The organism is Devosia algicola, from assembly GCF_028816455.1.
Classification (GTDB): domain Bacteria; phylum Pseudomonadota; class Alphaproteobacteria; order Rhizobiales; family Devosiaceae; genus Devosia; species Devosia algicola.
In genome coordinates this window covers 2,221,631-2,427,500 of sequence record NZ_CP118246.1, presented here as the reverse complement: position 1 = coordinate 2,427,500, position 205,870 = coordinate 2,221,631, and the positions used below count along the sequence as shown (strand labels likewise).

General features: G+C 58.0%; 185 protein-coding genes, 3 tRNA genes, 2 rRNA genes, 32 pseudogenes and 1 other annotated feature (2 of these 223 cut by a window edge). Of the genes and pseudogenes, 129 read left to right on the top strand and 93 right to left on the bottom strand.

What is annotated here, in order from left to right; genetic code table 11:
* The 4 genes from PSQ19_RS12865 to PSQ19_RS12850 all read left to right on the top strand — a co-directional run.
* Nucleotides 1-1,815 (top strand): 23S ribosomal RNA (locus PSQ19_RS12865) (it extends 909 nt beyond the left edge of the window).
* Nucleotides 1,816-2,065: 250 nt separating this feature from the next.
* Nucleotides 2,066-2,181 (top strand): 5S ribosomal RNA (gene rrf / locus PSQ19_RS12860).
* 821 nt (nt 2,182-3,002) lie between these two features.
* Complete coding sequence (locus PSQ19_RS12855) at nt 3,003-3,389, top strand: DUF1761 domain-containing protein (protein WP_282218055.1); 387 nt, start codon at nt 3,003-3,005, stop codon at nt 3,387-3,389.
* Nucleotides 3,390-3,529: 140 nt separating this feature from the next.
* Nucleotides 3,530-4,528: an alpha/beta hydrolase gene (locus PSQ19_RS12850; protein WP_282218054.1), complete on the top strand. Its 999-nt coding sequence runs from the start codon at nt 3,530-3,532 to the stop codon at nt 4,526-4,528.
* A 31-nt stretch (nt 4,529-4,559) separates the two neighbouring features.
* Here the strand turns inward: PSQ19_RS12850 and bfr are convergent, their stop codons facing one another.
* The 4 genes from bfr to PSQ19_RS12830 all read right to left on the bottom strand — a co-directional run bounded on the left by bfr (nt 4,560) and on the right by PSQ19_RS12830 (nt 6,818).
* Nucleotides 4,560-5,045, bottom strand: coding sequence for a bacterioferritin (gene bfr / locus PSQ19_RS12845; protein WP_282218053.1), 486 nt, complete (start codon nt 5,043-5,045; stop codon nt 4,560-4,562).
* Nucleotides 5,011-5,322, bottom strand: coding sequence for a (2Fe-2S)-binding protein (locus PSQ19_RS12840; RefSeq protein ID WP_282220701.1), 312 nt, complete (start codon nt 5,320-5,322; stop codon nt 5,011-5,013). The genes bfr and PSQ19_RS12840 overlap by 35 nt, the downstream gene beginning before the upstream one ends.
* A gap of 103 nt (nt 5,323-5,425) precedes the next feature.
* Nucleotides 5,426-5,797: an EAL domain-containing protein gene (locus PSQ19_RS12835; protein ID WP_282218052.1), complete on the bottom strand. Its 372-nt coding sequence runs from the start codon at nt 5,795-5,797 to the stop codon at nt 5,426-5,428.
* Nucleotides 5,798-5,813: 16 nt separating this feature from the next.
* Nucleotides 5,814-6,818 (bottom strand): GGDEF domain-containing phosphodiesterase, encoded by a 1,005-nt coding sequence (locus tag PSQ19_RS12830; protein WP_282218051.1) that lies wholly within the window; start codon nt 6,816-6,818, stop codon nt 5,814-5,816.
* Nucleotides 6,819-6,966: 148 nt separating this feature from the next.
* On the opposite strand from PSQ19_RS12830, the gene PSQ19_RS12825 reads away from it, so the two are divergent.
* On the top strand, nt 6,967-7,830 hold the full coding sequence (locus PSQ19_RS12825) for an alpha/beta hydrolase (protein ID WP_282218050.1): 864 nt from the start codon (nt 6,967-6,969) through the stop codon (nt 7,828-7,830).
* Nucleotides 7,831-7,877: 47 nt separating this feature from the next.
* On the opposite strand, the gene PSQ19_RS12820 is transcribed toward PSQ19_RS12825, so the two are convergent.
* Complete coding sequence (locus PSQ19_RS12820) at nt 7,878-8,291, bottom strand: DUF599 domain-containing protein (RefSeq protein WP_282218049.1); 414 nt, start codon at nt 8,289-8,291, stop codon at nt 7,878-7,880.
* Between the two features lie 17 nt (nt 8,292-8,308).
* Between PSQ19_RS12820 and PSQ19_RS12815 the strand changes: the two genes are divergently transcribed.
* Nucleotides 8,309-8,455, top strand: coding sequence for a hypothetical protein (locus PSQ19_RS12815; RefSeq protein WP_282218048.1), 147 nt, complete (start codon nt 8,309-8,311; stop codon nt 8,453-8,455).
* Between the two features lie 104 nt (nt 8,456-8,559).
* Here PSQ19_RS12815 and PSQ19_RS12810 read toward each other — a convergent pair.
* Nucleotides 8,560-9,596, bottom strand: a pseudogene (locus tag PSQ19_RS12810) (aldo/keto reductase).
* A gap of 159 nt (nt 9,597-9,755) precedes the next feature.
* Here PSQ19_RS12810 and PSQ19_RS12805 point away from each other — a divergent pair.
* A pseudogene (locus PSQ19_RS12805) lies at nt 9,756-10,986 on the top strand (IS3 family transposase).
* Nucleotides 10,043-10,159: a sequence feature (AL1L pseudoknot), on the top strand. (Overlaps the previous pseudogene by 117 nt.)
* Before the next feature lie 189 nt (nt 10,987-11,175).
* Nucleotides 11,176-11,252: transfer RNA gene (locus PSQ19_RS12800), tRNA-Met, on the top strand.
* Nucleotides 11,253-11,410: 158 nt separating this feature from the next.
* Here the strand turns inward: PSQ19_RS12800 and PSQ19_RS12795 are convergent.
* The 5 genes from PSQ19_RS12795 to PSQ19_RS12775 form a co-directional block, all read right to left on the bottom strand.
* The gene (locus tag PSQ19_RS12795; RefSeq protein ID WP_282218047.1) at nt 11,411-12,907 is read right to left on the bottom strand and encodes a recombinase family protein; all 1,497 of its coding nucleotides are present in this window, start codon (nt 12,905-12,907) and stop codon (nt 11,411-11,413) included.
* A 13-nt stretch (nt 12,908-12,920) separates the two neighbouring features.
* Nucleotides 12,921-13,295 (bottom strand): helix-turn-helix domain-containing protein, encoded by a 375-nt coding sequence (locus PSQ19_RS12790; protein WP_282220700.1) that lies wholly within the window; start codon nt 13,293-13,295, stop codon nt 12,921-12,923.
* Nucleotides 13,292-13,615, bottom strand: a complete 324-nt coding sequence (locus tag PSQ19_RS12785) for a type II toxin-antitoxin system HigB family toxin (RefSeq protein ID WP_282218046.1) — start codon at nt 13,613-13,615, stop codon at nt 13,292-13,294. The genes PSQ19_RS12790 and PSQ19_RS12785 overlap by 4 nt, the downstream gene beginning before the upstream one ends.
* An 864-nt stretch (nt 13,616-14,479) precedes the next feature.
* A complete protein-coding gene (locus tag PSQ19_RS12780) occupies nt 14,480-15,112 on the bottom strand; it encodes a Vgb family protein (RefSeq protein ID WP_282218045.1) in 633 nt (210 codons plus the stop codon).
* Between the two features lie 9 nt (nt 15,113-15,121).
* On the bottom strand, nt 15,122-16,342 hold the full coding sequence (locus PSQ19_RS12775; RefSeq protein WP_282218044.1) for a helix-turn-helix domain-containing protein: 1,221 nt from the start codon (nt 16,340-16,342) through the stop codon (nt 15,122-15,124).
* 108 nt (nt 16,343-16,450) lie between these two features.
* Between PSQ19_RS12775 and PSQ19_RS12770 the strand changes: the two genes are divergently transcribed.
* From PSQ19_RS12770 to PSQ19_RS12755, 5 genes are read left to right on the top strand one after another with little or no spacing between them, the layout of a single operon-like run.
* On the top strand, nt 16,451-16,741 hold the full coding sequence (locus tag PSQ19_RS12770; protein ID WP_282218043.1) for a hypothetical protein: 291 nt from the start codon (nt 16,451-16,453) through the stop codon (nt 16,739-16,741).
* Nucleotides 16,742-16,743: 2 nt separating this feature from the next.
* On the top strand, nt 16,744-17,058 hold the full coding sequence (locus PSQ19_RS19470) for a DUF899 family protein (protein ID WP_328517660.1): 315 nt from the start codon (nt 16,744-16,746) through the stop codon (nt 17,056-17,058).
* On the top strand, nt 16,967-17,455 hold the full coding sequence (locus PSQ19_RS12765; protein ID WP_328517659.1) for a DUF899 family protein: 489 nt from the start codon (nt 16,967-16,969) through the stop codon (nt 17,453-17,455). Before PSQ19_RS19470 ends, PSQ19_RS12765 begins: the two co-directional genes overlap by 92 nt.
* A gap of 41 nt (nt 17,456-17,496) precedes the next feature.
* Nucleotides 17,497-18,633: an MFS transporter gene (locus tag PSQ19_RS12760; RefSeq protein WP_282218042.1), complete on the top strand. Its 1,137-nt coding sequence runs from the start codon at nt 17,497-17,499 to the stop codon at nt 18,631-18,633.
* A 53-nt stretch (nt 18,634-18,686) separates the two neighbouring features.
* Nucleotides 18,687-18,917: a DUF899 family protein gene (locus PSQ19_RS12755; RefSeq protein WP_282218041.1), complete on the top strand. Its 231-nt coding sequence runs from the start codon at nt 18,687-18,689 to the stop codon at nt 18,915-18,917.
* A 179-nt stretch (nt 18,918-19,096) separates the two neighbouring features.
* Here PSQ19_RS12755 and PSQ19_RS19865 read toward each other — a convergent pair whose 3' ends face one another.
* Nucleotides 19,097-19,327 carry a helix-turn-helix transcriptional regulator gene (locus tag PSQ19_RS19865; RefSeq protein ID WP_407648991.1) on the bottom strand — a complete coding sequence of 77 codons (231 nt, stop codon included), beginning with the start codon at nt 19,325-19,327 and terminating at the stop codon, nt 19,097-19,099.
* Between the two features lie 131 nt (nt 19,328-19,458).
* Here PSQ19_RS19865 and PSQ19_RS12750 point away from each other — a divergent pair, with 131 nt between their 5' ends.
* The 3 genes from PSQ19_RS12750 (at nt 19,459) to PSQ19_RS12740 (ending at nt 20,833) form a co-directional block, all read left to right on the top strand.
* A complete protein-coding gene (locus PSQ19_RS12750; protein ID WP_282218040.1) occupies nt 19,459-19,911 on the top strand; it encodes a hypothetical protein in 453 nt (150 codons plus the stop codon).
* A gap of 176 nt (nt 19,912-20,087) precedes the next feature.
* Nucleotides 20,088-20,240 carry a hypothetical protein gene (locus PSQ19_RS12745; RefSeq protein WP_282220777.1) on the top strand — a complete coding sequence of 51 codons (153 nt, stop codon included), beginning with the start codon at nt 20,088-20,090 and terminating at the stop codon, nt 20,238-20,240.
* A gap of 47 nt (nt 20,241-20,287) precedes the next feature.
* A complete protein-coding gene (locus PSQ19_RS12740) occupies nt 20,288-20,833 on the top strand; it encodes a nucleotidyl transferase AbiEii/AbiGii toxin family protein (RefSeq protein ID WP_282218039.1) in 546 nt (181 codons plus the stop codon).
* 585 nt (nt 20,834-21,418) lie between these two features.
* Here PSQ19_RS12740 and PSQ19_RS12735 read toward each other — a convergent pair.
* Nucleotides 21,419-21,850 (bottom strand): annotated as a pseudogene (locus PSQ19_RS12735) (transposase); the annotation flags it as partial.
* Between the two features lie 411 nt (nt 21,851-22,261).
* Entirely contained in the window at nt 22,262-22,792 is a 531-nt protein-coding gene (locus PSQ19_RS12730) for an argonaute/piwi family protein (protein ID WP_282218038.1), read from the bottom strand.
* Nucleotides 22,793-22,845: 53 nt separating this feature from the next.
* Here PSQ19_RS12730 and PSQ19_RS12725 point away from each other — a divergent pair.
* A pseudogene (locus PSQ19_RS12725) lies at nt 22,846-23,642 on the top strand (IS3 family transposase).
* A 43-nt stretch (nt 23,643-23,685) separates the two neighbouring features.
* Here PSQ19_RS12725 and PSQ19_RS12720 read toward each other — a convergent pair.
* Both PSQ19_RS12720 and PSQ19_RS12715 read right to left on the bottom strand, forming a co-directional pair.
* Nucleotides 23,686-23,793, bottom strand: a pseudogene (locus tag PSQ19_RS12720) (transposase); the annotation flags it as partial.
* Nucleotides 23,794-24,415: 622 nt separating this feature from the next.
* A protein-coding gene (locus PSQ19_RS12715; protein WP_282218037.1) for an IS5 family transposase occupies nt 24,416-25,176 on the bottom strand; the annotation gives its coding sequence in 2 pieces (ribosomal slippage) (nt 24,416-24,843 and nt 24,843-25,176; 762 coding nt in all).
* Between the two features lie 430 nt (nt 25,177-25,606).
* On the opposite strand from PSQ19_RS12715, the gene PSQ19_RS12710 reads away from it, so the two are divergent.
* From PSQ19_RS12710 to PSQ19_RS12690, 4 genes and pseudogenes are all read left to right on the top strand, one after another.
* A complete protein-coding gene (locus tag PSQ19_RS12710; RefSeq protein WP_282218036.1) occupies nt 25,607-25,972 on the top strand; it encodes a type II toxin-antitoxin system RelE/ParE family toxin in 366 nt (121 codons plus the stop codon).
* Nucleotides 25,969-26,268, top strand: coding sequence for a helix-turn-helix domain-containing protein (locus PSQ19_RS12705; protein WP_282218035.1), 300 nt, complete (start codon nt 25,969-25,971; stop codon nt 26,266-26,268). The genes PSQ19_RS12710 and PSQ19_RS12705 overlap by 4 nt, the downstream gene beginning before the upstream one ends.
* Nucleotides 26,269-26,295: 27 nt before the next feature.
* Nucleotides 26,296-26,793, top strand: a complete 498-nt coding sequence (locus PSQ19_RS12700) for a hypothetical protein (protein ID WP_282218034.1) — start codon at nt 26,296-26,298, stop codon at nt 26,791-26,793.
* Between the two features lie 654 nt (nt 26,794-27,447).
* Nucleotides 27,448-27,931, top strand: a pseudogene (locus PSQ19_RS12690) (IS3 family transposase); the annotation flags it as partial.
* A gap of 173 nt (nt 27,932-28,104) precedes the next feature.
* Here the strand turns inward: PSQ19_RS12690 and PSQ19_RS12685 are convergent.
* A pseudogene (locus tag PSQ19_RS12685) lies at nt 28,105-28,360 on the bottom strand (transposase); the annotation flags it as partial.
* Between the two features lie 835 nt (nt 28,361-29,195).
* On the opposite strand from PSQ19_RS12685, the gene PSQ19_RS19860 reads away from it, so the two are divergent.
* The 6 genes and pseudogenes from PSQ19_RS19860 to PSQ19_RS12660 all read left to right on the top strand — a co-directional run bounded on the left by PSQ19_RS19860 (nt 29,196) and on the right by PSQ19_RS12660 (nt 34,019).
* Nucleotides 29,196-29,885: an ABC transporter transmembrane domain-containing protein gene (locus tag PSQ19_RS19860; protein WP_407648990.1), complete on the top strand. Its 690-nt coding sequence runs from the start codon at nt 29,196-29,198 to the stop codon at nt 29,883-29,885.
* Complete coding sequence (locus tag PSQ19_RS12680; protein WP_282218032.1) at nt 29,827-30,531, top strand: ATP-binding cassette domain-containing protein; 705 nt, start codon at nt 29,827-29,829, stop codon at nt 30,529-30,531. The genes PSQ19_RS19860 and PSQ19_RS12680 overlap by 59 nt, the downstream gene beginning before the upstream one ends.
* A 46-nt stretch (nt 30,532-30,577) precedes the next feature.
* Nucleotides 30,578-30,967 carry an ATP-binding cassette domain-containing protein gene (locus tag PSQ19_RS12675; RefSeq protein WP_282218031.1) on the top strand — a complete coding sequence of 130 codons (390 nt, stop codon included), beginning with the start codon at nt 30,578-30,580 and terminating at the stop codon, nt 30,965-30,967.
* 670 nt (nt 30,968-31,637) lie between these two features.
* Nucleotides 31,638-32,120, top strand: coding sequence for an IS5 family transposase (locus tag PSQ19_RS12670; protein ID WP_282218030.1), 483 nt, complete (start codon nt 31,638-31,640; stop codon nt 32,118-32,120).
* 229 nt (nt 32,121-32,349) lie between these two features.
* A pseudogene (locus PSQ19_RS12665) lies at nt 32,350-33,156 on the top strand (TrbI/VirB10 family protein); the annotation flags it as partial.
* Between the two features lie 122 nt (nt 33,157-33,278).
* Nucleotides 33,279-34,019, top strand: a complete 741-nt coding sequence (locus PSQ19_RS12660) for a type I phosphoribosyltransferase (RefSeq protein ID WP_282218029.1) — start codon at nt 33,279-33,281, stop codon at nt 34,017-34,019.
* Nucleotides 34,020-34,190: 171 nt separating this feature from the next.
* On the opposite strand, the gene PSQ19_RS12655 is transcribed toward PSQ19_RS12660, so the two are convergent.
* The 12 genes and pseudogenes from PSQ19_RS12655 to PSQ19_RS12600 all read right to left on the bottom strand — a co-directional run bounded on the left by PSQ19_RS12655 (nt 34,191) and on the right by PSQ19_RS12600 (nt 45,481).
* Nucleotides 34,191-34,445: a hypothetical protein gene (locus PSQ19_RS12655; protein WP_282218028.1), complete on the bottom strand. Its 255-nt coding sequence runs from the start codon at nt 34,443-34,445 to the stop codon at nt 34,191-34,193.
* Between the two features lie 192 nt (nt 34,446-34,637).
* Nucleotides 34,638-35,519, bottom strand: a complete 882-nt coding sequence (locus PSQ19_RS12650; protein ID WP_407648989.1) for a bifunctional allantoicase/(S)-ureidoglycine aminohydrolase — start codon at nt 35,517-35,519, stop codon at nt 34,638-34,640.
* Between the two features lie 139 nt (nt 35,520-35,658).
* Nucleotides 35,659-36,438 carry an ABC transporter permease gene (locus tag PSQ19_RS12645; protein ID WP_282218026.1) on the bottom strand — a complete coding sequence of 260 codons (780 nt, stop codon included), beginning with the start codon at nt 36,436-36,438 and terminating at the stop codon, nt 35,659-35,661.
* A gap of 9 nt (nt 36,439-36,447) precedes the next feature.
* Complete coding sequence (locus PSQ19_RS12640) at nt 36,448-37,164, bottom strand: ABC transporter permease (RefSeq protein ID WP_282218025.1); 717 nt, start codon at nt 37,162-37,164, stop codon at nt 36,448-36,450.
* Nucleotides 37,165-37,225: 61 nt separating this feature from the next.
* On the bottom strand, nt 37,226-37,978 hold the full coding sequence (locus PSQ19_RS12635; protein ID WP_282218024.1) for an ABC transporter substrate-binding protein: 753 nt from the start codon (nt 37,976-37,978) through the stop codon (nt 37,226-37,228).
* Between the two features lie 37 nt (nt 37,979-38,015).
* Nucleotides 38,016-38,801, bottom strand: a complete 786-nt coding sequence (locus PSQ19_RS12630; RefSeq protein ID WP_282218023.1) for an ABC transporter ATP-binding protein — start codon at nt 38,799-38,801, stop codon at nt 38,016-38,018.
* 145 nt (nt 38,802-38,946) lie between these two features.
* The gene (locus PSQ19_RS12625) at nt 38,947-39,702 is read right to left on the bottom strand and encodes a ribonuclease activity regulator RraA (protein ID WP_282218022.1); all 756 of its coding nucleotides are present in this window, start codon (nt 39,700-39,702) and stop codon (nt 38,947-38,949) included.
* An 11-nt stretch (nt 39,703-39,713) separates the two neighbouring features.
* Nucleotides 39,714-40,868 (bottom strand): mandelate racemase/muconate lactonizing enzyme family protein, encoded by a 1,155-nt coding sequence (locus PSQ19_RS12620; protein WP_282218021.1) that lies wholly within the window; start codon nt 40,866-40,868, stop codon nt 39,714-39,716.
* Nucleotides 40,869-40,936: 68 nt separating this feature from the next.
* Nucleotides 40,937-42,036, bottom strand: a pseudogene (locus PSQ19_RS12615) (ABC transporter ATP-binding protein).
* 45 nt (nt 42,037-42,081) lie between these two features.
* Nucleotides 42,082-42,963: a carbohydrate ABC transporter permease gene (locus PSQ19_RS12610; protein ID WP_282218020.1), complete on the bottom strand. Its 882-nt coding sequence runs from the start codon at nt 42,961-42,963 to the stop codon at nt 42,082-42,084.
* Nucleotides 42,960-43,845: pseudogene (locus tag PSQ19_RS12605) on the bottom strand (carbohydrate ABC transporter permease). The gene PSQ19_RS12610 and the pseudogene PSQ19_RS12605 overlap by 4 nt, the downstream one beginning before the upstream one ends.
* Nucleotides 43,846-43,983: 138 nt before the next feature.
* Nucleotides 43,984-45,481 (bottom strand): annotated as a pseudogene (locus PSQ19_RS12600) (ABC transporter substrate-binding protein).
* Between the two features lie 231 nt (nt 45,482-45,712).
* On the opposite strand from PSQ19_RS12600, the pseudogene PSQ19_RS12595 reads away from it, so the two are divergent.
* The 15 genes and pseudogenes from PSQ19_RS12595 to PSQ19_RS12520 all read left to right on the top strand — a co-directional run bounded on the left by PSQ19_RS12595 (nt 45,713) and on the right by PSQ19_RS12520 (nt 60,279).
* Nucleotides 45,713-46,418: pseudogene (locus tag PSQ19_RS12595) on the top strand (GntR family transcriptional regulator).
* A 79-nt stretch (nt 46,419-46,497) separates the two neighbouring features.
* Nucleotides 46,498-47,688 (top strand): annotated as a pseudogene (locus PSQ19_RS12590) (mandelate racemase/muconate lactonizing enzyme family protein); the annotation flags it as partial.
* An 83-nt stretch (nt 47,689-47,771) separates the two neighbouring features.
* Nucleotides 47,772-48,884, top strand: a complete 1,113-nt coding sequence (locus PSQ19_RS12585) for a lactonase family protein (protein ID WP_282218019.1) — start codon at nt 47,772-47,774, stop codon at nt 48,882-48,884.
* Between the two features lie 17 nt (nt 48,885-48,901).
* Nucleotides 48,902-50,113 carry a D-mannonate dehydratase ManD gene (gene manD, locus PSQ19_RS12580; protein WP_282218018.1) on the top strand — a complete coding sequence of 404 codons (1,212 nt, stop codon included), beginning with the start codon at nt 48,902-48,904 and terminating at the stop codon, nt 50,111-50,113.
* Between the two features lie 101 nt (nt 50,114-50,214).
* Nucleotides 50,215-51,046: pseudogene (locus PSQ19_RS12575) on the top strand (PQQ-dependent sugar dehydrogenase); the annotation flags it as partial.
* Between the two features lie 315 nt (nt 51,047-51,361).
* On the top strand, nt 51,362-52,087 hold the full coding sequence (locus tag PSQ19_RS19855) for a c-type cytochrome (RefSeq protein WP_407649153.1): 726 nt from the start codon (nt 51,362-51,364) through the stop codon (nt 52,085-52,087).
* 487 nt (nt 52,088-52,574) lie between these two features.
* Nucleotides 52,575-53,192 (top strand): ABC transporter substrate-binding protein, encoded by a 618-nt coding sequence (locus tag PSQ19_RS12565; RefSeq protein WP_282218015.1) that lies wholly within the window; start codon nt 52,575-52,577, stop codon nt 53,190-53,192.
* A complete protein-coding gene (locus PSQ19_RS12560) occupies nt 53,074-53,562 on the top strand; it encodes an ABC transporter substrate-binding protein (protein ID WP_282220699.1) in 489 nt (162 codons plus the stop codon). Before PSQ19_RS12565 ends, PSQ19_RS12560 begins: the two co-directional genes overlap by 119 nt.
* Nucleotides 53,563-53,584: 22 nt before the next feature.
* Complete coding sequence (locus PSQ19_RS12555) at nt 53,585-54,367, top strand: ABC transporter substrate-binding protein (protein ID WP_328517770.1); 783 nt, start codon at nt 53,585-53,587, stop codon at nt 54,365-54,367.
* 75 nt (nt 54,368-54,442) lie between these two features.
* The gene (locus PSQ19_RS12550) at nt 54,443-55,441 is read left to right on the top strand and encodes an ABC transporter permease (RefSeq protein ID WP_282218014.1); all 999 of its coding nucleotides are present in this window, start codon (nt 54,443-54,445) and stop codon (nt 55,439-55,441) included.
* Nucleotides 55,442-55,449: 8 nt separating this feature from the next.
* The gene (locus tag PSQ19_RS12545; protein WP_282218013.1) at nt 55,450-56,352 is read left to right on the top strand and encodes an ABC transporter permease; all 903 of its coding nucleotides are present in this window, start codon (nt 55,450-55,452) and stop codon (nt 56,350-56,352) included.
* 5 nt (nt 56,353-56,357) lie between these two features.
* Nucleotides 56,358-57,398 (top strand): ABC transporter ATP-binding protein, encoded by a 1,041-nt coding sequence (locus PSQ19_RS12540; RefSeq protein ID WP_282218012.1) that lies wholly within the window; start codon nt 56,358-56,360, stop codon nt 57,396-57,398.
* A complete protein-coding gene (locus PSQ19_RS12535) occupies nt 57,395-58,399 on the top strand; it encodes an ABC transporter ATP-binding protein (RefSeq protein WP_282218011.1) in 1,005 nt (334 codons plus the stop codon). The genes PSQ19_RS12540 and PSQ19_RS12535 overlap by 4 nt, the downstream gene beginning before the upstream one ends.
* A gap of 67 nt (nt 58,400-58,466) precedes the next feature.
* Nucleotides 58,467-59,430: pseudogene (locus tag PSQ19_RS12530) on the top strand (mannonate dehydratase).
* A gap of 9 nt (nt 59,431-59,439) precedes the next feature.
* Nucleotides 59,440-60,279, top strand: a complete 840-nt coding sequence (locus tag PSQ19_RS12520) for an NAD-dependent epimerase/dehydratase family protein (RefSeq protein ID WP_282218008.1) — start codon at nt 59,440-59,442, stop codon at nt 60,277-60,279.
* A gap of 6 nt (nt 60,280-60,285) precedes the next feature.
* On the opposite strand, the gene PSQ19_RS12515 is transcribed toward PSQ19_RS12520, so the two are convergent.
* Nucleotides 60,286-61,491 (bottom strand): TolC family protein, encoded by a 1,206-nt coding sequence (locus PSQ19_RS12515; protein WP_282218007.1) that lies wholly within the window; start codon nt 61,489-61,491, stop codon nt 60,286-60,288.
* Between the two features lie 444 nt (nt 61,492-61,935).
* Here PSQ19_RS12515 and PSQ19_RS12510 point away from each other — a divergent pair, with 444 nt between their 5' ends.
* The 8 genes and pseudogenes from PSQ19_RS12510 (at nt 61,936) to PSQ19_RS12480 (ending at nt 77,635) form a co-directional block, all read left to right on the top strand.
* Nucleotides 61,936-63,798 carry a calcium-binding protein gene (locus tag PSQ19_RS12510; RefSeq protein WP_282218006.1) on the top strand — a complete coding sequence of 621 codons (1,863 nt, stop codon included), beginning with the start codon at nt 61,936-61,938 and terminating at the stop codon, nt 63,796-63,798.
* The gene (locus PSQ19_RS12505; protein ID WP_282218005.1) at nt 63,752-66,778 is read left to right on the top strand and encodes a beta strand repeat-containing protein; all 3,027 of its coding nucleotides are present in this window, start codon (nt 63,752-63,754) and stop codon (nt 66,776-66,778) included. The genes PSQ19_RS12510 and PSQ19_RS12505 overlap by 47 nt, the downstream gene beginning before the upstream one ends.
* A gap of 10 nt (nt 66,779-66,788) precedes the next feature.
* Nucleotides 66,789-66,968, top strand: a pseudogene (locus PSQ19_RS20140) (calcium-binding protein); the annotation flags it as partial.
* 39 nt (nt 66,969-67,007) lie between these two features.
* Nucleotides 67,008-67,163, top strand: coding sequence for a hypothetical protein (locus PSQ19_RS20135; protein WP_456077511.1), 156 nt, complete (start codon nt 67,008-67,010; stop codon nt 67,161-67,163).
* On the top strand, nt 67,132-68,364 hold the full coding sequence (locus PSQ19_RS12495) for a calcium-binding protein (protein ID WP_282218004.1): 1,233 nt from the start codon (nt 67,132-67,134) through the stop codon (nt 68,362-68,364). The genes PSQ19_RS20135 and PSQ19_RS12495 overlap by 32 nt, the downstream gene beginning before the upstream one ends.
* A 20-nt stretch (nt 68,365-68,384) precedes the next feature.
* On the top strand, nt 68,385-69,437 hold the full coding sequence (locus tag PSQ19_RS12490) for a calcium-binding protein (protein ID WP_282218003.1): 1,053 nt from the start codon (nt 68,385-68,387) through the stop codon (nt 69,435-69,437).
* Nucleotides 69,406-70,326: a calcium-binding protein gene (locus PSQ19_RS12485; protein ID WP_282218002.1), complete on the top strand. Its 921-nt coding sequence runs from the start codon at nt 69,406-69,408 to the stop codon at nt 70,324-70,326. Before PSQ19_RS12490 ends, PSQ19_RS12485 begins: the two co-directional genes overlap by 32 nt.
* Nucleotides 70,265-77,635 (top strand): calcium-binding protein, encoded by a 7,371-nt coding sequence (locus tag PSQ19_RS12480; RefSeq protein ID WP_282218001.1) that lies wholly within the window; start codon nt 70,265-70,267, stop codon nt 77,633-77,635. Before PSQ19_RS12485 ends, PSQ19_RS12480 begins: the two co-directional genes overlap by 62 nt.
* 1 nt (nt 77,636) lies before the next feature.
* On the opposite strand, the gene PSQ19_RS12475 is transcribed toward PSQ19_RS12480, so the two are convergent.
* From PSQ19_RS12475 to PSQ19_RS12465, 3 genes are read right to left on the bottom strand one after another with little or no spacing between them, the layout of a single operon-like run.
* Complete coding sequence (locus PSQ19_RS12475; RefSeq protein ID WP_282218000.1) at nt 77,637-78,101, bottom strand: HlyD family efflux transporter periplasmic adaptor subunit; 465 nt, start codon at nt 78,099-78,101, stop codon at nt 77,637-77,639.
* 4 nt (nt 78,102-78,105) lie between these two features.
* The gene (locus tag PSQ19_RS12470; protein ID WP_282217999.1) at nt 78,106-78,537 is read right to left on the bottom strand and encodes a hypothetical protein; all 432 of its coding nucleotides are present in this window, start codon (nt 78,535-78,537) and stop codon (nt 78,106-78,108) included.
* Nucleotides 78,518-78,967, bottom strand: a complete 450-nt coding sequence (locus PSQ19_RS12465) for a putative HlyD family type I secretion protein (protein ID WP_282217998.1) — start codon at nt 78,965-78,967, stop codon at nt 78,518-78,520. The genes PSQ19_RS12470 and PSQ19_RS12465 overlap by 20 nt, the downstream gene beginning before the upstream one ends.
* A gap of 112 nt (nt 78,968-79,079) precedes the next feature.
* Here PSQ19_RS12465 and PSQ19_RS12460 point away from each other — a divergent pair, with 112 nt between their 5' ends.
* The 10 genes and pseudogenes from PSQ19_RS12460 (at nt 79,080) to PSQ19_RS12415 (ending at nt 88,084) form a co-directional block, all read left to right on the top strand.
* Complete coding sequence (locus PSQ19_RS12460; protein ID WP_282217997.1) at nt 79,080-79,475, top strand: hypothetical protein; 396 nt, start codon at nt 79,080-79,082, stop codon at nt 79,473-79,475.
* Nucleotides 79,476-79,603: 128 nt separating this feature from the next.
* A complete protein-coding gene (locus PSQ19_RS12455; RefSeq protein WP_282217996.1) occupies nt 79,604-81,280 on the top strand; it encodes an ATP-binding cassette domain-containing protein in 1,677 nt (558 codons plus the stop codon).
* 5 nt (nt 81,281-81,285) lie between these two features.
* A complete protein-coding gene (locus PSQ19_RS12450; protein WP_282217995.1) occupies nt 81,286-82,524 on the top strand; it encodes a hypothetical protein in 1,239 nt (412 codons plus the stop codon).
* 86 nt (nt 82,525-82,610) lie between these two features.
* Nucleotides 82,611-82,991 carry a hypothetical protein gene (locus PSQ19_RS12445; RefSeq protein ID WP_282217994.1) on the top strand — a complete coding sequence of 127 codons (381 nt, stop codon included), beginning with the start codon at nt 82,611-82,613 and terminating at the stop codon, nt 82,989-82,991.
* On the top strand, nt 82,933-83,415 hold the full coding sequence (locus PSQ19_RS12440) for a MotA/TolQ/ExbB proton channel family protein (RefSeq protein WP_282217993.1): 483 nt from the start codon (nt 82,933-82,935) through the stop codon (nt 83,413-83,415). Before PSQ19_RS12445 ends, PSQ19_RS12440 begins: the two co-directional genes overlap by 59 nt.
* Before the next feature lie 246 nt (nt 83,416-83,661).
* Entirely contained in the window at nt 83,662-84,048 is a 387-nt protein-coding gene (locus PSQ19_RS12435; protein ID WP_282217992.1) for a hypothetical protein, read from the top strand.
* A gap of 8 nt (nt 84,049-84,056) precedes the next feature.
* On the top strand, nt 84,057-84,419 hold the full coding sequence (locus PSQ19_RS12430) for a PilZ domain-containing protein (protein WP_282217991.1): 363 nt from the start codon (nt 84,057-84,059) through the stop codon (nt 84,417-84,419).
* A gap of 143 nt (nt 84,420-84,562) precedes the next feature.
* A pseudogene (locus PSQ19_RS12425) lies at nt 84,563-86,073 on the top strand (sugar ABC transporter ATP-binding protein).
* Nucleotides 86,074-86,096: 23 nt separating this feature from the next.
* Nucleotides 86,097-87,075 (top strand): annotated as a pseudogene (locus PSQ19_RS19460) (ABC transporter permease).
* 52 nt (nt 87,076-87,127) lie between these two features.
* Nucleotides 87,128-88,084, top strand: a complete 957-nt coding sequence (locus PSQ19_RS12415) for a substrate-binding domain-containing protein (RefSeq protein ID WP_282217989.1) — start codon at nt 87,128-87,130, stop codon at nt 88,082-88,084.
* 123 nt (nt 88,085-88,207) lie between these two features.
* Here PSQ19_RS12415 and PSQ19_RS12410 read toward each other — a convergent pair whose 3' ends face one another.
* The 3 genes and pseudogenes from PSQ19_RS12410 to PSQ19_RS19850 all read right to left on the bottom strand — a co-directional run bounded on the left by PSQ19_RS12410 (nt 88,208) and on the right by PSQ19_RS19850 (nt 91,819).
* Nucleotides 88,208-89,638 (bottom strand): FCD domain-containing protein, encoded by a 1,431-nt coding sequence (locus tag PSQ19_RS12410; protein WP_282217988.1) that lies wholly within the window; start codon nt 89,636-89,638, stop codon nt 88,208-88,210.
* A 2-nt stretch (nt 89,639-89,640) separates the two neighbouring features.
* Entirely contained in the window at nt 89,641-90,669 is a 1,029-nt protein-coding gene (locus tag PSQ19_RS12405) for a Gfo/Idh/MocA family protein (protein ID WP_282217987.1), read from the bottom strand.
* A 45-nt stretch (nt 90,670-90,714) separates the two neighbouring features.
* Nucleotides 90,715-91,819, bottom strand: a pseudogene (locus tag PSQ19_RS19850) (isocitrate/isopropylmalate dehydrogenase family protein).
* 188 nt (nt 91,820-92,007) lie between these two features.
* Between PSQ19_RS19850 and PSQ19_RS12395 the strand changes: the two are divergent.
* The 7 genes from PSQ19_RS12395 to PSQ19_RS12365 all read left to right on the top strand — a co-directional run bounded on the left by PSQ19_RS12395 (nt 92,008) and on the right by PSQ19_RS12365 (nt 97,574).
* Nucleotides 92,008-92,526 (top strand): type 2 periplasmic-binding domain-containing protein, encoded by a 519-nt coding sequence (locus tag PSQ19_RS12395; protein WP_282217986.1) that lies wholly within the window; start codon nt 92,008-92,010, stop codon nt 92,524-92,526.
* Nucleotides 92,414-93,013, top strand: a complete 600-nt coding sequence (locus PSQ19_RS12390; protein WP_282217985.1) for a tripartite tricarboxylate transporter substrate-binding protein — start codon at nt 92,414-92,416, stop codon at nt 93,011-93,013. Before PSQ19_RS12395 ends, PSQ19_RS12390 begins: the two co-directional genes overlap by 113 nt.
* A gap of 62 nt (nt 93,014-93,075) precedes the next feature.
* Nucleotides 93,076-93,852, top strand: a complete 777-nt coding sequence (locus PSQ19_RS12385; RefSeq protein ID WP_282217984.1) for a hypothetical protein — start codon at nt 93,076-93,078, stop codon at nt 93,850-93,852.
* Between the two features lie 5 nt (nt 93,853-93,857).
* Nucleotides 93,858-95,384: a tripartite tricarboxylate transporter permease gene (locus tag PSQ19_RS12380; protein WP_282217983.1), complete on the top strand. Its 1,527-nt coding sequence runs from the start codon at nt 93,858-93,860 to the stop codon at nt 95,382-95,384.
* Nucleotides 95,385-95,392: 8 nt separating this feature from the next.
* The gene (otnK, locus tag PSQ19_RS12375) at nt 95,393-96,640 is read left to right on the top strand and encodes a 3-oxo-tetronate kinase (protein WP_282217982.1); all 1,248 of its coding nucleotides are present in this window, start codon (nt 95,393-95,395) and stop codon (nt 96,638-96,640) included.
* A gap of 12 nt (nt 96,641-96,652) precedes the next feature.
* On the top strand, nt 96,653-97,258 hold the full coding sequence (otnC, locus tag PSQ19_RS12370) for a 3-oxo-tetronate 4-phosphate decarboxylase (RefSeq protein WP_282217981.1): 606 nt from the start codon (nt 96,653-96,655) through the stop codon (nt 97,256-97,258).
* A 13-nt stretch (nt 97,259-97,271) separates the two neighbouring features.
* A complete protein-coding gene (locus tag PSQ19_RS12365; protein WP_282217980.1) occupies nt 97,272-97,574 on the top strand; it encodes a putative quinol monooxygenase in 303 nt (100 codons plus the stop codon).
* Here PSQ19_RS12365 and PSQ19_RS12360 read toward each other — a convergent pair.
* The 11 genes and pseudogenes from PSQ19_RS12360 to PSQ19_RS12310 all read right to left on the bottom strand — a co-directional run bounded on the left by PSQ19_RS12360 (nt 97,571) and on the right by PSQ19_RS12310 (nt 107,405).
* Complete coding sequence (locus PSQ19_RS12360; protein WP_282217979.1) at nt 97,571-98,296, bottom strand: RNA polymerase sigma factor; 726 nt, start codon at nt 98,294-98,296, stop codon at nt 97,571-97,573. The two genes, PSQ19_RS12365 and PSQ19_RS12360, sit on opposite strands and share 4 nt — an antisense overlap.
* 4 nt (nt 98,297-98,300) lie before the next feature.
* On the bottom strand, nt 98,301-98,813 hold the full coding sequence (locus PSQ19_RS12355) for a plastocyanin/azurin family copper-binding protein (RefSeq protein WP_328517655.1): 513 nt from the start codon (nt 98,811-98,813) through the stop codon (nt 98,301-98,303).
* Entirely contained in the window at nt 98,813-99,235 is a 423-nt protein-coding gene (locus tag PSQ19_RS12350; protein ID WP_282217978.1) for a DUF5602 domain-containing protein, read from the bottom strand. Before PSQ19_RS12350 ends, PSQ19_RS12355 begins: the two co-directional genes overlap by 1 nt.
* 98 nt (nt 99,236-99,333) lie before the next feature.
* Nucleotides 99,334-100,605 carry an O-acetylhomoserine aminocarboxypropyltransferase/cysteine synthase family protein gene (locus PSQ19_RS12345; RefSeq protein WP_282217977.1) on the bottom strand — a complete coding sequence of 424 codons (1,272 nt, stop codon included), beginning with the start codon at nt 100,603-100,605 and terminating at the stop codon, nt 99,334-99,336.
* A 174-nt stretch (nt 100,606-100,779) separates the two neighbouring features.
* The gene (locus PSQ19_RS12340; RefSeq protein ID WP_282217976.1) at nt 100,780-101,457 is read right to left on the bottom strand and encodes an aminotransferase class V-fold PLP-dependent enzyme; all 678 of its coding nucleotides are present in this window, start codon (nt 101,455-101,457) and stop codon (nt 100,780-100,782) included.
* A complete protein-coding gene (locus PSQ19_RS12335) occupies nt 101,429-102,469 on the bottom strand; it encodes an aminotransferase class V-fold PLP-dependent enzyme (RefSeq protein ID WP_282217975.1) in 1,041 nt (346 codons plus the stop codon). The genes PSQ19_RS12340 and PSQ19_RS12335 overlap by 29 nt, the downstream gene beginning before the upstream one ends.
* A 126-nt stretch (nt 102,470-102,595) precedes the next feature.
* Complete coding sequence (locus tag PSQ19_RS12330; RefSeq protein WP_328517654.1) at nt 102,596-103,027, bottom strand: FAD-dependent oxidoreductase; 432 nt, start codon at nt 103,025-103,027, stop codon at nt 102,596-102,598.
* 130 nt (nt 103,028-103,157) lie between these two features.
* Nucleotides 103,158-103,739: pseudogene (locus PSQ19_RS12325) on the bottom strand (FAD-dependent oxidoreductase); the annotation flags it as partial.
* 25 nt (nt 103,740-103,764) lie between these two features.
* Nucleotides 103,765-104,373 (bottom strand): type 1 glutamine amidotransferase family protein, encoded by a 609-nt coding sequence (locus PSQ19_RS12320; RefSeq protein WP_282217973.1) that lies wholly within the window; start codon nt 104,371-104,373, stop codon nt 103,765-103,767.
* A gap of 392 nt (nt 104,374-104,765) precedes the next feature.
* Entirely contained in the window at nt 104,766-106,169 is a 1,404-nt protein-coding gene (locus tag PSQ19_RS12315) for a PIG-L family deacetylase (RefSeq protein ID WP_282217972.1), read from the bottom strand.
* A 9-nt stretch (nt 106,170-106,178) separates the two neighbouring features.
* Nucleotides 106,179-107,405 (bottom strand): ROK family transcriptional regulator, encoded by a 1,227-nt coding sequence (locus tag PSQ19_RS12310; RefSeq protein WP_282217971.1) that lies wholly within the window; start codon nt 107,403-107,405, stop codon nt 106,179-106,181.
* A gap of 185 nt (nt 107,406-107,590) precedes the next feature.
* Here PSQ19_RS12310 and PSQ19_RS12305 point away from each other — a divergent pair.
* From PSQ19_RS12305 to PSQ19_RS12260, 10 genes and pseudogenes are all read left to right on the top strand, one after another.
* Nucleotides 107,591-108,842, top strand: a pseudogene (locus tag PSQ19_RS12305) (extracellular solute-binding protein).
* Nucleotides 108,843-108,848: 6 nt separating this feature from the next.
* Complete coding sequence (locus PSQ19_RS12300) at nt 108,849-109,787, top strand: carbohydrate ABC transporter permease (protein ID WP_282217970.1); 939 nt, start codon at nt 108,849-108,851, stop codon at nt 109,785-109,787.
* An 8-nt stretch (nt 109,788-109,795) separates the two neighbouring features.
* Nucleotides 109,796-110,638, top strand: a complete 843-nt coding sequence (locus PSQ19_RS12295) for a carbohydrate ABC transporter permease (protein WP_282220695.1) — start codon at nt 109,796-109,798, stop codon at nt 110,636-110,638.
* On the top strand, nt 110,639-112,147 hold the full coding sequence (gene argH, locus PSQ19_RS12290; protein WP_282217969.1) for an argininosuccinate lyase: 1,509 nt from the start codon (nt 110,639-110,641) through the stop codon (nt 112,145-112,147).
* A 24-nt stretch (nt 112,148-112,171) separates the two neighbouring features.
* Entirely contained in the window at nt 112,172-113,218 is a 1,047-nt protein-coding gene (locus tag PSQ19_RS12285; protein WP_282220694.1) for an ABC transporter ATP-binding protein, read from the top strand.
* On the top strand, nt 113,215-114,159 hold the full coding sequence (locus PSQ19_RS12280) for a carbohydrate kinase family protein (protein ID WP_282217968.1): 945 nt from the start codon (nt 113,215-113,217) through the stop codon (nt 114,157-114,159). The genes PSQ19_RS12285 and PSQ19_RS12280 overlap by 4 nt, the downstream gene beginning before the upstream one ends.
* A 115-nt stretch (nt 114,160-114,274) precedes the next feature.
* Nucleotides 114,275-115,492, top strand: a complete 1,218-nt coding sequence (locus tag PSQ19_RS12275) for a lytic murein transglycosylase (protein ID WP_282217967.1) — start codon at nt 114,275-114,277, stop codon at nt 115,490-115,492.
* A gap of 120 nt (nt 115,493-115,612) precedes the next feature.
* Nucleotides 115,613-115,690: transfer RNA gene (locus tag PSQ19_RS12270), tRNA-Met, on the top strand.
* A gap of 206 nt (nt 115,691-115,896) precedes the next feature.
* Entirely contained in the window at nt 115,897-116,400 is a 504-nt protein-coding gene (locus PSQ19_RS12265) for a GntR family transcriptional regulator (protein WP_282217966.1), read from the top strand.
* Nucleotides 116,401-116,432: 32 nt separating this feature from the next.
* Nucleotides 116,433-116,648, top strand: a complete 216-nt coding sequence (locus PSQ19_RS12260) for an FCD domain-containing protein (RefSeq protein ID WP_282217965.1) — start codon at nt 116,433-116,435, stop codon at nt 116,646-116,648.
* A gap of 125 nt (nt 116,649-116,773) precedes the next feature.
* Here PSQ19_RS12260 and PSQ19_RS12255 read toward each other — a convergent pair whose 3' ends face one another.
* From PSQ19_RS12255 to PSQ19_RS12175, 17 genes and pseudogenes are all read right to left on the bottom strand, one after another.
* The gene (locus PSQ19_RS12255) at nt 116,774-117,466 is read right to left on the bottom strand and encodes an aspartate/glutamate racemase family protein (RefSeq protein ID WP_282217964.1); all 693 of its coding nucleotides are present in this window, start codon (nt 117,464-117,466) and stop codon (nt 116,774-116,776) included.
* Nucleotides 117,467-117,470: 4 nt separating this feature from the next.
* Nucleotides 117,471-118,007, bottom strand: coding sequence for an RNA pyrophosphohydrolase (locus tag PSQ19_RS12250; protein ID WP_282217963.1), 537 nt, complete (start codon nt 118,005-118,007; stop codon nt 117,471-117,473).
* Between the two features lie 12 nt (nt 118,008-118,019).
* A complete protein-coding gene (locus PSQ19_RS12245; protein WP_282217962.1) occupies nt 118,020-119,072 on the bottom strand; it encodes a divergent polysaccharide deacetylase family protein in 1,053 nt (350 codons plus the stop codon).
* Between the two features lie 162 nt (nt 119,073-119,234).
* Nucleotides 119,235-120,602, bottom strand: coding sequence for a S41 family peptidase (locus tag PSQ19_RS12240; protein ID WP_282217961.1), 1,368 nt, complete (start codon nt 120,600-120,602; stop codon nt 119,235-119,237).
* 55 nt (nt 120,603-120,657) lie between these two features.
* Nucleotides 120,658-122,058 carry a murein hydrolase activator EnvC family protein gene (locus tag PSQ19_RS12235; RefSeq protein ID WP_282217960.1) on the bottom strand — a complete coding sequence of 467 codons (1,401 nt, stop codon included), beginning with the start codon at nt 122,056-122,058 and terminating at the stop codon, nt 120,658-120,660.
* A gap of 174 nt (nt 122,059-122,232) precedes the next feature.
* A pseudogene (locus PSQ19_RS12230) lies at nt 122,233-122,960 on the bottom strand (class I SAM-dependent methyltransferase).
* 52 nt (nt 122,961-123,012) lie between these two features.
* Nucleotides 123,013-123,495, bottom strand: a complete 483-nt coding sequence (gene rlmH, locus PSQ19_RS12225) for a 23S rRNA (pseudouridine(1915)-N(3))-methyltransferase RlmH (protein WP_282217959.1) — start codon at nt 123,493-123,495, stop codon at nt 123,013-123,015.
* A 3-nt stretch (nt 123,496-123,498) separates the two neighbouring features.
* Nucleotides 123,499-123,825 (bottom strand): ribosome silencing factor, encoded by a 327-nt coding sequence (gene rsfS, locus PSQ19_RS12220; protein WP_282220693.1) that lies wholly within the window; start codon nt 123,823-123,825, stop codon nt 123,499-123,501.
* 254 nt (nt 123,826-124,079) lie between these two features.
* Nucleotides 124,080-124,724 (bottom strand): nicotinate-nucleotide adenylyltransferase, encoded by a 645-nt coding sequence (locus PSQ19_RS12215; RefSeq protein ID WP_282217958.1) that lies wholly within the window; start codon nt 124,722-124,724, stop codon nt 124,080-124,082.
* Entirely contained in the window at nt 124,721-125,962 is a 1,242-nt protein-coding gene (locus PSQ19_RS12210; protein WP_282220692.1) for a glutamate-5-semialdehyde dehydrogenase, read from the bottom strand. Before PSQ19_RS12210 ends, PSQ19_RS12215 begins: the two co-directional genes overlap by 4 nt.
* A 33-nt stretch (nt 125,963-125,995) precedes the next feature.
* A complete protein-coding gene (gene proB, locus PSQ19_RS12205) occupies nt 125,996-127,135 on the bottom strand; it encodes a glutamate 5-kinase (RefSeq protein WP_282217957.1) in 1,140 nt (379 codons plus the stop codon).
* A gap of 44 nt (nt 127,136-127,179) precedes the next feature.
* Nucleotides 127,180-128,223, bottom strand: coding sequence for a GTPase ObgE (obgE, locus tag PSQ19_RS12200; protein WP_282217956.1), 1,044 nt, complete (start codon nt 128,221-128,223; stop codon nt 127,180-127,182).
* On the bottom strand, nt 128,220-128,756 hold the full coding sequence (locus PSQ19_RS12195) for a GNAT family N-acetyltransferase (RefSeq protein WP_282217955.1): 537 nt from the start codon (nt 128,754-128,756) through the stop codon (nt 128,220-128,222). Before PSQ19_RS12195 ends, obgE begins: the two co-directional genes overlap by 4 nt.
* Nucleotides 128,753-129,334 carry a GNAT family N-acetyltransferase gene (locus PSQ19_RS12190; RefSeq protein ID WP_282217954.1) on the bottom strand — a complete coding sequence of 194 codons (582 nt, stop codon included), beginning with the start codon at nt 129,332-129,334 and terminating at the stop codon, nt 128,753-128,755. Before PSQ19_RS12190 ends, PSQ19_RS12195 begins: the two co-directional genes overlap by 4 nt.
* Nucleotides 129,335-129,448: 114 nt before the next feature.
* Complete coding sequence (gene rpmA / locus PSQ19_RS12185; RefSeq protein WP_282217953.1) at nt 129,449-129,715, bottom strand: 50S ribosomal protein L27; 267 nt, start codon at nt 129,713-129,715, stop codon at nt 129,449-129,451.
* A gap of 288 nt (nt 129,716-130,003) precedes the next feature.
* Nucleotides 130,004-130,463 (bottom strand): annotated as a pseudogene (gene rplU / locus PSQ19_RS12180) (50S ribosomal protein L21); the annotation flags it as partial.
* Between the two features lie 238 nt (nt 130,464-130,701).
* Nucleotides 130,702-131,481, bottom strand: a complete 780-nt coding sequence (locus PSQ19_RS12175) for an MBL fold metallo-hydrolase (RefSeq protein WP_282217952.1) — start codon at nt 131,479-131,481, stop codon at nt 130,702-130,704.
* Between the two features lie 246 nt (nt 131,482-131,727).
* Between PSQ19_RS12175 and PSQ19_RS12170 the strand changes: the two genes are divergently transcribed.
* Nucleotides 131,728-131,817 (top strand) — tRNA-Ser (locus PSQ19_RS12170).
* Nucleotides 131,818-132,012: 195 nt separating this feature from the next.
* Here the strand turns inward: PSQ19_RS12170 and PSQ19_RS12165 are convergent.
* The 3 genes from PSQ19_RS12165 to PSQ19_RS12155 form a co-directional block, all read right to left on the bottom strand.
* Complete coding sequence (locus tag PSQ19_RS12165) at nt 132,013-133,032, bottom strand: FtsX-like permease family protein (protein WP_282217951.1); 1,020 nt, start codon at nt 133,030-133,032, stop codon at nt 132,013-132,015.
* A gap of 305 nt (nt 133,033-133,337) precedes the next feature.
* Entirely contained in the window at nt 133,338-134,204 is an 867-nt protein-coding gene (locus PSQ19_RS12160) for a histidine kinase dimerization/phospho-acceptor domain-containing protein (RefSeq protein WP_282217950.1), read from the bottom strand.
* The gene (locus PSQ19_RS12155) at nt 134,201-134,857 is read right to left on the bottom strand and encodes a response regulator (protein ID WP_282217949.1); all 657 of its coding nucleotides are present in this window, start codon (nt 134,855-134,857) and stop codon (nt 134,201-134,203) included. Before PSQ19_RS12155 ends, PSQ19_RS12160 begins: the two co-directional genes overlap by 4 nt.
* 130 nt (nt 134,858-134,987) lie before the next feature.
* Between PSQ19_RS12155 and PSQ19_RS12150 the strand changes: the two genes are divergently transcribed.
* Complete coding sequence (locus PSQ19_RS12150; RefSeq protein ID WP_282217948.1) at nt 134,988-135,458, top strand: DUF2271 domain-containing protein; 471 nt, start codon at nt 134,988-134,990, stop codon at nt 135,456-135,458.
* Nucleotides 135,459-135,470: 12 nt separating this feature from the next.
* Nucleotides 135,471-136,721 (top strand): PepSY-associated TM helix domain-containing protein, encoded by a 1,251-nt coding sequence (locus tag PSQ19_RS12145; protein ID WP_282217947.1) that lies wholly within the window; start codon nt 135,471-135,473, stop codon nt 136,719-136,721.
* A gap of 1,581 nt (nt 136,722-138,302) precedes the next feature.
* Here the strand turns inward: PSQ19_RS12145 and PSQ19_RS12140 are convergent.
* The 3 genes and pseudogenes from PSQ19_RS12140 to PSQ19_RS12130 all read right to left on the bottom strand — a co-directional run bounded on the left by PSQ19_RS12140 (nt 138,303) and on the right by PSQ19_RS12130 (nt 141,305).
* Entirely contained in the window at nt 138,303-139,328 is a 1,026-nt protein-coding gene (locus PSQ19_RS12140; protein WP_282217732.1) for a Gfo/Idh/MocA family protein, read from the bottom strand.
* A gap of 70 nt (nt 139,329-139,398) precedes the next feature.
* A pseudogene (locus PSQ19_RS12135) lies at nt 139,399-140,240 on the bottom strand (phosphogluconate dehydrogenase C-terminal domain-containing protein).
* Between the two features lie 213 nt (nt 140,241-140,453).
* Nucleotides 140,454-141,305, bottom strand: a complete 852-nt coding sequence (locus PSQ19_RS12130) for a sugar phosphate isomerase/epimerase family protein (RefSeq protein ID WP_282217946.1) — start codon at nt 141,303-141,305, stop codon at nt 140,454-140,456.
* Nucleotides 141,306-141,652: 347 nt separating this feature from the next.
* On the opposite strand from PSQ19_RS12130, the pseudogene PSQ19_RS12125 reads away from it, so the two are divergent.
* From PSQ19_RS12125 to PSQ19_RS12085, 9 genes and pseudogenes are all read left to right on the top strand, one after another.
* A pseudogene (locus tag PSQ19_RS12125) lies at nt 141,653-141,886 on the top strand (GntR family transcriptional regulator); the annotation flags it as partial.
* A 221-nt stretch (nt 141,887-142,107) separates the two neighbouring features.
* Nucleotides 142,108-143,743, top strand: a pseudogene (locus tag PSQ19_RS12120) (MFS transporter).
* Nucleotides 143,744-143,928: 185 nt separating this feature from the next.
* Nucleotides 143,929-144,405 carry a DUF3830 family protein gene (locus PSQ19_RS12115; RefSeq protein ID WP_282217945.1) on the top strand — a complete coding sequence of 159 codons (477 nt, stop codon included), beginning with the start codon at nt 143,929-143,931 and terminating at the stop codon, nt 144,403-144,405.
* A 52-nt stretch (nt 144,406-144,457) separates the two neighbouring features.
* Nucleotides 144,458-145,492 (top strand): ABC transporter substrate-binding protein, encoded by a 1,035-nt coding sequence (locus PSQ19_RS12110; protein ID WP_282217944.1) that lies wholly within the window; start codon nt 144,458-144,460, stop codon nt 145,490-145,492.
* Between the two features lie 133 nt (nt 145,493-145,625).
* Nucleotides 145,626-146,483 (top strand): ABC transporter permease, encoded by an 858-nt coding sequence (locus PSQ19_RS12105; protein WP_282217943.1) that lies wholly within the window; start codon nt 145,626-145,628, stop codon nt 146,481-146,483.
* Entirely contained in the window at nt 146,441-147,244 is an 804-nt protein-coding gene (locus PSQ19_RS12100; protein ID WP_282217942.1) for an ABC transporter permease, read from the top strand. The genes PSQ19_RS12105 and PSQ19_RS12100 overlap by 43 nt, the downstream gene beginning before the upstream one ends.
* A 3-nt stretch (nt 147,245-147,247) precedes the next feature.
* A complete protein-coding gene (locus tag PSQ19_RS12095; protein WP_282217941.1) occupies nt 147,248-148,291 on the top strand; it encodes an ABC transporter ATP-binding protein in 1,044 nt (347 codons plus the stop codon).
* Nucleotides 148,292-148,359: 68 nt separating this feature from the next.
* Entirely contained in the window at nt 148,360-148,521 is a 162-nt protein-coding gene (locus tag PSQ19_RS12090; protein WP_282217940.1) for a helix-turn-helix domain-containing protein, read from the top strand.
* Nucleotides 148,522-148,564: 43 nt separating this feature from the next.
* Complete coding sequence (locus tag PSQ19_RS12085; protein ID WP_282217939.1) at nt 148,565-149,281, top strand: substrate-binding domain-containing protein; 717 nt, start codon at nt 148,565-148,567, stop codon at nt 149,279-149,281.
* On the opposite strand, the gene cueR is transcribed toward PSQ19_RS12085, so the two are convergent.
* Nucleotides 149,278-149,760 (bottom strand): Cu(I)-responsive transcriptional regulator, encoded by a 483-nt coding sequence (gene cueR, locus PSQ19_RS12080; protein ID WP_282220691.1) that lies wholly within the window; start codon nt 149,758-149,760, stop codon nt 149,278-149,280. The two genes, PSQ19_RS12085 and cueR, sit on opposite strands and share 4 nt — an antisense overlap.
* A gap of 195 nt (nt 149,761-149,955) precedes the next feature.
* On the opposite strand from cueR, the gene PSQ19_RS12075 reads away from it, so the two are divergent.
* Genes PSQ19_RS12075 through PSQ19_RS12060 form a run of 4 tightly spaced genes read left to right on the top strand, consistent with a single transcriptional unit; the run spans nt 149,956 to nt 153,636 of the window.
* Nucleotides 149,956-150,612: a TetR/AcrR family transcriptional regulator gene (locus PSQ19_RS12075; RefSeq protein WP_282217938.1), complete on the top strand. Its 657-nt coding sequence runs from the start codon at nt 149,956-149,958 to the stop codon at nt 150,610-150,612.
* Nucleotides 150,609-151,559: an HlyD family secretion protein gene (locus PSQ19_RS12070; RefSeq protein WP_282217937.1), complete on the top strand. Its 951-nt coding sequence runs from the start codon at nt 150,609-150,611 to the stop codon at nt 151,557-151,559. The genes PSQ19_RS12075 and PSQ19_RS12070 overlap by 4 nt, the downstream gene beginning before the upstream one ends.
* Entirely contained in the window at nt 151,556-152,503 is a 948-nt protein-coding gene (locus PSQ19_RS12065; protein ID WP_282217936.1) for an ABC transporter ATP-binding protein, read from the top strand. Before PSQ19_RS12070 ends, PSQ19_RS12065 begins: the two co-directional genes overlap by 4 nt.
* Nucleotides 152,500-153,636 carry an ABC transporter permease gene (locus PSQ19_RS12060; protein ID WP_282217935.1) on the top strand — a complete coding sequence of 379 codons (1,137 nt, stop codon included), beginning with the start codon at nt 152,500-152,502 and terminating at the stop codon, nt 153,634-153,636. Before PSQ19_RS12065 ends, PSQ19_RS12060 begins: the two co-directional genes overlap by 4 nt.
* Here the strand turns inward: PSQ19_RS12060 and PSQ19_RS12055 are convergent, their stop codons facing one another.
* Together PSQ19_RS12055 and PSQ19_RS12050 are read right to left on the bottom strand one after the other, a co-directional pair.
* Nucleotides 153,637-153,879 carry a hypothetical protein gene (locus tag PSQ19_RS12055; RefSeq protein ID WP_282217934.1) on the bottom strand — a complete coding sequence of 81 codons (243 nt, stop codon included), beginning with the start codon at nt 153,877-153,879 and terminating at the stop codon, nt 153,637-153,639.
* 29 nt (nt 153,880-153,908) lie between these two features.
* A pseudogene (locus PSQ19_RS12050) lies at nt 153,909-154,221 on the bottom strand (YkgJ family cysteine cluster protein).
* Between the two features lie 112 nt (nt 154,222-154,333).
* Between PSQ19_RS12050 and PSQ19_RS12045 the strand changes: the two are divergent.
* The 6 genes and pseudogenes from PSQ19_RS12045 (at nt 154,334) to PSQ19_RS12020 (ending at nt 160,446) form a co-directional block, all read left to right on the top strand.
* Nucleotides 154,334-155,396 (top strand): annotated as a pseudogene (locus PSQ19_RS12045) (aldo/keto reductase).
* A complete protein-coding gene (locus PSQ19_RS12040; protein ID WP_282217933.1) occupies nt 155,389-156,072 on the top strand; it encodes a fumarylacetoacetate hydrolase family protein in 684 nt (227 codons plus the stop codon). The pseudogene PSQ19_RS12045 and the gene PSQ19_RS12040 overlap by 8 nt, the downstream one beginning before the upstream one ends.
* The gene (locus PSQ19_RS12035; protein WP_282217932.1) at nt 156,072-157,160 is read left to right on the top strand and encodes an ATP-dependent DNA helicase; all 1,089 of its coding nucleotides are present in this window, start codon (nt 156,072-156,074) and stop codon (nt 157,158-157,160) included. Before PSQ19_RS12040 ends, PSQ19_RS12035 begins: the two co-directional genes overlap by 1 nt.
* Before the next feature lie 189 nt (nt 157,161-157,349).
* Nucleotides 157,350-159,227, top strand: a pseudogene (locus PSQ19_RS12030) (cation:proton antiporter domain-containing protein); the annotation flags it as partial.
* A gap of 463 nt (nt 159,228-159,690) precedes the next feature.
* Entirely contained in the window at nt 159,691-160,119 is a 429-nt protein-coding gene (locus PSQ19_RS12025; RefSeq protein WP_282217931.1) for an RrF2 family transcriptional regulator, read from the top strand.
* A gap of 195 nt (nt 160,120-160,314) precedes the next feature.
* Entirely contained in the window at nt 160,315-160,446 is a 132-nt protein-coding gene (locus PSQ19_RS12020; RefSeq protein ID WP_282217930.1) for a hypothetical protein, read from the top strand.
* Between the two features lie 323 nt (nt 160,447-160,769).
* Here the strand turns inward: PSQ19_RS12020 and PSQ19_RS12015 are convergent, their stop codons facing one another.
* From PSQ19_RS12015 to PSQ19_RS12000, 4 genes are read right to left on the bottom strand one after another with little or no spacing between them, the layout of a single operon-like run.
* On the bottom strand, nt 160,770-161,597 hold the full coding sequence (locus PSQ19_RS12015) for an ABC transporter permease subunit (RefSeq protein WP_282217929.1): 828 nt from the start codon (nt 161,595-161,597) through the stop codon (nt 160,770-160,772).
* Nucleotides 161,598-162,548 carry an ABC transporter permease subunit gene (locus PSQ19_RS12010; protein WP_282217928.1) on the bottom strand — a complete coding sequence of 317 codons (951 nt, stop codon included), beginning with the start codon at nt 162,546-162,548 and terminating at the stop codon, nt 161,598-161,600. It lies immediately after the preceding gene.
* The gene (locus PSQ19_RS12005) at nt 162,545-163,687 is read right to left on the bottom strand and encodes an ABC transporter ATP-binding protein (protein WP_282217927.1); all 1,143 of its coding nucleotides are present in this window, start codon (nt 163,685-163,687) and stop codon (nt 162,545-162,547) included. Before PSQ19_RS12005 ends, PSQ19_RS12010 begins: the two co-directional genes overlap by 4 nt.
* Nucleotides 163,688-163,742: 55 nt before the next feature.
* Nucleotides 163,743-164,834, bottom strand: a complete 1,092-nt coding sequence (locus tag PSQ19_RS12000; RefSeq protein WP_282217926.1) for a polyamine ABC transporter substrate-binding protein — start codon at nt 164,832-164,834, stop codon at nt 163,743-163,745.
* A 407-nt stretch (nt 164,835-165,241) separates the two neighbouring features.
* Here PSQ19_RS12000 and PSQ19_RS11995 point away from each other — a divergent pair, with 407 nt between their 5' ends.
* The 3 genes from PSQ19_RS11995 to PSQ19_RS11985 all read left to right on the top strand — a co-directional run bounded on the left by PSQ19_RS11995 (nt 165,242) and on the right by PSQ19_RS11985 (nt 167,489).
* The gene (locus tag PSQ19_RS11995) at nt 165,242-166,189 is read left to right on the top strand and encodes a pseudouridine-5'-phosphate glycosidase (protein ID WP_282217925.1); all 948 of its coding nucleotides are present in this window, start codon (nt 165,242-165,244) and stop codon (nt 166,187-166,189) included.
* Nucleotides 166,186-167,070 (top strand): carbohydrate kinase family protein, encoded by an 885-nt coding sequence (locus PSQ19_RS11990; protein ID WP_282217924.1) that lies wholly within the window; start codon nt 166,186-166,188, stop codon nt 167,068-167,070. The genes PSQ19_RS11995 and PSQ19_RS11990 overlap by 4 nt, the downstream gene beginning before the upstream one ends.
* Before the next feature lie 62 nt (nt 167,071-167,132).
* On the top strand, nt 167,133-167,489 hold the full coding sequence (locus PSQ19_RS11985; RefSeq protein WP_282220690.1) for a DUF1304 domain-containing protein: 357 nt from the start codon (nt 167,133-167,135) through the stop codon (nt 167,487-167,489).
* Here PSQ19_RS11985 and PSQ19_RS11980 read toward each other — a convergent pair.
* A pseudogene (locus PSQ19_RS11980) lies at nt 167,486-168,879 on the bottom strand (M20/M25/M40 family metallo-hydrolase). The gene PSQ19_RS11985 and the pseudogene PSQ19_RS11980 sit on opposite strands and share 4 nt — an antisense overlap.
* Nucleotides 168,880-168,972: 93 nt before the next feature.
* Complete coding sequence (locus PSQ19_RS11975; RefSeq protein WP_282217923.1) at nt 168,973-169,884, bottom strand: LysR family transcriptional regulator; 912 nt, start codon at nt 169,882-169,884, stop codon at nt 168,973-168,975.
* Between the two features lie 103 nt (nt 169,885-169,987).
* Between PSQ19_RS11975 and PSQ19_RS11970 the strand changes: the two genes are divergently transcribed.
* From PSQ19_RS11970 to PSQ19_RS11945, 6 genes and pseudogenes are all read left to right on the top strand, one after another.
* Nucleotides 169,988-170,989 (top strand): YeiH family protein, encoded by a 1,002-nt coding sequence (locus tag PSQ19_RS11970; protein WP_282217922.1) that lies wholly within the window; start codon nt 169,988-169,990, stop codon nt 170,987-170,989.
* Between the two features lie 128 nt (nt 170,990-171,117).
* Nucleotides 171,118-171,408 (top strand): BufA1 family periplasmic bufferin-type metallophore, encoded by a 291-nt coding sequence (locus tag PSQ19_RS11965; RefSeq protein ID WP_282217921.1) that lies wholly within the window; start codon nt 171,118-171,120, stop codon nt 171,406-171,408.
* Nucleotides 171,409-171,479: 71 nt separating this feature from the next.
* Nucleotides 171,480-172,346, top strand: coding sequence for an MNIO family bufferin maturase (gene bufB / locus PSQ19_RS11960; RefSeq protein ID WP_282217920.1), 867 nt, complete (start codon nt 171,480-171,482; stop codon nt 172,344-172,346).
* Nucleotides 172,343-172,573: pseudogene (locus PSQ19_RS11955) on the top strand (HvfC/BufC N-terminal domain-containing protein); the annotation flags it as partial. The gene bufB and the pseudogene PSQ19_RS11955, both read left to right, overlap by 4 nt.
* 40 nt (nt 172,574-172,613) lie before the next feature.
* Entirely contained in the window at nt 172,614-173,102 is a 489-nt protein-coding gene (locus PSQ19_RS11950; protein WP_282220776.1) for a hypothetical protein, read from the top strand.
* Between the two features lie 5 nt (nt 173,103-173,107).
* The gene (locus PSQ19_RS11945) at nt 173,108-173,617 is read left to right on the top strand and encodes a DoxX family protein (protein WP_282217919.1); all 510 of its coding nucleotides are present in this window, start codon (nt 173,108-173,110) and stop codon (nt 173,615-173,617) included.
* Between the two features lie 61 nt (nt 173,618-173,678).
* Here the strand turns inward: PSQ19_RS11945 and PSQ19_RS11940 are convergent, their stop codons facing one another.
* The 9 genes and pseudogenes from PSQ19_RS11940 to PSQ19_RS11895 form a co-directional block, all read right to left on the bottom strand.
* A complete protein-coding gene (locus PSQ19_RS11940) occupies nt 173,679-174,947 on the bottom strand; it encodes a glycoside hydrolase family 2 TIM barrel-domain containing protein (RefSeq protein WP_282217918.1) in 1,269 nt (422 codons plus the stop codon).
* Nucleotides 174,913-175,536, bottom strand: coding sequence for a sugar-binding domain-containing protein (locus tag PSQ19_RS11935; protein ID WP_282217917.1), 624 nt, complete (start codon nt 175,534-175,536; stop codon nt 174,913-174,915). The genes PSQ19_RS11940 and PSQ19_RS11935 overlap by 35 nt, the downstream gene beginning before the upstream one ends.
* A gap of 30 nt (nt 175,537-175,566) precedes the next feature.
* Nucleotides 175,567-176,655: an ABC transporter ATP-binding protein gene (locus tag PSQ19_RS11930; protein WP_282217916.1), complete on the bottom strand. Its 1,089-nt coding sequence runs from the start codon at nt 176,653-176,655 to the stop codon at nt 175,567-175,569.
* A gap of 43 nt (nt 176,656-176,698) precedes the next feature.
* Nucleotides 176,699-177,259, bottom strand: a pseudogene (locus PSQ19_RS19440) (sulfatase family protein); the annotation flags it as partial.
* 107 nt (nt 177,260-177,366) lie between these two features.
* On the bottom strand, nt 177,367-177,732 hold the full coding sequence (locus PSQ19_RS11915) for a hypothetical protein (RefSeq protein WP_282217915.1): 366 nt from the start codon (nt 177,730-177,732) through the stop codon (nt 177,367-177,369).
* Nucleotides 177,686-178,186 (bottom strand): sulfatase-like hydrolase/transferase, encoded by a 501-nt coding sequence (locus tag PSQ19_RS11910; protein WP_282217914.1) that lies wholly within the window; start codon nt 178,184-178,186, stop codon nt 177,686-177,688. Before PSQ19_RS11910 ends, PSQ19_RS11915 begins: the two co-directional genes overlap by 47 nt.
* A 15-nt stretch (nt 178,187-178,201) precedes the next feature.
* Nucleotides 178,202-179,047, bottom strand: a complete 846-nt coding sequence (locus tag PSQ19_RS11905; protein ID WP_282217913.1) for a carbohydrate ABC transporter permease — start codon at nt 179,045-179,047, stop codon at nt 178,202-178,204.
* Complete coding sequence (locus tag PSQ19_RS11900; RefSeq protein WP_282217912.1) at nt 179,044-179,976, bottom strand: carbohydrate ABC transporter permease; 933 nt, start codon at nt 179,974-179,976, stop codon at nt 179,044-179,046. Before PSQ19_RS11900 ends, PSQ19_RS11905 begins: the two co-directional genes overlap by 4 nt.
* A gap of 91 nt (nt 179,977-180,067) precedes the next feature.
* A complete protein-coding gene (locus PSQ19_RS11895) occupies nt 180,068-181,507 on the bottom strand; it encodes an ABC transporter substrate-binding protein (protein ID WP_282217911.1) in 1,440 nt (479 codons plus the stop codon).
* A gap of 202 nt (nt 181,508-181,709) precedes the next feature.
* On the opposite strand from PSQ19_RS11895, the gene PSQ19_RS11890 reads away from it, so the two are divergent.
* Entirely contained in the window at nt 181,710-182,837 is a 1,128-nt protein-coding gene (locus PSQ19_RS11890; RefSeq protein ID WP_282217910.1) for a LacI family DNA-binding transcriptional regulator, read from the top strand.
* On the opposite strand, the gene PSQ19_RS11885 is transcribed toward PSQ19_RS11890, so the two are convergent.
* The 3 genes from PSQ19_RS11885 to PSQ19_RS11875 all read right to left on the bottom strand — a co-directional run bounded on the left by PSQ19_RS11885 (nt 182,832) and on the right by PSQ19_RS11875 (nt 186,371).
* Nucleotides 182,832-183,884: a mechanosensitive ion channel family protein gene (locus PSQ19_RS11885; protein WP_282217909.1), complete on the bottom strand. Its 1,053-nt coding sequence runs from the start codon at nt 183,882-183,884 to the stop codon at nt 182,832-182,834. The genes PSQ19_RS11890 and PSQ19_RS11885 overlap by 6 nt on opposite strands.
* Before the next feature lie 103 nt (nt 183,885-183,987).
* Nucleotides 183,988-184,839 (bottom strand): Gfo/Idh/MocA family protein, encoded by an 852-nt coding sequence (locus tag PSQ19_RS11880; protein ID WP_328517767.1) that lies wholly within the window; start codon nt 184,837-184,839, stop codon nt 183,988-183,990.
* A gap of 215 nt (nt 184,840-185,054) precedes the next feature.
* Entirely contained in the window at nt 185,055-186,371 is a 1,317-nt protein-coding gene (locus tag PSQ19_RS11875) for an NAD(P)H-dependent oxidoreductase (protein WP_282217908.1), read from the bottom strand.
* 237 nt (nt 186,372-186,608) lie between these two features.
* On the opposite strand from PSQ19_RS11875, the gene PSQ19_RS11870 reads away from it, so the two are divergent.
* Genes PSQ19_RS11870 through PSQ19_RS11845 form a run of 6 tightly spaced genes read left to right on the top strand, consistent with a single transcriptional unit; the run spans nt 186,609 to nt 190,060 of the window.
* Nucleotides 186,609-186,899 (top strand): STAS domain-containing protein, encoded by a 291-nt coding sequence (locus PSQ19_RS11870; protein WP_282217907.1) that lies wholly within the window; start codon nt 186,609-186,611, stop codon nt 186,897-186,899.
* Nucleotides 186,896-187,264: a response regulator gene (locus PSQ19_RS11865; RefSeq protein ID WP_282217906.1), complete on the top strand. Its 369-nt coding sequence runs from the start codon at nt 186,896-186,898 to the stop codon at nt 187,262-187,264. The genes PSQ19_RS11870 and PSQ19_RS11865 overlap by 4 nt, the downstream gene beginning before the upstream one ends.
* Before the next feature lie 31 nt (nt 187,265-187,295).
* A complete protein-coding gene (locus PSQ19_RS11860; RefSeq protein WP_282217905.1) occupies nt 187,296-187,697 on the top strand; it encodes an Hpt domain-containing protein in 402 nt (133 codons plus the stop codon).
* A complete protein-coding gene (locus PSQ19_RS11855) occupies nt 187,669-188,028 on the top strand; it encodes a hypothetical protein (RefSeq protein WP_282217904.1) in 360 nt (119 codons plus the stop codon). Before PSQ19_RS11860 ends, PSQ19_RS11855 begins: the two co-directional genes overlap by 29 nt.
* The gene (locus tag PSQ19_RS11850) at nt 187,958-189,550 is read left to right on the top strand and encodes a chemotaxis protein CheA (RefSeq protein WP_282217903.1); all 1,593 of its coding nucleotides are present in this window, start codon (nt 187,958-187,960) and stop codon (nt 189,548-189,550) included. Before PSQ19_RS11855 ends, PSQ19_RS11850 begins: the two co-directional genes overlap by 71 nt.
* Before the next feature lie 18 nt (nt 189,551-189,568).
* On the top strand, nt 189,569-190,060 hold the full coding sequence (locus PSQ19_RS11845; RefSeq protein WP_282217902.1) for a chemotaxis protein CheW: 492 nt from the start codon (nt 189,569-189,571) through the stop codon (nt 190,058-190,060).
* Between the two features lie 28 nt (nt 190,061-190,088).
* On the opposite strand, the gene PSQ19_RS11840 is transcribed toward PSQ19_RS11845, so the two are convergent.
* Nucleotides 190,089-190,442 (bottom strand): hypothetical protein, encoded by a 354-nt coding sequence (locus PSQ19_RS11840; protein ID WP_282217901.1) that lies wholly within the window; start codon nt 190,440-190,442, stop codon nt 190,089-190,091.
* 160 nt (nt 190,443-190,602) lie between these two features.
* On the opposite strand from PSQ19_RS11840, the gene PSQ19_RS11835 reads away from it, so the two are divergent.
* From PSQ19_RS11835 to PSQ19_RS11775, 13 genes are all read left to right on the top strand, one after another.
* Nucleotides 190,603-191,193, top strand: coding sequence for a chemotaxis protein CheD (locus PSQ19_RS11835; protein WP_282217900.1), 591 nt, complete (start codon nt 190,603-190,605; stop codon nt 191,191-191,193).
* Between the two features lie 142 nt (nt 191,194-191,335).
* Nucleotides 191,336-192,853, top strand: coding sequence for a methyl-accepting chemotaxis protein (locus PSQ19_RS11830; RefSeq protein ID WP_282217899.1), 1,518 nt, complete (start codon nt 191,336-191,338; stop codon nt 192,851-192,853).
* Between the two features lie 39 nt (nt 192,854-192,892).
* Nucleotides 192,893-193,738 carry a CheR family methyltransferase gene (locus tag PSQ19_RS11825; protein WP_282217898.1) on the top strand — a complete coding sequence of 282 codons (846 nt, stop codon included), beginning with the start codon at nt 192,893-192,895 and terminating at the stop codon, nt 193,736-193,738.
* Entirely contained in the window at nt 193,735-194,781 is a 1,047-nt protein-coding gene (locus PSQ19_RS11820; RefSeq protein WP_282217897.1) for a protein-glutamate methylesterase/protein-glutamine glutaminase, read from the top strand. The genes PSQ19_RS11825 and PSQ19_RS11820 overlap by 4 nt, the downstream gene beginning before the upstream one ends.
* Nucleotides 194,782-195,033: 252 nt before the next feature.
* On the top strand, nt 195,034-195,321 hold the full coding sequence (locus tag PSQ19_RS11815; protein WP_282217896.1) for a response regulator: 288 nt from the start codon (nt 195,034-195,036) through the stop codon (nt 195,319-195,321).
* Between the two features lie 105 nt (nt 195,322-195,426).
* The gene (locus PSQ19_RS11810; RefSeq protein WP_282217895.1) at nt 195,427-197,493 is read left to right on the top strand and encodes a methyl-accepting chemotaxis protein; all 2,067 of its coding nucleotides are present in this window, start codon (nt 195,427-195,429) and stop codon (nt 197,491-197,493) included.
* Nucleotides 197,494-197,644: 151 nt separating this feature from the next.
* On the top strand, nt 197,645-199,285 hold the full coding sequence (locus tag PSQ19_RS11805; protein WP_282217894.1) for a methyl-accepting chemotaxis protein: 1,641 nt from the start codon (nt 197,645-197,647) through the stop codon (nt 199,283-199,285).
* Nucleotides 199,263-199,412 carry a hypothetical protein gene (locus tag PSQ19_RS11800; protein ID WP_282217893.1) on the top strand — a complete coding sequence of 50 codons (150 nt, stop codon included), beginning with the start codon at nt 199,263-199,265 and terminating at the stop codon, nt 199,410-199,412. Before PSQ19_RS11805 ends, PSQ19_RS11800 begins: the two co-directional genes overlap by 23 nt.
* 85 nt (nt 199,413-199,497) lie before the next feature.
* The gene (locus PSQ19_RS11795) at nt 199,498-199,860 is read left to right on the top strand and encodes a methylglyoxal synthase (protein WP_282217892.1); all 363 of its coding nucleotides are present in this window, start codon (nt 199,498-199,500) and stop codon (nt 199,858-199,860) included.
* A 63-nt stretch (nt 199,861-199,923) separates the two neighbouring features.
* Nucleotides 199,924-200,766, top strand: coding sequence for an ABC transporter ATP-binding protein (locus PSQ19_RS11790; protein WP_282217891.1), 843 nt, complete (start codon nt 199,924-199,926; stop codon nt 200,764-200,766).
* A gap of 52 nt (nt 200,767-200,818) precedes the next feature.
* Nucleotides 200,819-201,523, top strand: coding sequence for an ABC transporter ATP-binding protein (locus tag PSQ19_RS11785; RefSeq protein WP_282217890.1), 705 nt, complete (start codon nt 200,819-200,821; stop codon nt 201,521-201,523).
* Between the two features lie 2 nt (nt 201,524-201,525).
* Nucleotides 201,526-202,530 carry a branched-chain amino acid ABC transporter permease gene (locus PSQ19_RS11780; protein ID WP_282217889.1) on the top strand — a complete coding sequence of 335 codons (1,005 nt, stop codon included), beginning with the start codon at nt 201,526-201,528 and terminating at the stop codon, nt 202,528-202,530.
* Complete coding sequence (locus PSQ19_RS11775) at nt 202,527-203,810, top strand: branched-chain amino acid ABC transporter permease (RefSeq protein ID WP_282217888.1); 1,284 nt, start codon at nt 202,527-202,529, stop codon at nt 203,808-203,810. The genes PSQ19_RS11780 and PSQ19_RS11775 overlap by 4 nt, the downstream gene beginning before the upstream one ends.
* A 218-nt stretch (nt 203,811-204,028) precedes the next feature.
* Here PSQ19_RS11775 and PSQ19_RS11770 read toward each other — a convergent pair whose 3' ends face one another.
* Nucleotides 204,029-205,120, bottom strand: a complete 1,092-nt coding sequence (locus PSQ19_RS11770) for an ABC transporter substrate-binding protein (protein ID WP_282217887.1) — start codon at nt 205,118-205,120, stop codon at nt 204,029-204,031.
* A 227-nt stretch (nt 205,121-205,347) separates the two neighbouring features.
* On the opposite strand from PSQ19_RS11770, the gene PSQ19_RS11765 reads away from it, so the two are divergent.
* Nucleotides 205,348-205,870, top strand: the beginning of a protein-coding gene (locus tag PSQ19_RS11765) for a glycine betaine ABC transporter substrate-binding protein (RefSeq protein WP_282217886.1). The gene runs 539 nt beyond the window's last position; 523 of the gene's 1,062 nt are visible here — the first part of the coding sequence; it begins with the start codon at nt 205,348-205,350; its stop codon lies beyond the right edge, outside the window.

Genomic DNA, 205,870 nt, shown 5'->3' with positions numbered 1-205,870 from the left:
ACGGCGGGTGCTAAGGTCCGTCGTCAAAAGGGAAACAGCCCTAACCTACAGCTAAGGTCCCCAAGTGATAGTTAAGTGGGAAAGCATGTGGGATTGCTTAGACAACCAGGAGGTTGGCTTAGAAGCAGCCATCCTTTAAAGATAGCGTAACAGCTCACTGGTCAAGCGATCCTGCGGCGAAGATGTAACGGGTCTGAAACTATCCACCGAAGCTTAGGGTTTACAACTTTGTTGTAAGCGGTAGCGGAGCGTTCCGTAAGCCTGCGAAGCGGTACCTGTGAGGGGCCGTGGAGGTATCGGAAGTGCGAATGATGACATGAGTAGCGACAAAAAGTGTGAGAGACACTTTCGCCGAAAGTCCAAGGGTTCCTGCGCAATGCTAATCAGCGCAGGGTTAGTCGGCCCCTAAGGTGAGGCAGAAATGCGTAGCCGATGGGAATCACGTTAATATTCGTGAACCAGATGGTAGTGACGGATCGCGCAGGTTCGTATCCCCTTAACGGATTGGGGGTGCGATGAGCCGGTTCCAGGAAATAGGCTCCATCGATATTGACCGTACCCTAAACCGACACAGGTGGACTGGTAGAGTATACCAAGGCGCTTGAGAGAACTATACTGAAGGAACTCGGCAAATTGCATGCGTAACTTCGGGATAAGCATGACTTCTATCGGGGCAACCCTTTAGAAGTGGCACAAAAGAGGGGGTGGCGACTGTTTACTAAAAACACAGGGCTCTGCGAAGTTGCAAAACGACGTATAGGGTCTGACGCCTGCCCGGTGCCGGAAGGTTAAAAGGAGAGGTGCAAGCCTTGAATTGAAGCCCCGGTAAACGGCGGCCGTAACTATAACGGTCCTAAGGTAGCGAAATTCCTTGTCGGGTAAGTTCCGACCTGCACGAATGGCGTAACGACTTCCCCACTGTCTCCAGTATAGACTCAGCGAAATTGAATTCCCCGTGAAGATGCGGGGTTCCTGCGGTCAGACGGAAAGACCCCATGCACCTTTACTATAGCTTTACGCTGGCATTTGTGTCGGCATGTGCAGGATAGGTGGTAGGCTTTGAAGCAGGGACGCCAGTCTTTGTGGAGCCAAAAGATGAGATACCACCCTTATCGTCATAGATGTCTAACCGCGGCATAACAGTGTCCGGGACAGCGTATGGTGGGTAGTTTGACTGGGGCGGTCGCCTCCCAAAGAGTAACGGAGGCGCGCGATGGTGGGCTCAGACCGGTCGGAAATCGGTCGACGAGTGCAATGGCATAAGCCTGCCTGACTGCGAGACTGACAAGTCGAGCAGAGACGAAAGTCGGTCATAGTGATCCGGTGGTCCCGCGTGGAAGGGCCATCGCTCAACGAATAAAAGGTACGCTGGGGATAACAGGCTGATAATGCCCAAGAGTCCATATCGACGGCATTGTTTGGCACCTCGATGTCGGCTCATCACATCCTGGGGCTGGAGCAGGTCCCAAGGGTATGGCTGTTCGCCATTTAAAGTGGTACGTGAGCTGGGTTTAGAACGTCGTGAGACAGTTCGGTCCCTATCTGCCGTGGGTGTAGGAATATTGAGAAGAGCTGACCCTAGTACGAGAGGACCGGGTTGGACGAACCTCTGGTGGACCTGTTGTGGCGCCAGCCGCATTGCAGGGTAGCTAAGTTCGGACGGGATAACCGCTGAAAGCATCTAAGCGGGAAGCCTCCTTCAAAACTAGTATTCCCTTGAGAGCCGTGGAAGACCACCACGTCGATAGGCCGGGTGTGGAAGCGTAGCAATATGTGAAGCTTACCGGTACTAATAGGCTCGATTGGCTTGATCGTTCTCATTAATCAATGCTCGTAACGGCCTTGCCGTTACCATCTCTCTGCCTCACGGGTCAAAGACCCGCCGGTGGGGCGGCCAAAAAGTTGGCCGGGGTCGTTCGCTGCGCTCCTCCAGGAGCGCTGATGAAAGACCTGATACGCATTGTCGAAAACATCGGTCACAAAAACACCAGACCAACGCTTCTTGCATGGGAAAGCGTAGGTCCAAATAATATAACCAGAATTCACCTCAGCTGTTTTTCGCCGATCTGGTGGTTTTTGCGCGATGCTCAAAACCCGATCCCATCCCGAACTCGACCGTTAAACACCGCTGCGCCGATGGTACTAAGTCTTAAGGCTTGGGAGAGTAGGTCGCCGCCAGGTCTGCCAAAAACAGCTCAGTCTCTTTACAATCTCGAAATCAAAAACCCCGCCAGTGAAAACTGACGGGGCTTTTTTTGTGCCCAAAAACCCCAAAATATAGCCAAATCCCCCATGTAGATAACGCGCAAAAGGCGCGCTGCTTAAGCACCGAGCGAAGGGAATGCCCTCGAGCGCCGCTATATCCATCCAATGGCCTCTGCAAAATCTGCCCGCCCCTTTGAGCCTGCAAGCCAACGAAAGCAATGAAGTCAAACCGCGGATGCCAATCTAATATCTAGTCGCGGGCAGGGTTTCGACCGGTTGCTTCTTGGGGGGCAAGAATATCTTGGTGATCAGTATGTGCTGAGGGCCCCGGTTCCTGCCGACTGATCAGTGGCCACATGCACCGGTACGGAAACCGTAATTCGGGTGGCTGCCTGTCTCAATGCGAATCAATTATTGAGTGCAAGTGTGAACGCGCGCACCATCGGGCGCGTCGATCAGCGGTGCTTTTCCCTCCATTATTGCGGCGAGACTGCTGTTCCCATTCCCTAAATAGGTACCCAGCAAAAATCTTGAATGCCATTAACGCTTTGTTAACCAGGCAGGGGCAGCATGAGCGCGCTTAAGCCAGAGGGCAGGCGTACCCCGCATTCATTGTGGTCTGCCTGTCCTCGCCAAGTCTCTTTTTCCACTCCCGCCAATGCGCATCGTAGCCGCTTCGATCCGAAGCCTGGACGCAGCCTCGACTAGTTAATCAACCAAATGGTTGAACAAATCATCGACTTGCGGTATTTTTGGCTACAGGCTCGCGGTGAGCGCTGATAGAAGGGGGCGAATTGATGGCAGAGATTGTAACTAATGTGAATTGGATGGCGGTAATCGTGGGAACGATTGTCGCCTTTATTGTCGGTTGGTTGTGGTATTCCCCAATGCTGTTTGGAAAGACATGGGCTGCGGGAAACGGTGTCGAGTTGGGGTCGGCGGCGTCCATGCCGATCAAGGCCATGGTGCTGCAGTTTGTCGGCCTGTTTCTGATTGCCTGGTTTGTAGGGGTGACGGCGGTTGAAAGTCGGCTTCTCACCTTTATATTGGCCGTAATTGCCTTTGGTGTATTGCAGGCATCGGGTGGGTTGTTCGCCAAAAAACCACAGGCGGTGGTGCTGATTGATTTTGGCTATCTGATTGCTGCGTCAGTAGTGATGTTTCTGGCTCAGGCAATCTTGTAGTCCAGACCGGACGTTTCGTGCATTTGTCCTCCGTGTCATCGAGACGGAGGACATTTTGCTATTTCTATTTCGGCTTGCCATGAAATATCCGGGTTTGGCGCGCACTGACGCACCGACATCCTCTTCATTCGGACTGTTTCATGATCTCTGTGCGTCGCTCACTGGTTTTGGCGCTTTCCTGCCTATCCCTGCTTATTGTTGGGGCGCTGCCAGTGCAGGCGCTGTCGATAATGGATCCCTTCAACATTCCGGCGGCCATGGACCAAGGTACGGTCAAGGCGGGGGACGGGATCGCCTATGCCGATGGGCAGAGGCATCATCTGGATGTTTACGCGCCAGAGGCGCGCGGCGCTGTCGCGCCGGTGGTATTCTTTATCTATGGGGGCGGCTGGAATCGCGGCGAGCGCAGTGACTATCAGTTTGTTGGTCGTGCACTGGCCTCACGCGGGTTTGTAACGGTGATCGCCGACTACCGTTTGGTGCCAGAGGTCAAATATCCCGAGTTCCTGGAAGACAACGCATCGGCGCTGCGCTGGGTGCAGGACAATATTGCCGACTATGGCGGCGATCCCAATCGCGTGTTTCTGGCGGGGCATTCAGCGGGCGCCTATAATGCGGTGATGCTGGCGCTCGACCCCTCTTTTCGGGCCGAATATGGCGTGACCATGCCAATTCGCGGGGTTGCGGCCTTGTCGGGACCGTTTGACTTTTATCCATTTGAATATGGCGAAGTGCGGGATGCTTTCGGCGGCGCGCCAAGCCCGGAAGGAACGCAACCCATTAATCTGGTAACCGCAGACGCGCCGCCAATGTATCTGGCCAGTGGGACAACCGATCCAATTGTGCGAGTGCAGAATACCGAAAACCTGGCGGCCAAACTGACCGCCAATGGCGTGTGGGTCACGACAAAATATTATGACGGTTTTGGCCACATGGAACCGGTCATTGCCATGGGAGCGCTGTGGCGTTGGCGTATGCCGGTGCTCGACGACATGATTGCGTTTTTTACGCGGTTCGGTGCCTTTCCCAGCGGGATACCATATGTCGCCATTGCGCCGACGCCGCCCCAGGGCGAATTCTCGCCGATGGACAAGATCATTGACGAAATCGACCAGATGTTTGAGCCGATTGCCAACTAGCGGTGCCAGCGCGCCGCTAGTTGGGCCATGTCTATTCGGCGTCGTCAGCGGATGCTGAATTGAGCTGGCCGTATTTTTCGGGGCCGATGCGGCCCAGAAGGTCGAGTTGGGTTTCGAGGAAGTCTATGTGGCCTTCCTCGTCGGTCAGGAGAGATTCGAAGAGATTTTTGGAAACATAATCGCCCAATTCTTCGCAGAGTTCGCGACTGGCCTTATAGGCGGTGCGGGCGTCATATTCACCGGCCAGATCGGCTTCGAGAACTTCCTTGATGGTTTCGCCGATCCGCAAGGGGGCGATGCGCTGAAGATTGGGATGGCCCTCGAGAAAGATGATGCGCTCGATCAGGCGATCGGCGTGATGCATTTCCTCGATGGATTCGGCACGCTCCTTGGCGGCAAGCTTTTTGTAGCCCCAATCGTCAAGCAGACGATAATGTACCCAATATTGATTGACCGCGCCCAGTTCGAGAAATAGCGCCTCGTTAAGCCGCTCGACTACTTTTGCTTCGCCCTTCATGAGGTCCTCTGGTTTTTCTGGATTTCAATGTGGCAAGTTGGGCCTGAACGCTGGACAGCTGGCCGGGCGTGCACGCCTGCTTGCGGTGATAGTTTTCCGTGACACGAACAATAATGTCCACCACATTCGGCACGCAGCCGCTGCACCGCGCGCGGCGTTCAAGCTCGCGATAGACCTTGGCGGGGACAACAAGTTGCCAGGGGTCTTGACGCAACAGGGACAGGACGACGTCCTCGATCTCGGCGGCGCTGATCATATTACATTGACAAACAAGCATGGTCGAACTGAATTGCGAAATCTGTGCTGGCGGCATAAAGCCGCCCGAATTTATGATTGTCAATGTCAGATAATGTCACAGCAGCGCGTCATCAAGGGTTTGGTCAGCCCCGAGCGACCAGCCAGGCACGAAACGCGGCCTCCGACATGGGACGGGAGATCAAATATCCCTGTGCCTCGTCGCAGCCCAAATCGCGCAACAGGTCATGGGCATATTTGGTTTCAACGCCTTCGGCGCAAACGCGAAAGCCCATGCCCTTGGCCAGCAACAGGATTTGGCGCAACAGGAAGTCGTCGTCACCGGATTCACGCAGGGGCCTGACAAAGGATTGGTCGACCTTGAGGACGTCGGCAGGTATGCGGTCCAGATAGGACAGGTTCGAATATCCGGAACCAAAGTCGTCCAGTGCAACGTCGATACCGGCGCCACGCAGACGAGCCAGTTGCTGTACAGCACGATTTGAATTGGTCGCCAACGTGCCTTCGGTAAACTCAAGGCTCGATGTGGCAGGGTTCCAGTCCGTGGGCGTTGCAACTGCTAAGGAGCGCTTGGTCAAAACCGGGTTCGGATAGATTGACAGGCGACGCGTTTATCGACACGCGAAGACTATGGCCTTGATCAAGCAAAGCCCGATTGGTGGCCATCGCGGTGTTGATCACCCAATCGGTCAGTGGTCCGATCAAGGCGGTCTGTTCAACCAGCGGAATAAATTCGGCAGGCGATATGGGGCCGAGATCAGGATGGGTCCAACGCAGTAGCGCCTCGGCCCCTTTACACTGCCCGGTCTGCAACTGGATGCGCGGCTGGAAATTAAGCGCTAGCTGGCCACTGTCGGCTATAGCGGCGGGCAGATCGGCGAGAATGCGGAAAGCACGCAAGTGAGCAGCGTCAGAACCGTGATTGTAAAAGGCAATGCCGATATCGGTGCGGCGGCTGTCCTGGGCTGCGGTGAGCACAGCGCGCAGGGATTCAGCAGCAGTACGGACGGCATTGATCGGCAGCAGTCCGACACCCACCTGGGTTTTGATCGGGATGACATCGACATTGATCGCGTCGGCAAAGCTGTGGGCAATAATTGTAGCAATCTCGGGATGGGCATCAAGACACAACTGGTCGATGATAAAAGCAAAGCTGAGCACGCTGACGTGGAATATCGGCGTGGTTGTCGGCAATAACGAGGTCAGCAGCCGGGCGCCGGCGCGCACGAAGTTTTCTGCAAAAGCAATGCCAAGTGCGCGCAGAACTTCATTGTAATGACGCGCATCCGCCAGTGTAACCAATATCAGCGTGCCAGGGCGATCCTCGGCGCTGTCACGGCGCCAGGCAAAATACTCGTCGAACTGAAGGCGGCTGGGCAAGTGGGTGACATGGTCGAAACGGCCAATATGTTCACTGCCTGAGTCAGCGAGTGGCGCATAGACAGATTGGGTTGCCGACGCCCCGATTGGTGCGGATGCCGCAAGAGGTCCGCCGCTTGGTTTCGCCGATACGGCCAATGATCACTCCCAGCCCGAAGGGCAGTTGGACCGCCATATTGCCCGTGGAAACTTAAGTGCGGGTTACTGCGTAGCTGCTAACGGCTTGAGCACACTTGTCAGATAGGATTTGTGAGTCAATCTAACGGGCAACAAGCGGGCAACCTCAATGAATTTCTCCATTCTTGGCGCTATCAATGTCCTGTCGCCGAAAGATCGCGGCTCGACCAAGATTGCTCAAGACATTGCCTATGGCTCAGCCGCACGGCAGAAACTGGACATTTACGCGCCCAACGGGTCGCATGCAAAACTGCCGGTGGTCAAGTTTATCTATGGCGGTTCCTGGAGCGATGGCGATCGGCGCCACTATGATTTTGTCGGGCGCGCCATTGCGGCCTTGGGTTATGTGACGGTTATCGCCGACTATAGATTGTTGCCCGAGGTCGAATACCCAGGATTTTTGGACGATTGTAGCGATGCCTTTGCCTATGTAGCGGACTATATTACCGACTATGGCGGCGATCCGGAACGAATGGCTTTGGTGGGGCATTCAGCGGGGGCCTATAATGCGTTGATGCTGGCGCTTGATCGGCGATATTTGGCTGAGCGCGGCCTGCTGGATCGGGTCAAGGCGGTAGCGGGGCTGTCCGGACCCTATGATTTTTTCCCCTTTGATGGCAAAATTACCCTACGCACTTTCGGCGCCGTGACCGATCCAAAAAAGACACAGCCGATAAATCTGGTTGGGCCGGACGCCCCACCGATGTGGTTGGCCAGCGGCGACAGGGATATGTTGGTGTATCCGCGCAATACGGTGGCGTTGGCCAAGAAATTGCGCGCGGTCGGAGTTAAGGTCACCGAGCGTCACTTCGCTAATCTAGGGCATCCGGGCACACTTATGAGTTTGGGACTGCCGTTGCGCTGGCGGGCGCCGGTGTTGGCCGAAATGGGTGACTTTCTGGCAGGGCATTTGAAGGCGTCTGTTGTCCGTACCCGCCCGGCGCTTAACTCTTTTGGTCAGCCCGCCGATTAGCCTGAACGGCCGCCGAGGCCGCGGCGCGATGTGCCGTTGAAAAGAACTCACGTTGGATCAGGATCAGCACCGTGAGTAGGCTGGTCAAGAGGGCGAGCCATTCGACTGCGAACCAGGGCGACGCTGGCGACAGAAAAATAACAGGCTCGTATGCCGCTATTGAAATTCTGCGCACCCAGGGCATTCACCCGGGCGATGGAGTCGATTTCTTCGGGGGCCGGTGTGGATTTGTGGTCGAGCGCCCCGAGCATGATGCAGAAGTGATTAAATTGGCGCAACGACAGCGTGAATGAAAAGAACGCCAGCGCAAACATGGCCAGCATAACCGCCAGATGGAGTTGTACTTCACTGACAGAATAGACCCGATCGAGGGACACCGACTCCAACGCTGCCATCAGCGGGGCCATCTGCCCGAAGACGGTAAAGACGGCGAGAACAAGCAATACTGCGGTGGAGGTCATGAAGGCTCACCGACCCCATGATATTGCCCGACAATATGGCATCGAAGGGATTGTCCCGGCCTGCGGCGTTGGCAACCCAACGGCGACGCTACATGTTCATGATCACCGACAAAGAGGATCGAATCCGCTCCAGCCAGGGCACGCCGACATTGTTGGCGCAGTAGCAGAGCAGCGGAAACAGGGTCGACACCAGGGTCATGGCGTTCCAACTATCCAATTGCGGTTGGTCGACTATAGCCGAAAGCGGCGCGATGGCGAAGTGTTGAGGCTAGAAGGGGCGCGGGAAGCGGCGATGCAGGGATTCAATTTCGGCGAGCAGTTCGTGCGACAGGTGGACGTCGACCGCACCGAGATTTGTCTTGAGTTGATCAAGAGACGTTGCGCCGATGATTACTGTGGTCATGAATTTGCGGGTAAGGCAAAATGCCAACGCCATTTGTGCCGGGTCGAGATTGTGTGCCTTGGCCAGGTCGACATAGGCATCGACCGCAGCGCTCGACACTTCGTTTGAGCGCCACAAGCCCTTTTGGTAATCGGCGCGGCTACCCTTGGGGACGGCACCGTTGCGGTATTTTCCAGTCAACAGGCCCGCGGCAAGGGGGAGTAGGCCAGAAGACCAACGTTTTCATGGTGCGCAAGCTCGGCCATATCGAGGTCAAAGTGGCGGCGGAGCAGGCTATACTCATTCTGAACGCTGGCGACACGCGGCAGTTTGTACTGGTCGGCCAGCCGCAACCATTGGGCAATGCCCCATGTGGTCTCGTTTGATACGCCGACGTGGCGGATTTTGCCCTGCTTGACCAAGTCGGACAGCACTTCGAGCATATCGTGCAGATTGTCCATGACATCGTGGGTATCTTGCCGGTGCGGCGCGTATGTCCAGGAGTTCTGAAAATTATAGCTGCCACGCGAGGCCCAGTGGATCTGGTAAAGATCAACATAATCAGTCTGCAGGCGTTGCAGGCTGGCATTGATGGCCTGGCGGATCGACTCACCACTGGCGCGCGCGCCGTCGCGAATATGATCATTGCCGCCACCCGCGACCTTGCTGGCCAGAATCCATTGGTCGCGTTTGCCGGTTTTTTTGAACCAGCTGCCAATAATTTCTTCGGTACGGCCCGAGGTTTTGGGCGAAGGGGGTACTGCGTATATTTCGGCGGTATCCATGAAATTGACGCCGGCGTCGAGGGCATGATCGATTTGGGCGTGCCCTTCCTCTTCGCTATTCTGGCTGCCCCAGGTCATGGTACCAAGGCAGATTTCCGTGACGTCGAGACCGGTGCGGCCAAGCGGATTACGTTTCATTGGGGCAAGCTCTCGTTTGTTTGGATGCACCCTAATTGGCGACGCCCTGATATGGAATGGCAAATGGCTGAAACCAATAGTTTTTCTACCGCGCCGATCGATTGTGAGTGAATCGCCCCGAGTTTGTCGGAGACATCAACTTAAGTAAGGATGGTGGTTATGACGAAAAGCAAAATGGCAAATCGCTACTCGCCCGAGGTCCGCGCACGAGCGGTCAGGATGGTGTTTGAGCATCAAGGCTCATACGAAACGCAGGCGGGCGCGATTGCGGCCATTGCACCGAAGATCGGCTGTATTCCCCAGACCCTGCGCGAATGGGTCAAGCAGGCCGAGAAAGACAGCGGTATGCGCGACGGTGTCACGACCGAGGAACGGGATCGGATCAAGGCCCTGGAACGTGAGGTCCGCGAGTTGCGCCAGGCGAATGAGATCCTGCGCAAGGCGTCAGCTTATTTTGCGCAGGCGGAACTCGACCGCCCACTGAAGCGATGATCGCCTTCATTGAAGATCAGCGCGCTGTTTACGGCGTCGAGTCGATCTGCAGAGTCCTGCCGATCGCGCCGTCAACATATTATCATCGTCTGGCGTGCGAAGCCGATCCCTCCAAAGCCTCCGCACGGCATCGGCGTGACATGGAGTTGCGTCCGGAGGTCAAACGGATCTGGGATGAAAACTATCAGGTCTATGGGGTCCGGCGTGGCATCAGCTAAAGCGGGAAGGCTATACGCTGGCGCGCTGCACGGTGGAGCGCTTGATGAAACAGATCGGCATCCGTGGTGCCGTGCGTGGAAAGGTGGTCAAGACGACGGTCCCTGACACGTCAGCGCCCTGTCCGCGTGACAAGGTAAACCGCGTGTTCCGGGCGCCTGCACCGAACCTGCTCTGGGTCAGCGATTTTACCTATGTGTCCACGTGGCAAGGCTTCATCTATGTGGCCTTTGTCATCGACACATTCGCTGATCGCATCGTCGGATGGCGGGTCTCACGATCGGCCAAAACTGACTTTGTTCTCGATGCTCTCGAGCAGGCCCTGCATGATCGACGGCCGGTCCAAAAGAGCGGATTGGTTCACCACTCGGATCGCGGCGGGCAATATTTGTCCATTCGATACACCGAGCGTTTGGCCGAAGCAGGCATCGAACCATCGGTCGGCAGCGTCGGGGACTCGTATGATAACGCCCTCGCTGAGACGATTAACGGTCTCTACAAAACCGAGCTGGTCCACCGCCAGGGTCCATGGCGCAACATGCAAGATCTGGAAATGGCCACCCTCGGATGGGTCGATTGGTTCAACCACAGACGCCTGCTTGGCCCCATCGGAACCATCCCGCCAGCAGAGGCTGAAGAGAACTTCTATGCACAGCGCGACGTGCTCGATATGGTCGCGTGAAATGAAGCTAAAGGTCTCCGGTGAAACCGGGACGATTCAGAGCGGCCGGTTGCTGCAAACCGGGGATTCGCCAAAAAACTATCACATTGGCAGATTTAGACCTTGAGGTCTGTGCCATGACTCCCTATATAGCCGACACACCGCGACACTGGTCGCGTTGCTGACCCCTGTTTTGAGGGGCGTATTTAGCGCGGGATGGAGCAGCCCGGTAGCCCGTCAGGCTCATAACCTGAAGGTCGTAGGTTCAAATCCTACTCCCGCAACCACCGATACCAACACTCCCGAGGAAGCCCCTCCGGGAGTGTTTGTTTTTGAAGCCTTTCCAAGGGCTTGCCGCTCCGTCCACGCCAGGATCTGTCCAAGTTCGCCATAAAGCGTGGCATCGATCTCGCCGCGTTTCTGGCCTGGAGTGAGGACGATCTTCTCAATCAGCATCCGCAGGGCCTAGGCCGCTTCCTGGCGCTCTGCGGGGCGATTCAGGGCCTGTGTGGGGTTTGCGACCTTCTTCGCGTAGATCGTTGAGGCCGTTGGTAACAGGTCTGGTTTGTCCTCCGGCGCGTCGGCCAGCAGGGCGGCCAGGCTCGGCCTTGCGGGCTTCCAGCGCCGTCATCTCCCCTTTCATGCTCTCATGGAACATGCCGGCTTTGATTGCCTCGATGATTCCGCGGATGTCCTTCTCCACCTTAGCCAATTCCGCCTGCCAGGCATTGCCGTTCGAGCGGCGCTCGCGGTTCAGCCGGTTGGTTTCCTCCGCGTAGGCGCGCATGGCCTCTGCGGCGACCTCAGGTGTCATCATCCGATCCCTGAGACCTGAGAGAACGCGGTTCTCCAACTCTTCGCGCGGAATGGTGCGGCTGTTGGAACAAGTGCCTTTGCTGATGTGGTTCGAGCAGGCAAAGCGGCCAGCGCCGCGCAGCGAGTAAGGACCCCCACAGCAACCGCAGAAGACCAGACCGGACAGAAGAGACTGAGGCCGGCGCTTGGCATTGAGCTGGTTCTTCTTGTGGTGCTTGCGGACCGCCTCGGTGACGTTCGCGTATTTGTCGGCGATCACCGCCTGCCGATCGCGCACCGCTTGCCAAAGCGCATCATCGACAATCCGCAGTTCGGGCACCTCGCGGATCAGCCAGTCACTCTCCGGGTTGAGGCGCGAGACACGCTTGCCGGTGCTTGGGTCCTTGATGTAGCGCAGCCTGTTCCAGATCAGGCGGCCAATATAGAGCTCGTTATTGATGAGACCTGTTCCGCGCTTCACATGGCCACGGATCGTGGTGTCTCCCCACGGCTTGCCGTTAGGACCCGGAATGCCCTCCTCGTTCAATGTGCGGGCGATCGTTCGCGGACCGATTCCTGATGCAAATTCCCGGAAGACGCAGCGGATGATATTTGCCTCAGCCTCGTTGACTTCTCGGTCGCCTCGGATCGGATCACCTCGGGCATCGAGTTGCTTGACGACCTTGTAGCCATAGCAGAGCCCGCCACCAGACTTGCCTTCCTCCACGCGACCACGAAGGCCCCGATGGGTCTTCGCTGCAAGATCCTTGAGGAACAGCGCATTCATCGTGCCCTTCAGGCCGACATGCAACTCGCTGATCTCGCCTTCCGCCAGCGTTACGATCGGTACGCCGGCGAATTTCAGATGCTTGAAGAAAGTCGCGACGTCGGCCTGGTCGCGGGAGATGCGATCCAGGGCTTCGGACATCACCATGTCGAACTGTCCGGCCTGGGCGTCCTGCAGCAGTGACTGGATGCCCGGACGCAAGATCATGCTCGCACCGGAGATGCCGGCATCCTTGTAGGTGCCGACGACCTTCCATTTCTCACGCTTCGCCTGCTCTCGGCATATACGGAACTGGTCCTCGATCGAAGCCTCCCGCTGATTGTCCGAGGAATAGCGGGCGTAGAGCGCGACACGCATCATGCGAATCCTCCGGTCATGCAACCTTGTCGAAGCGGCTCGGCCGGATCAGCACCTCGGCGGAAATCCCGAGCTGTTCATGCAAGTGCCGGATCATGTCGATCGACAAGCCACGCTTGCGGTTGAGGATGTCGGCGACCCGGTTGCGGGGACCGATCATCGGTTCGAGATCCTTGCGGGTGAGCCCCTGCTGCTCCATCCGAAACCGGATCGCCTCGATTGGATCGGGCGGATCCATCGGATAGTGCTTCGTCTCATAGACTTCGATCAGAGTTGCGAGCACGTCGAGGCGGTCGCCTTCCGGTGTGCCGCTCTTGGCGCCCCAAAGGCGTTCGACCTCTTCGAGTGCTACATCGTAGTCCGCTTCGGAGCGGATAGGTCTCAGGCTCAGTCGCCATGTCTCACCTCAGCTACGTCTATTCTGTCATATGCCTTGTGGGTGCCGATCCACTTGATCCAGACGATGCCCTTCTCGAAGTCGACGGCCACCACCAGGCGGTAGTCGTTTCCCTTGATGTTGAAGACAATCCGCTCGGCGTTGACGATGCTGGCCGTGGCGTAGTGTCTCTTCACATCGGCGGAGCTCGCCCACTCTGCCTTGCTGACTTCATCGAACCAGGCATCGAGCGCGGCTTTCACGGCCGGCTGATCCTTTTGCCCCGCGAGGCTATCGACGAAGTCCCGTAAGGTGCGGCGGGCAATAATCCTCATTTGAGCCTCTATATAGCACGAGACCATTATGGTCTCAAGATCAAATATCGAAGCCCCGGCGACGATCTTGCCACCGGGGCAACATGCCTGTATGTGATGCAGCCTACGTAAGTTTGCTGCTCTTTTGCCGAGTGAGCCTTTCGTTCCCGAGAATTCTGCCGCTCGAATTGCTCGCGCGCAATCTGGCGACCGGTCAGACGCGCCAGACGAAGCACAGGTTCGTCCGAAGCAAGGTGCGCGTTAGCACACCCCACCTTACCCGTGGAGTTGTGGTCTTTCTGAACCATCCTTTCCCGCTGTGCTGCCATCACTCTCAGATCCCGCCGACAATCGGCGATTTCATGAGAAAGTGCTAATTCAGCGATGAAAAGCCTGATCTTATCGATGTACAAGAAACGGCCACCGTAGAGTGCAAATCGGCGGGCTGCGATTGAAGGCGAAGTTTTAAGTTGCCTCGGCTGTAATACCGGTGTTTGGGATCGCCAGAGGTCCTACAACAGTTATCGGAATCAGTTTTGGAGCGGATTGACGCCTTACCTCCGCATATCCCTTACCATGGCTAACGATCTTGCTTCTTGCCAATACGGGTTAATCCATCACTGCGAAACGGGCTCGCGAGCGGTTCGGGTTTCGATGCAGATACAAATCAGGAGGGTGCATCCATCTTAACTTGCCGCTAGGCGGCCGACCCATGAGGCCGGATGACCTTAGGGATGTCGCTAGGCAAGTAAGTGTGGTCGCGGGAGAATCTGCCCATCTGTGCTCATTGGTTCAATCGGCCGCGTAGCGCTCGCTACAATGCGCCAACTTGCATGGGAACATGCCCGGCCGTAACCAGTTCTTACTTCGTATCGCAGTTTCGGTTCACCTCGGCCTGCGGATCGAACGCACCTTCCCGCTGTCTCCGCCTCCGCAGAAAAAGCGATCAGCGCCGTCGGATTCGAGGCCCGACACCCCGGTTCCAGCCGGCATATCCAGCCGCTCCAGCACCTCACCGCTCGATGGGTCGACGCGCCGGAGATCGCTCTCGTCGTTTTCCCACGTACCATGCCAGAGATCGCCGCCCACCCATGTGACACCCGTGACGAAGCGCTCGGTTTCGATCGTGCTGAGCACCTTTCCCGTGTCGGGGTCTATTTGGTGGATCTTGCGACCGCGATGCTGCCCGACCCAGAGCGAGCCTTCAGCCCAAGCAAGGCCGGAATCGCCACCATCGCCTGGCGCCGGGATCGTGGCGAGTACCTCGCCTGTCTTCGGATCGATCTTCTGGATCACGGCCTCTGCAATCTGAAACAGGTGCTCGCCGTCGAACGCTGTGCCGGCATCGGCGACGACATTGTGTGAGTTCAACATCTCCCCGCTGTCCGGATCAAAGGCGTCCAGCCTGGTTCCAGTCGCCATCCAGACCCGGCGGCCGTCAAAGCTTACCCCGTGGACGCTATCCACTTCGGGAAAGGGACCATATTCACGAATGATTTCGGCAACTGCGTGTTTCATTTCTTGAACTTAGCCCACAACACCGTTGGCAGGGAGTAACAAGCTTGTCGGGAAACCTGGAATGCTCGTGGCGATCCAACGACGTGCCCGTCCCTGGCCGAACCATTCCGCCTTGCCTTTTTCAGCAAGGGCGTCGAGCGCCCGTTGCACCGTCCGCGGGCTGACGTCGAGCGCCAACGCTAACGCGGAGCTGGACCAAGCCTCTCCATTGGCCAGAAGCGCTAGCACGTCGCCATTTTCGTTCTCAATGGGCGGGGCCAGCACCGAGACTGCCCTGGCTTTATGGGGCTCTAATACGAAACCCTGCTCCGTGGCGTGTATCTCCGCAAGTGGACCGATCGCTTCACGCAAGCGCCCGATTTCAACCCGCAGTCGCGCGCGATGCGATTCATCTGCCTCCCGTGCCCGAAAAGCACGGATGACGAGCTCGTCCCGGCTCGCGTCATCCGGCCAGTCTTCGCCGAGCACTCGCATGAGCGCGAACAGAACCGGGCGGCTGGCCAGAGAAATGATGGTCGATCCGCCACGAACAACATTCCGACACGCATCAATGATGAGCGAGTCGGAAGCGATGAGGGCCTCGACTTCATCGAGGAAAAGGAGTCGTTCTCCATCGCGCGCAATCAGGCGGGCGGCCGGCGCTTCTAACGCCTGTACGGCTCGATCGACCTCGACATTCAATGCAGCATTTCCGACATCGGCGGCAGCACTTCTGGCGCGTTCGAGTGCGTCGCGCGCAGGTTTCGCGTGGATGCGTCGCATTGCAATGCCAGCGACCACCATTGCGTAGCCTGCGCGAGACGTTGGGGGCAACATATCCACATCGAGGTCGTCGAGGATCCCCTCCGCCTCGTCGAGACGGCCAATCAACAGCAAGCGCCGTGCTTCGAGATAGCCCGCATGCGCGGCGTTCGGGAGGTCTCCAAATTTCTCCAGCGTCGATCGGGCCCCGCCGAGCCCCGCCATCGGCCGGCCGAGATCGCGGGTGACCAATGCGATCTCGGCCATGGCGAGGTGGCATCGCGCACGGGCCACGGGCTCCCCGGCGCCGAAAGCGTGCCCCGCGTTTCCCAGCAACTCCTTCGCGCGCGCAAGTTCGCCGAGTTGCGCCATGGCGATGCCGCGCAACGCGAGCGCCGGAGCGTCGTCGCGCAGTGCGATGCGCTTGAGCGCTGCAAGCGGATCGCCTTCCGCAAGCGCTCGTGCAGCAGAGTTGATCAGAGAGTCCATTCAAATCCCGTCACACTTGTTACTCACGCCCTCCTGTCGTACGGCCCTACATCTTCGTCAGGCTCCAACGCCGAATAGTATCGGCAAAGTTGAATTGAGAGTGCGAAGATGTCGATGTTCACAATAGCAAGAGAATGTGGTCGCGGTATCCAGCTGTCGCGAGATGGCGCAACCTGGCTCAGTTTTGCCGCTTCGCCAGCATTCGCGCTGATGGCCTGGATTTCGGCGAATGACGTACAGGCCATGATCTGCGCGTCGGGACCCGACGGTCTGCCCATCGGCGGCATGCCTTTCATGTATCTGCTGATGAGCCTCTTTCACGTGCCGCCCTGGCTCAGATTCGTTTCCGCGCGCTCACGACAAATCACTCAAGCCGCCAAGCAAAATCAGGGAGATTGATCATGCAACCGACCATCGTTTCACGCGAAGACTGGCTCGCCGCGCGCAAGGCGCTTCTGGCAAAGGAATTGGAGATGACCCATGCGCTCGACGCTCTGCGCGCCGAACGCCGGCAGATGCCTTGGGTCAAGATCGAGAAAGGCTATGTCTTCGACGGGCCGGACGGCAAGTGCACCTTGCTCGATCTGTTCGAGGATCGCAGCCAGGCTCGCCATCTACCACTTCATGCTCACGCCGGACTCCGACCATATTTGTCCAGGCTGTTCCTATACGATGGATCACGTCGACGCGGCGCGGCAGCATTTCGAGCAGGCTGACCTCGCCTTTGCTGCGATATCGCGCGCACCGATCGCGCGGATCGAGCAGGTGAGAGCCCGGTTGGGCTGGACCTTTCCCTGGGTTTCGTGCGGCGAGGGCGACTTCGCCTACGATTTCGGTGTGGCCTTCACCGAGGCGGACCGTGCCGCCGGCCGCGCGCTCTACAACTACGACAAATTCAGGATCCAAAGGTCCCCGGACATGTTCGGCGTCAGCGTTTTCGTCAAGGACGAGGATGGCGACGTCTTCCACGCCTACTCGACTTATCATCGTGGCACAGAGCTTCTGATGGGTGCCTTCAACTGGCTCGACCTGGCGCCCAAGGGCCGCAACGAGACCGGCGGCACCATGAGCTGGGTTCGTCTGCATGACGAGTACCCGCAATCAGAATCGTGACGGGCAGTCAGTTCCCGCGACACCTGGAAAAGGAGGACATCATGTCCGAATCCAACTCAAGTATTGCGTCCTGGCCGATGTCGACCTGGTTCGCGGTTATCTCCCTGACGTTAGGGAGCTTCGCCTTGATCAGCAGCGAGTTGCTGCCCATGGCAGTGCTGACGCCGATCGCGGCCGAACTTGGCGTCACAGAAGGCGCGGCCGGTCAGGCGGTGACGCTCACGGCTTTGTTCGCCGGCATCGCGGCACCTACGGTCGGACTCACATCCGACTATTCGGTTCTCTTAGCCGCCCGCATGCTCCTGGGTATCGCAATTGGTGGGTTCTTCGCCTTGGCGGGCGCGACAGTCGTCCGACTTGTCACCATAGAGGACATGGGCAAGGGCATGTCGATTGTCTTCATGGGCCTTTCAGCCGGGCTCGTTGTCGCCCCGGCACTTGCGACCCTGATCGGTGAGGCCTTTGGTTGGCGGGTGGCATTCATGGCCGCTGCGGGCTGTGGTTTTCTCGCACTGCTCTTGCAAGCCATCTTCTTGCCGAGCGTTCCGGCGACGAGTGCGACCAGCGTCTCGAGCATGTTGGGCCTGCTGAAACGCCCTCCTGTTCGCGTTGGATTGATTGTCGGACTATTGTTCTTCGGCGGCGAAGTGAGCGGCTTCACGTTCATGCGGCCGTACCTCGAGACGAATGGCGCGCTCAATCCGACCGCCATCGCCGCCGCCCTGCTGGTGCTGGGACTTGCCAGCCTGGCCGGTAGCGCAATGGCTGGCGTGTTCGCCGATCGCGCGTTGCGCGAAGGGTTCGGCGTAACCTTCCTCATGCTGGCGTTCGCCTCGTTGGGTCTGTTGGCCCTCAACAGCTCTTACGTCGCCATCCTGGTACTTGCCGCTGCCTGGGGCGTCGCCATCGGTGCCGGTCCGGTGATGACCCAGACGTGGATGGGGCGGGCCGCGCCCGACCAGCTCGAAGGCGTTGGCGGACTGTTTCTGGCCGTCATTCAGGTCGGTGTCACTTTAGGCGCGATTGCTGGCGGCATTGCGGTGGATTTTATCGGGACAAGCGCTCCGCTTTATGTGACCGCGACCTGTGCAGTTCTCGCCGCTGTGCTGATAGCGACTCAAAGAACGCCGAGGACGAATTCCCAAACCAGCGCTTCGGCACTGGCGCTCGCCGAGTAAGGCAAGGTGCCGACGCACAGTCTCGCGCGCCATCAAACAATCAGGAGGCCATCATGGTTCAGGACAAACTGAATTACCCAGTACCCAACATTGTCGATCGAACGACATTCCAGACCGAAGTGGACGCATTGCGCGATCACGAGAAGGCGCACACCAGGGAAGGTGACGCAATCGCGACCGCCCGCCGGCGACTGCCGATGGTGAAGGTCGATGGCCTCACCCCACTCGTTGGCGAGAGTGGGTCGGTCACGTTGCTGGACGCCTTCGAAGGTCGCGTGAAATGAAGCTAAAGGTCTCCGGTGAAACCGGGACGATTCAAAATGCGTGCGTCGTTCTGGAATACTCGGGTTCGGGTTTTGTCATTTTCGTCCTCAAGTGTTTGCGCCAAAGGACGGGCTGGGCTATTCTTGTTGTGCAGAACTCAAGAGTGCCACGGCCCCGTCCAGAAATGGCGGGGCTTTTTTTAGGCGACTTGATGGCTACGCTGGGCAAGCCAAGCGGCCACCTTACTCTCGGGCCAAGCCACGGCGCGACCGGATAGGTTCACCGGGCGGGGGAATCCGCGATCAAAGCTGAGCCAAATGATCTGACGACGTACAGTGCTTGGTCCGGCGACATTTGTTCGCTCTAAGAAGCGTTGCGCCAGAACTCCAATAATTGTTGTTTGGGTGCAACATTGGCCTTTTCCCCACAAACAAGATGCGGCTTCATCAAATACCGAGAGCTCGTCCCTCGTTCCACGACTTCCCTCATTTCAGTCGATATCCTTTGATTTTGGCGTTCATAGCCGGAACTAGATGGATTTCCTAGCCACTATAGGCTGACTTGGGTGCAACTAAAAACCTGGCCCCAAAACAACGAAGCATCAAGTGCATGTGCTGCCAGTCGTCGGTGAGCCCGAGTTCGACCAGGGTCTCAAGCAGGGCGTTCGAATTCATCGCCGATGTTTTGGTGGCCGCTCGAGGACGCTTCTACGCAGTGCCCGGCAAAGGGCACGAACTCTCGGTGACGGTTTCGACCAAGACGATCGCGGACGAGATCATCGTCCAGGCCGTCTATCTTGGTGGCGTCAATATCCTGCGTTCGGAGGATCGGGACGCCGACGTCGTGGACGGCCCGTTGCGTTACCGGAAGCTGAGTCCAGAGGAATTGAAACATCGACTGTGCGCGGAACTCGTGGTACCGGATCGGCTCCTAAATCTGGCGTTCACGCCGAAGTCCTCCGCCGATGAGGAGGAGTTGCTCTACCCGAGGTACTGGACTGTCAGAAGCGCCTGAGCAATCTCCCCTCCAGGAATAGCAACCTCGGCAAGCCGATTGCGTTATCTATGGACCGGCAAAAACTCGACATTTGCTCGCCGAAGGACTATATGGTTGATCATGGCCAAGCATTCTGCAGAGCCTGATCGTGCCCAAGGAGTTCCCGGAGCTTGGTATGCTCGCGTGGAATCGTGATGTCACACGACCTATCGAGCGCGAAGAAGCGTTCGAGGCTCTACGAGCGAAATTGGCGCCATGTGGATGCCGACCACCTCACTACTGAGGAAGCAGACCTGATCGAAGACCTGACGCAGGAATTCGGTCATGGCTACCGGATGTTCGCCTGAATGCTTCCAGCTAGCCGCATATCTTTGCGGCGAGTGAGGAGATAGCGGTGAAGTTCGAACGCCCACAACATATCATCATCCAGTCGGCACTCCAGTCGATGGACGCTGCGTTTCTGCAGCGCAGCAACTGCTACTTCGGCGGAGGCACTGCGATCGTGCTGATGAACGGGGAGTACCGGCTTTCCCTTGATGTCGACTTCCTATGCGCCGATATAGACGGCTATCGAGACCTTCGCAGCGCCATACGGGATGGCGGGGCGCACGCCGTCTTCGGCGCGCATATAGAGACGGTGCGCGAATTCAAGGCCGATCAGTACGGGATACGCGGGGTCGTCTCGCTGGAAGGACAGCCGATCAAGTTCGAGATCGTTCGCGAAGCACGAATACCCTTGGATGGCGCCTTGGTCGAGGGCCTGGGCGTGCCCGTTCTGACGATCGAGAGCCAATTCTCCGAGAAGGCTCCTGGCCAACGCCGATCGCTGCTTGGACAAATCCGTCGCTTACCGCGACGTGATCGACCTTGGCTATCTCGTCAAGGGATGCGGTTCTATACCGGCGTTGTCTATCGAGGTGGCGGAGCGGGCCTATGGTAAGGACGTCCTTAAGGCGCTGGCACAAGCTTTGGGACGGCTTGCCGTTCTCAACGAGGCACGTCACGCCGCCGACGCATTGCAGATGCACGTGGCCGATGTCACACAGGCTGCAAGGTCCTTGAGGGAGGCGGCCGCCGCCGCCTGGCCCGATTCCGATCTACCGGAATTCCCTACACCGGACGAGTCATCCGAACCACGACGATGAGCGCGCGCGACCCGTCGCCTGGCGACGAGGAACCTCCATCCATCGGTATCGATCGCTATCGCGTATCGCATGTTGGCCGGTGTTGCTGGTGGTGAAGTATCGGCCGCCCGAATCTCCCCGCCCACCACGCCCGCAGCGGGCAACAACGATCTCAAAATTTCTTGCTAAGTGCTCGTCGGCAATGAGCACATGAGCGGTATCGATACTGATGAGGAACTCTTTGCGTCGATCACCAGGAAGCTGCATTTCGAGCCTGACGCCGTTGACGTGAGCCCTTAGATTCCTCCAAAACTGAGTAGAGCCCGTCCATTGAGGGAGACGGACGATGAAGGCTTTGCGGTTCAGCGAGGAACAGATTATCGGTCATTATTATTCGCCGACAGGTGCGACTGCTCGACGAGATTGATGATCTCGAGTTTTTCAGATGCGGGATACCTCATTCTTGCTCGTCCCCATCCGCGATCAGACTTTTTTTGAGCAGACGATTTTCCAGCGTCAGGTCGGCAACGCATTCCTTCAGAGCGCCGGCCTCGCGGCGCAGATCCTTGACCTCATCACTGGTGGCAGCGCGGGCAATATCGCCAGCCAGCCGGCGCTTGCCGGCCTCCATGAACTCCTTCGACCAAGTGTAATACAGGCTCTGCGCAATGCCTTCCTTACGGCACAGGCTCGGCGATGCTGTCGTCACCACGCAGGCCATCCAGCACGATCCGGATCTTGTCTTCCGCTGAAAAGTGCCGCCGGGTTGCACGGCGAATGTCTTTCATCACCCGCTCCGTAGGCTTTTTGGTGTTCGAGGATTCGGTCGTCATCTTGGTTCCTTCGTCATTGCGACGAGACCAAAACACTCCTTAAATCTCAACCCTAAATCTGGGACAGAGGTCCTGACGGGGGACACGGATCGTCTTTGGTGGGAGGCAATTGGGATAGATCGCATGATCTCCCCTTTCGCCATCTTCGGGATGAAGCGAAATCCGGGCGGCCGCGTGAAACACCTCGCGTGCGTCCTGATGGGCCGACTCAAAATAGGGACGCAGTTCCGATATGTCAGTATCTGAGAGAGCATTGACGCGCTGTTCAAGGAGCAGATGGCTATAGGAGCCCGATCCCGTAGTCGTTGGGTGCAAGATGCCAGCAAGAGTAACAGATGGAGGTGGCTCAGTATGCAGCATATCAGGGCGTGCTCATCTTAGAATACTTACATAAACAGGCGATACGGATAGTCATTTCGCGGCAGAGACCTCGGGAGCATTGCCTGCCACCCATACCAAGGCAGAATTGCCCGTGCGGATCACCATCGTCCCGCGCGGTACGGGAAACCCCGACGGTTTTGACGGTGGCTTCTCTAGTCCCGACTTGATGAGCCAGACGCCACGCCAGCACGATGCCGAACTGACCTCGACGCACTCTATTTCCGCTACGCCGGTAAGCGCATCGAACGCGCCCTCGATTTCAGCTTCCTTGAACGCGGTTGTTTTGTGAATGACCATGCGTTTTGGTAGGTTGCCGCCATTGCGCCCCTGATAGAGTTCGAGGCTACGGGCGAGGACCGCGCGCATGTCGTCGCGACTTAGAAAGGGGTTCCGGCGGGCTTCGGCCACGTCGGCCACCGGGTCTCGCGCCTCAAACGCGACGAACTGAATGCCGCCACCGTCCATGTCGAAGACCTGCGAGCAGCACGTCACATAATGCGCGTCTTGTTGGTCACCGCGCAGGGCATAAGCCAACCCGATGTAGGCGGTGTCCGCCGGCACACTGAATCGCCCCGAGTTTGTCGGAGACATCAACTTAAGTAAGGATGATGGTTATGACGAAAAGCAAAATGGCAAATCGCTACTCGCCCGAGGTCCGCGCACGAGCGGTCAGGATGGTGTTTGAGCATCAAGGCTCATACGAAACGCAGGCGGGCGCGATTGCGGCCATTGCACCGAAGATCGGCTGTATTCCCCAGACCCTGCGCGAATGGGTCAAGCAGGCCGAGAAAGACAGCGGTATGCGCGACGGTGTCACGACCGAGGAACGGGATCGGATCAAGGCCCTGGAACGTGAGGTCCGCGAGTTGCGCCAGGCGAATGAGATCCTGCGCAAGGCGTCAGCTTATTTTGCGCAGGCGGAACTCGACCGCCCACTGAAGCGATGATCTATGTGGCCTTTGTCATCGACACATTCGCTGATCGCATCGTCGGATGGCGGGTCTCACGATCGGCCAAAACTGACTTTGTTCTCGATGCTCTCGAGCAGGCCCTGCATGATCGACGGCCGGTCCAAAAGAGCGGATTGGTTCACCACTCGGATCGCGGCGGGCAATATTTGTCCATTCGATACACCGAGCGTTTGGCCGAAGCAGGCATCGAACCATCGGTCGGCAGCGTCGGGGACTCGTATGATAACGCCCTCGCTGAGACGATTAACGGTCTCTACAAAACCGAGCTGGTCCACCGCCAGGGTCCATGGCGCAACATGCAAGATCTGGAAATGGCCACCCTCGGATGGGTCGATTGGTTCAACCACAGACGCCTGCTTGGCCCCATCGGAAACATCCCGCCAGCAGAGGCTGAAGAGAACTTCTATGCACAGCGCGACGTGCTCGATATGGTCGCGTGAAATGAAGCTAAAGGTCTCCGGTGAAACCGGGACGATTCAAATCGGCCGACACGCCCAAGCGCGCCGCCGCATCCGGAACGCGATCGCCCCGCTCAACCACCGGCCTGACGGCTTCTTCCTTAAATTCTGGGGTAAATCTCTGTGTGCTCACAAGCTGCCTCCTATGCTCAAAGGATAGGCGGGACCTGTCTACCGGGCTAGGGGCAGTCCACATCGCATTGATGTGAGGTGACTTGCCTAGCGTTACGGCGCATGTCGATGAAAACCACAGAATGCGCGGATGTCACTTGCTGCGGCGAGCGCCGTCAGAAAGGCCATTAAGGGCCCCGTCGATAGCCGACGTTATACTATCCGTAATATCCAATTGACTTGGATTTTGATCAATATCGTAATAATATGGATTAGACATAAAATATTCTCTGTTTTTTCTACAAAGTTTTTGAAATGTTCAACGCGACCGTAGCCAATACAGCAAATACGAAGAAAGATAACCACGGAAGCAGTATTTTTCGTTCTGCCAGTACGAGTCTTTTCGGGCAATCGGGATGCCATGAAATTACCCGTATATGCAGAGATGACCAAACTATAGTTCCGTATCTCTTGTATCTGTCATTTTTTCTTACAAATTTATTATGTCTAACATATTGAACAAATGAAATAACGAAAAATGACATATATAAAACACCAAATAGTCCCAAGCAGATAAATTACATCGCATCACAGGTTCTCTTAAATACGAGTGAAAATGCGTTATATTTCTCTAGGCTCAGGACTCATTGATTGAGCCAGAAGATGACGGTTTCAGCGATGCAGATGGCGGACATGAAGGTATGTGCGCATCGGTCGTAGCGGGTGTGGATTCGTCGCCAGTCCTTGAGTTTGCCGAACATGTTCTCGACCTTGTGGCGCTGGCGGTAGAGCCCTGCGTCGTGAGCGATCGGGACCTTGCGGTTGATCTTTGACGGGATGCAGGCGGCAATGCCGCGCTCGGCCAAGGCGGCTCGGAACCAGTCGGCATCGTAGCCCCTGTCTGCCAGCAGCGTCTTGGCCTTGGGTAAGGCGTCGATCATCAGCGCTGCGCCCTTGTAGTCGCTCATCTGCCCTTCGCTGAGCAGCATGACCAGTGGTCGGCCCTTGCCATCGCAGACTGCGTGCAGCTTGGAATTCAGGCCACCCTTGGTGCGTCCGATACGTCTGGGAACAGCCCCTTTTTAAGCAGGCTGGCCGCCGTGCGGTGCGCTTTGAGATGGGTAGCGTCGATCATCAGTTGCTCCGGCTTGCCGCCCTTGGCCGCCAATGCCGCGAATATCTTGTTGAACACGCCCATCCGGCTCCAGCGAATGAACCGGTTGTAGATCGTCTTCGGCGGACCGTAAGCCGCAGGCGCATCACGCCACCGCAGACCGTTGCGGATCACAAAGATGATGCCGCTGATGATCCGTCGGTCATCAACCCGCGGCACTCCGTGCGACAACGGAAAATATGGCTCGATCCGGCGCATCTGCGCCTCCGATAACCAGATCAGGTCACTCACGGCAACGCCTCCTCGCGCTGCCAATGAATCAACTCATCGCCCGCTCTGCAAGTAATTTAATAGGTCCTGAGCCTAATTCAACTCCAAATAAAATTAGATTATGGATATGTGATTCCTCCGTAGCGTGCAACGTAGTGGTCAAATCTTTCGCGTAAACATAGTGAAGACCTGTCCGTCGTCAGATGATTTGGCACAGCTTGGATCGTCGATTGGTGGAGTGTCTGGCTCGACCTTGGATTGATGTTAAGCGGCGAGCCTTGCGGTGTTGCAATTTGTGCTGCATCGGATCTATCAAGCTATTTTCGATATCGGCCGCATAAATCCAGAATCGTTGAAATTTGATCCGTACACCAATTCCTGGCTCATGCGCCTGGCGCAAAAGCTAAATTAGGAACCTTGACAAAGGTACGGGCGTTCCGTACAAATAGGTATGCAAACCGTAGTCGAAACACCGTCCTACCTAGCCGCGGCCAAAGATGTCGGCATGACCGATGCCGTGCGTCAGGCCGTGGTCGACGCTCTTGCCCGGGAACCGGACGAGGGCATCGTGATGAAGGGAACGGGCGGCTTTCGCAAGGCCCGGATTGCAGCCGAAGGCAAGGGCAAGAGCGGAAGCTATCGGGTCGTTTGGTTTTTCAGCGGCCCCAGCAACCCGGTCTTTCTGATCACGGTGTTCGCCAAGAACGACGCGGACAACCTGACACAGGCCGAACGCAATGCCCTGGCGAAAATGGCAAAAACCCTTGTCGACACCTATGCAGCAAAGGCGAAGGCCAAGAAAGGACAGAAACGATGACTAAGAGCGCATTTGACAAGATCGCGGCCGGCATGGGCGATGCCCTGGCCTATGCAGCGGGTGAGGCCGATGCTGCACAGTTCAACGTGTACATCCCGGCCCAGGTCGACGTGAAGAAGATCCGCGGGCGCCTCAAGATGACCCAGCCGGTGTTCGCCAAGAAATTCGGCTTTTCGCTGGGCCGTGTCCGCGATTGGGAGCAGGGCCGGTTCCCGGTCGATGCCCCATCCCGTGTGCTGCTGACCATTATCGAGAAAGAGCCCGAAGCCGTAGTCAGGGCTTTGTCGGCGGCATGAGGGCCGCCCTGGTTGCAGCTGCCATAGTTGCTGTCATGGCCCGGGCCCGCTGCCGCCTATTTCCAAACCGGCAATTCATTGCGGGGCGATTGCCTCGATCAACCCACCGGGCCGACCGGCGGGCGCATCGCCTGTGTTTCGGCGTTCAAATTTGGCTCTGACGCAGTTTTGGTGATGATGGGCATTAGCTGGCGCCGATCCATCGGGCCTGTAATTCTGGCCCACGGTCTGGCCATTCGACCACATAAAGATGATGGCAGCGCAGACGGTCTGGATGTCACGACCGACGCCATTGGCGAACGATGCCACGAGGCTAGTGCGACCTCACTCGATCCAAGGATTGAGATCGGGCTCGGTCCAGCACCGTATCATGACGTGGAAGGCTCCGGTGATCTCTCGCGCTTCGATCAGCACGGGATAGCGGCCACTCTAACGGTCTCGGCCTTTGAAAGCGTTGTCGGACTGCGTTTAATTGCGCGACTCCGTGCATCTACGATTAAACGGTTGCGACTGCACCAAATTTGATATTCTGTAGTTAAATTGAGAATTCGGCTTGAAGGCTCTGTATGAGAATTTTGCGTCGTAACGGTTGTCCAGTTTGCGCGCCAGATGACCGACATTAGCCCTGATGAAGTTGATGATCTTGAGTGGGAAGAAGCCTGTCGGCGTGCCGATGCGATCCGCGAGTTTTTGCGCCGCGAAAAAGGGGCACAGCGGGAATGTCGGTGAACTCAGCGCTGAGACTCGGCGTAAGCCGCGCAACCACCTATCGGCTAGTCAGGCTGTTCCGATCGGGAGGAACCGCAACATCCCTTCTGCAACGCAAGCGTGGCCCACCAACGGGGCATCGGGCCCTTGATGCTGAGCGGGACAGCATCATCCATGCACAATGAAAAATGGATTGGCTTGAAGAGTTTAAAAGCGAGTCGTTGATGGGCTCTGATGGTGTCTTGATGCAGGACGAACAGGCTCCATTCTGCCTACAGCGCAACACCAAATGAGTTCTACACTACTGGCTGCACGCCAACTAACGACTGTAACCCAACAAATGGTTGCGCGACCTCAAACTGTACGGGTGATTGCACTTCCGACTGCGCAACGGAAACCATGAGCTGTGACGTTGACCCCCTGCACCTAATCCAGCTTGAAGATGGCTCTCGCCCACCAGAAGGACCAGAGATGAGGCGAACCAGATTCACCGAAGAGCAGATCATCGGGATATTGAAGGAGCAGGAGGCTGGCGTCCTCGTAGCCGACCTGTGCCGACAGCATGCTCGATAATGCCGTTTTGAAATATCTTCTTGGAAAAAAACGGTAGCGCCCGCCGCCGAGCGGGATGCTGTCGCCCATCTCCAGACTGCCTATGGGATGAGCGAGCGGCGGGCGTGCCGCGTGTTGGGATGTTGCCGGATGACGATGCGCTATCAAGCGCTTCGAACCGATGACATGGTGCTGCGCGAGCGGATGAAGGCCATTGCCCATGAGCGGCGACGGTTCGGCTATCGGCACCTGCATGTCTTACTGCGGCGCGAAGGGTATCAGGTCAATCACAAGCGGCTGTTCCGGATGCTACCGCGAGGAGAAGCTGATGGTGCGCCGCCGTGGTAGCCGCAAGCGCGCCGTGGGAACCAGGGCGCCGATGTTGATTCCCTTGGTGCCCAACCCGGCGCAAAAAAGCGGGCCTATAAGCCCGAAGCAAGTTATTCGGGAACGAAGCGTGTGGATCTCATCATGGCCTGGCCGCAACAGCGGTCCACTCGCGAGAGGGCGGATACATTTACGCAGACTGAGCCGTCACCGTCGAACGACCTTGACGGACAGGGCGGGTCATTACATTTTTTGGAGAACATCCTGCAACATGGCTTTATCCAGCGTCAGGGCGGCGACGATCTTCTTCACCCGATTGTTCTCATCTTCCAGCTGCCGAAGCCGCTTCACTTCCGATGGCATCAAGCTGGTATAGCGCTTCCGCCAGTTGCAAAATGTCGCCTCCGACATCCCGGCCTTGCGACACACCTCGCCGACCGTCGTACCCTCTTCTGCCTGCTTCAGAACAAAGGCGATCTGCCTCCGTGAACTTCGATGCCTTCATGGAACTCTCCATATCCCGGTCGAGGGATCATAATTGGACAATCCCAGGCTCAAAACGGTCCAAATCCCCGGGGAGCACGTCACGGCAGTCAAACCCTATGCACAAAATACTTGAAACCGCGGGCGAGTCTAGGATCAGATATTGTGTTCCCTATGACGACGCGAGGAGAAAGTCGTTAAATATTTGCGTCGCCATGTGAACAAGATGACGGATGGAAATGGATATCTGTGCCAAGCAACGACTACTACTCGCAGAAATTTGAAGCCGCACTTAAACTCGCAACTGAGGACATTGTCATCATAATTGTTGGGGGCATTCTACCGCGACTGGCCTCTGGCGGTTACCCAATGCATCCAGCGCTTTGAAAACGACAGCCGAATTGGCGTATGGGGAGCGACGGACCCCACCAGTCTGTGGGAGCGGCCAAGTGCCTACATCGAATCCCTAGGCAATGGTCTTGATGTCGTTGCGCAAACGGATTGCGGCATGTCTTCGAGGGGCGGACTACACAATGAACAGATACGGCTGGGGAATAGGCCGGCTTGCCATTTGCTATGCTTATGCGACAGGGCGCATCGACGTGCGTGACCGGAACGTCACTGTCGATCATCCAGCCGGTACTGGCTACAACGAAAAGGAGGCACTTCAACACATGCTCGCGTTCATGGCGCAGATGAGTCAGATGAAACGAATACAGTATAAAGTGCTGACCAAATGCGTCCTACCAATAATGCCGTGGGGGGCGACCCGGAGCGACCGCCTGACAGTATCGGCGTTATGTCGTCTTTCCCTGTGATAATGGACGTTTGTTTCGATAGATGAGGAGGTTCACAAGGTGATAAGACGAGTACTCGCTCTTGATCTAGATCTACAGTGGCATCGAATTCTTCCGGTGTTCGCGCTAACGGCGTTAGCGGCGTCACTGCCAGTATGCATGCCGCTAATTCTTGGATGGGTGATTGATAGCGCACTCCGCGGATCGACGCTTTCTTCACTTATTCCGCTATTGTCCCTATATGTTGCTGTAGCAATTCTTGCTGCATCGTGCGAAGTTATTGCCAATTCGCAAGGCACAAAGGTTGGCTATACAATTTCTTGGCAGCTGGCGCAGCGGACCTATTCGCATCTTATGCGAATGCCAATGCTGACTTATTCGACAATTAACCCGGGTGTTGTGCACAGTCGACTTACAAACGACATGCGGTTGATAGATCCGCTGTTCACGACGGTACCGCTTGCAACCATTCATGGCTGGGTTGGGTTGGCGGCAGTCGGTGTCGCTCTCGCCATGATCAACGGTTGGTTTCTTACCGCCTTCGTTCTAATTCCGGTTGCACTGCTTGCGGTCCGTTTCTCGGAGGGAAAGATCAACGAAACCATTGGCGCTTCGTACGAAGTGAGGCTCCGCAGTGTCGTCTCAGATAGAGGGCACTACAACGGCCGATGCTGTGAGTGTGATACGCCAGATGTCGACAACAATGGAGGAAGAGCGTCGGTTCGGCATCGTCGCAACTCAGTCCGCTAAACTCGCGGCGGAGATGGACAACTGGCGTGCTGTGATCGGTGTTGTATATCGACTGTGCTTTGATTTGATAGGGGCCATATTCCTCGGTCTCGGAGTTTACTTAGCGTCCATTGGGCAGGCCTCAATTGGAGGGGTTGTGTCGGCGTTGCTCTTTGTTGGCATGGTCAGGCAGCCGTTGGGGGAGGTGGTTGGGCAGCGCTACCCCTTGATACGTGCCGGCATGGGTCTTGATCGCATCGAGGCCATACTTCAGTCACCGAACACCGGATTGACGACAGTGGTGGCGCCTGCTGTCAAATCTTCTCCCGCAGATCCGGAAGTCGTTCTCGCATTCGATCGCGTCACATATTCGTACCCGTCACGCAAGGTGGTTGGGGTAAGGACATTGTCGGAAGTGTCTGGCACCAGTACGGGAACGAGCGGATTTTTGGCAGGTATTAACCTGACTCGTCTTGACCAACAAGACGGTGCTGCTGAAGAAAAACTCATATCAGCGAACGTATTGGTTAACGTGTCCTTCTCTGTGCGTCAAGGGGAGGCGGTCGCTATTGCGGGGCAGTCCGGTGCTGGGAAATCAACCGGTATTAGCCTAGCTTGCGGCTCCGTCCGTCCGACTAGCGGCCGCATTAAGGCTCTGCGGGCATGATACAGGCGAGTTAACAGAGGAGGAGCTTTGGAGCTATGTGTCACTTGTGAGCCAGGACATCTACTTGCAGGACGCTACGCTCCGCGACAATCTCGCCTACGGGCTCGATGGCGTTTCGGATGATGAAATGCGCGACGCGCTAAGTAAGGCAGGCCTAGACGCTCTGGTTCGTCAGCTTCCAGAAGGGTTGGCAACCATGGTCGGTCAGCGGGGGAAACGATTTTCTGGAGGAGAAAGACAGCGTATTGCCATCGCCCGTGCTGTGCTGCGCGATCGCCCTTTGCTTATACTCGATGAGGCAACGTCCCATCTCGACGCACACCTTGAAAAAGGGATCCTCAACGCAATCGAGCGCATCGCGGTCGGCAAAGCGCTGCTGATAGTAGGCTCACCGAAAGTCGGCAATCGAGCGGGCGAACCGCGTAATAATGCTTGACGGTGGTTCAATTGCTGAAGAAGGCACGCATGCTGAACTTCTTCGGGCTGATGGCGCATATGCTAAAATGCATTTGGCGCCCTGACAGCAGTTCACGAGTCAGGGCGCTGATCATATATCCGCACCGACCACCCGCCTTCCGCCAAAAAGACAGCGGGGCTGCCATTTCTCATGGCAGCATCCGCGAGCACCCCCACATGAGGCGCGAGATACTTTGCCCAAAGCCGTCCGGGGTAATTCCGGTACAACTATAAGCACGACATCACGTGCCAGTTCTAATAGGTATGGCATTTCTGCTAGATCCTGTTGACAAAGGTGGATTCCCAAATCGGCTTTTCCGTGATTCAAGACCGCTTTTTAGGAGGCGCTTTTGGCACGTGGGGATTTGTCGGACGCAGAGTGGCAGGCTCATTGGCGAGCTTTTGCCGGCTGAGGGAGGACGCAAGTCCCGACCAGCACAAGATAATCGCCGGTATCTGAATGGGATGCTGCATGTCCTCCGGGTAGGTTGCCCCTGACGCGACATGCATGAGCGCTACGGCAAGTGGAACTCGGTCTATGTCCGGTTTCGCCGCTGTGCCGAGCAAGGGGTCTGGGACGCCCTGCTTGAGACCCTGGTCGAACTCGGGCTCACCGACGGCTGGCAGCACATGATCGACAGCACCACAGTGTGCGGCCACAGTCAGGCAGCGGGCGCAAAAGGGGGACTCATAAGGAGGCTTTTGGTCGATCACGCGGCGGCTTTACGTGCAAAATCCACGCGCGCACCGACGGTCAGGGACGCCCTCTTGGCTTTGTCCTCACGGGCGGAGAAGCGTCAGATTATGCAGCCGTCCCTGCCTTGATGGCCATGCCGGTGGGCAAGCTGCGGCTGCTGTTGGCTGACAAAGGCTACGACGGCGACGTCGTCCGCCAGTATCTGCTGCTGAGCGGCGTTATTCCGGTGATCCCACCCAAAGCCAACCGCAAGAACCCGCCGCCATGCGACTTCCGGGCCTACAAGGACCGCAACCGCATCAAGCGCATGTTCAACAGGCTCAAGCAGTTCCGCCGCATCGCAACGTGCTTCGACAAGACCGCAAAATCCTTCGCCGCCTTCCTGGCCTTAGCCGCAGCAAGGATATGGATGCCATACTTTGTCAACGGGACCTAGTTGCTGAAGGCTCCCGAGCGACTCTATTACGAAGCCGATTGTCGCTTGATCACTTCGGAATATTCGTAGGAATATCGCCACTCCGGTATCGGGTAAGCTTTTGCAGAGCTTTTCTTCAAAGTCCGATACATGCCGTTTGACGAAATCGACTTCGACGAGCTCACATGCCCGACGCTGGCTCACCGCGAAGGTCTCGCAGAGGTAAGCCACGGCTTCTCGCCTGACGGCGGGCGTTGCAGGTCTTGACCTCGGTGCCCAGCCGGCAACCCAGGACCGGCATACGGCTTTCCTGAATGGCCCGGTGGACCGGCAGACGGTCGTCCTGGATGGCATCATGGCGCCTGTATCGCCTTACATCCTACGGGCCGGAGCCATGATTCCAGCAGCGATGATTACCGGCATCTGTTCCGATCTGCCTAGCCAGATCACCGCGCAGGTCACGGAGAATGTCTATGACAGCCCGACCGGCGCGCTGCTGTTGATACCGCAGGGAACGCGCATCATCGGCCAGTATGACGCCGGTGTTCAGTTTGGGCAGCGCCGCGTGCTACTGGTCTGGAACCGCCTGATCCTGCCCGATGGCCGCTCCATGGTGCTGGAGCGCCAGCCCGGTGCGGACGCTTCCGGCTATGCCGGTCTGGAGGACGGCGTCGATTACCACTGGTGGGATATGATGAAGGCGGCGGGCCTGTCCACTCTGCTCGGCATCGGTACGGAACTGGCGACCGACGAAGAAGACCGCTTGATCCGCGCCATCCGGGACGGAGCGCAGGACACTATCAATCAGGCCGGGCAACAGATCGTCCAGCGCCAGTTGCAGGTCGCGCCGACACTGACCGTCGTTGAGGACAAACCCGTCAAAGTGGCGGTGGAACTGCCGGGCGCGCTCCACCGTGATCTTATCGCCTATGCCGAGGTGCTGGCCCGCGAAAGCGACCGGCTCGTCGCCGACCCCGTCCGGCTCATCGTGCCGATGTTGGAACGCTTCATTGCCACGGATCGCGGCTTTACGAAGGCGCGCCGTCTGGGGAGTTAGTTCGCTTCGCCGCCGCGGAAAGCAGCATTTCCGGGTGCTTCTCGGAGCGATGTCATATACACGAATACTTCACATACGGCAGATGCGCTGTCCTGGTTACATGAATGGGGGGCTGAGGGTTTTTGGGGATAAACGTTTACGCCAACAAGACTGTAATCATCGATCACTCCCATCAAGAACTCGTGGACACCTCGATCGAAGGAAATCCGACAGAGGCGGCAATTGAGGGACTACGGCTTCAATACGTCTTCCGCCGGAAAACCACGAAGGGACATGATCGTGATGGCAATCCGCTGGTTTACGCTCTCAAAGAGATGAACGGCTACCGTATGCAGCCAATGTACCACCAGATGCTTTACAAGCGCGCTGATGAGATCCTGGCAGCATTCGTCGGCGATCTGGAGGTCGATGCTCTCGTGGACGTTCCGTCGAGTAAGCCTCTATGTCGTTTGTTTGCAACGCGCGTGGCGGAGGTGTCGGGGTTGCCACTCGTAGAATCGAGTTTTCTGCGCAAGCGGACGGTCGGTGAGGTGCTGGACGCGATTGACGCCGTTTTTCCGCAGTTCGCGAAAGGTCGTGATGCAAGAGCTTTCAAGGCCAAGCTCGGCCAACTGAGAAGGGCAAAGCGCGACACGGATTTCCAGATGAAGGAAGTCGCAAAACCGATGTGGCGCTTCTTTCAACCGTTTACCGTGAGCGGAGAAGTGCCAGCCTTGGAAGGGCAGAGGATTGCGCTGAACGACGACCTTGTGTCGTCGGGAACATCGATTATCTCTGTGGCGGAATGTCTGCGAGCGCAGGGCGTGATCGTCGAGCGAGGGGTATGCCTGTTGAGCGACCTGAACGCGGTTCGAGCGTCATGATGATTGACATTTGAGGCTTGTTACGCTATCTATCCACCTATCAAGACAGACCGTGCCTATGCCTCACGGTCTCAAAACATCAAGCACGGCAACGTGCAGGTCCGAGTGGCGCCCGAGGTGGCCATCCTGTAAGGGGAAAAAGCCTCACGATCAGGCATCGGCTGGTCAGGTTCAGGAAGCCGTCACGCTGCGAAGCGTGGCGGCTTTTCCTTTTGGATCGATGAACTTGCGGCATCCTTGCGGCTCTTTTAGGTGCTGCATCGCTCGCGCGATGCACCCCGCCATTGCCATCCCACCAAGACTAAACAGCAACTTGGAGCGAGTGTCGGTATCGGTAGTTGCGTGCTCCCGCAACCAAAAAAGCCCAGTGAACTCAACGAGTTCGCTGGGCTTTTCCTTTTTTGGATAGTCGCGTTTGTCTCGCATATTGTCGCCAGATCATCGCGCTGCGCGAGACCAAATATATCTGCTGGACGTTTCGTTTTCGAGTTTGGTGGGATACAGGGTTGACTGAACATGGGTGATGTAGTCGCGCCCTATATGTGACCAATTTTGATCAAGGCACCGAGACAATGGCTACCATGATCGTCTGCCATCAACGCCTGTGCACGCGCCGACCTAGCCAGCGTGGGGCTGGGGCCCCAGATCAGGGTGACGATTGACGTTTTTATAGAGCAGATAGCGGAAGGGACCGGGGCCGCCCGCGTAGCAAGCCTGCGGACAAAAAGCGCGTAGCCACATGAAGTCGCCTGCTTCCACCTCTACCCAATTCTGATTGAGGCGGTAGACGGCCTTGCCCTCGAGCACGAACAAACCATGTTCCATCACATGGGTTTCGGCAAATGGGATCACGGCGCCCGGTTGCAGGGTTACGATGTTGACATGCATGTCGTGCCGCAGGTCGACGGGGTCTACGAAGCGCGTGGTTGCCCATTTTCCATCGGTGTCGGGCATTGGCACCGGATCGATATCCTGCTCACGGGCAATGAATGGATTGGGTGCTGCGATGTCTTGGACTGGTTCGTAACGCTTGCGTATCCAATGGAAGGTCGCGGTGTTCGCCGTTTTGTTCTGGAGATGCCACGCCAGCCCGGCAGGCAAATAGGCGTAGCCGCCAGCGGCGAGCGTGTGCCGCTCGTTGTCGTAGGTCAGGTCGACTTCTCCATCGACGACAAACAGCACCGCTTCAGCCGATGCGTCGGGCTCGGGTAGAGTACTGCCACCCTCAGGCGCTACCTCGACAATATATTGGCTGAAGGTCTCGGCAAAGCCCGAGAGCGGTCGGGCGATAATCCAGCATCGCGTGTTCGTCCAGTGCGGCAATTGGCTGGTGACGATGTCGCACAACACGCCGCGGGGGATAACCGCGTAGGCGTTGGTGAATTCCGCTCGCCCGGTCAGTAGCTGGTTCTGAGGTGGCAACCCACCGAACGCTTTATAGTAATTTGTCACGTTTGGTTCTCCCGACCGCAGATATGCCGCCTTGCCGCCAGCGCGCATCTTGGCGCCGTCAATGGCCTCGTCCTAATGACTGCTACACCAAATTGTCAATCTATCCATGCTGGTCGTTCTCCAGGGCGCTACAACGAACGATGTCAGAAGCCTCGCGCGCGAACACAAGACGTAAGTGTGGCACCGTTCACGGTTGCCGCGATGATTTGGCTTGGGTGAAGCTGGGGATGGCCATGCGTGCTTCGACGAGACGCAAGCCAAGCGTGAGCAGGCCTGCCAGGACCAGATACAGAATAGCGCCATAGAGAAAAATGGACAGGTCATATGAGCGCGAGAAAATGGTGCGTGTTTGTCCCATCAGATCCATGACGGTAATGGTTGACACAAGCGCGCTGGCCTTCATCAGCAGGATGACTTCGTTGCCATAAGCGGGCCATGCAATCCGAATGGCTTGCGGAAAAATGATGCGCCGCATGCGTTGGGACCAGGTCATGCCGCACGCCTGGGCCGCTTCAACCTGGCCGTGGGGCAGGTTTTCGATACCCCCGCGCAAAATCTCGGCGACATAGGCGGCGGTGTTCAGCGTTAACGTCAGGAGCCCAACCCACCAGCCTTCTTTGAAAAAAGGCCATAGTGGCCCGAGCCCTTCAGCGCCCATCGAGCCGAGGCCGTAATAGAGCACCCAGAGCTGAACCAATAGCGGCGTGCCGCGAAAGACATAGATATAGGCATGGGCTGGAATAGACAGGAAACGGTTTGGCGACACGCGTGCCAAAACAACCGCGAGCGCAATCAGGAAGCCGAGCACCGAGGAGAGAAGCAGCAATTCTATGGTAACGAAGAAGCCGTCGAAAAACCGAGGACAGGCATTGACGAAAAGTTCGGGACTAATCGGTGAGAGGGCGCTGCAAATGCTGTCAGAGGCAGCAATCTTGAGGTTCAGGTAGGTCTGAACAAGATCGAACATGGTACCCTCCTATCGCGCGAAGCCGCGCCGCGCACCAAGCTCAAGCCGGTGGCGGGCAAGATCGGATATCGCCGTCAGGACCAGGTAGATGACCCCGGCCGATACATAGAACACCAATGGTTGCAATGTGGCTTCGCTGGCGACCTTGGCCTGACGCAATAGTTCGTCGAGCGCAATGACGGCGGCGAGCGATGTGTCTTTCAACAGAACCATCCAGAGGTTGGCTAGACCCGGCAGCGCAAAACGCCACATCTGGGGCAGTCGAACCCGCCTGAAAACCTGCATCGGTGACATGCCGGTTGCTGTTGCCGCCTCAATCTGGCCGGTGGGTACCGCCAGATAGGCGCCTCGAAAAACTTCGGAGGCGTAAGCGCTGAAGATCAGGCTCAGCCCGGCGACCGCCGCAGTAAATTTTGGGACTTCGAAATAGCTTTGAACGCCAAAGCTGCTCGCAATCTTATGAACGACAAGATCGAGGCCGAAAAAGACCAACAGCAACACAAGGAACTCGGGGGTGCCGCGAATGAAGACGATATAGGTGTTGGTCAACCAGTTCAGCGGGCGCCACGGTGACAGGCGGCCGCCGGCTAGCAGCAATCCTAGCGCCAGCCCGCAAACAAGGGACACGGCGGCGAGTTGGATGGTTATCCATGCGCCCGCCAGCAGGTCGTCGCCCCAGCCGGTATCGCCAAATGCGAGGAGCGAGAAAACCGATTCGTTGTTCATGGCGTCCCCGCTTTATGTCGGCGCGACCGAACAAAGGAAGGGTCGCGCCGAAAGGCCTTGATCAATAGATGTCGAAGGGGAAATATTTCGCGTTGATTTCGGCATAGGTGCCATTGTCGCGAATGGTCTTGAGCGCCGCATTGAAGGCGTCACGCAACTCGGTGTCGTTCTTGCGGATGGCAATACCAATCTTGTCGTCGATGTCGATATTGTCGCCAATGAACTCGAAACCATCATGGGACTGCAACCAGTCATAGGCTGGGTAGATATCGGACACCATGGCGTCGATCCGACCGGCGTCAAGATCAGAATAGGCTGCAGTCTGGGTGTCGTACAATTTGACGTCGGCTGTGCGACCCAGATTGTCCTCGGCCCATTGGGACGCAACGGTGGAGCGCTCGGCGCCAACCGACTTGCCGGACAGATCATCGGCGCCGGAAAGGCCGCTGCCCTTCTTGGCCATGACATGAAGATAGTTTGAATAGTAGGGTTCGGTGAAGCCGACCGATTGCTGACGCTCTGGCGTAATCGACATTGAAGCGATAATGGCGTCATATTTGTTGGCGACCAGTCCTGGAATGATCCCGTCCCAATCCTGGGCAACCATGGTGCACTCGGCCTTCATTTCGGCGCACAGTGCGTTGGCGATATCAATGTCAAACCCGACCAGATCGCCGGCGGCGTTTTTCATGTTGAATGGGGGGTAGGCACCCTCGGTGGCAATTCGGATCTGCATGGTCTGCGCCTGGGCCGCACCGGCGGTGGCCGCCGCGATTGTTGCGACAAGTGCAACGGTCAGAAGTTTTTTCAGCATCTGGTTCTCCTTTGGTAATTGCTGTTTTTCGGCGTCGTTACAAAACGCTTGCCAGAAATTTGCGACAGGCATCGGTTTTCGGCGACTGGAAAATCTGTTCGGGCGGCCCCTGTTCGCCAATCCGGCCCTGATGCAGGAAGATGACGTTCTCGGAGACTTCGCGGGCAAATCCCATTTCATGGGTTACCACGACCATGGTGCGGCCTTCGGTGGCCAGATCGCGCATGACCGCCAGTACTTCCCCGACAAGTTCAGGATCGAGGGCGGACGTTGGCTCGTCAAAAAGCAGAATTTTGGGCTGCATGGCCAAGGCACGGGCGATTGCTGCGCGCTGCTGTTGGCCGCCGGACAGGTGGGCGGGATAGGCATCGAGTTTGTCGGAGAGCCCGACGCGCGCCAAAAGTGCTTCGGCCTGTTCTGCGGCCTCGGCCTTGGGCACCTTTAGCACCTGCACGGGGCCTTCCATGACATTTTGGCGAATGGTCATGTGTGCCCAAAGATTGAAATTTTGAAAGACCATGGCCAGGCTGGCGCGGAACAACCGCACGTCGCGCTGGTTGGTGATGTGGCGATGGCTGCGCCCGGATGGAGACAGTGGCAATTTCTTGCCATCGACGGCAATCTCGCCCCTGTCGGGAATTTCAAGCAGGTTAATGCACCGGAGCAGTGTGGACTTGCCGGACCCGGACGCTCCTATCAGCGAAACCACTTCGTGCTGGCGTGCGCCGAACGTGATGCCCTTGAGCACTTCAAGACCGCCAAAATCCTTGTGAATGTCAGTGACCGAGAGATAGTCCTGCCCCGCAGTGCCGTTTGTGGTCACGCCATGGTTCCTGTTGCCTCGCACCCAAGGGGCTTCTTGGTTTCGGCCCCGTTGGTATTCCTTTAGCCTATCTTTTATCCTTTGGTCAAAATCTTAGAATGTCGGTGGGGTTGGGAAGCAAGTCGTCCGTGGGCGACAAGCGCCTTTATTGTTTTGGCGGTGGCGCGATCGGATTGTGCTTGCGCCATTCTTCGTATTCCTCACGCGCGTCATCGTGCAACGGATAGTATCGCTGGAGCGGCTCACCGGCCATCAGCTTCATGCGGGAAAAATCTTCCCAGTCATGGCTCTTGTTGGCGTTTTCAATCATTTGCTCGGCCAACCCGATGGGTACGACTACGGCACCATCATCATCTGCAATGATGATGTCGCCGGGGATAACGGTGACGCCGCCACAAGCAATGGGCGTGTTGACCGCGAAGGGCATCAGATTGGTCTGGGTGTGGAAATTTGGGGTCCAGCCACGAATCCATACCGGGATGTCGAGCTTTTTGAGGTTGGGCTGATCACGCAGACAGCCATCGATGACCATGCCGGCACCCCCACGTCCCTTGAAATAGGTGCTCATCATGTCGCCGAAAACGCCCGGGCTCATATCTCCGCGGGCGTCGACCACAACGACGTCCCCCTCCTCGACATGATAAAGAACATGTCGATGGAGTTGCTTTTCGGGGTCGATATATTCGCCATCGCTATATAGATCTTCGCGACGCGGCATGAATTGCAAGGTAAGGGCCGGCCCGGCGATTGCCTTGCCGGGCGAGGAGGCGATCGGCCCCTGGATGTGACAATTGCGAATGCCCATATGGGCCAGGGTGCTGGACGCGGTGGCGGCGCCAACGGCAAGGACAGCCGCGACCAGTTCTTTGGAAGGTCGGGTAATGCCGGGTGTGTGGGTCATCTGAAGTCTTTCTACCAGTTGGTGATCGAGCCGTCGTTGCGGTGCAGGTGGGGCGCTTCCCAGAACTTGAAGCTTTGTTTTTTGACAGTGTCCTCATCAACCTCAATGCCAAGGCCAGGGGCGTCGCTTACGTCGTAAACGGCGCCGTTGAGTACGGGCTGTCCGGTGAAAATTGTGCTGTCGTTGAACCCAAGATGGGATTCGCCCGGCGAGGCGCGGGTTTCCAGCCATGAAAAGTTGGGAACAGCGGCGGCGAAATGAACGGTCGCCGCGGTACAAATGGGGCCGAGCGGGTTGTGCGGCATCATGTCAACATAGTGCGCTTCGCTCCAGCCCGCGACCTTCATGGACTCGGTGAGGCCACCAACGTTGCAGACATCGATGCGGTTGAACTGATGAATGTCGCGCTCGATATAGGGCACAAATTGCCATTTGCTGGCAAATTCTTCGCCAATAGCGAAGGGAACATCGACCAGTTTACGCAGCGCTTCATAGGCCGCCGGGGTTTCATCGCGGATGGGCTCTTCCAGGAAATCGAGAGTGCCGGAGGGCATTTTCTGGCAGAAGCTGGCGGCCTCTGCCACAGATAGGCGGTGGTGATAATCAATTCCCAAGACCACGGCGCTGCCCAATGCTTCGCGCGCCTTGATGCACCATTCGGCTGTTGCCGCGATTGATTGCCGGGGCTCGAAAATATTGTCGTCGCCGAAACTGGCGGGCGACAGCCGCATGGCGTTCCAGCCAAGGGCAATAAGCTCTTTTGCCTGCTCGATCATCTCGGCGCCGCAGGGGCCCTTTGTCGTCGCGAAGGTGGGAATATGGTTACGTTGCTTGCCGCCCAGAAGTTCATAAACCGGCACGCCCAGCGCCTTGCCCTTGATGTCATGCAGGGCGATATCAATGGCGGAAATGGCAGCGGTAAGAACGCGGCCGCCTTCAAAATACTGGCTGCGATACATTTCCTGCCACAGGGCGCCGATCATCATCGGGTCGCGTCCGATCAGGAATTCGCGATAATGTTCGATGGCGCCGACCACGGCTTTTTCACGCCCCGACAAACCGCTTTCGCCCCAGCCAAAAATACCGTCATCGGTCTCGATCTTGACGATGAGCTGGTTCCGCGTGCCCACCCAGGTGGGGTACGGGTGAATGGCAGTTATTTTCATGGCAGTGACACCTAAGGTGGGTCGTGGTGGGAAGAGTGCCTGAACCGATCAATTATCGGTGGCGGTCGTCACGCGGCGGTCAGCGCCATTTCGGTTTCACCATCAAACAGGTGAATGCGCTCCTGGTCAAACTCGATCCAGACCTCTTCATCAGGTTTGACGTCGATCGAGGGGTCGAGGCTGACAATGACTGTTGCCCCGCTTAGAAAAACCTGCACAAACGTGACGTCGCCCGTTGGCTCAACAGTATAAACCCGGCCCGGTACGGCGCCAGGCGAAGATGATTTGTGCAATTTTAGTGTTGAATGGCGCGCACCAAGCACGATCTTGCTGGTCGAGGCGGTTTTCGCCTTCCTGCTATTGGCCTCCGACAGGGGCAACTGCCAACCTTCAGTGGAACCGAGGGCAACCGCGGCGCCGGTTGTGATCGCCTCCAGCGGTATCAAGGCTCATCGCCGGGCTACCGACAAAGCTGGCGACGAACATGTTCACCGGATGCTCGAACACGTTTTTCGGCGAGTCATATTGCTGAAGAAAGCCGCCACTCATGACGGCCATCTTGTCGGCCATGGTAACCGCTTCGAGCTGGTCATGGGTGACGTAGATCACCGTCGCCTTGAGATCCTGATGGAAGCGTTTTAGGCTCAGTGCGCATCTGCACGCGCAGTTTGGCATCGAGGTTGGACAAGGGTTCGTCCATCAAAAAAACCTGCGGATCGCGCACCAGCGCGCGACCCAGTGCTACGCGTTGCTGCTGACCGCCCGAGAGTTCGCGCGGCTTGCGCTGCAGCAGGTGTACGATGTCAAGCACTTTGGCGGCGTCCATGACTTTGACATCAATCTCGGCTTTGGAGAGTTTGCGCATCTGCAGTGGGAACGCGAGATTTTTGTAGACAGTCTTGTTGGGATAGAGTGCGTAATTCTGGAACACCATAGCGATGTCGCGATCCTTGGGATCGAGATCGGTGACATTGCGATCACCGATCATCACATCGCCGTCGGTCATTGGCAGCAGGCCAGCCACGAGATTGAGCGTTGTGGTCTTGCCACAGCCCGATGGGCCGACAAGGGCGACGAATTCGCCATCTTCGACGGTCAGCGAGACATTGTTGACCGCATATAGGCTGCCATACGTTTTGACGATATCTTTGAGTACTACTTGAGCCATTCAATTCCCCTGAAGACCTAAGGCTCGCGCCAGCGGCGCGCGCCGCTAATGTTTGACGGCGCCTTCGGTAAGGGCGCGAACAAAGTATTTTTGCAGAACCAGGAACAGAACCACGACGGGCACGCTCATCAGGAAGGTTGCCGCCATAAGGCCTGGCCAGTCGGTGGCGAATTCGGTGAAGAAGCGCTGGATGCCGACCGGGAGTGTCATCGAATCCTGTTTGGAGAGGAACGTGTAGGCATAAACATATTCGTTCCAGGCTCCGATAAACGAGAAAATAGAGGTGGCAATAATGCCGGGGGTCGATAGCGGCATGACAATGAAGAAAAAGGCCTGAAAACGGGTCGCCCCATCAATGCGCGCTGCCTGCTCCAACTGGATCGGGATATTGTCGAAAAACCCCTTGAGTAGCCAGATAGAGAGCGGCAGGCCAAAGGTGAGATAGGTCAGGATCAAGGAGCCATGGGTATTGACCAGTCCCATCCAGCGCATCAACAAGAATAGCGGCATCAGGAAAACCACGGACGGGAACATGTTGCGCAGCAGTACCGAAAAGAACAGGAATGTGCGGCCCGGAAAGGTAAATCGCGAAAAGGCGTAGGCGGCCGGCACTGCTACAATGACCCCAAGGATCGTGGTGACCATCGAAACGTAAAAACTGTTCCAAAAGTAACGCAGAAATTCCTGCCCGGTCGATCCATTTGGATCGAGCAGCTTGGCATAGTTTTGCAATGTCGGTTCGGCCGGCCACCATTGCGGCGGATATTGCATGGCGGCGAATTGTGACTTGATCGAGGTCAGCACCATCCAGAGCATCGGCAGGACGGTGAAGGTTAGCAGAAACAACAGGAAGAAACGGCCAACCCAACGCCAAGGATCAATCTTGACCCGACGGCGGCGGCTTGGGGCTGCGGAGACCATACTCATTTGACCCTCGTATCGTCACCGCGCGTCAGAGCGCGAACGTAAAAATATCCCAGCGTCATCATGACGATGAAAAGTATCACCGAGTAGGCAGAGGCCAGCCCGTAGCGTTGGCGACCGAAGGCGATGGTGTAAATCTGGGTGATCCAAATGTCGGAGGCGCCCGCGGGGCCGCCGCTGGTCATGATCCAGGGGATGATGAAGGCGTTGAAGTTGGCCACCATGAGCAGCAGTACCGTAACCATCGACACGCCTTTAAGATGTGGCACGGTTACGTGCCAAAAGCGTTGCCATGCGTTTGCACCATCCACCTGAGCTGCCCGCAACAGCTGGTCGGGAACGGTTTGAAGGCCTGCCATCAGCATGATCATCGCAAAGGAAAATTCCTTCCAGATATTGACCACGATCAGCGAGGGTAGAACGGTATGGATATTGTCGATGAAATTGATCGGGCGATCTGTAAGACCGAACTGCACCGCCAGGGCACCGATGACGCCGAAATCGGAATGATAAAGCCATTTCCAGACATAGGATGCCGCCACGGCGCTAACCACATAGGGGATCAGCAATACGGCTCGTAGCACGCCGCGTCCGAGAAATTCTCGATGCAGGGAAAGAGCAGCGCCCAATCCGAGCAGGAATGCAAAAAAGGTTGAGGCCACGGTCCAGATGAACGTGTTCATCGTGACTTCGCGGAACGAGCGGCTGGTCAGAATACGCGCGTAATTATCCAAGCCAATAAAGACCTTGTCCTTCATCTGCAAATTGGATGGCGTATTAAAAAGGCTCAGGCTCGATAGTGTAATAGATCGGATAGGCAATCACGATCATCATGACGATCAGCGCCGGCAGCACATATAAATAATCGCTGCGTCGATCGATCATCTGTCTTAGCACGCCGAAGCGAATGGGCCGCTTGGCCCGCGCCGCAATCTCACGTTCCGTGGCGATGCTCACTGTAAACCTCGTCTCTGACCCCTGGGAGACCGGCGGCGTTGACGCCGCCGGTCATATTGAAGTGGATCACAGGCCGTTGAGCAGATCGTCAACCCTGCGCGCGGCGTCGTCTGCGGCCTCATCAACCGTCATCTTGCCGGTCAGAGCATTTTGCAGCATGTCAGGAACAATGATGTTCATGATCTCGGTTGCCTGAGGAATAACCGGGAAGGGAATGCCGCTGGGCAGCATCGACGTGGTGACGTCAAGGAACTTGATCGAGTCAAGACGCTCCTTCATCCATTTGGTCTTGAACCCTTCCAGATTGCCCGGATTGGAGCCGGTCCAGGCCAGTTTGGTTGACCATTCAGGGCTGTTGTAGAAGCAGGCGAAGGCCTTGGCGGCCATTTCATCAAAGTCGCCGTCAACATATTCGGGCTTGATGAAATGCATGTTGGAGCCACCAAACACCACGGCACGACGTGCCGGACCCTTGGGGATCAGGCCATAGCGCATGTTGGCAACCACAGCATCGGCAACGGGCTTGTCAGCGCCGGTCGCCTTGCCTGCCAGATCCACCATCTTGGCATATTCGGATGGATGCGCGATCACCATGGCGACCTGTCCGGCAATGAAGGGCTGCTGGTTTTCGTTCTGGGTATTTGTCAGGGCCGAGACCGGCACCGACTGGTCGCGTACATACATGTCGTAGGACGCTTGAAGGGCGGCTTTGGCGCCATCGTTGTTGATTTCGACGGTGTTATATTTCGGATCGTCGCTCGCTTCATCCAGAGCGCCACCGCCATAGGCCCACATTTGAGGCATGAAGCGGAAGGGGGTGTTCCCCGCATTCTGCTTGGCCACCATGCCGTAGCCGGCAATGCCCAGCTTGTCGTGGATCTGTTTGGAGTATGTTACAACATCATCCCAGGTTGCCGGTGGGTTTTCGGGGTCCAGACCGGCGCGTTTGAAGATGTCTGCGTTCCAGATGAAACCCATGGTTTCGTTGTTGGTCGGGATGCCATAATATTTTCCGTCATATGCAACGGACTTCATGGCTCCGGGCCAGAAATTGGCGGTTTCGTAGCCAACGTCTTCTGGACGCAGGCTCCTGGAAATAGCCCTTTGAGGCAAATTCAATGCCGCCCAGGATCTGCAGACGCAGCACCATCGGGCCGGCGTTGCCCAGCAAGGCAGTACGCAGTTTGTCAAGTAACTGGTTGTAATCGATGTTTTGCGCGTCGGTTTCAATATTGGGATAGGTGGCTTTCCATGCCGCCCAGAATTCGTCATTGATCTGGCGTTCGATATCGGGCGATGCCTCATTGGGGCCGGTCCACCAATAGGTGAGCTTTCCCTTGTAATCGAGCGGTACCACTGCTGCGCAAGCCGCGGCTGTATCGACTTCTTCAGTGCCTGCGATTGAGCGAATATATTCGGGTGACCACTGGCTGATATCAACAGCCTGGGCGAACACGGTGCTCGACAAGAGTGAAGCGGTTGTCAGTGTGGCTACTGCGTAACAAGCGAGCCGCCGACGCGTCGGCGAGCCTGGCCGCGCGACGCGGCCCTGCGAATTCGTCATCGATAGTCCTCCTCAACTGTGAAAGACCGTCCAGCCCCGTCGGCTGAACCAGGACTTCCTATGCAGCGTGCGCTGCGCCTCCTTGGGGCCGGGCTTGCTGCCCGTATCTCCCATATCGAACAGTTCCAGACTGTTGGGTGTATGTCAATAATGCATGGATCACACATTATTTGTGACGTTTTGCGTGCGAGACGACTTGGCTTGTGTGAAAAACCGGCTTAACACTAGGGAATGAGCCAATCCAGCGACGTCATTCAGACCGCGACGAGTGCAGACGATCTGCCGGCGACGGTCTATGAAATGATCCGCGAAGACATTGTTTCGGGGCAGTTTGCGCCCAATGCGCGCCTTAAGGTGGCGGACCTGGCCAAGCGCTATCGTACATCGACCAATCCGGCCCGCGAAGCATTGCAGCAACTGCGCGGCGAGGGTTTTGTGATCATGGAGGCCAATCGGGGGGCGCGTGTACGGCCGATCGATGAAGCATTTGTGCGCGATATCATCGAGATCGAAGTGTTAATCGAGCCGGCTCTTACGCGCTGGTTCGTTTCTATCGCCGCAGACGCCGACATTGCCGAGCTTGAGGCTGCCCAAGACGAAATCGAGGCCCTCAATTTTGCTGACGGTACGCGACATGGACAGGCTCGATACGCAGTTTCATCAGTTGATTTATGATCGTCACTACAATCGTCATGCTGCCGAACTCTGGTGGAAGCATCGCGAGATTCTTCGCGCTATCAGTCGGCGCTTTCCGACGTCGCTGAGCCGTCGAGGATCGGTACTAAGCGAACATCGTGAGCTGATTGGTGCCATCCGCGCGCAGGACGCAGATGCCGCAGCGGCTATCGTGGCGCGACATGTACAGGGTTCGGGGCGTCATATCATCGAGCAAATGGGCGTCGCAAAACGTTCCGAGGCGTCCAAGCGCCCGGCATAGTTGATTATTGGGGAGGGGAAATTATGGCTGCCAGAGAGAACCGGATATATGGCCGTGGCCAGACATGCGGGACGATGTCATGAAAATTACTGACCTGAAATGTGCCGTGATCGGCCGGCATCCGGTGATCCGCATTACGACCGACGAAGGCATTCATGGCCTGGGAGAAGTGGAATATACCAAGCCTTACATCAAACCGTGGGTCATGCATTTTCGCGAGGCGCTTATCGGAGAAGATCCGACCGATGTCGAGCGGGTCATGCTCAAGATTCGCCAGCGCGGCTCGTTCAAGCCCCATGGTGCTGCTGTCAGCGTCATTGAACACGCTTTGTGGGACATTGCGGGCAAGGCCGCCAATGTTCCAACCTACAAATTGCTAGGCGGCAAGGTGCGCGACAAGGTGCGGGTCTATAATGGCTCGATCCGTCAAAAGCGCAGTGGCGACAGGCCGGAGGACTATGCCGCTGACGTCAAGTGGATGATGGAGCAGCCGCAGAACTTTTTCATGGTCAAGCAGGGCGTCGGGTTTCATTCCAACATGAAGCGAAGCGTGCCCGACTTTCATTATGGAGTGACCCAGCCCCCCGAATATCACGGCGCCATGGATCAGGGCGTGATCAGCGAGCATGGTTTCAATCACATGCTCGATTGCGTGGCGGCGATGAAGGAGGTTTTGGGCGACAAGGTCAGCCTGGCACTCGATTGTGGTCCGGGCTGGATGCTGCCCGACGCCATCCGTTTTGCACAGGCTGTGGAAAAACATCGGCTGATGTGGCTCGAGGACATGCTGACCGGGGATTACGTGCCATGGGTCAATGCACAGGCCTATCGCGAGTTGACGCACGCTACGTCAACGCCGATCCATACGGGCGAGCAAATCTATTTGCGCAATAATTTCAAGGAACTGATCGAAACTCAGTCAGTGCGCGTCGTCGGGCCCGATCCCGCTGACGTGGGAGGCATCGCCGAACTTAAATGGATCGCCGAATTTGCCCAGATGCATTCGATCCTGATGGCCCCTCATGGAACGGCCAATGGCCTGCTGGGGTTGGGCGCCCTGATTAATGTGTGCGCGACATTGCCGGCAAATTTCGTGGCATTCGAATATCCAAGTGCCTCGGACAGTTGGTGGGCAGACATTGTGGAAGGCCTGCCCGACGGTCCGATTGTGACCAACAGCATGGTTGACCTGTTGCCGCGACCGGGGCTGGGGCTTGACCTGAATGTTGACGCGACCAAGCCCTATCTGCGGGACGAGGATGCCGACTTTTTGATTGAATGGGCGGGCGGTAGTGCGGCCTACACGCGTTCGCATCTCGCCAGCTTTGACGGCGCATATATTGTGGAGACTTGATGCCTCAAGCTTTATTTTACGTCGGTGGTTGCACCCGAAAAATGGGATATGTCGCGGCTCCTGCGGCCAAGGGAATAGCGGGTTTTCGGCTCGATCTGGCAAGCGGCGAGGTCGTGTCGCTTGGGGTCACCGGAGGCATTGATAATCCGACTTTCATCGAGGTGGCACCCGATGGGCAGTCACTGATCGCAACCAGCGAAGTGGAGGGGTGGCACGAAGGCACGATCACAGGCTATGGGATCGACCAGGACAGCGGCGCGCTTGACTATTTGTCCAAGCAACCGACACGGGGCGATGTCACGGCGCATTGCAGTCATGACAATTCGGGCCGCTATGTTGCGAGCGCCAATTATTCCGGGTTGCCGACGACGGTTCGGCCCAATAAGTCGCTGGCGGTCTACCCTAGATCGGGCGATGGCACATTGGCTGCACCGGTCTCGGAGGCCACACACCATGGTCGCGGACCAAATCTGGAGCGGCAGGAGCGTCCCCATGCCCACTGCGTGCGATGGACGCCGGATAATCGCTTCTTGATCGCAACGGATCTGGGGACGGATCGATTGATAATTTACGCCTTTGACGCTGAAACCGGGGCGATCACCCGCCACGGCGAAACCGTAATGCCCGCGGGGTCGGGGCCGCGTCATTTTCGCTTCCATCCAAGCCTGCCGCTGGTCTATTGCGCCAACGAGCTGGACTGCACGTTGGCGACGCTGGCGTTTGGTGCTGAGGCGGGGCGCTTGGAGGTCATCGGGGTCACCCAAGTATTGCCGAAGGCGGATCTGCCGTCGGACTCCTGTTCGGCCATAGCTATTCCCAAGGGCGGTCGGCATGTCTTTGTGGGCATTCGCGGCCAGAACTGTATTTCGGGATTTGATATCGATCAAACCAGCGGCGCTACACGCTTTATCGACACCACGCCGAGTGGTGGGCGGGTGCCACGGGATTTCGCTTTCGATCCGACCGGGAAAGTGCTCGCAGTGGCAAATCAGGAAAGCGATTGCCTCAACATGTTCGCCTATGACGCCAGCAATGGCGGCTTGACGCCATTGGGCAAGCCGATCCCGACAGGTTCGCCAACCGTTGTCGCCTTTCACCCCGATGTCCACTGAAACAAAGGGCCAGCCTCATGAAAATCACTGATATCAAAATTATCGTTGCCTCGCCCGGTCGAAACTTCGTGACGGTCAAAATTATTACCGATCAGGGCCTTTATGGCATTGGGGATGCGACGGTCAATGGTCGGGAAAAGGCGGTTGTGGCCTATCTCGAAGACCATGTTGTGCCCTGTCTCATCGGTCGTGATCCGGCCCGGATCGAGGACATCTGGCAGTATTTGTACAAGGGTGCCTATTGGCGGCGCGGGCCGATTACCATGGCGTCCATCGCCGGTATCGACATGGCACTTTGGGATATCAAGGCCAAGGCGGCCAACATGCCGCTTTACCAGCTATTGGGGGGGCGCTCGCGTGAGCGGGTGATGGTTTACAAGCATGTCGGCGGGATGGATATTGGCGAGGTGGTGGAAGGTGTTCAGGCGCTGCGCGAGCAGGGGCTTGATGCGATCCGCGCCCAGGTGTCAATTCCAGGACTGCCGCCAATATATGGCACGGGACCGTCAACGGATCAGGCTGCTGGTGGCATGATCAGAGCACTGCCCAATGAGGAGGTCTGGGCGACCCACAAATATCTGCCATTAGTGCCCAAACTGTTCGAGGCACTCCGCGACAAGGTCGGTTGGGATGTGCATCTGCTACATGACGTTCATCATCGGCTGACCCCGATCGAAGCGGCGCGGTTGGGCAAGGATCTCGAACCATACCGGCTGTTCTGGCTGGAGGATGCAATCCCGGCCGAACTTCAGGATGGTTTCCGCATCGTGCGTCAGCATACAACGCAACCGCTGGCTGTAGGTGAGATATTCAACACGGTCTGGGACTGTCAGCAGCTGATTTCGGAGCAATTGATCGACTATATCCGGGTTACCTCGGTGCACGCAGGTGGCGTGACGGGGCTCAAGCGTATATTCGATTTTGCCTCGATCTACCATGTCCGCTCGGCTTGCCATGGTCCGATGGATGTGTCGCCAGTCGCGATGGGATGCAATATTCACGTTGATGTCGCCATCCCCAATTTCGGGATCCAGGAATTTTCCGGATATACCGGGGCGACCCACGAAATGTTCCCCAGCGCCTGGTCCTATGAACGCGGTTATGTGCAACCCGGCGAAACTCCGGGACACGGTGTCGATATCGATGAGGCGGTCGCTGAAAAATATCCCTATTCTCCTGCCTATCTTCCCGTCGCGCGGCTCGAAGATGGCACTTTGACCAGCTGGTAGGAGGGCGAAATGGGCGGCCATGACATTGCGATATCCCTTCCGACCCCGCCATTGCGGCCAGTGCGCAATGGTTGGCATGAAAATCGCTGGAGCCTGATGGGATGATTTGTCGCCTGCTCGTCCTGATCGCTGTGTTGAGTGCAACCGCGCCGGTGGCGGCGCAGGACACGCCCGCGTCGGTCGTTGCCGGTAGGGTGCCATTTGCGATGCATGTTGTGGCAAGCGGCCTTGCTGATCCCTGGGAATTAAGCTGGGGGCCGGACAATTATCTTTGGGTCACCGAGCGGACCGGCGGCAAAATTGATCGCATCAATCCAAAGAACGGAGCAAAGAGCACACTGATTGCGCTAGACGATGTATCGGCGCCGGGTGGACAGGACGGTCTGCTCGGGATGGCGTTTCATCCCGATTTTTTGACCGGTTCGGGCACAGATTTCGTTTATGCGGCCTATACATATGTCGACATGTCACGCCCTGATCCGGTAGTAACCGACCACGACAATCCCTACCGCTATCTTTACACCAAAATCGTTCGCCTGAGTTACGATCGTCAGTCCGAACTGCTCGGTGATCCGGTTGAACTGATTAAGGGTCTGCCCGCCAGCAACGACCACAATTCTGGCCGCATGAAAATCGGACCTGACGGCAAGGCTCTATTTTACCATTGGTGATGGCGGCAAGAACCAATTGGGTAATTGGTGCATTCCCACCGAAGCCCAGCGATTGCCAACGGCAGATGAATTGGCAGCCGACGATTTCATCGCCTATCAGGGCAAGTCGCTTCGGCTCGAGCTTGACGGCAGTATTCCACTGGATAACCCGGTGCTTGATGGGGTGCGTAGCCATGTGTTCACCTATGGGCATCGCAATATGCAGGGTATCGATTTTGCGCCCGATGGGACACTTTATGCCTCGGAGCAGGGGCCAAAGACTGATGATGAGGTCAATATCCTGGTACCCGGCGGCAACTATGGTTGGCCCCATATTGCCGGGTTTAGAGATGACAGGGCCTATCAATATGCGCGCTGGAAGGATGCGACGACGCCATGCGCGCAATTGCAGTTCAGCGATATAGTCATAGACCCCTCGGTGCCCGTTGAGGATGAAACGTCGTGGACCGAGCCGTTCAACGCGCCATTGGCAACCCTGTTTACGGTGCCCAACGACTGGGATTTTGCCGATCCGACGTGCAAAGGCATTGATTTCATCTGTTGGCCAACGGTGGCCGCGTCAAGTATCGAAGCCTATATGCCGAAAGTGTCGCCGATTCCGGGGTGGGATAATTCGCTGCTGGTGACGACACTCAAGCGCGGGTCGATCTACCGATTGCCGCTGACGCCGGATGGCGCCCATCTACGCGGGCCGATCGAGCGCTATTTCCAGTCGGAAAACCGGTTTCGCGATACTGCTGTCAGTCCGGACGGGCGGTCAATTTATGTTGCGACCGATACCGGAGGCCTGGCCGAAGCCCTGAGCGGTGGAACCACCACGACACTGCAAAATCCTGGCGCCATTCTGGTATTTACCTATGAGGGCGGCGCTAACGAAGCCGTGACGCCAAAGGATGCAACGACGCGGCGTACCGGCTCGCCCGATATGGCCCCGGCCCCTGTGCAGTCGGCAGGATTGGCGGTACATTATACCGCTGAGCAGGCCGGGCGCGGCAGTACTTTGTATGCGGCCAACTGTGTTTCGTGCCATGGTCCGAACCTGGTGGGTGCCAACCATGGCACGCCACTATCAGGCGCGTATTTTGCCGACAAGTGGGCGGGCAGGAGCGTCGATAGACTGTTTCAAGGGATGCGGGACAGCATGCCGCCATCGCGACCGGCGACGCTTTCTGATCAGGAATACATCGATCTCGTGGCCTATATCTTGTCGGTCAACGGGGCAAAAGCGGGGGCGGTAGCACTCGCTACCGAAACGGATCAACTTGATCTGATGGTCATCGAAACCAGTGGGAAGGAGGAATGAGCCAATGGTGGGGTGGCAACCCCGTAATTCGGCGCCAAAATTCAAGGATATGACGGAAATTGTGCTCCGTGCTTGGGGTAGTGCTTCCCTTTGTTGACTTGATAGTTTTCCGCCGCTAACAATTAAGAATAACAAAAACCGATGGCCGCAGTGGTGCTGGCAAATATCGGTTAAGAGGAGTGCCAATTTATTCAACTGCATTTTGCGGGTTGATTTGTGCTGTTCTATTTATAGTTGATATTGCTTCAGTTCAATTTGACTGTCGATCGCACGGAGTGGCTTACAAAGCATTTTCAGATTGAATGCTGTTCAGTCTGATCGGCAAAAGGTGGATGAGAAGCAGGTGCTGGTTCAGCGCCAGACAAGAGCCGAGGTGGCATGGTCCGCTTCAAAATGGAGGTTAGGCAAGCCCGCAGTCCGACGACCCAGTTTAAGATATCTCGAAATATTTTCGTTCCACGGACAGAAAATGGGAGAAAACTGTCACATGGTTAGACTCAATTTAGCTGCCGCATTGGTGTCGCTTGCCCTGGTTGTTACGCCAGTCGCGACCTTTGCACAGGATGCTGCGCCGGTCGCAGCAACCGAAATCGTTCCAACGTCACCGCTGCCCGTCGTGCCGCGCAACCAAACGGTTGCATTGGCGTGGGGCGTGGCTGGTGGGTCGTCCATCGGGACGACCAATCCCTGGGCGCTGCCCGGCTATACCCATCAGGAAGGCAACAACCTGATGTGGGAACCGCTGATGTATTTTGCCATCTACAAGAACGAGTTCATTCCATGGCTGGCCGACAGCATGGAATATACCGATGACAATTTTACCACGTTGGAGATCAAGCTAAATCCGGAGGCCAAATGGTCTGACGGCACTCAGGTGACCTCAAAGGATGTGATGTACACGTTCCAGGGGCAGATCGACAGTGAGAAGCTGCCATATCACACTCAGTTTGAGCAGCAGGTCGCGAGCATGTCAGGCTCCCGACGATCTGACCGTCGAGGTCAAGTTCAATTCGCCTTCGCCGCGTTTCAAATTCGAAGTGCTTTCCGAAAAATTCGATACCGGCATTCCGATCGTTCCGGCAGCCTATCTGTCGGCTCAGGCTGACCCAACCACAGCACCGGGTCGTGATGAAATACCGCATTCGGGGCCATATGATATCGTTGCCTGGAACGCCAACCAGAAGATATTTGATCTTCGCCCTGATTGGTGGGCTGTAAAGGCCGGTCGTATCGCTGAGCCAGCAGTCAAGCGGGTTGTTGTGGTCAATATTCTCAACCAGCCGATCGACACCGTTGCCCAGCGTATCGTCAACAATGAGTTCGATTCGTCGGTGGACATGCGGGCCCAGATCATCGGTACAATCCTAGATCAGAACCCGGACGTTCAATCCTGGACCGGTACTGACTCGCCTTATGGCTATCTCGACTGGTGGCCGAATTCGCTGTGGATGAACGACCAGGCTCGCGCCCTATAGTGATCCAAACGTTCGCAAGGCCATCAGCCTGGCGATTGATCGTGATCTGATCGATAACATCCTTTACGAAGGCGCCAAGATCGCAACGATCTATCCGTTCCCGCTTTATCCGAACCTTCAGGCTTTTGTCGACTCACCTGAAGTCAAGGCTGAGCAGGCCAAATACGACCCTGGCAAGTTTGATCTTGATGAAAGCGCCCGGCTTATGACCGAGGCGGGTTTCACCAAAGACGGTGACGGCTTGTGGGCCAAGGACGGCAAGACCCTGGATGCCACCATTCAGGCGTTTGAAACCATCCATGGCGACATCGCTCCGGTTCTAGCCGAAATGTTGCGCAATGCCGGCTTTGACGCGAACGTCAATTTTGGTACCGACGCCTTCCAGAACATGGTGGATGGCAAGGCCGGGCTCTATCTGTTCGGCCATGGCGCCAGTCTGTTCGATCCGTTTGAGGCGCTTAACCTGTACCACGGCAAGTTCAGCAGCACGATTGGCTCGGCTGCGGGCAACAACCGGTTCTCGCGCTACAGCAATCCTGAATATGACGCATTGATCGATGAGATTTCACCGCTCGATTCGAGCGATCCGAAGTTCATTGAGGGTGCCGCCAAAGCCCTGGGTATCTACTGGCGCGATACCATTGATGTGCCGGTCATCCAGTGGTTGCATCGCATTCCATACAACAATCACTATTGGACCAACTGGCCATCCGCGACCAATCCGGTTATGGGCACCAATGGCGCTTTCTGGGCACATACCGGGATGCTGGTGATTGCCTCGCTGAAGCCTTCCGGGGCCGAGTAACCTGCACAACGACGTGCGCGCCCTTATCGGGGCGCGCATCCTTGCCCGCGTCACCAGACATCAGGGACTACTGCATTGAGCATCAAGATTATCGTCAAGCGGCTGCTGTTTCTTGTCCTGGTTATCTGGGCTGCCTCGACCATCGTATTCTTCGTGCCACGACTGTCGTCGCGAAATGCCATTCGCGAACGTTTCGGAGAGCTGGCCCGTACAGGCGGATTTTCGCCTGGCGACCTCGAAAAGCTCATCGCCTCGATGCAGCAACAGTTCGGCCTCGACAAGCCGCTGCTCGAGCAATATCTCCAATATCTCAATAACGTTATCCACCTCGATTTTGGTTATTCGCTCTATAAATATCCCTCCACTGTCACCGAATTGATCTCTCAGGCTTTGCCCTGGACGATTGGTCTGCTGCTGGTGACGACCATCATTGCGTTTGTCATGGGCACTTTGCTAGGGGCTGTGGCCGCCTGGCCCCGCGCGCCGGGCTGGCTGCGCGCATTTGCGACCCCGTTCATCCTGTTAACCGGTGTGCCACCGGTAATCATGGCCATTTTGTTGGTGTTTTTCATCGGCTTCCGGCTCAAATGGTTGCCGTTGGGCAGCGCCTATTCGGTGGGTGTGGTACCCAATTGGTCCTGGACATTCTTTTTCGATCTGATGGCGCATCAGATCTTACCCGCATTCTCGCTAATTCTGGGGTCGGTTGGCGCCTGGGTATTGTCGATGCGTGGTATGGGCATCACCATCCAGGGCGAAGACTATGTGAATTTTGCGGAGCACAAGGGGCTGACCGGCGGGCGCATTTTCCGCGATTATTATTTGCGCAATGCCTTGTTGCCGCAGGTTACCGGTCTGGCGCTAGCGCTCGGTACGGTCGTTACCTCCGCGGTTATTGTCGAGGGGCTATTCGGTCTGCCGGGCATTGGTTCATTGCTCAATCTGGCGATCCGATCGAACGACTTTCCCACCATATACGGCATCGTGCTGTTCATCACCATCGCCGTGGCCACGCTGATGACGGTGCTTGAATTTGTCTATCCGCTGTTGGATCCGCGGATCCGGAACACTTAGGAGCCAACATGGCAACGATTGCTGTATCCGCGGATCAAGTGCCCGAACAGCCCAAGGCGCTGACGCTCTTTTTCCGATATCTCAACCGCAACAAGGGATTGGCTCTGGGCTTGCTTATCCTGTTGCTGCTCACGCTTTTCACGGTGATCGGCCTGTTGGTGATCAATCCCAAGCACGCCTATCCCCTGTCGGCGGCGCTCAAACAGCCGCCAAGTCTCAAATATCCGTTCGGGACCGATTTTTTTGGCCGTGATCTGTTTGCGGCGATGGTGGTGGGCATGTGGCAAACCGCGGCAATCGGCCTTTTGGCTGGGGGCATCGGTACCTTTATTGGCGTGGTTCTGGGCTTCTCGTCGGCCTATTTTGGCGGCTGGGTGGATTCAGGCGTGCGCACCATCTGCCAGATTCTAACGCCGATTCCAGTGCTGCTGATTCAGGTGGTCATCGCGGGCTCGCTCGACAAACGTGATGTCACCATCCTGACCATGGCCCTGATCGTGGTGCTGCTGGCATGGATGGGGCCGACTTTGGTGATCCGGGCGCAGGTGCTCACCATGAAAGAACGGCAGTTCGTGGCCGTCGCCAAGCTGTCGGGCATGAGTGATTTCGGCATTATTTTCAAGGAAATCCTGCCCAATCTGTTGCCGTTCATTGCGGCTGCCTTTGTCGGCCAGGTGTTTGCAGCGGTGTTTGCCTCACTCTATCTCGCGGTGCTTGGCCTTGGGCCGTTGCGTGAACCGCTATTGGGGAACATCATCTGGGCCGCGCAATCCCAGGGCGCGTTTTTCAACGGCTGGTGGTGGTGGCCGCTTGAGCCGGCCTTTGGGATGATATTGATCCTGGGTTCGCTTGCATTGATCAATATGGGGCTGGACGAACTGGCCAATCCGCGCGTCAGGAAATCGGAGTGACCGGAATGAGTTCAACGATAGCGAGTGCGCAAGCCGGTTCGCGCAATGCCACCCAGGCATTTGATGCGTCTGGTGAGCCGCCGGTCCTGCGAGTCAAGAATCTCGAAGTCACCTACTATACCGATAGCGGGCGCGCCAAGGCTTTGGATGACGTCAGTTTTTCGCTGAGTGCTGGCGAAAAAATGGGCATGGTTGGCGAGTCGGGCTCGGGCAAGAGCACTATGGCGCTGGCGATGATGCGCATGATCAAACCCCCCGGCCGCGTGGAAGGTGGTAGCGTTTTTATCGACGATGTCGATCTGATGGCTCTTGATCCCAAGGCCATGCGACAGGCGCGTCTCAACAAGATCGCCTATATCCCGCAGGGGGCGATGAACTCGCTTAATCCGGTCATGCGGATCGGGTCACAAATGGTGGATGCAATCAAATCCCATGCACCGTCAGAGTCTCGTACCGCGATTCAGGATCGCTGCATGCATGCACTTAAATCGGTGGATCTGGATTCCAGCGTTTTTGGCATGTATGCGCATGAATTGAGCGGTGGCATGAAGCAACGCGTTTGCATTGCCATTGGCGTGTTGCTCGAGCCAAAAGTCATTATTGCGGACGAACCGACCAGTGCGCTGGACGTTGTTACCCAGCGTCAGGTCATGGAAACCATTGACCGGGTGCAGGATGAGATCAACGCGGCGGTTATTCTGATCGGTCATGACATGGGTCTGATGGCTCAGTTCGTTGACAAGGTTGGGGTGATGTATGCCGGGCGGCTGGTGGAAGTCAGCACGGTACGCGACATGTTCACCGATCCAAAGCATCCCTATTCGCAGGCGCTGATTTCAAGTTTACCCAATCTGGATAATAAGGGTGTCTTTCAAGGGATACCCGGACTGGCGCCTTCGCTATTGCGACTGCCGAGTGGCTGCGCGTTCCATCCGCGCTGCACAAAGGTCATGGATACGTGTCCCAAGGTTCGACCTGAGGTGGAGTATTTGCCCGACGGTCGCATGGTGATCTGTCACCTGTATGACGAGGAGACAGAACATTGAGCAATCTTTTGGAACTCAAAAATGTCTCCAAAGTATATTCGCGCGGTCTGATTCACGCGCAGTCCAACGTGGCGTTGCGCGACATGTCACTGACATTGCGCGAGGACGAGCCAACGATCATGACGGTTGCGGGGGAAAGTGGTAGCGGTAAGACCACACTTGCGATGCTATTGCTCGGCTTCATAACGCCGACGACCGGCGAAATCATCTATCGTGGCAAGAATATCACCGGGTTGATGGGCAAGGATAGACTGGCTTATCGACGCGAGGTTCAGGCGGTGTTTCAGGATCCGTTTGCGGTGTTCAACCCGTTTTACACCGTTGACCATCTGCTCACTGTACCGATCAAGCGTTTCAAGCTGGCCAAAAACAGGGCCGAAGCGCGCGACCGGATGGAAGAGGCACTTACAGCGGTTGGTCTGCGACCTGAAGACATATTAGGACGTTTTCCGCACCAATTGTCAGGCGGTCAACGCCAACGCATCAATGTGGCGCGGGCACTGCTGCTCAAGCCCCGGCTTTTGATCGCCGATGAACCGGTGTCGATGGTCGATGCATCATTGCGCGCCAATATTTTGGAAACATTACGCAATCTGCAACGCGACTATGGTGTGTCCATTATCTATATCACCCATGACCTGACCACGGCCTATCACATCGCCAAATCTATTATTGTTCTGTATCGCGGGGCGATCATGGAGGCTGGCGATGTCGATGCAGTGATCAAGGATCCGCAGCACCCGTACACAAAGCTTCTGGTCGATTCCATTCCCTGGCCAAATCTGGACCAGCGTTGGGGCGAGCATCCAATTGTGGCGCGTGAAGCAGGCGGCGTCAGCGCCGGGTGCCCGTTCCGTTCGCGCTGCCCGTCCGCAATGGATGTGTGCGCGACACGGCCTCCCTTATTTCGCATCAGCGAAAGTCAGGCCGCATCGTGCTATCTGCATGCTGAGCGGCCCGAAATCGTGGCGGAGCGGTTGACCGAACTATTGCCAGTCTAGCGCCCGTCATCGGGCACGGCCACTTGCTGTCGTGTCTCCAGTCAATTCAACCAAATCGCGAGGCATCATGCTCGAAATTGCTGAGTTCATCAGTCCGACGCCGTCCCCTGTGTGGAAATTGGCACAACAGGCCGGGGTCAATTTGGCGGTCGGTGGCCTGCCTTTTGATACACTCAAGGCCGACGAACAGGTCGGCGATTATGCGCCGCTGTCCCGCATGAAGGATGTCTATGACAATGCCGGGTTCAAGATCGCCGTGATCGAGGCGCGCCCGCCCCTGAACAAGGCCAAGCGCGGTCTGCCGGGCCGTGACGAGGAAATCGCCACCGTCTGCACCATGATTGAGAGCATGGGACGGTTGGGCATTCCGGTCTGGTGCTATGAGTGGATGGCCGATTTCAACTGGGTCCGCACAAATTTGGCAACACCCTCACGTGGAGGCTCGGTGGTCACCAGTTTCGATGTCAACGACGTCCGCGATGACATGACTAGCGAGCCGCCGATCAGTGAAGAGGCACTTTGGGAGCATCTCGAATATTTCTTGAAGATCGTGTTGCCGGTTGCCGAAAAAGCCGGTGTAAAACTATCCATGCATCCGGACGATCCGCCGCTGTCACCGATTGCGGGGGTTGGTCGGATCATGCGCAGTGTTGACAATTTTCAACGCCTGATCGAACTGGTACCCAGCAAGATGAATACAATTACCATGTGTCAGGGCAACTTCACCCTGATGACCGATGATTTGCCGAGTGTCATTCGAAAGCTTGCCGACAAGGCTCTCGTTCATTCACTTCCGCGACGTGCGGGGCGTGCCAGAGCGGTTCGAGGAAACCTGGCACGATGCGGGCAAAACCGACATGCTTGCGTGCATGAAAGCATATCGGGACATCGGTTTTGAAGGCGTGCTTAGGCCTGATCATGTGCCAACGGTCGAGGGTGACAGCAACGCCCATGCGGGCTATTCCGCCTTTGGGCGACTTTATGCCATCGGTTATATCCGTGGGCTGCTTCAGGCGGTTTACGAACAATAGGAAGCGACAATGCGAATTGCGGTTACGGGCGCCAGTGGCGCTATAGGTCGGGCCATCGTCGAGATGGCGCTGGACCAAGGTCACAGCGTGGTCGGTATTGATCGGGTGGCGCCCGCAACTGCCAGCGCGACTGGCGATATCAGTTTCGTGCAGGCTGACATGTCTGAATATGACCGGCTGGTTGAGGCCTTCGCTGGCTGCGACGGCCTGATCCACATGGCGGCCATTCCCTCGCCGGGCCGACATCCGGACCACATCGTGCACAATAATAATGTGGTAGGCAGCTACAATGCGCTACGGGCGGCGGCGGAGAATGGCATTATGCAGATCTGCCAGGCCTCGAGCGTCAATGCCATCGGCCACGCCTTTAGTCGTCACCCACGCTATGACAACTTTCCATTGGATGAAAGCCACGCCAATTACAGCGAGGAGCCGTACAGCTTGTCAAAATGGATATGCGAGGAGCAGGGCGAGAGTTTTGCACGGCGGTACGAAGACATGACCATCGCCAGCATGCGCTTTCATCTGGTGGTGCCAGAGCGCGCGGATGCGATCAATATTTATTCCAGAAACGGGCAAAGCCCCGAACATCATCTTTGGGCGTGGACTGGTCGGGCGTCGGCCGCGGATGCTTGCCTCAAAAGTCTTGAAGCGGCATTTACCGGACACGAGGCATTTTACATCGTTGGCCCTGACACGACTGAGACAACACCTAGCCAGACGCTGGCAGTTCAGCATTTTCCCAAAGTGCCGATCACAGGAGATTTGAGCGGCAATCGCAGCTTTTTCAGTTCCGCCAAGGCCGAGCGCATGCTGGGTTGGCGCCATGGCGAGGCAAAACTGACATAGTCTATTCTATCGGCTCAGGGCTTGGGTCAACTCGCCGGTCAGGCGAAGCATACGATATTGGGCGCGCAGGACGTCGAACTGGGCGGTAATCTGTTCAGAGCGCGCTGAACTCAGTTCCTGCTGGGCGTCGAGCAGTTCAAATATCCCGCGAGTGCCGCCCTGAAACTGTTGGGTGTAAAGGTCGACAACGTCCTCGCCCGATTTGATGCGACCAGCAATATTGCCAAGGCGAGAGGCGGCGGTATCAAGGACACGGTCGGCGTCGTCGACGTCAAAGCGCAAATTGTCGAGGGTGCGGCGATAGCGATATTCGGTCTCGGACACCCGCGCCTCGATTTGCTGGATCTTGCCGGCGCGGTCGCCGCCATCGAACAGGCTGCCATTGATCGACAACATGGCGCGCGCATCGGTGCGTGCCGGGTTATTGCCACCCACATTCATCTGGATATGGGCGCTGCCCTCCAGCGTCACCTTGGGAAGGTAGTCGAGTTGTAGCGACTTGATCTGTGCCAGCAGACTCGCCTTGTCCTGCTTGATCGACAAAAGCTGCGGGTCTGTTGCGGCGTAACGCGAAATGTCGGCGTCGCTGACTTTGCCCTTTGCCTTTGGCGGTGTCGGTATCCTCAGACTTCCAGGCGACATGCCGGTCACCCGTTCAAAGGTGCTGGCCGCCGTGCGACGTTCGGCGACCAGGTCAATGGTTTGGGCGCGCGCGGCGTCGAGCCGGGTGAGAGCCTTTTGCACGTCGGCCATGGTGCCATTACCACCCTGCTCATTCAACGTAACGATGTGGTGCATTTGCTCGTGCGCCGCTTCATTTTTACGGCTATTGGCAATTTGCAGGTCGAGTTCGAGAACGGCCAGATAGGCTTCCACAGCGGCGGTTATGACCTCGGTGGTCTTGGCGTCAAGGCGCAAACTCGCCGACTTTTCCAACGCCTTGGCACGGTCGACGTCGGAGGCAGTCTTGCCAAAGTCAAACAGCAACTGGGAGGCTCGGATGCTTGCCTCGGCGCGATCGGCCTGCGTGGTTATTTCGGTGTCGTAAGCGTAGGTACGTTCAGGGCCGTAGGCCGCGCTATAGTCGACAGTGGGCATATAGGGCACCTGGGCAACGCCGACACCAGCGCTGGCATCCTGGGCCTGCGCCCGGGCGATGCCGATATCAGGGTTAGTCTTGAGCGTGTAGGCGATAACATCTGTCAGCGGCATTGGGCCGCCTCGTGTGGGGGTCGTGCCAATCGTGGTCTCCTGGGAAGCCTCGATGGAGCCGGTAATATCCCCGGCGGCACTGCGCGAATAACTGGTCGTTTGGGTGCTGGTGCAGCCCCATAGAGTGGCGCTGCTCGTCAGCACTAGGGCGACGGCTATTCCGCGTGCGGACCTCGCACCACTCAACGCTGACATTCAACTGCCTCTTACTAGATGAACGCAGCATTAATTTTTTAGGTTAAGAATCGCTTAAAAGTGGGTGACCTGGAGGCGGAAGAGTTAGTTTTTCGGCCATTTGTGATCGATAGTTGCATTTTAGCGAACGAGGACGCTGTTTCTTAATTAGTAACCATTATGAACCAAATTGGAGACTAATGCCGCAAGTGCGCGCGACGGCGCGACGCTATTGCAGCGGCGGGTCGACGACAGGGTTCACGCTGCGCAATGGTTGATACTCCCGAAAAGGACGACAAGGCGCCGCTGACGACGTTGGACTTGGCCAACGCCGCGACGGGCAGCAATGCGACAGTGATTGAAAAACCCGACGCAGGCGGCACGCTGGTCGTTGACGTTCATGAAGGCCAGCAACTTCTATTCGCTTTTGACCTGAGTGGGGTCAAGGTCAACCTGTCCGATGTTGATCTGATCATTACCTTTGCTGATGGCGCCAAGATCATCCTGCTGGAATTTGGCTTGTTGTCGGCGCTCGATGTCATTCCAACCATGCAGTTCGATGGTCTCGAGGTGCTGCCAAAGGACCTGATAGCGCAGGTTGGTCAGTTTGACAGTGCCTCTCTTGCCGATGAGACCATTCGCACCTCGATGGCGCAAAGCGAGATCGACGCCAAACCGACGCCCGATGCGCAATCGGCCGCAGCAACCTCGCCGCAGGATGTGCAGGCACCAGAAAAACCGGTACCGAAGCATATTGACGATCATTTGGGCAATAGTTTCAACGAGTATGACCGCTCCAAGATCGACGCCGACATGGGCGCAGCAGAGCACAATAAAAAATTCAGTGAAGCCTCATCGAGCAGTGGTATTTCGTCGACCACGGGCACGTCCGACATTCTGCCAAATTCTGAAATTTCGCTTCGGGTACTCGGTGTCACCGGACAAACGACGTCGCTCCTGTCTACTGGCGAGACCCTGATTGTCGGCGCCACGGCGAAGGCGCCTGCCGATGTTGATCCGAGCCATAGCGTGCAGGCGGCACCCGAACTGATCAATGGCACCTCCGGGCGTGACATTATTTACGCCGACAGCCTCGATCTGGCGCCCAGTGGCACCAGCAGCCGCGCCGTTGAGGTGACGCTTGACCTGCCATTCAAAGAATATACGCCGATCAGTCTGATCGTGACCAACCTGCCGCCCGGCATGTCGATTGTCGGAGCAACAAAGACCGATCTGGGCTGGGCGCTGGGCGTTGATCCAGCGGACCCGCTGGTGCAAACGCTGGTGCTCAACTATACGCTACCGGCCGACGGCAGCCCCGTCGACGCACAAGGATTTTACGACACCGGCTCGTTGACCATCCAGTACACGTTGCAAAAAACCGATGGTAGCGAAGGCACCTCCGTGGCGACCACCGAGATCGGCCTGCGCGATGTCTTGAGCGATGATGATCTCTATTTTACCGATCCCACAACCAATTCGACGACGACAGCAATTGATGCGGCGCCGCCCGGCAACATCATCAATGCCGGCACGGGTGATGACGTCATTTATCTGGGTGCGGGTGCCGATAGTCTCACCGGTGGCGGTGGTACTGATCTTGCCTCTTATGCGCACTCAAATGCGGGTGTGGCTATTGACCTGGCGGCGGGCACGGCGTCGGGTGGCTATGCTGAGGGCGATGTTCTGTCGGGCATTGAAGACCTGGAAGGTTCGCGTTTTGCCGACCTGTTGAGGGGTGATGGCGGCGCCAATGTGCTAACCGGTGGCGCCGGTGCGGACATTCTGGATGGCGGTGCGGGTGTTGATACGGCCAGCTATGGCAAATCGACGGCGGGGGTGACTGTTGACCTGACCATTGGCCTTGGTACCGGGGGCGATGCTGAAGGCGACCAGCTAAGTGGCATCGAAAATCTTGTTGGTTCGGCCGAGAACGACACGCTCAACGGCGACGGGGGGAGCAATGTCATCGATGGTGGCGCCGGTAATGATGTTATTGGCGGTGGCGATGGCGCCGACGTTCTAAGGGGTGGCGCGGGCTTCGATACACTGGATTATTCGCGTTCGAGCGCCGCAGTCAATGTGGATGCTGAGTACAAACAGCGTCAGCGGTGGCGCCGCCACGGGCGATGATATTGCCGGGTTTGAGGCGGCCTTAGGCTCGGCATACGACGATGTTCTGGTTGGTAATGCGGACGCAAACGTCTTGTCAGGTGGAGCGGGAAACGACACGCTGACAGGCGCGGCGGGTGACGATACGCTCGTGGGTGGCGCCGGTGATGACCGGCTCGAGGGCGGTGCCGGTGCCGATCATTTCGAGGGCGACACTGGAAGCGACACAGTCATCTATGCTGCCTCGACCAGTGCGGTAAACGTCAATCTGTCAACCGGGGTCGGCAGCGGTGGCACTGCCGCCGGTGACAGCTATAGTGGCGTCGAAAATGTAGAGGGATCGGACTTTGCCGACCAATTGACCGGCGATGGGGCGGTCAACACGCTGACAGGCGGTGCCGGTGACGATTTGCTACAGGGTCTTGGGGGCGCTGATGTGCTGGATGGCGGGGTCGGGATCGACACCGCGTCCTACCTTGCTTCGAGTGCCGGGGTCAGTGTTGACCTGACGTCAGGAACGGCAAGCGGTGGTGACGCGGCTGGCGATACGCTGACAGGCATCGAACAGTTGGTGGGCAGTAGTTCTGCCGATCATCTGGTCGGCGATGGCGGCGCAAATGCACTCGACGGCGGTGCTGGCAATGATCGGTTGGAGGGCCGCGGTGGCGCAGATCAACTGATCGGCGGCGAGGGTATCGACACGGCTGACTACGCCAACTCCGCCGCAGGGGTGAATGTTGATCTGACCCTTGGAACCGGTTCTGGTGGCGACGCGGCGGGGGACCAACTCTCTGGTATTGAAAACCTCGCGGGATCGGCTTTTGCTGATCAGTTGCGTGGCGATAGCGGTGCCAACCTCATTGAGGGTGGCACCGGGGATGATATTCTGAGCGGTGAAGGCGGCGCGGACCAACTTTATGGTGGCGCGGGCACCGATACCGCCAATTACGCCAGTTCGGTCGCCGGAATTGCTGTTGACCTTGGCGTTGGCACGGGTACAGCAGGTGACGCCGCTGGCGACCGGTTGGTGGATATCGAAAACATTGTGGGGTCGGGCGGCGCCGACACTATTGTGGGTGACGCCAACGCCAACCGTCTCGATGGTGGCGCCGGGGACGATATTCTGCGCGGGCAGGCGGGCGATGACAGCCTGTTTGGTGGCGATGGCAATGACCGGCTTGAAGGCGGTGCTGGCGCCGATGCGATTGACGGTGGCGCGGGTATTGATGCTGTCGACTATTCGGGCTCGGGCGCCGCGGTTGTCGTCGATCTGCAGTTGGCAACGGCCACTGGTGGCGATGCCGACGGCGACAGTTTTACTGGCGTCGAAAATATCATTGGCTCGGCGCTGTCGGACCAATTGAATGGCGATGCCAGCGACAATGTGCTGGACGGCGGCGCTGGCAACGACATTTTGCGCGGCCGCGACGGCGCCGATACACTGATCGGTGGCGCGGGCGTTGATACGGCGGATTACAGCCTGTCGGGCGCAGCGGTGCAGGTCGATCTTGGCTCCGGTCTGGCAACAGGCGGCGAGGCCGAGGGTGACAGTTTCGTCAGCATCGAGAACGTAACCGGCTCCGACTACAATGACACAATCGTGGGATCGGCCAGCAATAACCGTCTTGAGGGCGGTGCGGGCGATGATGCTCTGGAAGGCGGTGCGGGCGCTGATACGCTGATCGGTGGTGCTGGTGTCGATACGGCTAGCTACGCCGGCTCCATTGATAGCGTCACCATTGATCTTGGTGCCGGTACCGGGTCGGGTGGCGATGCGGCGGGCGACACTTTTAGCGGCATTGAGAATATCGATGGCTCAGGCAATGATGATTTGATTATCGGCGACGCCCAAGTCAATCGCCTACGAGGCGGTTCTGGTGACGACATCATCAGTGGTGGCGCGGGCGACGACCAGCTTCTGGGCAATAGCGGCGACGACACACTTGAGGGTGGTTCGGGCGCTGACACGCTCGACGGTGGCTCCGGGTTCGACACTGGCAGCTATGCGGGGTCGGGTGCGGCGGTCAATATCAATCTGTCGACCAATTCGGCGACAGGTGGTGACGCCAATGGCGATAGCTTTACCTCGATTGAAGCACTTGTCGGTTCGGCGTTTGATGACACGCTGATCGGTGACTCAAAAGTCAATCGGCTGGTTGGTGGCGCAGGGGCGGATACGCTGGCGGGCTACGCTGGGGCCGATACGCTCGATGGCGGCGATGGCGTTGACACAGCTGATTATAGCGCGTCGGGCCAGGCGGTAACGGTGAGCCTGTCGTCGGGTATCGGTACGGGCGGTGATGCGCAAGGCGACGTTTTAGTCCGGATTGAAAATCTGATTGGCACGGCGGGCGATGATAATCTGACAGGCGACGTGTTGGCGAACTCGCTGGTGGGTGGTCAGGGTAACGATACACTTTCGGGGCTCGGAGGCGATGACGTGCTGTCGGGTGGCGACGGCAATGATGAGTTGATGGGCGGCAGTGGTGCCGATCAGATCGACGGTGGTGTCGGCAGCGATACAGCAAGCTATGCCAATGCTCTTGCCGGGGTCGTTGTTGATCTGGGAGCGGGGACTGCAACTGGCAGCGACGCCACAGGGGATACGCTTACCAGTATCGAAAACCTGACTGGCTCGGCATATTCTGATATCTTGAGGGGCGACGGCGGTGTCAACCGACTGGCTGGTGGTGCGGGCAACGATATTCTTTGGGGTGGCGCCGGAGCCGATACGCTGGAAGGTGAATTCGGCAATGACACGCTGATTGGCGGTGCTGGCGGCGATATGCTCGACGGCGGCGCTGGCATCGATACTGCCGATTATTCCACGTCGGGCGCAGCGGTTACCGTCTCTATTGCCGCAGGCATTGGCTTTGGCGGCGATGCGGCCGGGGATGCGCTGGTTGGTATTGAAAATCTTGTCGGATCGGGTTTTGACGATACCTTGATCGGTGACAATCTACTCAACACGCTGACCGGGGGGCGGCGACGACACACTTGAAGGGGGAGGCTCTGCCGATACTCTGATCGGCGGTGCGGGCACTGATACGGCAAGCTACGCAAGTTCGCTCTCGGGCGTCACCGTAAACCTGACGACGGGTACCGGCATTGGTGGCGATGCGCAGGGCGACACTCTTACCGGCATTGAGAACCTGACCGGGTCTAGCAGTGGCGACTTTCTTACTGGGGATGGCGGCGCCAATGTTCTGAGCGGTGGCGGCGACGATGATGTGCTCGCGGGTCTGGGCGGCGCCGACAATCTTGTTGGTGGTGGCGGGTCTGATACTGCCGACTACAGCGCCTCGGCTGCCGGTGTTACTGTCGATCTGGGAGCGGGCACCGCCAGCGGCGGTGATGCAACAGGGGACAGTTTTAGGCTCGATTGAAAATGTTCGCGGCTCGGGCCTTGATGACACTCTAACCGGCGACACCGGTAGCAACCGGCTCGAAGGCGGGGCTGGTAACGACTATCTTGCTGGTGGCGCGGGTGCCGATATTCTCGATGGCGGCACCGGTATCGACACCGCGGACTATTCGGGGTCGGCCGGCGCGGTCAATGTCAATCTGGCGACAGCCTCAGGTTCGGGCAGTGACGCCCAAGGTGACACGCTGACGGGCATTGAAAATCTGGTTGGATCGGTCAATGGCGATACACTCAGTGGCGATGCCGGAGACAATCGACTCGATGGTGGCGCGGGCGATGATGTTCTTGCCGGTCAGGCTGGTAGCGATACGCTGATCGGTGGCGCGGGCAATGATACACTGACCGGCGGCGCGGGTGCCGATGTTCTGGATGGGGGCACTGGCTCCGATACTGCGGACTATGCAGGCTCAAGCGGCGCTGTCACCGTCGATTTGTCGACCGGCATCGGCATGGGTGGTGATGCGGCGGGCGATAGCTATATCGCTGTCGAGAATTTGACCGGTTCAGATTTCAACGATGCACTGACCGGCGACGACAATGTCAACATTCTGGCGGGTGGCGCGGGTGATGACCGACTTGTCGGCGGTCTGGGTGCCGATATTTTGCAAGGTGGTTCGGGCAGTGACACGGCGGATTATAGCGCCTCCGCCGCCGCGGTAGATGTTGATTTGGGTTCGGGGGTCGGCATTGGTGGCGCGGCCGCCGGGGACAATCTCTCAGACATCGAGAACCTGGCCGGTTCGGCATTTGCCGACACGCTGACCGGTGACAGCGCTGCCAATACACTGACTGGCAACGCGGGCAACGATTCGCTTTCGGGTAACGGCGGCAATGACACCCTTGACGGCGGTGACGGCGATGACACGCTCGACGGTGGCATTGGCAATGATACGCTCTTAGGCGGTATCGGCGACGATGTGCTTGAGGGTGGCGTAGGTGCCGACGTGCTCAACGGTGGCGCTGGCACCGATACCGCACGCTATGTCAGTTCCATCGGCGCCGTAACGGTCAATCTGACAACAGGCGTTGGCTCGGGTGGCGACGCTGCTGGTGACAGCCTGACCGGCATTGAAAATCTGACGGGTTCTGGTGGCGCCGATGATCTGACCGGCGATGGGCTGACGAACGTGCTGGAGGGGGTAGCGGCGATGACCGGCTTGTAGGGCTTGGGGGGGCTGATGTATTGCGCGGTGGTGCCGGGTCCGATACGGCGGACTACAGTGCCTCTTCGGCGGGCGTGACCATTGACCTTGCCAACAATACTGCTACCGGCGGCGATGCGGCGGGCGACAGTTTTGACTCCATCGAAAATCTTGTCGGCTCGGACAGTAATGATCTGCTGGCGGGCGATGCCAACAACAATCAACTCAGCGGTGGTGCTGGCGATGACCGCCTGATTGGCGGCGCCGGGGCGGATATCCTGTCTGGGGGCGCCGGTCGTGACACCGCCGATTATTCTACCGCAGCAGGGGCGGTAACCATTGATCTTGGCAATGGCACCGGTCTTGGTTCGGACGCGCAGGGCGACACCCTCACCGGCATAGAAGATGTGATCGGTTCGGTCGGGAACGATATTCTGCTCGGTGACAGCGGCGCCAATCGTCTCGAGGGCGGGGCCGGCAATGACCAACTGACGGGTTTTGCGGGTGACGACACATTGGTCGGCGGCGCGGGCAATGATCTGTTGACAGGCGGCGTCGGCGCAGATGTTCTGGATGGCGGTGCGGGCCTTGATACCGCGAATTACGCAACATCGGGTGCTGGGGTCAGCGTCAATCTCAACACGGGTACCGGAGTGGGCGGCGATGCGCAGAACGACAGCTATAGCGGCATTGAGAATATTACCGGATCCGATTTTGACGATAGTCTGACCGGTGATAGCGGGGCGAATGCGCTCTCAGGCGGCGCCGGCAATGACGTGCTGGTCGGCGGCGCTGGAGCCGATGCCCTCAGCGGTGGCGCCGGCACTGATACGGCTGACTATTCAGGCTCATCGGCGGCGGTCACCATTGACCTGCAGGCCGGTACCGGGCTTGGAGGTGATGCCGCTGGCGACACGCTTGCCGATATAGAAAACGCCACAGGCTCGGTCCATGACGACTACCTATCGGGCGATACCGGCGCGAATATCCTGACCGGCAATGCAGGCAACGATACGCTGTTTGGGCTTGGTGGCAATGATACGCTGGCTGGTGGTGATGGTGATGATCAGGCTCGACGGCGGCACCGGCGTTGACACGCTTTCAGGTGGCGCGGGCGATGATATTTTGCAGGGCGGTTCTGGTGCCGACGCGCTCGATGGTGGTGCGGGTACAGATACAGCCAGCTATGTCGGGGCATTGGCGGGCGTTAATATCAATCTGACCACTGGCAGCGGCAGCGCTGGCGATGCACTTGGCGATACGATAACCGGCATCGAAAATCTCACCGGCTCGAGTTTTGCGGACACCTTGGTTGGCGATGGCGCGGGCAATGTTATCGAGGGTGGCGCGGGCGATGATTTGCTGGCGGGTCTGGGTGGCGCCGATGTGCTGCGGGGCGGGGCGGGTTCGGATACCGCCGACTATAGTGCCTCCTCGGCTGCCATCAATGTAGATCTTGCCGCCAACACCGCCACGGGCGGTGACGCTCAGGGCGACAATTTCGACTCGGTCGAAAATCTAATTGGTTCGGATGGCAATGATCGATTGACCGGCAACTCGGCGGTAAACCGGCTAGAGGGTGGCGCGGGCGACGATGTTCTGTCGGGGGGCGGCGGTGCCGACGTGCTGGTTGGCGGCGGGGGTACCGATACGGCCGACTATTCGGGCGCCACCGGCGCTGTTTCGGTGGATCTGGGCACCGGCTTGGGTACGGGGTCAGATGCCCAGGGCGATCAGCTTTCGGGCATCGAGAATCTCGTCGGCTCATCCGGCAACGACACGCTCACCGGCGACGCCGTCGCCAATCGTCTCGAAGGCGGATCGGGCAATGATACGCTCTCGGGCATGGCGGGTGACGACATTTTGCTCGGTGGCCTAGGCAATGATGTGCTGTCAGGTGGCGCTGGTGCGGACAGCCTTGATGGCGGGTCGGGCACGGACACGGCGGATTATTCGACCTCGGCCGGAGCCTGTCACAATTGATCTGGGCGCGGGTACCGCAAGCGGTGGTGATGCAACCGGCGACGGACTTGTCAGCATCGAAAACCTGATCGGTAGCGCGGGCAACGATTTGCTGACCGGCGACGATGGCGCCAATGTGATTTCGGCTGGCGCGGGCGACGACAACCTGGTTGGCGGCTTAGGTGCTGACACGCTTGATGGTGGTGCGGGCCGGGATACCGCCAGCTATGCCGCTTCGGGTGCTGGTGTTACCATTTCGCTGGATGGAAGCGTGGGTAGCGGCGGGACGGCAGCCGGGGACGTTCTGAGCAATGTTGAGGTGCTCGACGGCTCAGCCTTTGCTGACGTCCTGAGCGGCACTGGCGCGGACGAAGGTTTTTACGGCAATGGTGGCGACGATATCATTGCGGGCGGTGGCGGCGCCGACATCATTTCGGGTGGTGCGGGCACGGACACGGCCACCTATGCAGCGTCCTTCAATGGGGTAAATGTCAATCTCGCCAGTGGTATCGGTACCGGCGGTGACGCCCAGGGCGATACACTATCGGGCATCGAAACGGTTATCGGCTCGTCACGCAATGACGTCCTTACGGCCGCCGCCAGCGGTAGCACACTGTTTGGCGGGGCGGGTGATGACACGCTGAACGGCGATGCCGGAAATGACACGCTCAACGGCGGTGACAATGATGACCTGCTCATCGGGCTTGGTGGCGCCGATACGCTTGATGGTGGCACCGGCAGCGACACGATAGATTATTCGGCATCAAACGCCGCCGTGACCATCGATCTGGCCTTGGGAACCGGCGTTGGTGGTCACGCCCAGGGCGACATCATCTCCAATGTCGAAAATGTCATTGGCTCTGGTTTTGATGATCGGCTCAATGGCGATGCCAACAATAACACGCTTGAGGGCGGGTTGGGCGACGACATATTGGAAGGCGGCGCTGGCGCGGATCGCCTGCGCGGCGGCGGCGGCAATGATACGGCGCGTTACGCGGCTTCGGCGGCAGGCGTGATCGTCACGCTTGCGGGCGGTTTCGGCCTGGGTGGAGAAGCCCAGGGCGACCAGCTGACAGATATTGAAAACCTTGAAGGATCAGGTTTTGACGATACGCTGACCGGTAGTAGCGGCGCCAATATTCTAGTCGGTGGCGCTGGCAATGATACGCTGGTTGGCCTCGGCGGCGGCGACCAGTTCGATGGTGGACTTGGCAATGATACAGTGTCCTACGCGGCGTCGGCGCAGGCAGTAACTGTCAATCTGGCCACCAATACGGCGTCCGGCGGCGATGCTGCGGGCGACACCTTCATAAGCATCGAGAGGATTGATGGGTCGGCCTTTGGCGATAATTTGACGGCCGCTGCAACAGGCAGCGTTCTGCAGGGCCTGGCGGGCGACGATGTGCTGACTGGTGGCGCTGGCGTTGACAGTCTTTACGGCGGGGACGGCAATGACACGCTATCGGGTCTAGCGGGTAATGACTTCCTCTATGGCGGTGCGGGCAACGACACGCTGATAGGCGGCGCGGGCGCTGATGTGCTTAATGGCAATGCCGGGATTGATACGGCGGACTATTCCAGTTCCGCCGCCGCCGTCTCGGTCAATTTGGCATCGGGCACCGGAACGGGCGGCGACGCTGAAGGTGACACGCTGCTCGAGATCGAAAATCTGATCGGCACCAATTTTGACGACACTTTGGTTGGCGACAATAACGTCAACAGCCTCAGCGGCGGCAATGGTGCCGATGTCCTCGATGGCGGTGCTGGCGGCGACACTCTGGCAGGCGGCGCTGGTATCGATACGGCGGGCTATTTGAATTCCAGTTCCGCCGTTACCGTGGATTTGAGCAGCGGCACGGGACTGGGCGGGGACGCCCAGGGCGACACGCTGTCCGGTATTGAAAATCTCACCGGTTCGGCCTTTGGTGATACGCTCATCGGTGACGCAGGTGTCAACCGACTTGATGGTGATGCGGGCAATGACATTCTGGTCGGCGGCGCGGGCGCCGACGTTCTGGTTGGTGGTGCTGGTTCAGACACGGCCTCCTATCAAAACGCTGCGGCGGGAACTATTGCCAGCCTCGCCAATCCGGGCGTCAATACACTCGATGCGCTGGGGGACAGCTATTCCAGCATCGAAAATCTGACGGGGTCGGCCTTTGGAGACACGCTGACGGGCGATTCTGGCAGCAATATTGTTTCGGGTGGCGCGGGGAACGATACGCTGATTGGTGGCGACGGCGACGATACTCTCTATGGCGGTGCGGATGACGACAATCTGGTCGGTGGCGTAGGTGCCGATACGATCTATGGTGGCACAGGAATTGACAGTGCCGACTATTCGGGGTCGGACGCCGGGGTGAACATTACGCTGGGTGGTGCCAGCAGTTCAGGCGGCCACGCACAAGGCGACCGCCTGTTCGAGGTCGAGCGGATCATCGGCAGCAATTTTGACGATAGTTTCGGGGGCACGACTGGCGCCGATTACGCTGATGGCGGGGCTGGAAATGATGTCTTTCGCAGCAGCCTTGGCGCCGACACCTATTTGGGTGGCACCGGCAATGATACCGCCGACTATAGCGCCTCGGCCGCCGTAACGGTGGATTTGGCGAACAATGCCAACAATGCCGGTGGCGACGCGGCTGGAGATAGTCTGACCGACATTGAAAATGTCAGTGGCTCCAACAGTGCCGACACGCTGCGGGGCGACGGGCTGGCCAATATTCTGATCGGGAACGGGGGCAATGATCAGATCTATGGCATGGACGGCGATGATGATCTGCGTGGCGGTTCGGGCAATGACACGATCTATGGCGGCCTCGGCGCCGACCTGATTGCGGGCAATGATGGTGCTGACATTCTTTATGGCGACGCCGGTAATGACACCATTTCAGGTGGCGATAGTGACGACCGGCTGATCGGTGGTGCGGGTGCAGATGTGCTCGACGGCGGGTTGGGGCTGGACACTGCCGATTATGGTACGGCAACATCGGGGATCGCTGTCAATCTGAGCACCGGCGTTGGTACCCTCGGTGATGCCCTCAACGATACGCTGACAAATATTGAGAACCTGACGGGGTCTTCATTCGACGACACGCTGATCGGTGATGGGGCCAACAATGTTCTGACGGGCGGGGCCGGCGACGATATTCTTGAGGGTCGTGCTGGCAGCGATACACTTGTGGGTGGGCTTGGCAGCGATACGGCCAGCTTCGCCAATGCCGCCGGTGGGGTCACCGCGTCGCTGGCCAGCGGGCTTGGTACATCGGGTGAAGCGCTGGGCGATACTTATTCCGGCATTGAGAACCTGACAGGTTCCGCCTACGGCGATAGCCTGACGGGTGATGGCAATGCCAATGTCATTGACGGTGGGGCGGGTAACGACAGCATTTCGGACGGGGCAGGCGCTGATACGCTTTATGGCGGCGATGGCAACGACATTATCTATGCCGGTGACGGGGCGGATACCATTGATGGCGGGGCCGGCTACGACCGGGTGACGTTCCAGGGCAGCGGCGCCGCAGTAACAGTCAATCTGCAAACTGGCGTTGGTTCAGCCGGATACGCCAATGGGGACAGCTATACCGGGATTGAGGAGGTTATTGGCTCGAACGCTGGCGACACGCTGACAGCTTCGGATAGTGGCAGCACGCTCAATGGCTATTACGGCAATGACATTCTCAATGGTGGCGCCGCGGCCGATATCCTGTCGGGCAGCGAAGGCAACGACACCATATACGGCAATGGCGGCAATGACACCATCAGTGGCGGCAATGGCGCTGATACGCTTTATGGCGGCGATGGTGATGACACCATCAATGGTGATGGTGGCAATGACATTATCTGGGGTGATCTGGGCAGTGATACGATCAATGGCGGTGCCGACACCGACACGGTCAATTATTCGCTTTCAAGCGCAGTTACAGTCGATCTGAACGCCACTGGCACCGGTGGCCTGGCCCAGGGCGACAGCTATTCGGGTATCGAGAACGTTATTGGTACGGCAAATAACGATATAATTTCAGGTACTTCTGGTGCCAACCTACTCAGCGGTGGCGCTGGTGACGATATTCTTGCTGGACGCGGCGGCGCCGACACGCTCGACGGTGGCACCGGCTTTGACTTTGCAGATTATTCGGATGCCGGCACGGCGGTCACGGTTGACATGGTCGGCGGTGTACATGCGGGTGCAGACGCCCTCGGCGATACGCTGGTGTCGATCGAAGGCCTGATCGGGTCCGACTATAATGATACACTGTTGGGCGATGCGGCGGTCAACACCATTCGGGGCGGGTTGGGCGACGACATCATTTCGGGTGGCGCTGGCGGCGATACGCTCGATGGCGGTGCAGGTATCGATACGCTAACTTATGCAACCTCCAATGCCGGGGTCACGATAAATTTTGCAACTTCGACCGCATCGGGCGGGCACGCGGCAAGCGACATTATCTCGAACTTTGAAAACATCATCGGGTCCGGTTTTGCCGATAATTTGACCGGCAACGGATTGGACAATCGTCTCGAGGGTGGCAATGGCGCCGACATTCTGTCCGGTGGCGACGGGGCCGATACCATTCTGGGCATGGAAGACGACGACACGATTTATGGTGGTACCGGCGCTGACTACCTCGATGGTGGTGACGATGATGACACCATCTTTGGCGGCGACGGCAACGACACCATTCTGGGTGGCGACGAAGACGATACGCTGGACGGTCAGGCCGGTGACGACTCCATCGATGGTGGATCGGGTGTTGACCGGATTACCGGCGGCGCGGGCGCCGACAATCTGGATGGTGGCAGCGGGGTCGATACGCTCGATTATTCCGGCTCAAGCGCCGGGGTCACTGTCAATCTGGGCACCAATTCCGCCGCTGGTGGTGATGCGCAGGGCGACACTATTGTCAATTTCGAGAATGTCGATGGTTCAGCGAATAATGATGTCCTGACCGGCGATGGTGGTAACAATACACTCAATGGCAATGATGGCGACGATACGCTTGATGGCGGGGCAGGCAATGACACCCTGGATGGCGGGGCAGGCGACGATACGCTGATTGGTGGTCTGGGCGCTGATACGCTGGGCGGCGGCGCCGGGACTGATACGGCAGATTATTCGGCTTCCAGTGCCGCCATCAATTTGCGGCTCGATGGATTGGCCTCCTCCGGTGGCGACGCGGCCGGCGACCGGTTGACCGGAATCGAAAATGTCGTCGGCACTGCATTTAATGACACAATCCTTGGTACCGGCGCGAACGAGGTGTTCAGTGGCGGGGCGGGTGACGATATCCTGATCGGCGCCGGTGGGGCCGACCGGCTCGAGGGCGGGGCAGGCTCGGATACGGCAAGCTATGCCGGCACCATCAGTGGCATCAACGTCAATCTTGCAACCGGGATAAATTCGGGTGGTGACGCGGCAGGCGACACCTTCATATCGATTGAAAATATCACGGGTTCGCTTGCCTCGGATACGATCACCGGTGACGGCAGCAACAATATTCTCGATGGCAGTCTCGGCAATGATGTCATTTCGGGCGGTGGCGGCAATGACACGCTGATTGGCAGCGATGGCAACGACACCATTAGTGGCGACGATGGCGATGACGTCATCACTGGCGGTAATGACGATGACAATTTGAATGGCGGCAGTGGCGCTGACGACATCGACGGCGGCGCGGGCAATGACACCATCATTGGCGGCGAAGGCGCGGACGTACTCACGGGCGGCACCGGCATTGATACCGCCGACTATAGTGGGTCCGATAGCGGCGTCACGGTTGATCTGGTGGCTGGCACCGGGAGTGGTGGCCACGCGCAGGGCGACACATTGTCCGCGATTGAAAATCTTGTCGGCTCCGGTTTCGTTGACAATCTGAGCGGGGACGGTGCCACCAACCAAATCTCTGGTGGTGCAGGAAACGACACTCTGTCAGGTGGCGGTGGCGCCGACATATTGATTGGCGGCGATGGCGACGATCTGCTGGTGGGCGGTTCGGGCGCGGATGATCTGCAGGGCGACGCCGGGTTTGATACCGCCAGTTATGCGGCCTCCGCGTCAGGGGTCACCGTTTACATGAACCATGCACCATCGTCGGGCGGTGATGCGGCGGGCGATCTATTAAGCGGTATTGAACAGGTCATCGGTTCGGGTTTTGACGATGTTATTGTCGGAACATCGAACAGCAACGAGCAATTGCGTGGCGGGGCGGGTGATGATCGGCTCGATGGCGGTGCCGGTAGCGATATTCTTGATGGCGGCGCCGGGCAGGATACGGCGGACTATGCCGCTTCCAACAGCGCGGTAACGGTTAATCTGGCGACCCTTGCCGCTTCGGGTGGCGATGCGCAAGGCGATACACTGATCTCAATCGAGCATCTGATCGGCTCGGATTATGCCGACAGCCTGACGGGCGACGCTGGCAACAACCAACTTGCCGGTGGAGCCGGTGCTGACCAACTCTATGGTGGTGCAGGTAACGACAGTTTACTCGGCGGTGGGGGTGATGACACTTTGGTCGGCGGCGCTGGCGCGGACAATCTTGATGGCGGTGCCGGAACTGACACAGCTGACTATTCGGCGTCTAGCGCTGCGGTCACCGTGCACCTTGATGGCACCATATCCAGCGGTGGCGATGCGGCGGGCGATACGCTCAACGGGGTCGAGCGCCTGATCGGGTCGAACTATGACGACGTTCTGAACGGATCAAGCGGCAATGACATGCTTATCGGTGGCGCGGGCAATGACAATTTGTCGGGCGGCGCCGGGGATGACCAGTTGATCGGTGGCGCTGGCAGCGACACGCTCGAGGGTGGGACTGGCATCGATACTGCCGACTATTCAGCGTCGGGTAGTGCGGTCAATGTTCATTTTGATGGTACCGCGTCTACTGGCGGTGACGCGGCTGGTGACACGTTAAACGGTGTCGAGCGAGCCGTCGGCTCCTCATATGCCGACAGTTTCCTTATAGACACCGGCATGGTCAGCCTGCCCAGCACCCATATTGACGGCGGCAGCGGTACTGACAGCGTCAGTTTCTCCGACGGCGGTACGGTTACCGACGCCTCGGCGCTCTCCTCGATCCTCAGTGACGTCGAAATCATTGACTTTACTCATGCCGGACTTGACGCAACGCTTACACTGGATGCGAGTAATGTGCAGTCGATTACCGGTAGCAGCAACTCGCTGACACTCAACACCGACGCGGGTGATAGTATTTCTGCGAGCGGGTTTTTTGATACCGCTGTCAGCGGTAGCGAGACGACCTATACATTCTTTGACAATGCGGGCCACACCAACCCATCTATTGCCACGCTGATCGTTAATTCCTGAACTATTGACGCAGCGCCCTCTCGCCGATCCGGCGGATGGGTTTCAGCAAATAGTCGAGAACAGTGTTGGAACCGGTCAGCACGTCGACCTCTGCCAACATGCCGGGCACAACTGGCTGTGCCTTGCCGAATGATTGCGTACTGGCTTCAACCCGGACGCGGAAATAGGGCTCGCCGCCCTGATCCTGCAACGCGTCGGGCGAGATTTCGACGATCTTGCCACGCAGGCCGCCATAGATCGAGTAATCGTAGGCGCTGATCTTGATAACGCTTTCCAGCCCCGGGTATATGTCACCGCGATCCTTTGGAGAAACCCGCGCCTCGATCGACACGGCAGCGTCGGCCGGCACGATTTGCAGCAGTGTCTGTCCGGGTTGGACGACGCCGCCGACGGTCGAGACCAGCAGGCGGTTGATGCGACCGCTGATTGGCGCGGTTACATTGGTCCGCTCAGACCGGTCCGTCATGGCGCTAATAGATTCGTTGAGCCTTGACGATCTTGATCTGCGCGTCGCCACGGTCATTTTCGGCATCGGATCGAAATTGCAGTTCTGCCTCACTGCGGCGACGTTCCACTTCACTCAGGCCGGACTCATATTGAGGTATCTGGAACTGCAGATCGTCCATCTGGGTCTGGATGTCCTGCAATTGACTCTGGCGATCAAGCAGGGCGTTGCGCGACGCGGCACCCTGGGCCACGAGGTCGGTCAGGCTTTCCACCTGTTGGCTCATCAGATCATAGGCCTGGCGAGTATTGGTCAAGCGTGTCCGTCGCTCCACCAGCCCAAGCCGCTGCTGCTTGGCCTGATCGTCAAAAATGGCCAGTTGCTCAGCCAGATTGGCCTGCCGACGCTTGAACAGGGCCATCTCATTATCGATCAATTCAGGATAGAGCCTGGGCATCCTGTTTTGGGGGAGCGAATTCTGCCGCGCCCGTAGCTTCGGCATCGAGCCGGGCGAAGCGCACTTCCTGGGCCGCCAAATCAACCTTGATCTGGCGCAGTTCGGCGAGGTTGAAGCTATTCTGAACCCGCACCAGAACGTCGCCCGCCTGTACCAGATCGCCCTCATGAACAAGGATTTCTGAGATTATACCACCCTCAAGATGCTGGACATTCTGATTTTGTTCAGTGGGGATCACGCGGCCGCTGGCGCGAGTAACCTGCTCGACCGAGGTGGTGGATGCCCAGGTAAAAAACGCCGCAAATCCGAAAAGGGTGACCAGGATGAATATGGTGTTGGCGGATCGCCCGATGTGATCGGTGCGCGGCACGAAAAAGCTGGAGTGGCTGCCAGTGCCATCAGCGGTTTCATCTGGGGCGACCAAGGTCATAAGGGAGCATCCGGGAACAGGAACAGGGGTCTCTCCTTTACTACCAGTTAAGGTTAACCAGATGTTTAATCCCGACCGGTACTGATAGCAGAAGTGCCAATGGGGCTATTCCGTGCAAGATCAGTCAAACAATCAGGTCAGTGACCCCCGGCAAAAGTCCGGTTCCATTACAGGATTGCGCAAGAAACTGGCGAATGCATTTGGTCATGGCGGATCGATGCGCGCTACTATTGGCGTGCCGCTTGTGGTGGCCTTGCGCCAGATCATGGCGTCCGCAGCGGTGCCGGAACTTGCGCTCGATGACGAATTGCTGAGGCGTTTTGGCGCTCAGCCGGCCTATGACAATCTGCTCGAATTGGCGCACGAACACGGGCTCGACCTGTCGAGGTCGCCGGCAAAGCGCCTGGAAAAGGCACGTTTTCCCTATGTCTGCGTTCTTGTAGATGGATCGGCGCTGGTGGTTACCGGCCGGGTCGGCAGGAGAAAGGCTCACATGCCGTGGTTGTGATGGCGTTCGGCACATTGGTGTGCGCGCGCTCCAGCGGCTGGCGCTACACGATATCATCGAGGTGAGCCGGGCCAGCGCGGCAACCGATCAAGAGGAGCAACCTTCGGCCTGGGCCAACCTGATTCGGCTTGCCGGACTGGTGGCGGGCGCCCGGCGCCATCAGACTCGTCCAATTACTCGCCGCGGCGTTTCTCTCCAACATGCTGCTGGTGGTTTTGCCGCTGTTCATCACGGCCGTTTACGACCGGGTGGTGCCCTATGGCGCCTATGAGACGCTGTCAGCGCTATGCATGGGGGTCATTATCGTCTTTGCTGTCGATATCGGTTTGCGTATGGCGCGGGTCAATCTGCTTGAAGCCATCGGGGTTTCGATCAGCCTGCGCCTGCAGCGACTTTTCTATCGCAAATTGTTGCGGGCGCCACTGGCCAAAAACACCAAGATCGCCTCTGGTGTAACCGCGTTGCTGCACGAGGTCGATGGCGCTTCGCTTACCATGCCCGCATTAATGGTCAGCCTGCTTGCTGATCTGCCCTTCGTGGTCATCATGTTGACGTTGGTTGCCCATCTGGGTGGCATTGTGGTCATGGTGCCACTGATGGGTGTCATGCTGGTAGCTATTGTAACAGCGATAGGGGCAGGGCGAGCGCGGCGCGCCGCTACGGTGTCGCATGGGCTGCGGGTCAAGGTGCAGGATCAGGCCATCGAATCGACCGCCATGCTGGCGACGATCAAGGTGGCGCGTGCTGAGGGCGCCTTGATCGGGCGTTGGGCCGAAGCGACTGATGCGGCAGCCTTTGCCGCTCATAGCGCTCGCCAAACATCGGCGTGGTCGGGCCAGATATCGCTGGTGGCAACGCAGATGGTCATTGCGTTCACCGTGGTTGTCGGGGCGATCCAGATAGGCGCCGGAGAGATGACCCTGGGTAACCTTGCGGCCTGTGTGCTGCTGGTCGGGCGTATTATTGCGCCGGCCAACACGATTGTTTCCAGCACTGGGTCACTGTTGAACATGCGCGTCGCCATTGGCGGATTTTTTGCGGTGATCGACCGGGCCGAAGAGAGTGGCGGCGACGAAAAGCTACTCGCGGCGCGGCCGCTAAAGGGTCAAATCGATCTGCATGGCGTCTGCTTTTCCTATCCGGGCGTCGCCAAGCGTTCAGTTGATGGGGTCAATATTGCCATCGCGCCTGGCGAACGTATCGGGATTATCGGGCGCAATGGATGCGGCAAGAGTTCCCTGCTCAAACTGTTGCCCCGGCTTTATGAAGCCGATAGCGGCAATATCCTGTTTGACGGCAACGATGCGCGCCAATTGGCGCCGCAGCAATTGCGCCGTCACATCAGCTTGATGGCGCAGGATACGGTTCTGATGCACGACAGTTTGCGCGCCAATATCTGCCTGGGACTGGATCGCGTCGATCCGGCCGATTTTGAGCGGGCGGTGACCTTGTCGGGCGTGGCCGAGTTTGCGCGTCTGCATCCGGAAGGCTATAGCGCCAATGTGGGGCCACGCGGCGAATTTCTATCGGGCGGCGAGCGCCAGGCCGTGGGGCTGGCTCGGGCCATTTTGAACGATCCACGCATATTGCTACTCGACGAGCCAACGGCGGCCATGGACAGTACGGCGGAAACCGGCCTGATCCGGAATTTGCCGGCATTTCTTGTCGGACGCACCGTCATTCTGGCAACGCACCGGATGCAGTTGCTGACTTTGGTCGACCGGTTGATCTGGATGGATCAGGGCCGGATCGTGGCCGATGGACCCAAGGCGCAGATATTGGCGTCCCTTTCGAAGGCGGCATAGGCGACATGGCGCGACGGGCCGAAGAAGAGGAAAATTACTGGCCGGGATTTGTGGATGCGCTGTCCACGATCGTCATGGTTGTCACCTTTTTGCTGATTATTCTCGGTATTGTAATTTTTGCCATATCAACGCAGGTATCCAAAGCGTTGAGCGAAGGCACGATGATCAGCAAGCAGGCGATTGCCGAGCAAACCAGCGAGTTGACCGAGGCCCTCGAGCAAAAGCAGGCTGAGGTCAAGGCCCTCACCGAGCAGCAGCAAGCGGCGCAATCGGCAGCCGAAGCGGCTAATGCAGCCGCACAGCAAGCGGCGCAGAGCGCCAGCGACAAGGCCGATGCGAGTGCCGCGGCGCAAAGAATTGCTGAGGCAAAAGCTGCAGAAATGGCGGCACAGCTGGAGGCCAGCCAGCAGCAGGCTGCGGCACAGCAGGCGCAATTGCAAGACGCCAGGGACGCATTGGCCGAGGCCAGTACCAAGGCCGAAGCCGACAGCACGGTCCTGGAGACAACAACCGCTGCTGTTGCCGCTGCAGAACGCAAGGTTGCCGAATTGACAGATCAGTTGGATGCGTCGGCGAGTACGGTTTCGGCGCAGGCCGAGGCCGTCGAAAAGCAACAGCAGGTTAATCAGGAACTGGCCGAGGCGGCAGCGCAGGCGCAAGCGGCGCTGGAAAGCGCCGAGGCAGACGCCAGTGCCAAATCTGCCGAACTTGCCGACGCCGCCGAGGAAATCAAAAAACAGACCGAGGTTATCGCCAAATTGTCAAAGTCGGTTGCCACGCAGACCCTGGCAGCGCAGGCGGCGCCGACGACCGATCAAACCGTTGAAGCTGACAACACCATGCAGATAACCTCGCGCGACGTTATTGACCCGGCCGAAATTGTCGTCGCCGCCGAAGAGAATGCACGCGAGAAAAAGCCGGTTGAGGTTACCTCGGCGCACGAAGTTTTGACGGTGCGGTTTCCTGAAGGCTCGCTGGATTTGAGCAGCGAGGCCGAAAAGCAGGCGCAGGCATTTGTTGCGGCCAACAAGGCTGTGCTCGACGGCAGGACGGTATCGCTATTTGCATTTTATGACGACAACACGCTGGCTATCAGCCAGGCCAAACGCAGTGCCTATTTCCGGTTGCTGGCAGTGCGAAATGCCTTTTTGGGCGGTGATGTTGATGGCGGTCATATCATTATCAGCGTCCGTGCCGCCGAGAATTCGGCTGACGTCGATAGTGTAAAGGCTTTCTTGCAATAGTGTGGCAATTGCCAAGAATTCAATGAATTTGCAAGGAATTGTACGGATAGTGACGCTAACCATTTGTATTGCGTAGGTTTACGTTCATGTTTCGACGACTCAAACTACCGCGTTTGATGTCCCCCTCATCCCCGATTACGCTGTTTATCGGTCTGCCCGAGAGTATCAAGGGCCCGGTGACGCGTATTTCTGTGGTGCTGAGCCTTTTGATCATCCTTGGCGTCTGGCAGCATGATTTTGTCTATCGCGCTGCCATGTCGAATATTTACCTGAACCTTTCTATCTGGGGCACGTTCGCGTTCGGCGTCATTCTGGTCTATCGCAATCTGATGCGCATGCGGAACGAAGACCTTGCGTTTCAGGCCCTTAAGGAGATGCACGAAGATGCGCGCAACCTGAATAGCGGCAATGTTGCTGATCCGATGTGGCGGCATTATCGCTGCAACGAGCCTGGCCGTGGTGTTTGAAAAACCCGAGGTGCTGGGCCACGCCTATCAGTTGATCTCCGAAGAACTGGCGAGTGGGCGCGATGTCAGCGTCTCGACCGGGACGATGCAGACCCTGATTGATTCAATTCAGTTGCGGCTTGATGAGCGGCGTTCGTTGACGCAATATATTGCCGGTATTCTCATTCTGCTGGGCCTGATTGGTACCTTTATCGGCCTCATCGATACGCTGGCGTCGGTAGGCAAGATCTTGGGCGATCTGGACATTTCCGGCACCGATCCAACCACTGCCATCGCCACGCTCTTGGGCAATCTGCAAATCCCGCTGCGCGGCATGGCCGTTGGGTTCAGTTCGTCATTGTTTGGCGCGGTCAGCCTCGCTGGTGCTGTCAATGATGGTACGCTTTTCGTCCATGGCGTTTTCCACCTTCACGCAGGATTTTGAGGGATGGCTGGCCAATATCGTGCGGATCGATGATGACGCGGAGGCTGAAACTGGGGGTGTCGTCGGCTCCAATCTGATGGAAGCTAAACAGCTGGCACTGGTGCTGCGCGCGGCACGGATCAGCGTATCGTCCAACGCCCGGCTCAATGCCCAGCTCGATGCCCTATCGGCCAATATGGTTGAGTTGGCGCAGGTTACCGCTGGACAAACTCATGCAGTACAGAGCGTTTTGGGGGGATCAGCGAATTGCAGGACCAGTCTCAGGTTCTGGGGCAGGCCATGGCGCGCAATCTGGAAGCCATGCGCTCGTTGGCCAGTGGCCTTGACGCCAAGAGCGAGATTGTGGAGGCGACCAATTCCCTGGGGCGGCAATTGAAGACCCGCGACCTGTCCTTGGCCCAAAGCCTGTCCGCGCTGGATCAGACCCTGACATCGTTGCGCCAGCGCGAGGCGGAAGCTGCGTTGTTGCCGACGCCGCAATCGACCGAAGCCTTCAGGCTGTTGGAGGAGTTGAAGGCGAGCCTGCTCACCGGCGAATTGGGTAAGGTACGCGATCGGCTGTGGAGCGATGAAGATCTGCCGCCCGGTGCCGATGACGGTTTGGCCGAGACGCCGAAAACTGTGGCGCGATAGGAGTTATCATGTCTACTGAAAATCTTGCTATCGATACTGAAACCCTGCGCCGCCGTCTGCAGCAGGACGAGCAGAAAAATGCTCATAAGCGTCGGTTTGAACGCCACTCGACATTTATTGTGGCGCGCATGGTGATGCAGGATACGGCCCAGCATATTGATGGCGTAATCAACGAGATGTCGCTGGGCGGCATGCGCTTTCGTCCGGCGTCAAAATATCTACAAAAGCGTGATGGCGACACTGTCAGCCTGCTCATCGAAGAGCAGGCCTTTATCGGCCGAATTAGGGCGTCGCGCCCCGATGGCTACGGCATTGAATTGCTTGACATGATGCCCGAAGGCGTCATGGCCGGGTTTTTGAGCCAGCAATGATCTTGCGGTTGCTGCCCCTGATCGATACTGCCCACGTTAGAGTGACCGACCGCGCGATCGGTTGACCGGGTCAACGCCCATGTTATGGTCCTGCAACGATAAATTGTGATAGTGATCATAATAGTCCGGCGTGAGGATCATGCGTGGTTGACGAAAATGGCGCTCTTTTAGCAGGCGTATCCATTGCCAAGAGTTTTGGTCCGGTGGAAGTTCTCCACGACGTCGATCTGTCGTTGCAAGCGGGGCATGTGCATGCGCTGATAGGTGAGAACGGCGCCGGAAAATCGACATTGATGAAAGTGCTTTGCGGCTATCAAGGGGCCAGCGCCGGGACGCTGATGCTCGATGGTCAGCCAGTGGTTTTCCATGACAGTGCCGACGCCGAACGCCATGGCGTCGCCATGATTCATCAAGAATTCAATCTGGCCGAGCAACTCAGCGTTGTGGCCAATATTTTTCTTGGTCACGAAATGAAATCCGGCGTCTTCCTTGATAGCCAGGGGATGCGCGCGCGGGCGCAGCAATTGCTCGCTGAGCCTTGAGACCGAGATTGATCCGCGCCAACTGGTTTCGGACCTGTCGGTGCCGCAAAAGCAGATGGTTGAAATTGCCAAGGCCCTGGTGCGCGATGCCCGCGTTCTGGTGATGGACGAGCCGACTGCGGTTTTGACGACGCGGGAATCCGAGGTGCTGTTCCGCCAGATTGACCGGCTGAAACGTCAGGGCGTGGCCATTCTCTACACCTCCCACAAGCTGGAGGAAGTCAAGGCGATTGCCGATATCGTGACGGTGCTGCGTGACGGTCGGCATGTTGTAACGACCTCAGTCGAGAGTTTAAGCGTCGATGACATGGCAACCCAAATGGTTGGGCGGGATGTTTCGGACCTGTTTCCTGCCAAGTCCGAGGTTGGTGACAGCCAGATTTTGCTTGAGGTCAGCAATTTTTCGGTGACTGGTCGCGTCTGGGATGCCGCGTTTACGCTGCGAGCCGGGGAGATTCTTGGCTTTGCCGGTCTGGTCGGCGCCGGCAGGACCGAGCCTTATGGAGGGTCTTGTTGGGTTACGGCAAACGCGCGGTTCGATCCGGATCAATGGCGCGATCGTCCGCATTAGATCGTTGGCAGATGCATCCCGACATCACGTGGCTTATCTGACTGAAGATCGCAAGGATCGCGGCTTGCTGCTCGACAAGCAGATGCGCCCCAATCTGACACTGTTGGCGCTTGATCAGTTCACCAGGGGGTTGATCGACGAAAAGGCCGAGGAGCGCGCGCTCGACAAGGCAATCGATGAATTTGATATTCGCGCCGGTGATCGCGCAGTGCGCGTGGGCAATCTGTCGGGCGGCAATCAGCAAAAGCTATTGCTGGCCAAGACCATGCTGGTCGACCCCGATATAGTGATCATCGACGAGCCGACGCGCGGTATCGATATTGGCACCAAGCAACAGATTTATGGCTTTATCGACAGGCTGGCGCGATCAGGAAAAAGTGTCATTGTGATTTCATCGGAAATGGCAGAGGTCATCGGGCTCTGTCACCGGGTAATCGTGATGAAGGCCGGCCGGATCGTCGGGGAACTTGCGGGTGACGAGATCGGGGAGGATACAATCGTGCGGTATGCCATGGGCATTGAGGGGAGCGTTGTCGCTTGACTAATACAGGCTCCAAAGAGCGGATGGGCGCCGTCAGTGCGCCGTTCAAACTGAGTGTTTTCGGCCCGCTGATTGCCTTGGCGCTTCTGCTGATCCTTGGCGCTTCGCTGAACGGCAATTTTTTGTCGGTGGGTAATATGATGAATGTGGTGGCGCGCGCCGCACCGATTGGCATCATTGCCATCGGGGCAACCTTCGTCATTACCTCGGGCGGCCTTGACCTCTCGGTTGGCTCGATGGCGGCTTTCGTTGCCGGGTTGATGATCATCATCATGAACGCGCTGGTGCCCTCGCTCGGCACAGGTTGGCTGGTCGTAATCATCGGCATGTTGTCGGGATTGGCAATCGGGGCGGCCGCCGGGTCGGCCAATGGGTTGCTGATTACAGCGGGGCGGATCGAGCCTTTCATTGTAACGCTGGGTGCCTTGGGCATATTCCGGGCGCTCATCACTTTTCTGGCCGATGGGGGGACGCTTAACCTCAATTTTCAGGTCGCCGATATCTATGCGCCGGTCTATTCGGGCGATATTCTTGGTGTTCCCGTGCCGATTATTGTTTTTGCTGTGATTGCAATCGGCGCAGAAATCATATTGCGCCGTACCCGTTTTGGTCGCCATGCGGCGGCGATCGGCTCCAGCGAGCAGGTGGCGCGCTATTCAGCGATTGACGTTGAACGCGTGCGCTTGATGACTTACGTACTTCAAGGCATGCTGGTGGGCGTGGCAACCATGCTTTATGTGCCCCGGTTCGGTTCGGCCAACAGCCCGACCGCCGTCCTATGGGAGCCTTCAGGCGATTGCCGCAGTGATCATCGGGGGCACGATGCTCAAGGGTGGCTCTGGCCGCGTCTGGGGCACGGTAGTCGGTGTTATCATTTTGGAGTTGATCGGAAATATTCTCAATCTTCAAAGCCTGATCAGCCCCTATCTCAACCAGGCATTTCAGGGCGCCATCATCATCGTGGCGGTGCTGCTACAAAGATCAAAACGGGTGGCGAACTAGCCACCTCACAAGCAACGCCTCATCAAGAGGCCTATTCGGGAGGACTGCAATCATGTCACTATTCAAGGCCGCTGCATTGGCCGTGACCATCGGGAGCTTGGCTCTTGGCGGCACCGCCATCGCCCAGGAAAAATCCTACGTAATTGGCGTTTCGGTGCCGACAGCCGATCATGGCTGGACCGGTGGGGTAAACTTTTTTGCCCAACAGGCGGTTGATCGCCTGTCCAAGGCCTATCCCAATCTCAGCTTCGTTCTGACCAGTGCGCCGGATTCAACCAAGCAGGCGGCTGATCTGGAAGATATGGTCACGACCCGCAACATCGATGGTTTGGTCATTCTACCGGGCGATCCGGACGCCATGACCTCCTCGATCAAAAAGGTCAAGGATGCGGGCAAATGGGTTACCGTTGTTGACCGTGCGCTAAGCCAGCCCGGCATCGAAGATCTCTATGTCGCTGGTGACAATCCGGGTCTGGGTACAACGACTGCAAACTATTTCAAAGAAGCCCTGCCTGACGGTGGCAACATCGTCATTCTGCGCGGTGCGCCCATTCCGATTGATGCGCAGCGCGTGGATGCGTTCATGGCGGGCATTGAAGGCACCGATATCAAGGTGCTCGACAGCCAGTTTGCCAATTGGAACCGTGATGACGGTTACAAGATCATGCAGGATTTCCTGACCAAATATGACAAGATCGATGCAGTCTGGGCGCAGGACGATGACACGCTGGTTGGTGTGCTCAAGGCACTCAAGGAAGCCGGTCGCGACAAGGAAATGTGGTCAGTTGGCGGCGCCGGCATGAACCAGATCATCAAGATGGTGGAAGCCGGTGATCCCGCAGTGCCAGTCGATGTCAGCTACAATCCCAACATGGTGGCCACGGCAATTGATTTGACCGCGCTGCACTTTGTGGCCGGGGCTCAGGTCGATGGTCGCTTCATCATCAATTCAACCTTGATCACCAAGGATAATGCCGCCGAGTTCGACTATGAGAACACCCCATTCTGATTGTTGATCGGCGTTTATAAATTTGGCCATCCGGGCGCGTTCCGGATGGCCTTTTTTTGTTGGTAGTAACGATGAGCCAGTCAGCGGGCCTTGGGCTGATTGAGCCTGACGATCATGTCGTCGTCATGGAGTGGCATGAAGCGTTGACGCACCAATGGATCGTGGCCGGGGACAACAACCGCGCCTCGTCTCTGCCAGTCCAGCAGCAGTTTGAAGCCATCGAGCATCGCGGGTGGATCGAGCACGATGGGAAAGAGCCTTTTCGCGCTCAAAGTTTTCATAATAATGACTGGCATCAGAGGCCAGTATCAATGGCCCGTTTGCCGTGTCCACTTCCACGATCTGCAGACCGGAACTGTGACCGCCAACGCGATGCACCCGCACGCCGGGCACGATCTGCGCACTGCCATCGTGAAATGTAAGCTTGCCAGAATAAAGCTGTTTGACCGCGGTGCAGACATGCTCGGCGGTAAAGGGGGCGCGCAGCACGGGATGGCACATGCATGGTGACACAGCAAAGCCAAGTTCGGCCTGCTGGAGATGAAACCGGGCGTGCTCGAACTGATCAAGACTGCCGGCATGATCATAATGCAGGTGGGTCACGATCAGGTCGGTAATATCGGTGGGGGCAATGCCCAGCCGCTTGAGCATGCCAATTGGCTCGGACAGGATCGGGCGCCCGCGCCTTGTAGCTTCCCTGGTGTCATAGCCGGTATCGACCAGAATGGTGCGCGCATGGTTGCGCAAGACCCAGATATAATAATCCATGGCGTGAGGGGAAGCGTGGTCGTCATCAAACTGGAAGGAGTCGGCGCGGGTGCGGCCATTGCGCTCCGCATATTTGAGGGCAAATACTTCGTACTGATCGTCGGCCATCAGGTCTCCTAGACGTGAAAAAAGCCGTGCTTGCTCAGGAGATCGAGCATCAGGCTCCTTGGCACGCAGCCGGTGGTGGCGGTGGATCTGGCGAGCGGATTCAGCATCGCCCGCTTCAATGGCCTTGAGCAAGGCGCGGTGATCCTGGTTGGATTTGGTCGGTTTGGGTCGCATATGGAGCGTGATCATCCGAGCACGATGGGCCTGATCTGAATAGGTCGAGACAATGCCTTTGAGGCGTCGATTGCCCGCCAGATCTACCAGCGCTTCATGAAAATGATTGTCGGCCTCGGCCCATGCAACCCGATTATCACTCTTTAGGGCCACTTCCATGTCGTCAACCGCCAGCCGCATGGGCGCCAGTTCGGCAACGCTCGGGCGCCGCACCGCCAGATCATAGGCGGCCAGCGATTCCAGCTCGGTCAGTATCTGGTAGATTTCTTCCATGTCGGCGGCCGAAATCGGCAATACCCGCATGCCGTGGCGCGGCCGTACTTCAACCAGACCGTGGGCTTCGAGCATCAGCATGGCTTCGCGAACCGGGGTGCGCGACAAACCCAGCAGTTCGGCCAGTTCACCTTCAAGATGATTGGAGCCGGGGGCCAGTTCGTTGCTCATGATCTTGTGCTTGAGCTCAGCAACTGCCCGTTCGGTCTGCGACATGTGTTTGGTGCCCATGATTATCCAGACAGCGTTATTCGGCAGCCATCCTGTGCGCTTTGATAGATGGCCTGCTCATATACGATAACATCGAGATAGTCCGCCGCGCTATTTTCGAGCGGTGTACCCTCGATGAGATGGCGGACCACATGGGATTGCAAGGCAAATACACAGTCCCCGCCGAAGCCACGATTTTGCCAGTCATAAGCGTGGCGGGCGAACGAATTCGTGCCAAAGTCGCGTCGGCTCAGTTCACCGTTGCCAGACAGTTCAAGCGTCCCCTTTTCCCCTTCAATGCAAAGTTCGCCCATGGTCAGGCGGCGATTTTCCGCCACGTGATCGCTCAGGCGATTGCCGTCAAGTGTAGAGCGGAATCCATTATCATAGCCGAACAGGATATGTCCGGCATCTTCGCCCTTAATTGCGGGATTGAGGCGGCGCAGATCGCCAAATACCCATGAGGGTTTGCCAAAGAGGAAGCGGAACGTGTCGACCCAGTGCACGCCTGTTTCGTGGACGAAAAAACGCGGCATCTGTTGAAAATAGGGTTGGCGTGCCAGATAAGCGTCCGGGCCCTGCCCATCGCCGGGTCGCAGACTGAAGCGCGCCTGATACAGTTGTCCCAGCATATCATTCTGCAATAGCGTCTTGATCTCGCGATACCAGGGCTGGAAACGGAAGTTTTCGTGGACGGTTATGGTCAGGCCCAATTGGGCGGCCTTCGCCGTCACTGCCCGAGCCTGCTCGAGATTTTCGCAAAAGGGTTTCTGGCAGATGACGTGTGCGCCCGCGTCGAGCGCGCGTGCCACATATTCGAAATGGGTTGAGGGCGGGGTGATGATGTCGACCAGATCGGGCTTGGTTTCGGCCAGCATCTTGTTGAAATCGGCATAGGCGCTGGCGCCATATCGGGTCGCGACGGCCTCGGCCTTTTCCAGCGTCTGGTTGCAAACGCCGACGAGTGTAACGTCTTCGATCCGGCTCCAGGCTTCATACTGGAACTGAGAAAAATATCCCGCTCCGACGGCCGCCAGTTTCAACTCGCTCATCAACACTTCCTTGGCACGCATTGTTGTTGTCGGCTTTTAGCTACCTTAAAGGTGGGCGGCCACGGCGTCAGCCATCTGCTGGGTGGTGGCGGTGCCACCGATATCGCGCGTGCGGAACTTACCCTCAGCCAGCACAGCCCTCACCGCATCATCGAGACGTTTGCCCGCGCCGATCAACTCCTTGCTGTTATTTTCATGCCCCAGCCAATCCAGCATCATGGCGCCAGACAGGATCATGGCCAATGGATTGGCAAGGCCTTGGCCGGCGATATCAGGGGCAGAACCATGGCAGGGTTGGAAAAGCGCAATATCGTCGCCGATATCGGCTGACGGCGCCAAACCAAGGCTGCCCATCAGACCAGCACCGAGATCGGACAGAATATCGCCAAACATGTTTTCGGTGACCAGCACGTCAAAAGTCCAAGGCCGTTCCACCATCCACAAAGCGGTTGCATCAACATAGGCACTGTTGGCTGTCAGATCAGGAAAATTCCTGGCGCGCTCCAAAAAGATCGAGCGGAAAAAGGCGAAGGCCTGAAACACATTTGCCTTGTCGACGCAGGTCACTATACCCTTGCCGCGCCCGGCGACCTTGCGGCGCTCAGCGAGCCTTGAAGGCAAAATCGAACAGTTTTTCAGATACCGCGCGGGTAATGACGAGCGTTTCGGTTGCGCTCTCATTACCATTGATGGTGCCCTTGCCATGCGAGGCGAACAGGCCTTCGGTCGATTCCCGGATCAGCACGAAATCAACATCTGCGGCGCGTTTGTCCCCCAATGGGCAGGGTGCGCCGGGGAAAATAGTCACCGGGCGGACACCTGCATAAAGATTGAGTTCCATGCGCAGATCAATCTGGGGTGAAATCTCGGTGCCGTTGGGATAGCGGATAGATGGCAGGCCCATGGCGGCCAATAGGATCGCATCCGCCTTGCGGGCGGCGGCCAGGGATTTTTCGGGCAGGGACTGGCCGGTTCTGGCGTAATGGCCAGCGCCTGCCGGGAGTGACTCGAACGAGATATTGTAGTCGGGGAGGTGGCTGGTGGCCTGCCTGATCAGGGCAACGGTCGGTGCCATGATTTCAGGGCCGATACCGTCGCCGTCAAAAACCGCGATATCCAGATTTTTCACGCCGGCCGCTACGTCGTTCATCGTCGATCTCCTGAGTGGCCGCGCCTGCGCCCGGCAAATTATTGATCACTGCATAGCGGGTTTTAATGCGCTTGACAATGCATACATTAATCAATACGCAAATGTATAGCGCTTATCTGGCGCCTCATCGCGCGCCCGGTTGTCCATGAGAATTGGCTTGTGCGAGAGTTAATGAACAGGAGGAGAGCATGAAAAAATTCACAGCTTTGGCTGTTGCCGCAGCAGTGACTCTAGCCGGCGGTGTTGCTGCCCAGGCTCAGGAATATCCGTTTCGCGATATAACCAACGCCGTTGTGTGGGGCGCTGGTGGCGGCACCGACACCATCAATCGCATGGTCATGGCGGAAATGGAAAAATTCCTGCCTGTTGGCATTTCGGTGATCAATCAGACAGGCGGCGTGGCAGGTTCGAACGGCATGATTTACGTGCTCAACCAGCCAGATGATGGCTATACGCTTGCCGGGATTTCCGAATCCAACGTAACGGCTGCCGTGCAGGGCGGTTGGGACAAGCGGATGGATGTGTGGTTCCCATTCATCGTCGGCGGGTCGCCACTGATGATTTCGGTGCCCGCAGAATCGCCCTATAACAGCCTTGAGGAGCCTGGTCGACGCTGCCAAGGCGGCGCCCGACACCATCCCGGCTGCGGCCAGTGGATCGGGTTCGATCCATCACCTGAACCTTCTGGCGCTGGAAAATGGTACTGACGCAAAATTCCGCTTCGTACCCTATCAGGGTTCGGCCCCGGCCATGGAAGCGGCAGTTAATGGCGAAGTGCAACTGGTTATCGGTTCGCTGGCCGAACAGTTCCCATTGATCGATGGCGGCAAGCTCAAGCCCTTGGCGATGCTGAGCGGTCAGGAAGCCTCGATCGGCGACAAGACCATTCCCGATGCGCTGAGCGAATATCCTTCCCTCAAACAATATCTGCCATTGAGTCAGTCGATCGGCTTTGCGGTGGCCAATTCGGCTTCCGATGATGTTAAAAATGTCCTGTCGGAGGCCTTTACGCAGGCCATGGCGTCGGACACCGTGCGTGAATGGGCCGATGGCAATCATTATGTGATCTCGGGTCAGATGGGCGATGAAGCCAGCAAGACGTTTGCCAAGCTCGAGAGTGTTTTTGCCTGGACCCTTTGGGATCTGGGTGCGGCAACCGTCGACCCGGAAACACTGGGCATTCCAAAGCCATAGGTGCAAATACTGAATGATTGACCGGCCCAAGGGCCGGTCTTTTTGTAGCCCGGGAGGTATAATTGACAGACGACAAGCGCTCATTGCGCCAGAAAGATTTCTGGACCGCAATTGCATTGATGGCGGCCTCGTTGGGTCTGCTGTTCAAGACGCTCGAAATTCCACTATTTCAGGCGCGGGCGGCCGGTGTTGCCGACGGAAAATGGTATAATTCCGCTGCCATCGTGCCCTATATGGTCTTTGGGTTGTTGTTGGTGCTGTCGGTATCGCTGCTGGTGATTGCCATTCGCGGCGATGGACTGCCGACCCGGGATGATTTGGAGAAAATCGTTGCGCAGGCACGGGCGCCGATCTTCCAGAAATTCTGCATTATCTGCCTGATGTTGCTGGCCTATATTTTTGCGTTGGTACCACGTGTGGATTTCACCTTGGCAACAGCACTGGTGATGATGGCGCTGACTTACGGGTTCTACGAGGGGCGGATACGCCCGGCCATACTGAGCCTCTTGCTGGTGATGGTGCCCGCCGCATATGCCCTGCTTGTTCACTTTCCCAGCGAGCAATGGGCCAAACCGCACGACGACGATATCGTCACGCTAGTCGGCTTCGTAATTCTTGTTGCTATGGCTTTGGTTGAGGCCGTTCGTACTCACGGATCGCTTCCCGGCTATTTGCGCTATGTGCCGATAATCAGCTTCTTAACGCCGCTGCTGCTGGTAATCGCCATGGCCTTCGGTTTTCATCAGAACGTGCCCAATCGGACGGGTCTGTTGTTTTCACAAATCGAATATCATTATTACGTCACGCTCAAGCCTCTGCTTGACGGGCGGAAGGACTGAGTCACATGGATCTCATCGCTTCCCAAATGACGGGCTTTGCCTACTCGCTGGCCCAATTGATCATTGATCCCATTACCTATCTCTATTTGCTGCCCGCTGTGGCACTTGGCATTATTTTTGGTGCGCTACCGGGCCTTACAGCCACGCTGGCGGTTACCATCCTGACGGGCTTTTTCGGCAACAAGTTTCCGCTCGAATATTCGCTGATCGCGCTCATTGGCGCATATGTCGGCGCAATTTACGGCGGCTCCTACCCGTCGATCCTGGTCAATATTCCCGGCACCGCCGCGTCGGCCGCGACGGCGATGGATGGCTATCCCTTGACCAAGCAGGGTCGGGGCGGGGAAGCGCTTGGCCTGACAACAACAGCCTCATTCATTGGCACGCTGATCGGCACCTTTTGTCTGCTGGTTGGGGTAGGCCTGTTGCTGATGATCAGCCAGTCCATCGCCTCGCCGGAAAAGGCGCTGCTGGCTTTGTTCGGTATTCTGGTCAGTGGCACGCTGATGAGCCAGGATCTGGTGATCAAGGGATGGATCGCCGGCCTTTTGGGTCTGGGTATGGCCATGGTCGGGCTGGATCCATTGCTCAGCGAGCCGCGCTACACCTTTGGCTGGGCCTATCTGCTCAGCGGCTTTCAGGTGGTGCCGGTGCTGATGGGGGCGTTCGCCATTCCGCAAATCATTTCGGGCCTGCTTGAAGGCACACTGATCTCCAAGGTTCGCGAGATCGGCCCGATCATTCCCAACTGGCGCACCATCGGCCAGCGGATGCCCACCATTGCGCGCTCGGGGGCGCTTGGGGTCGGTATCGGCGCCTTGCCAGGAGTTGGTGAAGACGTTGCGGGGTGGGTGTCCTATGGCATCGGCAAAAATCTCTCCAAGGAAAAAGAAAAGTTCGGCAAGGGCGCCATTGATGGCCTATTGAGTTCAGAAACCGCCAATAATGCCGCCATTGGCGGGGCCCTGATTCCGCTTCTGGTCCTGGGCATTCCCGGTTCGCCACCGGCTGCGGCGCTGTTGGGGGCGCTGATGATCAACAATGTCATTCCCGGCCCCAATATCGATCCCAACCTGATCCTTCATATTGTCTCGATCCTGGTCATGGCATCGGCCATCATGTTCCTGATGGGCCTGTTTACTGCGCGCGCCTTCATTCATGTGCTCAAAATTCCCCAGTCCATCTTTCTGCCGGTGGTACTGGCGCTGACAACCATAGGCTCATTTTCGGTTGGCGGGGGTATCAACGATCTGTTCCTGATGATTGTGGTGGGTATTATTTCCTTTGCGCTGATCGAAATGAAATATCCCATCGCGCCGCTGGTCATCGGCGTCATTCTGGGCGGTTTGTTTGACGAAAGTTTCCGTCGGACGCTTTTGATCTCCGATGGTGACCTGTCGGGCTTTTTTACCCGACCGGCGGCCGCGATCCTTCTGGCGTGCAATGTCTTGCTAATCTTGTCACAATTGCCCATGGTCCGCCGACTATTCCAGCGTCGGACACCCGTTCTTGAGCCAGACGCAGGCAAATGAGGTGAGCGATGTTTCTGGGCTGTATCGCCGATGATTTTACCGGGGCAACCGACCTTGGTGCGCTGATGGCGCGCGAGGGGTTGCGGGTAAGCCTGCATGTGGGGGTGCCGCAAAGCCCTCCCACGGAGGTCGCCGACGCCATGATCATCGCCCTCAAGTCCCGCAATATTGCTGCGGACGAGGCGGTCTCCCAGTCGCTTGGGGCGGCCAGCTTCCTGCGCAACCAGATGCGGGCTGAATCGATTTACTTCAAATATTGCTCGACGTTTGATTCCACGGACAAAGGCAATATCGGCCCGGTTCTTGATGCGTTGATGGCTGAACTGGATGTTTCCAGAACCATCGCCAGCCCGGGTTTCCCCGAAAATGGTCGACGATTGTTTATGGGCCATTTGTTTGTACAGGACCGGTTGCTGTCTGAAAGCTCATTGGCGCGGCATCCGTTGACGCCAATGACGGATCCCGACATCGTTCGCGTACTGGGGCGGCAGCGCACGGGGCCAGTGGGCCTGATCTCCAAATTGGCAATCGATTCAGGGGCCGATGCCGTACGGCAGACTTTTGAGGAAGCCGCATCGGGTTCGGTTCTGATCTGCGACGTATTGCAGACGCCGGATCTGGACGTCGTCGCTGCGGCTCTGCCAAAGCTAAGGCTTTATTCGGGGGGCTCCGCGATGGGTGGAGCGCTGGCGCGATTGCAGAACAGTCAGGGCCTCGAACAGGGTGGGCAGGCGGCTGCCGACCCGGCCACGCTTCGCCCCATCATTTTTTCCGGGTCGGGCTCTGATATGACCCAGTCTCAGGTGCGGCATGCCTTGGCAGGAAATGTCGATGCGGTGCAGATCAAGGCGGTCGATATTGTTGATCCTGCGATTTCGGCTCGCGAGGTGTTGGCGCGCATCGGCAAGAATGGCGCCGTGCCGATGATTTATGCAACTGCCTATCCCGGCGATGTCGCTGAAGCGCAGGCGGCCTTGGGCGTGACTGAATCGGGCGAGCGGATCGAGGCGTTTTTTGAGGCGCTGGCGTCTGCGGCGCGCGCCGACGGGTTTAACGCATTCGTGGTCGCGGGTGGTGAAACATCGGGTTCTGCGGTGCGGGGGCTTGGGATTGATCACATGCAGATCGGGGCCGAAGTTGCGCCGGGCGTTCCGTGGATGCAGGCGGACGGGGTCTGGGCAATCCTCAAGTCTGGCAATTTTGGCACCGAGAGCTTTTTCTTCGACGCCCTTGAAAAATTGGGCATCGGGCAATGACGACTGTGCTGCGTGAAGAGCCTCTGCCGGATTGGTCATTCCCTGCATTCGCGCGGGCTGACTTTTGGCAGTTCTGGCAATATTTCGGTGCGCCTTCCCGAGGGCGGCTGGATCGTTACGCCGACCAATGTGGCAATGGGCGATCTTGATCCGAGCCAATTGTCCCTGCTCGACGACGATGGCAAGTGGATTGACGGTCCCAAGCCGACCAAAGAGACCTTTTTGCATGCCGCGATGTACGGCGCTCGCCGTGATGCGGGTGCGGTGGTGCATTTGCACTCAACCCATTCGGTTGCCGTTAGCGTGCTCGAAGATATCGATCCGGCCGATGTGTTGCCAGCGATCACTGCCTATTATGTCATGAAAGTGGGGGCCTTGCGGCTTATTCCCTATTTTCCGCCGGGCGATCCTGCACTGGGCGAGGCGGTCGCCGGATTTGCCGACAAGCATCACGCGCTGCTGTTGGCAAATCATGGCCCGGTGGTGGCCGGCGCCGATTTGCGCAGTGCGCAATATGCGGCCGAAGAGCTCGAGGAAACGGCCAAACTGTTCCTGCTGTTGCAGGGCCACAAGATACGCCCGCTCACCGCATCGCAAGCGGCTGCACTGAAACAATAGCTCCAGGATCACCATGTTTGCGGTCATTGTCGTGTTCGAGATCAAGCCCGGAAATTTCGAGGCTTTTGTTACCCGTGTTGAACAGCAAGCTGCCGATTCGCTGCGGCTTGAACCCCATTGCCGACAATTCGATGTCCTGGTTGATCCGGTGCAAGCCAATCGCGTCGTGCTTTATGAAATCTATGATAGTTCCGAGGATTTCCAATCGCATCTGGCGGCCGATCATTTCAAGGCATTCGATGCTGAAGTGGCGCCGCTGGTTATGCGAAAACATGTCGAGAAACTGCATCGGCGCCCGGTGCCTCCCCGGCCCTAGGCCTTCGGTTGCTGAATGACGCCATTGGTGCAAAGCCGCGCCACGACCTTGTCCGCCATGTTGTCGCAGCGCGCGCCATCGAAGGGCAGGATGTCGGTGATCGCACCACTGAGTTGCTCTGAAAGTGCCAGGCGTAGGGCGCGCCGGGCGCGATGCAGGCGGGTTTTGACGGTCTCAGGTTTCAGGTCAAGGTGCTGGGCTGTTTCGGCGACGGAAAGGCCCTCGATGTCCCGCATTATAAAGACCAGCCGGAACACCTCTGGTAATTCCGAAATCGCGTGCTCCAGTAGTGTGCGCATCTCGGTTCTATCGACCTCACTGTCGGCGGGAAGGGGGTTCAGGGAAAGTGGCAGATGACTGGCAAGACCGGGGTCGGCAATCCCCGCATCGTCAAGGGCCTCAAGGTCTGTCATGGTCCGTCGCTTGCGCACCCGGCCTATGGCGTCGTTGAGGGCGATGCGGGTCAACCAAGTCGAAAAGCGCGCGGTCCCCAAAAACCCGTCGAGGTGGGTGAAGGCGCGAACATAGGTTTCCTGAACAACGTCTTCGGCTTCCGCGTCGTTGCGTACGACCCCCCAGGCAACCCGAAACAGGCGTTGGTTGTTCGCCTTGATCAGGAGCCTAATGGCGTCTTCACCACCGCGACGCGCCTGCTCCACCAGACTTGCCTCGCTGCGATCATGCTCGGTGTCGTGTTGACTTGACTGGACAATGCTCATCATGCCCTCACCTTGTTGATGCCAATATATCAGAAATTGTGGGCATGTAAGCCAGCGCGGCCGCCGGCAGGGGTGCCAGCCCCGCCCTTACGGTGGCGGGATAATCGCGATCGGGAGGATGCCCAACGACAATCCTGCCAACCATGCCGGCCTGTTCGTGAGGCTGGCAATAATAGTCATATACCCCGGTAACGGTCAGTTTGACCTCAAAGCTTTCACCGGGCATCAGATAGCCCGAGTCCCATGGTCTGGCGCCGTTGGGAATGCGGCGTGGGCGGTCAAGGATGCTTGGATGATAGGCGGTCGACGTGTGGGCATTCGAGGGGTCATTATTGGTCCAGCGCACGGTCTGGCCCGGCTGGATATGCACGCCAATCGGGTCAAACCAGACATGGGAGCCGTCCGGCCTGCCCGCCATGACAATATCGACGACGTCCGATGCGGCGAACACTCGTGAGTGCAAGGCAAGCAGAGCAATGGATGCCCCGCCGACCTGCAGTGCGTGTCGACGGGTCAACATTATTGAGCCACCCGGCTTTCCTCGGCTACCGGTATATTCCAGAGCACGATATGGATATGAGGTTCGGCAACACCGGGGTGTCCGGCATTGTAGTAGACGTCGACGTGATCAACCTTGCCAGAGGGTGCGGCCAGATTGTCAAAGCTGTTGTCGGGATTCAGGTCCTTGAGCGGCAGCATATATATGGTGCTGACCAGCGCCCCGTCATGGTCATAGGCGAGGAACGGCCCTGCTGGCAGGGTAGCGGGGTCGACAAACAACTGGCCCATGCCGGGCAGGAAATCGGGCAGCGGCACCAGGGTGCTGACGGCCTCAAACGTGTCGGCGGGCGGTGCCTTGGCAATGCTATCAGGAAGTTCGTGAGCCAGTATGGGCAGGGTGCTGGCAAATAGGATCGTGGCGATCAGGGCGGCGGTTCTCATTTGGTGTCTCCAATAAGGTGGTGCGGGCCGTGTGGCGCGCATCTGCCTCATTGGATGGTGTCGGCAACCAAAGGTTCCCGACACCGGATGCAGTTGGGTCAGGCCTTGGTCAGTGCCTGTTCGATATCGGCGATGATATCGTCGATATGTTCAATGCCCACCGAGATGCGTACCAAATCTTCGGAGACGCCGGCGCGGGCCAGTTCCTGCTCGTTAAGCTGGCGATGTGTGGTTGAGGCTGGATGGCAAGCCAGTGATTTGGCGTCCCCGATATTAACCAGTCGCAGGATCATTTCGAGGGCATCGATAAACTTGCCACCCGCGTCCTTGCCCCCCTTGATTCCGAAACTGATGATCCCTGAGGCCTGCCCCTTGGTGAGGCGCTTGGACAGGCCATTGTATTTGCTGTCTGGCAGGGCCGCGTAATTGACCCAGTTGACCTTGGGATGATTTTTCAGGAATTGGGCGACTTTGAGTGCGTTATCGCAATGGCGCTCCATGCGCAGGCCGAGCGTTTCCAGTCCCATCAGAAAGAGGAACGCACTATGAGGCGCCAGCGCCGCACCGGTATTGCGCAGCGGCACGACACGGCAGCGGCCGATATAGGCGGCGGGTCCAAGCGCTTCGGTGTAGACCACATCGTGGTAGGAGGGATCAGGCTCGTTCAGGACCGGGAAGCGTTCCTTGTTGGCGACCCAATCGAATTTGCCGCTGTCGACAATCATGCCGCCAATGGAATTGCCATGCCCACCGATATATTTGGTCAGGGCGTGCACAACGATATCGGCACCGAAATCAAACGGGCGACACAGATAGGGTGTGGCGACGGTGTTGTCGACGATCAGGGGTACGCCATGCTTGTGGGCAATGCTGGCGAGTTTCTCGATATCGACGATATTGCCAGCCGGATTGCCGATGGACTCGCAAAAGACCGCTTTGGTCTTGCTGTCGATCAATCCATCAATGGCATCGAGATCGTCGGCACCAGCCATGCGGACCTCGAGGCCCTGGCGGGGGAAGGTGTGCATGAACAGGTTGTAGGTGCCGCCATAGAGTTGGCTGATCGACACGATATTGTCGCCAGCCCCGGCAATTGCCTGAATGGCGTAGGTGATGGCCGACATGCCCGAGGCAACACCCAGGCCGCCGATGCCGCCTTCCATTTCCGCAACGCGCTGTTCGAGCACGGCGGTGGTGGGGTTCATGATGCGGGTATAGATATTGCCAGGCACCTTCAGATCAAACAGGTCAGCGCCGTGCTGTGTGTCATCAAACGTATATGAGGTCGTTTGGTAAATCGGCACTGCGGCTGATTTGGTGGTCGGATCGGGCGTATAGCCGTGGTGAAGGGCCAGCGTTTCCAGCTTCATGCGATTTCCCCTAAGGTAGTTGGACCGTTCATGGCCCGAAGTGTCGGGGCATACTAAACAATATCGGGGCTACTGGAAGGGGCAAGCGCGCAACCGGTTTCGAATATTGCGATCGAAATCAGTATGCCTTGCTCGAAGGCCCGCGGCGCGGCGCCATATTTTGCGCCAGCTATATCAGAGTTGAAACCAGCGCAATTGATCGGCGTTGTCCGGCAGTTTTGCGCAAGGCTTGTGACGCTTGGTGCGCGCCTTGTCGGCCAGTGTGGCTGCTTCGGCGAAAATTTCGACCGAGGAGGGGGCCTGCAATGGCTGCGGCGAGGGCGCACTCATTGATCGCCACCAGCACAATTGATCCAGTGTCATCGATGGTTCGGGCAGCGCCGTTTTCAGCGTCCAGCAGCCGGACTCGGGGTTTACGTCATAAAGCTCGATCAGATCATGACCGCGATCAGCGATAAACGCCAAGGCGTCAAGCACATAATCGATGCTTGCGTTGTCCATGACCGGGGGGAAGCCAACACGAACCCAACCCGGCTTCATGACTTCAAGACCGTCCATGACCAGCGTGCGATATTGTGCAGAAACATTGGCATCAATACCCAGCAGATCATGGCCATAGGGGCCAGCACATGAGCAGCCGCCACGGGCTTGAATGCCAAAAATATCGTTGAGAAGGGTAACCACCAGGCCGTGATGCAATAGTTGACCGCCGGACGCGATGTTGAAGGAGAAAATCGCCAGTCGGTCGGCACTGGATGAGCCCAACATGTGCAGACCCGGCGTTGCCTTGAAAAACCGCAGGGTCCGAGCCACGGCGTCGGCTTCAGCCGCCTCGATGGCCGCGATACCCATATCGGCCTTGAGCCTGGAGCACCATGCCGGCGCGAATATCGCCAATAATGGCGGGCGTTCCCGCCTCTTCACGCGCTTCTATATTATTGAGGTAGGCATGCTGGTCTGGCGTGACAAAACTGACGGTGCCACCGCCTGGTGCGGACGGTCGTTCGATGCAAAACATGCTTCTGTCAGCCACCAGTAGCCCTGAGGCCCCTGGGCCCCCGACAAATTTGTGCGGGGACAGGACAATTGCGTCGATATGATCGTTGGCGCCGGCATGACTGGGGGCCATGTCGATAGGCATATAGGGGGCGCCCGCGGCGTAGTCTATCACGCATAAGGCGTTGAAACGATGCAGCAATTTGGCCAACACCCGAGCGTCTGTCTTGATGCCGGTGACGTTGGAGGCGGCAGAAAATGCGCCAATCAGCTTCGGTCGGCCCTGATATTTTTCAAGCGCTGTGGCAATGGCGTCATGGCAGGGTTGGCCGTTGGCTGCCAGCGGTATGCGGACGACTTCTGCCAATGATTCGCGCCAGGGCAACTCGTTGGAATGATGTTCATAGGGGCCAACCAGCACCACCGGGCGCTCTGATTGCTTGATCTGTGTCAATAGAATGTCGCGCAATGCGCGATCGCACGGCAGTGAGAGGCCCAGCACCGATACCAGCTTGTTTACGCCCGCAGTTGCCCCCGCACCGGCAAAGATCACGGCATGCGCCGAACTGGCGCCGACACATTGGCGCACGGCCTGTCGGGCGGCCTCGCGCAACGCGCCGGTGCGCCGGCCGCCGTAAGCAGCCTCGGAATGGGTGTTGGCATAGGACGGCGCAACGTGGGTGCGGATCGCATCCTCGATCAGGTCAAGTTGGCGGCCAGACGCGGTATAATCGGCATAGATCAGCGGGCGTGGTCCAAAGGGCGTGGCAAAGGTCGGACACGGCGCCAAGGCCGGATCACGCCGCACGCGCTCCAGCACGGTCTCGGCGGGACTATTGTCAATGATGACGCTCTGTACGGCTGGCATGGCTTATTGGCGCTTGTACTGCATAATTGCTGAATTTGAGTACAATATACTAATATTGGACCAAATGCTAGTTATTTCTACCATTTATCCGCGTTTACAAGCAATCTCAAGGACTTGCGCTGCCAACTAATATTTACCCGTGCTGGCCGCGAACCGCGCGAGCGAAAATGCACTCAAATCAACTGTTTGGGCCTGGTTCAACAGCCGGGCGGCGACAGCCTCGCCGATGGCGGCTGAATGTTTGAATCCGTGCCCCGAGCAGGGTGAAACCACCAGCACGCCGGGGCATGCTGGATGCTGGTCGATGATAAAGCCACTGTCGGGGGATGCGGTATAGATGCAGGTCTGGGTTCGGGCCACCTGTGGCGTCAATCCCGCAAACCGCCCTTCCAGATGAGTTTGATACATTGTGCGGGATTGATCAGCGGTTACGGCGCGTTCGATGGCGTCCGGGTCGGATGGGGGGCCATAATATTCGTCGGCGGTTTTCATCGACACCCCGTTGATGCTGGGAAAGCCATAGAAAAAGCCGGTTTCGGCCTCGCCGTGAGGCCACATGAACACCGGGGACCGCGACCATATCGGGCGGGCTTCCGGCGCGATTGCGAACCAATGCATCACCTGCCGGGTGGGCTTGAGCAGGCTCGTCAAAGGGTGCTCCCAACAGTCCCGGTGCCCATGGTCCGGCGGACACCACGACCTGCCCGGCATGAATTGTCTCGTTGCCTGTCATGATTTTGACGCCGCCACCGTCGTCGCCGAGTTCCAAAACTTTGGTGCCCAGTTCGATGGTTGCACCGTGGCGGCGCGCCAGTTTGAGATTGGCTTCAACACAGGCTTCGACGTGTAAATAGCCGCCGCCCGGTTCGAAATAACCGATTTCCTCGTCCTGCGGGGTGAAATTGGGAAAGCGGGCAATAATTTCGGCTGCCGACAGGACTTGGTGTTCGATGTTAAAATGTCGGGCGGCGGCAATCGAGCGGTCAACGAACCCGGTGCGCCCGGGCCGCGCCACATTGTCGCCGGGTCGACCAATGATCAGGCTGCCGGTTTCGTGCAGCAGGTCGGCACCGGTTTCAGTTTCGATCTGGCGCCAGAGTTGGTGGGAGCGTAACGCCAGCGGGACCAGCGCTTCGCCTTCGCCAATGGCGCGGCGGGTGATGCGCGTTTCGCCATGGGTCGATCCCTGGTTGTGAGGCGGCGAGAACCGGTCAATACCGAGTACACTGACGCCCGATCTGGCCAGGTGCCAAAGGCTGGCGCTGCCCATTGCGCCCAGCCCGATGACGACGACGTCATAGTGGCGCTTTGTCATGCTGGCTGCACGAGATTGGCAAGAAGCCGAAAGGCTCCGGGAACGAGCCTTGTCGAGCCTGGTGATGCAATACCAGCGCCGTGTGGGTATGGCGGCCTTTGCCGACACGGGCGGAAAGCAGTGCCCCCTTTAATGGTGCCTCGCCGCTGTCATGCATCGACAGTAGCGGGACGTAGGCCGGATCCCATTCGGCAGCAAAATAGAGGCCGCGTTCCTTGTCCCAGCCGGACCAATCGGCAGTGTTGATGCGGTTCGGACCGGTTAGCAGGGGGTGGTCGGGCTGCAATATTTTCACCTCGGCATCAGGGTTGGTGACGCGCCAGCGCAGTGATGGCGCGCCAATAACCAGACGCTTGGGTGGGGTGCTGTCGGGGTTCCAGCCGTCACTGGGGCGGTGGTAGAGGGTCAGCAAATGACCACCATTGGCCACCCAGTCGTGCAGTCTATCGCTATTGGCACTCAACGCCGCACGCGCACCAAAGCCGAAGGTGCCAATGATTATGGTGGTATAGGCGGACAGATCGGCGGAAAGGGCGTCATCGTCCAATTCGTTGACGTTGAGCCCCATGGCGCGCAGCCAATGGGGCACGCGATCACTGCCGCCGCCAACATAGGCGATCGAGCATTCCGGTAGTACCAGGTCCAGGGCCAGGACGTCGACGGCCTGAGGCTGGCGAAAGTGTGTACGTCCAATGTGGGGATAGGCAATTTCCTGGCTGCGGTAAGCCGGGGCAAGATCGAGCCTGCAGCGGTAAATGATAATGTCCCGGTACGGGCGACGGTGGCGGGGTCACCGAAAATCCGGATGCATTTGGCGTTGCCTGCCAGCCCTCTGGTGCCGCAAGAACCAGCTCGTGATCGGGAAGCGCGGGGCGCAAATTTATGTGGATGGCTTCGGCGGGATCAAACTGGCCGATCCTTAAAATGACAGCATTTGGGGCGAGATCAACCGACTGGGTCGGTCCGATGCTCAATCCATCTTCAAGATCGAAATGGGCGCGAACGCGGCGCCCTTTTATGTCGGCCTCGATCTCGACGCTCAGGCTCGCCATTGCCACCAAGACTGTTAAAATGCGGCCGGAACGGCTCGGATAATGGCGCGTCTGCGCGAACATCAAGCGCGAATTTCAACCCGTCCCGGTCTGCTTGCGACGCGCCAATGCGAATGTCGGTACGGCCTTGCGGCGTCGCCACGATCGGTGTGGCGTTGGGATCGGTATGGACAAATAATGTGCCATGACCACCGGGTGATAGCTGGTTGGTGTCGACCCAGATGGTGGGCTCGATCCCCTCGGCGAGTAGCAGGGCTGTGTCGATTTCAAGGCGCTTGCGCTCGAGACGATGGCGATGGCGATGGGCGGCAAGATTGGTGCTATCGCTGTGGGCAAGCGCCAACTCGATGGCTTCAGCGGCAGCAATCAGGGCACCAATGATGCCATCGCGCTGGGGATAAGCCTGCAACGCCTGATTGATGTGGTCCTGGGCAACCCGGAGTGCTGCACCGCCTTTTTGTGGTAGCTGGTCCGCCAACTCGGCTAATGTGGCCGATAGATTGGCCCGGATGTCGGTTTCCGGCTCATTCGGACCGTGCTTGAGATGGAGCGGCCATCGCGTATTGGGCTGGGATTTCCAGCGCCCCATGCCTTGGGTCGCGTGAAAAGCGCGTGACCACTCGCCGATCTGGTCGAACGCGGCGCCGGTAGGCAGATCATTGCCGGGCGTAACAAGTTCAACCGTTGTTGGCGGCGGCGGGACTTCGTCGTCATAGGTGGCGCCACCGCCCGACCAGGCCGGCAGATAATATTTGGCAACCGTCCAGGGTGCGAGGCCCGGTGTGACGAACTCGGGTGAAGCCGCCAGATTGAGGGCGACTTCGGCGGCCTCGGTCATGGCGCGATGGTGTCCGTGCTGTCCGGGTACGTCGAGAAATGTGGGGAGTACAATGTCGGGGCGATAATATCGGTACGCGGCGACCATGCGTTCGATAATCTTGTCGCGACCCCAACGCGCCAGAGTGTCAGTGCCGTTCTTGGAGAAGCCGAAATCATGGACGCTGTCATCGGGGCCATGGCCGAGCCAGGCGACGTCGGCGTCGAGAATCCGGGCCGCTTCTTCCATTTCGCGTGTGCGCAACAAGCCCAGCGCGCCCCCGCGTTCGGTGCCAATACTGTTCTGGCCACCCTCGCCGCGGGTCGAACAGGCAATGACCACGCGCATGCCAAAACCATAGCGCAACGTGGCCAGCATGCCCGAGTGCTCATCATCAGGGTGCGCGCCGGTATTCATGAAGGTCAATGTCGAGGTCAAACGCGACAACGCCCGGTGCAATTGGACCAGGGCTGGGCGTGATTGTTGCTTGGCCAGACGCTCGCGGGCAGTCAGCATGGCAGGCTCCTATTGTACGGCAATATTTGGTGCGAGGTTCAGGCGCGGGGTGATGGTTTCTAGCATCGGCAGCGCAGCAGCGCCGAGGGCGGCGGTAAGTTGACCGGTCTGACCCCGCATGATGCGCGGGGTGTGGCGGCCGTGCGCGGCAACTGATACCGGCAACGGCTCAAGCGCTGCAATGAGTGCGTCGATAATGGAATTGGGCAGGGCGCCACCCAGGATGATGGTTTCCGGATCAAGCAGGTTTTCGATGGTGGTGATCGTGGGCGCCAGATAGTCCGAGGCTTCGGCTATCCAGTCGATCAGCACCGAATTGCCCGCATCGTGCAGCGCCTGAAGCTGCTCGGTTGTGTTGCCGTCCAGTCCAGCGGCTGCCAGCTTTTCGCGCAGGGCGTAAAGCGAAGCAAATCGCTCCAGGCTTGCCTCGGGGCCAAAGGTTGCCGTGCGATTGCGGGGCGCCACGCAGATATGACCAATCTCACCGGCATTGCCGAAGGCGCCGCGCAATGGGCGCCCTTCATGGATGACGCCCAAGCCAAGGCCGACACCAAAATAGAGGAAGCAGAAACTGGCGTGGGCCCGTCCGGCGCCATAAAGTCGCTCGCCAACGGCGGCTGCGGTGGCGTCATTTTCAATCTCGACCGGCTCGCCGATTGCCTCGGAGACGATGGTTTTGGCGCTTTGCCCGGTCCAGCCCGGCAAGGTGGCCGGGCCAACCGAGCTCATCCCGTCGATCTCGAAGGGGCCGGGCATGACCACGCCAACGCCGAGCAGTTTTCCCGGTTGATGGGGCAGGTTGGTTCGGATGCTGGTGACCGCTGCGCTCAGTTCGGGCAAAATATGTGCCGGATCGGTGTTTTTGACCGGTCGAATGGCTCGAGCGCGGATTTGACCCGACAGGTCGATCAGCACCGTGACCATGTGGTCGGCGGCGATTTCGATGCCAACCGTCATCGGACCATCGGGATTAACGGCAAACTGTATCGGGGGCTGGCCGCGTCCGCTACGCCGCCGTCCCAGTTCGACCAGCATGGCTTCGCCGACCAGTTCCTCTACGATATTGGTGACCGCTTGCGGGGTCAGATGTGCGCGGCGGGCGATCTCGGTTCGTCCCAACGGTCCGTGGGCGCGCACCATATCGAGCACGACGCGTCGATTGTGCGAGCGATTGCGACCCGGATTGCTGCCGATCGCCAGTTTGGCCTCTGCGCCCTGGTGTTGGTATTTGCTCATCTGGCACTCCTGATCCAAGGCTATTTTGGCGATCAGAATAACTCAAGTAAATTATTGTATTGACAATTGGGGTAAGGTCGGCTGACTTTCGAGGCCCGAGATGGTCGCGACCAATCTCGAAATGAGGGAGATTTGTCCGCATGGCCAGGCGCCGAGCGCCGGTGGCGGATCACAAGGAGGTATCAATGCGCAAACGCTTTACTATTGCTGGCCTGGTCGCCGGTATCAGCCTGATGGCCATGAGCGCCGCTCAGGCGGTAGAGATCGAATATTGGCAGTATATTTTTGAAACCCGCGTCCAGGCCATGGATCAGCTTATTGCCAATTTCGAGAAGGAAAATCCCGACATTACCGTCAAGCAGGTGACGTTCCCCTATGCGGATTATCAGACCCGCATCGTGGCGGCCAAGCTGGCCGGACAAGGACCGGACGTCATGCAGTTGTTCTATGGCTGGCTCGACAAGTTCCAGTCAGGTGGGTTGCTGCAGCCGCTGGATCCGGCGGTCTTCCCGCATGATGAGATCGAGAATGACTTTTTCCCCATCGTTTCGGCGATGAAACGGGGCGACGACTATTACGGTCTGCCAACCGCGGTTCGCTCGCTGGCGCTGTTCTACAACAAGGACATGTTCAAGGCTGCCGGACTTGATCCGAACAAGCCACCCCAGACGCTGGACGAATTGGTTACCGACGCCAAGGCGCTGACCAAAATAGATGGCGGCGGCAATATCACCACCGAGGGCATCACGCTCGATTTCGCCGGGCAGGATCACCATTGGTGGCGTGAAGCGCTGGTGCGCCAGTTTGGCGGGGCGCCTTACACTGACGACTACAAGACCGTCACCTATGACGATCAGGCCGGGGTCGACGCCCTCACATTCTATACGGACCTGCAAACCAAAGAGAAGGTTGGCATGGCCGGGTTCATGGACGAAGGACAGGCCGCTTTCCGCGCCGGTCTTGCCGGCATGACCATTGACGGCACCTTCCGTCTTGGGTCATTTGCGTCCAACCCGTTTGAATGGGGCGTTACCGAGCCTGCCGGCCAATGCCGACGGCATGCGGTCGAACTATGCCAGCTATTTTGCCAATGGCATCGGTGCGTCGGCGACGGGTGAAAAACTTGAGGCGGCCGAAAAGTTCCTCAAATATGTTTCCTCACCCGAGGCGATGCAGATCTGGCTCAAGGTCGTGGGCGAATTGCCGGCCCGCAAGGCTGTGGCGCTGACCGATGACAATGTGGCCGACCCGATTTACGGGCCGTTCCTCAAGGGCCTGGCCTACGCCCATACCACCCAGTTCGTCGATGAAGCCGGACAGCGTCAGACCGCTGTTGACATGGTCAATCGCGTGCTGATCAATGGCGATGATCCCAAGGCGTCGCTGGACGAGGCGGCCAAGCAGGAACAGGCCATAATCGATGCGGCGGCACAGTAAACTGCCATGAGCATTGCGTCGGATAGTATCAAGCGAGCCGGCCCGGAACGGACGACGGTCTGGGACAGGTTTTCCATTCGCACCAAGCGGGTGATATGGGCCTGGACATTCCTGGCCCTGCCGATCCTGTTTTATGGCGGCATTCGTTTCTATCCGACGTTCCAGGCTTTCTGGCTGTCACTGACCGATTGGGACCTGATGCGTCCCGCAAAATTCGTTGGCCTTGCAAATTATCAGGCGATGCTGGCCGACCCGGTGTTCTGGAAAGTCTTTCAGAACACCTTTGCCTATCTGATCATCGGTACCCCGCTTAGTCTGGTGATCTCATTTGCCATTGCCTATTACCTTGATCGCGTGCGCTTCATGCACGGGTTCATCCGGGCACTCTACTTTTTGCCATTCCTGACCACGGCGGCGGCGATGGGCTGGGTCTGGCGCTGGTTCTACCAGCCGGTGCCGATTGGGGTGCTCAACGGGTTCCTGAGCGTATTCGGGCTGCCGCAACAAACCTTCCTGCGTTCGCCCGACACGGCGCTGACCTCCATTCTGATGCCGGCGATATGGGCGGGTCTGGGCTTTCAGGTGATCATTTTCATTGCCGGGCTACGCGCCATTCCATCGACATTTTACGAGGCGGCGCGGATTGACGGGCTGGGCGAATGGGCGATCTTCCGCAAGATCACGCTGCCGCTGCTCAAGCCGACAACGATATTTCTGGTGGTATTTTCCTCGATCGGTTTCCTGCGCATTTTCGATCAGGTCTACAACATGACAACCAATGATCCGGGTGGGCCGCTCAACTCGACCAAGCCGCTGGTGCTGATGATCTATCAGACAGCGTTCTCGTCGTACAAAATGGGCTATGCGGCGGCTCAGACCGTCGTGTTGTTCACGATATTGCTGGTGGTATCGCTGATGCAACTTTGGGTTTTGAGGAAGCGCTGATGAGTACCATGGACGTTGAATTGCCGGCCAACCGCATGCGCATTCGGCCCGGACAGATCATCACCTGGACCCTGTTGCTGCTGGGTGGGCTGATCATGGTCACGCCGCTGCTCTACATGTTTGCGACCTCGCTCAAAACGTCAGGCCAGATCTATGATCTCAAGCTCATTCCTGCGGCGCCGACATTGGACAATTATATTTCGGTGCTGTCGGACGGGCGGTTTTTACGCTGGTTTGTCAATTCGACGCTGATTGCCTCGATCGTTACCGTTTCAAATGTATTTTTTGATTCAATGGTCGGGTACACGCTGGCTAAATTCGAATTTCGCGGGCGCTATTTCATCTTTCTGGCGATCCTGTCGACATTGATGATTCCTACGGAAATGCTGGTTATTCCCTGGTATCTGATGTCCTCCCAGTTGCATTGGCTCGATACATATTGGGGCATCATGTTTCCGGGCATGATGACGGCCTTCGGCACCTTCCTGATGAAGCAGTTTTTTGAAACCGTGCCCGACGATTTTCTCGAGGCCGCGCGGGTCGATGGGATGAACGAGTTCACCATCTGGTGGAAAATCGCCATGCCGCTGGTGACCCCGGCGATATCCGCCTTGGCGATTTTTACTTTCCTGGGCAATTGGACGGCATTTTTCTGGCCGCTGATCGTCACCACCAGCCGCGAACTTTATACCCTACCGGTGGGGCTTTCGGGCTTTTCGGTCGAGCAGTCGATCCAGTGGGAAAAAATCATGACTGGGGCGGCGTTGGCGACTATTCCGACGCTGATTGTGTTCCTGGTACTGCAGCGCTTTATCGTTCGCGGGGTGATGCTGGCAGGGCTCAAAGGCTAAATGACTGACCCCGGCGAAAAAGACAAAAGCATCTTTCCCGATCCTGTCTATAAGGACAAGGTTCTGGGACCGCTGTTCGAGAGTGCGCGCGACCATCATGCGAGCGGTTTTCGCGCCATTGACCGGGCGCATCTGGTGATGCTGGCGGAAACCGGGATATTGAGCCACGACCACGCCGCGCAGATCGGGCAGGCGCTCATTGCCATTGACGCAAAAACCGATCCATCCAGCCTTGTCTATACCGGCGAGGTTGAAGACTATTTCTTCCTGATCGAAAAGGAACTCAAGGCGCGGTTGGGGCCTGATCTGGCGGGGCGTCTGCATACGGCGCGATCGCGCAACGACATTGATCATACCCTGTTCAAACTGGCGCTGAAGAGACGCATTGATCTGCTATTGGATAAGGCGACGGCGCTGCTCAAGGTCTTGATCTCGGCAGCAACCCGGCAAAAAAATACACTCATCGTTGCTTATACTCATGGCCAACCAGCCCAGCCAACGACGTTTGGCCACTATCTCGGGGCGATTATCGAAGTACTGAGCCGCGACATCGAACGGGTGTTTGAGGCGCGTGAAATCGTTGATCGCTGTCCCATGGGCGCCGCGGCAATCACAACGACGGGCTTTCCCATCTATCGCGCGCGCGTGGCTCACTTGCTCGGCTTCGCGGTCCCGCTGCAAAATTCCTATGGCTGCATTGCGGCGGTCGATTATATTACCGCGACCTACAGCGCGATTGAATTGATGTTCTTGCATCTGGGCCGTCCGATTCAGGACTTCCAGTTCTGGAGCAGCTTTGAGGTGGGCCAGCTATACGTGCCCAACTCGCTGGTGCAGATTTCCTCGATCATGCCGCAAAAGCGCAATCCGGTGCCGATTGAGCATTTGCGGCATTTGTCGAGCCAGACCTTCGGGCGCGCCCGTGCCATGCTCGATATCATGCACAACACACCCTTCACCGACATGAATGACAGTGAGGGCGAAAGTCAGGCCATGGGCTATCAGGCCTTTGATAGTGCCTATCGGGTTCTGGACCTGCTGTCGGCGCTGGTCGAGCAGGTGCGCATCCATCCTGATCGCGTTGCCAACAATATCAGGCGTTCATGCATCACCATCACAGAGTTGGCAGACAGTTTGGTGCGCGAGGAAGAATTGTCGTTCCGCCAGAGCCACGAGATCGCGGCAAGCGTTGCGCGAGCCGTTCTGGCGGTGGATGGCGACTTGTCCATTGATGGCTACTCGCCATTTTCGAAGGCATTTGAAAAAGCCACTGGTCGAACGAGCACCATTGATGCGACCCAATTCGCCGAAGTGGTTTCGCCCGCCCACTTTGTTGCTGTCAGAACCCGTTTTGGCGGCCCAGCGCCGCATTCGCTGGGTCTGGCACTCAAGGGCTATCAGGCCAAGGCAAAAGATTTTTCAGAGCGCTCACAGCGTCATGCCGATGTTGAAGCGGCGGCGGCGGCGGAGCTGGATACCAGATTTACACTTCTTTCGGGAGCGGCGTGATGGCACAGATAGAGCCTTGGCAATCTGGTCAAGAAATATGGCAAGGTTACTGCGGTCCACGGCATCGACCTGACGATAGCAGACGGCGAGTTTGTGGTGTTTGTTGGTCCTTCGGGATGCGGGAAGTCCACAACATTGCGGATGATAGCGGGGCTTGAAGATATCACAGCGGGCGAACTGCGTATTGGCGACGAGGTGGTCAATGAACGCGAACCCAAGCAGCGCAATATCGCCATGGTGTTTCAGAATTACGCCATTTATCCGCATATGACGGTGGGCCAGAATATCGGTATTGGCCTCTATACCTCCAAGCTTGATGCTGACGAGAAACGCGCTCGCATCGCGGCAACTGCAGCTACTCTGGGCCTTGAAGATTTGCTGGATCGGCGTCCTGCGGCGCTCTCGGGTGGCCAACGCCAGCGCGTTGCCATTGGCCGCGCCATGGTGCGCGACCCGGTGGCGTTCCTGTTTGACGAACCGCTGTCCAATCTTGATGCACAATTGCGCGCCCAGATGCGCATTGAGATCAAGCGGCTGCATCAGCGCCTTGGTACCACCATTGTCTATGTCACCCATGATCAGGTCGAGGCGATGACCATGGCCGACCGGATCGTTGTGATGCGCGACGGGCGGATATTGCAGGTGGGAACGCCTACTGAAATGTACGAACAACCGGTTGATATTTTTACGGCCCGGTTTATCGGCAGCCCCTCGATGAATTTGGTCACGGGCACGATCAAGGATGGGGTGCTCAGCGTTGCTGACGCGACATTGGCTGACGCCAAAGTTGCCGGTCTGCCCAATGGCGCTGTTCAGGTCGGGGTGCGGCCACACGATCTGCTGGTCGGAACAGAAGTAAGCGAGGGGTTGACCATGAAGGGACAGGTAACGGCGGTTGAACCGCTGGGTTCGGAAACGCTGGTACATCTCGACGTTGCTGGCGCCGAAGTCATCGGCACCGCGCCGGGCAAGCTGTTGCCCAAGGTCAATAGTGAAGTGACCGTTTCGGCCGCCCCCGGCGCGCTTTATCTGTTTGATGCCAAGACCGAGCAGGCGCTGGGTCGGTTATGAGAAGCTGTCCGGACCGGCCCGCGGTTATTTGCGCGGGTCGAATCTATTGTGACCTGGTGTTTTCGGGCCTGCCCGCGATGCCCTGCCTGGGGCAGGAAGTCTATGCATCGGGGATGAATAGCGTGCTGGGTGGCGGCGCCTTTATCGCTGCTGCGCATTTGCAGGCGCTTGGCCGCCGGGCCATTCTGCTGAGTCGGTTTGGTATGGACCCGGTGTCGATGGCGCTTGAAAGCCAGTTCGCCGTGGCCGGACTTGATATGGCGCTAGTCGAACGGCATGCTGATGCAGGGCCGCAGATTACCGTGGTTATGGCGCATGGCGACGATCGCGCGTTTCTGTCGCGTCGTGCCGGGTCGGCGCTTCCCATGGCGCTCAATGCGGCCCTATCAGGAGTTGAGGCGGCCCATTTGCACATCGCCGAATTTGCCACGCTGGCCGATCATCCGGATCTGGTGAGACTGGCCAAGCGGCACGGCATGAGCGTGTCGTTGGATCCGAGTTGGGATTCCGCGCTTATTCACAGTTCGGGTCTGCTATCGATCTGCGCAGGTGTCGACCTGTTTCTACCCAATCTGGAAGAGGCCCGCGCCATTACCGGGCACACCGATGCGGCGTCGGCCTTAAATATCCTGGCGCAGCATTTTCCCGTTGTTGCGCTGAAGCTGGGTGCCGAAGGGGCGATTTATGCCAAAGGGACGATCCGGCAAAAAATCGGGGCGCCCAAGGTTGCGGTGGTTGATACAACGGGTGCTGGCGACGCGTTCAACGCCGGATTTATTCATGCCTGGCTTGATGGCGAACCTGCGCAACAATGTCTGTCGGCAGCAGTCGCGCTGGGCAGTCGGTCGGTGCAGGGGCCGGGCGGTACTGCCGCGCTATCCTTGACCGACCCTGCTCAAATGGCTGGCGAAGATGTGATCGCACGCGATATGCATCCTTAGCGCCATCTTAACGTCATAGGTTAATCGTGTGATAGCGCGTCGTTGTGGGAAAGGGCGCGTCCGGCGGCGCGCGTTTTGGCGCCCGCGCGCATCACACGAGACTATGAGGCCTGTCATGCTGGTTGGAACCGAAAAATATCACGCCCTTGTGGCGACCATTCGCAACTTGGCGCTCGTGGCGGTTCTGGGGATGAGCGGTACGGGCGCCGCGATGGCCAATAGCACCAGTTTTGTGCGCTCGCTATGGCCCGAGGCTGCGGCTCGTGGCGTCAGCCGTTCGGCCTTTGATGCAGCGTTTGCCAATTACCGGTTTCTGCCCAAGGTCATGGAATTGACCCGCAAACAGCCTGAATTCACCAGCACGGTTGCCGACTATCTCAACAAGCGCGTGACCGACTCCCAGGCGCGCAAGGGGCGTGCGATGCGCAGCGAGTGGTCTCAGACGCTGGCGGGGGCGGCCCAGCGTTATGGGGTGCAGCCCGAAATTGTGTTGGCCATTTGGGGCATGGAAACCAATTATGGGGGGTTCATGGGGGGCAATAACACCATTCACGCACTGGCGTCTCTGACCGAAGGTGGCTATCGCGCCAGTTATTTCAAGGGTGAGTTGCTGACTGCTCTGCGCATCATTTCGGACGGCAACATTACGCCCAACAACATGGTTGGCTCGTGGGCTGGTGCCATGGGGCATACCCAGTTCATGCCATCAAGCTATATGCGCTACGCGGTCGATTATAATGGCGACGGGCGCAAGGATATCTGGAAATCGGTGCCCGACGCCTTGGGCTCCACCGCCAATTATCTAAAGTCGTTTGGCTGGCAATACGGTGAAACCTGGGGCTATGAGGTCAGGTTGCCAAGCGGTTTTGATTTCGACCGGGCGCGCGGTATGGGCAAGGTCAGCATCGCGACGTGGGAAAATATGGGCATCCAGCGCGTGTCGGGCCGCCCGTTTCCGCGTCCAAGCGATATCACCCGGCTTTATATGCCTGCCGGGGCAACTGGGCCGGTGTTTTTGCTGACGCCGAATTTTGACGTGATCAAACGATATAATAATTCGGACAGCTATGCGCTGGCCGTCGGGCATCTGGCCGACCGGATCATTGGTGGCGGTGATTTTGCCACGCCATGGCCTGCTGGCAATTACGGCCTAGGGGCCAGCCAAAGGGTGGAATTGCAGCAGCGCCTGAATAAGGCAGGCTATTCAGTGGGGGCTGCCGATGGCGTTATCGGCCCCAAAACCCGCGCCGCTGTCATTGCCTACCAAAAGCGCCACGGCTTGCCCGCCGATGGCTACGTTTCGGGCTTGTTGCTCAATGCCCTCAAGCGCTAGACTGTATTTGACCGGACACGCTCCGCTTTGAAGCCTTGACAGGGCTTGAGCGCAAATCTAATAAGTCGACGCACCGCACAAGAGCTTGCCGATCAGCTCTTGTTCATCGCGGCCCCTTGGGGCGGAGTAGGCTCAGTTGGTTAGAGCAGCGGAATCATAATCCGTGTGTCCCCAGTTCAAATCTGGGCTTCGCTACCACACACTTCGTGTGTTTTTGTTTTCTCTTCACCAGCCTTGGCATTCGTCGGGCGTTCCTCGATTGAGCCGCGTCCGATTCGACATGTTTAGCGGTAGCACGAGATAGTGTCATCATACCAGTTGGAATTTTATTCAGGTGGCGCTATTATGCATCTGGTTGTCAGGTGCTAGGTCGTTACACTGCAGAACTGGAAAGGTGCCATGAATTGACAATCACCCATAGTCGGCTTGGCGTTGAGCCGCTCAAGAAGAAAAAACTCTATCAGGAAATCCTTGATCGGCTGATCGCGGCGATTTCTTCGCAGGAATATCCGGCCGGAGCGCAACTGCCGTCGGAGCGGGAGCTCATGGAGCGGTTCGGGGTCGGTCGTCCGGCAATCCGGGAAGCCATGCTGACATTGCAGCAGATGGGCCTGGTGATTATTTCGCATGGTGAGCGGGCGCGCGTCGTTGAGCCAACCGCCGATCAGATTATCGATCAGGTCTCAAATGCGATGGTCATGATGCTGGCAACAAACCAGCGTGGCATGGAGGATTTGAAGGAGGCCAGAATTTTCATGGAAACTGGCCTTGTTGCGCTCGCGGCCAAGCGTGCAACTGCCAGCGACATTGAAGAGCCTTGGCGCAATATTGAAGACCTTTCAGGGGATGACCAGGCAGTCTCCGAAATTTGTTGCTACCGACATCGCCTTCCACGTGAAGATCGCTGAAATGAGCGGCAACCAGGCTCATTGTCGCGACGTTGCGCGGCATTCTGGAGTGGCTGTCGCGCTTCAAGCACGACCTGGTTGCCGTACGCGGGGCGGAGCGCGTGACCATTGAAGAGCACGAACGCATATTCCAGGCGATCTCATCGGGCGATGCAGATGGGGCTGCGACCGCGATGACCGGCCATCTTCGCCGGGCCAATAGCTTTTTCCAATCGGAAGCGGGCGTGGATTTATCACCTGAATCCTGAACCGGCGCACTAGTGCGACCATTTTTCCAGTACCTCAGCAGAAGGGCGAGTCGCAAGACATGTTGGCGCCGATTTTGTTCTCGATTGTTCGAACTGGCAGAGCCTGAGGTGGTCTGATGGTGGGACTATGCCTGGGTCAAGGCGGCATCAATCAGCGCCTTGGCGTGTAGCGCGGTGGTATCGTAGGTAGGTAGGGGGCTCACTTCATCGTCGATTAACATGTCGATCTCGGTGCAGCCCAATATGACCGCCTGGGCACCAAAACGCTGCAACCGCTCGATTGCCTCGACATAGGTCTGACGCGAGCGCGGTGTTACGATGCCGAGGCACAATTCCTCGTAGATGATGGCATTGAGATTGGTGCGATCAACGTCAGGGATCAGCACCTTCAGCCCCGCTGCCGTCAGCCGGTCGCGGTAAAAATCCATCTCCATGGTGAAACGCGTGCCAAGCAGACCAACCGTGTCAAAGCCATCGGCAAGTAGCGCATCGGCGGTGGGATCAGCAATGTGGACAAACGGCACATTCAGATCAGCGCGGATGGCATCAGCGACAATATGCATGGTGTTGGTGGCAAGGCCCAGCACTTGGGCACCGGCATCGACAAGGTTATGGGCGACGCGATGCAGGATTTTTCCCGCTGCGGCCCAGTCGCCGCTGCGCTGCAGGGCTTCAATCTCGGCAAAATCAACCGAATGAATAATCAGCGGCGCCGAATGCAGACCGCCTCGTCGTCGGGCGGTTTCCTGATTGAGAACGCGATAATAATAAGCGGTGGATTCCCAACTCATGCCCCCGAGAAGACCAATAGTTTTCATCGCTCTAGGCCCTCTTCAGGCGTTGCGGGATGTCGGCGAAGGCGGCGACGACCTTTTCATAGGCGTCTTTCTTGAATGGCACAATCAGTTGCGGGGTGCGGCTCAGTCTCTCCCAGCGCCAGGCGTCAAACTCAACCTTGAACGTACCGCCACCGGGCGTCTCAACATCAATTTCAGTGTCCGCGCCGGTAAAGGCGAAGGCAAACCAGCGCTGGCGCTGGCCGCGATATTTGCCCTTGAGGGCAATGCCCAGTGCGGCGTCGGGCAGGTCGTAATAGATCCACTCAGGCGCTTCGGCCAATAGGCTGACGCTGGTCACATTGGTTTCTTCATGCAGTTCGCGCAGCGCTGCCTTGAGGGCGTCCTCACCCTTGTCGATACCGCCCTGGGGCATTTGCCAGGGTGCGTCAGTTTCGGCTGTGTCTTCGGGATCGGTTTCGGGCATGCGGCGGCCGATGAACACACTGCCCTGAGCATTGAACAGGGCGATGCCGACGCAATCGCGATAGGGCATGGATAGCCGGTCAGGCGTGGCGTGCATGGAAAAGTCTTTCTATTGCATCAGAGCGGTTGCGGGCACCAGGGCAATACCCTTGTTGGCAAGGCCGCGTGACCACTCCGCGACAGTGCGAATGGAAATGGGCAGGGCGCTGATAATGCCGATAGCGCTGCCGTTCTGCCGGGCCTTGGCTTCGAGTTGGGCCAGCGCCGCCTCGATAGGCTCCTTGGCCGGATTGTCATCGATCAGGAGGTCGGCGCGGGCAAACGGCACCTGGTTGCTGGTTGCCAGTTGCGGTGCCACCGAGCGGTTGGAGGAGCCATCGTCTATATAGCCCAGGCCACGGGTGCCCAGTTCTTCCATAATCGGGGAAAAATCGCCGCCGGAGGCAGTAAAGCGGGCGCCCATATTGTTCATGACGCCGACATAGCCGCCGAACCGGGCCATCAGCCAGAAGAGCTTTTCGAGATTGGCACGCGGTGCGTCGCCGGTCAAAAGGGTCTGGGGCCCAGGATCATTGGTTGGATAGTCGAACGGCTCGAGCGGGATTTCGAGAAACACTTCATGGCCACTGTTCTGGGCGGCGGCGACGGTTGATTTCAATGCCTTGCCATAGGGTGCGAAGGCCAAAGTGGTGTCCACCGGCAGGGCTTCAATGGCGTCAATAGTGCCGCTTTCATTGATCCCCAGGCCTGAAACTATAATGGCGATCTTGGGCTTGCCCACGACGTCGGCGGCGTTAAATGGTGCGGCGTAGGCGGCAAACGGGGTGACCCCGGTGGCCGATTTGCGCGGGATCGGCCCGTCCTTGGTTTCCTCGCTGAGGTCAGGTAGTGCGCCGGTTCTGCCCTGTTCGGGCGCGGCCAGAGCTTGTTGTACGGGCACTTGCTGGGGATCGGCGGTAATGGTTATGGGCCCATCGACCGGTCGTTGGGCAAGGGCGCTGGCCATGGCCGAGCCTTCGCGCGTTGCACTCACCGGTGCCTCGGCGACCGGGCGCCCGCCATCAGGATCGTCGACCAGAACCAACCGTAAAATGAAGGCAAGCGACAGCACAAGCACCAGGGCGATCAGTATGCGGCCCAGCGGAAAATGGCGCTTGGCCATCTGGCGCCGTTTCTTTCGCCCCGGCAATGGGGTGCTTAAGTTGTCCGCCATCGTTTCAGACCGCTTTGGGTGTGACGCAAAATGGGGGCGAAGCGGCGAATCAGCCGCTTCGCCCCCGCTGGTTTTTCATATCACACTTCATCGGCCTGCATAGACGACACCTTATTTGGCCGCTTGCTCGGTGGGATGAGGTGGATAGGCCGGATCGCTTTCTTCGCCATCGATCAGGCGGATGGCATATTGTAACTGGGTGTCGTCGGCCTTTTCTGGGGGCACATAGACCGATGATCCAACAGAGGTTTCCTGTTGTCCATCAATCTTGATGTGTCCAGCCAAACCGGCCTCGCCAATGATTTCGTCCTTGCCCTTGAGATCGTCCGGCACATTTTGCAGCACCGTGATATCGGGCTGAATCCCCAGCGCCTGAATCGAGCGATTGTCGGGGGTGTAGTAGCGTGCCGTGGTCAGTCGCATGGCACCATCGGCACCCAGCGATATGATCGACTGCACGGACCCCTTGCCGAAAGAGCGGCTGCCCACGAGCGTTGCGCGCTTATGGTCCTGCAGGGCGCCGGCGACGATCTCGGAAGCAGAGGCCGAGCCGCCATTGATCAGCACAACCAGAGGCACGTCCGCCAGTTCCTTGTCGAGCGGATCGGGAGCGGCATCATAACGGGCACTATCCTGAGGGCCGCGACCCCGGGTCAGGACAATGGCGCCCTGCTTGAGGAAAGCGTCGGCGACATAGACAGCCTGATCGACCAATCCACCCGGATTGTTGCGCAGATCCAGAATAATGCCCTTTGGCGGCACATTCTTGCGCTCCTTGTAGATACCATCGACGGCTTTTTGAATGCCGATAAATGCCTGTTCGGAGAAGCGCGACAGTCGCAGGACCGCGACGTCGCCTTCCATCGACCAGCGCACTGCGCGCATGGCAATAGTGTCGCGGGTCAGTTTGAATTCGAGCGGATCAGAGACGCCTTCACGCACTACGGTCAGCGTAATCGAGGTGCCAATGGCGCCGCGCATCTTGCCCACAGCGTCGTCAAGCGACATGCCTTTGACGTCCTCACCATCCAACTTGACGATCAGATCGTTGGACAACATGCCGGCGCGGGAAGCTGGTGAATCATCGATTGGCGAGACAACCTTGATGAGGCCGTCCTCCTGGGTCACCTCTATCCCAAGACCGCCAAATTCACCCGAGGTATCTTCGCGCATATCCTGATAGTCGGCGGGCGGCAGATAGTTGGAGTGTGGGTCGAGCGAGGTCAGCATGCCCTGGATGGCGGCACGCACCAGTTCCTTTTCATCGGGTGGATCGACATATTCGGCGCGAATACGATCAAAAATCTCACCAAACAAGGCCAGGTCCGAATAGACCTCCTTGGGATCACGCGGCTTGGTGGCAGCTTTGTCGGCGTCCGTCGCCTCTACCGGGGCGGGCTGTTCCTGGGCAATCAGGACGGTCGCCGGTACTAGGAGCGCCAATCCTAGTACGGCGGCGCGGATCTTGGTCAAACGCATCTGGGCTTATCCACTTTGTGTCGTGTTCCGAGGGGGCGCCCACCAGCCGGTTGGGTCAATAGGCGCGTTGTCTTTTCGCAGGCTCAATATAAAGAGTCGGCTGGGAGTTGCCAGCACTGGTCGTGATGGTGCGGCCAATTGTGCGTGATCCCATGGTGCCGATCGGTTCGCCCATCAGAACGAATTGGCCGATGGTCGCTGTCACCTTGTCAAGACCGGCCAACAAAACCGTATAATTCCGGCCCGTATTCATAATGACGATTTGGCCATAATTGAGGTAAGGGCCGGTATAAAGCACCCAGCCGTCGGCGGGCGCAACAACCTGAGCATCGGCACGGGTGACGACAGAAGTGCCGTGTGCTATGCCGCCAAACCCGTCGCTGGCACCATATTCGCGAACATCGACGCCGTTGGCTGGCATGGTCAGATAGCCGTGGGCGGAAGAAAAGGGTACTGCGGGCTCGGTGCGGGCGGTGTTGGCCAGCGCCATCTCAATCGCAGCTGCCGACAATGTGACAGTTGCACCCTCGGGTGATGCCGTATTGGCGGCCTTGACAGCCTCATTGACGCTGGTCATGCGCTCGCCCAGCTTGTCGATCAATTCCTTGAGCGTCTTGGCGCGCGCCGCCAGTTCCACCGCCGCCTGCTCCTCGGCACGCAATTCGTCGGTCATGACCGACACGCCCTGCTTGCGCGCCAGGATCAGCGTGGCAATGCGCAATTGCTCTTCTTCGAGAACCGCGTGATTGGCCTTTAGAAGCTGCTCTTCTTTCTGGGCTTCCTGCTTGATTTCGGTCAAATGTTTGAGATCGGCGGCGACCAGTTCGGCCTTGGCGCGCAGCTGCGGGGCGATAGAGGCGATCAGCATGGCGCTGCGGGCGGAGCCCAGGGCGTCGGAGGGATCGACGATCAGTGCGGGCGGCGGATTGAGTGAAATGCGTTGCAGCGCTGCCAGCACATTGGCAATTTCGGTGTCGGCACCATCGAGGCGTCCGCGAACTTCAAACTCCTGCACGATCAGGTCATTGAGGCGTGTTTCAACGTCGGCGACCTCGATTTCGGCAAGTTTGACCCGCTGACCGGCAGCGATAAGTGCCGCATTCTGCTTGGTTCGGTCGCCCTCCATGTCGGCAATTTCGCGTTTGAGGGCGTCGACGCGGTCCTGACTCAGGGAAATTGATTTTTCCACCTGCTCAAGTGCGGCTTCCCGGTCCGCCTCGGTCTGGTCAGGGGTTTGTGTCGATGGTGGCGCCTCATCCTCGGTCGGGGTTGCGGCGGGGGTGGCGTTGTCGTCTGGGGGAATTGCGGGTTCGTTGGCCGAGGGCGTTGCCTCGGTCTCGACGCTCCCGGGCTGGTTCTGGTCCTGATCCTGAGCGTGCAGAGGAGGGGACAGGCTGAGGCCAAGCGCCAGACTTGCCGCCAATATTCCCAATCGCGTGTTGGCGCGCCTCGACATGACTGCTCCCATGGCCCTGATCGTCCCATACGGGATCGAAAAGCGAATCATTTGCCCGCACTCTAGCAAGGGGCGCACAAATCGGAGGTTAATAAGGCTTAACCATAATGGGTGGCGCAAAACCAGGGTTGCACTACCACCAGCGAGTTTGCCCCTGACACGTCCTAAACGCATCTATGTGGACGCGGACACGATCAGCATCATGGGGCGGTCCAACTCTTCGGCCAATCGCGGCATCTGTCTGATCTGGTCGAAAGAGGGGGCGAACTCGGCGAGTTGGCGAATCTGAAAGCCTGCGTTTATCAGCGTATTCACGGTCGTGGCGAGCGTACGATGATATTTCAGCACACCTTTGGCGAACCAGTCGGTGCGGCGCTCGCCTTCAAGACTATAGCCACTAACAGGCCAGGTTCTCTTGCCCTTGTCGTCTGTCGTCCAGCGCGGATTGTCGGCTGCCATGAAAATTGGATGCTCGATGGTGAATATGAGATTGCCGCCGGGTGCCAGTGCCTTGCGGATCGTTTGCGCGAGGCGGGCGAAATCCTCAACATAGTGAAAGGCCAGGGCACTATAGGCCAGATCAAATGCCGCCAGGGGCAGGGTCAGCGTGTCGAGGTCCTCTATTCGGTACTCGATGGCGTCATCGGCGGTGTCCGCCCTGGCGCGCTCGATCATCTTGTTTGATAGATCAAGTCCGAGGACCGACTTTGCGCCCTGTTCGCGCATCCAGCGCGCCGTCCATCCGAAACCGCAGCCCAGATCAGCCACGCGTTTCCCCCCAGATCGGGCAGCATGGCGCGGATCGCTGGCCATTCCGGCGCCCCGTCAAGGCCCTGCACCTGACGCGGCAACTGGCTGTAGCCATCAAAAAAATCGGGATTGTCGTAGATATTTTGTGCCAATTTTCGTTCCGATAATTGCGCCCTGGTCTGGGGCCTTGCCAGCTAAATCTGCCTAGTCTCCACGGTGGTAGGGATGGCCGGAAAGGATGGTTGTTGTGCGATATAATTGCTCGGCTAGCATGATCCGCACCAATTGGTGGGGCCAGGTCAGCGGCGAAAATGATAGGGTCAGATCGGCTGCTTTGACAAAATCAGGCGCCAGTCCGTCGGCCCCACCAATTACAAAGCTGGCATTGGGGCGGCCATCATCGCGCCATCGCTCGATCAGGCCGGAAAAATCGGGGGATCCGATGGATTTTCCGCGCTCGTCAAGTGCCACCACAATGCCTTGGGGCAGGGCGGCGCGAAGGTTTTTGGCTTCGTCGGTCTTGCGGGCGGCGGCGCTGGAGACACGCGATTCGACCAGTTCAATGACTTCGAACCCGGTCAAGCCCAATGTTCGGCCGCTGGCGGCGGCGCGCGACAGGTAGCGATCCACCAATTCGCGCTCCGGGCCGGCCTTCATCCGGCCGACCGCCGCAATGCTGATTTTCATCGGCTAGTGGGCGTCTTCGGCAAATTCGGCCTGCCACATTTTTTCAATGTTATAGAATTCGCGCACTTCAGGCCGGAAGATATGAACGATTACGTCACCGGCATCGACCAGAACCCAGTCGCAATGGGGCAGACCCTCGATGCGAGGCTTGGTGTAACCGGCTTCGCGCAGGGACTTGACCAATTGATCGGCAACAGCGCCGACATGGCGCTGTGAGCGCCCCGAGGTCACCACCATATGGTCGCTCAGCGAGGATTTGCCGGTGATGTCCACGGCAATGGTTTGCTCGGCCTTGGCATCATCAAGGCTTTCAAGCACGACATTGATCATTGGACGTTCCGGGGTTGCCTGCGTGGTGTCCGAACGCGGTTCGGTGGGAGATTTTGTGGGCATCTGGGCCATCAATACCGGCCTCGTGCCCACGCCTGTACAGCATGGGTCATGCGTTTGTGCAGCATCCTTGGTTGTTTAATCGAATGGGCGCGCGTCTTTGCAAATGACAAGCGGTCAATCCCGGTTCTGGTGACTACAATCACACCTTGGCAATATGCGCTTTCTTGCCAATTTGCGCAAGGTGGGGCGCACTATTTCGTTGATGAAACGTGGCGGCGGGCGCGGATGGCAGAGGAGGACAGGCCTGATTGACGACCATGCAAATAGACCCAGGCGGGCGGTTTTTGCAGCGCCAGTCCGGGCGCATCACTTTCATCGACACGGTAGCGTTCAAGCGCCTCCGCGGCACGCGATGATGGGGCAAGTCGCGCCGATCCGGGACGCACATAAATGGCAATCGGCACCATGTCGGCGATATCGCGCCAGCGCTGCCAATGATGAAATCCCACCATATTGTCGGCGCCCATGATCCAGACAAAATGCCGGTCGCCAAGCGTTCGGGTCAAAAATCGGATGGTTTGATAAGAATAGGTAAATCCCTTTGCCGCCTCAAAGCCGGTGACCTTGATCCTTGGGTGGGTCATGACTGTGCGGGCGCCCTCGACCCGTTGGGCCAGCGGGGCCAGATCGGCGCGGTTCTTGAGTGGATTGCCGGGCGTAACCAATACCCAGAGCGCGTCGAGTCCCAACCGGGTCAGTGCCTGTTCGGCGACCAGCAAATGTCCCTTATGGGCCGGATTGAAACTGCCGCCAAACAGCCCGATCCGCATGCCGGCCCCCGAGGGCGGCAATCGGGTAATGCCGCTAAGATGGACCGGGCTAAAGCGCTGGTTCAAGGACGCGTCTGCCCGGCGCCGGTGACACGATAATTAAAGCTGGTCAATTGCTCGACCCCGACTGGTCCGCGCGCGTGCATCTTACCCGTGGCGATGCCGATCTCGCCGCCAAAGCCAAATTCACCGCCGTCGGCAAACTGGGTTGAGCTATTGTGCATCAGGATGGCGCTGTCGATGCGGTTGAAGAACTGCTCGACTGCTGCTGGATCCTCGGTAATGATGGCCTCGGTGTGGTGACTGGAATACTGTTCGATATGGGCGATTGCAGCGTCTATGTCGGGCACGATCCTGACTGCGATAATGGCGTCCTCATATTCGGTTTGCCAGTCGGTTTCGCTGGCGGGCTTTGCCGATTTGATGTGCTGGCGCACCGTTTCGTCGCCGCGAATTTCGCACCCTCTGGCAATAAGCGCGGCAATGATCGGCTCGAGATGGGTTTTGACCACATCCTGATGGACCAACAGGGTTTCGACGGCGCCGCAAATGCCGGTGCGACGCATCTTGGCGTTGAGCGTCACATTGACGGCCATATCGAGATCGGCGCTCTTGTCGATATAGACATGCACCAGCCCTTCAAGATGGGCAAAAACCGGCACACGCGCTTCGGCCTGCACCCGCCCAACCAGCGATTTACCGCCCCGGGGCACGATCACATCAATATTGCCGCCCAAACCGGCCAGCATTTCGCCAACGGCGGCGCGGTCGGTTGTGGGCACCAGCTGGATGGCTTCAACCGGCAATCCTGCCAGATGCAAACCATCCCACAGACATTCAACAAGGGCGCGCGATGAAAATGTACTATCCGACCCGCCACGCAGGATTACCGCGTTACCCGATTTCAGACATAGCGCTCCGGCGTCTGCGGTAACATTGGGGCGCGATTCAAAGATCACGCCAATGACTCCGAGCGGGGTGCGGACACGCTTGATATGCAAGCCATTGGGCCGATCCCATTCGGCAAGGAGCTGGCCAACCGGATCGGGCAGTTCGCCGATGGTGCGCAGCCCTTCGACAATGGCGTCGATCCGCGCATCGGTCAGCAGCAACCGATCCAGAAAGGCGGCGGTAATACCCTTGGTGCGCGCCGCGTCCACATCCTTGGCGTTGGCGGCCAGAATTTCGGCGCGACGAGCGTTAATGACCGCTGCACCGCCCATGATGGCGCGGGTTTTCTGTTCGGAGGATGCGGAGGCCAATTGGCGTGCGGCTTGACGGGCGGCAGTGCCCAGACCGGCCATCATTGCCTTGAGCCTCAGTTTTCGCCACTGTGTTCACTCTGCCTCTCCATTTTTGCCTGATACCATAACCATATTATCGCGATGGACCAGTTCGGAACGATTGCCAACGCCCAATATCGCCAGAACGGCGGCGCTGCGCTTGCCTTTGACCTCCAGGGCATCGGTGCTGTTGAGCCCTGACAGGCCCCTGGCAATTTCATGGCCATCGCCATCCACGATGGCAATAGTATCACCGCGCTCGAAACTGCCATTTACCGCGACGACACCGATCGGCAGCAGCGAACGCCCGGCGTGCAGCGCTCGCTCTGCCCCAGCGTCGATGGTAACGCTGCCCGCGACGCCGAGCGAGCCCATGATCCAGCGCTTTCTGGCTTGGGCGCGGCCCGGAACGGCGTGAAACAATGTGTGGCGGGCGCCCTCTATCAGGGCTTGCAGCGGATGTTGTTCGCTGCCCCTGGCGATAATCATGGCCGTACCGGCCAGCGTGGCAATCTTGCCCGCCTCGATCTTGGTGGTCATGCCGCCGCGCGACAAATGGCTGGCAGCGCCACCGGCCATGGCTTCGATTGTTGGGGTGATGCTGGGAACGTCCGGCAGGTGTGCCGCATCAGAATTTTGCGTGGGGGGCGCGGTATAAAGCCCATCGATGTCGGAGAGCAGGATCAGGCAGTCGGCCTCGATCATGGTGGCGACCCGGGCCGATAGGCGATCATTGTCGCCATAGCGAATTTCGGCGGTGGCGACGCTGTCATTTTCATTGATGATCGGCACGGCGCCCAACGACAATAGCGTGGAAATCGTCGTGCGGGCATTGAGAAAATAGCGACGTTCTTCAGTGATATTGGGGGTGAGCAATATCTGGCCAGTGATGATCTGGTGTTGGCCCAGGGCATCGGCCCAGGCTTGGCTTAAGGCGATTTGCCCGGCGCTGGCAGCGGCCTGGCTTTGCTCAAGCGACAGGTTTTGGGCGTTCAGGCCCAACAGCCTGCGTCCCAGCGCCACCGCGCCCGAGGACACGATTATGATGTCGGCGCCCGCCGCCTTGAGTGCGGCGATGTCGTCGGCCAGGCTCCCCAGCCAAGCCGAACGCAGCCTGCCGGTCTTGCTGTCGACCAGCAGGGCAGAGCCAATCTTGATAGTAATGCGCTTATAGGGCGACAGGGCGTTGGTCATGTCTGGTTCTTGTCAATGCCAGGTGGGACTGGTCATGGCACTTGTCATGGCGTCCAGCCCGGTTCTGTCTGGCGCCGCAGGGCCTCCGCCTTGGCTGCCTTGGCCTCATCAAGCGTTTCAACAACGCCATAGAGCACTTGATCAACGCCTTGGCCGGTCACGCCCGAAATCTGCAACACTTTCTGTCCGCTGAGTTTTTTGAGCAATTTGACCTTTTCCGTCAGATCATCAGGGGCCATTGCATCGACTTTGTTGAGCACGACAAGTTCGGACTTTTCGCCCAATTGGGCGTCATAGGCGCTTAATTCGCTGCGAATGGTTTTGTAGGCGTGTGCGATATCGTCCTGGGTGCCATCGATGAGATGGATCAAGACCCCGCAGCGTTCGATGTGACCCAGGAAGCGGTCGCCAATGCCGACGCCTTCGCTGGCGCCTTCGATCAGGCCGGGAATGTCGGCGAGGACAAAGTCGCGCTCGCCAATGCTGACCACGCCCAGATTGGGGTGCAGCGTTGTAAAGGGATAGTCGGCAATCTTGGGCTTGGCGGCCGATACAGCCGCCAGAAAGGTGGATTTTCCAGCATTTGGTAGTCCTACCAATCCGGCGTCAGCGATCAGTTTCAGGCGCAGCCATATCCATTTTTCTACCCCCGGCTGGCCGGGATTGGCGTGGCGGGGGGCCTGATTGGAACTGGTCTTGAAATGGGCATTGCCAAAACCGCCATTGCCGCCGCTCAGCATGACAAAGCGCTGGCCAACTTCGGTCATGTCGGCGATCAGGGTTTCGTTGTCATCCTCAAAAACCTGGGTGCCAACGGGCACGCGCAGCACGGCGTTCTCACCATGGGCACCGGCGCGGTCCTTGCCCATGCCATGGGTGCCGGTCTTGGCCTTGAAATGCTGTTGATAGCGATAATCGATCAGGGTGTTAAGCCCGTCGACGCACTCGATCACCACATCGCCGCCACGCCCGCCATTGCCGCCGTTGGGGCCACCAAATTCAACATATTTTTCGCGCAGGAAGGATACAGCGCCCCCGCCACCATCGCCCGAACGGACATAGACCTTGGCCTGATCAAGGAACTTCATTTGTGCGTGTCCATCCATTGGGCGCGGGTCAGTTGGGTGTCGATATGCTCCACCTCTGTGCCGCGCGCAAGAGACAGAACAGAAGAGCGGCCGGTTTCGGTGAATCCGAGTTTGGCCTGAATGGCGAGCGAAGCCAGATTGAAGACAAAGACACCAGAAAGAACCTTGTCGGCATTGCTGGTGTTGAAAAACCAGTCAAGGGCGGCTGTCACCGCTTCGGTCATGATGCCGCGTCCCCAAAATGGCGGTCCCAGCCAATAGCCGATTATGACGCCGTTGTCGCCCCGATGAAAGCCGACCTGGCCGGCATAGCCTTCCTCGGCCAGTTCAATGGCAAAATTGGTGTCTTCAGGCGGCAGGTCGGGGCGCCGGCCGCGCAACCAGGCCCGCGCGTCCGCCATTCTATAGGGAAAAGGTACGCGCGCCAGATTGCTGGCGACCGCATAGTCGCTCAAGAAGAGCGTGATCCGCTCGGCGTCATCCGAACGCGGCAGGCGGAGCGTCAGCCGGTTTGTGGTCAGGGGCTGGCTCATTGGGCGGCTTGGCTTCTGGCCTGGTCATGCTTCAAATGATCGGGCGGCAACAAGTTCTGTGCCAACAGAATCATTTTTTTGCCCTTGAGGGGGCCGTCGGGTTCGGGAGCCTCCCCGATGATGGAAAAGCCCACTTTTTCAAGCACATGGATCGAGCCGATGTTGGTGTGGAGGGCGCGTGAGCGCAATCTTGCTATTTTTCTCGTGGTCCTGGCCGCCTGGACTAGCGCACGGGCCGCTTCGGTGCCAAAACCCTGTCCCCAATAGGGTTGACCCAGCCAGTAGCCCAATTCGGGCACATCATTGTCGCCAAAATGCAGGCTGGTGACGCCGATGCATTTGCCGGCGAGGCAAATGCTATAGGCCCATTCGCCGTTGGCGCGTGCCAGATGCTCGATGAAATAATGCGCGTCGCTGAGTTCATACGGAAAAGGCAGCCGCGTCAGGTTTCGGTTGACCTCATAATTGTTGGCCAATGCCGCCATGTCGGGGGCGTGCGCCGCGACCGGTGCCGCCAGGGTGAGCCGTTCGGTGGTGATGGCGTCGGGCAGCAATGTTGCGGGGTCGGGATGGGCCATTTGATCACTTTGAAAAAACGAAAGGGGAACCGGCGGACCGGTTCCCCTGAAACTTGATCTGGCTCTTGCGCCTTGCCGGGGAACTGGTCACCGGCCGCGCTGGAGCACGCCGGTTTATTCGGCGGCCTGTGCCGGCTCGACCGAAACATAGACCTTGGAATTGGCGCGGGTGCGGAAGGCAACCTTACCGTCAACCAGAGCATAAATGGTGTGATCCTTGCCCAAGCCAACGCCAGTACCGGGATGCCATTTGGTGCCGCGCTGACGGATCAGGATATTGCCGGCAATAACGGCCTCGCCACCAAACTTCTTGACGCCAAGACGGCGACCGGCGGTATCGCGACCGTTGCGGGATGAACCGCCTGCTTTTTTATGTGCCATGGTGCTTCTTCCTTATTTCTTATCGGCCTTGGCGCGAGGCGCCTTGCCAGCCAACAATTCCTTAGCCTGATCAATCCACTCTTCGCGCTCGATCCGGCCTTTGAAGCTCAGGATGTCGTCATATTTTGTGACATCTTCAGCAGTCCAGGCTGCGATCTGAGCGAGGCTGGTGATCCCGGCTTCGTTCAACTTCTTTTCGAGCGCTGGACCGACACCGCCGATCAGCTTGATGTCGTCAACGGCATCGGCCTTGGCGGCCTTTTTGGCCGCTGGAGCCTTGGCTTGGCTGGCAGCTTCAGCCTTTGGCGCTTCGGCCTTTGGAGCAGCGGCCTTGGGGGCTGCTGCCTTTTTGGCTGGCTTGGCTTCGGCGGCCGGCTTTGCCTCAGTAACGGGCTTGGCTTTCGCAGCAGGCTTGGCCGCAGCCTTGAGATTTGGCTTGGCGCCACCGGTCAGGATTTCGGTAATACGCACGGTCGAAAGCAATTGGCGGTGGCCATTGCGACGACGATAATTGTGGCGACGGTTCTTTTTGAAGATGATGACGGTTTTCTGCTTGCGGGTTTCCACCAGGCTCAGCGGCAACCAGAGCGCCCTCAACCAGAGGTGCACCAACTTCGTCACCCACCATCAATACCTGATCAAAGGTCACGATCGAGCCGATTTCGGCATCGAGCTTTTCAATCTTGAGAACATCGTCGGCGGCAACTTTATACTGTTTGCCACCAGTCTTTATCACTGCAAAAGTCATTCATTGTACCGCACGTGTTAAACGTATCGGTCCCATTTTTGTCGCGCTTTGCGGCGCCGCAGTATTGCCCCGGGGCAACGCCCCGACCTGCGGACTTCAAGATGCGGCCGGTTCAACCGGCGGGCAGCCTCAAGCAGCGGTTTTCAAACCAAAGAAGCGCGCCGGATTAGGCTCCGGGGCGCGTTCTGGTGCGGCTTATCAGGGCAAATGCGCAAAGAGTCAAGGCGTGCCGGGGATTTTAGGCCTTGTTCGGATACCAATCGCGCAGCCGGACTTCGCTGGCATCTCCGACCAGGCCCTCGAGAATGGACAGGTCGCTATCGCCATAATGATAGGGATAGGTGATCTTGGGTTTGAAGGTCTTGATCGCTTCACCGGCCTGCTCCACCGTCATGGTATAAGGCAGGTTCATTGGCAGGAAGGCCACATCGATATTTTCGAGCGCCAGCATGTGCGGCGTTGGTTCGGTGTCGCCGGCAACATAGACAATCTTGTTGTCAAACTTGAGCAGATAGCCATTGCCGACGCCGGGCGGGTGATATTTGGCCCGGTCAGGTGTGGTGTTGAAGGCCGAGATGGCGGCAATCGAAAGCCCGTTAAGCACGCCTTCGTCGCCATTGGCCATGCCGGTGGCATTGGGCTTGAGCGCATCTGGCAGTTTTTCGAAAACGTCCTGGTTGGTAATCAGCGGAATACCGCCCGCGGCAATGGCTTCAAGCGTGGGGACGTCAAAATGGTCGCCATGACCATGGGTGATGACAATGGCGGTTGGAGCGGGCAGGTTGGCGTAGCGTTCGGCGCCGCCGACCGGATCGGCGTAGATCACCTGATCTTTCCACCCCAGCAACAGCGAAGCATGATCGACGGGATGGATGGTGAGGTTCCCATCATCTGTTTCGATTATGTCCCCTTCAAGCATGGCTTCACCTGACTGGGCAAATGTGTGCGAGACAAAGGGTGCAAAACTGGCAAATGGCAGTGCGGAAAGTCCCGCAATGACGTGGCGTCTTTTGGTCATGAAATTGTCCTTTCATGGGGCAGGAGCGCAGCAAATATTGTGACAGCACCAGCGCGATGGCGCGACAAACGAATGCGTTACTGTCAAGGTTAACGTCATGCTAGCGTTTGAGTATCGGTGTGGTTGCCTATGTTAGCGCAAACCATGTCGCAAAAAACGCCGCCCCCATATTGCAGCCACTGCCCCGCTATGCCATAAGCCCGCCTGTTCGACCGGGCTACAGGCAGCTGTAGCTATCGACCTCGCGGAGAGGTGGCAGAGTGGCCGAATGCACCGCACTCGAAATGCGGCATGGGGGTGACTCCATCGGGGGTTCGAATCCCTCCCTCTCCGCCAAAATTTCCTCTTAGTGGTTGATTTTTAACGTATAATGTCCGCGTTTTTCACTTTTCCCCACTACCATCCCAACTTTAGGTCGCGGTGCACGCGCTCTCGTGAGTTTTGCGCGGACTAGCCCCGGATACATTGGTGCGGAGCCGTGAGGCCGCAAGCTGTCGTCGACACAGTGCAGTTGCCTTGACAATCCTTACGCTAGGTAAGCTCTCGTATGCGCTGAACAGGCTTGCTTGAGGCTTGCTTGATACCGTTGGCCACGGCAATCGAGGTGGCAATTGCGACAGCAATGACGACCGCAATCAGGTATGGCCATGGCACCGACATAAATTCAGGCGGCGGATCAAAGACACCGTGAAGCACAACAACAAGCACTTGAGCAACCACGCCGCCGACAATCGCGCCAATGATGTCTCCCATGCTGAGCACTACGATGGTTTCGGGTACGATAAATGCCGCCAATTGGCGTGGGGTGGCCCCGATCGCGGTCAAAATGGCGAACCCACGCCGACGGTCGGCCAACCCCAAGGCAAGCATCAAGCCGGTGGCACCCAACACTAGAACAACTGCAAAGCTTAATTCGAGCGCCGTTAATCCGGCCAAATCTATGGCCGTTAGGCTCGACCCAATAATATGGGCGGCGTCGCCAAGCTCTTTGACCTGCATCCCGGGATAGGACTTGGCCAAATCTATAGCTGCGGCCTTGATTGTCGCATTATTGCCCGAGGTTTTTAGCAATCCAACTTCACGCCCAGCGACGCCCGTCATTTTGGCGATATAGCTGGCATTGGCAACAATAAAGCTATCACGCGGCGCCGTAGGAAATTCTCGCACGATGCCCGAAAATACAAACGGCACCACTTTGTAGGCGCCATCAGGACTTTGTAGGCGCAGATTGAGCGGATCACCCAAGTTCAATTGGTAATCTGTGACTGTTTCATCTGACACCAGAATTGCTTCAGGCGTCGCAGCGAGTTTTGCCAAAGTGGCTTTTGCATCGCCATTGCCGAAATAGGCATTTGCCATAGCAGTGGCATTACTGATGGTGGCGGGGTCTATGCCATATAGGTCCTGCAGGTCGGTGCCGACATAGGCATAGCGATGCTGCATAAATTGGGAATTCACCACACCGGGCAAGGCAGCAAGTTTGTCTTTGAGTATGTCTGCTGGCGCGAGCCGCGAGCCAGTCACCGTCACGTCCGCCCCATTGGTGAGCATGGCGTCAACCCTGGATTGGGCTTGATACGTCGTATTAAATATTGCGGTCGAAACGGCAAATCCGACGGCCAACGTCACGAATGCAGCACTGCGGGCCAACCGCGCCCGCTGACGTAATAGTGACGAGGCAACTGGGGGGCGATCGCGCCTGATATTGGCGCAATCATTTTTTCAATAACCGGTTTACCCCGCAGCAACATCAGGCGCACAATCCGCATACCTCGTGCGCGGCGTGAAAGTCGCGGACGACTAATGTAATGACGGGACGCAGGTCGATAGGCACCTCTGATCGAGCAAATCCTGCGTCAAGGCGAGCGAGTTGCAAGAGCCTTTTCCGATAAATGGGACAGATTGCGCAGTGCGCTTTCTATGTCCCTGATCCGCGATTGTGCCGGATGCTCGCCGGGCTCGTAGGCGAGGCGTTGGGTCTGGGCCAGCGCACCGGCGATTGGGGTGCGCAGTTCGTGCGCGCTATTGGCGGCAAATTCGCGCTCGATATCCATGGCTGACTTGAGCCGCACAAGCAGTGCGGCAACCTCCTGGGCGATTGGCGCCAATTCCACGGGATGTTTATTGTTGCTCAGCGGTGACAGGTTTGCGCCACCGCGTTCAGCAATTTCGCGCCGTAAACGCTCAAGTGGGCTCATCGCCAGCCGCACGGCAAACCATATGCCTGCCGCCCCTAAGGGCAATAGACCTGCAAGCGGCCAGAACAGAGCGCCAATCGCGTCGCGAAGGGCTTCGCCGCGATAGTTAGAGGTTTCCAACACGACAATACCAAATCCAGAGCGATGGTCACTCGCGGCAAAGGCGCGACGATTTCCGATAAGTAAAAATCCATCGCCCGACGGAATGCTGGATAGGACCTGGGGGGCATCCTCCGCCCGGATAACGACTTTGCCGGTGCTATCATAAACCAGGTAGGTGAACGAACCTGCCGCCGCCCCTTCGGTGGCAGCAATGGGCAGAGCATGTTCCGAAGGTTCCCACAAATCATGGAGGGCGAGTGGCAGCAACCGGTAAGCACTTTGACGCAATCCTTCGTCAAAGGATTCCGCCAACTCGTGCTGCAGAACATTTGTGGAAATTGCGGCGGCACCCAACCAGAGTAAGCAAGTGCCGACACTTAGCCAAATGGCAAGACGCAGGGCAATCGAGTAGGGCCACTTCATTTATCAACCCTATAGCCAAGGCCGCGTTGGGTAGTTATCGTTTTGCGCCCCAGTTTTTTGCGCAGCCTGCTAATATAGACTTCAACCGCATTGCTTTCGATCTCAGCGCCAAATTCATACAAGGAATTCTCGAGCTCCGATCTGCTCACGACCGATCCGCGTCGACTGATCAGGCGTTCGAACACGGCCCATTCGCGCTGTGTAAGGGTAACAGACTCCTCGCCCTGCATTATCAATTTGGTCGCCAGGTTCACCTGCGCAGCGCCTACGGTTACAAGCGGCGCTGGATTGCCAGAATATCGACGCGCCACCGCCGCAACACGCGCACTCATTTCACTCAAGTCGAAAGGTTTGACCAGATAATCGTCGGCGCCGGCATTTAAGCCTTCGATGCGAACGCCAATTTGGTCCTGCGCCGTGGTGATGATAACCGGCACCGAACTGCCGCGGGCACGTAGGTGCCGCAGTAAGTCCAGGCCCCGGCCGTCTGGTAAATTAAGATCGAGCAGGACCAGTTCATACCCAACGCCGTCCAAGGCGGCCTCGGCATCATCCACCCGCTTCATCCAGTCGACGCTGTGGCCTGTGGCTGCAACATGGTCGCGGATCGCGCCGCCGAGCACCTGGTCATCCTCAACCAGCAATATGCGCAATTTCTGCTCCTTTTGGACCATCCCGATAATCGCAACCTTACACCAACCTGAATAGTGAGCCTGGTTTGCTTCAGGCTGCTGTCAGGTTGGTCTGCGATATGGGGACAATTACCAACCATGGAGTGCCCTCATGAAAAAGCTGATCACGGTCCTGATGCTTGCAACGGCGCTTGGAACGCCCACTCTCGCGTTCGCCAAGGATACCAAGCTATCCATCCAGATGTCTAACTATTGGGGTCCACCTGCCTATCTTGCGGTCTATCTGAACAAGCCTGATGGTACCTTTGATTCCACCGTCTGGGTGGCCGGAGGCCAATCGCGCTACCAGAGGGATCTGCGTAGCTGGTTTCGCGCTGCCTCATCCAGCAATCAACGCATTGACGGCATCACCGGCGCCAGCATTGGCGGTGGACGGACCATGCAGGTCGACGTCAATATCGCGGATTCCCTGATTGATGCAGGCTATACACTTCATGTGGACAGCGCGGTTCAGGATGGCGGATTGGTTCGTGACGACGCGGTGTTGAAATTGACCCAGGCCAATTCGGGGACGGTTGTCGCCGGCCGAGGCTATGTGGGCGCTCTGAGCGTCAGCTTTTAAGGGGCTGGGGTGATGTTGCGCCGTTTACATTCCGCTCCCGGGCTTGTCGCCGGTCTGATCGTGGCTTTCATGGCAATCACGGGCTCGGTTCTGTCATTGCAACCCGTGATGGATCATTTCTCGGTGCGTTCAGCTACCGTCGCCATGAACGTCGCTGCATTGGCCAATGCGGTCAGCACCCATCTCACCGGCGTGGAGCGCATTGTTCACGCCGCTTCGGGTGCCGTTACGGCCTATTATGACGGCGGCAAAGGTGTGGCGGCGGCACTCATCGACCCTGCGACCGGCGCGGTGCTTGGCGACTATTCTCCGTCGCCAATTTTTGTGTTTTTCACAGAATTGCATCGTTCTCTGTTCCTTGGCATGAATGGGCGTTTCGCCTCGGGTATGAGCGCCTTGGCGTTAATTGTGCTTGCCGTCAGTGGGATGCTGCTTTTGGTCAGACGGCTTGGCGGTTGGCAGAATATTTTTGTCACTGCTAAAGGAACGACATCGCAGCGCCTGCACGTCGAACTGGCACGCATTGCGATTATCGGTCTTTTGGTGTCGAGCCTGACCGGAGGCTATATGTCGTTGACCAGCTTTGGTGTGATTGCCAGCACCAGCTCGGTTGGCCAATTCCCCGTCAGTGTCGATGGGGGAACGCCCGCACCTATCTCCTCGCTAAACGCGTTACAGGCGGTGCCGTTGGCCGATCTGCGCGAACTAGTCTTTCCGTATGCTGGTGATCGTACCGACGTTTTCACTCTGACGACCGCGTCGGGACAGGGATACGTTGATCAGGCAACGGGTGCGTTGCTCAATTTCACGCCGAACAGCGTTGGCCAGTCGATCTACGAAACGCTTTACATGCTTCACACTGGCCAAGGCTTATGGTGGTTCGGTGCGCTGTTGGGATTGGCCGCGCTTTGCGTCCCCGTTCTGGCTGGCACCGGCACATTTATCTGGTGGTTGCGTCGACGCAACCAAATCAAGGTCGCCAACAATGCCGGAGCACGCCACGCTGATACGGTTATCCTTGTTGGCAGTGAAGGAAATTCGACCTGGGGATTTGCCCAGGTGCTCCATCAGGCCCTGGTCGATCAAGCCCATCAAGTCCACACCGGGGCGATGAACGATTTGGCCGTCGACTATCCTGCCGCCCGCCATCTTCTCGTGCTGGCCGCAACTTATGGTGGCGGCTACGGCAGGCCCGAAGATCGTGACCATGGCGCCCGGCAACACGATGCGTTGAATCAATATGTGAAACCACTGCGGCCCTGAGCGCGCAGGACTGAGCCCGATAGCGCAGTAGGATCGGCCAATGAATGATGGGACCTGCAGAGATAAAGGAACGCATCAACGCAGAAATTGTGGGTCCGGGACGCCCGGGGTAGGGAATGCATGCCTGACGTTGAGCATTTGCATAGGCTCGGTCGCGCGGCGGCGATGGCTGACACGATTCCGGGCGTAGGCAGGGGGCGAAAAACAAATTTGGCAATCGATTCCGCTGAGATGGAGCCGACGCCGACCGGACTATGACGGCGGTCCGCAAGAATGCCAGGATTCTGACGGTTGGATAAAACGCATGAAGCCAGCATATTCGGCGCTGGCCTGCCTGAACAGGACTTGGCAGATGGCAATCAGCCGGACGGTCGGATACGGCTATGATGGGATCGAATGAGCCGAAGCTGTTCCAAACGAGGCGCGGCTTGTGCCCGTGCGTTGATCGTGTTCGCACTTCATGTGGTTCTGTGTGTGGCAGGACCAACGAAAGCCAGCGTCCTGGGATGTTAATATCGGGCATCCTCATGCGCCGTCCCGTGCTTTCATGGGCGCGTACCGGACAAAGACAGGCGTTGACCTGCATAACACCCATCCATGGCTGCGCGTGTCGATCGCGTTTCGTTTGCATCACCGCCTGCCCGATGGTTCGCATATCTATACCAATGATTCCTTCCGGTCGGGTCGTTACAACGCCAGTGGCGCGGCCTCCTGCGAAGGCGCCTTGCCGCAGAATTTCGCGATCCGCCAATCAGGTCAGCATGATTTGGTGGTCGCGGGATGCGGTACAACAATTGCAAAGACACGCACTGGAGACAAGATCGAGGTGACATTCAATCCGTCAGGTTCGGCATGCGACACATTTCGGACTAGGATCACGGTGGAGTGAAAATCGTCGCCTAATGGGTGAAAATCGTTATTATGGCGAAATTGCATCGATCCAATAATGGTGTTACGAATAGCACTCGGTCTCCGGCGGTTAGCGAAGTTCCATAAAGGGCTTAGCGGGCACGCGCGTATTGGCAACTCGCCAAGTATCTGACGGACTGCTGCAATAAGCGGATGGTCTCTGACCGCACACCATTGTGAAACTTGATGCGGTATGTAGGCTTGGCGTTGCCCCACTATCTGCAAGGCCTCTGGCGCGATTTTGCGCGTTCTTTCGTCGAGCGCATGGAATTTTGTTTGGATAAGCAGCAGCTTGCATCATCGACGCCTCGGTTTTCTCTTCGCAACAGGCGGCGCGCTGATAGGAATTCACAATTCAAAAATGTGGCTCCGCATTCATCGAAGCGGCGACCTAAAGAAGCAATTGAGAGGTCCTGCCACAAGCTAATCTCACTCACATCAGCAAATTGCGTGTCGGCGAGGGCGGAAAGACCGAGTCATTTGAGGAAGTCACTTGCCAGCTCTTCCGCCGGGCGTCGAAGGCATATGTCGGGAATGGTTGGTCGGGTTGGTGACATAGGTGCTTCCTGGTTAAGGCTATCAAGACCGACTTTGGACATAGTTGCTGGTGGATTTTGGGTTTGGTGGGGCGCGCCATTAACCAACAAATTTTCTTGGCCACGCCTCGTAGTATCAAAGACCTGGCCGCACAGTCGTCCCTGATTTGGCTCCTTCATAGGCCGCCTCTACCAGTGCAATTGTCTTGAGGTTATCGTGTCCGGAGGTCGCGGGGGCTGTTCCCAAGCGCAGACATTGGACCCAATGTTTTTGGATATTCAGCACGCTCTCCTGGATATTATGCCATGGTCGCTCTGCCCACGGCAGCAAGAAGGGTGAAACGTCGGCGCGCGACGTTCCTTCTGAATCCACGACGGTCAGTGAAAAGTCCCTGTCGAGACGCAGGCTTCCCTTCTCGCCTTCAATCTCCATAAGGGTTTGGGGGAATCGATCGAACTCGGGTCGGCTCGCGAACGAGCAATCGACCACAGATGTTGCGCCGGCGGCGTGGGACATCAGCATTGTTGCCACGTCCTCGCCTCTGATCGTATTATTGATCCGCTGTACGCTGGTGGCAATGGTAGTCACCTCGCCGAGCAGAAAGCGGGCGACATCGAGCAGGTGGATGCCGGTGTCTTCGATGATGAATCGATCACCCTCCGCCAGATATGGCTGACCGGCATAAACGTCATAGCCTGTCCGGAAGCTGAAGCGGGCCCAAAATGGGCGTCCAATGCGATCTGATGCCAACATATTTTTAACGGCCAAAATTGGTGTCTGCCAGCGGAAGTTTTCATGCACCATCAGCGGCACCCCCGCCGCATTGCATGTGGCCACCACGGCACGTGCATCGTGCAAGGATGTGGCAAATGGCTTTTGACAGATCACCGGCATTTTGTGATCTGCCGCCAACTCCACTAATGTTCGATGGCTTGATACCGTAGTGGCAATATCGACGAAATCGAGTTGTTCTCTCGCCAACATCTCTGCCGCATCTTGATATCTTGCTGCAATGGCAAACCGGTCGCCCATCTTGTTTAGGCGTTCAGGATTGCGATCACAGATGGCGACGATTTCGACGTCCTCGATGTCGTGCCAGGCATTGAGTTGATTGACGGCGAAAAATCCGACACCAATCATGGCGCCTCTTAGCTTGCTCAAGGCATATCCTCCCAGGTGGTGACTGAAGGCACGCAAGCGTCTTCTGTCACGTTCCACTGTCGACGTTCGGTCAGGTGTTGGCGATCAGTTGGGCTGCTTCCTTGACCTTGGCCGGATCAAGCGCATCGCGCCAATCCTCGTTGACGACTACCCGCTTGGCGAACGCCATAAGTCGCAATGCAGCGTCTGATGGCACCTTTGGCGAAAATCCGAACCACATGGCGATTTCGACGTTGAGATGGCCGATCAGAAATTCGAAGGCCGCCTGGCGGGGATGCCATATTTGCTGGCGCAGATGTCCACAGCCTCAACCATGGTGTCGATGAACGGCATGGCGATCATTTCTGACAGACCGGGTTCGAGAATGGCGAGTTGCTCCAGACTGAGACGATAGCAATTTATGATTGGGGACCACATGATCCGGCAAATTTCCTCGCCGAGCGCGTAGTGCTCTTCGGGTCCCTGCATGAGGGCGCAAACGATTGACTGTTTGGCGATGCCGCCATGATAGTCCCGACGGGCGTCCCACGCCGTCTCATCACCGTATAGCGGCGGATGGCAGGGATGCCCCACAAAATAGGTCAGGTCGGGACGATCAGTCGGCAGATCGTCGGCCATGGGTGCGGCGGCATCAAGGATCAGCAGCATGGTGCCCGACTGTAATTTTGACGACAGGTCGGCGGCGACGGTGCCAATGAGGTTGTCGGGTAGGGCGAGCAGAACGACGCGGGCTCCCTTCACAGCAATGTCGGTATCATGGGTGTTGATCCCGACGTCTGCCAGTCGCTGGCGGCCTGACTCGGAAACCTCCACCGCGCGGACGTCATAGCCGGCATCCACCAGTTTCCTGGTGATCCGGAACCCCATCTTGCCGCCAGCTCCAAACAGGGCAACGGACACTGACTGGTTCATTTTTTACTCCTGGAATATATCCGCGTTTGACGCATCGTCAGGCAGGGTCACCGACCGCGGTACAGTGGCCTGTGCCGGCGGACTCCGTCTGATGCGAAGGTCATTCTCTAGCATGTTATGATTAGTATGTCATCATGCCAGTTGAGATTTTGACACGATGGTGCTGAAAACGGCGCCATCGCCATCCTGGTTGCGGTGAGCGCAGCCGGGAGGTTACCTTGTAGTGGCTCGAGTGCCGCCATTGACTGTCCGTAACGAGCGCGAGAGCGCCTGGCGTATTTCATGTATTGGCACGCGCTCGGATCGTCTCGACGGGTCGCCGCGCCCAGGGCGACTGAGTCGCAGTGGAAGTTCGATCCCTATGGGCACTTCTGGTGCCAACGTGTCGAGCACGTCGAATGCGGCGCCATATCGTAAGTCACCATCACCTATCGCGGTGAATCGCCAATCATGGTCGTCCGCGGTGACGTCCTTCACATGCAGATGGGCGCAGTATGGCAAGGCGATCCGAAGGTCCGAGAGAACATTAATGGCTTCATTGCTGTAGGTGAATGCGTTGCCGATATCGTAGTTGGCCCTCACAAATCGCGAGCCGATTTTTTCGAGTAATACGGCAAATGCAGCTCCGTCCGGCAGCAGGCTGTCGGTGCCGTGTCCAGGGTTTTCAAGCGCCAGGACAATTCCAGCCTGTTCAAGGACCGGGAGCACTGCCTCGATGTTGGCGACGCACTGGGTCGGGTGGTGGCAGTCAGAACTGTTGGTGATCAGGATCGATGATCCGACGGCGACACAGAAGTCTATTCGTCGGCGTAAAGCAACTGCCGCGCCATCGGCACCGAGATCTGTATGGGCGGAAACCGCAAGTGCCTCAACCTCGGATGCTGCCAGTCGGCTGGCAAGCCGCGTGCCCTCCTGCTCACAAAATATCGATTCATCAAACGCGACATAGCCGCTGATGAACGCCGGTTCGATCCATTTTGCCCCTGTTGTGGCAATCTCGGCGATAGCGACATCCATGCTGTAGCCATCATAGGCCGCCGTTGAAACCGAGACTTGTCGCGTCATGACAAATCACCAGATCGGTCCCAGTGCGTGTCGCCACACACTGCACAAAAACTGTTGGTCCCGGTTTCAATGGCGCAACCACCAAGGCCCAATGCGCAAAACGCACTATTGTTGCGTTGTTGCCAGTCATCACTAGTGCCCATCCAGCCGCTCGCCTCCCACCGTGACAGCATAAACCCATAAATGTCGGTGTTTGCAGCAATCCGTCCGATCCGACATGTTTAGCGGTAGCACGAGATAGTGTCATCATACCAGTTGGAATTTTATTCAGGTGGCGCTATTATGCATCTGGTTGTCAGGTGCTAGGTCGTTACACTGCAGAACTGGAAAGGTGCCATGAATTGACAATCACCCATAGTCGGCTTGGCGTTGAGCCGCTCAAGAAGAAAAAACTCTATCAGGAAATCCTCGACCGGCTGATCGCGGCGATTTCCTCACAGGAATATCCAGCCGGTTCGCAACTGCCTTCGGAGCGGGAGCTCATGGAGCGGTTCGGGGTCGGTCGTCCGGCAATCCGGGAAGCCATGCTGACATTGCAGCAGATGGGCCTGGTGATTATTTCGCACGGTGAGCGGGCGCGCTCCGACAATGCTCTTGGTGCCATCGTCCGCGCCAGGAAGTGCTACAAGGTCGGGACGGCGTTTACCGCATGGCGCATCAGGGGCGTAACTAAGCGCAAAATTGCAAAATCGCTTTCTTGATAGCATGATCGAATATCGCTGGCCCAAATGGGTGGCACCAAGCTGGTGTCTGCAATGATTGCGTGGCAAAACGCTGTTGCAAGACTTTTCCGGGGGACGATTTGCCAACACGCGCATCGACGCTGGCGCCATTCAAATATGCACAATTCCGCATCCTTTGGACGGCCACCTTAGCATCGAATCTAGGCGGCCTGATCCAGGGGGTGGGGGCGGGCTGGATGATGACCACCATATCGGAGTCACACAATATGGTGGCGCTGGTGCAGGGTGCAACGACGCTGCCCATCATGCTGTTCTCGATTGCTGCCGGTGCGCTGGCTGACAATTTCGACCGGCGCAGCGTCATGCTCGTGGCGCAGGTCATGATGCTGCTGGTGTCGGTCGCCCTCGCCACGCTCACCTTTTTCGGACTGCTTAGCGCATGGCTGTTGCTGGCCTTCACTTTTCTGATCGGGTGCGGCACCGCGCTGAATAATCCTTCATGGCAGGCGTCCATGGGTGACATCGTGCCCAGGGCCGACCTGCCCGCCGCCGTTACCCTGAACAGCATGGGTTTCAACCTCATGCGTAGTGTGGGGCCAGCCATTGGTGGCCTGGTGGTCGCATTGGCGGGCGCCTCCATGGCCTTCGCCCTTAATGCCCTAAGTTACACCGCATTGATCGCTGCTCTTTTTGGCTGGAAGCCGGACCAGACGAAACGCCCGCTGCCGCGCGAAAGTTTTGGCCCTGCAATGGCCGCTGGCATTCGTTATGTGGCTATGTCTCCCAATCTGATGACGGTTTTGGCGAGGGGGTTTGTCTTTGGCCTTGCAGCGATTTCGGTGTTGGCGCTACTGCCGTCGGTTGCGGCGGAGTATGTTGGCGGCGGCGCGCTGGCCTATGGCAGCCTGTTGGGTTGTTTTGGGGCAGGGGCCATTATTGGCGCCTTTTTTAACGGCCGGATCAGGGAAAAACTGAGCAACGAAAATATTGTACGCCTGGCGTGCCTGGGCTTTGCCGTGGGGGTTGTCGGTCTTGGCCTCAGTCGCGATATTCTTCTTAGCTATCTGGTATTGCTGCCGGCCGGCGCGTGCTGGGTGCTGGCCATGTCACTGTTCAATGTCTCAATTCAAATGTCCACGCCGCGCTGGGTTGTGGGGCGCGCACTCTCGCTCTACCAGACGGCGACTTTTGGCGGTATGGCACTGGGCAGCTGGATATGGGGCATGACCGCGGATGCCTTCGGGACGGGGTTTGCACTGGTCAGTGCCAGTGTGGTGCTGATGGCGTGCGCGGGCATTGGATTTCGTTTCGCGTTGCCCGAATTTGAAACCAGGGACCTTGATCCCCTGAACAGCTTTCGCGAGCCGGAACTGCGCCTCGATCTGCGGCTGCGCAGCGGCCCAATCATGGTGATGGTCGACTATGATATCGCTCAGGCCGACGTTGCAAAAATGCTCCCCCTGATGGCCGCCCGCCGCCGTATTCGAATCCGGGATGGTGCCCGGCAGTGGAGCCTTGCTCCGGGATTTGGAGAACCCTGATATCTGGGTTGAATCATATCACGTGCCGACCTGGATCGACTATGTTCGGCACAATCAACGGCGCACCAAGGCAGATGCGGAGAACGCCGAGCAATTGCGCCAACTGCATCGTGGCCCAGGCCGTCCGCATATCCATCGGATGATCGAGCGGCAGGCGGTTCCACTACGGGACGACACGCCGCTACGCAATCCGCCCGAATTCCCGCTCGGGTAGGTTTGGTGACCAAATGTCCCCGATCGTGCCGGTCGGCTTGCGGCCGAAAGCCACATTCATTGGCAAAATTTCTCGGTGGCCTCTGTTTCGATAAAATTTTATTATAGAAAGAATTTTGAATCGGAATTGGACAGCGTCGGCGTCAGGCATTTTGATTGGACGATCAATCCCAAAGATGGCGTTCCATGACCGATCAGAAATTTTACCTCAAATTCGTCGATGCCAATGTCGAGGGCCACATCTCGCTTTATTGGGAGAATGCGCCCAAGACCTGCGAAGCATTGTGGAACGCGTTGGAAACACCAATTCAGTGGCAGGCTACGCATGCCATGTTCTCGGGCCCCGAGATCATGATGGGATTGCCCGAAAGCCACCGCAACTTTGATCCCAAAGCCTTGCCTGCCGAAAACCAGACCGTGCTACCCGAGCCGGGTGAATTGCTGTGGTTTTATCAGCCGAAGAATTTTTTCAAGATCGATCCCAGCGAGTTCTGGGAAATTGGCATGTTTTACGGTGTGGGTGGGCGTACATTTGGCCCAACAGGTTGGATTCCCTGCACCTATTTCGGCAAGTTGACGAAGAATTTCGACGCTGTTGCCGAGCAATGCCGCCTCATCCGCATCGAGGGCGCCAAAACGGTCGAGTTGGGACGCCTCGCTTAAGCAGATTGCCGGGCCAAAAGGTCCGATCGACCAACAAAAGGAAGGGAACAAAATGAAGATTGTTACCAAGACAAGTGTTATCGCGCTATCGGCTCTTATGGGCACTACCGCCTTTGCTCAGGACAATTCGCTGACGATCAATTCGTTTGGCGGCGCTTATGAAGATGCGCACCGCGCCTGCATCATCACCCCGTTTGAAGAAGAAACCGGAGCGACGGTCAATGTTGTAACGGCCTATTCAGCCGATGCGTTTGCCCAACTGCGTGCGCAAAAAGACGCGCCGCAATTTGATGTTCTGCATTTCTCGGGCGGCCAGGAAATTGTCGGGGCCAGTGAAGGGTTGTTGGCGCCCATTGACGCGAGCAAGCTGACCAATGCGGGCGACGTCTATGATTTTGCCAAAGCCAATTTGGCCAAGGGCGAGGGCCCGGCCTATTCGATTGCTGCTATCGGGTTGGTCTACAATACCGAGGCCTTGTCGGAAGCGCCAAGCAAATGGACGGACCTGCTCAATCCCGACTATAGCGAGCATCTGGTGCTGACCGACATTTCCAATGGCTACGGCATGTTGGGCTTTTTGATGCTCAATCAGGTGCAGGGCGGCGATCTGTCCAACATCCAGCCGGGTCTTGATGCAGTGAGCCAATTGCTGGAAGCGGGTGCGATCATTGTCTCCACCTCGCCCGAAATCCAGCAGGAATTTGCCCAGAACGACGCCTGGATCGCGCCTTATGCGTCCGATTATGCCTATACGCTGCGCAAGGCTGATTTGCCGTCGGGCTTTGTTCAGGGTGCCGAAGGCACGCCTGCAAGCTATATTACGGCCAACCTTGTCGCCGGGCGTCCGAATATGGATCTGGCGCTCAAATTTATCGACAAGGAGATTTCTCCGGCCGCGCAGGAATGTTTTGCCGAGGCGTTGCGCTATTCTCCGACCAATGCCAAGGCTGAACTCAGTCCCGAAGTGGCGGCCGATATCGCCTATGGTGAAGACGGAGTCAAAGGGTTGATCCGCTTTGATCCAGCAACTATTGAAGCCAATCGTTCGGCTTGGGTTGAAGCCTGGAACAAGACTATCGCGCGCTAACAAATGTACTGGTCCGGGCGACGACAGTTTGCCCGGATTATCACCTTGCCCTCAAGACCACGCGTCTTGCGACCTTGGCGCTGCCTGGGCTAAATCTGGCTGATGGACCGCCATTTCCAAGGAATGCACGCCCATGAATGACCGCACAGAAAGTCTGCTGCTGGCGCTTCCGGGCCTGCTCCTATTGGTGTTGGCGTTCTTCCTGCCCATCGGCCAAATGCTGGTTTTGAGCATATCGGGACCGGATGGGCCAACATTGTCCCATTTCGCCCGTTTCCTGTCCGATCCATTCTATCTCGGCATTTTGTGGCGCACCGTGCGGCTCTCCTTGCTGATAACCGTTATCTGTGCCCTCATCGGCTTTCCGCTGGCCTATATCATGGCCCGCGTGGGGCCGCGGTTGCGGCTGTGGCTGGTGGTGATGGTCATTCTGCCGCTGATGACCAGCGTGGTTGTGCGCACCTTTGGCTGGATGGTGTTGCTCAGTCGAAGTGGGCTGATCCCCGAACTGTTGCGCGATATGGGCCTGGTCGGTCGTTCCTTTGCGCTCATGCAAACCGAAGCGGCCATTGTCATTGGCATGGTGCAGGTGTTGCTGCCGTTCATGACCTTGTCGATCCTGGGCGTGATCACGCGCATTGACGGTCGGTTGGAAGAGGCGGCGCGCACCATGGGATGCTCGTTCCTGCAATCGTTCCGTACGGTGGTATTGCCCCTGTCGCTGCCGGGCATCGTTGCGGGATCATTGTTGTGTTTCACGCTTTCGACCAGCCTCGTTTGTGACGCCCAATCTGCTCGGCGGCACGCGAATACAAGTGTTGGCGGCATCGATCTACAAATCGGTTACCCAAACGCCGGACTGGCCGTTTGCTGCAGCACAGGCGGTCATATTATTCGTTGGCATCCTGCTGGTACTGGTGCCCTATATCAAGATGACGGGCTCCAACAATGGTTAAGTCAGTCCCGACATGGTTGCGTGCGGCTGCCGTGATATTTGTCCTGGTGACCGCGTTGATATTGTTGACGCCGTTGTTCGTTGTCATCGGGGTCTCTGTATCGCAAAGCCAGTTCATTGCTTTTCCCCCCAATGGTCTGAGCCTGCGTTGGTATCAGCAAGTCCTGTCCTCAAACGCCTATCTTGGGGCCGGTTGGATCAGTCTGCAGGTTGCGGTGATGGTCACCGTGTTTGCCACCCTGATCGGCGGTGCTGCGGCCATTGCCATTCATCGCCGCCAATTGATGTTTTCTGACCTGCTGGCGACGGCATTCCTGTCGCCGCTGGTGCTGCCGACGATCATTTACGCCATCGGGATGCTGATGTTCTGGAGCGCCGTGTTTGGCCCGGTTTCGCCGTTCACGCTTGCCTTGAGCCACACCATCATTGCGCTGCCTTATGTGGTGCGCACGACATTGGCGGTCCTAGCGGAATCTGATCCGTTTCTGGAGGAGGCGGCGCGTACCATGGGGGCCAGCCGTGTGCAGCGGTTGTGGTTTGTTGTTGTGCCCCAATGCATTCCCGGACTAGCGGCGGGCGCGTTCTTTGCCTTCAATATTTCCTTTGACGAGGCGGTGCTGTCGCTGTTCCTGCGCGGTCCGACGCTGACCACCCTGCCGGTGCAGATTTATGGTCAACTCGAATTTTCCCCCGATCCGTCGGTGGCGGCGGTGTCTTCCATCATGATAGCGCTGACCATCATGCTGATATTCGTCATTGACCGGATGCTTGGTCTAACCCGATTTGCGAGTGCCTGACCCATGGCCAATGTCCGTTTGAGCGCGATCAAGAAATCCTTTGGCAAGACCGACGTTCTGCATGGCATTTCGCTGGAGGTGGCGTCCGGCGAATTCGTTTCGCTATTGGGGGCTTCAGGCTGTGGCAAGACCACTTTGCTTCGGATTGTCGCCGGGCTGGAAAGCGTTACCGCGGGGAGCGTTGAAATCGAAGGTGTCGAGGTGACCCGGTTGCCGCCCGAAAAGCGCGACATTGCGATGATGTTCCAGTCTTATGCGCTGTTGCCGCATCTCGATGTTGCCGAGAATGTGCGCTTTCCCTTGCGCATGCGCGGTATCGGGGGGCGTGAGGAGCAAGCCGAAAAGGTCAAGGCGGCGCTTGAAACGGTGCAGTTGGAGCATTTTGCTGACCGGCGACCGCGCCAACTTTCGGGTGGGCAGCAACAACGTGTCGCGCTGGCCCGTGCCATTGTTTCGCGGCCCAAGGTCTTATTGCTGGATGAACCACTGTCCAATCTGGATGCGCGGTTGCGCGAAGACATGCAGGTGGAGCTGATCGAGATTCATCAGCGCCTTGGGCTGACCACGATTTTCGTGACCCACGATCAGGAGGAGGCATTGAGTCTGTCTGACCGGGTTGTTCTATTGAACGCGGGCAAGATCGAGCAGGAAGGCACTCCGGCTGAAATCTATTCGCAACCGGCGACCGGCTTTGCCTCCAATTTCATCGGTTCGGCCAATCTCCTGCCCGCCGATATCGTTGCGGGCGACGCCGGGCCTATGGCGAAATTTTCGGACGGTCAGACGCTACAATTGGGGCCCGACGAAAGGGTGCGTGGTCCTGTTAGCATTGCCTTGCGCCAGGAAGATCTAAGCCTGAGCGCCACGGGTGATGGCCCCAAGGCGAAGGTGCGAACGAGAGTGTTTTTGGGGGCGCGCAACCGCTATGTGCTTAGTCTTGCAGGCGAACCTTTGCGGGCGCTGACGGCCAATGATGTGGAATTTTCCAACGGGCAATCGGTGACATTGAGTATTGATCCGCAGCGCGTTCGCGTCTTGCCGCGCTAGAGCGCATGGTCACCACCCGGCACCGAAAATCGCTTCTGGTGGGCGCCAAGTCTGCTAGAGGTGGGTCCATGCGCATTCTGGACATGACCACTTTTGTTACCCTGGCGCGGCACCGCCATTTCGGTCGTGCCGCCAAGGAGTTGCATACAACGCAGCCGGCCATTTCGATTCGCCTTGCTGCCATGGAGCAGGAGTTCGGGTGCCAGGCTCATCCATCGCAGCGGCCGTAGCTTTTCGCTGACGGCGGCAGGCGAAACGGTTTTCGATACGTTTGTGGCGATCCTTTCGTCCTACAAGAATCTCAAGCACGGCCTGAGCGACGAGCAGACGCACACCCACCGCGTCGTGCGCATCGGGGCCATCGACTCGATTTCCTCCACTTGGATGACGCCTTTTGTCGAACGGCTGCATGAGAGCTTTCCCACGCTCAAGATCGAGTTGACCGTTGAAGGGACCAAAAGCCTGGTCGAGGGCATGAACAAGGGCGAGTTCGATGTGATTTTCGCGCTGGACCCGGCGATCGGCAATACGTTCCGCAGCTTTACCTCATGCATCTTGCAAATGACATGGGCGGGCTCGCCCCGCATCATCAATCCCGATCGCACCTATAGCGTCGACGATCTGGCGAGCATGCCCATCATTACCTTTCCAAAGGATACCCCGCCCTATCGCATGATCGCGCCGTATTTTCAGGACGAGCAGGTCTTGGCAGGCAAGCTGACCAGTTCAAATTCACTCTACTCGATCATCAATCTGCTGATCGACGGGTTCGGGGTCGCCGCCATTCCCAGCGTCACGATCATGCGCGAGTTGAACATGGGCCTGCTTCATCCCATTCGGGTGACAAAGCGTTTTCCGCCGATGCCAATAGTCGGCACCTATCAGGCGACAACCGACGTCGACCTGATCCGGCGCGTGGTCGAACAATCGCAAATGAGCGCCGCATTGTTCTGTGCCTCGGTTGATCCCAGCATGGCATGGGTCGATTAAGGCGTCGGGTGGCGCACGGCGCCGGCGTGCCTAGTATCGGTTGCAACTGATCCAAAGCGTTTGGGTCGCGCTGGAGTTGTTTGCTTGGGGTGCGGGGCGGCGAAATCATCCAGAATGGGGCATTCCGGGCGCTCATTGCCATGGCAGTTATGCGCCAGATGCTTGAGTGTCGCGCTCATGTCCTGCAGGGCTGCGACCTTTTGTTCAAGCAGGCGGACCTGTTCAAGGGCGATGGCTTTGACGTCGGCGCTGGCACGGGAGCGATCTTGCCAGAGAGCGAGCAGATCGCGCATCTGATCAACCGAGAATCCGAGGTCGCGCGCCCGGCCTATGAAGCGAAGGCCGTGAACTGCCTTGTCGTCATAGACGCGGTAACCCGCTTCGGTGCGCATCGCCGAGGAGATCAGGCCGATCGATTCATAATAGCGGATCATCTTGGCCGACACGCCCGAGGCCTTTGCCGCCGTCCCAATGTTCATCATGCTTGCTCCTCGGTCTCTAGCTCACCGCGCTATCGGGCCAGTGGCTGCAATGTGGTTCAGGAGAGGGGCCCGGACAAGGCCCGTTTTTCGTTTCGACCCTTCAGGCACGATTGACGGCGCAATATTTGCTTGCAAATAACTGACCGGTCAGTTATTAAATTATATGACCAGCGAGTCATATTGTGAGGTGTCATGTCTGTAAACAAGGAAACAGGCCAGCCCAAATTTCGACGTCGCGCCGACGACCGGCCCGATGAAGTTCTGGATGCGGCCATGGAACTGTTCACCGCTCAGGGGTTCGCCAACACCAAAGTCGAGCAGATCGCGCGGTTGGCCGGGCTGTCAAAGGGTGCGGTCTATCTATATTTCCCCTCCAAGCAGGCGATCATCGAGGCTTTGGTGCGCCGCGCGGTGACGCCGGTCGCAGAGCGGGCCATGGCTCACGCCCGGGCGTTCGCCGGCGATCCGCGCCTCGGCATTTCTGCCACCCTGCGCCAATTGGCCCATGGTCTGGTCGACGCCAAAATGCTGGCGATACCCAAAATGGTGGTGCGCGAAGCCGCCCAGGTGCCCGAACTGGCGCAAATGTACCGGCGCGAGGTGCTCGACCGGGTGCTGCCCGCCATTGCGATGCTGATTCAGCGGGGTATTGACGACGGCTATTTTCGCCCGGTCGATGCCGATCTGACGCTGCGCAGCCTTATCGGGCCCATTCTGGTGCATTTGATGCTGGCTGATGTTTTTGACATCACGCCGCCCGAAGGGTTGGCGTTTGATCGGTTGATCGAAAACCATTTGAGCATTCTGTTTGATGGGTTGAGCGTGTCGGGCAAGGCAGGTGCGCGATGAACGCCGTTTTTGGTTTTATTACCGGCCTGATCGGCATGATAATTCCCGGCTTCGGCACTGACCCCGCGCCCGCTTACAGCGGCTATATCGAAGCTGATTATGTCTACGCGGCGCCCGCGAGTCCCGGCACAATCAAGAGTTTTGCCGTGACTGAAGGGGATGTGGTCAGTCGGGGGGATGTATTGTTTACGCTTGAGCACGCCCAGCAGGATGCGTTGCTGGCGGGTGCCCAGGCGCGGGTTGCGGCCGCCGACGCCACGGCCAAAAATCTGGCCACGGGTAGCCGCAGCGCTGAGGTTGACGTGATCCGGGCGTCACTTGCTCGGGCACAAACCGATCTGGCTCTGGCGCAAACCACCTTGGATCGTAGTGAAAAGCTCGACGCATTGGGGTTGACGCCAAAAGCCAAGCTGGATCAGGACCGGGCGAGCCTTTCCAGCGCACAAGCGCAGGTGGATCAATTAGCGGCCCAATTGACGGTGGCCGAATTGCCGGCCCGCAACGAACAGCAGCTGGCAGCCGAGGCAAATCTGTTGGCCGCCAAGGCCGATGTGGCCAAGGCCACCTCAGACCTGGCTGACCGCACCATTGTCGCGCCGGGCGACGGGGTGGTGGATCGCGTGTTTTTCAGTCGCGGAGAAATGGCTGGCGCCGGTCAAGCGGTGGTGTCGCTGTTGCCAACTGGTGCGCTCAAGGTCAAATTCTATGTCGGAGAGGCTGTGCGTGCCAGCTTCGCGCTGGGCGAAAGCGTCAATGTGTCCTGCGACGCCTGCGCACCTGGTATCGTTGCCCATATCACCCGGTTTGCCGCCGATCCCCAGTTTACGCCCCCGGTGATCTATTCGCGCGATGAGCGTTCGCGGCTGGTCTATCTGGTTGAAGCGGTTATCGAGATGCCAAAGGGTCTGCACCCGGGCCAGCCGGTGAGCGTTGAGCCAGTACAATGACCGAGGTTATTGCAGTAACCGGTTTGACCAAGATCTATGGCACCAAACGGGTGGTCGATGATTTCGATATCACGGTGCCGCGTGGCGCGATTTATGGATTTCTTGGCCCCAACGGGTCGGGCAAGACCACGACCATTCGTATGCTCTGTGGGCTTTTGACGCCGGACGCCGGGCAGGGCACCTGCCTTGGCTACGATATTCGCGCCCAGGCCGACCGCATCAAGGAGCAGGTCGGCTACATGACGCAGAAATTCTCGCTCTATGAGGATTTGTCGATCCGCGAAAATCTGGACTTTATCGGCCGCATGTACCGGGTCAGGGATCGGGGTGCGCGCGTCGCGGCGGCGCTGGATGATCTGGGGTTGGCCAATCGTGCCGGCCAGTTGGCGGGTACGCTTTCGGGCGGCTGGAAGCAGCGCCTGGCGCTGGCGGCCTGTTTGTTGCACGATCCGAAACTGCTACTGCTGGACGAGCCAACGGCGGGGGTCGATCCCAAGGCACGGCGTGACTTCTGGGACGAGATCCGGCGCCTTTCCGGCCAGGGCGTCACCGTCCTCGTCTCCACCCACTATATGGATGAGGCGGTCCAGTGTGACCGGATTGCCTATATTGCCTATGGCAAGAAGCTGATCGACGGTCCCTCCGCCGATATACCCAAGCAGGTGGGTCTTGAAACCTGGCGGGTGGAAGGACCGGATCTGGCAGCGCTCGAAGTGCGAGTCAAAACCATGCCCGGCATTGTTCAAGTGGCCCGGTTCGGGGCGTCGTTACATGTTTCTGGCACCGACAAGCAGGCCTTTGAAAACACTATTGAGACGCTCAAGGCCGAAGGCACGCATCGCTGGAGCGAGCAGGTGGCTGGGCTTGAGGAAGCCTTTATCTATCTGATGGCTGGTTCGCGCGACAATTTCGCGGCCACCGAGGACAAGGTTGGCTCATCATGAGTTCGATGTTTTCCATCGGCCGGTTCGCCGCTGTCCTGATCAAGGAATTCATCCAGATGCGGCGCGACCGTGTCACGTTCGCCATGATGATTGGTCTGCCGATCGTGCAATTGATGCTGTTCGGCTTTGCCATCAATGCCGACCCTCGGCACCTGCCGACACTGATCGAACTGGGTGACAACGGGCCGATCACCCGTGCCGTCATCGCGGGGATGCAAAATTCGGACTATTTTGATTTTTTGGGCACGGTGGGGGGCGAAGCCGAAGGCAATGAAGCGTTGCGGCAGGGTGGGGCCAATTTTGTCGTGGTCATTCCGCCCAATTTCGAGCGTGACGTGATGCGTGGACATCGCCCTGAAGTGCTCTTGGATGCCGATGCGTCCGACCCCTCGGCCGTCGGTGGCGCGGCGGGCGCGCTTGGCGGCATTGTGCAAGTGGCAATCAGTGAAACCTTCAACGGCCCGCTGGCCGGTATTGTGTCGCCGCCACCACCTTTTTCGGTCATCGTGCATCGTCAATATAATCCCGAGGGCAAAACTTCGACCAATATTGTGCCGGGGCTATTGGCGATCATCTTGTCGATGACAATGGTGATGATCACAGCGGTTGCCATCGTCAAGGAGACCGAGCGCGGCACCATGGAAATGCTGATCGCCACGCCGGTGCGACCGCTAGAGGTCATGCTCGGCAAAATCCTGCCTTATGTGTTCGTGGGCTACGTGCAAACCATCGTGTTTCTGAGTGCGGCCTATCTGGTATTCAACGTGCCATTTGAAGGCTCGAAACTGGCATTCTTTGTGGGCTTCAATCTGTTTATTGTCGTCAATCTGGCGCTGGGTTTTCTGATATCGACGGCGGCGCGTTCCCAGATGCAGGCCATGCAGCTGTCATTTTTTACCATCCTGCCGTCAATCTTGTTGTCGGGGTTCATGTTCCCCTTTGCCGGGATGCCGGGATGGGCGCAGTTTTTGGGACAGGGCGTTCCCGCCACCCACTTTTTGCGGATTACCCGCAAGGTCATGCTCAAGGGCGCCGAGACTGGCGATATCATGCCGGAAATGGGTGCACTGGTTGTGACGCTGCTGGTCGTTTCAGCCATTGCCATGCTGCGCTATCGGCAGACACTGGACTAGTCAGCCTTCGTCGTCGCCGTCCTCGGCGGTGAGATAGGTATCGACTTCATCGAGGCTGGCGCTGAACTCATAGTCGGCATTGCCGAGCAGGATGGTTAAGCTTTGCATGTCGCGTATCATATAGCCGCCATGGGCGCGAGTGCGCGGGGTGGATTTTTGAATCGTCATGATGGTGACGCCCTTGCGGGCGGCGATGCGTTTGAGGCGTCGCAGGCGGGCGACATCGGAATTTGCGCGGCTCAAGGTCAGGCTCCGTGATTATGGAAATGTGCTCATAACCCAAAAGCGGCGCGGGCGGTAAGGCATTCTGCGTCGCCGGGCATGCAGGTTCGGCACACAACAGGACGCACCTTATAAATCGAGCAGCCTCGCGGCCTCGCCCACTTTGCCCTTAAGCGCCTGACAGCGGTTGCCTTGGCAGGCCATGCCGCCGAGATCGTCGGCAACCAGTGCCCCGGGGATCAAATCGAGATCGGCCTCAGGTTCGGTTGAAAATCGTGGCCAGTCGCGCGAATAGGAACAACAAGCGCCACAGGCTTGGCAGTCAAACTGGTTGGTGTCGTCTGCGGCATGCAGTTGGTTCATGCCCCCATAAACCAGTTCGGCGCGAATTTGGCCAGACCGGGCGGGTTCGGATTGACCCGACTCTTATTGCGCTCTAGCCCTATGTCTTGGCTTGTAAAGGGAGAATGGACAAATGGAATATCGCTATCTTGGACGCTCGGGGCTCAAGGTTTCGGTGCTCACCATGGGGACCATGACCTTTGGCGGGTCGGAAAAGGTGGGCAATACGGCGCAGAACGAGGCAACACGGCAGATCGATCTATGCCTTGATCATGGGATCAATCTGCTCGATACGGCCAATATGTATAATGCCGGGGTTTCCGAGGAGATGATCGGGGCGGCGCTGTCCCAGGATTCTCGCCGCCAAAAAACCCTTCTGGCCACAAAGGTGCGCTTCAGGATGGGTGAAGGGCCCAATGAGGTGGGGCTATCGCGCCATCATATCATCGCGCAGGCCGAGGCCAGTCTTAAACGCCTCAAGACCGATGTGATTGACCTTTATCAGGTGCATGAATGGGACGGCATGACGCCGATCGAAGAAACCATGGAAGCGCTCGATACACTGATAAAGCATGGCAAGGTGCGCTATATCGGCTGCTCCAATTTTTCGGGTTGGCACATCATGAAAGCGCTGGGCGCCGCTCAGGCGCATAATTATCAGCGCTTCATTTCCCAACAGATCCACTATACGCTCTACTCGCGCGAAGCCGAGTTCGAGCCTGGTACCGATATCACAGGATCAGGGGCTTGGCATTCTGGTCTGGTCGCCACTGGCCGGTGGCCTGTTGTCGGGCAAGTACCGACGTGACGGCGGACCTGATACCGGTCGGCATGTCGGTGGATCAAAAGAGCCTCCGATCTATGATCGCGAACGGCTTTACGACATTGTTGATGTGATCGTCGAAATCGCCCGAGAGCGTGATGTGTCGGGTGCTCAGGTGGCGCTGGCCTGGACACTGGGTCGGCCCGGCGTAACTTCTGTGGTGATCGGGGGACGTAATCAGGCACAGTTCTCGGACAATCTTGGCGCCGCCGAACTGGTCTTGAGTGCCGAGGAACGCGCCCGGCTTGACTCTGCAAGTCAACCCGATCTGCCCTATCCCTATTGGCACCAGTCATTTACCGCGCATGATCGACTAAGTTCGATTGATCGGGATTTGATCGCGCCCTACCTGAAAGAGACCAACGGTGAGTGATTTCCTGTTTGCGCCGCCGTCGCCGCCCAGTGTGCCCATTGCGCGCGGTGGCCTGTTTGCGGTTCATCGCATTTATTGCGTGGGGCGCAATTATGCCGAACATGCCCGTGAAATGGGCCATGATGATCGCGAACCGCCGTTCTTTTTCGCCAAACCAGCGGATGCGGTGATTGTTGGCGGCGCCTCGACGCCCTATCCGCCGCAGACTGCTGATCTGCACCCTGAAGTGGAACTGGTCGTGGCTATCGGGCAGGGCGGAGAGAATATCGCGGTGGGTTCAGCGCTGGAACATGTCTACGGGTATGCAGTGGGCCTTGACATGACCCGCCGCGATTTGCAGGCAGCGGCAAAAAAAGCTGGTAAACCATGGGAAATGGCCAAGGGGTTCGATCAATCAGCCCCAATGTCGAGCATCGAGCCTGTGACCCAGATCGGCCATCCGGACAAAGGCAGCATCACTTTGAGCGTCAATGGCGCTCCGCAACAGCGCGGTGATCTGGCCGACCAGATCTGGGGCGTGGCCGAGACCATCGCCCATCTGTCCCAATTCGTCAGCCTCAAGGCGGGGGATTTGATCATGACCGGCACACCGGCCGGTGTCGGCCCGGTCGAACGCGGCGATGTGCTCGAAGCCGAGATCGTCGGCGTGGGCAGCCTACGCACGATTATCGTTTAATGGTTGATTGGTCTGCTCAACAGGATGAGGCGTTGGTGGCTGTTGCGGCCTGGCTCAAGGACAAGTCGGGGCCGCAGGTTTTTCGCCTGTTCGGTTGGGCGGGTACGGGCAAATCGACGCTGGCCGTGCATCTGGCCCAGGACGTAAAATCGGTCAAATATGCCGCTTTTACCGGCAAGGCGGCGCTGGTCATGCGCAAGCGGGGCTGCAAGGGCGCCCAGACCATCCATTCGCTGATCTATTCGCTGGTTTCGGAAAAAGAGGGCGAGCCGCGCTTTGTGCTCGATCCTGAGTCCCCGGCCGCAGACGCCGATCTTATCGTAATAGATGAAGTCTCGATGGTGGACGAGCAATTGGGACGGGATCTGTTGAGCTTTGACACCAAGGTTTTGGTGCTGGGCGATCCGTTCCAACTGCCGCCGGTGCAGGGTGCCGGTTTTTTTACCAGCGACGAGCCTGACATCATGCTGACTGAAATTCATCGGCAGGCCTCGGACAATCCGATCATTCGCCTGTCGATGGACATTCGCGAGGGCGGTTATCTCGAACGCGGGCGCTATGGAGAAAGCCTGGTGGTGGCGCGCGAGGATGTTGATCGTGGTGCGGTGCTGGAGGCCGATCAGGTGCTGGTGGGTCGCAACCGGACGCGGCTGCAGTACAACGACCGGCTGCGCGAACTCAAGGGCCTGCCCTTCCACGAGCCTGTCACCGGGGACCGTATGGTGTGCCTGCGCAATAATCCGCGCAAGAAACTGCTCAATGGCCAAATCTGGATCGTGACCGAGGTCAATCGCAAGGCCAACGGCAAATATCAATTGCTGCTGGCGGACGATGAAGGGCGGGGCGAAGCCAAGGTCTTGACCCACAAGGCGTTCTTTGCAGGCGAAGAAGACAAGATGGCCTGGCCGGAGCGGCGCCAATATGACGAATTCACCTTTGGCTATTGCCTGACTGTGCACAAGGCACAGGGCAGTCAGTGGGACAGTGTCTATCTGTTCGACGAAAGTTTTGTGTTCCGCGAGGAGCGGGCGCGCTGGCTTTATACAGGCATTACCCGCGCCGCCGAAAAAATTACTGTTGTCAGCTAAGCTATCACGCTGCGTTGCGTCATGATGGGAACAAACTTGACCCATTTATGAGCGGGACAAATATTGTTCGCAATATTAGCCAAAGGTCTGGGGTCTTTGCGATTTCTGGTCCTTGCGTCCAGCGACGCTATCGCTCATCCTGTGGTTTCCAGTTCACTGTTCAACGCCTAAGTCCCCGGAGGAATTTGCATGCACCATGACACGCCCTTGATCTCGATGATCGTCGGTGGATTGGTGCTGGCCTATATTCTGGGCATGATCGCCAACCGGTTCCGCCTACCGCCGCTGGTGGGCTATCTGGTTGCAGGCGTCATGGTCGGTCCGGCAACGCCGGGCTTCGTTGCCGATCAGGATCTGGCCAATGAACTGGCCGAACTTGGCGTGGTGCTGCTGATGTTCGGGGTGGGGCTGCACTTTTCGCTCAAGGATTTGATGAGTGTGCGGGCGCTGGCCATTCCCGGTGCGTTGGCCCAAATCGTTCTGGCGACATTGTTGGGTCTGGGCATGGGCATGCTGATGGGCTGGGGGCCGGGCGCGGGCCTGATTTTCGGCCTCGCCCTGTCGGTCGCCTCGACGGTGGTTCTGCTCAAGGCGCTGCAGGACAGGCGGTTGATCGAAACCGAACGTGGCAAGATCGCTGTCGGGTGGCTGATCGTTGAAGATATATCGATGGTGCTGGCGCTGGTGCTGATCCCCGCCTTTGCCAGTCTGTCGGGTGGCGATGCGGTGGTCCATGATCCCCTCGTGACCTTTGTCGAGCGGATTGTGGGCATGCAGGTCGGTATCTGGGGCATTTTGGGCCTGACGCTGGTCAAAATGGCCGCTTTTGTCGGTTTCATGCTGATTGTTGGCCGACGCATTATTCCCTGGGCATTGCACCATACCGCCCATACCGGTTCGCGCGAACTGTTTCGCCTGGCGGTTCTGGCCATTGCTCTTGGTGTCGCCCTGGGGTCGGCAGTGCTGTTTGGGGTTTCGATTGCGCTGGGTGCATTCTTTGCCGGGATGATCTTGTCCGAAAGTGAACTGAGCCATCGCGCTGCCCAGGAAACGCTGCCGCTGCGCGACGCCTTTTCGGTCCTGTTTTTTGTCTCGATCGGCATGTTGTTCGATCCATCGATCATCGTCAGCAATCCGCTTGAAGTACTGGCGACAGTGTTCATCATCGTGATCGGCAAGTCACTTGCCGCCTTTGGCATCGTTCGCCTGTTCGGACGATCGGTATCGACGGCGTTGACGATTTCGGCGAGCTTGGCGCAGATCGGTGAATTTTCGTTCATTCTGGCTAGTCTCGGAGTGTCCCTGGCCATTCTACCTGTCGAGGGCCAGAACCTGATCCTGGCCGGGGCGCTGATCTCGATCGTGCTCAACCCGGCCGTGTTCTGGGTGCTTGATCTGGTGCGACCGGCGATGGAAGCCCGTTCGACGCCGCCGCGTGTGCCACCGGCCGAGCCAGAGGCTGAGCGGGTTGAGCCGGGAGAAGCACAAGCGACGCTCCAAGAAGCCGAGGTTGAGCCCGTCGAAGCTGTTGTCGACGAGGATGACGAGATCGTCATCGAGCCAACCAGTCTCAGCGATCATACGATTTTGGTCGGGTTCGGCCGCGTAGGGGGTGTCGTGGGCGCGGGGCTTCATGCGCGTGGCGCGCCACTGGTGGTGGTTGAGGATTCGGACGCCAGTATTGCGGCAGCGCGTGAGTTGGGTATCGAGGTCATTGTGGGCAATGCCGCCAGCGTTGAGGTGCTTGAACTCGCCAACGTGGCGGGGGCAAAAACACTCATGATCGCCATTCCAAATGCCTTTGAAGCCGGTCAGGTCACCGAGCAGGCGCGCCGGCTCAATCCGGGCCTGCATATTATTGCGCGGGCTTATTCGGACGAGGAGCAGAGTTATCTGAGCGGGCTTGGTGCCGATATCGTGGTTATGGGCGAACGTGAGATTGGTCTGGGCATGCTGGCTTGGTTTGCCGGCGAACGCGGCAATGCGGCTGCCGCCGGTGTCGAGGACGAGGTTCGGCTGGATCCCGCCGAAAATGTCATCATCACCGCAACCGCCAGCGAGGTGGTGGAAACCGATCCAGAGGCGATTATTGCGGCGCCCGAAAATATGGCTGAACTTCCCGACTCCGACTCCGACTCCGACTCCGGCTCCGCGGCGCCGGTCGAGGAGATAGAGCAGGATTTTGACGACGATCCTGATCGCAAGGCCGTCGCTGAAGTTGAGGGCACTGCCGCCAAGAGCCCCAAGATGCAGGCGCAAGACGCCGATCTGCCTGACGCGGGTGTCAGCGAAACTAGCAGTACGCCCAAAGACGCTGGCACCGACACAGTGCCTGAGGAGACCACGACGATTGACGTCACGGAAGGCACCGATAGTGAGGACGACGCTGCGGACGTGGCGGATGAAGTAATCATTTTAGGTCCGCCGCCAGCATCGGAGGACAATTCCGAGTCGAACGACGAGCCCAGTGATATTGCGGCACCGCCGGTAAAACCCGAACCCAAAGATTGAGTGGAATAGTGGGCCCGGCATGATTTCGCAAAAAGCCAAATATGCGCTGCGGGCGCTGGTGTCACTGGCCAAGGCGGGGCAGGGCAAGACGATGGTGATCGGCGAAATATCCCAACAACAGGCTATTCCGAAAAAATTCCTGGAGCAGATTCTGCTCGAATTGAAGCGGGCGGGGTTCGTGACCAGCCTCAGGGGGCGAAGCGGTGGCTATTGCCTGTTGCGGGCGCCGGAGGACATTCGTTTCGGTGAGGTGTTGCGTCTTATCGACGGGCCGGTGGCGCCGCTGCCCTGCCTTTCCCTGATCGCCTACCGCAAATGTGACGATTGTTCCAATGAGACCAATTGCGAGGTGCGCCATGTGTTCATGCGCGTTGCCATGGCAACCCGACAAGTTCTCGATAGCACCAGTGTCGCCGATGCGTTGGCCGGGACGGGTGCCGAACTTTGACGCGACCCCACGATTAGGGGTTTGAAACAAAGTTGCGCCAACCACCCGTATATGTCCGACATTAACCGGATTTTACCCCGATTATTGCCTTGTAGAAATGATATTCTCCAAAATGGCGGTAGGATGGTTTGCGTAAGGGCTTTATTAATCTCTACTAATACGCTAGGGTATAGCTCTAACCATGTGGAGGTCACTATGGCGTTGATGGTAAAATATGTTGCGGTAGCTGGGCTTATAGCCGCGCTGGCATTGGGATTTGTCATTACCGCTCATGCTCAGGAATTGGGCGTGGCGTCGGGCCTGGAATTGCCCTTGGTGCTCGACTGAACCGGGAGCGATGCATTGCCGGCTTAATTAAAGGCGGTGGGCGACGGCACCTATATCTATCAACATGCAAAGAGGGTCGCCTCGCGGCGACCCTCCCATGAGTATTCGGCCTCATGAGCCTGACTGACTGGCAGTCCGAAGGAAGTAGGTACTATCCGAGGATCGCCCCGAACAATTTCACCTCATATCCAAGACCCTCATTGAGCGCCGTAATCTCATTAGACATTGGATCACCTCCTTCACGTTAGTTGAACATTGGTAGAGGATGCGCCGGATTTTCCAGTCTGTAAAGACACTTGGAACAATCGGTGCGATTGTCCCGTTCACTTTTGCGCCCGACCCACTCTGGAATAAGGCTTTCGCTGACCGCGCAATTGCAGCGCTGTTGCCACGCCAACCCCCAGTGCGACGAGCCCGATGATGATGGTGGCCAGCGCATTGACGTCGGGTGAAACGCCCAGTTTGATTTTGGAAAAGATCACCATGGGCAGGGTCGATGAGCCGGGGCCGGAGACAAAGCTGGAGATCACCAGATCGTCCAGCGACAGTGTGAATCCGAGGAGCCATCCCGATATCAGCGCCGGGGCGATGATAGGCAGCGTGATGTCGATAAAGACCCTAAGCGGGGTGGCCCCAAGATCCATGGCGGCTTCTTCGAGGCTGATATCCATGTCGACCAGTCGCGATTGCACCACCACAAACACATAGGCCATGCAAAAAGTTGTATGGGCAATGATGATGGTCATGGTGCCGCGCCCGGCAGGCCAGCCGAACAGGGACTCCATGGCCACGAACAGCAATAGGAGCGACAGCCCGGTAATAACGTCGGGCATGACAAGGGGCGCCGATATCATGCCGGCGAGCATGGTGCGACCACGAAAACGGCGAAAGCGCACCAGCGCGATTGCCATCAGCGTGCCCAGCACCAGTGCGATGCTGGCGCTGGCAAAGGCGATCTGCAATGACAGGCCGGCAGCGCCCAATATCTGAGGGTCGGCGAACAGTTCACCATACCATTTCAGTGAAAAGCCGGACCAGACTGTTACCAGCCGGTTCTCGTTAAACGAGAACACAACCAGCGAAATAATCGGCGCGTAAAGGAACGTAAATCCCAAAATTGCCGCGGTCGGCAGAAACCAGCCCTTGCGCATTTACCGCTCCACCGTGGCACTTTGGGCGCGTTGCATCAGCATGATTGGCACTACGACCACCACCAGCATGGCGATAGCCACGGCAGCGGCGCGCGGCCAGTTGGTATTGGAGAAAAATTCGTCCCACAACACCCGGCCAATCATCAGCGTGCCGGGGCCGCCCAGCAGCGAGGGAATGACAAACTCGCCAATGGCGGGAATGAATACCAGCATGGAACCCGCAACAATGCCCGGCACTGACAGGGGCAGCGTGATGGCGAGAAAGGTGCGGTAGGGGCGGGCGCCAAGGTCAGCAGACGCCTCCAGCAACGCCTCGTCGAGTTTGACCAGATTGGTATAGAGCGGCAGGATCATGAACGGCAGATAGGTATAGACGATACCGACATAGACGGCAAAATCGGTCTGCATCATGATCAGCGGATCGATGCCGAACAGCCCGAGAAAATTGTTGATGACGCCATTGCCGCGCATAAAACCGGTCAGTGCATAAACGCGCAACAGAAACGAGGTCCAGAAGGGCAGGATGACCAGCATCAACAGCACATTGCGCCAACGATCCGAGGCGCGGGCGATGAAGTAGGCCATCGGATAGCCCAGCGCCAATGCGATCACTGTGGCGACGGCGGCGATCTTGATCGAATTGAGATAGGCGCTGACATAAAGGGAGTCGGAAAACAGTTTGACGAAATTGGACAGGTGCAATGTCAGTTGCACTGTACCGGCCTCGCCAAAGGTCAAAAGGCTCGAATAGGGCGGGCGCCCAAATTGTTTGCTCGATAGTGAGATGCCGAAGACCACGGCCAGCGGTATCAGGAAAAATACTGTCAGCCAGATCGCCGGCGCCATGATCACCAGCGCCCGGCCTGACAGGCCGATCCGGCGCAGTGCCTGTTCGGCGCGCTGCCAGGGACGATGGCCCTGGCGTTCCAGCGGTTTTGGCGCTTGGTTCATGCGGTCAGCACCGACCCGGCATTGCCGGCCCAACTGAGATAGACCCGCTCATCCCATTTGATCGCGTCGAGATCGCCGCGCCGCGTGTTGGCTTTGGTCACGCGCACCTGCTTACCGCTGTCGAGCACAATCTGATAAACGCTGGTGTCGCCGAGATAGCCGATATCGTCTACCAATCCGCGCGTTACGTTGGTTGCGCCATCTGGCCGTTGACGCGACAGCACGATTTTTTCCGGGCGTATAGCCCACCACAGGCGTTGTTCGGGCGCACAATCAACGCCATGGTCGACGTAAATATCGCATCCCGCCTCTGCCGAGCTGATGGTGATATGATCAGATTCATCCTCGGTTACGACGCCCTCGAACATATTGGCCGAGCCGATGAAATTGGCGACGAAACGGGAATTGGGAAATTCATAAATGTCGGTCGGCTCGCCGATCTGAGCAATTTCGCCTTGGTTCATCACGCCGATGCGCGTGGCCAACGACATAGCTTCTTCCTGATCGTGCGTGACCACGATAAAGGTCACGCCCAGCGTTTCCTGAATCTTGACCAGTTCGAACTGTGTCTCCTCACGCAGTTTCTTGTCGAGCGCCCCCAGCGGCTCATCGAGCAGCAACAGTTTGGGTCGTTTGGCGAGCGCACGTGCCAGAGCGACGCGTTGGCGCTGACCGCCGGAAAGTTGGTGGGGTTTTCGCTTTCCGTACTCGGCAAGCTTCACCAATGCTAACAGTTCGTTAACGCGTTGGCCCACTTCTGTTGCTGCGATGTTCTCGCGTTTTAGCCCATAGGCGATATTCTGTTCGACGTTCATGTGCGGAAATAGCGCATAGGACTGGAACATCATGTTGACCGGACGGCTATAGGGGGGCACGGCTGTCATGTCCTGACCATCGATCTCGATGGTGCCCGCCGTTGGCGTTTCAAAGCCCGCCAACATGCGCAAAAGCGTCGATTTTCCCGAACCGGACCCGCCCAGCAGGCAGAACAGTTCGCCCTGATAGATCTCCAATGACACGTCGGAAACCGCCGCGACATCAGCAAATTTCTTGGTAACATTGTTGATGCGGACAAACGGCTTGGCCGTCGCGTCGCGCCAAGGCCGTGCATCGGCGGCGATCAGTGGCTGTTTGGGCATTGCATACTCGAAATGGAGGCAATAAGGGGGGCGGCGCTAACCGCCCCCGGTTCGGTTACTGGCCGGTCTTGATCCGGGTCCAGGTGCGAGTCAGCAGTTCATCATAATCGGGCGTGTGCGATTTCATCGGGAACAGCTTGGCCGAGGTTTCAGCGTCGGGATAGATGGCCGGGTCGTTCTTGATGTCGTCCGATACATAGTCAAGCGCTGCCTTGTTGCCGCTGGCATAAAACACATAATTGGTGATGTCGGCAGCGATCTTGGCGTCGAGCACGAAATTGATGAATTTGTGCGCATTGTCGGGATGGGGCGCATCGGCGGGAATGGCCAGCAGGTCGAACCATTTGAGGGCACCTTCCTTGGGGATGACATATTCAACGTCAATGCCCTGGTCGGCCTCGGCGGCGGCATCGCGGGCTATGAACACATCGCCCGAATAGCCAACCGACAGGCAAACTTCGCCATTGGCCAGATCGTCGATATATTGGGACGAATTATAGTAGCGCACATAGGGGCGGATCGATGTCAGCAGTTCTTCGGCCTTGGCCAGATCCTCTGGGTTTTCCGAGAGAGGGTCGAGGCCGAGGTAATTGAGCGCCGACGCCACCATTTCAACCGGCGCGTCAAGAAGGGTCACGCCGCAATCAGCCAGCTTGGAGACCAGTTCGGGCTTATAGAGAATGTCCCAGGTGTTGAGCGGTTGATCCGGTCCCAGCGCTTCCTTGAGTTTTGCCACATTATAGCCGAGGCCCGTCGTACCCCACATATAATCGACCGAATGGGCATTGTCTGGATCATGAACGGCTGTGTCCTTCATGATCTGGGGGTCCATGTTGGCCAGGTTCGGCAACTTGGATTTATCCAGCTTCTGGAACAGGCCGGCGGCAACCTGTCGCTCCAGGAAAAAGCCGGATGGGACCACAACGTCATAGCCAGAATTGCCCGCAAGCAGCTTGGCTTCGACCAGTTCGTTGCTGTCAAAGACGTCATAATTGACCTTGATGCCTGTGGTCTCTTCGAACTTTGCGACGGTGTCTTCGGCGATATAATCGGACCAGTTATAGACGTTGACCACGGCTTCTTCCTGGGCCAGCGCGGGACCAGCAATCAGAAATGCGCCAAGCGCCAGGATGAGCGACTTGTTCATCAAATGAGCTCCTGTTGAGTTTATAGGGGAATATTGCGGCGTCGCGACAAAGCGATGCCATCAAATCTGGTGGTGAGGGGGGACGGAAAAAATCTTCCACTGGAAGGCGGGGATAGCAGCGGCAATATTGCCCGCAGCTGACTGGCTACCGCAAAAACAATATTGATGTGTGGCCCGATCTCGGGCTCTGAACGACCTGCCCGGCGGGCGCGGTCCGCAATTGCTTTTTCCAGTGAAGTATACCCTGCTAGATGTTCACGGGCGCCAAACTAGTGGGAAATTGTAGGGGCGACAAGAGATAGTGCGACATGATTGCAAAGGGCTTGACCACAAACAGGCCAATGGCGCAAAACCGGTCACGTTTGGCTCGTACTTGAGCCATAATCTCCAGTCAAGGAGCGCCCCTGATGAGCGCCAAGCCGTATCTCTCGATCTCCGCAGATGTCAAAAAGGCGTTGGGCGAGGGCAAGCCCGTGGTGGCGCTTGAATCCACCATCATCACCCATGGCATGCCCTATCCGCAAAATCTGGAAATGGCAAAAAAAGTTGAAGCAATCGTGCGTAAGCATGGCGCCGTACCGGCCACGATAGCCATCATGGACGGGCGATTTGTCGTGGGTGTTGCGGGTGATGATCTGGAACGGCTGGCGCTGGAAGGGGGAAAGGCTGCCAAGGCGTCACGGCGCGATGTCAGCGCCTTGCTGGTACAGGGCGGGCTCGCCGGCACCACCGTGGCCACGACTATGCAGATAGCGGGTCTGGCAGGCATTCGCGTCTTTGCGACAGGGGGCATCGGGGGTGTTCATCGCGGCGCCGAGGACAGTTTTGACATTTCCGCCGACCTCGAAGAATTTTCCCGTACGCCTGTTGCCGTGGTCTGCGCGGGCGCCAAATCGATTCTGGATATCGCCAAGACCCTGGAAGTGCTTGAATCCAAGGGCGTGCCGGTTCTTGGCTATCAAAGTGACGATTTTCCTGCCTTCTGGGCCCGCCAGAGCGGGTATAAGGTTGATCACCGTTTCGATAGCGCCGAGGATATCGCCAGGGTCATCGCTTTGCAGATCGATCTGGGCATGGGCGGGGTTTTGGTAGCAAACCCGATACCGGAGGCCGATGCTCTCGACGCGGGTGAGATCGAAGCGCGGATTGGGGAGGCGCTGGCCGATGCCGAGCGACAGGGGGTCAGCCGCAAGGCGCTGACGCCGTTCCTGCTCAATCGCATTTTTGAATTGACCAAGGGCAAATCGCTCCAGTCCAATATTGCACTGGTCGAGAACAATGCCATGCTGGGCGCCAAGATCGCCGTTGCGCTGGCGGCAAAGATGGCGACCAAGCCGAGCGTTTTGCGCGTATGAGCGCTCGAATATTGGTTGTGGGCGACGTGATGACCGACATCATCGTCATGCCCGAGGGTCCGATGGTCAAAGGCTCGGACCGGCGCGCCAAAGTGCGTAACCGACCAGGCGGTTCGGGCGCCAATCAGGCAGCATGGCTTGGCGCCGTCGATGCCGACGTCATTTTTGCGGCCCGTGTCGGCGCGGCTGACCGGATGGGGTATGAGAATTATTTTCGGGGCCTGGGTGTCGTGGCGGTACTGGCCACGGACGATCAGTTGCCCTCGGGCGTTCTGGTCACCATCGTTGATCCGGACGGCGAGCGGAGTTTTTTGACCGACAGAGGCGCCAACCTTAATCTTTGTGCAGCGGATTTGCCTGACAGTTTGCTCGATGATGTCAGTCTGGTGCTGGTTTCGGGCTATAGCCTGTTCGAGCCGGGACCACGGTCTGCGGTCCGCGGTTTGTTCGCCGCGGCGCGCGCCCGAAATATAGCCATTGCCGTTGATGCGGCGTCGGTGGGGTTTCTCAAAGAGGTCGGCGTCAAGAGTTTTCTGGATTGGACCCAGGGTTCAGCATGGTTGTTGGCCAATCAGGATGAAGCCAAAATACTGACTGGCTCATCGCGGCTGGACAAGCAGATGCGTGTGCTGGGTGGGCGTTTTGACAATGTCGTCATCAAACGTGGACGGTCGGGGGCGGCGTTGGGCGGACGCGATGGCGTTGCCCTGACACTGCCTGCGCCAAGCGTGCAGGTGGTCGATAGCACCGGCGCAGGTGATGCCTTTGCGGCAGGACTTTTGTCAGCTGTGCTTGGGGGCGCGACCCACGCGGTGGCGCTTGAAGCCGGGATTGCGGCGGGTGCACGGGCGGTGCAAGCTATCGGCGGCCAACCGCTTTAGGGTTCAGTCGGCGGCGTGAACCGATCTGGACGAATTGGCCGAATCGAGGTTTCACCATGCTGATTATTACTCAAATTCTAGTAGCGGCAATTGCGCTGTTGCATCTTTATATTCTAGCGCTGGAAATGTTCTGGTGGACGCGCTCGCGGACCCGCAAGGCCTTTGGTACTACGCTTGAATTTGCGCAATCGAGCAAGGCGATGGCCGCCAATCAGGGGCTTTACAACGGCTTTCTGGCCGCTGGACTGGTTTGGGGACTGCTGCAGCCAGACTTTGGGTTCGGCTGGCAGATCCAGCTGTTCTTTCTGGCCTGTGTAGCAGTGGCAGGTCTTTTCGGGGCGGCAACCGTTGGACGCCGGATATTGTTTATCCAGACCGTGCCTGCCGTCACCGCGATGATCGCCCTGATCCTGGTCTAGTCGGCAAAACTTGCGAGAATGCGCACCCAAGATCTCGATGCCGCCGTGATAACTGGCCAGATCGTATTTTTCGTTGGGACTGTGGATGGCATCGTCAACATGGGCGAAGCCGATCAGCAATGTGTCCATGTCGAGAATTTTCTTGAATTCTCCTGCCACCGGAATGGAGCCCCCGGAGCCGGTAATGGCCGCCGGATTGGTCCATTCGTCGGTCAGGGCCGCCAGCGCTTTTGTAAGGAATATGCCGTCGCTGGGCACGGTAATGGCGGGCGCGCCGCCGTGCTCTGAAAATTTGACGGTGCAATCCTTGGGCAGGCGATCACGCACATGCTGGCGGAAGGCGGCGCGTATCTTGTCAGGGTCCATGCCCGAGACCAGTCGGAAGGAAATCTTGGCGCTGGCCTTGGCCGGGATGACAGTTTTGAAGCCGTCGCCAGTATAGCCGCCGGTAATACCATTGATCTCGCAGGTCGGGCGTGCCCAGATTTGTTCGAGAACGCTGCGGTCCTGCTCGCCCGCCGCGATCGACAGGCCGGCACCGTTGAGAAACGCCTTGTCGTCAAAACCCAGACCCTGCCAACCGGCCTTGACCGTGTCGGGCACCTCGGCCACGTCATCATAAAACCCTTCAAGGGTAACACTGCCGTCGGGGCGGCGCAGGTCGGCGATGATATTGGCCAGCACTTGAATGGGGTTGCGGGCAGCATTGCCGAACATACCCGAGTGCAAATCCTTGTTGGCGCAGGTGATTTCGACCTCTTCGCCGACCAGACCACGCAACATGGTCGTGATCGAGGGGGTGTTGGGGTCCCACATATCGGTGTCGCAGACCAGGGCAATATCGGCCCTGAGTCTCATCGGCATTGGCGCGCATGAAAGGGGGTAAATTCTTGCCGCCGCTTTCCTCCTCGCCTTCAAGCATCATCGAAACCTTGACCGGCAGGGTGCCGGTAGCCTCCTTCCAGGCACGACAGGCTTCAAGGAATGTCATCAACTGACCTTTGTCGTCGGAGGTGCCGCGCCCAACGATGATCTTGCCGTTGGCGCCGTCTTTGAGTTGGGGCTCAAACGGGTCGGAATGCCATAGATTGATTGGATCGACGGGTTGGACGTCATAGTGGCCATAAAACAGGACATGAGGACCGGTGGCATCGTGCTGGTGCGCGACCACGACCGGGTGACCCGGGGTTGGACGGGCGCTCGCTGCAAAGCCCAATGATTGCAAATCGCTGGCGAGCCAGTCCGCGGCGCGTTTGCACTCGGCTGCAAAGGCGGGATCGGTGGATATGGATTTGATTCGCAGCAGCGAAAACAGGCGCTCAAGGCTTTGGTCGAGATCGGAGTCGACCTGGGCAAGAACGGTGTCAAGGGTTTGGGCAGATACGGGCATGATCATCACTCTGATATTTAACGCGGCGACCATGGCGCAGCGACGTGGGCATTGTCCAGACGCCAAAGGCCGTGAGTTTGAATATCGCTGCCGCTACAGTCCGGTCGGGGTTGTCGGATCAAAAGTACCGGCGCAAATCGCCTGAAGCTGGCGAACAGCCTCGCCATGGCGGCGTTGCTTATGACGCACCGAATGGAAAGCGCGCGGTGGCAGGGCGAAATCGACAAGGCGGAGGGAACCCTGGCGGACCAGATTGGCGGCGGCGGACAGGGATACGGCAGCGGCACAATCGCTTGACGAGACTGCTGCCAATACCGCTTCGTTGGAGGGCAGGACAAGGGCGCGCTGCAGTTTGGCGGGGTCGCAGCCCTTGTCGCGCAGTGCCTGATCGAGCGCGGCGCGGGTGCCCGATCCCGGTTCACGGGCGATCCATTGGGTTTGCGTCGCAAGCGTGGATGCGGTGATGTCGGTGGCATTGGCCAGCGGATGGTCGGGGCGCACGACAATCACCATGATGTCCTGATCAATGATCTCGGTGGCAAGGGCAGGATTGTCGATCTTGCCTTCGGCGAAGCCGATTTCGGCCAGCCCATCCAACACAGCCTGTGCCACAGTTTCGGTGTTGCCGACATGCAAGCGAACATCGATGCCTGGAAAGGCCTGACGAAACTGCATGAGTCGTGAGGGCAGCCAATAGCTGGCGATAGTCTGGCTGGCGTGAATTTCCAGCGTGCCGCGATGCAATTGGCCCAATTCGCTCAAGACAAGTTCAGCGCTGCGGGTGCGGGCCAGTATGGCTTTGGCCTCCGGCAGAAAGGCGCGACCGGTGGGGCTGAGTTCGATATGTCGGCCGACGCGGTCAAACAGATGCACATCGTGAAATGATTCCAGTGCCTTGATCGAGGCGCTGACCGCCGAGGGCGTCAAGCCAATGGCGTGGGCGGCATTGGTCAGATGTTCGCGCTCGGCGACGACAACAAAGATTTCAAGTTGTTCAAGGGTCATGGCATTTTATTCGATTTTATCGAACGAAACGTAGAATATTATTCGATGGAAGTATACAGACGAGCATGACAGTTTCAGATTGAACCCCGATCCGAGTTGGCTCATGTCCAAGATTTATCGTTTATTCCCCGGCCTATTATTGACCTTTGCGCTAACAGCGTTCGCATGGGGAATTGAGCAGTTGCAATGGCACCTTGCGGGCCAAGCCTGGTTTGAATCGCTGGTGTTGGCGCTGGTTCTGGGAACGCTCGCGCGGACTATTTGGGGCCTGCATCCGATCTTTGACGCCGGGGTTCAGTTTTCGAGCAAAACGGTGCTTGAAATAGGGGTCATGCTGCTGGGTGCCTCGTTCAGCGTCAGGGCACTGGGGGAATTTGGGCCCCAACTGACGGGCGCAATTATCGGCGTGGTCTTTATTGCCCTGGCGTTGAGTTACGGGATCGGGCGCACGCTGGGGCTGCCACATCAATTGGCGGTGCTGGTCGCATGCGGTAATTCCATTTGCGGCAACTCGGCAATCATGGCGGCGGCGCCGGTCATCAGGGCAAACGCCGAGGATGTCGCGGCCTCGATTACCTTTACCGCCGCCTTGGGCATTATCGTTGTGCTGGTGTTGCCGCTGGCGGTGCCCGGACTGGGACTGGCCGAGCGCTCCTATGGGATTTTGGCGGGCATGACGGTTTATGCCGTACCACAGGTCATAGCGGCAACAGCGCCGGTTGGGCTGCTCGCCATCCAGGTTGGGACATTGGCCAAGCTGATACGGGTGCTCATGCTGGGGCCGGTAATTGTGGCGCTGGGACTGACGAACGGGCGCAGTGCGGTGTCCGGACTCGGGATCGGGCGCATCGTGCCATGGTTCATTATAGGTTTTTTGTGCCTCATGGTGCTGCGCAGCACCGGCCTCATTCCGGCTCACGTCGCTTCGGTGGTAGGCGTGGTGTCCTCGGTACTGACCACTGCTGCGATGGGTGCGCTGGGTCTATCGGTTGATATGCGTTCCATGATGCATGCCAATGGACGTGTACTGTTGAGTGGCACCTTGTCCATCCTGATGCTTATGGCGCTTGGCCTTGGTGCCCTTGCGCTGCTGGGGCTTCTCTAACCGACATCCGGGGTGGCCACGCGGCGTTGATCACGGTCCTGTGAAGAGATTTCTCGTAACGATTTTGTCCCGGCAGCGAACTTCATTTCACGGAAGGGAAAAGGTTCCGCCGTGAAAAGGAGATTCTCATGAACCGCATGTCCACTATAGCACTTGCCGCGTCCTTGTTTACCGCCGTTGCCGGCGCCTCTGTTACCCAGGCCGTCGCTGCCGAAGGCGAGCACTGCTATGGTATTTCGCTGGCTGGCCAGAATGATTGTGCCGCCGGTCCCGGCACCACATGCGCGGGTACTTCTGTCATCGACTATCAGGGTAATGCATGGAAGGCCGTTCCCGCCGGTACATGCACCAGCATTTCGATTGAAGGCGACCGCAAGGGTTCACTCGAAGCCCTTGACCGCGACCTGCCAAACGTCTGATCGTGACCTCCAAAGTCTCGGGGGTCCAAGTCATTGGACTCCCGATCTTGATGCCTAGCGGGTGAGTTGAAATGGATAGCACGCAACTGCCGCCGAGGGCGGGTCTCGGCCTCAAGCCCGAACATTATGCCGAGATCCTTGAATCGCAGCCCGATATCGGGTTCTTTGAGGTTCACGCCGAAAATTATATGGGCGATGGCGGACCGCCGCACAGATATCTAAGCGAAATCGTTAGCCGCTATGCGCTGTCGCTACACGGCGTGGGATTGTCCATTGGTGGCGCCAAGCCACTGGACAAGGACCATCTGGCGCGATTGCGTTTGCTGGTTGAGCGCTATAAGCCGCAGTCCTTTTCTGAACATCTGGCATGGTCCAGCCATGACGAGAGTTTTTTGAACGATTTGCTGCCGCTGCCCTACACCAAGGCGACGCTGGACAATGTTGTGGCGCATGTCGATGAGGTCCAGCAGGCGCTGGGTCGGCGCATGCTGCTTGAAAACCCGTCGACCTATGTGCTGTTTGAAGAAAGCACCATTGAAGAGGTTGAGTTTCTGGCCGCCATTTCGGAGCAGACGGGATGCGGGCTATTGCTCGACGTCAACAATGTCATGGTGTCGTCGGTCAATCATCAGCTTGATCCGATCAGCTATATTGACCGATTCCCGGTCGACAAGGTCGGAGAAATTCATCTCGCCGGCTACGACGAAGCGGTCGACACGGAGGGGGATCGGTTGCTGATCGACGCCCATGCCTCGCGGGTCAGCCCCGACGTCTTTGCGCTCTATCAGCATACATTGACCCGCACCGGACCGCTGCCAACCCTGGTTGAGTGGGACAATAATGTGCCCGGTTTTACCGTTCTGGCCGACGAGGCGCGTCTAGTGGATGAGGCTATTGCCGCAATCCATCAAACCGAGGCGCGGCGAGTCGCCTCATGAACACATCAAGCCGCCAGGCCAGTTTTGCTGCCGCCGTTCTCAATCCAGCGCTGGCGGTGCCCGACGGCGTCGTTTCCCATCGTGGCGACGTCGATCCGCTGCGCTTTGCGGTCTATCGCAACAATGTGCATGTCAGTCTTGTCGGGGTGCTCGCGGCGCGCTTTCCGGTCTGTGTCCAATTGGTGGGAGACGAGTTTTTTACCGCTATGGCGCGGCTTTATGTTGGCGAGCACAAGCCCACAACGCCCTTGATGATGCATTATGGCAATGAATTTCCCGCCTTTGTCGCAGCGTTCGAGCCTGCGCGAGGCTGTGCCCTATCTCACCGATATAGCCCGGCTCGAAGTTGCCTGGTCCAAGGCCTACAATGCCGCCGACATCAAGGCGCTTACGGTGGCTGGGTTTGGGGTGCTGGCGGGCGAGGCAATGTTGACCGCGACACTGATACCGCACCCGGCCACAACGATGATGTCCTCACGCTATCCAGTGGGCGCTATCTGGTCGTCGCACCAGCGCACCGGGGTTACCATTGGCAAAAGCGGCGAACAGGTGCTGATCACGCGTCCGGTCGCTGATGTGCAGGTTACTGTCATTCCCGATGCTGACGGCATATTCGCTGCCAAATTGCTCGCGGGCGAGGCCATCGGTTTGGCAGTGCAAACCGTGCTCGATGAATATTCGGATTTCGATTTTGGCCGGGCCCTGGTTGGTCTGACCACACTGGGCGCATTTGCCAGCATAGCGACAGAGGATTGAGCGTCATGACCAGTTTCTTGCAGGCGCCGGCACGGGCCTATTTGAGCGCGGACCGCATGGTTGGCAGCTTTCCCCATTCAGTGGCTTTACTCGGCCTGCGCATTGCACTTGCCATACCGTTCTGGCGCTCAGGCATGACCAAGTGGGACGGGTTTCTGAACCTCTCGGGCGGCGCGCGCTACCTGTTTGAGCAAGAGTTCAGTTTACACATCTTTGGGCAGGCATATGCATACCCCTTCCCGTTGACCATGGCGTTCCTGGCCGGGGTGGGCGAAGTTGTGCTGCCGGTATTGCTGATTTTGGGACTGTTTACCCGATTTGCTGGACTGGGCATATTGTTGATGACTATCATCATTCAACTCACCATCCCCGACGGCTGGCTGAATTTTCACCTACCATGGGCGGTGATGGCGCTGGCCCTTATGGCGTTTGGCGGCGGCAAGCTAGCGCTTGATGCGGCGATCTCTCGGTTCGGCCTGGCCGGAACAGGCGGGTCGGGCACCGCCCCCGCCTGATCCACTTGCCGGGCCAGACCCCTATGCGGACTGGACCGCGGGTCGGCACAATGTCCAAAATTCAATCGTGCTTCCCCGACGCGTCGGGTCTGGCCTGACTGATGGCGCTGGCGGCGTTGCGGGCCTGATCGAGATATTCGGTTCGAATGGCCTCGGATGGTCGCGAGATCATGGCATGAATGCGTTCCAGTGGCAGTTTGGGCTGGCGATTTTCATCCAGCAGGCCATTGGTTTCCTGCAGCGTATCGGTCAATTGGGTATAGCAATAGCCGGCAAGTTCGGGGCTGGCATGCAAGGCACCAATTAGTTCTTCCAATGCGGCGATATATTCCTCCGGTGTCGTCACCGTCGAATAGCCGAACCAGGCCTGACCGCTGGCGGGACGATAGCTGATGCCACCGAATTCGGTGATCATCACCGGCAAATTGTCGAGATCGGCGCCCGTCAGGGCCAACCGTCGCCGCTGTGGGCCGAAATGGGCGAAGGCCGCCGCGATGCTGCTGCGTGAGCAATATCGTTGGCGCAGGTGCTCGCCGATGGCCGAATAGTCGTGCACACCCAAAATGTCGCTTTTTGTATGTTCCCAACCATCGTTGGATATGACCGGCCGGGATGGGTCCATGGCCTTGGTCAAAGCATAAAGGCTGGTGGCAAATGCCTGCTGCTCAGGGCGGCGGGCGATGTCGGTGACGCCCCAGCTTTCATTGATCGGCACCCAGGTCACAACGCAGGGGTGACTGCGGTCACGTTCGATCACTTCAAGCCACTCAGTGGTCACCTGCGTGACCATTCTTGTGGAATATTCATAAGCGCTGGGCATTTCACCCCAGACCAGGAGGCCGAGTTGGTCGCACCAATAGAGAAAACGCGGGTCTTCAACTTTTTGGTGATTACGTACGGCATTAAAGCCCAGCGCCTTGATCAGTTCGACCTCGCGGCGGATCGCCTCGTTACTGGGCGCCGCAAGATGAGACTGTGGCCAAAAGCCTTGTGACAGCACCGAGCGCACGAAATAGGGCGCGTCGTTGAGAAGAAACCGCTGCCCTTCGACGGCGCAGGAGCGCATGCCAAAATAGCTTTGGCAATGATCCTGCGCGGTGCCGGCCGGGGTTGAAATGGTTATTTCAGCGTCGATCAGATTGGGGCTTTCGGGCGACCAGACCAGATGTTTGCGGGCCTGGCCGTGCTCAAACTCCTTGAGATAAATGCTGGTTTTCTGGCGCTGATGGGTAAGCGTTACGCTCTGGCTGGCAATGGTTCGACCATCTAACTTGAGCGAAATCACACAGTTGGCATCAGCGGGCGGCGGCGCAGACAGATCGAGTCTCAACCGCGATGCTGGCGTGATTCAGATCGGGGGTGAACTGAATATTGGCGAGATACAGGTCGGGGACCGTTTCCAGCCAGACCGGCTGCCAGATGCCCGAGGTTCGGTGGTACCAGATGGCGTGCGGTTCGGTCTGCCAGTCCTGCTTGCCGCGCGGCTGATCGAGGCCATCGGCTCGATCTACTGCGCGCACCACGATGATTTGCGATTGGTCCTGTCGCAGGCTTGGGGTGATGTCGGCGACAAACGGGGTATGGCCGCCAGTGTGGTGGGCGACCAGATCGCCATTGACCCAGACATCGGCGCTATAATCCACGGCACCGAAATGCAGCAGCACCCGATGACCGGCGGGGGCGTCGATTTCTACTTCGCGGCGGTACCAGCAGACAGGGTGTGGAGCGGGATCGGCGATGCCGGAAAGTTCAGATTCAGGTGGATAGGGTACAGTGATGTCGCGATCAAAATGGGTATCAGTTTTCTGCCAGTTCTGGTCTCGCCCAACATCTTGGTCGTCATAGCCGAACTGCCAGGTGCCGCACAGATCAACCCAGTCTGATCGACGCAATCGCGGCCGTGGATGCAGTTTGCTCATTGGAACGTCCTCGTTGGGTCGACAGGTTTGCTATAGTCGGGTCAGCGCCTGACCGTTGCTATCAAAACAATGAATATTATCGGGTGCGGCGCCAACATGCATGGTGGTGCCTTTTTGCATCGAAACGATCCCTTCAAGCTTGGCCAGAACCGGACTGCCATCGGCCAGCAGGAGATAGATGATCGTGGTGTCGCCAAGATTTTCGACCAGATCGACCGTGCCGCTGAACAGTGCCTCCTCGGGCGAAGAAATCCTGAGTGCCTCGGGCCGGATACCCAGGGTGCCTTGCTGGGTACCAGAATGCACCGTACTGGCAAAACGGGTATTCAGGTGGTTGATAGCGGGGGTTTTTGGCTGTGCGCCCTCGGGGCCAAACACAATCTCGCAGGGCAGGAAATTCATCGCCGGGGAGCCGATAAAACCGGCAACAAACAGATTGCGCGGTTCGAGATAGAGATCAATCGGGCTGCCGACCTGCTCAACCCGCCCGGCATTGAGCACCACGATGCGATCCGCCAGCGTCATCGCCTCGATCTGATCGTGGGTCACATAGATCATGGTGGTCTCGGGCAAACTGTCCTTGAGCTTGGCAATTTCGACCCGTGTGGCGACACGCAGCGCTGCATCGAGGTTGGACAAGGGCTCATCGAACAGAAAGACGCTGGCTTCGCGCACAATGGCGCGACCGATGGCGACGCGCTGGCGCTGGCCGCCGGAGAGTTCGCGGGGGCGGCGATGAAGATAGGGGGTAAGCTGGAGCATTTCGGCGGCGGCCTTGACCCTTGTGTCGCGCTCGGCCCTGGATTTGCGGGCGATTTTCATGCTGAAGCTTAGATTGTCATAGACGTTCATATGCGGATAGAGCGCGTAGGATTGAAAGACCATGGCGATATCGCGCTGGGCCGCAGGCACATTGTTGATGACGCGTCCGCCAATGGAAATTTGGCCCTCGGAAATGGGCTCGAGCCCGGCGATCATGCGCAAGAGCGTGGATTTTCCGCATCCGGACGGACCAACGAACACCACGAATTCGCCGCTTGGAATATCAAGACTGACATCGGACATGACCTCAAGCGATCCAAAGCGCTTGTGAACCTTATCGATTGCAATCGCTACCATTCAAGGCACCTCCGATATTGACCCGGTTGTTCGGCCATGACCCTCACCAACTGGCCCGGCGCACAGGCAGTGGATCGACGGTAAAGGCCATGCGATCACACATGCGTTGCAGCATTTCCAGCTTGATCGCCACCGCCTCCGGATCAGACCAGAGATTGCGGGTTTCGTTGGGGTCCGCGTCAAGATCGTAGAGTTCGCCGATAGCATCGCCGTGGCTGAGGATGAGCTTATGGCGATCGGTGCGCACCATGGTGGCGTGCGGCGGGTGCGGGTCGTGGTGCCAGGGCATGGCGTTGTAATATTCGCAATAGACATCCTGGCGGCTCGATTGCCCCTGCCCGTCGCGCAGCGAAGGCCAGAGCGAGCGTCCCTGCATGCCCGGCGGCTGGGCAATGCCAGCGGCTTCAAGCAGGGTTGGCGCGAGATCGACCAGTTCGACCAACCCGCCGACGGTTTGGGGAGCGATGTGGCCGGGCCAGGAAATGCCCAGCGGCACATTGACGGCGCCTTCATAAAAGAACGGGCCCTTGAGATAGATGCCGTGATCGCCCAGCATTTCGCCATGGTCTGACATGAAGATAACGATGGTATCCTCGGCTTGTCCGGACTTTTCGAGAGGCTTCGATCATACGCCCGACCTGATCATCGATCAGATCGCACATGGCGAAGTAGGCGGCGCGGACGAGGCGATGGTCATCGTCGCTCATCTGGTCATATGCCATGCCGGCCGCGCCGCCATAGGCACCCCGATGATCGATGGCCTGATAGACCGGCTTGTCCTTGAGTCTCGCCCGGCACGTAATTGGGCAATTCGATCTCATCGAGCCGGTCGAGATAGCGATCAAGATAGGCTTTTGGCGGATCAAAAGGATGATGGGGATCAAAGATATTGACCGAGAACAGCCAGGGATTGTCCGTGCCGCGATGAGCCTCGATAAAGGAGATGGCTTTTTCTGCACACCAGGTGGTCTGGTGATCCTCGGCGTCGGGGCCGATCTGGACATGTTCGGAGCCGTTGAATGGCTTTGGATCATAGCGCCTGCCGCGCTCGGATAGCCAGATATTGTATTCGTTCAACGGCCAATTGGCGTTGGTCAGGCTCGTCATTGTCGCCGGTTGATTCCGAAACGGCGCGGCTTGGGTGATGAGACCAGTGAAAGGCGTGATAACCATCCTCAACCCGGGGCTCGAAAACCGGGCTGACCGAGGGATGGCACGCGGACAGGTGGAATTTTCCCGATAGGCCACAGGTATAGCCGGCATCGGCAAATATCTTGCCGATCAGCAATTCATCGCGGGGAATGTCCTGGCCGTTTTGCCGGGTACGGGTGGTGCGCGGATAGCGGCCGGTCAGAAAACTGGCGCGGCTGGGGGTGCAGACAGGGCTTTGGCAATAGGTATTGGGAAAGGCGGCGCCGCCTGCGAACAGGGCGTCGATATTGGGTGTGCGCACATGGCTATTGCCGCCGACGCCGGTCGAGTCGGCGCGTTGCTGGTCGGTGCAGATCCACAAAATATTGGGGCGTTTCATGACAATATCCTAACCTTATGCCTTGACCGCGCCGGCTACGCCTTCGACGAAGTAGCGCTGTACGAAGAAGAAAAAGACGACAACTGGCAGCAGTGAAATGGTGGCGGCGGCGGCCATGCCGGACCAGTCGGTTTCGTTGGTGCCGACAAAGGCCAGCATGCCCACGGGCAGCGTCCGCAATTCGGGCGCGCCGAAGGTAAAGACCAGCGGAATGAGAAAAGTGTTCCAGGCCGCCAGAAAGGTCAAAACGCTGACCGTTGCCGTGACCGGGCCCGCCAATGGCAGCATGACCGAAAAGAATATGCGGAAAAATCCCGCGCCATCGAGGCGGGCGCTTTCTTCGAGTTCCTTGGGCAGCCCGCGAAAATAGCCGGCATAGAGCAGTATGGCTGCCGCCTGCGCGCCTCCGGCCAGGGCCAGAATGATGCCCCAACGCGAATTGATCAGGCCAAGAGTCGAGACAACATCAACGATTGGAATGATGGTGACGCCGACGGGGACGACCAGCGTTGCTGCCAGAATGCCAATGATGACGCGGCGCCCGATAAAATCGTATCGCCCCAGCACATAGCCGCTCAGCGCGGTGTGGAAGACCACAAGGACCACCGTACCGGCGGTCACAAGGACTGTGTTGAACATATAGACGCTGAACCCGGCATTGACCCAGGCGCGCTGATAGTTTGACCACAAGAACTCGTCGGGGATTAGGTTCAGCCCTTTGGAGAAAATTTCGAGCTGGCCCTTGAGCGAGGCAGAGACCAACCAGACGAACGGATAAGTCCATATGATTGCCAGGGTCAGCAGCGCCAGAAAGCGCACCGTGCCCCATGGCGTGGGTTTCAGATCCATGAGGCGGGTCATGATGATCGTCTCCGGGCACGGAACTTTATCAATGCTACGGCCTGAACTGCCGCGATGGCGGCAAAGCACACGCCAAAGAAGATCGCTGCTGCCGAGGCATAGCCGAGACGCGGAATATTGGCGGTAAAGGCTTGGCGGTAAACGAAAATGTCGATCACTTCGGTGCCGTAAAACGGTCCGCCGCCGGTCAATGTCAGCATGAGATCAAATACATTGGTGGCTTCAATAACGGTGATCAGGGTGATGATGATGGTGAAAGGGGTCAGCATCGGCAGGGTGATATAAAAGAAACGATAGAGCGGGTTGGCCCCGTCCACTTCGGCGGCTTCATAGACGTCGCGCGGAATGGTCTGGAGGGCTGCCAGCCAATAGATCAGGGTCACGCCAAGCCATTTCCACACCCAGATGCCGATGGCGGCATAGAGAGCGGTGCTGGAGCGACCGAGAAAATTGACGGGCTGGTCGAGAATGCCTGAATTGAGAAGCACCAGGTTGATCGGGCCGCTTGTGGGATCGAGCACGTAGCGCATGACGACGCCGACAATGGCAGCAGTGGTGACAACGGGCAGGAAAATGGCGGTACGGAATACCCGCACCAAGGGGAATGTGGCGTTAAGGATCACCGCTAAGAACAGGGCCAGACCAACGCGCAACGGCACGGCAAAGGCGAGAAACACCAGCGTGTTGCTAAAGGCATTCCAGAACAGTCGGTCGCCCCAGAGTTCTTGATAGTTTGCCAGTCCGACAAAGGCACCGGCGCTGCCAAAGCCATTCCAGTCGAGTAGCGAAAACCACAGGCTGGCCAGAACCGGGTAAACTGTAAAGGTGCCGATGAGCACCACCGTTGGCACCAGGAATAGATAGATCCAGCGGTCAGCCCAGAGACGGCTTCGCCAGCCCGGCGCGCTTTGTTCCAGAGTTGTCAGCATGCAAGGGTGTCCATAACGCCCGATGATTTGGGTGCCCCGACCCTGCAACCGCTTTGGCAGTTGCAGGGTCGGCACGCGGGAGAAACGCTGGTCAGTACATGTCTGATGTGTAGTCGGTACCGGGCGTCCAGTTATCAAATACCCAGTCATCGACCGAGACCTTGGCACCGTTGTCGGTCGCAACCTTGATGGCGCGGTCGCGCTCGGCTGTCATCTGATCGGCAAGATCCTGCAGGATCGGGCGCGGGTCATCGAAGGAGCCGCTAAAAGCGCCCTGGATAATTTCACCCAGACCAGGGGTGATGTCGCGCATTTCGGCATAGACCTTGGCGACGTCAGGATTGCGGATCAATGGATCGGGCGCCAGGCGCACCGAGTCGGCAAAGCCCGCGACCGCCTTGCGGTAGGTTGGATGCACATTGGCCTTGGCAACGGCGTCAAGGTCGAGCGGCGGTTGGTCCATGCGCTCGGCCAGGGCAACATAGTACTCCTCGGTGGTCATCAATTGCATGACCTCGGAGGCTTCCTTGGCATGTTCGGACTGGCTGGAAATAAAGAAGGTGCCCGGGATTGGCGGGCGCTGGGCGTAGGCCTTGTCGACACCGGCGGGTGTTGGCAATGGGGTCACTTCCACACCCTCAAGGAAGTCGGCGAAGTTATTGGTCAGTACGCCACTATTCCAGGGACCATCAAAGAACATGGCGGCCTCGCCTGCGGCCCAGCGCGAACGTCCTTGCCGTGCGTCGAGCGAAGCCGAGGCGGGATGCAGGCTGCCATCCTTCTGGAACGATAGCCAGAAATCGAGCGCCGCGACGAATTCGTCGGAGGCCAGTGCATACTCGCCAGTGCGCCAGTCGATGCGACCGGGCGCGCCCGCGGCCATCGCCAGGTCAGTCAGGTGATCGGCGATGCGGGCGGTGAATTGCAGTGGTAGCAGCAGGCCATATTTGCCATCCGTGGTGGCTGCCTTGGCGGCCGCGCGGATATCATCCCAATTCGCGGTGTCGCTCAGTGACGCGCCTACGGCTTCCAGTGCGGGTTTTGAATGCCAAAGGGAGGTGGAGTGCCAGCGGAAGGAAAAGATCGGAAAACTATAAAGCTTGCCGCCAAACTGGGTGAAACCCTCGGCGAGGGTCTGTTGCTGGTAGGGCTTGTCGAAGACGAAACTGTCATCGAGCGGGGCGAACCAGTCGGCGGCGTTCAACGAGGCCAATGTCGCCGGGTCGCCGCTGGGTACGTTGAAAACGTCGGGCGCCTGATTGGAGCGTACGGCAAGTTGGAGCGCCTGCATCATGTCGGACGGGTTCATGCCGGTATAGTCGACACTAATCGGATGATCGGCGGCGTAGTCCTCCCACATCTTGGTGTGCAGCGGTATCAGGGGTTGGAAAATGTCCCACCATTTGATGGTGGTGGTGCCCTGCGCGAAGGCGCGGGAACCGGCGACGGCGGCAAGAGCGGCAAAGGCCGCTCCCGACTTCAGGATGGCGCGGCGACTGATCCCAGCCATTTCTGCGGAATAATTGTTCATGCGTTCCTCCCATGTGTCGGCCGCTCACTGCTGCGCGATTGGCCATTGAGGGTAATCTATTGGTTATGTATAACTAGTCAAGTAAATTGGTTGTTTATAACTACAGGTGGTGTCGAAGCGACGAAGCGGATCGCGCTGTTTAGGCTGCAATAGGCTACAAATGCTGCGATAATCATCCGTGGATGATTCCATGTGAGGACCAATGCCAGACAAAGAACCAGAGCAAGAACGGGTTTCGCAACGGACGGCCTCCCGCCCAACCATGGTCGATGTCGCCAAACTTGCCGGGGTCAGTCAGGCCACCGTGTCGCTGGTGCTCAATCAGGTTGGGGGCTCCAGGGTCAATGCCGAAACCCAGAAACTGGTTCGCGATGCTGCCAAGACACTGGGCTATCGCATCTGGCGGCGTTCGCCTGTGGGTGGGGGCAGTATCCAGACCATCGGCTATCTGATCGAAGACACTGTGACCCATCCAATGGTCAATATCGCCATTGAATCGGCGCGGCAGGCGGCTTGGGAAAACAACTGCGTGCTGATGGTGTTGCCGACGCAGGGTGACAGGGAATTGCGGGCCGCCGCCATCGAGATTTTGCTCGGACAACGTTTGGCTGGTGTCATTCTGTCATCATTCTTTACGCGGCAGATCAGCGTGCCAACCGCTTTGCGCTCACAGTCAAAAATATTGCTCAACTGCTATGCGGCGGCGGGGAATGTGCCATCGCTATTGCCATCGCATGCGGCGGGCGCGCGAGAGGCAGTTCGTCATCTGGTCGGCGCCGGGCATCGCCGCATCGGATTTATCAAGGGCGAAGATTGGATGGAGGCCTACCGGGACCGCCAAAGCGGTTATGTCGATGCCTTGGGCGAGGCAGGCATAAAAATTGATCCGGTACTGATGAAAATGGGCGATGGGTCGCTTAGCAATGCGCAGACCTGTACCGCCGAACTTCTGGGCCTCGGCGATCCGCCAACGGCGATATTTTGCGCCAGCGATCGGATGGCCATGGGGTGTTATGAGGAATTGAAGGTGCGCGGCGTCAGCATTCCCGGCGACGTGTCGGTGGTCGGTTTTGATGACGATCCGACGGCGCGCTATTTGTCGCCGCCGCTAAGCTCGGTCCTGGTACCGCATGCAGAAATGGGCAAGCGCGCTGTGGAGCACCTGATCGCGCGGCGAACCGGATCGTCTGCAGGTGTTGTGGAGCGGCGGCAATATCTTGATTGCCCGCTTATCGTGCGGGACTCGGTTCGGATTCTGGATGCTGGTTCCGCAGTTGAGCGAAAATTGGTTGGTGCCCGCAAGAAAGGCGTATCGCACGAGCCGCTATAGTTTCTTGCCCCGTTTCGGCGCTGCGGTCTTGATGGGTTCTGGCGCTGCGGGTTCGACCTGCTCCATCGACAGTTGCCAACGCGATTTTGGCGCGTTGGCGTCGGCACTGGGCCATCCCTCACGCTGACGGCCACGAACGCCGTCATTCTCCTCGGTCTGATCATGAAACAGTTGAATTGCGGTTTCAAACGGCATGTCGATCCCAGCTGCATCCAGCGCTGACTTGATGGCTTCAATAACGCGTGACTGGGTACGAACCACGTCCGTGCGGCGCGAATTTGTCCACCAGCGCGGTCGCAGTGTAATCCAGGATGCGGCCAGATCGACCACCAGGATTTCGGGTGCGGGTTCTGCTTCTACGCCTTCTACCGACATTACGGCGCCGAGCATGACCTCCTTGGCGCTGGCGATATTGTCGCCATAACCGATGCCAACATCATATTGCGAGCGCCGTTTGTCGAATGCGGTGTTGACGGTCACCGCGTTTGTATAGACGTCGGAATTGGGGATCAGCGCCATGCGGCCATCATAGGTGCGAATGGCGGTTACGCGGGTCTCGATATGGTCAATTGTACCCTCATAACCGTTGATGACGATCTGATCGCCAGGACGGAAGGGCTGACGCATCAGGATCAACAGTCCCGCCAACCAGTTTTGCAAAATGTCCTTGAACGCAAAACCAATGGCGACCGAGCCAATGCCCAGTCCGGCTACCAGATCGCCGGGATTGACCGAGGGCAAAATGATGGTCATGGCCAATAGCGCGCCCAAGGCGATCACCACGGCTTTGATAAAGCCGCTAAGGACGTCACCAAGATTGCTGCGATTACGTTGTCGTGCCCAGCCCCTGACGCCGTGCTCGACGGCGATCGACAGCAGATAAAACAGAATCAGGATGACGATCGCCACCCCGATATTGGGGAGGAGCCGGAAGAAGCCCTGAATCCAGCCATTGATGGTAATCATGATGGCGTCGGGCGAAACGTCGACCTGTTGTGCCGGTTCAGATCCCGTGCTGCCGACTGCTTCTTGCGCCCACGCCTGCATGCCGCACTGTCCTGAAGTGATTTACCGGTGATCCAGCAACGCACGGACGCCGCGAATGTTCCAGAATGTGGCGACAGGGTTCCGCTACATTCCCGTTATGGCCCTAGCCCACATTGGCCCAACCACCCGACTGTTCGCTGGCGACGACGGCGTCGAGCACCTTCATGTTGGCGATGGCATCGTCAATGCTCCATGGCAGGGATTTTTGACCCAGAACCGCCAGTGAAAAGGCTTCTGCCTGTTCAGTATATTGATTGCAGGCGGGCAGGATTTCTCGGCGGGCGAGCGAGCCGTCGAAAGGGGCGCCACTGTCGATGGTAATGGCGGTGCGCTGATCAGCGGGTGCGTTGAAGGGGATGATGATTTCAAGCTTGGCCTTTGTCCCCAGAACCTGCACTTTCTGATGACCGACCGATTGGGTTGAGCAGATGAAATTGAGGGCGCGACCCTGGCCGAAATCGGCAATGACGCTGGCATGGCGATCAGTCTTGAACCGCGGATCGCGGTCAACCAGGGCAACGACGCGGCTGGGTTCGGATTCGAACAGAAAGCGCGCGGTGGCAATCGGGTAGCAACCGATATCCATGATGCCGCCGCCGCCGATGTCGGCCATGTTGCGGACATTGGCGGGATCGTCGTTGAAATAGCTGAAAACGGCATTGATGGCGGTTATCTCGCCCAGTTCGCCAGAGCGAATGATGTCGCGCGCCCGCTGCCATTGCGGGTGGAACCGCACCATGAAGGCCTCAAGCACCAACCGGTCGGGTCGGCATTGACGCAGGGCTTCGGCGTCAGCTGCGTTCAGGGCAATGGGTTTTTCGCACAGGACATGCTTGCCCGCCTTGTTTGCTGACACGGTCATGGGGACGTGCAAATGATTGGGCAGCGGATTGTAGATGACGTCGATGTCCGGGTCGGCCAACAATTGCTCGTAGCTGCCATAGGCTTTGGCAATGCCAAGATTGTTGGCGGCCGCTTGCGCCTTGGTCAGGCTCGCGCGAGGCGATGGCGACCACCTCGGCGTGGGGTGCTTGCATGATCGCCGGGGTTACCTGGCCCATGCCGATATTTGCGGTCGACAGAATGCCCCAACGGACTTTTTTGTCGGTGTTTGTCATTGTCAGGCTCCCCAATTGTGTCCGTCGCACCGGTTATCGGTTGACGCAAGGTTCATAGACTTTCCAGCATTTTGTCCTGGAGTTGACGCAAGGCAAAAAGGCGCGTTGTCACGTCCGGGGTTGCATTGGTGCGGGTCAGCAATTCGCCCTTTTTTATGGGCGCAGTGACCTTGCCGCCCTCGAGAAGACCGACGGGCAGCGCTTGAGTTGTGCGCGCATCCTTTATGGTCATGGCAAAGGAGCGGTAGCAGGTTTCCCCAATGGCATCCAGCTTCTCACCAGCGGCGAGATCGCGCTTGGCAACGGCACAGACTTCGGCGACCGGTTGGGGTAGCGGCACCATGTCGGGTTTGCCGTAAAGCATGATGCGGGCGGCGGTCAGCGGCACCTCAAGGCTGGTCAGGTGATAGGGACGGAAAAAGCTGTAATAGGGTCCATGGCCAATGTGCAAATCATCCATGCGTTCAATTATTCGGGGATGTTCGGCCTTGACGATGACAAACACACCGGGGGCGACACCCTTGCCGATTGTGTAGTCAACTACCCCCATCTTGTTGAGAATGCCGCCAGCCTCGCGCGGGATAAGCACTTTGGCCATGTCCTCGCGATCGGCGTTTGGTCCATGCATGCCGGCAATATCGGGCACCAAGCCTGTGGCGTTGGCGATGGCACACATTTCGACCATGGTTTTCGAGCCATCGATGAACTCGACCAGCATGCGTGGGTTCATGTTACGCCGTTCGGCTTCCTCACGATAATCGTCGGGGACGGCATCGTGGCGCAGCGGATTGTTCTTGCCCTTGCCGGCGGCAACAATTGGCAGGCCCAGTGCGGAGACGAATTCTATGAGTTCCATGCATGAGCTGGGCTCGTCGCCAGCACCGACAGAATAGACAACGCCAAGCTGGTCAGCGCGGTGTTTGAGATAGGGGCCGATGGTCACATCCGCCTCGACATTCATCATCACCAGATGCTTGCCATGTTCCATGGCCAGAAGGTCGAAATCGGCAGCGACCCCAGGCTTGCCGGTGGCATCGATGACGACGTCGATATGGGGAGTTGTCACCAGGGTTTCGGCGGAGGTGATGGCGATCTTGCCCGCTTCAATCGCGGCGCCCGCCTGCGCGGGGGTGTCTGCCTCGCGGGCGCGAGCATCATCGCCATAGGCAATCGTTATCGCCGCGCGGGCGGTGTGCGGGCGGCGGGTGGCAATGGCAACAACATCAATGCCCGCCATCATGCCGCCCTGGGTTACCAGGTCCGTGCCCATTTCACCCGAGCCGATGACGCCGACGCGAATGGTCTTGCCAGCATCGGCCCGGGCCCTGAGATCACGGGCGAGCCCGGTAAGCGTTACATTGGTGGTCATGATGATCTGACTTGTCTGGTGGGTACAGGTGCGGCACCGACACCAACATTGCGGCAACAATGTTGGAAACAGGCGCTGTGCCAAGGTCTATCAGAGGGCAGGCAAACAGTCCAAATATTCACATTTGATCAATGATTAGAAAGGTCTGGAACAGAACCACCCCCAAGATTAGCACTTCTTAAACCGTTACCGGGCAAAGTCGGCAGCGGAGAAATCCCCAAAAACGCGGGTCCTGTCATGAATTCAATTGCTGCCAGATCCATTGCCCTGCCGGCAATACTGGATCTCGATGCGCTGGACAGCGTTCGCGACAAATTGCTCGATGCGATCGAGATCGGGCCGGTAATTATCGATGCGGGCGGGGTCGAACGGGTCGCGACAAATGCGCTGTTCATGTTGCTCAGTGCCGCCGAGTCGGCCAAGCGCAATAATGTGGGGCTTGGCGTTATCAATCCGAGCCGCGTCCTTAATACCGCGATTGAGCGGTTGGGGCTGGGCGATCAATTCGGGGGCATGATCAGACCATGACTGCATTGCGCGTCCTGACTGTCGATGACAGCCGCACCATCCTGGCGATGCTGCATCATACCCTGTCCAATGCCGGGTTTGAGGTGTTTCAAGCCGAGGACGGGCAACAGGGGCTTGACCTGCTGCGCACGCAGAAAGTCGACATTGTGATTACCGATATCAACATGCCGATCATGGACGGGATCGAGTTTATCAAGGCGGTACGCGCCAGCGGCGATTTCCAAAGCCTGCCAATGTTGATCCTGACCACCGAAACCAGCCAGGACAAGCGTGACCAGGGCAAGGCTGCCGGCGGTACGGGCTGGATCGTAAAGCCTTTTGATCCCGACAAGCTGATCAGCGTCATCCATCGGGTGGTTCATTGAACCCACAACCCAAAAGATGCGTGCGCCAGTCATGAGTGATCTCGACGAATTCAAGGCAACCTATTTCGACGAATGCTCGGAATTATTGAGCGAGCTCGAGGAAATCTTTGCGCTGATCGAGGTCGGTGACCGCGATAGCGCGCGGATCAATGCAGCGTTTCGGGCAGTCCATTCGATCAAGGGCGGCGCCGGTGCCTTCGGGTTTGGTGCCTTGGTGGCCTTTGCGCATGGTTATGAGAGCTTGATGGACCAGGTCCGGGACGGGCGGGTGCTATTGAGCGACGATGTTGTGGCGCTGTGCATTCGGGCCAACGATCTTCTTGCCGACTTTGTCGGGGCGGCGCGCAGCGGAACATCGTTGGCCGACGAGCATGGCATGGCGGAAAAATTGCAGGCTCGACGCGTTGGCGGCGGGGCAGGGACTGGTCGATGAACTCGATGATTTCGATCTCGATTTTACCCCGGTCGCGGTTGATCTGGGCAAGGATCAGACAGAAATACAGGCGGTGCGCGGTGCGAATGCCGACCAGTTCGAGGATGCGCCGCTGACTGATCAGGCAGGGCATTGGGAGATCGGTTTTGTTCCCCATCCAGCGCTTTACGCACGCGCCAATGACCCGTTGCTCCTGTTTCGGGAGCCTGGCGTCTCTTGGGCACATGACGGTGTGCGCCAACCTGCAGGCAGTGCCAACGTTGGCCGACTTCGAGCCGTTCGGGGTTTTCTGTTCCTGGCAGATTTCCCTTGTTGCACCCGAGGCCAGTGAAGCCATGATCCGTGAGGTCTTCGAGTTCGTCGAGGGCGATTGCGATATTTCGGTAGTGCGGTCAGGGGCCGGTGAGAGCGTGCCGGAGCCAGAGGTTGCGATCGCGGCACCAACAACAGATGTGCTTGATCCCGGCGTTGAGAATTTCATGATGCTCACCGACGATGAAATTGGTGCGATGTTGGAATTTAACGAGACCGATCATGACAGCGCCGCGCCGCTCCATGAGGTCGCATCGACACAGATCGAGGTGCCGCGTGTCGACCCAGAACCCGTCGAAGCCGCTTTGGAGAGCGCTGCAGTTGCCAGCGAACCGGTCGATGACGGGGAGCGTCGCGCCCCTGGTGTTCAATCCATTCGTGTTGATCTCGAAAAAGTTGATCGCGTGGTCAATATGGTGGGTGAGTTGGTCATCACCCAGTCGATGTTGACCCAGCAGATGGATGAGACGCTTCGCACGCGCTACACCGAGTTGGTACGCGGGCTAGAGGTTCTGGCGCAAACAACGCGGGGGCTGCAGGATTCGGTGATGGCGATCCGGGCACAGCCGGTCAAATCAGTATTTTCGCGCATGCCAAGATTGGTGCGTGAACTCGGCGTAAAAACCGGCAAGAAGATCAAACTGGAAATGGTCGGCGAGGCCACTGAGATTGATAAGACCGTGATCGAACAATTGTCCGATCCACTTACCCACATGATCCGCAACTCCGCCGATCATGGAATCGAAAACGGCGCCAGCCGGTTGGCGGCCGGCAAGTCCGAAACGGGCACCATACGGCTGGGCGCGGAGCAGGCGGGCGGCAGTATTTTGATTACGGTGGAAGATGATGGCGCCGGGATCAACCGCGAGCGGGTATTGCAGGTGGCGCGTGCGCGCGGCGTGGTCGGTCCGGATACCGAGCTTGTCGATGAGCAGATCGATCAATTGATATTTGCGCCGGGATTTTCAACGGCGGAGGCGGTCAGTGACATTTCGGGCCGTGGCGTCGGCATGGATGTGGTCCTGTCCAATATCCGCAAAATCGGCGGCTCGGTGCATGTGCGGTCCTGGCCGGGGCGGGGCTCGCGCATAACGCTTAGATTGCCGCTAACGCTGGCGGTGCTCGATGTCATGCTGGTCAAGGTTGGCCACAGCCCCTATGTGGTGCCGCTGTCCTCAATCGTGGAAACAATTCAGTGCAGCCGCGCCGCGTTCGAGCGGGTGCCCAGTGGCGGGCTGGTTCTGCAAGTGCGCGGAGACTATGTGCAGGTCATTGATCTGGCGGAGCGTTTTGAGCTGGACGGTGCGGGTGACCGGGAGAGCCGATTTGTCGTGCTGTGCGAGGCTGAGGGATCCCAAAAGGTTGCGCTGATCGTCGATGACATCATGGGCCAGCAGCAAGTTGTGATCAAATCGCTGGAAGAAAATTTCGAACGCGTGGACGGTATTGCGGGCGGCACGATCCTTGGCGATGGCAATGTTGCCCTGATTGTTGATGTGCAGGGGTTAAGGCCCGGGGACCAGCACAGAACAGCGGCCTGATCGGCGCGGAAAGGCAGAATGATGGAAGCACTGGATATGCGCGACGATGTCGCTGACAAATCGGCCATTGCGGCGCAAAACGCGCTGCAATTGATCGCCTTTTCAATTGGCGAGCAGACCTATGGCGTCGAAATTACCACCGTGCGCGAGATCCGCGCCTGGAATGGGGCGACGCCGCTCCCCAACACACGCGACTATGTCCGTGGGGTGATCAATTTGCGCGGCACCATCGTGCCGATATTCGATCTGCGGGCGCGGTTTGGCGACGGCAAGACGACGCCGACCAAAAACCATGTGGTGGTCGTGATGTCGGTCGGCAACAAATGGGTCGGCATTCTGGTGGACGCGGTCAGCGATATCCTGACTGTCTCGCGCGACGACATCCACAATGTGCCGGAGGGCAATTCCATTGACACTGAACTGCTCAATGGCATCGTCACTCATGAGAGCCGCATGGTTGGCCTGATTGACCTGCAGGCCGTGGTATCCAGCGCCAGGGTCGAGGCGTGATCGACGCCCGCACTGGTGCACCGAGCGCTTAAAACAGTTCGGCTTCGCCGGAATTGAGGTGGGCGGCCACGCCGGACAAAGCCGGGACACGCAATTCATCCAGAGTCAGACCCGACCATATGGTATCGAAATTTTGATCCGGCGCCGCTGCACCTTTTGTGTCCATTTGCCGGACAGCAGCGGCGAGGCCGTGGCATCGTTGTTCGATACGATCCTGCCCCTGTAGCGCATCGACAATTTTTGCCATGGCGTTTTGTCGTGCCGTTTCGGGATTGGCGTCCTGGTCGGCAAGAATAAGCAAGGCCTGATGGATGCCCTCAACCAGCACGGCGGTTTGCCGCGCGGTTTCTTCCAGTTCTGTTGCCAGCCGCTGCATTGACATTGATCAAGATCCTAACTCGTGGCGCCTATTCTATCGCACAAGTGTGAAGTGGTTCTTGCAGAACCAACAGGCCGACAAAGCTCGTATGGGTTGGTTAGAATTTCACTAACGGGTTGGCCTTATGCTGCCGGGTTGAACTGGTGGAGTTGTTCAACTGCAAATGGTGGCGACCCAAGGCCTTCCTGCCGAATTCAACAGAAGCGTGGTGACGACCCTTCATCTGGGCGACTACAAGGTCTCCGACCAGCGGGGTCTGACCCTGTCGACGGTTCTGGGATCGTGTATTGCGGCCTGCGTGCATGATCGGATCGCCATGGTCGGTGGTATGAATCATTTTCTGCTGGCCGAACAGTCGGGGGCCCACCGCGACCAGTTCGGTGCATCGGCGCGCTATGGCGCCTTTGCGATGGAGCAACTGATCAATCGGGTGCTCGATCTGGGTACAGGCGACAAGCAAAATCTTGAAATCAAGGTTTTTGGTGGTGGCAAGATCAATGAGGTACTGGACGATGTTGGCGCCAGGAACATTGACTTTGTCCGGGAATTCCTCAGGGCTGAGGGCTATGGCATAGCCAAGCAGGATGTGGGCGGCGCCTTCGCCCGGCGGGTGCTGTTCAAGCCGGTTTCGGGGCGGGCCTTTGTCAAGCGGCTCGATAGTTCTGCGGGACGCTTGATCGCTATCCGCGAAAATGGGATCGATGGTTTACAACCGGCGATCAGCCGGGCGCTGCCGGATATCGAATTGTTCTGAAATCCGCCATGCGCCAGGCAGGGCGGCGTGATTATCAAAGTGTTATGACGCTGCGGCAAACTATAGAGTTGGTTAACCATTGCTGGCTTAGTGTGCCAATCATGGACACTAACGCCTTTTCGAGCAGCGGACATTTACCGGAATGCAGTATTTGCGCCAAGCGCTGATCGGGGGCTGCCTGTGGCTGGTAGCAATCGCCGCTGCGGGCGGACTGCTATGGGGTTTTGGTGCGCGCCCCGAGGTGCTGCTGGGCACTGGTGCGCTGGTGGCGTCGGCCTTCGTTTTCTCGCTGGTGGTTGCCGTCCGGTTCGAGCAGGCCCATTGCGGCGACCTGGCCGCGATTGCCCGTGTCGCCGGGCTGACCGAGGCGGCAGGCGAGCAGTTTTCCATTCGCGACATCGTGGCCCGGATGGGCAATCGACTTGAGCGGGCGCATCATTTCAAGGCGGGTATCGAAGCCATTGATCAACCGGTGTTGCTGGTCGCCGGGGGCGGCACCATAGAAGCGGCAAGCCGGGGCGCCACAACACTGGTCAAGGGCACGGTTACGGGACAAACACTGGATGCTGTGTTTGGTGTGGGATATCTTGAAGCCGGTGGCGGCAGCGCCGAGGAAGCCCTGATCCTTTTGGGGGGGCGACGCTTCGTGGTCAGCCGCCGCGCTATTGGTGTCAGTCGCTACCTGTTGGAGTTCACCCCGGCGGGCCAGTTCATTGACGATGATGACCTTGATGCGTTTGCCTCGGCATTGGCTGCGGGTCAGACCGGTTTTCGGTTTGAGGACGATTTTGCCAGCGCCCATCCGGGCCTCGCTGCGCTCAATAGCGGCATTGCAGCAATCGATGATAGCGCCCGTGCCCTTGAGCAAATGGCTGGCAGTGCGGCCCTGGCCGTATCGGCGCCGTCGACGGGCCTGACGCGCCAAATCGAAGCCGTCAAGACGCGCGTGGCAGCGCTTGAAGCGGCCCGGGACCAGCAGCAGGATCTGTTGGCGGGTGCGGAACATAAACTGTCGACCATTGCCGGGCTGGTTGCAAAATTCGAAAAGCAGGCCGAAACCCTTCGTGGTACGGCGCTGACAACCCGCCGCGAGGTGGGCGTGGTGCGTGACCGAATCGTGGGTGGCGCTGCAGGTGCCGCGCAACTAAGCGCGCTGGGTCGGGATGGCGCGGATATTGCCGGGGAGGCCGATCTTGCTGCACGCCGGACCCAGGCGGCGGTGAGTGACCTTGACGCCATGACGGTAGAAATCGGCAAACTGGTGGGGGCCATCGAGGATGTGTCGTTCCGAACCAATCTGTTGGCTCTGAATGCAGCAGTGGAAGCGGCGCGTGCCGGGGAAAAGGGCGCAGGGTTCGCGGTTGTTGCCGATGAGGTCCGCATGTTGGCCCAGCTGACCAATCGCGCCGCCAAGGACATTCGGTCCGTGGTTGATCGTGGCCGGGCGCATATGGGCGCGGGCGTGAAAGAAGCCGAGGCGTTGCAACAAATGACGGTCGAACTCGAACAGCGTTTACGCAATCTAAGCAATGAGACGGGCAATATCGCGCGGCTTCTGAGCGAAGATGGACAGTCGCTGGCCCAACTCGAGGCGCGCCTGGCTCCGGTCGATCAGAGTGAGACGCGAGAGCAGACGCCGTTTCTTCGGCGTGCCTCGTAATATCAAGCAGGGCGCCAGGCGCCTCTCGGATGGCGGCGCATGGAACAGGTCGAATTCACGCTTGGCGACACTGACTTCGAGCGGATCCGGCGCCGGGTCCACGCGGCGGCCGGCATTTCCCTCAGCGATGCCAAGCGGACTTTGGTGATTTCGCGCCTGTCCAAAATTCTTCGCCGCCTCGAATTTCCCAGCATCGTGGCCTATCTCGATTATCTGGACCGAGATGCGGGCCCCGAGCAACGGCAGGATTTTGTCAATGCGTTGACGACCAATTTGACGCGCTTTTACCGCGAGGAGCACCATTTTGATCATTTGCGTGATCACGTTGCCTGCTTGCTTGAAACACGGCCACGCGGCCCACGCTTGCGGATCTGGTCGGCAGGATGTTCGACGGGGCAGGAGCCCTATAGCATCGCCATGTCCTTATTGGCGGCGTTTCCACAATTGGGTCGCTGGGACTTCAAGATATTGGCTACCGATATTGATACGGCGGTATTGGCCAAAGGCGCGACGGGGATATATCCGGCCACCGAATTGACCGGCCTGTCCTCGGCCCGCGCGATGCTGCTGGAAAAGTGCGGCGAGGGCAAGGTTCGCGTGCAGCGCGATGCCCAGGAAAGCGTGGTGTTCAAACCGCTCAATTTGATGGCGCAATGGCCGATGAAGGGGCCGTTCGACGCCATTTTTTGTCGCAATGTGGCGATCTATTTTGACAAGGCAACGCAGCGCGAACTGTTTGGTCGCTTTGCGAACCTTCTGGCGCCAAGCGCCTATCTCTATATCGGCCACTCGGAAAACATTGGCAGCGGTTCGGCGGACTTCAAGCTGGTTGGCAAGACCATCTACCAAGCCCGACCTGGAACGGAGGGGCGGGCGACAGCGTGACAATCAAGGTGCTTGTTGTTGACGATTCTGCCCTGATCCGGACCGTGCTGGTGCACATGCTGGTGGTGGATAGTGATATCGAGGTTGTTGGCACGGCCCGTGACCCCATTGATGCGCGCCAAAAGATCAAGGCGCTGAACCCTGATGTCGTCACGCTCGACATTGAAATGCCCAACATGAACGGGCTGGAATTTCTGGATCGGTTGATGCGCCTGCGGCCAACGCCGGTGGTTATGGTTTCGACGCTGACGACCAAAGGCGCGCGTGAAACGCTTTTGGCGCTGGAGTTGGGCGCCGTGGATTTTGTGGCCAAACCCGATGGCAATCTGGAGGGCGCACTCGAGCTTTTCGGTGCGGAATTGCGTGACAAAATCCGGGCGGCGGCAACATCGGACGTTGGCGCACACACCCAGCGGCGTGATAGACCAAAAGCTGCCATTCAAACGGCGGCGGGACCAGAGGGGGCGCTGATTGCCATTGGTGCCTCCACGGGTGGGGTGGAGGCGGTGCGCGCCGTGCTTTGCGCCATGCCGGCCGACTGCCCGCCCATCCTTGTCGCCCAGCACATGCCGGCCGGCTTTACCAGTCGATTTGCGGCGCGGCTCGACAGCCTATGTGCCGTCACGGTGATTGAAGCCGAGGATCGCCTGGCGCTGCGGACCGGGCATGCTTATGTGGCGCCGGGCGATTATCATCTGCGGGTCGAACGCCGGTCGGGGCAACTCCGGTGCAGAATTGATCAGAGGGCGCTCGAAAGCGGTCATCGTCCCAGTGTCGATGTACTGTTTGCGTCGGTGGCTCAGTCGTTGGGCGCGCTTGGCGTCGGGGTGATTCTGACCGGCATGGGGCGCGACGGCGCGCGGGGCCTCAAGCAGATGCGCGATGCGGGCGCTCACACCATCGGCCAGAGCCGCGCTTCGTCACTGGTTTACGGCATGCCCAGGGTTGCCCATGAACAAGGGGCGGTTGTTGAACAGGCGCCGCTTGAAGATATTGCGCAGCGGTTGGCCAGTGCGCTCGGGCGGATCAGGCCGGCGGCTTGAACCAAACCTGATCGGGTGCAGTACCGAACAATCAACCGGCCGCATCAGGATCAACGCCAGGCCCCCGATTGATAGTTTCGTAACGGTTCGGTCTTAGTCTGGCGACGGAGTCCGGAACTGGTCCGGTCGCTAAACAGGTATACCGGTGAATGCCAAAGGCCAGCGCCGTAAGTGTCATGATTGTTGATGACCAGCAGTCGATGCGGGGCATTTGCAAATATATCCTGACCCAACTCGGGTTCAAGGAAATCGTTGAAGGCTCGCAGTGGTCGAGATGCGCTTGGCAAACTCGACAAGGCCAGTGTCGATCTGATCATTTCAGACTGGAACATGGATGATATTGACGGGCTGACCCTGCTCAAGGTGGTGCGCAAGCACCCGCGCACGACCGCTGTTCCCTTCATCATGGCGACGGGTCGCTCGGACAAGGAGCAGGTCAAGGAAGCCATTTCCTTTGGCGTGAACAACTATATTGTAAAGCCCTATGACGCCTCAACAATGCGACGGCGCATCGAGGCGGTGATCGGCGCCCTGACCTGACAAGTTTGTTGCTGATGGGCCTGTGGTAAATACTCATTAAGCCTGCCTTGATATTCATGAGCCCTGTGCGTGCGCGTCGCTGCGGCGCCATCGGGGGGACAGAGTATGCTCGGTAAAATCACAGGCGTTTTTGGCAATCTCAAACTGACGACGACGATCGCGATATTGGTCATCTCTGCGACGCTGGTTTCTGCGGCGGCCATTGCGACGGCGACCTACCTTACTTTGAGCGCGTCGGCGCGCGAGGATGCCCTTAGCCGGCAGACCTCAAATCTCAAGACCGCGGCAACCGTGGTGAACAGTTTGCTTCCGGGCGCCGTTGTAAGCTGGAACGAGGATGGGTCGTTGGCCGGTATCAAGACCTGGATCATGCCGCACCAGTTCCTGAATAATGACCTGATTGATTCTATCGTCCGGATCACCGGGGAATCTGCAATATTGTTTACCTGGAACGATGAGGCTCAGGAATTTGTGACACTCAGCACCAGTCTGCGCGACGCCAGTGGCGACCGGTTGGGCAGCATAGCCTTGGACAGCAGTGATCCGGCGTTTTCAACGATAATCGGAGGTCAGCCATATCGTGGCAAGGCCTCCATCGAGGGTAAACACTATTTTACCGCCTATCAGCCCATCGTTGATTCGAAGGACCAGGTTCGCGGTATCATCTATGTCGGTATCGACCGTGATCGCGCCGAGGCGGTGGTTTTCGATACATTGCGCTCGATTGCGTTCTGGGGCGCATGGGTCATCGCCTGTCTGGGGCTGGGTGGGTTGCTGTTGTCGCGGCACCTGATGTCGCCCGTGCCCAAGGTGGCTGCGGCTATGAAGGAAATCGCGGCGGGTGATTATGCCGCGCCCGTGCCCTATGTTGGCCGGAAAAACGAAATCGGCGACATGGCCCGCGCCGTGGAAGTGTTCCGGGATAACGGGCTCAAGATTCGGCAAATGGATGATGAGGAACGCGCTGCCGCTGTACGGCGCCATGATGAGCGCGGGGCGATGATGCAATCCTTGCGCGCGGCTTTTGGCGAGGTGGTCGACGCGGCAGTGGCGGGCGATTTTTCCAAGCGTGTTGGTACCGGTTTTGCCGATCCCGAACTCAATGGTCTGGCGGACAGCGTCAATGCGCTGGTGGCAACCGTCGATCGGGGCATTGGCGATACCGGCGTGGTATTGGCGGCACTGGCGGACACGGATCTGACCCAGCGAATGCAGGGCGACTATCAGGGGTCATTTGCTCAGCTTAAGACCAACATCAACGCGGTGGGCGACAAACTGAGCGCGGTGGTGGTGCAATTGCGCCAGACGTCGCGGCAATTGCGCACGGCGACGGGCGAAATCCTGTCGGGTACCAATGATCTGTCGGAGCGAACGGCCAAGCAGGCTGCGACCATTCAGGAAACCTCGGCCGCCATGGAACAATTGGCAAGCACGGTGTTACAGAATGCCGAACGCGCCAGGGATGCGACCGTCAATGCACAACAGGTTATCGCCTCTGCCGAAGAAGGTGGCGCGGTGATGGGCCAGGCTACTGAGGCCATGGATCGCATTACATCGTCTTCGGCCAAGATATCGAGCATTACGAGCCTGATCGACGATATCGCCTTTCAGACCAATCTGCTGGCGCTCAATGCGTCGGTTGAGGCGGCGCGTGCCGGTGACGCCGGCAAGGGATTTGCCGTTGTTGCCGTTGAAGTGCGGCGTCTGGCACAGTCGGCGGCAAGTGCGTCGCTCGACATCAAGAATCTGATCGAGCAGAGTTCGGCGGAGGTCAAAAGTGGCAGCAAGTTGGTCGCCAGCGCCGCGGCGCGCCTCACCACGATGCTGGACAATGCCCGGGCCAATGGCACGATGATGGAGGCCATGGCGCGCGATAGTCGCGAGCAAGCCGCGGCTATCGAGGAGGTCAATATCGCGGTGCGGCAAATGGACGAGATGACCCAGCACAATGCCGCCCTTGTCGAAGAGACTAACGCTGCCATCGAACAGACCGAAGCGCAGGCACGTGACCTTGATGGGGCGGTCGATGTCTTTGTTGTCAGCCATGATCAGGTGCCGCCCCTGCCGTCTACGCGCAGGGCGCCGCTGCAAACTCACAAGCTCCAGTCCGCCGCCAGCGCCTATCTGAGCGATGGCAATGCAGCGATCTCTGAGGATTGGAACGAATTCTAGCGCGTTGCCAGGTCCGGTCAGGCTTTGTGGGATATACGTACCGGTCGGTGAAGCACGATGAAACCGGCGCGTGTCAGACTACTTATCTAGGGCCTTGCACGACAATTTGCCGTGCACAGAGGCAATGATTTCCAATCGGAGCATGGCAGTAATGGCGTTCTTTAGGTCGAAGAGGCAGGCGGGCGAACGCAGCAGGATCGACGCGATCAATCGCTCCCAGGCAATGGTGGAGTTCGATCTGGAGGGCACGATTATCGATGCCAACCAGAATTTCCTTGATGTCATGGGCTATCAACGCGATGAAATAATCGGCAAACACCATCGCTTGTTTGTCGAGCCATCATATTCGCAGTCGAGCGACTATGCCGCCTTCTGGCAAAGGCTGGGTGAGGGGGCGGTCGAATCGGACGAATATGGGCGCTTGACCAAGGATGGTCGACTGGTCTGGTTGCAGGCCAGTTACAATCCGCTGCTGGACGGGAACGGCAAGCCGGTGGGCGTTATCAAATTTGCAACCGACATCACTGAGGCAAAAAACCGGGCGGCGGACCATGCCGGTCAGATAGCGGCGATTTCGCGGGCGCAGGCGGTGATTGAATTTGAGCTGGACGGCACGATCATCACCGCCAATGAAAATTTCCTGAATGTACTTGGCTACCGACTTGAAGAGATCGTGGGGCGGCACCATCGGATGTTTGTGGAGCCTGGCTATGCCAGCGGCGCCGAGTACGAAAAGTTCTGGGAACGGTTGCGCGAGGGCGGATTTTTCGCCGCCGAGTTCATGCGGATCGGCAAGGACGGTCGACAGGTATGGATCCAAGCCTCGTATAATCCGGTGCTCGATGCCAAGGGCAAGCCGATCAAGGTCGTCAAGTTTGCGACCGATATTACCGAGCGCAAGGTCGCCGAGGGTATCATAGCGCAATTGCGCAATAGTCTCGTCCGGTTGGCCGAAGGGGATCTTCTTGGCCGCATAGACACCAGTTTCAGCGGCGAATACGAGCAGTTGCGCCTGGCCTACAACCAGACCCTGGAACGCTTTGCCGACATTGTCACGCGCCTGAAAAATACATCATGTTCGCTCAAGACCGCGACGGGCGAAATCCTGGCGGGTGCCAATGATCTGTCGGAACGCACGACGCGACAGGCGGCAACTATCGAGGAAACGTCCGCCGCCATGGAGCAATTGGCGGCCACGGTGAATGAAAACGCCCAGGCCGCGGACGCGGCAAGCGCCATGACCCGCTCGGTCAGCCAGACCGCGAGTGAGGGTGGCGAGGTGATGCGGGAGGCAAACGCGGCGATGGAGCGTATTACCGTGTCATCGGGCAAGATTTCCAACATCATTGGCATGATCGACGATATCGCCTTTCAAACCAATCTGCTGGCGCTCAATGCATCGGTTGAGGCGGCGCGGGCCGGCGATGCGGGTAAGGGATTTGCGGTCGTTGCCGTCGAGGTTCGCCGTTTGGCGCAATCGGCGGCAAGCGCATCCGCGGACGTCAAGGTCTTGATCGAGCAGAGTGCCGATGAGGTCAAGGGCGGCACCAAACTGGTGGCCAGTGCAGCCGACAAGCTTCTTGATATGCTTGGCGCCGTTCGCGAAAATTCCAGCCTGATCGAAGGGATCGCGGTCGCCAGCCGGGAGCAGGCTTCATCGATTGCCGAGGTCAATATTGCCGTGCGGCAAATGGACGACATGACCCAGCACAATGCGGCCCTGGTCGAGCAAACCAATGCAGCCATCGAGCAGACTGAAACACAGGCCATTGAGCCTCGACACCATCGTTGATGTTTTCAAGCTGCAGCAGACGCAAACAACGCTGGAACAACCCGCGACCCGCCGTGCGCCAGATCGTGCACCGCGCTTCGGCACCCACGGCAATGCCGCGATCTCTGAGGATTGGAACGAGTTCTAAGCCCGGTGCGTCCCAACCTAAACGGGGAAATCTTGCGTCGCTATCGGTCTCGTGGTTGAACGCTCAAACAAATTAGGAGCGGAAGATGGCGCGGATTGGCCTTGTGGCTCACGACGACCGAAAAGATGATATGGCGACATGGGTCAAGGCGCATCAAGACAAACTGAGCCAGCATGAGCTGTTTGCCACCGGCACCACGGGGTCGCGCATTGTCGCCGCCACGGGGCTTAGCGTTTCCCTGCTCAAAAGCGGCCCGCTGGGGGGCGATCAGCAATTGGGGGCGATGATCGCGGAGGGACGGCTGGATGTGCTGGTGTTCTTTATCGATCCGCTTTCAGCGCAGCCACATGACGTGGACGTCAAGGCATTGACGCGGCTGGCAACGCTTTACGACGTGCTGTTTGCCTGCAACAAGATTACCGCTGATGCTGTGCTCAACGCCGTTTAACATGGTGATCGGTGCAGGGCACACGGTTGACCAGCGCCCGCGCTTGTGAACAGATGCCGCAAAATGGCCCGGATCAATCCAGGGCTGGGGCAAGGCTTTTCAGGAAATCAGGACGGGCTTTTGGTGTCGTTCGATGCAGTTATTGACGTTAGAAACGTCACCAAACGATTTGGCGGGCTGACCGCAGTCGACAATTGTTCGCTCCAGGTGGGGCGGGGTTCGATCACCGGGCTGATCGGGCCGAACGGGGCCGGCAAGTCAACTCTGTTCAATATCGTTGCGGGCAATATCGTGCCCGATCATGGCCAGATCATGTTTGACGGGGCCGACGTTACCGGATTGGCGCCGCATCAATTGTTTCGCGCCGGTATGTTGCGCACGTTCCAGATCGCCCATGAATTTTCGCACATGACGGCGCTTGAAAATCTGATGATGGTGCCAGGCGACCAGCCGGGCGAGCATTTGAGCAATGTCTGGTTCCGTCCGCACCGGGCACGATCGCGCGAAACCGAAGTGCGCAAGAAGGCGCTCGATGTCATCGATTTCCTCAAACTTGGCCATGTCCGCAATGAGTTGGCGGGCAATCTGTCGGGTGGGCAGAAAAAACTTCTGGAGTTGGGTCGTACCATGATGGTCGATGCCAAGATCGTGCTGCTCGATGAAGTGGCGGCTGGTGTCAACAAGACCTTGCTGCAGGATCTGGCGGGCAATATCGAGCGCATGAACCGGGAGTTGGGCTATACGTTCTTTGTCATCGAGCACGATATGGACCTGATCGGCCGCTTGTGCGATCCGGTCATCGTCATGGCGCAAGGCGAGAAGATCGCCGAAGGTCCGATGAGCGAAATTCGCGCCAACGAAGCAATTGTGGAAGCCTATTTTGGCTCGCCGGTGGTGGAGGCTTGATGCGCATCCCGATTTCGCGTGATCGGCATCCGCAGTTTTGGGGAGTGCCGGGATGGCATTGATTGAATTGAGCCATGTGGTGGGTGGCTATGGCGGGGCGCCCATTCTCAATGGCGTCGACATGGCCATCGACCGCTCTGATATCGGGGTGATCGTCGGGCCGAACGGGGCCGGAAAATCAACGACGCTCAAAGCAATCTTCGGACTGCTGACGGTTAGCGGCGGTGGCATTGTCTTCGATGGCGAGGAAATCGCCAATTCGCTCCCCGACAAGCTGGTGCCGCGTGGCCTGTCGTTCGTGCCGCAGGAAAAGAACGTCTTTACCTCGATGAGTGTCGAAGAAAACCTTGAAATGGGGGCCTTTACCCGTCGCGACGCGTTCGATGACACCATGGCCTGGGTGTATGAGATGTTTCCCGCGCTCAAGGAAAAGCGACGCCAACCGGCGGGCGAGCTTTCGGGCGGACAACGCCAGATGGTGGCGATGGGCCGGGCGCTGATGAGCCAGCCAAAGCTATTGATGCTGGACGAGCCCTCGGCAGGGCTATCGCCGCGCTATGTCATCGAGATTTTCGAGACTATCGTGCGGGTGAACAAGGAGGGCGTTGGCATCCTGATGGTCGAACAGAACGCGCGTCAGGCGCTGGCCTTCGCGTCCAAGGGTTTTGTCCTTGCCAATGGGCAGAACCGATTTACCGGCACCGGTGCCGAACTCATTGCCGACCCCGAAGTCGCCAAGAGCTTTTTGGGGGGCTGAGCATGACCGAGTTTATTTTCTTTCTCAATCAAGTGCTGATTTCGGGCGCCGTCCTGGGGTCGATCTATGCGCTGGGCGCCATCGGTATCACCCTGATTTTCGGCATATTGCGGTTTGCCCATTTTGCGCATTCCGAACTGATGACCTCGGGGGCGTTCATCGCCTTTTTATTGGCATTATGGTTTTCGTCGATGGGGGTTTCGCTGCCCATTCCAACCGGTTTTGTGGTGTTGCCGATCGCCATGGTGCTGGCAGCGCTTCTGGCGCTGGGGATCGACAAGGGTTTTTATTCGCCGCTGCGCAAGCGCGGGGCGCGCCCGGTTACGCTGCTGATTGCCTCGATTGGCGTCACCCTGATGATGCAGGGGCTGGTGCGGCTGTTCTTCGGCACCGGGAGCTACAGTTTTTTCGAGAATGAATCAAAGGCCATCTATCGCATTGATACGTCCTGGCTAGGCTCGACGCGCCCCCTGGTTGTGACCCAGCCGCAATTGCTCATGGTCGTGGTTACCATCATTGCCGTTGTGGCCTTGCACTTCTTCCTGACGCGGTCGCGGCTGGGCAAGGCGATGCGGGCGATGGCAGATAATGCCGACCTGGCGCAGGTCTCGGGGATCAATACCGCGCTGGTGGTGCGGGTGACCTGGATCATCGCCGGGGCGCTGGCCTGTATGGCGGGCACCATGCTGGCGCTGGATGTGACGCTCAAGCCGGATCTGGCGTTCAATATCATCCTGCCAATCTTTGCGGCTGCCATCGTTGGTGGGCTGGGGCAAGCCTATGGGGCCATTGCGGGCGGGTTCCTCATCGGTTTTGCCGAAACCATTTCAGTGTTCAACTGGTCCATCGTGCTGCGGCCGCTCAAATCGGTGCTGCCTGACTGGATTTCAATCCCCGGCAATCTGGCGCTGGTGCCGACGGAATACAAGCTGACGGTGGCGTTCCTCATTCTGGTGGTGACGCTTCTGGTGCGACCGACCGGTATTTTTAAGGGAGCGTCGTCATGATCCGGCGCTCGCTCACCCTGTTTTTCGGCCTGTTTGTCCTGATCCTTTTGATCGGCTCGATATTGGGGGCGCCATTTACCTCAAGTCGCCTGGTTGAAGCGGCGGCCTATTCCCTGATTGCACTGGGGCTCAATATCCAGTGGGGCTATGGCGGCCTGTTCAATTTTGGCGTTATGGGTTTCCTGATGCTGGGCGGCTTTGCCGTGACCTTCATGTCCTACCCGGTCAATCCCGATTTCTGGGGCTCGGACGGGCCATGGATGCTGGGACGGGCGCTGATTGCTTTCGCCATCGGGGCGGGGCTGGTGCTGGCAGCGCGCCAATCGCATCGCATCGGTATCAAGGGCGGCTGGAAAGTGGCCCTTACGGTGCTGGTGTGGTTTGTCGCCTATTGCACCTATCGCAGCCAGATCGATCCGGCGGCGGCCTATATCGAGGCGAATGCCGGTTTTGTTGGTGGGCTCGGAATCAATCCGGTATTCGGGTGGCTGTTCGGCGGGGTATTGGCGGCCGGTGTTGCCTATATCATTGGCAAGATCTGCCTTGGGTTGCGCACCGACTATCTGGCAATTGCCACGATCGGTATTTCGGAAATCATCCGGGCGCTGATCAAGAACATGGACTGGCTGACGCGTGGCACGCTGACCGTGTCGCCCATTCCCTGGCCAACGCCGCTGCCACAGGATTTGCAGGTTGGTGGCATGGAAAACCTGACGGCGCTGCTCTATGCACGGTCGGGCTATCTACTGCTGACATTGCTGGTGCTGGCCATTGCATTCTTCCTGATCTCGCGTGCCTATTCGGGGCCGTGGGGGCGCATGATGCGCGCCATTCGTGACAATCATATCGCCGCGGCATCGATGGGCAAGAACGTTACCAACCGGCAGCTGGAAATTTTCGTGTTTGGCTCGGTACTGATGGGTATTGGTGGCGGTATTCTGGTGTCGTTCACCCAGATTTTCGATCCCACGAGCTACCAGCCGATCAATCATACCTTTATTATCTGGGTGATGGTGATCGTGGGGGGAGCCGGTAATAATTGGGGGGCTGTATTTGGGGCGGTATTGATCTGGATGATCTGGATCATCTCCGAACCCTTGTCAAAAGCGGTTTTTGACACGCTGAGCTTCTGGTCCACCAGCATTGGCTGGCATGATATTCCCGATATTGAAGCGCGCTCGGCGCAAATGCGGGTATTTGTGCTGGGCCTCGTGATTACTATCGCGCTGCGCTATGCACCGAGGGGATTGATTCCCGAAGTGGTGCATCGCGAGAAGTAGTTTCTTGCAACCGGAGGAGCGCTAGCCATGCCAACCGCACTAAGTAACATCATAATGAAAAAGGCCCGGGATCGCACCCGGGCCTTCTGATTTTCTGTTGTTGGCCAGCTTAGTTGATCGGGCCTTTTTCGACGAACGTGCCGCCTTCGACATCGAGTTGAACGATGATGCCGTCAACGTCGCCAGCCGCATCAAAGTCCAGTGCGCCACCGGCGCCCTCATAATCGATATCGGTACCGGCCTTGATCAGGCTCGACAGCCTTGCTCCATTCGCCGGGCATGATTTTTTCACCCGGAGCCGAGGCAACTTCGCGCAGGGCGGCTGAAAGACCATCGCGTGAACCCGAACCATTTTTCTCGATGGCCAGCGCCAAAAGGAACGCCGCATCATAGGCTTGAGGCGCGTAGGTGCTGTTGGGATCATTGCCCGCGTCGGTTGCCAGTTTGGTATAAAGGTCCGTGGCGGTGCCCTGGGGGGCGCCGGCGCGAGTGGCAATCATGCCTTCAACCGAGGCAGCGTCGATACCCTTGAGCAGGTCGTCACCAACCATGCCGTCGCCACCAACATAGGTGGTAAAATTGCCGCTCTCAACGGCCTGACGCAGAATGGTGTTCCCCGAGGAGTTGGCATAGGCCAAAATGACAAGGTTTTGCGAAGCGGTCAGATTGCCCAATTCGGCACGATAGTCGGCCTTGCCATCTTCGTGGGCGACACTGGCAGCAACGGTGCCGCCATCGGCAGTGTAGGCAGCGCTAAGCGCGTCGGCCAAGCCCTTGCCGTAGTCGTTGTTGACATAGGTTATCGCGATGTCCGTGATGCCCTTGTCGATAAGAAGCTTGGCCATCTTGACGCCCTGAAGCGCGTCCGAAGGTGTGGTGCGATAGACCAGATCATTGTCATCAAGCGTTGTCAGCGTTGGTGCCGACGAGGCAGGCGAGATGAAAACGACATTGCCCGAGAGGCCCGATCCATTGAAGGCGCCAATGGTTTCACCGGTGCACAGCGCTCCAACAATGGCGGTTGCCTTGTCGGAATTGATAACCTTGTCGGCTGCTGCTGCGGCGGTGGTGGCGTCACAGGCACCGTCAGCCGATACCAGGGTCAGCGTGCCGCCAAGAATGCCGCCTTGTTCGTTGACCTCCTTGACTGCCAGTTCAGCGCCAGCAAAAATTGGTGGGGTGAGGCTTTCGATCGGGCCGGTAAAGCCGCCGATAAAGCCAATGGTGACGTCCTCTGCAACGCTCGGGACGACGAGGGCGAGGACCGATGCGGCGGTCGCTACGCTCAATAGTGTCTTGTTCAGTTTCATGTTTTCCCTCTGTCCTAGTCTGGCGGCGCGGTGCGCATTGAAGTGGCATCCATTTAGCCGCCCGACAGCAATGGGGGCACGACTTGTGCCCCACTGGGGGCGATATTGCATAATTTTCAAACACAAGTCACCCGATATTGATCATCTGGTCAAATCACCGACTCGATTGCTTAACGGGGTCGCGGGCCGCTAAGCTTGCATCCTGATTTGGTGAGCGGACGGGACATATGCAGGGAACGGTTCATGGCGTATTGGCGGTGCTGATGGTTTTGCTCGCGACGCAGGCAAGCCTGGCGCAGGCCGAGTTTACGGTGCTCGACGAGGCTCAGGACGCATCATCGCCAGCGTCGTCACCGGCACCGGCATCCCCTGCCGACCCGGCCTCGCCGCCGCCGATTTGCGGCACCAAGCCAATCAATATCGCCCGAATGGGTTGGTCGTCGGCCGCCATAATGGCGGAAATCCATGCGCGGGTGTTGGCCAAGGCGTTTGACTGCAAGGTTCAGGTGGTCCCCGGGGATCTGGCGACCACGGGTTCATCGATGGGTTCGACCGGTCAACCGGCGGTGGCGCCCGAAATGTGGGTGACCCGCATCTCCGATGTGTGGAATGGGGCGGTCAAGGCGCAGATGGTTCGGCCGGCCGCAACGACCTATACCGAACAGGTGTTTGAGGGCTGGTATGTGCCCAGCTACGTTGCGGCGACCCATCCGGATGTCGTCAGTGGCGTCGCCCTGCAAACGGTTCTGC

Coding starts and splice junctions, on each gene's coding strand:
- PSQ19_RS12075 (WP_282217938.1), top strand. CDS start 149,956: ATGTCTGTAAACAAGGAAACAGGCCAGCCCAAATTTCGACGTCGCGCC.
- PSQ19_RS12275 (WP_282217967.1), top strand. CDS start 114,275: ATGCTGGTTGGAACCGAAAAATATCACGCCCTTGTGGCGACCATTCGC.
- PSQ19_RS12315 (WP_282217972.1), bottom strand. CDS start 106,169: ATGCTGACTGCCCGCGAGCGTCTGGCCAAGCAACAATCACGCCCAGCC.
- PSQ19_RS12345 (WP_282217977.1), bottom strand. CDS start 100,605: ATGAAGCTGGAAACGCTGGCCCTTCACCACGGCTATACGCCCGATCCG.
- PSQ19_RS11795 (WP_282217892.1), top strand. CDS start 199,498: ATGGCGCGGATTGGCCTTGTGGCTCACGACGACCGAAAAGATGATATG.
- PSQ19_RS12450 (WP_282217995.1), top strand. CDS start 81,286: ATGGCGCGACGGGCCGAAGAAGAGGAAAATTACTGGCCGGGATTTGTG.
- PSQ19_RS12710 (WP_282218036.1), top strand. CDS start 25,607: ATGCAAACCGTAGTCGAAACACCGTCCTACCTAGCCGCGGCCAAAGAT.
- PSQ19_RS12465 (WP_282217998.1), bottom strand. CDS start 78,967: ATGACCTTGGTCGCCCCAGATGAAACCGCTGATGGCACTGGCAGCCAC.
- PSQ19_RS12010 (WP_282217928.1), bottom strand. CDS start 162,548: ATGAACCAAGCGCCAAAACCGCTGGAACGCCAGGGCCATCGTCCCTGG.
- PSQ19_RS12360 (WP_282217979.1), bottom strand. CDS start 98,296: ATGATGAGCATTGTCCAGTCAAGTCAACACGACACCGAGCATGATCGC.
- PSQ19_RS12515 (WP_282218007.1), bottom strand. CDS start 61,491: ATGCCGCTGACAGATGTTATCGCCTACACGCTCAAGACTAACCCTGAT.
- rpmA (WP_282217953.1), bottom strand. CDS start 129,715: ATGGCACATAAAAAAGCAGGCGGTTCATCCCGCAACGGTCGCGATACC.
- PSQ19_RS12025 (WP_282217931.1), top strand. CDS start 159,691: ATGATTTCGCAAAAAGCCAAATATGCGCTGCGGGCGCTGGTGTCACTG.
- PSQ19_RS12855 (WP_282218055.1), top strand. CDS start 3,003: ATGGCAGAGATTGTAACTAATGTGAATTGGATGGCGGTAATCGTGGGA.
- PSQ19_RS12415 (WP_282217989.1), top strand. CDS start 87,128: ATGTCACTATTCAAGGCCGCTGCATTGGCCGTGACCATCGGGAGCTTG.
- PSQ19_RS12365 (WP_282217980.1), top strand. CDS start 97,272: ATGTTTGCGGTCATTGTCGTGTTCGAGATCAAGCCCGGAAATTTCGAG.
- bufB (WP_282217920.1), top strand. CDS start 171,480: ATGGATAGCACGCAACTGCCGCCGAGGGCGGGTCTCGGCCTCAAGCCC.
- PSQ19_RS11895 (WP_282217911.1), bottom strand. CDS start 181,507: ATGAACAATTATTCCGCAGAAATGGCTGGGATCAGTCGCCGCGCCATC.
- PSQ19_RS12480 (WP_282218001.1), top strand. CDS start 70,265: ATGGCGGGTCGGGCACGGACACGGCGGATTATTCGACCTCGGCCGGAG.
- PSQ19_RS11790 (WP_282217891.1), top strand. CDS start 199,924: ATGGCCCGGATCAATCCAGGGCTGGGGCAAGGCTTTTCAGGAAATCAG.
- PSQ19_RS12795 (WP_282218047.1), bottom strand. CDS start 12,907: ATGATGCGTGTCGCGCTCTACGCCCGCTATTCCTCGGACAATCAGCGG.
- PSQ19_RS11870 (WP_282217907.1), top strand. CDS start 186,609: ATGAATTCAATTGCTGCCAGATCCATTGCCCTGCCGGCAATACTGGAT.
- PSQ19_RS12765 (WP_328517659.1), top strand. CDS start 16,967: ATGCTCACGCCGGACTCCGACCATATTTGTCCAGGCTGTTCCTATACG.
- PSQ19_RS11825 (WP_282217898.1), top strand. CDS start 192,893: ATGGAACAGGTCGAATTCACGCTTGGCGACACTGACTTCGAGCGGATC.
- PSQ19_RS12255 (WP_282217964.1), bottom strand. CDS start 117,466: ATGAAAACTATTGGTCTTCTCGGGGGCATGAGTTGGGAATCCACCGCT.
- PSQ19_RS11875 (WP_282217908.1), bottom strand. CDS start 186,371: ATGACCACCAATGTAACGCTTACCGGGCTCGCCCGTGATCTCAGGGCC.
- PSQ19_RS11840 (WP_282217901.1), bottom strand. CDS start 190,442: ATGTCAATGCAGCGGCTGGCAACAGAACTGGAAGAAACCGCGCGGCAA.
- cueR (WP_282220691.1), bottom strand. CDS start 149,760: ATGAACATTGGGACGGCGGCAAAGGCCTCGGGCGTGTCGGCCAAGATG.
- PSQ19_RS12035 (WP_282217932.1), top strand. CDS start 156,072: ATGGTTGATTGGTCTGCTCAACAGGATGAGGCGTTGGTGGCTGTTGCG.
- PSQ19_RS11890 (WP_282217910.1), top strand. CDS start 181,710: ATGCCAGACAAAGAACCAGAGCAAGAACGGGTTTCGCAACGGACGGCC.
- PSQ19_RS12235 (WP_282217960.1), bottom strand. CDS start 122,058: ATGTCGAGGCGCGCCAACACGCGATTGGGAATATTGGCGGCAAGTCTG.
- PSQ19_RS12825 (WP_282218050.1), top strand. CDS start 6,967: ATGAATTTCTCCATTCTTGGCGCTATCAATGTCCTGTCGCCGAAAGAT.
- PSQ19_RS12105 (WP_282217943.1), top strand. CDS start 145,626: ATGAATGACCGCACAGAAAGTCTGCTGCTGGCGCTTCCGGGCCTGCTC.
- PSQ19_RS11905 (WP_282217913.1), bottom strand. CDS start 179,047: ATGACCCGCCTCATGGATCTGAAACCCACGCCATGGGGCACGGTGCGC.
- PSQ19_RS12430 (WP_282217991.1), top strand. CDS start 84,057: ATGTCTACTGAAAATCTTGCTATCGATACTGAAACCCTGCGCCGCCGT.
- PSQ19_RS12310 (WP_282217971.1), bottom strand. CDS start 107,405: ATGAGCAAATACCAACACCAGGGCGCAGAGGCCAAACTGGCGATCGGC.
- PSQ19_RS12100 (WP_282217942.1), top strand. CDS start 146,441: ATGGTTAAGTCAGTCCCGACATGGTTGCGTGCGGCTGCCGTGATATTT.
- PSQ19_RS12485 (WP_282218002.1), top strand. CDS start 69,406: ATGATCAGGCTCGACGGCGGCACCGGCGTTGACACGCTTTCAGGTGGC.
- PSQ19_RS12405 (WP_282217987.1), bottom strand. CDS start 90,669: ATGAGCGAGTTGAAACTGGCGGCCGTCGGAGCGGGATATTTTTCTCAG.
- PSQ19_RS12640 (WP_282218025.1), bottom strand. CDS start 37,164: ATGAACAACGAATCGGTTTTCTCGCTCCTCGCATTTGGCGATACCGGC.
- PSQ19_RS12445 (WP_282217994.1), top strand. CDS start 82,611: ATGTTTCGACGACTCAAACTACCGCGTTTGATGTCCCCCTCATCCCCG.
- PSQ19_RS12060 (WP_282217935.1), top strand. CDS start 152,500: ATGAGTTCGATGTTTTCCATCGGCCGGTTCGCCGCTGTCCTGATCAAG.
- PSQ19_RS12610 (WP_282218020.1), bottom strand. CDS start 42,963: ATGAGTATGGTCTCCGCAGCCCCAAGCCGCCGCCGTCGGGTCAAGATT.
- PSQ19_RS12545 (WP_282218013.1), top strand. CDS start 55,450: ATGGCAACGATTGCTGTATCCGCGGATCAAGTGCCCGAACAGCCCAAG.
- PSQ19_RS12145 (WP_282217947.1), top strand. CDS start 135,471: ATGTTGCGCCGTTTACATTCCGCTCCCGGGCTTGTCGCCGGTCTGATC.
- PSQ19_RS12620 (WP_282218021.1), bottom strand. CDS start 40,868: ATGAAAATAACTGCCATTCACCCGTACCCCACCTGGGTGGGCACGCGG.
- PSQ19_RS11805 (WP_282217894.1), top strand. CDS start 197,645: ATGGCGTTCTTTAGGTCGAAGAGGCAGGCGGGCGAACGCAGCAGGATC.
- PSQ19_RS12380 (WP_282217983.1), top strand. CDS start 93,858: ATGGATCTCATCGCTTCCCAAATGACGGGCTTTGCCTACTCGCTGGCC.
- PSQ19_RS11910 (WP_282217914.1), bottom strand. CDS start 178,186: ATGAAACGCCCCAATATTTTGTGGATCTGCACCGACCAGCAACGCGCC.
- PSQ19_RS12095 (WP_282217941.1), top strand. CDS start 147,248: ATGGCCAATGTCCGTTTGAGCGCGATCAAGAAATCCTTTGGCAAGACC.
- PSQ19_RS12395 (WP_282217986.1), top strand. CDS start 92,008: ATGAAAAAATTCACAGCTTTGGCTGTTGCCGCAGCAGTGACTCTAGCC.
- PSQ19_RS11930 (WP_282217916.1), bottom strand. CDS start 176,655: ATGGTAGCGATTGCAATCGATAAGGTTCACAAGCGCTTTGGATCGCTT.
- PSQ19_RS11975 (WP_282217923.1), bottom strand. CDS start 169,884: ATGACCCTTGAACAACTTGAAATCTTTGTTGTCGTCGCCGAGCGCGAA.
- PSQ19_RS12250 (WP_282217963.1), bottom strand. CDS start 118,007: ATGCACGCCACGCCTGACCGGCTATCCATGCCCTATCGCGATTGCGTC.
- PSQ19_RS12505 (WP_282218005.1), top strand. CDS start 63,752: ATGCTGAGTACAAACAGCGTCAGCGGTGGCGCCGCCACGGGCGATGAT.
- PSQ19_RS11845 (WP_282217902.1), top strand. CDS start 189,569: ATGATGGAAGCACTGGATATGCGCGACGATGTCGCTGACAAATCGGCC.
- PSQ19_RS11770 (WP_282217887.1), bottom strand. CDS start 205,120: ATGAAACTGAACAAGACACTATTGAGCGTAGCGACCGCCGCATCGGTC.
- PSQ19_RS12840 (WP_282220701.1), bottom strand. CDS start 5,322: ATGCTTGTTTGTCAATGTAATATGATCAGCGCCGCCGAGATCGAGGAC.
- PSQ19_RS12210 (WP_282220692.1), bottom strand. CDS start 125,962: ATGGCCGGTCTGGGCACTGCCGCCCGTCAAGCCGCACGCCAATTGGCC.
- PSQ19_RS12175 (WP_282217952.1), bottom strand. CDS start 131,481: ATGACCAAAAGACGCCACGTCATTGCGGGACTTTCCGCACTGCCATTT.
- PSQ19_RS12650 (WP_407648989.1), bottom strand. CDS start 35,519: ATGCGCGCTGGCGGCAAGGCGGCATATCTGCGGTCGGGAGAACCAAAC.
- PSQ19_RS12705 (WP_282218035.1), top strand. CDS start 25,969: ATGACTAAGAGCGCATTTGACAAGATCGCGGCCGGCATGGGCGATGCC.
- PSQ19_RS12195 (WP_282217955.1), bottom strand. CDS start 128,756: ATGAGCCAGCCCCTGACCACAAACCGGCTGACGCTCCGCCTGCCGCGT.
- PSQ19_RS11810 (WP_282217895.1), top strand. CDS start 195,427: ATGCTCGGTAAAATCACAGGCGTTTTTGGCAATCTCAAACTGACGACG.
- PSQ19_RS12190 (WP_282217954.1), bottom strand. CDS start 129,334: ATGGCCCATCCCGACCCCGCAACATTGCTGCCCGACGCCATCACCACC.
- PSQ19_RS11835 (WP_282217900.1), top strand. CDS start 190,603: ATGGTGGCGACCCAAGGCCTTCCTGCCGAATTCAACAGAAGCGTGGTG.
- obgE (WP_282217956.1), bottom strand. CDS start 128,223: ATGAAGTTCCTTGATCAGGCCAAGGTCTATGTCCGTTCGGGCGATGGT.
- PSQ19_RS12065 (WP_282217936.1), top strand. CDS start 151,556: ATGACCGAGGTTATTGCAGTAACCGGTTTGACCAAGATCTATGGCACC.
- PSQ19_RS12165 (WP_282217951.1), bottom strand. CDS start 133,032: ATGCTCACCAATGGGGCGGACGTGACGGTGACTGGCTCGCGGCTCGCG.
- PSQ19_RS11935 (WP_282217917.1), bottom strand. CDS start 175,536: ATGAGCAAACTGCATCCACGGCCGCGATTGCGTCGATCAGACTGGGTT.
- PSQ19_RS12330 (WP_328517654.1), bottom strand. CDS start 103,027: ATGTGGCCTCACGGCGAGGCCGAAACCGGCTTTTTCTATGGCTTTCCC.
- PSQ19_RS12520 (WP_282218008.1), top strand. CDS start 59,440: ATGCGAATTGCGGTTACGGGCGCCAGTGGCGCTATAGGTCGGGCCATC.
- PSQ19_RS12300 (WP_282217970.1), top strand. CDS start 108,849: ATGAGCATTGCGTCGGATAGTATCAAGCGAGCCGGCCCGGAACGGACG.
- PSQ19_RS11970 (WP_282217922.1), top strand. CDS start 169,988: ATGTCCAAGATTTATCGTTTATTCCCCGGCCTATTATTGACCTTTGCG.
- PSQ19_RS12350 (WP_282217978.1), bottom strand. CDS start 99,235: ATGAGAACCGCCGCCCTGATCGCCACGATCCTATTTGCCAGCACCCTG.
- PSQ19_RS12815 (WP_282218048.1), top strand. CDS start 8,309: ATGATATTGCCCGACAATATGGCATCGAAGGGATTGTCCCGGCCTGCG.
- argH (WP_282217969.1), top strand. CDS start 110,639: ATGACTGACCCCGGCGAAAAAGACAAAAGCATCTTTCCCGATCCTGTC.
- PSQ19_RS12495 (WP_282218004.1), top strand. CDS start 67,132: ATGCAACAGGGGACAGTTTTAGGCTCGATTGAAAATGTTCGCGGCTCG.
- PSQ19_RS11965 (WP_282217921.1), top strand. CDS start 171,118: ATGAACCGCATGTCCACTATAGCACTTGCCGCGTCCTTGTTTACCGCC.
- proB (WP_282217957.1), bottom strand. CDS start 127,135: ATGACCAACGCCCTGTCGCCCTATAAGCGCATTACTATCAAGATTGGC.
- PSQ19_RS12635 (WP_282218024.1), bottom strand. CDS start 37,978: ATGCTGAAAAAACTTCTGACCGTTGCACTTGTCGCAACAATCGCGGCG.
- PSQ19_RS12160 (WP_282217950.1), bottom strand. CDS start 134,204: ATGAAGTGGCCCTACTCGATTGCCCTGCGTCTTGCCATTTGGCTAAGT.
- PSQ19_RS12820 (WP_282218049.1), bottom strand. CDS start 8,291: ATGACCTCCACCGCAGTATTGCTTGTTCTCGCCGTCTTTACCGTCTTC.
- PSQ19_RS12015 (WP_282217929.1), bottom strand. CDS start 161,597: ATGCGCAAGGGCTGGTTTCTGCCGACCGCGGCAATTTTGGGATTTACG.
- PSQ19_RS12295 (WP_282220695.1), top strand. CDS start 109,796: ATGGACGTTGAATTGCCGGCCAACCGCATGCGCATTCGGCCCGGACAG.
- PSQ19_RS12470 (WP_282217999.1), bottom strand. CDS start 78,537: ATGCCCAGGCTCTATCCTGAATTGATCGATAATGAGATGGCCCTGTTC.
- PSQ19_RS12110 (WP_282217944.1), top strand. CDS start 144,458: ATGAAGATTGTTACCAAGACAAGTGTTATCGCGCTATCGGCTCTTATG.
- PSQ19_RS12355 (WP_328517655.1), bottom strand. CDS start 98,813: ATGTTGACCCGTCGACACGCACTGCAGGTCGGCGGGGCATCCATTGCT.
- PSQ19_RS12475 (WP_282218000.1), bottom strand. CDS start 78,101: ATGACGGACCGGTCTGAGCGGACCAATGTAACCGCGCCAATCAGCGGT.
- PSQ19_RS11995 (WP_282217925.1), top strand. CDS start 165,242: ATGAGCGCCAAGCCGTATCTCTCGATCTCCGCAGATGTCAAAAAGGCG.
- PSQ19_RS11785 (WP_282217890.1), top strand. CDS start 200,819: ATGGCATTGATTGAATTGAGCCATGTGGTGGGTGGCTATGGCGGGGCG.
- PSQ19_RS12745 (WP_282220777.1), top strand. CDS start 20,088: ATGTCACACGACCTATCGAGCGCGAAGAAGCGTTCGAGGCTCTACGAG.
- PSQ19_RS12655 (WP_282218028.1), bottom strand. CDS start 34,445: ATGCGAGACAAACGCGACTATCCAAAAAAGGAAAAGCCCAGCGAACTC.
- rsfS (WP_282220693.1), bottom strand. CDS start 123,825: ATGATCAATGTCGTGCTTGAAAGCCTTGATGATGCCAAGGCCGAGCAA.
- PSQ19_RS11780 (WP_282217889.1), top strand. CDS start 201,526: ATGACCGAGTTTATTTTCTTTCTCAATCAAGTGCTGATTTCGGGCGCC.
- PSQ19_RS12340 (WP_282217976.1), bottom strand. CDS start 101,457: ATGGGTATCGCGGCCATCGAGGCGGCTGAAGCCGACGCCGTGGCTCGG.
- PSQ19_RS11945 (WP_282217919.1), top strand. CDS start 173,108: ATGACCAGTTTCTTGCAGGCGCCGGCACGGGCCTATTTGAGCGCGGAC.
- manD (WP_282218018.1), top strand. CDS start 48,902: ATGAAAATCACTGATATCAAAATTATCGTTGCCTCGCCCGGTCGAAAC.
- PSQ19_RS12440 (WP_282217993.1), top strand. CDS start 82,933: ATGTTGCTGATCCGATGTGGCGGCATTATCGCTGCAACGAGCCTGGCC.
- PSQ19_RS12565 (WP_282218015.1), top strand. CDS start 52,575: ATGGTTAGACTCAATTTAGCTGCCGCATTGGTGTCGCTTGCCCTGGTT.
- PSQ19_RS12130 (WP_282217946.1), bottom strand. CDS start 141,305: ATGACGCGACAAGTCTCGGTTTCAACGGCGGCCTATGATGGCTACAGC.
- PSQ19_RS12680 (WP_282218032.1), top strand. CDS start 29,827: ATGTCGACAACAATGGAGGAAGAGCGTCGGTTCGGCATCGTCGCAACT.
- PSQ19_RS12245 (WP_282217962.1), bottom strand. CDS start 119,072: ATGGCCAAGCGCCATTTTCCGCTGGGCCGCATACTGATCGCCCTGGTG.
- PSQ19_RS11830 (WP_282217899.1), top strand. CDS start 191,336: ATGCAGTATTTGCGCCAAGCGCTGATCGGGGGCTGCCTGTGGCTGGTA.
- PSQ19_RS19855 (WP_407649153.1), top strand. CDS start 51,362: ATGCCGAAAGTGTCGCCGATTCCGGGGTGGGATAATTCGCTGCTGGTG.
- PSQ19_RS12755 (WP_282218041.1), top strand. CDS start 18,687: ATGGTTCAGGACAAACTGAATTACCCAGTACCCAACATTGTCGATCGA.
- PSQ19_RS12020 (WP_282217930.1), top strand. CDS start 160,315: ATGGCGTTGATGGTAAAATATGTTGCGGTAGCTGGGCTTATAGCCGCG.
- PSQ19_RS12775 (WP_282218044.1), bottom strand. CDS start 16,342: ATGGACTCTCTGATCAACTCTGCTGCACGAGCGCTTGCGGAAGGCGAT.
- PSQ19_RS12760 (WP_282218042.1), top strand. CDS start 17,497: ATGTCCGAATCCAACTCAAGTATTGCGTCCTGGCCGATGTCGACCTGG.
- PSQ19_RS12280 (WP_282217968.1), top strand. CDS start 113,215: ATGAGAAGCTGTCCGGACCGGCCCGCGGTTATTTGCGCGGGTCGAATC.
- PSQ19_RS11950 (WP_282220776.1), top strand. CDS start 172,614: ATGAATTTCCCGCCTTTGTCGCAGCGTTCGAGCCTGCGCGAGGCTGTG.
- PSQ19_RS12115 (WP_282217945.1), top strand. CDS start 143,929: ATGACCGATCAGAAATTTTACCTCAAATTCGTCGATGCCAATGTCGAG.
- PSQ19_RS12770 (WP_282218043.1), top strand. CDS start 16,451: ATGTCGATGTTCACAATAGCAAGAGAATGTGGTCGCGGTATCCAGCTG.
- PSQ19_RS12150 (WP_282217948.1), top strand. CDS start 134,988: ATGAAAAAGCTGATCACGGTCCTGATGCTTGCAACGGCGCTTGGAACG.
- rlmH (WP_282217959.1), bottom strand. CDS start 123,495: ATGAAAATCAGCATTGCGGCGGTCGGCCGGATGAAGGCCGGCCCGGAG.
- PSQ19_RS12645 (WP_282218026.1), bottom strand. CDS start 36,438: ATGTTCGATCTTGTTCAGACCTACCTGAACCTCAAGATTGCTGCCTCT.
- PSQ19_RS11885 (WP_282217909.1), bottom strand. CDS start 183,884: ATGCAGGCGTGGGCGCAAGAAGCAGTCGGCAGCACGGGATCTGAACCG.
- PSQ19_RS12850 (WP_282218054.1), top strand. CDS start 3,530: ATGATCTCTGTGCGTCGCTCACTGGTTTTGGCGCTTTCCTGCCTATCC.
- PSQ19_RS11860 (WP_282217905.1), top strand. CDS start 187,296: ATGAGTGATCTCGACGAATTCAAGGCAACCTATTTCGACGAATGCTCG.
- PSQ19_RS12240 (WP_282217961.1), bottom strand. CDS start 120,602: ATGCGTTTGACCAAGATCCGCGCCGCCGTACTAGGATTGGCGCTCCTA.
- PSQ19_RS11775 (WP_282217888.1), top strand. CDS start 202,527: ATGATCCGGCGCTCGCTCACCCTGTTTTTCGGCCTGTTTGTCCTGATC.
- PSQ19_RS11900 (WP_282217912.1), bottom strand. CDS start 179,976: ATGCTGACAACTCTGGAACAAAGCGCGCCGGGCTGGCGAAGCCGTCTC.
- PSQ19_RS12410 (WP_282217988.1), bottom strand. CDS start 89,638: ATGGGCACCAAACACATGTCGCAGACCGAACGGGCAGTTGCTGAGCTC.
- PSQ19_RS12510 (WP_282218006.1), top strand. CDS start 61,936: ATGGTTGATACTCCCGAAAAGGACGACAAGGCGCCGCTGACGACGTTG.
- PSQ19_RS12000 (WP_282217926.1), bottom strand. CDS start 164,834: ATGAACAAGTCGCTCATCCTGGCGCTTGGCGCATTTCTGATTGCTGGT.
- bfr (WP_282218053.1), bottom strand. CDS start 5,045: ATGAAGGGCGAAGCAAAAGTAGTCGAGCGGCTTAACGAGGCGCTATTT.
- PSQ19_RS12090 (WP_282217940.1), top strand. CDS start 148,360: ATGCGCATTCTGGACATGACCACTTTTGTTACCCTGGCGCGGCACCGC.
- PSQ19_RS11990 (WP_282217924.1), top strand. CDS start 166,186: ATGAGCGCTCGAATATTGGTTGTGGGCGACGTGATGACCGACATCATC.
- PSQ19_RS12780 (WP_282218045.1), bottom strand. CDS start 15,112: ATGAAACACGCAGTTGCCGAAATCATTCGTGAATATGGTCCCTTTCCC.
- PSQ19_RS19470 (WP_328517660.1), top strand. CDS start 16,744: ATGCAACCGACCATCGTTTCACGCGAAGACTGGCTCGCCGCGCGCAAG.
- otnK (WP_282217982.1), top strand. CDS start 95,393: ATGTTTCTGGGCTGTATCGCCGATGATTTTACCGGGGCAACCGACCTT.
- PSQ19_RS12625 (WP_282218022.1), bottom strand. CDS start 39,702: ATGACCCACACACCCGGCATTACCCGACCTTCCAAAGAACTGGTCGCG.
- PSQ19_RS12005 (WP_282217927.1), bottom strand. CDS start 163,687: ATGCCCAAACAGCCACTGATCGCCGCCGATGCACGGCCTTGGCGCGAC.
- PSQ19_RS12335 (WP_282217975.1), bottom strand. CDS start 102,469: ATGCCAGCCGTACAGAGCGTCATCATTGACAATAGTCCCGCCGAGACC.
- PSQ19_RS11865 (WP_282217906.1), top strand. CDS start 186,896: ATGACTGCATTGCGCGTCCTGACTGTCGATGACAGCCGCACCATCCTG.
- PSQ19_RS12070 (WP_282217937.1), top strand. CDS start 150,609: ATGAACGCCGTTTTTGGTTTTATTACCGGCCTGATCGGCATGATAATT.
- PSQ19_RS12585 (WP_282218019.1), top strand. CDS start 47,772: ATGCCTCAAGCTTTATTTTACGTCGGTGGTTGCACCCGAAAAATGGGA.
- PSQ19_RS12540 (WP_282218012.1), top strand. CDS start 56,358: ATGAGTTCAACGATAGCGAGTGCGCAAGCCGGTTCGCGCAATGCCACC.
- PSQ19_RS12785 (WP_282218046.1), bottom strand. CDS start 13,615: ATGAGGATTATTGCCCGCCGCACCTTACGGGACTTCGTCGATAGCCTC.